This window comes from Methanosarcina soligelidi, assembly GCF_000744315.1.
GTDB classification, from domain to species: domain Archaea; phylum Halobacteriota; class Methanosarcinia; order Methanosarcinales; family Methanosarcinaceae; genus Methanosarcina; species Methanosarcina mazei.
This window is the reverse complement of the sequence record NZ_JQLR01000001.1, coordinates 1-230,686: the sequence shown is the minus strand read 5'-3', so window position 1 is coordinate 230,686 and position 230,686 is coordinate 1. Positions and strand designations below refer to the sequence as shown.

Sequence of the window (230,686 nt, the reverse complement as noted above, 5' to 3'; positions counted from 1 at the left end):
ATATGGAATGGATTCCTGTTGCAGGCGCTTTTACAGCTCCGGAATCCTTTCAAATATAGTTTATAAATAAACTGGTCTCAATAAATGTTTAAAAATATTGTTTGTTTAATCCTGCATAATTTCAGGGACTTCATAGGTAGCCAGGTAGTCCGGCCTCGAGTAGATTGACTCAGCCCAGGAAACAACTCCTTCTATCTCAGTAAACGATACAGGGCGATACTCTGTAGCCTCCATTGAGATATTTATTGTTTTCCTTTCGCGGTCCACAAAGGGGTGCTTTTGAAGATCGTGGCTGTAATTGTGTGCGTGGATTATCCAGCCGTCAAAATCTTCCGGAGCATCTGCAGGGTTATGTACAAGGCAGAAGTGCCTGCCGCCAATGTCTACATTCACATAATCCAGCAGGAATTCCATTTCGTCAGAGAAATCATAGTCTCCTTTTATAAATACAATATTTCCTGACAGACGTTTTAACCAGTAATCTATGTTTTTTGCGCTTTCTCCATAAGATATGTCGCCCAGGAAATAAACGATATCGTCAGAGCAAACGGTATCGTTCCAGTTCCTGAGCAACAATTTATTCATTTCTTCCACGTTCATAAATGGGCGATTGTTGCGCCTTATAATGTTGTTATATCCGAGGTATAGATCTGCTGCCACGTAGACTTCGGATTGACACATACAGAGATCACCAGATATATAATGATTTTTAATTATAAATAAAGATTTCATAATAAATTCCAGAATAAATATACAAACTTGAACTGTTTTGTCAAAACTGTACATAAGCCAGAATTCTGTTAGTGGATGGAATGAATGCAAATTAATCCCTATAGATCTGTAATTCCAAAACCAGGGTCGGATAAAAATCATATTTTTATTAACAGGATTTTTTTAATTCTATTGTGTTTTCAACTCTAAATATAAGTTTATTTTTTAAGTTCAGCTGGTTTTTTCAATTATTTCATTAAAAATAGACTTTAAAATGTATGAAATAAAAAAAGAAAAGAGCCTCGGGAGGGATTTGAACCTGGACCTTGTCAGTCTCAGGGACAAAGTAAATCAAAAAAATTAGAAATAAGCCTCAATTTATAATTTAAGACTCAATTTTCCTTCTTTTAACTCCAAATCTATTTTATTTTTTCCAGTTGAAATAACGGTGGGAAACTGGGAAATCGTCTCATTCTGTTTTTTCTCTTAAATTTGCCATATTTTTTGAATTTATCCAACAAATAAGGAAGAATTGTTGTGTCTATGTTAATTATCAGTCCTTATCTTCCCTGGCAACCTGATCCATGAACCCATTGTTTCGTCCCACTCGGAAGGATTGAACGTTGTGTGCCCACTGTCATGATAAAAGGTCAGTTCACCAAAATAGATTTTCTCACCGACTACATAAAGATCAACACGTACATGCGGTATTCCTGCTGAGAGATTTTTTGCAATAGTCAGCATTTCTTTCAGGACAACCGGTTTCTCAACTTTTGTCTCAGGTGATGTTGGATACAGGATCGACATTGGGACATATTCCCACGAGGGGGTGTAAATATTCCTTTGATGATTATCCGTGAACCTGTTGAAATCCACATGAATCAGTTTCGGCACACCATCGAAACAAAATATTTTGTAATCCTTCAATTCATACCCGGACTCATCGACAATGTATTTCTGGGCGATAATACGCGGTTTTACATCTTTATATGGCCATTCACGTCCCGAATAATAATAATTACGGTGAAGGGCTGCATTGAGTTTTTTAATTGCCTTATTCCGGGAAAATGTTTCTTTATCTGTACAGATCACGCAACATCCTGAGTCATGAGTGGGTTTAAGAACGAATTGATCCGTCAATTTGTCAAAATCGATGTCTTTTGTACTATCCCATACCCCCAGTAGCGGTATTAGATACTTTTCACCGATCTTTTCAGATACGTATTGATAGACAGCATATTTATCCACCATTTGCGTGTAAGCAGGGTCTCTATCATATAATTTAAGCCACTGGAGCTTTTCATTAAATGTAATCGGATTGTCCAAATCAAGTTTTTTGCCGTGGCGGGCTTTAAAATCAATTTCTAAAAGTGTTTTGTCCGGCAACCATTTTAACAATCCATAATAATTCATGGCAGAAATAATCATCAGTGGGTGTGTCATTGATTTTTTGACATATTTTATAAACTCATGTGTTTCCATATTATTCCACTCCTTAAATGGAGGGTCATTTCGGTGTCTTTAGACTTTCCAAGATACTTAATTTAGGCATTACACGTATATAGATTTCGGCCATTAAATTTCTAAAAAATCATATGTGGGGGTGAACTCATAAAATATCTTCCTGAAATTATTAACCTCCATCTTAATCGCGAACATATCCCAAATTTTAATAAGTACAAATGAACTCGGCAGCAAGAAACTCGAATTAATTCTTGATGCATAAACTATTGACGGTCCATTGAAGGGCAGTATTCGGAGCTTAAACTGCAACCTTGATTTCTGAAAAACTTCTGCTTAAAGTTTCTACAAGATATAGATGAACTCTAATTATGAAAATACTGAATTAAGTGACAACAGATTAAAATATCAATATTTTTAAATATCTGTTTTGATATAAACAATATATGGGCCTGGAAAATAGGTGATACTTAAGTGAAAAACGGGGAAACTAATACCTTTTAAGGGCTTGACAAGAGATTTTTTGAGAATCTATCTGGAATAGAGGCGACATAAGGCAGTGTGCCTAATTTTCTGTAAAATTTGCTCTATACCCCTTAGTCTTCTTTTTTGATTACTGCTCCATTACTATATACCTGTTTCCAGTAATCCAGTCTTCATTTATATCAATGAGTATTGAGACTACCAGTCTCAATACTGATTCCTGGTTAGGGAATGCTCCTACAACTTTGGTTCTTCTTTTTATCTCCTTGTTAGTTCTCTCCATCATATTTGTCGTCCTTATTTTTCTCCAATGACTCTGTGGAAACTGCATGTAATTCATTACATCATACTGAAAATTCTCAAGAGTATCAGCTGCACTTTTATATTCCATCTTATCCAGTTCCCTTATCAAATCATTGTATTTATGACGGTCTACCAATGCTTCTTTTATCTTATCTGCTACTTCTTTTTGCTTCTTTTTTTGAACCTTTTTTAGAGCTTGCCTTATCAGATGAACGTGGCACATCTGCCAGCTTGATCCGATAAAGGATTCTCTAACTGCTTTTTGTATTCCTTTATGACCATCAGAAACAATTAACTTGACACCTCTTAACCCTCTTTCTTTCAGGTCTTCGAATAGATCTTGCCAGAACAGAGAGTCTTCGCTGTCTGCCAATCTTGCTCCAAGAATCTCGCGAAAACCATCATCCCTGACTCCAGAAACTATAAAGAGAGCTTTATTTTCGTAATGAAGTCCATCTCTTACTTTGAGATAAGTAGCATCAATAAACAAATAAGGAATTTCGTGTTCTATTGGCTTTGACAAAAATTCTGAAACTTTCTCATCCAGCTCTTTTGTAATCCTGGAAACTGAAGAGGCTGAGATTCCCTCAACTCCCAAAGCAGTCATGACCTTATCCACCCTTCGGGTGGAAACGCCTTGCAGGTAAGATTCAGCTACAGCGGATAAGATGGCCTGTTCAACTCGGGAATATTTCTCAAATACCTGAGTTTCAAAGGGAAACTCACGGAATTGAGGTTTTAATAATTCAAGTTCTCCATACTTGGTAAGGAGGGTTCGGGGTTTGTAGCCATTTCTACTGGCTTTACGAGAATCAGTCCTCTCATAACGTTGTGCACCAACCTGGAGGAGGGCTTCCTCCTCCATTACGAGATTTAAAAACCACGTAATTAAATGGCGAATTCCATCTTCCTGATCGACAAGATAATCTTTTATGAGTGAGAATAAATCTACCATTGACTCCGCATCCTGTTTTTTTGTGGTGAAAGGAAAAGGATACAGAGTCAATCATAATTTACAGAACTTTCGGTACACTGCCCGACATAATGAAGGGAGGCGAAAAAATAAAAGAATTTTGTAATATTTGCGGTCGGGAACTGATGGAGGACGTGCTGGTAGTGGATACCAGCCAGGACATGAAACCAATAAAATTCCAGGACGTTCACGGGGATAAGTCCGATCTGATATGTATAGAGTGTGCAGCTGACTCGGTTGAGAATCCACCCTTCTTATGTTCGAGATGCGGTCAGCCGGTAGAATTCGGTGAGCACTTCTATATGTTAAGGATGGGAATCGTAAAGCCGGGCTGTCTCAAAGTGGACTTTAAAGAGGTATCCCCCGACGATAAGTGTATATGTCTTACGTGCTTTGAAGAGTTTATGAACCCTGAAGCTGAAGAAGAGGGAGACTGAACAGGCATCTCTAAACTTTGTTCCCTGGTTCACCCTTATTTTTAATACTCAGGCAAATCAGGGTTAAGTTCGAGATCTTCTGGGCATGAAAATGCAGAACTTAAAAATCAGTTCTGTTTATTTACTTTTTTCTTTTTTTTTATTTTTATTAATTGACTTCTTCTTTTTATTTTTATTAATTGACTTCTTCTTTTTATTTTTATTAATTGACTTCTTCTTTTTATTACAACGGGAGCGCAGAGGGTCACGAATACCCCTTCCTTTAGGTAGGGGATGAAGTGAACCCTCGCCTCTTCGTTTTTCTCTTTAAATCTCTAAATCATAGCTTCCTTGTATAATAATCGTAAATCGGACCGGAAACCGAGGCAAATTTCAATCACTTATGTTCATGAAACCTTGTTAGAGGATGCTTAATTATCTGTCCCCGAGTAACCGGGCGGGCGGCCCGAAGCATACCCCATCCTTTAGGGTGGGGTGGCCGCCCGCAGTTTGATTTTTATTAATTGACTTCTTCTTTTTATTTTTATTAATTGACTTCTTCTTCTTCTTCTTCTTTTTAGTTTTATTAAACTTTTTCTTCTTTTCAGCCCTCTTGGTTGGTTTTTCTTTCCCTACTCTTTTTTAGCTTTTTTTCTTCTTTTCTTTTTCCCAGCCCTGTTGTTTTCTCTGTCCTTTATTTTTTATATTTACAGGTTAACCTTATTCATTTCTCAATTCTACTGCACGAGTTCTGCACTGAAGGCCTGAGGAGCTTTAAATTTCAGGAAAACTCCAGAAAGTTCCGGGAACTGGCTAAAAAAAGGAAATAGAAAACGATCAGATTCAGAAACATTATAAAGAATCAGATGTTTATACCTGAATAGTTTTTGATTAATATACATGTTTCCGGTGTTCACAATATGGGTTTGGTTGACTTTTTTAAAAATAAAGTAAAACACTCTCAAAAATCCCCCAAATTGAATTATTCTACAAACGGCACTTCTATATCAATAGGTGAGTTTACAGGGGAATATCATCAGTCATCAAAAGGTAGGTTCATTTTAGCGTGGAAAAGTTCAGGTGACAACGGAAAATACATTTTGCTGGATCGCGGGAAGATAAAACTTCAGGCTAAGATGAGGCACCCTGATAATGGAATGGTTTCAAACTCGGGAGTGTTTCTCCTCAGCGACCTGACCTCCAAGGGCATGTATGGCGTATTCCATGTAATTAATTCCGACGGAGAAACTCTGATAAAACAAAGGTGCAGGGCAAATCTGGGCTCTGCCGGAATTTCAGATGACGGGCGTTTTGCTGTTTGTCAGTCTCTGGAAAGTACCAGCAAGTCGGATAGCTGCAGACTTTTTTTCTTTGATATAAAGAACAAAAAACTATTGTGGAAAAAAGTGCCTGAAACTATAGGAAGCGAGCTTAACTGGGCAAAAAGCTACCGTTTTGATACTAAAAGAAAAGTCCTGTATCTGATACACGATAAGAACAGGACTTACCGCTACACCTTTGAAGGGACTTTTCTTGATTCTAAACTATACCGGCATGACTGCATCAATTCTGGAAACGATATCGAATTTCTTGAAGCACTCAATGGGTTAAAATCAGAGCTCTCTGAAAGTACCTACCCTCAAGAGTATGTTGACCTTATAGTTCCTCTGGAAAAAGGATTGAAAAGGTTCTCTGACAGGGATACCAGGTCAAAAATCCACAGGGTTCTGGGGGAAATATCCCTTTTGCAGGGAAATAATGCAGAAGCGATAAAGCATTTTGAAACCGCATTGAAACTTAATCCCAGGGCGGGAGTGAAGAGGACACTCGAAAAATTAAAGAAAATTGGTTAATCTGACAGTGTTATATTGGAGTGTACGAACCAGAATTAAATTTCATTTTTTGAATTTATGAGATTTTTCCACGAAAAAATAGCCTCTAAGTCTGATCCTTTAATATGAAAAAGCCTCGGGCGAGATTTTCAGGTGCTTATGAAGTCACTTTTGTCTGACCGTCCCGGCCACTAGTGTCTCAACCATTTAATTATTAGTCATCATTATAAACGTTGAATCCTTTTATACCTTCATGCTACAGATTCAACTTGCAGATAATGAGGTAAATTTCCTTCAGGATTTTGTGAGAAAAGGACGTAAAAGCGCAAGAGAACTAACTCGAGCCCGTATTCTCCTTCTATCAAACCAGCAAACAGAAATCACTGAAATCGTGAAAATATTAGGTATTTCCAGGAGTACCACCTTGAATATACGGAAAAGATACCTTGATGAAGGTATCCCCAATGCTCTTTTTGACAAATCAAGATCTGGTCAACCTATAAAATACACTGAAAAACATGTTGCAGAAGTAATCGCTTTAGCCTGCAGCAGTTCCCCTGATGGAAGCAAGAGATGGTCGCTATCCCTGCTTACTGAAGAACTTAGGAAAAAAGAAGGATTTGAAACTATAGGTAAAGAGAGTGTTCGGCTTATTTTGAAAAAAGCAAAACTAAACCTTGGTTAAGAAGGATGTGGTGTATTCAGACTATCGATACTGAATATAGAGACAGGATGTATGACATTCTTAGTCTGTATGAAGAGGATTATGATCCTAAAAAACCTCTTATCTGTCTTGACGAGAAGCCTAAGCAACTGCTCAGGGATAAAAGAATGAGCATTCCTATGAAGCTTGGAAGCTCAGAAAAATATGATTATGAGTATGTCAGGAACGGAACAGCAAACATATTCATGGCGGTAGAGTTCAAAGCAGGAAAAAGGGTAACTCAGGTAACCAAAAGAAGAACAATGAAGGATTTTGCACAATTCATGAAGATTCTTGTCACAGAAAAATATTCTGAAGCAGAAGTCATCAGACTGGTTACGGATAATCTCAATATCCATAAAGAGAAGTCATTCTACGAAGCATTCTCAGAAGAGGAAGCAAAGAAGATTCTGGACAAGATAGAGTTCCATTACACGCCAAAACATGCAAGCTGGCTCAATGCTGCTGAAATCGAGATCAATGTCATGGATATCGAATGTACAGGAAGAAGGATCGGGAACATCGAGACGCTTAAAAATGAAGTGGATTCATGGACAAAGAGAAGGAATGAACACAAAAGGAAAATTGAATGGAAGTTTACAAGGAAGAATGCAGATGAGAAAATGTCAAAGTATTATGTGAAATAATTAAATGGTCATGACACTAGTCTTTACCAAGGACGCGCTATACCCCTAAGTCACCAAGGTCTGATTACGTGCGAGAAGACAGTATTTTAGTGTTCAAAGTTCCTTTTTTCATTTAGTTTTATATCTTTTTCAGCTTCTCTCGCTTATTTTTATTCGAGTGACAGTGGGCACAAATACAAATTAATTTATATATGCGATGAATAATAACTTATGAATTTTATATAAATATTATGTTTTTAATTTTTTAAGTAGGCGAGATTATGAATGTCAAAAAAATAATTCTGGTAATTGTGATTATCCTGGGACTTATGTTCGCCCTTGGGTGTAGCGATTCAGGCGATAATTCTGAGACATCAGTCGAATCTGAGAATATTCAAACAGGTGAAACGAAAGCAATACAGGAAGAAGAACCTGAGCCAGCCATTACAGAGGAAACTGAGACTGTAACGGAAACACCCGTACAAGATGATACGGAAGAATCCAGTGTAATAAGCCTTGAAGAGGCTAAAGGAGCTGAAGAAGAGACCCTTGAAGAAAATGACAAAGAACCTGAAGTAGATATGGAAACTCGTATGAAGGAAATCCGAGAAGAGGAAGCTGAAGAAGAAACTGAAAGGGAAGTAGAAGAGTCCAAATCGACTATTTCTTCAGATGATGCCATATGGATTGATGTGATGCTGGACGATTTAGCTGATGTACGGGCGGATATGGACGACGTTTCAAGAGCCGCTTCAACCAATGATATGGCGAGCCTGGCTGTATATGCCGACAATATGTATGCAAGCACTAACATTGCTATTGACCACTGCGACAGATATGATGTTTCTGCCGATCTACAACCAGTAGAAGACGAATACAGGCTTGCTATGGTTGCTTACAATTGGGCGGCTGTGTCCTGTTACGCTGGTATTGAATCATTCAATTCGGGGAACGCTGCTGAGGCTGAGGCTAATTTTAACAATGCAGGAGAATTCATCAACTCTGGAACAGACCATACTTTACAGGCAACTGAGCTTATGAACGAATACAATGAGAATCACAGACTTTAAGTCTGATAGTTTTGAGTCCCGGAAGGGACTCTATACACTGTTTTATGCATGTCTAAATATATTCCAGAACTGATTAACCGTAATACTTCCGAAGAAGAGAAACTCAATTAATAAATAAGAACTTATTCTAACCAAAGGTCCGTTAAATATGTTTATTTAATAAACGCTTCGAAACAAATGCTGTTTTATCCCGAAATTATTTCGCGCTAACTATGTTGGTTGCAATCCCTTATCTATTGTGAAACTTAACGGGAAAAAGATACGTTGGATCATTGCTCAAAAGTTGAAAGGGGAATCTACCTCGACGATAGCTCAGATCCAGGGGATCTCAGCTCGTCGAGTTCAGCAGATATATAAAGAATATGTTGATACTGATAAGCTTCCTCAAGTTGGTAATAATCTTGGAAGGCCCCGTAAACAGTTATCTTCCGACGATAAGGAGATAATTGACCAAACTTACTCAGATTATAAGTTTGGAGCCTGTTACCTTGAGATTCTCATAGAAGGCAAGTATAATCGTAAAATATCTCATAACAGAATCCATAACTATCTACTCAGTATGAACCTTGCCAAGGAAAACCGAAAAAAGAAGCAGAGAAGAAAGTGGTGTAGATACGAACGTGAACACAGCATGTCTGCTGCACACATCGATTGGCATGAAAACCCTCTTTTAGGGTTACAAGTCTGTGCCATTCTTGATGATTCATCAAGAATGGTAATTGCAGGAGGAGAGTACGCCCATTGCAACACGGAAAACACCATTAAAGTGATCGATGAACTTGTCAGAGAGTACTGGGATATATGTCCTTTAAGGGAACTCATCATGGATCATGGAAGTGAATTCGGAGCACACAGGATTAATGAGGATGGTTCATGGGATAGTGAATTTAAAGAGAGAATTAGAGAACTTGGGATTAAACCAATACTTGCAAGGGTCAGACATCCTCAGACAAACGGAAAAATAGAGAAATGGTTTGATACATATCAGAGGTTTAGAGGAGAGTTTGAATCGTTCGAGGAATTCTTACAATGGTATAACAAGAGGCCTCATGGGGCTTTGAAACTTGAACAATTAGAGTCACCACAAGATGCATTCTGGAATAGACTTCCAATTGAGGCAAAATTCAGAATAGGAACGAGATTGTTTGGGCTGTGAAAATATGGACAAAAGGAAAAAAGTTTCAAAGCGAAATTATTTCAGGATAAAACACTCGAAACAAATGCCAAAAATGTTATAAAATAATATTTATGGAATTTAACTGAAATAGAGTCAGATAATCACTTATTAACGCCCATTTTTTTTAATTTCAGTCGAATGTCCTGCTAGCTTGCTGCGGAGATGGAAAATGTCAAGCGTATAATTCTTCCGACGAATAAAATAAGTTTTGAACCTTCATATCTAAAAACAAAAAAGCAAAGATCCTTGGGCAAGATTTGAAGGCGCTCATGTCGTCGCTTTTGCCTAACGGCCTCGGCACCCCAGCCCTGATCAAGGACGCGTTGTGCCCCTAAGCCACCAAGGCACTGCTGCTCCAAGGGCATCTCCAGATCAGAGCGTAGATTCAAAGCCTAAATTCTTTATTTTTTACTGAGTTTCAGTTTATATGGCTTGCTACATATAATTTAATTCTTGATTTACTCGCAATGTCTTGGGCTATACAAATCATACGAGAAGTTACTACAACTGGTCTTTAAGCTAACATGAGCCCGTCAAGTCTTCAATGAATCCAATATCAGAACCGCTGTCAAAATAATTTACGATGTAATTTTTGGAAATCTTATTGTTGTTTCTACAGTTTCAAATACAGAAATCCGGGTCAATTAGTAACTACCAAAAAACTACTAATTATTACCAAATTGGTAGTAATTCATTAAAAACATAATATCTTCAGAAAAAACAAAAAATAAAAGAGCCTCGGGCGGGATTTGAACCCGCGACCTCGTCCTTACCAAGGACGCGCTATACCCCTAAGCCACCAAGGCACTGTTGCTGTAAGAGCATCTCCAAAATATCATACTACAGATATAAAGGTTTCGACTGAAGCGGCTTCAAACAGGAAAATATTCCTGAACTGGCTAAAAATCCGGGGATTTTGCTTGAAAAAATTGAGAAACTGGCAGGAAAAATTGCCTGTTTCTTCTACAGTTGGCTTTTGAAAGCCTGGCTTTTTAGAGTTTCCAGCGCGCATCTATAGGGAAGCGCTCGTTGATCCACATGAGGACGTGGTTATTGTGGACGATTTTGTAGGTGCGGGAAAGTATGGGGGTCCCGTCAAAGGTGGGTTCGCCCTCAAGAATCTCTAACTCTACCATGTCCCGCCTGGTTTCAAGGTTGTGGGTGCGCAGGATCCTGCCGATAGGGATGTCTGCCCGCATGAGCTGGTCACGCATTGTCTGGGGCATACGCTCCAGAGGGGCGAGGGACTTTGCGTGTACGAAAACCGTGTCTCCGGCGTAAAGCCTGACTGTTCTGTTGTTTATTTCGCTGCCTTCTTCTACTCCCAGGAGCTCAGCCAGTTCCCTGTCGGCTTTAACGATATATTGAGACTCTGTTTTTACGGTCACCGGCTTTCGGGACATAATTTCCAGAAGAAAGGTTACGGAACCGTCAGTCCCACAGCAGACCCGGAGGCAGGTGGGAATTTCAAGGCTTTTCAGTTTTTCAAGGAAATCTCCTTCCAGAACGACACCTCCAGGTAAATGCTGCAGGATATTATTTATTATGTGAAATAAGAACGAGCGGTCAGGAGGTTATGCCTCTCCGACATCCTTTTTCGCCATTTTCAGGCGCTCTTTTGCCGTGTAGCCTGTAGACTTTAAGAGAAAGTCTCTGTAAGCTTTGTTGGTCTGAAGGATCGTTTCATCGTCCTTCACAGCCGCATCGGAAACCGTTTCCACACAGAGTTTTTTGTCTTCTATCCAGACCGTTATCTTTGACAGTGCCCCGTATGAGATCTCGAATCTGTCCCCATTACGGGAAATTTCAACAGGGAAGCTTTCCTGCATTGCCTGGTATATTCTCTCAGGTTCAGGTTTAAAGCCGCGTTTCAACTTGTATTGCTGCATTGCTATCCTCTTATAAGATATTTTCATCTCAGATAAAGTTTGCCAGAGCCTTTTTATCCGGAATCTACAGGGATAATCCGGATCAGTCGGGCAGATGATCCCGGAAGAAGGGCATGTACTCTGGAGCCGGTCTTCATATTTTTATGCTCCAGGTATTCTGGCTGTTATCACTTGAATATTGCTGATTTACGGTTATTGATGTCGTTTCAGTTTGAATTAACAACCTATATTTATTTAAATACTGGTCTCAACCGTTATCAAGTTAATTGTACATATGTATTTTCCTGTTTCATAACTGTAATTTTTATTTATAACTATAATTTTTATTTCTACATCTGCTATTAACCTGTAAAGTTGCCAGACATATTTATAATCTTGAAATCAAAAATGGTCTTAAAAGCAAAGAAAATACTAAACTCAAAAATGATCTTGAAATAAAGATTATCTTGAAATAAAGATACCCGGTTCTAAATAGATTTAGTATCACATAGTCTAACCTTTTTTATATCTGTTTTCTGGATCTTTCTGGCATAACCAAATCTGCAGTTCACAAGAAGCAACCATAAATATGAGTATATTTATCATAGGTTCATGCAAAAAAGAGATATGACTGGACATCATTTTTCCAGATCATAAGGAAGATTTTAAAACTCTTCAAGCTATTCGATACGCCTGATAAGTTGCTTTAATATATGTAGACAAAAATTAATTCATTTACCTGTTAAAATCAACCTGTCACTGATAAATAACAACCAGTAATTATAATCAATAAAAATAAGAAGGTGATCCCCGGATGCACAGAACACTCAATCTTGATGATTTAATCGCCCAGAAGGCTAAAAAGGATGTTGAAAAAGACCCCGAAATGACAAATGAAAGTCTCTACGACCTGATTATTCCCCCCGGGACAGTTGTATCAATCATCTATGATATCGTGGAAGAATTTGATCTTGAACCTATAACCCGGAAGATGCCTGTTAGCATTGCAAACAGTGAAGAAAGAGAAATTCTCGTACTTCGCGGGCCTCTTGAAAAGGTTCAGGCTGCAGAAGCGTTCCTCTATGACGAAATGAAATCCTGGATTGAAAACCAGTAAACGACTCGTCAGGATAAAAATAATAAAATAAACAGGAGCAGATGCTGGATAAGTAAAATAATAACTTTTCAGCAGAACAATATTTTTGAAATAAATATTTCAAGCAGAAAGGTCCCGTTTATTCGGAACCTATGCCTGTAATACTGTCCTTTGAGAAGTCAAAAACGGTTACTCTGCCTGTTTTATCATACATGTCAAGCTTTAACCCCTCTTCAATTTTTCCTACTACTGCAGCTGTAAGCCCTGCCTTTTCAAACACAGCCACACACTCTCCGGCTTTTTCCGGGTCTGCAGTAAACACATAACCAGTTCCCGGGTGCACTTTCAGCCACTGCTCAAAATCCACGCCTTCAGGTCTCGGGACTTTTTCCAGATCGACAGAGGCTCCTACCCTGCTCGTCTCACAGAGCATCCCGAGCGTTCCTATCAGCCCGGGGTTGCTGATGTCCTTTCCGGCGCTTGCAAGCTTTTTCTGTGCTATTTCCTGGGTTACAAGGTAGCTTTCCCTGAGCACGGAAGGCTCTTTAAAAGATGTCGTGTCCCAGCTATAAGGGGAATTTGGGCCGATTTTTCCGTCCATATCATAGGCTGCAATTACAAGGTCGCCTGGTTTTGCAGTATCACTTCTGATCACACAGTCTTTTTTGACGATTCCTATTATGGCAACGGAAAGGGAATTATACTGCGTATCCGGGTGGACATGCCCTCCAACCACAGGAACCCCGAATTTTCTTACTCCTTCAGCCAGGCCTTCCATCAGTTCCCTGCATGCTTTTGGGGAATTTGCAGAGGCGATATCCACCATGGCAAGTGGTTTTCCTCCCATCGCTGCAATGTCATTTACGTTAACAACAACAGCCCCGTAACCTGCCCACCAGGGGCTCGCGTCTAGAAGCCGTCCCCATATACCATCAGCTGCAAAGAGGATAACGTCATCTCCTCCTATGTCAATTACTGCAGCATCGTCCCCGAAATCAACGATAGCGTTCCCGTATTCCGGGCGGACGGCTTCAAAGATAGAGACTATATCCTCGATCTGTTTTTTTCGGGTAACCCCTTCGAAACTCCTTATCCTTTCTGCTAGCTGTTCCAGGTTCAATCAATGGCTCCTGTTTGTTTTTTTACTTGTATTGGGCTATCTAGTAGTTAATATTAAGATCAGATTAACAGCAATTTGATCTTACTGTTATCTGATCAGATCAAATTATGGCAGGACAATAAACGTATTAATAAATGTATTGTTACAGTTCAAGAGTTAAAATAAGTTCTTAAAACCAGCTGTGAGGTTTTCATAAGTTAATTATAAACTTATTGCGGGTTGATGTTGATGGTCGGACATATAATCATGGAATTCGTTATGGGTTGACATCAGCAACTGCAATATTTGTATCTTTGATTTTCCGTTTATCTCTACCCTTGAAGTAAGGAATTATGCAGCAATACGTAATTCAGTTATCCTTTATCTCTTTTTTTCTTTGTTTCCGGGATGGAAGCGACAGCTTTTTATAAATTATTATCTCCTTGTATGTCAACCTTCTATATTTTCGACTCTATAAAAATCCCCCTTGTTTAAATAAGGAGTGAAAAACATGGTAGCAAAAATCGATGCCGATGCCTGTACAGGCTGTGGAACCTGTGTAGATGAATGCCCAGCAGCTGCAATCTCCCTCAATGACGATGACATTGCAGTTGTAGACGAAGATGAATGCCTTGACTGCGGTGCATGTGTAGATGCCTGCCCGAACGGGGCAATCACTCTCGAGTAACGTTTTTAAAAATAAGTTCTGAAAAGCGGAGTTCCCAAACTCCGCCATTCAGGCCAGGGTTTTTGAGCTTTTCTTATTTCAGGTCTTTTTCTAAACCCGGGCTGAAATTAATAAAATTATTAAGTTACTCAGGACTCTTCTTTCCCGTTCGTTTTCAGAACTTCTTTTGCTTTTTCAAAGTCTTCTTTTGTTTGGATTTTTATAAGGTTTCTGCGCTCCTCACTCATCTGTGACATGTCCTGGGCAAGGAGTCCGTAAGCATCGGATCTGCACTGTCTGCAGTGGCGCATCTGCATAACATAAGGTTCGCAGGCTTCCTGAACGGCTTTCCGCTCTTCGGCAGTTGGAGGCTCAAGATGTGCAAATGCTCCCTGGTTGATCAGAGGCATGACATTCATGATGTAGACCCCGAGCTCATTGAGCTTTCTGGCAATCTCTACCACATGCTTATCATTAATTCCCGGTATAAGCACGGTATTGACCTTGACAACGATTCCTGCATCAATAGCCGCCTTTATTCCCTCAAGCTGGTTTTTGATCTGAATCTCGGCAGCTTCGACTCCTCTGTAGACTTTTCCGTGATATACTACATGGTTCACTATTTTTGCCTGGATTTCGGGATCGATTGCGTTTACCGTAACTGTCAGAGTGGAAACCCCAACACGCAGCATGTCCGGAAGTTTTTCAGGGAGCATAAGCCCGTTTGTGCTCATGCAGAGGGTCACCTCAGGAAATTCCTTCCTTATAAGTTCAAATGTCTCAAATGTTTCATCGTTAGCCAGAGGGTCGCCAGGTCCTGCAATTGCAACAACTTTAATGAACGGATAATCTGCCAGGATCTGCCTGGTTTTTTCGAGGGCTTCCTGAGGACTAAGGACTTTACTTGTAACTCCCGGACGGCTCTCATTTACGCAGTCAAATTCCCTTACACAAAAATTACACTGGATGTTGCACTTGGGGGCTACAGCAAGGTGGACTCTCCCAAACTTATGCTGAGCATTTTTATCGTAACAGGGGTGTTCGGAGATCTTTCTGCGGATTTCCTCTCCAAGGATGGGGCCTTTATTCTCATTGTCTACAGATTGATTTTCTTCTGGCAAATCTTTCTCCTCCGTTCGAAATGTAAAATGAATGTGAGATTCTACACTAAATAAGGATTCTACTCTAGTAGGGATTCTACACTAAATAGGGATTCTACACTAAATAGGGATTCTACGTTAAATAGGGATTCTACACTAAATAGGGATTCTACACTAAATAGGGATTCTACATTAAATAGGGATTTTTGAATGTCTAAATCACCTATGATATAGCTCCCTGATATACATTGTGGAATAGTTTCAGGATTATTTCATAACTATTCTGAAGTTTTATTTCATAACTATTCCGAAGTTTTATTTCATAACTATTCTGAAGTTTTTTCGAAATTGTTCCAAAACAATTTCTTTATTATCCCTGAACCTTTTGAAATACGATTAAATCGTTACAAAATTTTTCCAAAATTCCCCTAAAATTGCTTTGATTTCCTTCTTAATGTAAAGGTGTATCTTCTTTAATGAATCTTTCAATTCTTCTTTTTTATTACTGTTTGAGCATTCCAGGATCGGGATCTGATCTATATATTTAAATATCCTGCTACTATTAAAATATCTCGATTTATATTAAAATCTCACATTTATACAGTGGTCTGTACACAGACCACTTTTGCCCCACATTTTTCAATCAGGAGAAATTATCCATTTCGCACCATTTGCCTTCCCCTTCCCATACCCTCACCAGAAGTGGAAAGCCAAATCTCTCCAGAAGGCGGGAATGAATGTGCTGGCAGAGGTGCTCGGAGCTGGGGAAGTCAAGGATATCATTTAACAGGGTATGGTCATACTCCTGAAGAGTCTCCTTTATGCCTTTTTTCAGGTCATAGAAATCTATCACCATACCGTTTTCCCTTACCTCTCCTTCCACTACCACTTCTATTTTATATGTGTGTCCATGAACTCTTCCGCACTTCCCGTGCCCTGGAAGGTAATGTGCGCTGTCAATATAATCAATAACTCCCAATCTCATATTTGCCATTTTATTCGTCCCCCTTTTCGATTACAGGCAACCCCACATTCTGTGAGTCTGCGGAATGATTCGCGTGTCGGTTAGCTTTAGCAGGTTTTTCTGCAGTTTTAGAATACCCCTTATCGATGCCTGATTGAACCGCGGAGTCCTTACCGCACTTCCCAGAGGCGTTTCGGGCTGGAGAACTATGCAGGATACATAGGATCCTATTGCTTCTGCAGCCAGAGATACCGTATCTGTGTTTGTATCCCTGCCTATTACAATTTTGCAAAAACAGTCTCTTGAATTATTTTTTCTAAGGAGCCTGAAGCACTCAATAGTGTTTTCCATATGTGCTTCCCTGGTTTCCGGGGAGATGTCTTTGAGAGCTTCCGGGAGCTTGAAATCTCCTGCCACGTACGCAACATTTTCGCGCAGTTTTCTTGCCTGCTCAGGCAGAGTCATATTGGATTCAAGGTACAGAGGCACGGAAAGGTTCAGTTTCTCTATGAAATCCGCATGCAAAAGAGGCTCTCCTCCTGTCAGGGATACAGAATGGAGATCTTTGAAAGGCTGAAGCATGGATTCCAGCTTTTCTATGTTTACGGGGTTTGAGACCTTTTCGAAAACTCCACTGCCTTCAACCCTCTCGTAATCGCAGGTTCCAGGATTTCTGAAATTAGTATCACAGTAGTTGCAGCTGAGGTTGCAGCCTGAAAACCGGACAAAAGCCTGCCTCATGCCGACATACGGGCCTTCTCCCTGCACGGAACAGAAGACTTCTCTTAAGTTAGCGGGTTCATGGTTTGAAGATGACATTTACGCCACTCCGAGAGGTCTGGACTTCCTGAGGTCCTTTTCTATATCCCCAAATTCACTTACATAAGCTTCCCCGATACCCTGCATCAGCCGTACAATATTTTCCTCGCCCTCAATTCCGGCTTCTTTCAGGTTTCCGTATACCTCATGCGAGACGTTAATGCCGAAATGGATTTTCTGGGAAATAGCCGAGGTGCTGGCAATAGATACGGTCAGCTTCTTTCCTTTAAAAAACAGGTCGTCTCCTGCTCTTGAAGTGTTGATCCCAAGCTCTTCAAGGTATTCTCTGACTATTGCAGTAAACAGGCGCTGGCGTGAATAAATCAGTTTCATGTCGGTGGAATCGAAATGTTCTATTATGAAACTCAGCATGTCTTCAGACCAGATAGACTCGTTTGCTCTCCGGTCTTCAAGGTCAATCATATGCTCGATTTTAACGTCACACGCACCTCTAAAAACAATAACTGAATCTTCCTGCACTCCAAAGCTGCTATAAGCCCACAGGGAAGAAATCTGGCTTCCGTCGTAGTCAAGTTTTTCGGGTAAAATAATACACTTCATGGAACTCTCTCTGCAATCTCTAAAATTGTTTCTTTATTTTCTCTACCGGATCTCAGCAGTGCCGTAATATCATAATTCTCAATTTGTTCATACTCCCTGTTCGGACCCGGTACTTCAGATCCCCAACCTTTCCAGAAGCGGGTCCTTTATACCAATATTTTTGAATGCCCTTGCCCTGCGCACGCAGCTTTCACACTTTCCGCAGGGGATTTCCCCTCCGTGATAGCAGCTCCAGCTGTATTCAAGCGGAGCTTCTGCTTCAAGAGCTTTTTTAACGATTTCAGTTTTTCCCATTTCTGCCAGGGGAGCAAGCACTTTCACTCCGTTCTGTGTGGAGTAAGAAAAGGCATTGTCCACCGCCTGTATGTAATCACGGGAATTATCAGGAAAGGTTCCGGCTTCTTCTCCGTTGAAGCCCACAACTATGTAATCACATCCCCTGCTTTCGGCAAAGCTCCCTGCGATGTTTAACATAACCCCGTTCCTGTTAGGGACCCAGACAGCCTTTGCAGAATACTCGGTAATCATGGAAGGGGAGTTTTCATCAATATCCTCAAAAGACAGGGAAGGGACTTCTTCATCCCTGTTTACAAGGGATGTATGTGTTATTTCTCCAAGCCAGTCCAGCTTTATTATCCTCTGCTCTATTCCGAAGTGTTCGCAGACCTTTTCGGAATATTCCATTTCCCGCTGCCCTGCTCTCTGCCCGTAGTCAAATGTAATTGCCATCTCAATTTCAAGGCTTTCGGCAGCAATCGCAAGCGCTGCTACGGAATCAAGCCCGCTGCTCAGGAGGGTTATAGCTTTCATTCCTTTCTCACTGACTCTAATTTTATGGAAAATTTTCTTTATCTGGTACTCTCTGGAGGTTCTGTAAGTATTCCTCTGAGATTATTGGAGTAATATCTATATCTCCTATTTAAAAATAGCTCTTTCCTGAGCCTCAAAGTATGTATTAAATATTCAGGGCGTCTAGTATTAAGTGAGGTGGGATTACTTGATAGGAATTATTTCGGATTCGCATGATAACCTGGCAGCTATCCGGAAAGCTGTGGAATTCTTCAACAAAAAACAGGTAAAAGCAGTGCTGCATGCAGGGGATATCATTTCCCCTTTCACGGTAAGGGAATTTAAAGAACTAAATCCAAAACTCTATTTCGTCTTTGGGAATAACGATGGGGATAGAGTAACCCTGACAAAGAAGTTTGAAGAAATAGGTGCCGTTTCCTGTGGGGATTTCGGGGATCTTACTATTGACGGGCTGCATATCGCCCTTTTACATGGGACAGACGAAACTCTTGTCAGAGCTCTTGCAAAGTCAGGAGATTTTGACGTTGTGGTCCGGGGGCATACTCACAACGCAGGGGTCAAAATGATTGACGGGACGCCTGTACTAAATCCAGGCGAGTGTTCCGGGGTTCTGTCAGGAAAAGTTACGGTTGCAACCCTTGAGATCGCAAACCTTAACGTTGAGATTACCGAACTGGAGCTTGACTGACCTTTATCTTCACTTTTATTTCAAAAATTATTTAAACAATAGCTCCTTAATGGTTTTAATAGCAATGGAAGCCAAACAGAATGAGCAAAATGAGCCCCCGGGACAGAAAGAACCATTCCTGGAAAGCCTTCCCGAAACGAATAACTCTTCCGGAAAAAGGAGAAATACCCTTATTTTTGCGTGTTCCGGTTTATCAAATACAGGGAAACTTACCATGCAGGCAGCATCGACCCTGGCTTTCAGAAGACCTGACCTTTACAGGGCTGCAGCTGCATTGAAGGGGACAGATGCGGTTGAAGACGCGTTATCCGAAGGTTTCAGAGTGCTGGTTCTCGACGGCTGTACGGACAGGTGTGCCACAAAAAAACTTGATGAGGCGGGAATACAGGCAGAAGTCTATCTTATGGTTACCGAGATTGGAATTGAAAAAACAAGACCTTTGGATGTAAAGCCGGAGTATATAGAAAAAATTATCCGGGCTGTAAAGGAAGCCTGAATCCGGTAAATTTTCGAGCTTTCTGCGGTTCTGTTTTCCTTTAAGGGTTCTGATTTCCTTTAAGGGTTCTGATTTCCTTTAATTGTACCTTTTCCTCAATATCCCCGCCTGAGGATGCCTGTCAGCTCCTCTGCGTGAGGCATTCTTTCTTCTATTTTGGCGCAGACCGCATCAATGTCATACTTCAGATGCAGGAACTCCACCTCTCCTGTTTCAGTATCTAAAACAGCACAGCTCGCCCCTGTATCTCCGTCTCTTGGCTGTCCTGCTGAACCCGGATTTATTATTGTAAGGTTTCCTATTTTTCGGTTCATGGGAATGTGAGAGTGTCCGACAACGAGAAAATCAGCCTCCACAGGCTCTGCTGCTCCTTCTATCATTCTCAAAACCTCTTCATCGGAGGTTTCGGGTTTTATGTATTCGAACATAGAGCGCGGGCTCCCGTGGGTAAAGTAAAAACTTTTTCCGCCAATTTCTTCTTTGATCAGCAGAGGAAGTTTTTGCAGGTACTTCATCCCTGCTCTGTCAAGAATTTTCCAGGTATATTCCCGGGTTGCAATTGAGAGATGTTTGTACCTGTAACCACACTGGCAGTCAACTTTAAAGGCAACCGCATTGTCGTGATTACCCCTGATGGTAGTGATATTCTTTTTTTGCAGGAGGTCTATGCACCTGTCTGGGTCAGGTCCGTAGTCCACGATATCTCCAAGGCAGACTGCCCTATCATAGGGAACGTCAAGAACTGTCTGGAGAGCTTCATAATTTCCATGGATATCAGCGATCAGTAACAGTCTCGTTTATTTACCTCCTGGTTTTTACTTCCTCTGGATTCTAATTTTTCTTTTCATTCCGAGCTTTCAGCCGTGGAGTCTGCGCATTCCAACTCCCATTACAAGCAGATTTGTTTCCATTGGCGGATGGTTCCAGCCTTCAGGTGAGATTGTCTTTTTCTCAATGGAAATTTCAACCTGGTCTCCACTAAGCCCACATTCTTTCATATAATTTTCAACGAGCTTTTTTCCAAGTTCTGTTGCAGTATTCAATGCTTCTGTGTATACATCGAACCTCTGCCTGCTGCCGGGTGCAAAAACAAGGAAATCCTTCTCAGGAGACATCAGGCTTGCAGGCCTTATAAGGATCTCCACTCTTTTGATACCTTTTCCTGCAAGAGCCCCTGCAGCATTTCCTACCTCGGCATGTTCGGGAACAATAATTTCGGCGTCTATAAATTCCTCCAGTTCTTTCCTGTGTGAGCGCACGGGTCCTCCGAGCAGGACAACAGGGACTCCAAGCTTGAACTTTGCCTGGTAATTCCCGTCCAGAATTTGCTCAACAGCCGTATGCGGGACTCCCTGCAGGATATATGAGAGGAGATGGAGCGACATATTCCTTGCAACCCTCTTTTTTACTGCAGCGCAGAACTCGTGTGGTGTCATGCGCATGAGCCTTGCAAGCCTTTCTGCGCCTATTCTGGAAGCTTCTTCGTTCCAGGCTGTATATTCCCCGAGCACATGAAGAGCATCTGTTGGTGTAAAACCTATAGCCTGGATAAGCCTCTTTTTAATGAGGGAGTCCAGGGTTTGGGGGTGGAGGTCTTTTCTGATAAGGGTTTTTATGTCATTCACGGAAACAGGCTCGTCTCCTATTACGCCGAGGACTTCAGATTCAACCTTGCTAATCTCACCTGCTGTATAGCCTGACCTGACAAAAAATTTTGTAGGCTGGATATTTTCTCCCAGGTCTTCTCTGGCAGGCATGGGCGTCCTTTTGAGCGTATTCAGAAAATCCTGATACTGAGCTGCAGCTACTGCAAGAGGCATAACTCTCCGTGGTCCAAGGTGGAGCCCCCTGTCCACTGTCCAGACATGGCTGTCTCCTCCTGTAGCTGTTGTCTCCATTCTTATAGCTCTGACTCTTGTCTTCCAGCCGCCGACAATGGCTCCGTCGTCACTCAGGTCAGGGACTCCCATATAAATTGAAGAAATATCAGTGCTCGTCCCACCTACGTCAACAACTGCGCAGGTTTGCAGCCCTGAAAGGTAAGAAGCTCCCACAAGGCTTGCTGCAGGGCCTGAAAAGATTGTTTCTATTGGTCTTTGCAGGGCGTCTTTTATACCTATAACCGAACCGTCGCATTTGAGCATAAGAAGCCTTGCATTAATCCCCCTTTCTGTCATGTCTGCAATAATGGACTTCACAAACTGCCTGGTTATGGGGATCAGCTGTGCATTGAGGAAAGCTGTTACTGACCTCTCATAGGCTCCCAGTTCCTGGGAGAGTTCGTGCCCGCAGACCGCAGGAAGTCCTGTAAGTTTCATTATGCAGTCTCTTGCTTTAAGCTCATGTTCAGGGTTGCGTGTACTGAAATAGGAAGAAATAGCAAAAGCAGATACTTTGTCCTTTACGCTCAGGGCAAATTTTTCAATGGCTTTCAGGTCAAGAGAGGATACTTCTTCTCCATTGTGGTTATGCCCCCCTCCTGCAAAAAGCACATGCTCTGTCGGGAATTCCTTTTCAAGAGGGTGGTCCCCGATAAGGATAAGAGCTACAGGAAAACCGTTCCCTTCAAGTATGGTATTGGTGGAAAGGGTGGTTGATACGGATACGAGTTTTATGTTTTTGAGATACTCCGGATTAAGCCCATCAATTACCTTTTTGATGCCGGCAAGTGGGTCGGGATAGGTGGTCAGTGCTTTATTTGAGTCTGCAATTTTCCCATCAGAATCCCTCACAAGTACTGCGTCTGTATAAGTGCCTCCGGCATCGATTCCAAGGCTATAGTGCATATTAAAAATGGCTCCTTTTTTATTGTTTTTGTTTTTGGTTGTTTTTTGTTTACTGCAATAGAGTATGGAATTGCAGTAGATTTTTACATTAAAATTAACTTGGTTTAGGTATGCCGAACATCAGATAAAAGGAATTGCTTATCACTGTTAACATCAAATCCGGAGCCAGAATTTCAATACATGGCTTATTTTTTAAGTCCCTCAAATTAAATTCTGTAACAGTTATATAGTTTCATGTGTTTTTTATAAAAAAACTAATATAAAAATACATGCTATAATCTGGTTATTCTCTGTTGCTCTGCATTTGCAGGGAAGGTGAAAAAGCTGACAGAGAAACTTCACAGGATTGGGGTGATTTTATGAAAGCCGTTGTTTATAGAGGACCGAATCAGGTTTCCGTAGAAGAAGTCGAAGATCCGAAAATAGAGCACCCTGCAGATGCCATAATCAGGCTTACTTCGAGTGGCATATGCGGAAGCGACCTTCATATGTATGAAGGAAGAACTGTTGAAAAGCCGGGAAAAGTTCTTGGGCATGAGCCTCTAGGGGTTATAGAAGAGGTGGGGGATGCCGTGACCTCTTTTAAGAAAGGGGACAGGGTTGTCGTTACTTTTAACATTGCCTGCGGGCACTGTTTGAACTGTATTCGGGGTTTTACCAGCGCCTGCCTGACTGTTAATCCTGAAAGTGCAGGAGGGGCTTTTGGATATGCCAAAATGGGCCCTTATAGAGGGGCTCAGGCTGAATTTTTAAGGGTGCCGTTTGCCGACCTGAACTGTACGAAACTTCCAGGATCTCCAGGGGATAAATGGGAAGACGATTTCATTATGCTGTCGGATGTATTTCCTACAGGTTTTTTTGCTACGCAGCTTGCAATGGTAATGCCAGGATTTCCTGTCGCGGTTTTCGGGGCAGGACCTGTAGGTTTGCTCTCAGCTTATTCCGCAATACTGCAGGGGGCAGCTCAGGTTTTTGTCGTTGATTACATTCCTGAGAGGCTGAAGCTGGCAAAGAGTATTGGTGCTATTCCTGTAGATTTTACACTTAGCGACCCCGTAGCCATGATTGAGGCATTAAGGTCTCAGCATTCGAGAGTGGATACCGTGCTTCCGGGCGAGGAAAAACTGCAGGGAATCATGTCCAGTATAGAAAACCTTGCCAAGAGTATAGGTGCTAACCTTGAACTAGCCAGGAGCGATCCCGTAACTATGATTCAGATGTTGAGGGCAGGGAACCCAGCAATTGTTCAGTCCCTGATTCCAGGTGAGGAAAAAATGAAAGGTGTGATGTCCGGTATAGACGCAGTCGGATATCAGGCAAGAGACAGGCAAGATCCCTCAAGGGAAAACCCAACGCAGGTGATAAGTGATCTGGTGAGGCTTATCAACCCGACCGGTCATCTGGGTGTTATCGGGGTCTACGTGGCAGATGACCCCGGAGCTTATAATGAACGTGCCAAGAAAGGGGAGTATATTCTGCCTTTTGGACAGCTCTGGGAAAAAGGTATAAGTGTAGGAACAGGCCAGACTCCGGTTAAGAAACTTCAACCGATGCTCAGGGATATGATAATTGCAGGCGTGGCAAAGCCAAGCTTTATAGTAAGTCATAAAATCTCCATAGAGGAAGCGCCTGATGCCTACAGGGAGTTTGCCAAACGCTCAGAAGGCTTTACAAAGGTAACAATTCAGTTTGAAAAATAAATTTTTAAATTTCTTTTTTCAAATTTACTTTTTCAAATTTATTCTTTCAAATTTATCCTTTCAAATTTACTTTTTCAAATTTATCCTTTCAAATTTACTTTTTCAAATTTATCCTTTCAAATTTACTTTTTCAAATTTATCCTTTCAAAGTTTTTTTCTGCTTCTAACAGGCTGGTTGAAACCTAAAGCAGTATGGATCTCCTTTATATTTGTCAATTATTGTTTTCTTTTTTTCGAATATAGAGTTCCCTTTTATTAGAGTGAAGTGAATTTTACTATATGCATTTTACTATATGCGTTTTTTCTGAATTTCCAGCCGGAAACCTGAATGAAATGGCGGGGTTGAAATGGTAGTAATTTTTTAAGGAAAAAATATATTACTTCAGGGTCTGAAAAGTAAAAGAAATAGCTTTTGTTCGGATCATGGGTTTAAGACAAACTTACAAGGAATTCATCGATATGACGCCTGAAATACCTCCCAAAAACTTTACTCCCCACCTTCCTGAGGATTATGATGCCAGAATCTCCAGTGTTCTTCCTTATTATTCGTCTTTTCACCAGGAGACTATCAACCTTGTCAAATCGCTGCCCTCAAGCCCGAAAATCTGGATGGATACCGGCTGTGGGACAGGTTCCCTGATAAATAAATCGATTGAGGAATTTCTCGATACAAAATTCCTTTTACTCGACCCTTCTGAAAGCATGCTCGAGCAAGCTAAGGGAAAATTATCATTCTACCCTGATGGGAAGGTGGAGTTCCTGAAGGCTTCCTCCACCCAGGAATTTTCTCGGGAACTGGAAGAAAAGCCGGACGTTATCACTGCCATACAATGCCACCATTATCTCAGTCTGGAAGACCGTTCCCGAGCCACCAGAGTGTGTTATAATCTTTTGAAAGAGGGTGGAATTTACATTACATTCGAGAACATCAGGCCCCTTACAGAAGAAGGAGTCGCCGTGGGAAAAAGGTACTGGGGCAAATTTCAATCCCTGCATGGGCGGAAAGAAAAGGAAATACAAAAACATCTTGAGCGTTTTGATACCGAATATTTCCCAATAACTGTCGAGGAACACCTGAAGCTGTTGAGAGATACAGGGTTCAGGACTGTGGAACTATTCTGGTACTCTTATATGCAGGCTGGATTTTATTGCATTAAATAACTATGAAGATTAAAACCTTGAAACTTTGAAAAAAGAAACAGGAAAACGGGATAAAAGAACGAATTGAGAAAAAGAAAAGGGAAAAAGAAACAGACTTAATAAGAGTCTTTCTTTTTCGTGCTTCTTGTACTTCTGGTACTTCTTGAGTAATTTGTGCTTTTTGTGCCGCGAGATTCGCCTCTAGAATCCCCTCTGGATTCACCGCTTCTGGAATTGCCTCTAGAAGTGCCTCGATTATCGCTTCTGGTCTCCCCTGAATCCTTTGAGCTTCTTCCCCTTGATTTCTGGGCGAGTTCCACGAAGGGTTTGCTTCCTCTCCTTTTGTTTTTGAATATTTCGATCAGGGATTCAGCCTGAGCAAATGGCAGAGTTACAAAGGAGAAATGCGGGAAAATTTCTGCATCCCTTACTTTGAGTTCGCCGTCCCCGAGTTCTTCCTGAATGAAATACGACAATTTGTCCGGAGTCATGCCGTCGGCTTTACCCATAGCTATGAAGAGCCTGGATTTGCCTTTCCTGTCGACATAGGAGCTGCCGCTAGAGATTTCAGTGTACATGCTTTCATCGAACTTGTCTTTGAAGGTGAACTTCAAAAGGGCAGCCAGAATTTTTTCTGCAGGGTATTCTTCAAGGAGCTTCTGGCTCATCTCAAGGCAGTCCCCGTATTCTTCCGTCTTTATGGTCTCTTCGAGTTCTGTTCTTACTCTAGCCCTTTTGGCTTTAATTACATCTTTTATTTCGGGAATGTGGCCTTTCTTCATTTCGGACTTTGAAGTCTTTTTAATGTAAGTAAGCCTTCTGAATTCCGTGGATGTGACAAAAGTAATGGCAGTTCCCTGCTTGCCTGCCCTTCCTGTCCTTCCTATCCTGTGCACATAGGACTCCGGGTCCTGGGGCAGGGCATAGTTGATAACGTGGGTCAGGTCCATAATGTCGATGCCTCTTGCGGCGACGTCGGTTGCTGCAAGGATGTTTATCTTCTGCTTCCTGAACTTGTTAAGGATTTTTTCCCTCTCCTGCTGGGAAAGGTCTCCGTGCAGGGCATCGGCTAAATAACCCCTGTCGCTGAGTTTCTGGGCAAGTTGGCTTGTGTCAGTCTTTGTCCGGCAGAATACGAGCCCGTAGAATTCATCTTCAATGTCGATAATCCTGCAGAGAGCTTCGAACTTGTCGCTTTCCTTGACCTCAAAATAGATCTGTTCGGTCAGGGTTTCTGTAAGTTCCTCTTTTTCGATTGTAATGTGCTCATAGTTCTGCATATGCTTCTTGACGATTCCAAGAATTGCCTTTGGCATTGTGGCTGAAAAGAAAAGCATCCTCTTATTCGGGCCGGTTGATTTTAAGATCTCTTTTATGTCGTCAATAAAGCCCATGTTCAGCATTTCATCGGCTTCGTCAAGAACGAAATATGCGATATGTTCGAGGTTGAGGCTCTTTCTTTCGAGGTGGTCGATGACCCTTCCCGGAGTTCCTACAACAATGTCCACGCCGCTCTTCAGCACGCGAAGCTGCTGGGTCATGGACTGTCCGCCATATATAGGGACAATATATAGTTTCTTGTCTCCTTTTATGGAGTTAAGTTCTTCTGAAACCTGAATTGCGAGTTCCCTTGTAGGGGTCAGGATTATTGCCTGAACGTGTCCTGATTTCTCAGGAATTTTCTCTATGATGGGGGCTCCGAAGGCTGTCGTTTTTCCTGTTCCTGTCTGGGCTTGCCCTATAATGTCTGCTTCTCCTTTCAAAAAAAGCGGAATGACTTTTTCCTGAATCGGGGTTGGTTCTTCGAAACCTTTCTTTTTGAGGGCTTTCAATGTACTGTCCGAGAGCCCAAGTGCCTTAAATTTTGCTAATTTTTCCATGTACTCACTCTAGAATTTACGATTATTTTCTACAGGCTCTGCAGATTGCAGACCTGCTGTTTACATACTATCTGCCGCAGTCCGTCAGTTTTCTTTACGGAAAGGCCCATTTATTAAAATCGGTACACGCTACCAGCTAAAGCAGGTAAACACGCCGCATAAATGGTTAATCTCCCCGGCACTGCGAAAAATTGCCTAAAACCAGGGAAATTCAGAATCAGTATAAATAAACTTACGCAGCAAAAAATGGCTTTCTTGGATAAGTTCGGGACACTTTTTGAATTCTTCCCCGTGATACAGGCAAATGAGTAACCAGACCGTTGTCTTTTACTCCAGTGAATACACACTAGACCCATTTCCTGTATATAACCTTTTGCTACCTATCAGGCAGAACTCCCTGAAAAAAGCTGTAAAACCCGGTAAAATTCGGGAGAAAACTTGAATTATAATAAATGTTAATCCAGAGCCGGATGTATATTTGCTCTGATTTATATTTCTTAAGTTTTAATTTTTTGTGCCAGGGCCTCTTCAATACCAGCCCTTTAAGTGAAGCTCGTCCGTCAGCATTTCCTTTAACAGGTTAAGCCTGTCTATGGAATTCCTTATCTGCTCGGGCTTGTCCTGAAGTTCCTCGCATCCGGTTTCTTCCTGGATGGTTGTAACCCTCAGGAGTTCGGCAAAATTTACGCATTCGTCCAGGAAGCTGTTAAACAGCCTGCGTGCCTGCACGAAATAATCAGAGGTTCTGAAATCCGGCTGAAGGGTTTTTTCATACTCTGCCCTTTGCTTCATCTCTGCAGCCAGTACACGGGCTTCAACATAGTCCCCTGTATTCAGAAAGTTTCCCAGATTCTGCAGGGTTGTCCCTATGTGCTGGATAAAATATGCAACCTCAAAAGCCCATTGTTTGTCGTAATCCGTTCCGGAGCCGGAGTTAAATGAAGATGAGTTCATCTGGAAAGGTCATCTCCTGCCATTTCCTATATTCACTTCTTCTCTGCTATTTCATACTTCTCTTTTACTTCTCTTTAACCTTTCCGGAATTAAATCAGTTATTTTTGATACTTACCTGCTGGTTTTTAAGGCATGTTTTCATATCATTAAGCAGGAGCCGGGAATATATTCAGAATTAACCGGGATATGGAGGCAGAATTATGGAAGACAAAAAGAACATCGTGCCGGAAAAGAAGAGTTCTGAAATAGATCAACTGGAAGACGAGGAAGACCTTCTGTATACGCATAAGTCCGAAGCACGGGGCAATGAAATGCGCTGGAACAGCAGCTTATGCAGAAAATCCGGGCGCTGAGCCCGATTAATTAACGCTACTCATTTTCTCTTTGAATGTAATATCCAGTTTTCACTTTAACAGAATGAATTCTTATGCGCTGTCAGTTCCTTGTTGACATACACGCCCGGAGAGCTGTTGCTTCAGGGGCTGAAAAGAAAGAATTCGCCGAAGCAATAGCAGTTGCCACATTTGTTGTGGCATCTCTATTTTATTTCCCGGAAGGTTGAGACGTTTTTAAAATACGAATCTCCTGCCGTATGTTCTATATCTTCTTCCTGTATGTTCTATATCTTCTTCCTGTATGTTCTATATCTTCTTCCTGTATCTTTTTCCTGAAATATTCATATTACCGGAGATCCCGAGTAAATTACATGATTCCGGATAACTGTCTCTAAATATGTTCTATCTAATATCTTTTATATATGCTACTCCATGTTTATTTGAACTTGCATTAAGTTTCCATGTCTGAATCGCGAACTGAAATGCATTCAGGTTTATGAAAAGAATATTCAGACTTTTTGACTTAATGCTGGGGTTTTGAATCGATTGCTTAAGAACAAGGAAACTGGCATTTGATAAATCTCTCCGGATAATATCTTCACTTCAGTCCTGATCAGCCTGATTTACATGAATCCGGATATTACTGTATTTTTGAGAAAATGGAAAAACAAAATAGCATTAGGAATTACTCTATCCGGGAAAAATATCTCCAATCCGATACATATAAATATTTAATAACATATGGGTGAAATTAAATCCCTTCTTCTCTTTAATTATAGGACCAGCTTATACATAAAATGAACCTTTCAGCGTGGCATCTTAACATGAAGCAAATTCATTAAAAACAGGAACAGGGGTATAAAATATGTCGGAATCGAGAAATGTTTGGGAAGAATTTTTTGCAAACAAGAAAAGTGGTGGGCACAGGTCATCTGCGGAAGAATTTATATCCAAAGAGGCCAGGGAAAAGCTGTACCATCTTGATGGAGGCAAAACACTTCTCGACTTTGGATGCGGCGCAGGAGAGCTTCTGGTTTATTATTCTCTCGAATATGAAGAGCTCGTAGGAGCTGATTTTTCCGCATCAATGCTTGAAGAGGCAGGCAAGAGGATAAGGGAAAGAAAAAGGGACAATATAACTCTAATTCTGGCTAACGATAAAACCGTATGGGGGAAGCTTGACACTTCCTTTGACCGAATCACCGCAGCAGGTGTTATCCAGTACCTCACAGACGAAGAAGTTGATGATTTTATTGCCAATGCTTCCAGGCATCTGAACAAAGGAGGCAAAATTGTCCTTTTTGATCTTCTGGACCCCCGACTATATCCCCTATGGAAAATAGGGCTATTTTCACGAGATTTCGGAGCAGATAAAATTCTTCGCAGAATTCTTTTTGACGCTCGTACAACTCTCCTGGCGGCTCTTAAAAATCGTCCAAAAGATATTCTCGGATACACCCATAAGCCCTACACAATAGAAAAAATCGCAAATAAACATGGTTTTAAGATGGAGTATGTCCAGTCCATGTATTACGAATATAAGTATCACGCAATAATTTCTTAAAAGAGATTCTACTGTTATCTAAAAACTTTCTTTCCGAATTTTTATCTTTTCAGATAAACCTTGACTGCCGTTTATTGGAGGAGTTAACATTTCCCCTGAAACAGTTAATCCATCAAGTCCCAAAAACATTGATCAGGGTAGTATTACCCTGTTTTCACAGGATTTTTCCAAAATTCACAGCGTCCCGGATAATGTTTTTATTGCAAAACTTTTGAAAAATAAAATACACGATCGGTTTTATTCGACAATTTACGGAGAACTACAACCGCAAATTCTTTTTAACAATGTCACAGAAGGGCTTGTGTATAAAAATATACGGTCTCCATGTTTATCTCCACGCAGTTTACTTCCGGTGACAGACACTATTTTTGATTCCGGTCCAGGCAGGCGTGCCGGAGATGCCCTGAAAATTTTTGACAGCCTTGGATTCTGTGAAGCAGCGTCTCTTCCCTCTGTTCATTATCACGGACAGCAACGGCAGGCAGGGTCACTTTACATCTGCAGGCTTATACCAATGGTTAAGTGTACTTACCAAATATCAATGGATATAAAAACGGATGATACCCGCAGTTTTATCGAACTTAACAGTCCGGGTTCAAAACTGGTAATTAAGGAAGTAAATAACAGGGTTTTATTAATCAGTTATTTCGAAAGTTCTTCGGGCGGTATCAGGTCCGAGACCATAACTCTGGGGAACTCCTCTGAGAAACTGGACTTCGAAATTGCGTTTGACGGGTGCAGCAAAACAAACACAATATCTACCAGAGATGGCAAATCCATTGTGACCCCCTTTTATAACTTCGAGAGGCAAAGGCTTCCTTATGTGGATTTCTCAAACGGGTATCTGAAATTCACATCCTTTATCACCGGAAAAGGAAGGTATATGGACATCAGCATCTACAATCTAAACCAGATAGCAGACCGAAAATTAGTAACCTCTGTCGGAGACTCCAGGCTGATTCCTTTCGGGATTGACGGTCCTCATGTAAGGAATACAACAGAGCAGGGAATACGCTATCTTAACAGCAAAAATAACAAAGGCACGATCTGGTTTGATATAGATCTCCTTGAGCAATGCAGCGAGTCAGACATTGAGTACCTGCGAAGTCTGGTTTTTGATAATTCCTGGGATACCGGGGTACATTATTCTAAAGAGTTGAACGCCTTCCCGCCTGAAGAGGCTTATAAGATTATGGACGAGGGCTATTCATATGTTTATGAGAAAATCGGGCAAAAACCTACAGGCTGGTGCTCGATGAGAAACAAGGACAATATTAAGCATGCCATTTATGCCTATGAAAACCTGGGGATGTTCTGGAGAAACGGAGACTCTGGAGTTCATGCGGAAAAAAACGTTGGAAACCTGGATGACAACACATGGGAGTGGTGGGAATCTGCTTCAAAAGCGGGTATGGCGTACCCTTCTTTTACTCATGAACTTGACCTTGATCCGGCTATAAAATATTCGATAAGCCGCTCGAAATTCCTCAACTGGGTCGATACTTACAATTCAAATGGTGCGTCAATAGTCTCTTTTTATGAGTACGGTCAGATAAGCCGTAACACCCATGAAGCCCAATTTGATATCCTCCAGCATACTGACAACTCTGTCATTTTCATCGCACACACAAACGGCTGCGACGCCCTGGCAAATGTAAATATAAAGGCTGAAAAAGGCACAAGAGTCTACGATAATACCTCAGAAAAATCCCTTGACTACAGGGTAGATCAGGACAAATCGGTTACTTTCAGGGTTGAAAACAAACATACCTACAGCGTATATCTGCATAGTGCTGAGTAAGGCGTAACCTGAATATCAACTAAACTTGGTATATGACTCTCCTTCTTTTATAAACTGAAATCGTATTATTGAGCGGAGGAATAAAATGCCATTCATGGATGAAATACTGCCTGAAACTGCTGAAGCATTCGGAAAACTGAGAAGTTCTATCTTTGAAGGTGGAGAACTTGACCGCAAAACCAAGGAACTTATAGCCGTTGCCTCCTCAGTCCTGATGCGTTGCCAGTACTGTGTTGATGTTCATTCTCAAAGAGCTGTTGCTAATGGAGCAAGCAAAAAAGAAGTTGCAGAAGCCATTGCTGTTGCCATGTTTATAGCCGGAGGCTCTCAGCTTAACTGGGCGAATAACTACGGCGAAAACGTTTATGATATCATCTTTAAGGAGAAAAAACCCCTGGAGTCCGGAAAAGAGAAATCGGATGAAGAGAAAGGCTGCTGCTGCGGTAAATAAATAACGGGCTAAGGTTTTGAGTTCGTTTTATCAATTGATTTTCAATCTGTTCTATTTTTTGCTTTTTTCCCATGTCTAATCTCGTCAGAACTTGAACTTCTCTCTGCTTCTTTCCATAATTTTCACAAGGGAAAGCATAACAGGCACTTCCACAAGCACTCCTACAACTGTCGCGAGAGCTGCCCCTGATTCCATTCCAAATAGAATTAAAGCTACTGCTACTGCCAGTTCAAAGAAATTGCTGGCACCGATAAAGGTCGAGGGTGCAGCTTCCATATAAGGGATTTTAAGGTATTTTGCTCCTGCATAACCTATCCAGAAGATCAGGTAAGTTTGCAGAACAAGGGGGATCGCAATCAGGAGGATATGCAGAGGGTAATTAATGATGTTGCTTCCCTGGAATATAAAAATCAGGACAAGAGTTATCAAAAGCCCGGCAGGAGTGATCCATTGAGTTTTTCGTATAAGTTTATTTTCAAACCAGGAAATGCCTTTTTTCTTTATCATTACCTGCCTTGTCAGCACAGCAAGACCGAGAGGAATTGCCACATAAAACAGGACCGAGACAAAGATTGTCATAAGAGGAACAGGGAAGTCAGTTGTGACTCCGAGCAGGAATTTTCCCAGCGGGGCGAAAAGGACCAGGATTATAAGGTCATTTACTGAGACCTGAATTAAAGCATAGTTAATATTTGCTCTTGCAAGGTAGGTCCAGACAAGCACCATCGCCGTACAGGGGGCAAGCCCCAGAAGAATCATGCCTGCAATGTACTGTGCCTGAAGGTCAGCAGGGATCAGGGCTTCAAAAAGGACGCTCATAAAAAACCACGCAACAAAAGCCATTGTAAAGGGCTTTATCAACCAGTTTACGACAAGGGTCAGGACGAGGGGTTTCAGGTTCGCTTCGACATTCAAAATCTCTTCAAAATTAATTTTAAGCATTATAGGATACATCATGATCAGGAGTACTACAGCTACGGGGATCGAAACTTCTGCAATTTCAATTCCACCAAGGGCGCGCGCAAATCCTGGAAAAGCATATCCCAGTGCGGTTCCGAGTATGATGCAGACCGCAACCCAGATAGATAGGTATTTACTGAAAAAGTCGAGCTCCCTTTGTTTAGCTCCCTCAGGCATACTCCTCTCCTTCGTCCCACTCTTCTCCATCGAACTCTTTGCTTGCAGGGATAATTAATACGGGTTTTGTGGTTTTTCGGAGCACGCTTTCTGCCGTGCTCCCGAGTATCAGGTCTATCAAATCCCCCTTCCCACGGGAAGTCAGCATAATCATAGTGGCCTCTTCTATGTTTGCAAATTTGACAATTTCGTCGGATGGGATGCCCTCAACAACAAGGTACTGGCTCTTTATGCCTGCAAGCTGCTCTTTTATTCTCCCTAGTTTCCCCTTTGCTTCTTCTCTCTGTTCATCCAGCAAATCCATGTCTTTTATGTTATCTATTACGTGCAGGAGCAGGACTTCTTTTACTATCCCCTCAAATTCCTGAAGCTGTTCTATCGCTTTCATTGACTCTTTCGAAAAATCAAGAGGCACAAGAACCCTTGAGAAAGTTGCCCTGCATGCATTTTTATAATATTCTTTTCCTTCTTTCAGGGCATCGTACTTCTCAACAAGCAGAATCTTCTTCGAACTGCGCGCAATGTGTTCCGTAGTCCTTCCAAGAAATCTTCCTCTTATGAATCCCTTAGCTGTGGCTCCCATTATTATGGCATCAACATTTTTCCGGTCCGCGGTTTCTGAAATTGTCCTCTTAATATCTCCTATCACTACCAGAGCTTCGGTTTCAAGCCCCAGTTCCTCTGCAAAGCCCTCGTAGTCCTCAATTATTTTCTTTGCATTTCTCTCAAACGTGGGGGTAAGCCCCTGGCTTTTATGTATGTCCACGACGTGCAGCAGAATAACTTTCTTCAGTCCCGCATTTTTAAATTCCCCTATGCAGCCAAGCAAGTCTTCCTTTTCAATGGTAAAGTCTACAGGAACAAGTACAGTTTCAATCAATCCGATTCCCCCTGTTTCAGGCTATGATAACGTTTTAATCGAGCCTTCCCGTTAAAGCCCCTTTTAATAGTATTCTTCTGTCAATATAAATAAGGTGTGCAAACTTTCGATTTTGGGGTAAAAGAAGGTAAAAACAATGCAATGATAAAATGGTTAAAGAAAACAGCTGGAATAAAGACAATAAGGATAAAAGTCCGGAATAAAAAATCCAGACTGGACGGACTCAAAAAAGTTTTTGAATAATCTTAAATAAAATGGGTAAAAAAGGTATAAAGAAAAAATGGGTAACGAAAAAAGATATAGAGAAAAAAATGGATAATGAAAAAAGATATAGAGAAAAAAATGTGTAAAGATAAAAAAGTATAACGAATGTGTGATGAGGTCACCTAAGATAAAAAGTATAACGAAAATATGGGTGTCACTCGGATTGCAGTATCTCTTTTACTTTATCCATTGCTTCCTTAACTTCTTCGTCTTTAAGATCCAGATCTTTGTTCTTTTTGATTCCTAACTCGGAGACCACAATATGCCTGTCCGGGGTAAATCCCGCAAGTTCAAGTGTCTCTTTCGTGCAATTCAGGGGGCAGCCGTCAATAGCTATAAGCCTGTCGGAACCATCGGCCGATTTCAGGAGCCCGTTGATCCTGCCACCAATCCCAACGATGCACATCATTTTCCCGACTTCCTGCTTTGTAAGTTCGACTGCAATTTTGTTCGCTATCTGGCCGACGTTGGACGCTCCGCTGCAGGCAAAGATTCCGACATTTGCCGAGCCGCATGAACATTTTGTTTCTTCTGCCATTATTTTTCTCTCCTGTTTGTTTAGTAACTCTCATTTGGTGATCCATTTCTTGATGTCTTCCACGCTTGGGACTTTTCCTGCGACTTTGACGTCTCCGTCAATAACAAGGGCAGGCGTGACCATAACTCCATATCCAAGAATTTTATCAAAATCCTCTACCTTGACAATTTCAGCATCCACGCCCAGTTCTTTGACTGCTTTTTCTGCCAGTTCCTTTGTTTTTTTGCATTTTGCACATCCAGTACCCAGTATTTCGATTTTCATGTATTTCACCTGAACATTTTATTAATTTTATTTATTCTCTATCATTTTTTTATTTGATCTCTAGCCTTCATTTCTTCTTAGGGTTATTTAGATCTTGTTTGTTTCAGTATTATTTTTTACACAATCGTAAGTCCGAATATATACCCCGAAATAGTTGCAACCACTATTACGAAGAAAATATAAGTCATTCCTTTTTTTATTCCCATTACCCGGTTGATAACAATCATACTTGGAAGGCTAAGTGCCGGACCTGCAAGAAGCATGGCAAGAGAAGGTCCTGTTCCCATTCCAAGCAGGGTAAGAGCTTTGATGATAGGGACTTCCGTAAGAGTGGAGAAGTACATAAGGGCTGCTGCAATAGATGCGACAAAGTTAGAAGCAATGGAATTCCCTCCTACCAGAGATGCTACAATCTCTTTTGGGAGCACTTCAACTATAATGCCTGCGAAAAATACACCTATAAGGAGCAGGGGTGTGATCTGTTTTATCAGGAACCAGGTCTCTCCCATCCAGCTTTCAAGCTCCTCTTTTGAGAACCACTTAATAGACAGGTATGCAGTAAGAGCTATCAGGGGTATCCAGGCAATTATTTGATTTGTGAATTTCCAGCCCCACGAGGACATGAATTCCGGTGCTACAAGAACTGCAATTAGCAAAATAAAAAGTTCAACAGTGTGTTTGTGTTCTTCTTCTCCAAAGGTTTTTATGGAACTCTTTTCCGCTTCTTTCCTTTCGTAAATCAGAGACATTGTAAGGCCTATAAACACTGACATAATTACAGCCAAAATGGCTCTTGCAGCTCCGATATCATATCCCAGGATTTTTGCGGTATAAACAACTGCAAGGATATTGATTGCCGGGGCAGAGAAAAGAAAAGTGGTTGCAGGACCTATTCCTGCTCCTCTTTTGTATATCCCCGCAAAAAGAGGAAGAGCCGTACAGCTGCAGACCGCAAGAAGACAGCCTGAAACCGCAGCTACGGTATATGAGATATATTTTGGGGTATCCGCGCCAAAGAACTTCAATACGGATTCTTTGGAAAAGAGGGAGGCTATTGCTCCAGCTAGAAGAAAGGCAGGTAGGAGGCACATCAGCACATGCAGAGCTAGATACTCCTGAAGCGACTGGAACCCGACCGATATGAGATACATAACATAATCAATGGTCACTTTTTCACCAGGTTTTTTTCAGATTTCTTGTTATTATTTCAAATATATTTGAAATAAACTATATAAAATTTCCTATTTCAAATTATTTTGAAATAAGTTTGGAGCCTGTATTTCATGTCTACTGCAGATCTCCTGAAGGGTTCGAATATGAGTTTATTTATATATTTTCTGTAGCGTTTTATAGGGATGAAAATTAAAGTCGAATCAAGCTGTATATCCAGAAAAAGGTGTTTTCTTTATACTATTCTTCTGTTCATCCTTGCAGGTGTTTTTGAAATCGGAGGAGGATATCTGGTCTGGTTGTGGTTAAGGGAAAATAAGGGAGCATTATTCGGGCTTCTGGGAGGGCTGATATTAGCTATCTATGGAGTCATCCCAACCTTTCAACCGGCAAATTTCGGAAGAGTTTATGCTGCATACGGAGGAATTTTTATTATTTCCTCTCTTATATGGGGCTTTTTTGTCGATAAAAAGAGACCTGACAGATATGAGGTTATAGGTGCATTGATAGCACTTGTGGGAGTTTTTGTAATGTTCTATACCCCTCGCTGAACCTGAGAGAAGAGAGCTGGACTGGTAAGTTTGTCTCTGAAAACCTTAAATTTCGGGACACGTAATCCAGTCCTCATTTCCCTGCTGCCTTTTGCGCCTCTTTTGCTACTTCTTTCATCATCTCTCCCACAAGGGTTGCTTTTTCGCAGTGGGAAGCTTCTTTGGGGCTGCAGTTTATGAGGATACTCATCAGTCTGTCTGCTGTCCTGTAATATTTCATATCTTCAAGCCTGGTCAGAAGTTTAGATAGACTTTCGCTGAATTCCCTGCATTTTTCGTGGTCACAGACTGCCTGCTCGTGCAGACGGTTCGCGCGTTCGAACTCCTTTATTAATTCTGGTGGGAGCTTTTCGGCCATGTACAGGACTACCTATCATATGATCATTAATTTATTGTCTGCCAGGCTTCTCTTAAAACGTATATTCACGTTTACAGTGTTCCTTTACATTCTCTATAAAAGCAGCGTAAAAGTTCTCAGGAATTATAATTCCCTCTTCTCTTTATCAAGCATACTTTCTCTAAAAAGCATGTTTTTCTGCGAACTAAAAAACAGTTAGAAATAATAAACAGTTAAGAAATAAAAAATAGTTAAGAAATATAAAACAGTTAAGAAATAAAAACATCTATTAGAGAGCCAGGGTGAAGATTCACCCGAACTCAAATGTTGTATGCTGCTTCACCATGCTGGGTTTTGTCAAGCCCTATGATTTCTTCGCTTTCACTGACTTTGAGCCCTATCGTTTTATGGAGTACAAATCCTATCAATAGGGTGCAGGCCATTGCGTATACAATTGTGATAACCACTCCCTGAAGCTGAATCATCAACTGGGCAGAGTTCCCGAGAAGGAGGCCTTCTCCGCCTACACTTGCGTATACGCCTGTTAATATCGCACCGACTATTCCGCCGACTCCGTGAACTCCAAATGCATCAAGTGAGTCGTCGTATCCTAGCCTGTTTTTAAACATCACAGCCTGGTAACATATGAAGCTTGCAATTGCACCTATGGCAATCGCGGCTACTGGAGTGACAAATCCGGCAGCAGGAGTTATCCCTACAAGCCCTGCCAGAATACCGGTTGCAAACCCTAGTGTCATGGCAACTTAATTTTGAGTCATTATTATAAACTTTGAATCCCATCTGTATCTTCATTCATGGCAAAAATAAAACTTGAAGAAGATGAGGTGCAGTACCTCATAGACTTTGTTAAAAAGGGACAGAAAAGTGCACGAGAACTAACAAGAGCACGAATCCTGTTACTTGCCAACAAGAATAAAAAGAACACCGAGATCGTAGAGATATTGAATGTTAGTAGGAATACTGTTGGGCGAATCAAGAAAAGGTACTTGGATGAAGGTCTCCAAAGCGCTCTTGAAGATAAAACAAGAACTGGCCAGCCTATAAAATACACCGAAAAGCACACGGCTGAAATCATAGCGCAAGCATGTACCAAACCTCCTGATGGAAGAAAAAAGTGGACACTTGTACTGCTTACTGAAGAACTGAAGATGAGAGAAGGGTTTGAAACAATAAACAAGGAGAGCATCCGGCTTATTCTAAAAAAAGCAAAACTAAACCTTGGTTAAGACGGATGTGGTGCATTCAAAAGATAAATGCCGAGTATAGAGAAAGAATGTACAACATTCTCAACCTCTATGAAGAAAAATATGACCCGAAAAAACCTCTCATATGCCTTGACGAGAAACCAAAACAACTTCTTGGAGATAAGAGGAAAGCTATCCCAATGAAACCTGGAAGTCCAGAAAAATATGATTACGAATATGTCAGGAATGGAACCGCAAATGTATTCGTGGCAGTAGAATTTAAAGCAGGAAAAAGGGTGACTCAAGTCACCGAAAGAAGAACTATGAAGGATTTTGCACAATTCGTGAAAATTCTCCTTACTGAAAAATATTCTGAAGCTGAAGTCATCCGACTGGTTACGGATAATCTCAATATCCATAAAGAAAAGTCATTCTACGAAACATTCAGCGAAGAGGAAGCAAAAAAGATTCTGGACAAGATAGAATTCCATTACACACCAAAACATGCAAGTTGGCTTAATGCTGCAGAAATAGAGATCAATGTAATGGATATTGAATGTACAGACAGAAGGATCGGAGATATGCAGACACTTACCCACGAAGTGGGTGCATGGACAAAGAGAAGAAATGAACATGAAAGTAAGATCAACTGGAAGTTTACGAGAAAAGTTGCTGATGAGAAAATGTCCAAGCATTATGCACCATAATTAAGTTGCTAAGACACTAGTGCTGTGGGGCGTCCAAGGTGCGCCCATTCAAGCGCCATCCAGACAAAACCTGCTGCAGCGGGAGCAACGAGCGTTGTCATGAATGCAAGGGCTGCTATTTCGTTTGCAGCAAGAGCCGAGCCTGCGTTGAACCCGAACCACCCGAACCAGAGGAGTCCGGCTCCGAGGAGGGTCAGAGTAACGTTGTGCGGCTTCAGGGAATCAACACCATATCCCCTTCTCTTGCCGAGGTATGCCAGTATTGCAAGTGAAGACATACCTGCAGTTATGTGGACAACCGTACCGCCTGCAAAGTCAAGGGCTTCTCCGGTAAGGAATCCGCCGCCCCAAACCCAGTGACATACCGGGGCATAGACAATAAGGCCCCAGAGCAGGATGAACGCGATGTAAGACTTGAACTTGACGCGCCCTACTATGGCGCCAGATATAAGTGCAGGAGTAATTATTGCGAACATTCCCTGGAACGCAACAAATGCATAGGTGGGAATCGTACCTGTTACGGAGTAAGGATCAATCCCGCTCAGAAACACATTCTCAAGGCCGCCAATAAACCAGTTGCCTTCTGAAAACGCAAGGGAGTAACCTATTATTATCCATTCAAGAGCCAGGACGCCCATTGCAACGAATGAATGCATCATGCTGCTCAGGACGTTTTTACGCTGGACAAGCCCTCCGTAGAACAGTGCCAGCGCAGGAACCATTAATAATACCAATGCCGATGAAAGCAATACCCATACAGTGTCTGCTCCGTTTATAGCCATTTTCAACCCCTCAAATTGCCTCAGGTCCGGTTTCGTTCGTGCGGATCCTTATCACGTTTTCAAGTGGCAGCACGAAGATCTTTCCGCTTCCAACGTAACCGTCACTGCCTTTTGCTCCAGTTTTTATTGCCTCAATTGTTGGCTCAAGGAATTCGTCATTTACAGCGATTTCGATCTTGATTTTTTCAAGCAGGTTTGCATCATATTCCATCGCTCTGTAGATTTCCATATATCCTTTTTGAGCGCCATAGCCGGAAACGGATGATACAGTCAACCTGCTTACTTCGATTTTCTGAAGCTCTCTTTTGACTGCATCAAGCCTTTCAGGCCTTATCATTGCAATTACGTATTTCATCGCGACCACCAGTAGGTATCCTCTATCCTACTTTATTCTATTTAATTCTATCTAAATATGTGCTAATTATTTGAACAGTATGGGGCAAAAACCTGTAAAAATATTCGTTATTGAATTCGATCAACCCGGGTTTAAAACCCAGACTTCCCCTTTTCATCTCTTCTATCAGAGAATTTTTATTCCCTGAAATCAAATTCAGAGCTATGTTTGGAGAAATCGGAATTGTAAGAAACGAGGCAGATGAAACTTCCCTGCAAATCCTCTCCCTTTTCAGGGAAAGCATAAGCGAAATTCGCCTGAATGAACCTGAATCAGTATCAGCATACTTCAGCCCCAGCTATTCGTATTATATCGTGGTGCATACTCCTCTGAATTTCAAATTCTCTGAAAAAAGAGAAGAATGGAACCTGCGGTTTTGCAGGGATGTCGGAGTCTCCATTGTGGAACTGGTTACAGCCGATGCCAGCAGTGCTTACGTGAGGGGTTTGATGGCTGTTAACGGGTCAAAAGTCTATTCTATCCTTCCTTTCATCTCAATAGATGCAGAAAAAGCAAAAAAAGCTAAATTCCCTGAAGACCGCATGTCCGGTGTAAGGGGCAAGGTGATCCCATCCGTGCTTCCGGAAACAAAAGGGGAAACTATCCTTGATATTGGCTGCGGTTTCGGGACACTCACAATGGAGCTTGCAAAAAATAACCCTGAATCGCAGGTTTACGGCATTGACCTTCATGATTCCCTCACAGGCCAGGCAGAAATGAATGCTGAAGTCCTCGGATTGCCAAATGTTGAGTTCAGGACAGGAAGCGCCTATGCCCTGCCTTTTGAAAAGAACTCGATAGATGCTGTAACCTGCTTTTTAATGCTCCATCACCTGGAAGATATTAAGTTCGCACTTTTTGAGATCAAAAGGGTGTTGAAAAAAGGCGGGTCATTAACTGCAGTTGAGCCGCTGGCACACCACCACCATCACGGACCCCAGCTTTCGGAAGCTGAATGGAAAGAGCTTTTTGAGGAAGCAGGTTTTGGTGTGAAAACCGAAAATATGGAAGGAGCAGTTGTTTTGAGAGCTGTAAAAAGAGAATAATATTGAATATTGAGAAGAGTGATTTTAAAAATGGATTGAAAGATTTTCAGAACATGATTATGAATCTTATTTTCTTTCAATCCATCTTCACAGCGATTCACCAAAATAAAAATTTACCTCAATAACAATTCCTCTGGAATCAATAACAATTCCTTTGGAATTTAGTTTTTCCTGCGCTGGAATATAAGTACTATGCCCAGTAATGCAGCCACTGGAAGTACAACAGTGGGAAACTCAGGGATCTGAGTAGAAGGCTCTGTGACCTGATCATAAACCATATTATTGAATTTTATGCTATTTACGCACGGGAAATCGCCTGATAATGATATGCTCTGGATGCCTGTTTCATTGCTTTCTATCCGCAATCTCTTTTCTGTGACCCATAAAAAGTTGCATCTGGACCTGGAAAGAATTTCCCCGTTTACAAGAAATGCGTCCATATTGCCTGCAAATGCGTCTTCGAAATCTATTGAAACCGATCTTACAACCGGTGAGAAAGTGATTTGAGTAAAATAATTATTCTGGTTCCAGAATCCCAGGTCCTGTCTCTGCCACCATTCACCTGTATCAACAATTGTCGCTCCGGACGAAAACGTGACTCCCATATCCGAATAGGCGTTTCCGATTTCATGCCCCTTAGGTACCCTGCCTTCGTCAAATGTTATTGTTACTTCTCCTGCGCTTGCCGGCATGACCATTATTGCGGCAACAACCAGCAAGAATATAAAAAATAAACTCGTTTTCATGTTTTTTCTTCCTCTTCCTTTTTTATTTATAATGTGTTATAATTTATCTAACTCGTTTATTTATCGCAGATATGACCGAAGTCGAATAATATATAATTATAGAATCTTTGTTTCTTGAAAAGTCAGGATGTTGTCTACCTTTCAATAAACAACCTTCAAAAAGTAAAAGAAGACGTTTTTTAGATGTCTATTTTAATTAGCCCTCTCGAAAACTCCGGTATTAGCTTTTTACCTTTCTAAAGGCCTTTCTTTTGCAAATTGGTGAGGTGCATTCAGTATTTACTTATATGCTGATCAGTAGACTCCTATTATGTCGCAATCGGTAAGGTACACGTGCTTTATTCTTATTGCGGTGTTTTTTGGAGCCCTGTCTCCAGCCGCCGGATCCCTTTCTGAATCTGAAGCTGCATCTACAGATATGAACGACACTATGATGTCGGCTAACCTTACATACTACACAGAACAGCTACCGCCTTATAATTACATGGATAACGGTACGCTGAAAGGCGTTTCTATCGATCTCCTTGAGGCGATCACCGAGAAAATGGGGAAGAAGGTGACCAGGGAAGAGATACATCTCGTTCCCTGGACTGAGGGGTATCAGGCTGCTCTCACCCGGAATAATACGGTTCTCTTCGTTACAGCAAGAACTCCCGAAAGAGAGCAGTCCTTCAAGTGGGTAGGGCCTATTTATTCTGATAAGTACGTTCTGTTCGCCAAGAGAGACCCTGGAGTCACAATAGACGGCCCTGAAGATCTGAAGCAATACCGGATTGGAGTTATCAGCGACGATGTAGCGGCTCAGCAGCTGCTTAATATTGGGGTAAACCAGAGCCAGATCGTGCCCAAAAGCAACGCATCCGCAAACATCGCCGCACTCGAGAATGACGAGATAGATCTCTGGGCATGTCCTGAGGAAGCAGGGAGGCACTTCACTGAACAGGTAACCGGGAACTATTATGCCTACACAGTTGTGTATCAGTTAGAAGCTCAGGATCTTTATTATGCCTTCAATAAAAATACCTCTGATTCAGTCATTAAATCCTTCCAGCAGGCACTGGATGCTCTTAAACAAGAGAAAGACTCTGCAGGCATCAGCAAATATGATCAGATCCTCGGGCAGTATATCCCATCGGTCGGCCTTGCCCGGCTCAATTACCTGAGCGAAGAGTGGGCTCCATTTAATTACCAGGAGGATGGAAATGTCACCGGCATCTCTGTCGAGGTACTCGAGTCCGTTTTCAAGAATATTGGCGTAAACCGTTCAGGGGCAGATATCCGCATTGTCCCTCTGGCAGAAGGTTTCAAGATCGCACAGAACAATTCCAGCACGGTTCTTTTCTCTATTGTCCGCACAGCGGAACGCGAGCCCCTTTACAAGTGGGCAGGACCTTTTACCAGAGCCAGCTTTGTCCTCTATGCACCGATAAGCAGTAATATTACAATATCCTCTGCAGAGGACCTCAACCAGTACAGAATCGGTGCAGTGGAGGCTTCTATCGAAAACGACCTCCTCGCCAGCCAGGGTGTGAATGAATCACAGATTGTCAATGGCGAAACACCCGAAAACCTGCTTCAAATGCTGGATGACGGCGAGATCGATCTCTGGGCAACCGGTGACCTTGCCGGGAGACACCAGATGTTAAAGACTTCAGAGGATCCCAACAACTATGAGATCGTATACACTCTCAGCGAGAACGACTTCTACTATATCTTCAGTAGAGATGTTCCGGACACACTGGTTAGTGCCTTCGAGCAGGCTATCGAGACGGCGAGAAATCAGAAGGATGAGCAGGGAGTCAGCGAGTATGAGAGGATAATTTACCGGAATCTGGGGGTTGGATGCGCTCCGCAGACATTCACCGACGACGCGGTGGTGGAGCTTGTAAATACAACTGCCGCAGCAATAGAGAATAACGTTGCAGATACTTTCCGGCGCATCAACGCAGGTGAAGCACCATCTCGAAATCAGCAAGATCCGAGCCTCTATGTCTTCGTCTATGATATGAATTTGACTATGGTTGCTCATGCAGACAATATTCAGGTTGTCGGCGAGAACTTCAGGGGCAAAACAGATGTAACTGGCAAGCCTTTCCGTGATGAAATTTTAGAAGGAGCACTGAATAACGGGACCGGCTGGGTAGATTACGTCTATATGCATCCTGTCCAGGCGAACCTGTACTATAAGACAACTTACTACAGGTTAACCCGGGGAAGCGATGGAAACTTCTACATTGTGTGCAGCGGCAATTATAAGGACTGCCATAACGAGTCCGAGGCAACACCGGCTAATAATTCCACTGCATCTCCCGAGGAACTTGTAGCATTCGTCGAGAAAGCCTTCGAATATGCACATGTGAACGGACAGGAAGCAGCTCTTCGTGAGTTCAACAACAAGACAGGTCAGTTCGTTGATGAAGAACTCTACATCTTCGCATACGATATAAACGGCACCACTCTTGCTCTTCCCTTCCAGCCCGAAATTATCGGGACGAACCGGTGGAATCTCACGGACGCGAACGGAACCCTGTTTATCCAGGATCTGATATCTACAGCAAAGTCAGGAGGGGGTTTTGTTCAATATCTCTATGCAGACCCTGCAGACAACTTCACTGTCAAACAAAAACTCAGCTATGTGATGATGGTAAACCAGAGCTGGATACTTGGGGCTGGAATTTATAATCCGCCCGAGAATTCATCGATCGTGAATTCGGGGACAGATCCCCAGGTTAGGGAGAACCTGAAATCTTTTGTAGGGGAGGCAATTGACTATGCTAATACGAGTGGAAAAGATGCAGCGATCGCGAAATTCAATGACCAGAATGGGACTTTCGTCCGCGGCAACCTCTATGTCTATGCCTTTGATTACAACGGAACTACCCTGGTACTCCCCTATCAGCCTCAGCTTATCGGGACGGACCTGTCCGGGCTCCAGGACCCCTACGGGGTGAATTATACAAAGGTTGAGGTCTTCCTCGCGCAGCAGGGAGGGGGTTTTCTCTTCTATCATTACTATAACCCGGCCCGCAATATGACCCCTGAACCAAAGATGAGCTACGTCCAGAAGGTTGACGACACCTGGTGGCTCGGGGCCGGGACCTATATCGAGGACCTGAACGAGACCACTCAACCATATTAACCGACAGAAAATTATCCCGGACAATCAAACGGTCCGGGGGATTTATTTTTTCATTTAACAATGAACTCACCACTAACTATAAATTAGTCCTCTTGAGCGAGCAAAGCGAGCGAAAAGGACCCCGTCCTCCCGAGACGGGACTCGGGCGAGACGGAACTCGGGCGAGACGGAACTCGGGCGAGACGGAACTCGGGCGAGACGGAACTCTGCTTAGAAAACAATCATATCCGAAGTCCTTAGCCTGACCGTGCATTCGTCTCCGGTCTCTATTTTTAGTGAATCAAAGACTCTGTTTGCAACCTCTACCTTCAGGACATCTTCGCTTTCCGCGAGTATGAGAGACATTATCCGGCTGGTGCCTTTGTTTACCACGCTCATTATTGTCCCGTCGAACAGGTTTTTCCGGTTTTCCTTCCGGATAGCATGGATATTCTTCCTGCACACAAGCTCAATATTCTCAGGCCTGATGCCCCAGCTAACCCTTTCTCCTGCCGTGCGTTCGATATAGGGGGCAGTTATCCCGGTTCCCAGAGACCAGAGGAAAGTACATTCGGCTCCCTGCCCGTGTCCCTCGATTACCGCATCATCAAAAAGGTTTGAGAAGCCCACAAGTTCTGCAAGATAGCGGCTTTTAGGATGGTAGAATATGTCCTCAGGAGAGCCCGTCTGCTGCACCCTGCCGCCGTCAAAGACTATCATCCTGTCAGCCATGGTAAATGCTTCTACAGGGTCGTGCGTGATGAAGATTACAGGAATTCCAAGTCCTTTCTGGATCATGCGCAACTCTTTTCTCAGTTTTACGCGGACAACGGTATCCAGGGATGAAAATGGCTCGTCCAGGAGGAGGATTTCCGGATCAGGCGCGAGAGCCCGGGCAAGAGCAACTTTCTGTTTCTGCCCGCCGGAGAGCTCATCAGGGTAGGCAAACTCAAGCTCTTCAATTCCCACAAGGACCAGCATTTCGTTTGCCCTTTTCGTTTTTTCCACGGATCTTAGACCTTTTAACCCGAACTCGATATTCTGCCGGACATTCATGTGCGGGAAGAGAGCATTTTCCTGAAACATGTAACCGATTTTCCGTTTCTGAGGGGGCAGGTTTATTTTCTTTCTGCTGTCGAAATAAATACTACCGTTTATTTTTATAGCACCTGCATCCGGGATTTCCAGCCCTGCTATACAGCGGAGAGCCGTAGTTTTTCCCGAACCCGAGCAACCAAACAGGACTGAAAAACCGGAATCGGCATCAAAGCTGCAGTTCATTGAAAAGCTCGGGTTTTCTCCTTTCTTCCCATGTTTTCTTCCGTAGAATTCCTTCTCAATGTCAACTTCAATAGTCATTCAGCCTTCACCTCTTATTTTTCAGCAAGCCTGCTGGTTGCTGCAATGGTCAGGAAGGATATGGCAACCAGAACTATCACAAGCAGGCTGGCAAGTTCATTATTTCCGGTCTGGTATGCCCCATAGATGGAAAGAGGCATTGTGCCTGTCTTTCCCGGAATATTTCCAGCAACCATCAGGGTTGCCCCAAACTCTCCGACTGCTCTTGCAAAACTCAGAATACAGCCTGCGATGACGCCTTTTTTTGCAAGAGGCAGGGTTATGAAGAGAGCAGTTTCCAGTTCGTTTCTCCCGAGGATACGGGCTGCTTCCTCAACACTCCTGTCCACAGTCCCTATGGCTGAGGCGGCAGTTTTTACCATCAGGGGCAAAGAGACTACAAAGGCTGCAATGGCTGCTGCCTGCCAGGTAAAAAGTATGCCTTTTCCCGTAATTTCGGTAAAGATATTTCCTAAAATTCCGTTTTTACCGAGGAGAATAACCAGAATATAACCGGTTACAGTTGGTGGCAGAATAAGGGGAAGGGTCACGAGCGCATCAGCCAGCCATTTTCCGCTAAACTCTTTTTTTGCCAGCACATAGGCGATCAGAATACCCAGAAATGTCACAAAGAAGGTTGAAACTGCGGCAATTTTGAGAGTAAGCAAAAGAGGGCTCATGACCACCTGAAACATTTCCATTAAATCCCTTCCAAATTTTCAGGCCCTGTTCTGGTTAAAAGCCTGAATCTTATCCTTACTTTTTCAATTTACAAAGTCCTTCAATCTGTAATTTTGATTTTCTAATTCATGGCTTCTTAAAGCCGTGTTCTGCCAGAATTTCCTGCCCTCTTTTTCCGATAACGAAATTAACGAATTTTTGTGCTTTTTCCTTGCTTGAGGATTCGTTTATTACCGCTATGGGGTAAATTATAGATTCGTTAACAGGAACTGTAAGTGCTATTTCATACAGGTCTTTCCGGCAGTTTTCTGCATCTGTAATGAACACAAAACCCGCATCAACTTCTCCGGTTTCCACATAAGTGAGCACCTGCTTCACAGTTTCTCCAGGGATAACTTTACTCTCTATCTCGTCCCAGATCCCTGCATCTTCCAGTGCATGTTTTGCGTACTTGCCTGCCGGCGTAGTTTCAGGGTTTCCTATCGCAATTTTTTCTACGCTGTGTGCAGTCAGGTCTTCTAACTTTTTCGGGCTTTCTGAGCGGTTTTTCTCAGGCACCACCATTACGACGGTGTTTGCTGCAAAATCTCTTCTTGAGCTTTCTTCGATCAGACCTTTTCCAGAGAGGAGGTCCATATCACTCTCCGAAGCCGAAGCAAACACATCAACAGGTGCTCCTGACTCAATTTGCGTTCGAAGTGTTCCCGAACCTGCAAAATTCAGTTCGACCTTTGTGTCCGGGTTCTCGGCTTCGAATTCTCTGGCAATGTCAGTGAAAGCTTCAGTAAGGCTTGCTGCAGCCGAAACGGTGATGGTGGCTGTTTCTTCTTCTGTCTCATGGGAGACTGCAATAAAGGCAAGTACGGCAAGACAGAGAATTGCTGCAAAAGCCGGAAGTATCAGTTTTTTTGCCTTTCTGTCCCTTTTTTCCCTTCTGCCGCTCACTGCAATTCCTCTGCATATTCGTTTTCTGCTCCATTACCGGCATATATTTCAGGTTCCGGCTGTACAGGCGCGGTGAAAGTATCCGTAACTTCAAGGATGATGTTTGTGATCCTGTCCAGAAGTTCCAGGGCTCCCCTGTACCCGACAGTAAGGATGCGCTGTGCGCCTACCCTGTCATGGATTGGCAGTCCAACCCTTACAAGCGGGATGTCGAGTGCTCTGGCAATATATCTCCCGTTGGAGTTTCCTATCAGGATTTCGGGACTGCATTCCTTTACTGCATCTTTAAGGCTGTCAAAGTCAATCCCGTCCAGAACTACAGGTTCCAGTTCCGGCCTGATCTCTTCAAAGATTTGTTTTATTCTCTTTTCGAAGTTCCGGCTTTTGCTTCCGGTTGTTACCAGGACGGGATTCATCCCGAGTTCCAGCATGAAGGTCGTCAGGCTAAATACAGTGTCCGGGTCCCCGTAGACCGCTGCCTTTACTCCATAGAGGTACTTATGCACATCTACCATGGCATCGAGTAGCCTTCCCCTTTCTTTCTGGTATTTCTCAGGGATAGGGCAGCCAAGGATACGGACCAGTTCCATAAAGAAAAGGTCGGTGTTTGAGAGCCCTATGGGGATGGGGACGTTGTGTCCGGGAACCCCGTGGGAAGTTTCGAGGTATTTCACAGCCAGGTTCGTGCTGACAACACCCAGGCCCAGGCTTGCCCTGCTGTCAGGCATATCGGCAATCTCCGAAAGCGGAGTGCCTCCGGGAGCGATTTTTGGAAGATGGTCCCGAAGTGGTGCATCAAAGGTATCGGAAATGTCCGGGAGAAAGATGTAGCCCCCTGCGGTCTCTGCAAGGATCTCTTTCATTTCCCTCACATCAGCCGGGGAGACGCTCTCGACAGAGATAATGTTGAGCTTGCCGTTTGAAGTTTTAATCGGATAGGGTGCTTCTTTCTTCATGCCAGGACTTTTTGCATTCCCCATGCTTTCCCTTGCCTTTTCTTTTTCCAGGATGTCCGTATACCCCATAATTTCCATGTTTTCCATGTAATCCATGATTTCGGTGTCTTCCGGGATTTTCGGTTTTTCCGGACTTTCAGGTTTTTCCGTAAATTTCCTTACAATGGCATCCAGGGATTTTATATATCCGCTGACATGGCTTTCCCCATAGCTGGGAGTGGAAACCGGAATGATTATTATATCTTTTTCAGGGTTGTCTCCGATCCCTTCTTCCTCTTTGAATTCCCTGATAATCGCAGGAACATCATCGCCGATCGTTTCTGCAAGGCAGGTGGTCGCAACACCTATCACCTTCGGTCTGTACCTGTTGATGACGTTCCTGAGTCCCTTTTTCAGGTTTTCCCTGCCCCCGTAGACAGCCCCTTTTTCGCTCAGGGAGCTTGAGGCAATATCCACAGGCTCCCTGAAATGGTGGGCAAGGTGCAGGCGCATATAGGTGCTGCATCCCTGGGAGCCGTGGTAGAGGACCATGGTGTTTTCAATTCCTTTAAAGGCAAGGGCACTTCCCATGGGCTGGCACATAACACAGGGGTTCACGGTTGCATAGTTTCTTTTAGTCATCTCATTGCCTCCTCATACCTCACTCTCAACTACAGCATCCTGTCCGGAGTGTAAAAACTCCGGTTTCGGGGCTAGACCCTTACACTTCTTTGAGTATGGTTTTTCGGAAACTTCTTCTTTGATTGTGGCTTTTTCCTGTCCCGATTCTACCATGGTTTTTTTCGGCTCCAGGGGTTCGGGGTTAAGGGTCCTCTGCCTGACAGCTTTCCAGACAGGGCTGTTAATGGAAGCATCCACTTCCTTTGCAAAGTTTACAAAGCCGTCAAAGCCTTCGAACTCCACCACCCTGTCGTGGTTGAAATCGCAGAAAGCAACGCCCAGCTTGTATGCGATAAACCTCTCTTTCACGCCTGCAACCATCAGGTCGGCTTTCTGTTTCACGAGCAGGTCTGCAAGTTCCAGGGGGTTTGCATCATCCACAATGACCGTCCCGTCCCGGACCGAATAGCTGATCTGCTCGTAGTCTTCCTTTTTCCCGGTCTGGGTCCCTATAATGACCACTTCCATGCCCAGTTCCGCAAAACCTTTGATAAGCGTGAGAGCTTTGGCAGGGCCTCCCATATAGATTGCGGCCTTTTTCCCTTTGATACTCTCTCTTACACGGGAAATTTCAGGCATGATACGGTTTGTTTCGGCTTCAAGAATCTTTTCTGCTTTCTTTTTCATTTCTTCCGAGCCGAAGTATTCCGCAGTTTTCCGAAGAGCAATGGAAATATCTTCGATTCCGAAGAAGCTTACAGTCTGATATGGAATCCCGTACTCCTGCTGCATCCATTTTGCAAGATAGGTCATTGATCCGCTGCACTGGACGAGGTTGAGGTCTGCTTCCGCTGCCCTTGAAATGGATTCGGCAGTCGAATCTCCGGTCATGGAGACTATGACTTCGATTCCCATCTTTTCAAAGAGGGGTTTTACGAGCCAGACATCCCCAGCCACGTTGAAGTCCCCGAGGATATTGATCTTCGGTTTTTTGATTTCCATCTTCTCGATTTTTGAGTGTTTAATATCCGGTTTTTTAGATTCAGACCTTATTTCGGGTTTTTTTTCTACAGTCTTCTTTTCAGGTCTTTTTATAAGCTGCTTTAAGGCATTGCATGCAGCTTTGTATCCGTCGGACTTGTTGCCTTTGAACCCTTCGGACTTTACAGGGATTACCGGGATATTGTGCTTCTTGCTTGCTGTTTTGCATACGGCTTCCATGTCATCTCCGATAATTCCCACAATGCATGTAGAATACACGAAAATGACCGGAGGGCGGTAGATGCCTGCCAGCTCATCAATTGCATTTGAGAGTTTTTTCTCTCCTCCGAAGACAACATCGATCTCTTTCATGTCCGTACTGAAACTGCTGCGGTTCGTTTCGACTCCGCTGGACTTTGCACCCCTTATGTCCCAGGTATACCCTGCACAGCCTATGGGGCCGTGGACCAGATGGACTGCATCGGTTACGGGGTTTAAGACAACCCTTGCTCCCGAATATACACATGCCCTCTGGCTAATGGCTCCTGCAAGAGAGTTATTGTCGCAGGCAAGGGGAATTTCCTGCTCCTTTTCCTGTTTTCTGGTAATATACGGTTGCCTTTCTTCGAGAGTATCCACTATCCCGGTTTTCTCACTCATCTATTTCACTCCCCTCTGCTTCTGTTTTCAGATTTTTACCTGTTTTCAGAACTGCAGCGGCAGTTTTCCACTTTTTCCAATTTTGAATTTATCAGTTTGCTGTCATCTCTGAGATTTTCAGGTCAGTACCTTTCAGATCACTACCTTTATATTCAGGCTCCTTCGTTACTGGATGGTTTCAAGTAACCAGTCCGGTGCGTCTCTGTCTTTCCTGTCAAGCAGGGTATTTCCTATGCGCTCCACCAGTCGTGCAGCTCCGGCGTACCCCATTATCGGGAAGTAGTGCAGGTTTGCCCGGTCCATTATCGGGAATCCTACCCTTACAAGGGGCACATCCTCTGCCCTTGATATGAATTTCCCGTATGTGTTGCCGATGAGGAGGTCCACGGGCTTTCGCTTGATGATCTGGTGGAGCATGAAGAGGTCCCCTCCCGAGATAATATCGGCTTCCGGGTACTCGGAACCTGTGAGTCCTTCTACTTCTTTTTCGAATTCAGAGTTCTGGGTGCCGGTAAGCACCACACCCGGTTCCATGCCCATTTCCATCACAAGGCTCGTAAGCCCTGAAATTATGTCCGGGTCCCCATAGATGGCAACCTTTTTCCCATGGTAATGAGGGTGAGCATCGGTCATCATATCTACAAGCCTGCCGCGTTCATCCTCGAGTTCCGGAGGGATCGCCACATTGGCAAGTTTTGCTGCGTTCATTACGAAGCGGTCGGTGTTCCTTATCCCTATAGGGGTAGGCCCTATTTTTGCCGGAACCTTAAACTTGCTTTCCAGGATTTTTGCTGCTGATCCTCCTGCCATCCTGCAGAGGGCTATGGTCCCTGCAGAATTTGCGGAATCCTCTATATCTCCGATCGGAGTCCCTCCTTTCGGGTACATCCCCGGCTCTCCGGTAAGGGGAGCATCAAAAACATCGGTTGTGTCCGGGAAGACGATGTTCGGAATTCCCATGATTGAGAGTATGCGCTTTATTTCCCGGATATCTCCGGGTTCCACGAAGCCGGGGATAAGGTTGAGTTTTCCGTTCGGCTTGGTTTTTCTGGCAAAGGTGGTCACAAAGGACTTTACCATATTGTCATAGCCGGTTATGTGAGTGCCCACGTAACTTGGAGTGGAAGCCGCACAGATCTTGATTGATGGGTCTATGAGTTCTTCAGCCCTTACGTCTTCAATGATAACTCCCACGTCGTCTCCTATGGTTTCTGCCACGCAGGTTGTATGGATGGCAATTACTTCAGGTCTATAGATTGCAGTCAGATTTCCAAGGGCTTCCTTGAGGTTTGCTGCGCCTCCGAAAACTGCGGTACCTTCTGAGAAACTGCTGGTAGTTGCGACAGGGTTCTCGCGGTAGTGTCTGCTCAGGCACATACGCAGGTACGAAAGGCAGCCCTGTGAACCGTGGCTGTGAGGCATGCAGTTGTGCACACCAAGAGCCGCATATACCGCACCTATTGGCTGGCAGATCTTTGCAGGATTGATGGTTACTGCTTCTCTGGTTATCTCTTCACATGGGGTATAGTCTAACATTTTTCGTCCCTCCTTATTCTTCTCCTTCTCCTTTCCAGGGCGGGCGTATGAACCTCCAGGTGGGGCTGTGCATAGCCATGTCTATGTCCCTTGCGAAATTTACAACTCCGGAAAAACCGGTATAGCGTCCGCTGTAGTCATAGGAATGGATCTGCCTTGAAGGGATCCCGTGCTTTTGAGCCCAGTACTTATCCTTGATCCCTGAGCAGAAAATGTCAGGTTTAAGGGTTTTCAGGAGGGCTTCGGTTTCGTGGTGGTTGAGGTCATCTATAACAATGGTCCCATCTTTCATTTCCGGGAAGAGCCCTTCATAGTCCATGAGACCGATTTTCTTTTTCAGCTCCTCAATCCTTTCAGGACTGACTGCCGGTTTGACATTTTCATCCTTTTCGTAGTGTATATCTTCAAGGATCGAACCAAGGGCTTTTTCCTGCATGTGGGGAATGACCTGCCTGCCCTCGTAGTCGTCCCTGTGGGCAAACTGGTAGCCTGCAACAACCACTTTCATACCGAGTTCTTCAAAGAGGTTCGTGTAGTGATGGCTTCTTGAACCTCCTGCATAGATAAAGGCGGTTTTTCCCTGGAGCTTCTTTCTGTATTTCTCTATCTCGTCTCTGTACTTTGCAGTTTCTTCGGCAATGATTTCTCCGGTTTTTCTGGTGATTTCAGGGTCGTCAAAGAACTCTGCCATTTTCTTGAGTGACTTCTCAGTAGCTTTTGTACCTATGTAATTGACCTTCAGCCAGGGAATCCCGTATTTCTCTTCCATCATGCGGTTTGTGTAGTTGATGGAGCGGTGGCAGAGCAGGATGCTTAGCTTTGCTCTATGGGCCTGTGCAAGTTTATGGAATGACCCGTCTCCGGTAAAGGTTGAGACAATTCTGTACCCTATTTTTTCAAGGATCGGCTTAATTTCCCAGAGGTCTCCTCCGATATTGTATTCTCCGAATATATTGATGTCAAACGGGGTGGGGTTTTTAATATCCTCGGTCCCGATAAGGTTCTCCATCAGGGCGTTGCTCGCAATATGATGTCCGGCTGACTGGCTGACTCCCCTATACCCTTCACATCGGGCAGGAATTACTTTTATACCGTGTTCTTTTTCAGCTTCCCTTGCAACTGCTTCGATGTCGTCTCCTATAAGCCCGACAGGACAGGTTGCGCAGATGGTAACTGCTTCGGGATTGAAGATTTTTACAACTTCGTCAATGGCTTTCTTTAGCTTTTTTTCTCCTCCAAAGACAATATCGGTCTCCTTCATGTCCGTGCATACGCAGTAATTCATGTAGTTGTCTTCGCCCTCTTCTGCCTTTGCAAAGTTTCGCCTGGTCCCCCAGGTGAAAAATGCGCAGCCTATGGGCCCGTGGACGATATGCACCATGTCTTTGATCGGCCCGAAAACCACACCTTTGGTGCCAGCAAAAGCACATCCGCGGTTTGTAAGGATTCCGGGAATTACCTTATCGTCGGCTTCAATGTGCTGTTCGGTGGAACAGTCCCTGACAACGATGTGTTTTCTCCTGTTTCTTGCAGCCTTTTCCGGGAGCGCTTTCATCATATTTTCAACAAGCTGCTGTTTGTCTCCAATATCAGAGTTAATTTCCGCTCCCATATCACACCATCTCCTTATTCACGGTTGCTTCTCCGCTTTCTCCGGTCCTTATACGGTATGCTTCGCTGATACTTGATACGAATATTTTTCCGTCTCCCGGATGTCCGGTCTGGTTTACCTCTATAATTTTCCGAACCACTTCGTTTACATTTTCATCATCCACCACAATGGTGAACATGCGTTTTGGAATGAAGTGAATACAGGTCTCTGCTTCCTTTTCAGGTTCTGGCAGAGGCGGGTTAAATTCAAAGCAGAGCCCTTTCTGTTTTCCGCGACCCATCACCCTTCTCACGGTAAAGGAGGGAAAGCCGCATTCAAGGAGCACATCCTTGGTTTTCTGGACTCTGTTCATCCTGATTATTGCCGTAATCTCTTTCACGGAATTTTCCTCCGAAAATCCGGCTCAAAGTCCGGGCTTTCCAGTCCTTATGGTGTAGGCTTCTTCAACCGGGTTTACGAATATCCTTCCGTCTCCGTACTTTCCGGTCCTGGCTGCCTCCATTATGGTCTGTACAACTCTGTCCCTGTGTTCATCTTCGACAACCATCATGAGCATGGTCTTCTGCAGTTCGTCGTAGTGCACGTCTGCAATATGGATCCCTTTCTGCTTGCCCCGCCCGAAGACTTCCATTTTTGTAAGGGAAATGCAGCCTTCTTTTTCAAGGCTCTCGACAACCTTTGACTCCATTCCCGGCCTTATGATTGCACGTATCATTTGCATCGTTCTCATCTCCTCTATCTCTCTTCAACAGTCACTCATATTTAGAGCTCAACAATTCCGAATTCCACCATCATGGCTTCTAACTCTTCCATTGGGAGCGGAGTCGGGACCACAAGCTTGGTGTTGTTCTGGACGTTATTGGCAAGGGTCAGGTATTCGTGTGCCTGATTGGATTCGGGATCAAAGTCAATTACAGTCTTTCTGTTGATCTCTGCCCTCTGGACGATGTTATCCCTGGGTACGAAGTGGATTAACTGGCTTCCAAGTTTCTTTGCGAATGCTTCAAGGAGTTCGCGTTCTCCGTCCACATTTCTGCTGTTACAGATAATGCCTCCGAGACGTGCTCCTCCTTTGGCGAATTTTGCAAGTCCTTTACAGATGTTGTTTGCTGCGTAAATGGCCATCAGCTCTCCACTGGCCACAATGTAAATTTCCTTGGCTTTTCCTTCGCGGATAGGCATGGCAAAGCCCCCGCACACGACGTCACCAAGCACGTCGTAGAATACATAGTCAAGGTCTTCAGTGTAGGCTCCCAGGTTTTCGAGCAGCCCTATGGAAGTAATAATGCCCCTGCCTGCACATCCTACACCGGGCTCGGGCCCTCCTGATTCCACACATTTAATATCCCCAAAACCAGGCTGTACAACGACGTCAAGGTTTACTCCTTCGTCTCCTTCACTTCTGAGTGTATCAAGCACGGTTTTCTGGTTCAGGCCGCCAAGCAGCATTCTGGTAGAGTCTGCTTTGGGGTCACATCCCACAAGGAGAATTTTGTTTCCCATAGTCGCAAGGGCTGCAGTAAGATTCTGCGTGGTAGTGGATTTTCCTATACCGCCCTTTCCGTAGATTGCTATTTGTCTCATGTCTTACCTTGCTCCTCGTTTTATTTCTTTACCGGAAGCCGGTAACCGTTGTACCATCTAATATTATTTAAATTTTTCTACAAAATGAAAACTTCCTTTTGTTTTAGTTTTTGTTTCCGGTTTTCAGGAAAGGTTTAATAAACAATTCTTAAGTAAATTGCAGAGGCAAAATAAACAACAGGAAGACCCTTTCATGATCCCGGAAACCTCTTATGACATCGTGGTGGTGGGCGCAGGCCCTGCAGGTTCCACTGCCGCATTATATGCTGCAAAGAAAGGAGCCTCTGTACTTCTCCTTGACAAAAAAAGGGAAATCGGAAGCCCTATCCAGTGTGCGGGTTTTCTCCCGGATGCTTCGGAGGTTAAGGCTCTTTTGCCTGAGGCTGACCTGCCAGGGGCACTGAAAAACTATCCTGATTCCTGTGTGCTGCAGCCGATTAAGACCCAGCGCATCATTCCTCCAAACTGCAGTGCAAAAGAATTTGCTGTGAAGGGGACGGTCCTTGACCGCCGCAGGTATGACCAGTTCCTCGCCGGGCAGGCAGCAGAGGCAGGTGCTGAACTTATGGTAAAAACGCGAGTTACAAAAATACAGGGCACAACTGTTGAGACTTCAGGGCTTTTCGGAAAACACACGATCAGGGCAAAAGCGATCATCGGAGCTGACGGTCCCAACTCCCTTGTCGCAAAATCCAGGGGCCTTATTATGAAACCAGAAGCAAAGGAGACCTCTGTCGGTATTGAATACCAGGTCAGGAACGTTGATATTGACCCGGATGCCCTAGAGATGTATTTCGGAAAAGATTATGTTCCCGGCGGGTATGCATGGGTTTTTCCTGAGGGAAAGGACAGGGCAAATGTAGGAATCGGAATCCGGAGTTGCATGGCTGAGAAAGGGGTTTCTGCAAAAGAGTACCTGCACCGTTTTATAAAGAAACACCCTGTGGCAGGCCCAAAGCTGAAAAACGCCGTTATAATGAATGTCATTGCAGGCATTATCCCTGTTAACGGAGCTCCTGCAAATACCGCAACAGCAGATTCCCTGGTCGTCGGGGACGCAGCCGGGCATATCATCGCAACGAACGGTGGTGGAATTCCTCCTGCCATGATAGCTGGAAAAATTGCAGGGGAAACTGCAGCCGAATTTGCAGCCGGGAAATGCGATCTTGAAGAGTATGACAGGCGATGGAGAGCTCAATTCGGGCAGGCGCTTGAAACTTCGGTACAGGCAAGGCAGATAATGGACGGCATAATGAAATCCGATGCCCTCATGAATGCGGCTTTCAGGTTTATTTCCCCGGAGCAGATGAAGGTCATGCAGTGCGGAAAACTCCCAGGACCTGTAAAGCTCGGGCTTCAAGCCCTCAGCCGCGGGAAAAAATAAATTTACAGGTTGGAAGTCGGGAAATACTCCTGTTCAATCTGTTTTCCTGACTTTTTTATTCATCACTGGTTTTATTCATTACTGGTTTTATTCATTATTAATTTTATTTTCGTTTTCTTCTTCTTTTATCGTTTCTTTCTTTTATTTTCGTTTCTTCTCCTCTTTTTGTTCCTTTCTTCTTTTTGCATATATTTTTTGTCCTGCTTTATCTGCCTTCAGCCGGACTTTCTGCCGCCTTTATTTTCCTTAATTCAGTTTCAGCATCCTCTTTATTGTACTTTGCTTCCAGATAATTTGGTCTTATCTCAAGAGCTTTGTTAAACGAGGTAATGGCTTCTTCATACCTTTTGAGAACCACAAATTCAAGCCCTCTGAGGTTCCAGGCTCCTGCAAAGTCAGGTTTTAATGCCAGTACCTTGTCAAAATACTCTATTTTTTTCTCAGGATCGGTTTCTGCTGTTGCAAGCCCGTACCATTCCTCTACGGTCTTTCCCTCTATCTTCTTTTTAAACAGTTTGTCCAGAAACGCCAATAACATCACTTCCCATTAAATATACGCCGGGTCTATAGAAATAAGTAGTGATGCCCGCTTCTCTCACTGGCCGAAAAGAAAGTTTCTACTCAGATTGCGATATGGAATAAAAAACCGGAAGACATATCGGAGAGATGAAAACAGAATTCCAGAATAAAACCCCGTAATTGACAGTGTAACATAAGTTCTGTAAAATCACAAATCTCAAGAAGTTATTGAGTAGAAAATTCCACATCAGAAGATCAATTTCCCGATAATACACAAAAACTTAACTTCAAATTTACAGCAAATTCGCGACACTGCCTCTTAATTTATATCTATAACTAACTAACTAACTATATAAAAAACAAGTAAATAAATAATCAAAAAAATAAATTAAAAAAAGAAAGTTTGCCTGCTTATATTGAAAGCAGGGCACTTTCGTTATACACGCTCTCAAAGTCTGAACTTATTACCAGTTTAGTAATGTTGTCAAGGGTAGTTACGTTGTAAGCCACTCCACGCTCGCTTGCGTTCGTCTGGTAAGCCGTGATTTTTTCGTTCACTACCGGCTCCGGATTAAGATAGATTGTGGTCTGAACGTAACTTCCGTCATCCAGTTTTTTGAGGTCTCTGTAATACTGTTCGGCAGGGGCATCTGAGGAGTTTGTCTTTTTGACCACTTCCTGGTAGATGCTTCCTTCAAGGTCTGCCTGGCTCAAAATCTGGTCATATTCTGCAGTTGATGTTTCGTTTCCTTCAATGACATTTATAACGCCAGCTACAGTATCAATAGGACCTATTATTGCCGGGCTTCCAACAACGTTCCAGATGTTGTAAGTGCCGTTTGTACGGTCGAGGATCTGATATCCTTCATACGGCATTGCCTTTGTGTCCACAGGCATGCTGATCCTTTGTTCAGGAATCTGGTGCAGCTCAAAGCCGCTCTCATTTCCGTAATTTGCACCGTATCTTTTCGTCACATCAGCACCGTAAGAGAAAGAAACATTCATAGTCTGTCTGTTTCCAAAAACGGATTCAAGTGGAGTTCCTTCGGTTTTTTGAAGGTCCACGTACACTGCATTTGTCACTCCTTCAGGAGACATTTCCAGTCCGTCAGCGATCGAACTGAAATCGTGCTGGACATGTTTGCCCGGAACCTGTGAGAAAGGAACTGTGATAAGTTCGCCACCGGTTTCCGAAGTGGGGGCTTCGTCCTCATTACTATTATTTGAAGTTCCCGAGAAAAGTATCATAAAGGCAGAAAGAAACATTGTTGCTGCCAGGAAGATAGCCAGATATTTCTGGTTTTTTGTTGCTGGATCCTTTCGTTTCATAAATGAAACCTCATAACATAAGATAAATTCTTCTGAATGTATAAAACACACATGTTATCTAAATCTATTGTATTCGCACTTATATTACTATTCTATTATAAAAATAATTTTACCCTAACTTTTGAAAAAAAGAATTCGGGATAAAAAAGTCTTTCTGAGATAATTGAGGTTTTATCTCCTTATCTCAATTCTGGAATGTTCTGCCCTTTTCAGTCAAGGGTCAGGATCTTGAGCATATTCGTACCTCCGGGTTTTCCGGAAGCAGGGCCCTGGGTAAAAATCACGAGATCTTTACTTTTCGCAAATCCCAATTCTTTTGTTCTTTCCGTTGTCTCTTTTTCCCAGCTTTCAATAGATTCGTTTACGGCAACAGGATAAACCCCGTAAGACAGGGAAAGGAACCTGCAGGTCTTAGGAACGCGGCTGAAAGCCAGAATCCAGGGGTCAGGATTAAAGCGCGAAATCCTGCGGGGAGTCGCTCCGCTCCTTGTCGGGGTAAGTACGGCTGCAACAGGCAGTTTCTGCAGGGCTTCATAAACCTGTAAGGTGATTACCTCATCCACTGACATCTCCCTGGCAGTTATGGATTTGATCATTGTGTCAAGCCCCCATTTAGTCCGGGAGCGCCAGTTTTCAGTGGTCTTTGCAATCTTTGCCATCATCTCGACAGCTTCCACGGGGTAGTTTCCGACTGCTGTTTCTTCCGAGAGCATAACAGCATCCGTGCCGTCAAGGATAGCGTTTGCAACATCCGTGGCTTCGGCACGCGTGGGTCTTATATTATCTGTCATGGAAGCCAGCATATGGGTTGCAGTAATCACAGGAATTCCAAGGAGTTTTGCCCTCTGGATAAGTTCTTTCTGGACTGAAGGGACTTCCTGGATAGGAATTTCAACTCCCAGGTCTCCCCTTGCAACCATAAGGGCATCGGTCTCGTCAAGGATTTCTCTTATATTTTCTACAGCCTGCCTGCGTTCTATTTTTGATACTATATTTACCTGCTTTCCTCTGGAAGCGGCAAAATTTCTTACTTTTCGGATATCTTCTGCATTTTCTACAAAAGAGATGCTGAAAGTGTCAATGTCCTCTTCAAGGGCAAATTCCAGGATCCTGAAATCTTTTTCAGTCACAGCGTCAAGAAAGATCTTTGCCCCTGGAAGGTTCAGCCCTTTGTGCGAATAAAGCTCTCCTCCGATAAGGACTTCACAGAGAACGTCTTTTCCTGTAACCTCCTTGCAGAGGAGCTGTATGAACCCGTCACTGAGGTAGATAAGGCTCCCAGGGGTTACGCTTTCCGGAAGCTGTTTGTAACTGACAGGGATTCTCTCTTCGTTTCCCGGAGTGTCGTCAATTGTAAGGGTTATCAGGTTCCCTTTATGGAGCATAACAGGCTCTTTTTCGAGTTTGCCTATGCGTATTTTCGGGCCAGGCAGGTCTGCAAGGATTGCAATTGTCCTGCCAAGTTCATCTGCAACCTTACGGATAATTCGGACAACCCTTGAGTGGCTCTCAAAGTCTCCGTGAGAAAAATTTATCCTTGCCACGTTCATGCCCGCAAGCATAAGCTTCCTTATCATCTCTTCAGAAGAAGAGGCAGGTCCTATTGTACAGACGATCTTTGTTTTATGATCCGGGATTTCCATGGTTACACAGCCTCAAATTTTTCTGGATTTATCCCTTTTTGAAAAATTTGGAATTTATTTCATGCGCTTTCAGAAAAATCCTGCCCAGGCCCTTCTGGTACAGTTTATTCTCCACTGTAAATCCTGAGGGCATCTTCAACGCTTGCATCTTCGACAGTTATGGCATAAACAGCATTGCACATGCGGACAGCTTCACCCAGTGGCTTCTGGTGGATATTTCTACCGGTTGCATTCCCCTGGGCTCCGGAGATGTGTATCTGGTCATGGAGTTTTTTGAGGAAAGCTTCTGCTTCATCGCTTGAGCCGCCGGCGCAAACTACTTTTGTACGCCCGGCTGCTTTGACTGCTTCCTTGAAGATCTCGGCAGACTTTTCTCCTTCCTTCTTGGGATAATTGACCTTTACAAAGTCCGACCCAAGGCAGGCTCCTACTCCAGTTGCTCCTGCAATCAGATGCGGGTCCTTTTCATCTTTTACGGCAGCTCCGCGCGGATAGATCCAGAGTACAGACAGCATCCCGTGCTGGTGGGCATCATAAACTACCTGGGCAGCCTGAACAAGCATCTCGGCTTCAAATTCGCTCCCAAGGTAGATTGTATAGCCGACACCATGGATGTTAAGCCCGCTGTTCTCTCTAAACTCGGCTACCTGGTCAATGTCATACCAGAGGTTGCTGAATGGGTCCGCCTGTGCGGTTTCAACAAGATGTGTCTTGGAGTTTACCTTTACAAGATAGGGAATATCCTTATAGTCCATGCCGTAGCGGGCAATAAGCCCGAGCTGGGTAGCGAAAACCCCTATTTTTGACTGAGCTGCAATCCTGAAAAGGTGTTCAGGGTCAGCGTCATCTTCAGGGACTTCCGGTCCAAAAAAGTCATCGTTCAGGTGTTCTACTTTCTGGTCCCCGGCAAAAAGCATCAGCCTTCCGCTCTCTTTTGTTATTTCCATGTAGTTTTTTATGTAAGTTTCGCGCATTGCTTTCGGGACATCTAAAGGTACGATTACGTCTTCTTTTTTAATTGGAGCCATGTTCATAAACCTCAGTTTTATTAAATAGCAGTCAATAGGATGTAAGTAGTAGTGTCAGAACGGTTCAGTTAGAAGGTAGGTTCAGTTAGAAGGTAGGTAGTAATATTGGAAGTAATTTATTTACTTTATTCTTCTCTACTATATTTATTAATTCTTCCAGTTCGAAATGGAACATAAATTCAGGAGTTTTCCCCTGTTCAAAACTTCCTGATATCTCCCGAACCCTTGCTGCCAGTAAAAAACTATTCGATTCTCGATTATTAAGCGTTTCGGAAATTTAAATCCTCGTTCAATTGAGAGTGTAAAATAGCTACGAAATATAAATCGAAAATAGCAAGCAGAATATAACTCAAAAATAGTAAACAGTTAATGGCTGAAGAAATGAAAATCAAAAAGTAAGCCATATTATGAATCAAAAACTGAATATCCGGCAAACGAATAATTCTTACAAAAAAGCAGTGAATTTTACGCCGCTTGCAGGGCTCGAACCTACGACATTCTGGTTAACAGCCAGACACTCTACCAACTGAGTTAAAGCGGCTTTATGATTGGAATGTTATTCCATTTTGATTTTTACCCTTAACCTTCTCATAAAAGAGATTCCTGGGATATAAATTTTATGGGTTTTATGGGCCTGACCGGATTTGAACCGGTGACCGCTCGGTTATGAGCCGAGCGCTCTAACCTGACTGAGCTACAGGCCCTCTTTGTAATATGATGTTCAATAGTTTTAAGTACGCTTTAATAATAAACTTTTTGCAAGTGTTTTATTTTCTGGAAAAAATCGCTGTAACCTGTGCAAAAGATTTACGCCGCTTGCAGGGCTCGAACCTACGACATTCTGGTTAACAGCCAGACACTCTACCAACTGAGTTAAAGCGGCTTGCAGGATAGGGTTTATCAGTTATTGCTTACCCTGTCGCGAACATTCCTAAAGCGACAATTGTATTTATATATTTCGCTTGAAACTCTTTCCACGGGCAGCTTTGTATCTTTAATACAGGGTTTTATAATATATTTCTTTATCATCCCCTCCAAAGCAACTTTTTAATTCACAATATCCTGCCCTTCCGGATCAACTTCATTAAATCTCATTAATATACAATTCTTAACCCTCAAACCATTACTTTTGTTCTGCTTTCCGGCTTCTTATCAATCCCCTGCGGCTGGTCTCCGGTTAAAAACCGATTTTACCTTATCTCCTCTAACTGATAACTGCCAGCAGATAATCACGCGGTTAGTATTTCCGGTAATGGATTTGATACCATTCAACTATCATTTTTTATTCGATTAAAATTTGGTCTGATACTTATTCAACTAACCCTGCTATTACACTGGCTCTTTTTTTCTATTTGTTTCTGCTATTTTTATAATGGGGGTTTAATTGATGGAATCCTTTTTCCTTCTAATTGCTTATAAAACTGCCTATTTTCTGGCTAAAACTTATATCCTTTCAAGAATAATATATTTGGTATTTGATGTAAAATTCGTACAGCGAGCGGACATGTCCAATTTTAAGCAATATACCTATCAGCTTAAAATGCCTTATCTGAGGCTTTGTCCGGGGGAATTCGATTCGTTTAAGCATGAAAGTCCAAAAAGGCTTTTAAATTGTTTATTAAAGGGTTTGATGCCATCGGTGTTCTCTGCACAGTCAGGTATTCTATATTAGGTCGTCAGGGCATGTTACAGGAGAATCCTGCTGTATTCGAGGACTTCTGGCTTACAGATCCACAACTCTAAAAATGAAAATTCAAGGGGGTTTATTAACGAAACATCTAAAAATATGTCCAAAATGTCATGCCAAGTTGAAAATGAGCGCTGACGGTAAGACCCAGTATTGCAGTATTTGCAAGTACTGGACAAAAATAGGTACTGCAAGGCTCGATTCAATTATGATTTACGAATGAGGAGTTCCAATGGAAATATCTGTTAATCATAAATTTTGCAGTGAATGTGAGTCCAGGCTAAAACGCCAGGTAATAGGTTCTAACGTCTTCTACTACTGCCGGAATTGTGGGCGTGTGAGTTCGGAAGCATGTTTTGGGGGAGTTAACATGCTCCAGGTCCAGAAACCACTGCCTTCCCACAGAGTATCTTCTGCAGCTAGCCTTAAACTTTCTGAAGATGCCCGGAAAGCTATAGTAGAATCCTAACCTGGAAAATAAATTAATTAGAATCCAAGAATCTGAAAAAAATTACTTTTTTTAAACTGAGCCTGAAAAGGCTCCTGATTTTCTCTTTTTTAACCCTGAATTTTTTTGTTTTTATTCTTTTATCTATGATTTCCTGTATATAAGCAAAAAAATTCAACTGGCTTCTATATAAAAAAATATAAATTTTGTAAAATTTACTTTTTAAGCAGTTTTTTCTTCAATGCCCCGCTTTGAGCAGTTTGCAGACATTTTCCACTTCTGTCCTGAACTGGTCCTGAGTAATACCGAAAAGCCCTGCAAGGTACATGGCTCCGCCTGCACCAGCACCTTCTTTTATAGTGCCGGTCTCATACCTGTGAAGCCCTTTCATGCTTGACTTGCCAAATCCGGGGTCTGCAACATAAACTACAGGCACGCCAAGATTTGTGGTCAGCTGAATGAAATTTGCGGATTTATCTTCCACAACATAGCGGGTAGTTGCAATTGCAATTTTTTCCGTATTTAAGCCCAGATGTTTGATGAGGGCGTAAACAGCTGCCATCTGAGTTCCGCCGGCAAGGACAACGCTGATATCTGTGTCCTGAAATCCCGCAACAAGCCCTGCAACCGCAGGCATCATGGGGTCTCCCATGCAGGCAATAGCTTTCATGGGGTCGTCTTTAAGGCAGCCAAATGTAAGGCCTGAAGCTTTCATCCCCTCTTCAACAACCTGTTTTTTAAGCTCAAGAGGGTTTTCATCTGCGCTGCTGCTGACATTCCCATTATATCCGAGCGCCATTAAAACTCCCATTGCCGTTGTTGTACCTCCGGGAATGCTTTCCCCGATCACCACATGGTCTGCCTGATTTTTGAGCCGCTTTGCAAGGAGCTTCGCCCTTTCGTATATGCCCTGCACATCCATTACTGCAACAGGCTCTCTTATGTCTTCTCCGGGCTTTGCTTTCAGGTCGATGCACGGGACATCCGGAGTCACTATCAAGCCCGAATTTATAAAATGGTAGGGAGCGTCCGTAAGCTTCAGCGCCGAACGGGTCATAATTGCAGGGGTAGGCGTGTCATAAGGAGGAGTCATGGGAAGCACCGGTACACTGATAATGTTTCCTGTTTCCATAAGTTCCGCATCCCCTGCAGGCGTGTAGTCTGTAAGTTCAGCTGTTTTTCCTGCTGCCGAGAGTTTTGGAATATGTGCTGTCTTTGTGCTGGAAAGTACGCACAAAAACATCGGTTTTTTGGGTTTTTCTGTTACTTCCGGTTCTATCCAGGCCATTCATATCTCCTCTATGAAATTTTGAAGATAAGTTTTTAGAAATTTTCGATACATTTTTTCCGGGATTCTATACAGCCCTCAGATTTAATACGAAACATCAAGGCAAATACGAAGCATCAAGGTAAATACGAAACATCAAGGTAAATTAGTGTATATTTTCCCGGAGTCTACTGAAGAATTCTTCTACTTAGTATTTAATATTTATCTGCGATCAATTATATTTTAATTATATTCAACTTAATTTTACTTTATTTTGCCTCATTTCCGTGCTCAGAAGATTTGCATTTGCGCAGTTTGTACTAAAGATCAATTGACTAAATGTGTAAAATGTTTCTAATGAATATATAAGACATTGAAAATAGTCATAAGAACACAAAAAATTCCTACTTTTATTCTCCAATCTGCCCCAATCCGCAGGTTCAGGTAGATCCTGACAGAATGAAAACGGAAATAAAAAAAGCAGAAAACACCCGGAAGATGTTTTCTGGATACAGATCTTAGACTTTCCAGACTTCAGATCTGGACTTTTCAGATTTTGTCCCGTGTCTTAGAAGAGCTTTTACAGGTCTTAATAAGTCCTTGCAACGTAAACGCGAGTTTCGGTTTCCTCTCCGCAGGCAGGGCATTTTTCTTTTCCTTTGCTTCTCGGGGTCAGGGGAATTCCCAGGATTCCTGCTCCTATACGGTCTTCCATTGCAAGCCCGCATTCCCTCTTGCCGCACCAGGGGATTGTTGCAACTCCTTCCTGGATCTTTTCCTTTACCTCGTCAAGATCGACACAGTCAAATATGCGGCTTTCAAGTTCAGACCCGGCTTTCTCGTAAAGGCTTTTCTGGATTGCTTCAAACTTCAGGCGAACCCCGGCTTCTATCTCGGGTAGAGTTATCTGGTCTTTTTCTCCTGTGTCTCTCCTGACTGCAACCGCAACATTATTTTGCAGGTCGCGAGGTCCAATTTCAAGCCTGAGAGGGACTCCTTTCATTTCCCATTTGTAATATTTTGCTCCCGGGCGCAGGTCACTTGCATCGATCTCTACTCTAATTCCTGCTTTCTTCAGGCGTTCCTGGACATCTTTGCAGGCTGTGAGAACCTCTTCTGCTCCTTTCTTGAAGATGATGGGGATAATGACTACCTGGACAGGTGCTATTTCCGGGGGAAGGACGAGCCCCTTGTCGTCTCCATGAATGGAGATTGTGGCTGCAATAGACCTCTCTGAAATCCCGTAACAGGTCTGGTGGGCATAGCGTTGTTCGCCGTCAGGAGCCTCGTATTTTATATCAAAGGTCTTTGCAAAGTTGTCGCCCAGGTGGTGGACAGTCCCTATCTGAAGGGTCTTCCCGTCAGGCATAACAGCATCAAGAGCATCGGTATAGTCCGCTCCGGGGAACTTGTCCCAGTCAGGTCTCCTTGAACGCAGCACAGGGACTGCCAGCCTGCGGTATATCTCAGTGTAAAGCCTGATAGCTTCCTTTACCTGAGATTCTGCATCTTCCCAGGTGGCATGTACGGTGTGGGCTTCTTTGAAGGAAGTGATCTCCCTGAGCCTGATAAGAGGCCGGGTATGCTTCGTCTCATAGCGGAAGGTGTTAACTATCTGATATAGCTTCAGCGGGAAGTCAGCGTGCGACCTGACCCATTTTTTATACATCGGATATATGGCAGTCTCACTTGTTGGGCGGAGAGCCAGTGGTATGTCAAGAGGGTCTTTTCCTCCATGTGTGACCCAGTAAACTTCGTTCTCAAAGCCTTTGATGTGCTCGGCTTCCTTCATGAACTCGTTTTCGGGAATAAGTAGAGGAAAAAGTGTTTCCTGATGTCCACTGTTGTCAAGGATTTCCCTTATGATACCGTAGGTATTCCTCCTGATGGCAAAGCCGAACGGGTACCATACGTAAAGCCCTTTTACAGGATAGCGGACGTCCATTATTTCTGCCATCCACAGGAGTTCATTGTACCAGTCGCTGAATGTCTCTTTTGGAGGAAGTGCTGCTTCTTTTTCGCTTTCTGCCATACCTTCACCATATTATTGTGATTTCAGTTAGTTCTTATGATAAATCGAATATGAAATGCTTTAACCAAATATTCTACCATGAAGTGCTTTAATCAAGTATGCTGCCGCTGTCTATTATCCTATAATGAGACGTCTTATAATGAGGCGCTGGTGAATATAATCGCATTTTATTATTTAATATATCTGGGTTGGAGACTGCAGATTTTGCAGGCGGTTGTACTATTAATTCCCCGAAATCCGGCACTTCCCTTTCAATCAGTTGCCTGAACCTGAAATCCTTTTGAAGGGTTTCAGGGTTTTACACATCTGATGTACTCGCAGCGCCCGGTTTCAACAGGAAACCTGTACAGCCCCTGGCATGCTTGCATTTATGAGGCAAAAGTAAATAACTATAATGGGGGATTTCGCCCCCTGAATCTTGGCCGGGCTGTTAAAAATTCGGAAAAAAGAATTAATCTCCTCCGAGGGGCTTGACATTGTCCGAAATATCATGCGCAAGTTCGGATTTGTCAACATCGAAAACTATCATGCCGGTATTCAGCTTCTCTGCTTCTTCTTTTGAGAGTTTGGAAGCTACAGCCTTTTTAGAAATTATTGCGCTGTTCCCGAGAGGGTCTTCAATGATGACCGTGATTGCCCTCCTGCCTTCAATCACTTCATTGAGCATGCACAGGAGTTCCTGGCTTCGGGCAAATTTCTCTTCATCTTCCCGTACCCATCTGCTTGCTGTCATAAGGACGTTCTGAACCCTCTGAAGCACACCCTCAATATTCGTTATATAAGAATCAGAAACCGTGCCTGGCTCGACAACTATTCCCATCTCAGGAATTCGGATCGTTCCTGAGGTTGAACGGATGACTCTTGCATCGAGGTCTTCAGGGCTCTCAACTGACAGCTCATAACGCATGGGCTCTTTGCTGGAGAGGATCATAGTGTCTGCAAAGCGAAAACTGCAGGGGCATTTTGCACTTACGTACATGATCTCCCCGAAATACGGAATATTATCTCTCTGCCATGTCATTATAAGCTCTTTCTGACACAGGGGGCAGGAGATCCTGGTCTCAAAGCTTTCATCCTTAAAACATTTATGACTCAATATTTTCCACCAATGATCTTTGATCTGTCGATTTTAATGCCGGTAGGAGTTACGATTACGGTGTTTCCTTTAACACCTGCGATATCTCCGTGGACATCAACAACAACGTCTTTAAGCTCCTTTAAAACCCTGTCCCTTAACAGGTCATCGCCTCTGATGTTTGAGATGTCAACCATGAGAATATTACCATTATAAATTTCCTGCTTAAGTGCAGATACCTGGTTAATGCTTGAGATTTCTGCAATTTTTACGTAAGTTTCTGCCGGTTCTTCCTCCAGAACCTCTTCATATTTGCTGAGATCGATTTCAGTATAGTCTTCGGCACTGGTCGAACTCTTTACATTGCCGCCAAGGATTTTGTCTATAAGTTTTGCCATCTATGCACGCCTTTTGTATTTTTTTAAATTTAGATAGTATCTGTCCTATATTGGGATCTATATTAATTAATTTTGCTATTATAAAGCTACACTGGTTCCCGACCTGTATTCGGAGATTCTTTCAGTTTTATGAAGAAGGATTTTTTCCAGGGGGAATGCTTTTTTCTGGCACTCTCAGAACTCAAAACTCCAGATTTTGTCACCTACATGGCTTATTGACTTTATGGCTTTCCCCGATTCTGAATCAACCATCTGCTGCCCTTCCATAAGGGCTTTTCCTATGGCAAGAGGTTTTCTATGGGTTTCTTCCACTACAATTACAAAATCCCCTTCTTTTATATCGGGATCAGCTTCCACGATCCCCGGAGCCATGATGTCTGCCCCGTTTGATACAAAGCGAATTGCTCCTTTATCCACAATAACAAGGCGTTTCTGCAGCCCCATCTCAAGAGCTCCGCGGACTGTGGGAAAAAGACGCCCCTCTATTTCAAACAGAAGAGGCCTGCCTTCAACAAGAATAAGGGAATATTCATCAAGGGTAACCTTTTCAAGTGTTTTGTTTTCCAGGTCTTCCATTTCTTTACCGAAGGCGGACTCAAGGTCTTTTAGCATCTTGTTCTTTATATTTTTCCTCAGCTGAACTCTTGACTTTATTTTCAATCAATCACCCGATTTCAAAAGGTTGAGCTTATTCATAGGATAGGGTCCTGAGCCTTTTAAAGCTTATGTGGAAACTCAGATATTATCGGACTCAGGTGCTCAATTTCCTGTACATTTTTATTAATTATTTCCGGATTTTGTTTATAAATGTTTTATTCAAATTTAACAAAAAGCATCGTGAGAAGCACCAGGCCACTTCCAAGAAACACGCTTTCATAGCCTAAGGGTCCTATAAACAAACTTCCAAATACTGGAATAAGCCCGAGACCTGCATAAATTCCTGTATTGAATAATCCCATCGCGATCCCGCTCGAGCTCACTCTGGAGACTGCAGCAACAAGCCCAAGGACTGCTGCCCCTCCTCCTGCACCAATAAGGAAGAATGCCAGTAAAGGCACTTTTAGAGAAAACAGGATCCCTGCTGCTGCAAGGACTATTCCTGCTCTTATTATACTTTTATTCTTTGCCTTTGTTCTTCCTGCAGCAAGTGAACTCAACATTGCAGCCAGATATGATGCTGAAATTGCAAATCCAAGTTCCGGTTTTGTCAGGAAGCCGGCACTATAGTCTGCATAGTTTGAATTCAGCACTCCTGTGGCTCCGTAAAGGACGACTGAAATTCCCCAGAGTTTCCAGAATCCGTTTTCAAAAAAAGTCTCCCTGGTTTTTTCCAGATACATGCCGGGTTTGAAGCCCGTCCGGCTTTCATACGGCTCTCCCGGGGTTTTAACTCTTTTTGAAGTCCCATATTCGTCCTTTTTTCTGCCGGAGTTGTCCGGGGTCTGCCCCCGGGTTTCGCGAAGGAGGAAGATGAAAGACAGGAAGGCAAGAAGGGTGAAGATGTTTATTGCAATCTTGATCTCCAGTTCTGCAAGCATCCCTGAGAAAAATACTCCTGCAGCCAGTCCTGAATTTAACAGGAAATTGAATTCTCCCAGACTCTGATGGCTGTCTTTCCAGTCTGCAATCATGGAATAAGCAGCAGGGAAAAAAGCCCCGCAGCCCAGACCCTCCACGAAGCGTGAAATGCCAAGGACCCAGAGGTTGTCGGAGATCGAAATAAAAATCCCGGAAATGAGGGTGAGTGTGATTCCCAGGCTCACCACTTTAAGGTTTCCTATTCTGTCTGCAAGTATTCCAAAAGGGAGAAGGGTGAGAAGGGCTCCTATAAAATATCCGGAATAAATTAAACTTGAAACCGCAGGGCTCGTGCTGCCTTCTCCTGCAAGTTCGGGAAGGATAGGAATTACCGCGTTAGAGAGGCCCTGGATTGCAAAGACTGAAGAGTAAAGTAAGAGTTTTTTCGAGTTCATGGTTTTTCTGTTATTCGCATTTGATCAGTAATTAATTTCTGTAATTGCCTTCAGGAAAATGATAATACCGGGGATGCCCTGGAAGCGCTCTGATGCATATAAGAATGCAGGATCTCTTTTCATTTTTTCAACAGAAGAGCCACTGTAAGAATACAGCCGTTTACCAGAAATAATTCTTTCAAACTCAGGGTCTCTGTCAGGAACCCTGCAACAATTGGAAGTAAGGAAAGCCCTGCATATATAGTTGTATTAAATAATCCCATTGCAAGCCCTCTGTCCGCATTCATTCTTGCTACAGCCAGGGCAAAACCTACCATTGCAACCCCTGACCCGCCTCCAAGGCTTGAGAATCCAAAAAATGGATATTTGATCGCAAAAAAAGCCCCAAGGGCAGAAAAAGCCAGGCCTATGCGGATTATTGTTTTTTCCTTTACTTTAAAACGTCCTGCCAGAAGGGAAGTGACCATAGCGCAGATGTAGAGGCTTGCAATTGCGCCTCCGAGCCGGGCTTTTGACAGAATTTCAAGGCTGTAGTCGGGATAGTAAGCTATGAGAACTCCAACTGCTCCGTTAAGCAGGAATGAACCCAGCCAGATCCCTGAGTTACGGCGGGAAATGAGCCCTGTAACTTTTATGAAAGAATGCTTGAAATGGGATTTTAGAGAATCCTGGCCTGCCAGTGATTTTGGGTCCGTTCCTGTTTTTTTCGGGTTAAATAGTTCATCGAGCCTGTAAAGGAGGGGAATTCCCGAAAGCAGGGCAAACAAAGTGAATATGAGGACAGCGCTTTTCAGGAAAATGTCTGCAAGCAGGCCTGAGAACAGAGCTCCCGCAGCCAGACCTGCATTGAAAAGAAAGGTGAATTCTCCCATACAGCGTCCGGGGTCTTTGCACTTTGAGAGTGAAGAAAATGCTGCAGGGAAAAAAGCTCCACAGGCAGCACCTTCAACAAACCTGAAAAAAATAAGAATCCACAGGTTTTCGGATAAAAATATAAAAACTCCTGAAACAACTGTAAGGGCGATACCAAGCCCTATGAGCATCAGGTTTCCGAACCTGTCAGAGAGGATGCCGAAAGGGAGCATTGTTGCCAGGGCTCCCAGAAAGTACCCTGAAAAAAGCAGGCTTGATGCAAACTCCCCGTACATACTGTGGTAGCGGGCTGCAAGTTCCGGAAGAATAGGGATTACGGCATTGGAAAGACCCATGATTGCAAAAACTGCAACATAAATCAATCGCCTGTCAGGGTGCATAAAACTAAAAACTCGCAATCTCGTATAAGTTTCTTATCGTAGATCTTTTTCCAGAGCCTGTTATTTCCTTTTTGAATGCCTGAGATTTTTTCTTTTAGACATATAAAAAATCTATATGTGGAATCTGAATTTGTTACTAATGTTATGGCATGATATTTCTTATAATATATTAGACTGGTACGAAATGCATAGCTATTTATATAATTAATTTGAATAGGGGTAATGTGAGTAATGTGAGCGGGAAACTTTTTTCACATACCATACCCCCCACTCCCCATATGACCCCCCACTCCCCAACCCGCTCACACTACTTCTAATTATCCTTTATTTTTTATTCACTTTTTGATGGGGCTTGTTACGGTTTTATTGCTTCAGCGGGTCTTTTTACAGAGCCAATCGATAAATCTCTTGTGTTCACCGGTCAAAAGCCTGCTTTTTTCTGTTTGATGCAAAAGGTTATAATGAAACTCCTTATCTGACAATTTCACCTCTACAAATTGCTTTTTTCCGGGGTAGTTTCTGTCTGCTATAAACTTATATAATATTTTTATCAAAATCTGTTTTATCTATTTAAAAATAATGAAATTGATCCTTTATTATCTTTTCTATTTTTATCTGATTGTCATGTTAATTCCAGGTTCTTTATTATCTCTATATATGCTATTAAATCCTTAAACTCTCTCTTTTTCTATTTTGAACATTTTTAATAAATTATTTACTAATCTCAATTCCTTTTGAAGATTTTTAATAGCTATAAAAAAAAGTGCATTATGCTGGTACAGGACTAAAAAGCCAGCTAATTTTTACAGAAATGCTAATCAAAATTTTATTATCTCCTTTTTTACTTCATAAAATTAAATGATTCTTCTGAATAGAAGGTTATGAGAATCAGGATTTGATAGAATTGGGAAGCCTCGACGTTCTTCTTATAAAAGGCCGCCGCCTATTATAAGCGGTGAGAAAAGAATTGCCACCATGTTAACAACCTTTATCAGGGAATTGAGAGCAGGTCCCGCAGTATCTTTGAAAGGGTCTCCTACGGTATCCCCAACAACTGCAGCTCTGTGCGCTTCCGAACCTTTTCCACCGTGATATCCATCTTCAATCAGTTTTTTTGCATTATCCCAGGCTCCTCCCCCGTTGTTCATCATGAGGGCAAGCATGAACCCCACTACAATCAGCCCTGTAAGAAGCCCTGCCAGTGCTTCAGGACCCAGGAAAAATCCTGTAAGTAGGGGGATGATAACAGCAAGAAAGCCCGGCATGACCATATCGTGAAGGGCTGCTTTTGTTACGATGTCAACGCAGCGCCCGTATTCCGGCTTTGCGGTACCTTCCATAATCCCGGGGATTTCCCTGAACTGCCTGCGGACTTCATTTACTACTTCAAAGGCGGCTTTTCCCACCGCACTCATCATGACAGCGCTGAATAAAAAAGGAAGTACGGCTCCGAGAAGAATGCCTGAGAGCACCACAGGGCTGTCGAGGCTGATAGACTGGCTCTCAAGGCTTACTTTGTTTCTGTAGTCCGCAAACAGGGCAAGTGCGCCCAGAGCTGTCGAGCCTATGGCGTATCCTTTGGTAATAGCTTTGGTTGTATTTCCCACGGAATCTAGCTCGTCCGTAACTTTTCTGACCTGAGTCGGAAGGTTTGCCATCTGTGCAATTCCGCCTGCATTGTCCGTAATGGGTCCGTAGGAGTCCAGAGCAACTATCATGCCTGCGGTTGAGAGCATTGCAACGGATGCAATAGCGATTCCGTAAAGCCCTGTTCCGGGGTCTGCAGATCCTCCTACTACAAAGTACGAAACCAGGATGCCTGCAGCAATCACTACAGCAGGTATCAGTGTGCTTTCAAATCCTGCTGACAGCCCTGAAATTATATTGGTTGCAGCCCCTGTTTCCGAAGAGGCTGCTATTGTCTTTACCGGTCTGCAGCTTTTAGAAGTGTAATATTCGGTTACTATTACCATGAGCACTGTAATTACAACGCCTGCGACCGTCACATAGAAAAATCTGATATCTCCCATCAGGAAACCTGTTATATAATAAAAAGCAATCAAACTGAGAACCGCAGAGCCACCAACGCCTCTGTAGAGAGCACTCATGACTTTGCCTTCTTTTTCTACCTTCACAAAAAATATGGATATAATGGATGCAAAGATTGCGGCAGACCCGAGCATCAGAGGGTAGAGTACGGCGTTTTTGTAAGTGCCAATAATAAGAGAACCGAGGAGCATGGCAGCAAGTGAAGTTACCACATATGTTTCAAAAAGGTCTGCTCCCATACCTGCACAGTCTCCTACATTGTCTCCTACGTTATCTGCAATCACGGCAGGGTTCCTGGGGTCATCTTCAGGGATCCCGGCTTCAACCTTACCTACAAGGTCAGCTCCGACATCAGCAGCTTTGGTGAATATTCCGCCGCCTGCACGGGCAAAAAGGCTTATAAGGCTGGCTCCGAAACCAAAACCGACAACCAGGTCAGCATCTCCATAGAGGATATAAAGACTGCTTGTTCCTAGAAGTGCAAGCCCTATAACTGCAAGTCCTGTTACAGCCCCTCCGCGGAATGCTATTTTCAGCGCTTTCCCGGCCCCTCCTGATGCAGCACTGGCAGTCCGGACATTTGCCCTGACTGAGATGCTCATTCCTATATATCCCGCGGCAGCAGAACTTATGGCACCTGCCAGAAAACCAGCGGCCATTTTCAACCCCTCGTCAAGCAAAAATAGGATCAATAACGAAATAATAACAGAAACCACTGCAATCGTTCTGTACTGGCGCTTCATGTAAGCTGTGGATCCTTCCTTAATTGCTTCGGCAATTTCTTTCATCCTCTTATTGCCGGCATCTTCTTTCAGGATGCTTTTTGCAAAAAAAGCGGCAAAGGTCAGACTTATTAAGCCTGCCAGAGGAGCAGTGAATATTAACCTTTCCATAAATTTCCTATCCTCTGGTATTTGTACTCCTTCAAATTCCCATGTTTTGTGGTCCTTTCCAGTACTTCTGTCCTTTAGCTGTAATTCTCCTTGGTTATCTACAGTATTGAATCCGCAATTATATTTATCTTAAATTTATAATGATTTTTACATCTCAATTTAAATTGTTCTGAAGAATTGTTTTTAAGTTACAATACTTTATTTTTAGAAAGCGTGTAAGTATGTGCTTTTATCTATAATTTTATGCTATTATGTCAAAAAATCTTTATTAACTTTTTTACACAATTAACTGCGTATTTGCTAATTTTTTTTCACTCCTTATTTGCTAATCTTTTTCGTTCCTTATTCGATAATTTTTCTCGTAACCGAAAATTTTTCCTGTTCTTTATTTTCACTCTTGGTATTTTTTCAATTCTTTTATTGGGGAGTGTTGTTCCGTAAACCGATACTTCAGAAGTCGGGGGTAAAAATAGAAATTTCTCTTTTCTCCTATTCTTCGGATATCTATTTATCCTATTAATAAGGTAATAAGTTGCCGTGTGCCTATAACTGCCTGTAGAATCATGGTTTGTTGGTCTGAAAATTGAGGGACAGGAACCTTTTAAACCATTAAGTGTTTAACCGTGGAAAACACCTGTACCGGTGAAAGTTATCTGATCAGGAAAATCAGTTTATTCACAGCAACTGTTATATAGGATTGAAATAACGTGCGTATTTACAACTAGAAATCGTGCCCGTTTAAAACCGAAAATTCTTACTAACTAGAGGCTGAAACCCTCAATTCCTCCAGATTTCAATGGAGGATCGAGTATCAATTTATATACAAAGACTCATTTATTATCGCAAAAATTACTACGGAGATTAATACTTTAAAGTGCTTTTGATGTGTTTTCTGGTAGGATGGTTTAAATATGGATATGTTAATCTACCTTACACCAATATGTGCCCTTATTGGTTTAATTTTTGCAGGTATATCCTACAAAAATGTCCGAAATGAAGGCGAGGGTAACGAACTTATTAAGAAAATTACGGCGGCAATTCATGGTGGAGCTATGGTCTACCTTAACAGGCAATACCGTGCTATCGCTGTCTTTGTCGTTTTTATTGCAATTGTACTTGCGTTAGTTCTGCCGAACGGAGTTCTTACCGCCGCATGTTTCGTGTTTGGTGCAGTGCTTTCCGCAACAGCCGGATACGCAGGGATGCTTACGGCCACTATTGCAAATGGAAGGACCACAAATGCTGCCACAAGAGGCATCGGCCCTGCTTTTAAAGTTTCATTTGCATCAGGCACCGTCATGGGAATGAGTGTCGTGGGCCTTGGTCTCCTTGGATTATCTCTTTCATTTATAATTCTTGGTAATATCTACACAGATATGGATCTGTTCACCCTCCTGAACATTATTGCGGGCTTTTCATTCGGAGCTTCGTCTATAGCTCTCTTTGCCCGTGTAGGCGGCGGAATATTCACCAAAGCTGCTGATGTCGGAGCTGACCTTGTAGGTAAGGTTGAAGCCGGGATCCCTGAAGATGACCCCAGGAACCCTGCTGTTATTGCTGACAATGTAGGAGACAATGTAGGAGACATTGCGGGAATGGGTGCTGACCTCTATGAGTCCTATGTGGGTTCAATCATTGCAACCATGCTTCTTGCAGCATCAACCGCAGCAGCAACTTTCCCCGGGATTCCTGTTATGAACGTTGTTATGGTCCCACTTGTTATCGCAGCTGTTGGTATTCTGGCATCTGTTATAGGGACTTTTTTTGTACGCACCAACAAGACAGAATCTTCAGCAATCCATATGGCATTTAATATGGGACTGATTGCCGCGATCGTTCTTACTGTCATTGCTTCATACGTCGTTACAGGCCATCTCCTTGGAGGATACGGGCTTAACGTCTTCTTCTCAACGGTTGCAGGACTGGTTGCAGGCTTCCTTATCGGACAAATCACCGAGCACTATACATCATATGACAAAAAGCCAACTCTCACTGTTGCCCATTCCTGCCAGACAGGTTCTGCTACAAATGTTATTACAGGATTTGCAAAAGGGATGGAGTCAACTCTCTGGCCCGCTGTCATCATCAGCATTGCAATTTATATCGCATTCCAGCTCGCAGGTCTTTACGGCATAGCTATTGCAGCAGTCGGAATGCTCGCAACACTCGGGATTTCCCTCTCAGTCGATGCTTACGGTCCTGTAGCTGACAATGCAGGTGGCATTGCAGAGATGTCCCACCAGAAGAAAGAGGTGCGCCAGATTACCGATACCCTTGATGCAGTAGGAAACACCACGGCAGCTATGGGTAAGGGATTTGCAATCGGTTCGGCAGCTCTTACTGCACTTTCACTCTTTGCTTCATATGCTATTGCAGTAGGCCTCACTTCTATTGACGTTATGAACCCTAACGTATTCATAGGGCTTATAATAGGCGCAATGCTTCCTTTCCTCTTTTCGTCCATGACCATTCTGGCTGTCGGAAATGCAGCAGGTGAAGTGGTGGTCGAAGTGAGGAGGCAGTTTAAAGAGATCAAAGGCCTTATGGAAGGCAAAGCTGACCCCGACTACAGTAAATGTATTACAATCTCCACGCATTCTGCTCTTAAAGAGATGATCCCGCCCGGAATTCTTGCTGTTATTGCACCTATTCTGGTAGGACTTGTACTCGGCGCAGGGGCTCTCGGTGGGCTGCTTGCAGGCTCCGTGGTTTCAGGTTTCATGCTTGCAATTACAATGTCCAATGCAGGAGGTTCCTGGGACAATGCAAAGAAATTCATTGAACTTGGAAACTTCGGCGGAAAGGGTTCTGATGCCCACAAAGCGGGTGTAACCGGCGATACGGTAGGTGACCCTTTCAAAGACACCGCAGGACCTGCAATCAACATCCTCATTAAGCTCATGAGTATTGTGGCTCTTGTGTTTGCACCGCTGTTTATTTGATTTCCTTAAATTTTTCCCTTTTTTCCCTTTTTTTCTTTTTAATTTAGTCTGGATCTTTGCCTGTTTTGTTCTGGTCTTCCTTTCCAGGTTTTATTTTGCTCAAGTCTGAGGAAAGTATGTTTTTCGTGTTTCTGATTTTTATGGTTTCATATTGCTTTTCCGGAAATCCAGAGAATATCCCCTTTCTCCAGAGTCCAGGTTTTCTGGTTTGATGGTTCGCTGGTTAATTCTCCACAGCTTAAGCTCTTTTACATGCCGGGGATGAATCTCAGAACAAAAATAGCATAGCTTCAGCTCTTCGTTCCTTCCTGTCCCATAGGCAAGCCTCTTTCCTGTTTGCACTATGATAAATTCTTCACACACGAGATTTTTCACACACAAAGGCTCTTCGTACACGATGGTTATTTATGTATCGAATTGCCAAAAAGGAATACAGTTTCCTATTTGAGGATTTAAGAATAAAAATCTTTCGGTTTTACCCAATGTCCTGAAAAAATCCAATTTTAATCAAAAATTATCTCTTAGCTGGAATCCCACTTCTGTTTTCTAGCTTGCTTCTCCAGTAAAATAAGGCATCTACTCCATCCAGGCAAAAAAGAATTTGTGCAGAGAAAAAATAATCTGAATTAGAAAAATATTCCGAGTTTAGAACAGCCCTTTTTCCGGAAAGGAGAGCTCAGTTAACTCCCCTTACCTGAAGCAGCTGGAATTCAATTTCATCAGGAATAGTGGCAAGGAATACGAAAGTATTGTACCCCAGTTTCTGGACTTCTTTAATCGCATTCGCCTGATTTTCATCCAGGTCTCTCGAGTTACTTACTATACAGAAAGATTTTCTGTTTCCGGTATTTACAAGGAAATTAAAAGCCGTCCCATAGGTATTGAGGAAGGCAACCAGATTCTTAAGCTCATCCCAGCTATTGCACATATGGAGATTCTTGGATCCCATATTCTCCACATACCAGTCCCTGCTGACATAGGAATAGGACGCGTACTGTTCGTTAAGTTCATCAAAAGCTCTGATGATTTTGTTAATGTCTTTTTTCAGGTTTACCCATTTCCAGTTCTGTGTCGTGAAATAGCGGCCTGCCACTATCTCAAAGATTGACTGTTTATCTTCATTCTCCAGTTTCATTTTCTCACATCTCCTTTTTTTGCCTGCTTTCCGGTATTCAAAATATATCGTCCTGGGCGTAACTCCGGTTGAAGCGCAGAGCAAGTTCGGCTTTTTCCAGTTCTCTTCCAAGATATGCAGCGTGATCCAGGCGCGAGACCAGTTCGAGTTCAATCAATGTATCCATAACTTCCCTGGCGCTTTCTCCTGCAATTGCTGCTTTCTCATGTTCGGCTACAATGAGTCCGCCATTTCCGTTAATTTTATCCGGCACAATCCTGACTCTTATTGGGCCTGCAGGGTCCTGACGCCAGTTTTTCGAAGCTCTGGCGGTAATCACTTTTTTGGGGAGGGGGCTGTCAGGGCGTCTTCGTTTTTCCTTTATGAAGAGGAGGTCAATGCCAAGGTCCTTGGGGGAGCTTTCCCTTATCCTGCAAAGCTGCATCATCTCAGAGGCTTTTTTCAGCTCTCCTATGGAGCCCTGGGCTTTATCGCTGTACTCGGGGGTAAAAAGGATACTTGCCCCGGTTTCGGCTCCTATTCCACAAAGTGTGGCATTTACTCCTATCGTATCCACGTCCATGAGTTCGGTTACATTGCCTGCCCCAAAGAATAATGGAATGTCAGGATATCTCCTGTGAAACTCATGGTAGCGAACAATGGATTCCGTTATATTATGGCCTACAGGGTCAAGGATAGGGTCGGCTATAATTCTTTCAATCCCGAGCCTGCGTGCGGATTCGATATTATTTACAAGGCTTTCCAGACTGTTTCCTTCATCAGGAATTATGACTGCTGCAACACCTGCTTTTGCAACCACGGAGCCTGCTGTTTCCATATTTGTGCTGTTAAGGCTCAGAACAAGGTCTGCTCCTGCTTCTATTCCTTCCTTTATCAGCTCAGGGTCAAGGGTATCTATACTTATCGGAATATCTGTGAGAGATTTTGCAAGGAATACTGTACTTCGGACCTGTCCCGGAAGGGTGTTAAGTGTAGCTCCGAGGTCGATAATATCTGCTCCACGGGCGATAAAAGCTTCGATTTTTATCTCCAGGTCAGCAGGGTTCAACTCGGCTGCTCCTACAATCTCTCCCATAACTTTCATTCGGGAGTTTCCTCCCAGTTTTACTCCTCTCAGGCTAAGTGGAGAAATGGCTTCTTCTTCGGCTTCTCTTATAAGCTCAAGAGCTTCTCCCTTTCTTACGTCTGCAAGGAGCTCACAGGCAGGGACCTTTACGGAAAACTCCACTTCTTCTGCAAAACGGAGCACAAAGCCAAGGTCATAAGCATGTTTAGGGCCCAGCCGGATTTTACAGTCAAGCTCGTCCGATACCTTTGAAAAATCACCCGGTACAAGTCCGGGAAGCAGAATGAGGTCATATTTTTTTGATAATCCGTCTTCCTCAAAGGCTCTGGTGAGTTTTTTCGGGGTGATAAAGGCAGCAATGTCGATATCTGCTACAAGGACGTCTGCTTTTTCTCCAGCCGCTTTTCTCACGGTATTTTCCGCAAGCCGCCCTGTTGCAATCAAAATTTCCATGTTTTTTAGATAGAATAGCTAATAAAAAAGAGTATCTATCTGTAGCTGCCTCAAAAAATAGCTTCCCGGTCAGGAAAACTCTAACTTTCCGCTCCGAGGAAGATTTGTTTCTCCAGGTCTCCGGTAGCTCACCCGAATATCCTGAAAAAATAACTGAGGGAGCCCGAAAACCTGCAGGTTCGGGCTTTTGCCTTAACGTAATTAATTTATGAAATCAATAATTGATTCTTCGTGCTTTTTTCTCAGAGGACCTGCAGTCCCGGCTTTCCTGGCTTCAAGTGACAGCCTTCCAAATCTTTTTTCCTGGATAGGGTCAGCTTCGGCTCTGGACTCCAGGATTCCAGCTCCTGCCTGAGGGCCCAGGATCTGGGCAGACTGGACACCGGTCATTATTGCCATTACCCGGACCTTACCTTCATAATCATCCCTTATCCTTGCGCCCCATATCACATTGGCGTTCGAGGAAAGTTCATAGGTAAGCATGGAGGCAATTTCTTCGGCTTCCTTCAGGCTGAGGTCAGGCCCGCCTGTTACATGGACAAGGCTACCGGTTGCGCCCTTATAATCAACATCAAGCAGCGGGTGGTTAAGGGCAGTCCTCACGACTTCGGTGCTCTTGTCCTGGTTCTTTGACTCTCCTACAAGCATTACGGCAACTCCGCCGCAGCTCATGATTGTCCTTATATCTGCATAGTCAAGGTTGATCAGAGAAGGCACAGTAATGGTTTCGGTTATTCCCTTTACGGTTTCTGCAATTAACTGGTCCATTACTGAGAAAGCCTGGTCAATGGGAAGGTTGGGTACATAATTGAGCAGCCTGTTGTTGTCCAGGACAATTACCGTGTCTGCTGCCCTGCGCAGGTCTTCGAGACCCTCTTCGGCTTTAAATATGCGGGCTCTTTCGACTCTGAAGGGGCTTGAAACCATGCCCACAACGATTGCTCCCTGTTCTTTTGCAACTTCGGCAACTACCGGGGCAACTCCTGTTCCAGTGCCTCCTCCGAGGCCTGCGGTAACGAAAACAAGGTCAACATCCTTCAGGACTTCTTCAAGGGTGCCTCTTGCAAGTTCTGCGGCTTTTTTCCCTGTTTCTGGATAGCCGCCTGCTCCCAGTCCTCTTGTAAGGGTTTTTCCAACAAGGATCTTCTTGTCAGCCCTTACATTGTCAAGGTGCTGCTTATCCGTATTGATGCAGACTGTTTCTGCGCCTTCAATTCCAATGTTGTAGAGACGGTTTACGGTATTATTCCCTGCGCCCCCACACCCTACAATCATAATTCTCGGCTGTCCGAATTCTTCGAATTCTTCATCGGACGTCGTTTTTCGGTATTCCTTTTCTTTTTCGCTGAACTTCATTGCTTCCTGTACTATAGATTGCAATTTATCCCCTCGGTCGGATTTCGTTTATTATATCTTCTCTATTTTTTCTTTCACTCCCCACCCTCTTTGTCGGGGGGTAAATTTTGCTGATATCAATTAAACTGGGGATAACCTGTAAAAACCTAATAAAAGATTTTCATCCGTTATCTTTAATAAGTTGTCACTCTACTAAACCTTAAACATTTCGGACATATTTAAACAGTGCTTTTAAATTGTATATGAAGTTTAAATACATCATCCATAAATTTCATATATTTTACTCATCTCTGCTTTTTAGTCCTGAAACCTCAGGGCAAAAAGCCGAAGACTTACGTAATACTTATATACAGTAGCTTAAATTTCTCTAGAAAGTCTCGTTTTTCAGGAAAGCTGTCCTGATTATATATATCAGGGCAATTTTTATTTTCTTTCTTGCCTGTTATTTTACTGCCATGCTTCCCTCAAATAATTGAATATGTAGTATCTATACTGCGTTTTCTCGAGACCTCTAAGATGGAAACCTGCAATTTAATGGAACTGTTTATATTATTACTATTTAAGTAGAGTCCTCCTCTTAAAAACTTTTTCGGTATCTTTCGAAGATTTTGAGGCTCTTGCTTATTTTTTCCAGTATTGAAGAATAGCTGCACATAAATGTTTATATAAATTTAAGCTCAATATCTCGAATTCCTGGCAATCTTTTAAATTTTATTTCCATAGTAAGCGGTTGGCCCGTTTGCCCGATAGAAGGCTCTATATAACCGTTTTCATTCTATAAGGAATGTCTCAGGACCTGCACTCTTCCAAAACGATAGTAAAAGACCTCTTAGATAGTAAAAGACCTCTTACATTGTAGCCATACATAAATCTCAGTAACCCGGGAATCCCTGGAAAGCTTTAAGAACGCAAAGTCATTTTACTTTGAGTCACCTGCTTTAATTCTTATCGGATATGAAATTCAGAATGTGTCTTTATCTATTAACTAACTCGCTGTACTTACTTCCCCGAAAACCCCATTCCTTTTGGTTCAGGAGTCAGAAACGTGTTAAAAGCATTAATTTTTGATATGGACGGAGTTCTTGTAGATTCCATGCCTTTTCATGCAGCAGCCTGGAAGAAGGCTTTTCTTGAAATGGGCATGGAAATCCAGGACGAGGATATCTATGCAATCGAAGGTTCAAATCCCAGAAATGGTCTTCCTCTGCTGATCAGAAAAGCCAGGAAGGAGCCGGAAGATTTTGACTTTGAAGCTATCACTTCAATTTACAGGCAGGAATTTAACCGGATTTTTAAGCTGAAGGCATTCGATGGAATGAAAGAGTGCCTTGAATTTCTTAAATCACGATTTCTGCTCTCAGTAGTCTCAGGTTCGGACCGTTTAATTGTTAACGGAATTGTTGACCAGCTTTTCCCGGGCATATTCGACACTGTTGTCACGGGAGACGATGTCCTGAACTCAAAGCCGGATCCTGACCCATTCCTGAAAGCGGTTGAGCTTCTTAATGTCGGAAAAGAGGAATGTGTTGTGATAGAAAACGCCGTCCTGGGCGTGGAAGCCGCAAAAAAGGCAGATATTTACTGCATAGGTGTCCCCACGTACGTAAAACCTTCCGAGCTTGACAGGGCGGACCTTGTTGTAGGAAATCATCAAAAATTGATGGAACATCTCCTCAGTCTCGAGCCTCTTTTCAGCCCTGAATTTATTCCCGGGCGCAGGCGATAAAAATTTCTGTACATCTCTTTACCTGCTTTTAATCTTTACCCGGGAATCCTTCAGTATTCTTTTTTATTCAAATTTTTCAAAAAAAGGTGTGGTTCACCAGGGATCACAGCAGTCTTACGGTTTCGAGGTTTGTGAGCGCACGTGTCTCTATCTTCAGTTTCTTGTAAACGGAACTTGCGAGGTCAACACAGGCTTTTTCATCTCCGTGCTCCGTGAATACTCTTTCCGGGCGGGGCTGCATCCTTTTAACATATTCCATAAGCTGCCTCCTGTCCGAGTGGCCTGAGAATCCGTCTACAACCTGCACCTCCATGTTCATTTTCAGCATTTCGGTGCTTCCGTTCTTCCCTGTCATCGGAATTTCTTTCCATCCCTTCTGGATCCTGCGCCCTATTGTCCCGTCAGCCTGATAGCCCACAAACACAAGGGTATTGCGCGGGTCTTCTGCAAAAGCCTTGAAATACTCCATAACAGGGCCTCCGTTCATCATGCCCGAAGTTGCCAGGATTACGCAGGGCTGAGGGTTCTGGATGATCTTCTGGCGTGCTTCATGTGAGTCCACAGGCTTGAAGCACTCTGACAGGAAGGGGTTCTGGCCTTTCTGGAAGATCAGTTTCCTCAGGTCATTATTCAGGTATTCCGGATGAGTTGCATGGATTGCAGTTGCTTCCCAGATCATTCCGTCAAGGTAGACCGGAACTTCGGGGATAAGTCCTTTCCTTATGGACTCTTCGAGCACAATCATAACTTCCTGGCTTCTGCCCACAGCAAAAGCAGGAATGACTGCAATTCCTCCGCGCTCAATGGTATTCTTTACGACCATCTGCAGGTGCTTTTCCGCATCTTTAAGTGCAGGCTGGAAAGCGTTTGCATTTCCATAAGTAGCTTCACTGATGACCGTTTCGACCCTCGGGAACTTGTTGACAGCAGGGTCAAAAAGCCTGGTTTTCTCATATTTGTAGTCTCCTGTAAAGACCACATTATGGAGGCCGTCTCCTATATGGAAATGGGAAATAGCTGAGCCCAGGATATGACCTGCATTATGGAAAGTCAGTTTTATGTCGGGGGCTATGTCTGTTACTTCCTCGTAGTCCAGAGGTATGGTGTGTTTGAGGGTTTTTGCTACCATCCCTGATTCATAGGGAATCTTCTTCCCTTCTTTAGCTGCCACATCTATGTAGTCGAGCTGGAGCAGCACCATAAGGTCTCTTGTTGGAGGGGTACAGTAGACAGGTCCTTCGTACCCGTACTTGAAAAGCAGGGGGACAAGTCCCTGGTGGTCAAGGTGAGCGTGGGTAACTATCACGGCATCTATCTGGTTTAATGGAAAAACTTCAGGAACATAAAGGTAAGGTGTCATGTTTTCGTCAGAACCCACATTGACTCCGCAGTCAATCAGGATTCTGGATTCAGGTGTAGAAAGCAAAAAGCAGCTTCTTCCTACTTCTTTACATCCCCCAAGGGCTGTAACCCTTACCCACTGGTCTTTTGAAGTACACTCCCTGTGAATTTTCCTCCCCACTGTTTTCAGGATTTCCTTCCTTTCTTTGAGGTTGTTCCGCATGAACTCCCGTATGTTTTTTACCGTACGTGACTTTATAGGAGGTGTCCTGACAACTTTTGGAATCCAGCCAATCTGCTTTGTAATCTCTCTGAGGGTTGCGCCATGTTTTCCTATTACAAGCCCGGGCTTTTCGGCTTCGATAATTACTTCTCCTGAATCGGGGTCAAAATAGTAGCTCGAGATTACGGATTCTTTTGGAACAACTTCTTCAATTATAGAAATAGAGTCCTCAGGAGTTGCGAGAACCCTGGGATCAGGCCGCATAGCAATCCGCGTCCTGAGTTCTTTTGCCAGGTTGCGGATAATATTCCCGTCATCAGCGAATTTTCTGGGCTCCTCGGTATACAGAACAAGCTGAGGGCCCTCAAATTCGACGTCGGTAATTGTAACGCCTGCGGGTAGGTTTTTCTCAATTTTGTGTTTGAGGTCTAATAGCACGTCTTCTATAGGCATTAAGAATCTTCCTTTTTATCAAAAAATCAAAAAGATCTGGATGTTGAAAAAATAATATTTGAAAAAGGTGTTAGTTTGTATGATGAAATAAAAAACCAACAATTTAATTATTTAGTTTAATAAAGCTCTTCTGGATTTTACTTCTTCAGGATCCAACCTTTTGAATGCCTCCTTTGTAATTACGACTACATCGATATTTTCTCCGGAAGCTGAGTCTCTTTTCGTTGCATTGTGAATTGCTCGAATCGCAAGATCAAGACCTTCTTTTACAGCTATATCCTCTCTGTACTGGTCTTCCAGCACTCCGTAGGCCATGGGAGAACCCGAGCCGGTTGCTGAGATTCTTGTCTCTTCAATGCTTCCTCCCATAGGGTCCAGTGAGTAGATTGCAGGCCCGTTTTTGTCAACCCCTCCGATAAGGAGCTGAACCATCATAGGATAATAGCGGTTAGCATTCAAGAAATTGGACATCAAAGTGGCAATCCCTTTGATCGTCATGGATTCGTTCCTGCGCATCTTGTAGAGCTGTGATTCCACACTTACCAATCGCACGAGCTGCTGAGCGTCCCCTACCGAACCGGCAGTGGTCATCCCTACCAGGTCATCTATCTGGTAAACTTTCTTTGCAGTTTTGCTTGCGATGAAATGCCCCATAGTGGCTCGCTGTTCACTTGCGAGCACAATTCCGTCGGTACAAACTACTCCTACGGTAGTTGTGCCCTTTAAATATTTGTCATTATCCATAAACATACCCTCATAATAAGCTGAAAATGAGAAAATGGCGCTAAAAAAAATGTTTTAGTTGAGGTGAGCATTTTTAGCTTAAATCGCAGGATTTAGCAATCCATTATCTCATTATTAATATCGCTATATATAAGTTTTCCTCCCTTTTTCTAAATGCGTTCGCATTTGGAACCGGAGGATCAATTCGATAAAATAACTCCTTCTTTTTTGTGACTGAGCGTTCATTGCAGCTGAAGAAACTCGGAATTTAGTGTGAAATTTTTTCCACTTCTTCAGCCAGCCTCTTTATTCTCTGGATTACATCTTCAGATACGTTTTTTTTACGCATGAGCTCCAATCTGTCCTGTGCCGTTATCCTCTTTGTTCCTTTTACAAGGTTGTCCGCATGCGCAACAATCTTTTCCTCAAGGCTCCTGGGAAAATAGTCATCTTCAGGAAGCCCCAATTCTTTTGCTTCTTCTTTAGAGATTCCGGCTCCGATATGCCTTTTTATTATCTCGGCAACTTCAGGTTCTATTCCCCTGCTCGTAGCCAGCCGAAACCCTTCAACAGCATGTGCAATCTCATGTGTCCTGCACCTTCCCGCATCATGCAAAAGGGCTCCCGCTTCCACAAGTTCCAGGTCCACTTCCATTCCTGCTGCTTTTGCCTTTTCTGCAATCTCAACTGCAAGCGAGGCGACCTCTTTGCAGTGTTCAATCACATTCGGGGCACAGCCTGATTCCTCAAGAAACCTGATCGCTTCGGCTCTGGTGGTCAAGATTAATCCCTTATGCGGAACTCAAAGCTTCCACGCGCTTTTTCAGAACTCCCACAAAACGGGAGTTGTCATAGTAGACCAGGTCTTCTCCGCACATTGGGCAGAGAAATTCCGTCTCCGTTGCTTCGTCAAAAAGAAGGCGAACACAACCCTGAGGACAAACGTAAAATACATGATTTTCTTCAAATTCAAGGCGGGTCTTCAGATTCCTTAGCAGTCTTTTCTTTTCCCTCATAAGCTGGTGCTCTATGTCGGAAAAGTCCAGATGCCAGAGATAAGTCAGCCATCCGCTATTTGAATCTCTTTCCCTTACAACTATTGCAAATTTATTCTCATAAAGTATAAAAAGAGTTCTTCTCACGGTATTCAGCAGAACTCCGGTCTTCGCCGCAATTTCTTCATCCGTGACATTGCCTTCGGGCATCTGTTCTATCATTTTAAGCCCGTCATCCCCTACAAGGCTCCTGAGGTATCCTCTAATTACCTTGTCATTTAAATCGACCAAAGTGTTCACCTCGCAAATCCCTTATATGAATTGAACATACCATTATTAAAGCTTACATTAAAATTTTTATTTAAAAGATTCCATGTCCGGAAAAAACTGCAATCTCAGCAGCTGAACCTCATGCTTCTCCAGCAGGACTCAGGGACTCTGTTTCTCCTGTCATTCGTTCTGCAATAAAAGTCTTTATCCTCTCTGCCCCTCCCTCGAGAGATTTGATTGCCTCTTCTCTTGTTGAGGCGAATTCAAACAGGGAGGTCAGAGGCCAATCAGGCTCGATAACAGTTTTCTGAGGCGGAATGTCCGCGCTTTTTTCCCTGAGAATGACTTCCATGAGTTTTCTGTCTATAAAAAGCTCTCGATCCGAATAAAGAACTCCTCTTGCTGCAAATAGTTTTGCTTTCGGTTTTTCAGGAAGTTCTCCCCTGAAACAACCGGCATGAGCTTCGAAAAGGTTAATTCCCATCGCTTTCTCAACCGTGTCCAGGCTTCCCTGGAACCTGGGGTTTACTTCAAGCACCACAGGCCCCTGTTCTGTGACCAGAAAATCAACTCCACATGACCCGAGGAGCCCGAGTTCAAGTATCAGTTCTTCTGCAAGTTTTTCCATATCTTCTGCGTACTCTGTCATGAAAGGGGTTATATTTCCGCAGTAGGCGAACGGCAGCCGTGAAAGCCAGGGTATGCCTGTTAATTGCTCATTCACAGCAACTGCCAGGGCTTCATCCTTTGTAGAAAGCACAGAGACGCTTGCAGGGGTTCCTTCCAGAAACTGCTGAATCACAATTTCATTTTCCGTAAGGCCCTGGTCAGGACCGGATAATTCTTCCAGTACTTCCAGCATTTCCTGTCTGTTATTTGCAACCCTGTTGAATATCCCTCCTCCTCCTGTAGCCGGTTTGAGAATAACAGGATATTCGATTGCTTCCGGCTCGTTGGAAGAATAACAGCGAGGATGTGGCATTCCCATAGCTTCAAGCCTTTTTGCAAGATGAAGCTTGTTTGAAGCTCCCTTCACTGCTTCAGGGCTGCTGGCAAGCACAGGGCAGGGAAAACGAGAAGGGTCCAGCATCTCCATTCCCGAGCCAGGCACGATGGCATCAAAGTCAAGCCCGAAACCATTCATTTTAGCTACTATCCATCCAGGGTCAAGCTGGCGGAGTTCACCTGAAGTCCTGCATTCGAGAAGAGCTGATGCATATACACATTCCTGAAGGTCAAGGTCACGGAATGCATCTATGGAGCAGACAGTATAGCCTGCCCTGCTTGCGGAGCAAACAATGTTTCGCGTGTCAAAGCCAATTGCAAGGATATTCTGCATATTTCCTCGTTAAACTTTTATTTTTCCTGCGGAATATCGGTGTGTGCCAGTGCAAAGATTCCATATTCTGTTTTCAGGACAGGAATCTCGCTTCCCGCCTCTGCGTTAAAGAACATGGGCTTTTTTATCGCGACGGTTTCATAGGTCACAGGGTCAAGGACAAGAATTGCATTTTCTTCGATTGAGACCAGAACCGTAAGTACCGCATCTCCAATGTTTGCAATCTTTTCTGCGCCCTTCAGTTCTTCAGGAGTTGATAGAAACCGGGAACCGTCTTCAAGGCTTATCCCGTTTACTTTCTTGCCTGAACTTCTGATCTGGATGATTCTTCCTCTGAACCTTATCACATCGCCTGGTCGGAACTCAGGAAGGCGCATGGCAAAAGTAATCCTGTAAAGGTTTTTTCCGTCTTTCATACCTACGAGCGTAGGAGATTCGGCAAAACTGCCCCCCAGTTCAGAGATAATCATACGGCAAACCTGCCTGCTCGCATTCATGGAACCCATGTAAAGATCGATGCCTTCTTTCTGTTCCTGGTAGTCACTTATAAATGCCAGTCGATCTCCCTTTTTTTTCATGCTTTCCATAGCTTCTCTGGCTATGGCGGAGCAGCGCCTTTTTTCCTCTTCTGTTGGAAACCTGCCTGCTGCCCTTATCTGGATAATTGCTTCAAAATAACCTCCGGATTCACGGCTGCACATGTCGCAGGCTATCCTCTGAACCCTTACTTCGGTTGCAGTCTCGGCATGGACCGGTTCTCCCTTTACAATTGCATCTACCTCGGCTCTCACCATGTATATATATGGAGTAATTTCCTTCGGCTCAAGGTAGAGTTCCACATCTCCTGCTTCATCGTGGATGAAAAGGGCGTTTTCTACGGCTTTCAGCACCACTTCCTCCAGATTGCCGATGTTTTCCCAGCGGCTCCTGTGGAAATATGCTCCGCAGCTGGAACAGATCTTTACATGAAGTACGAGAGGCAGATCAATCAGTTTGAAAGTTTCAAAGAAACAGTCCCTGCAAACGGAATCAAAAAGTTTGTCGCATTCTGTGCCACATTTCGGGCATGTAATGGAATTCATCTATAATCCTTATTCTTCAGTCTTCTTGGAGTAATAGCTTTAAAAAGTATTCAAAATATGTTTTCAGTAACATTGGGCAGTTCATTTGTTAAGCACACTTATGTTATTTAAGAATAGCTGAATCTGCAATTATGTCTTGAATCTGCAATTATATCTTAATATCTATGCTCGTTATTTTTGAGACACAATAATTGCATATCAGAAGGGAACTGCTATGTTCAATTTATAAATAAATATTGTTAAATATATAGTTTAGAAGCATATTAAATAGGCATTTTCCTTATATAAACATTTGTATAATTTTACGTCGTATCGATAATCTCTGACAACTGGTATCTTCCTCAGAGCTTTATTAAGTATCTCTAAAACAAAACACCTAAATTATAATTTTAAAGTGGCCAATTACTGCCATATTATGATCCCAAAGTTCGCCTGCAAAGTGTATATAAAAACCCTCAAGTGCGTTCTAAAAAAGAGTAAAGTATCCGTGCAGGTTAGCACGGATGCTTTCAGGTTTAAATTAGTCTTTTTCACTTTATTTTATTTCTTTGGTGGCCAGTTCTTCTCCATCCAGCCTGGTAGCCTTCCTGAGTCCATTGGACCAACCATAACTTTTACATTTAGTTTGTCCTCAATATCACCCTGTAGACGGGCGGCAAGACCCGGAATAACTACACTGTTATGGGTAACATCGCTCTTGAGGTCAAATCCTGACTTCTCAAATGCATCCTTCACCTTATCAGCTGTCAGCTGTCCACCTGCAGCCGCTGCTTCCACACCAATACCATCTGTGTTAACTGCAAGCAGCCAGCAGTCTATTCCGTTTGATGCAAGGTCGCTCTCTACTGTGTAGTAAGTAAGGGCGAAGTTTGTGGTAAAGAGTACAGGTGAATCTGCTGTTGGGTTTCCTACCTTATACATCTTTGAGTCTACGGCAACAGGAGACCTGGGGTCAGTGTATATTGTCTCTGCCAGGTGTACTTCTGGCATGGTGGCATATGGCTCCATGCTGTGGAGAAGCATAATGTCTCCGTACCTGATAGTAAAGATTGATGCAAGAACCGTTTCCCAGTATGATGCACTGACAGGGTCAGCAATTCCCGCCATCCAGGCAGTAAGCGGCATAGCCATGATCGGATATGCGATCTCGGTGTCTCCCATAATGCCTGCTCTCCTGATCTTCAGGAAGTTTGTGAAAGTATCCTTCAGACCTTTCCCGGTTGGGTAAGTTCCCGGGTCAAGCACAATGTCCTTAATTCCAGCCTCTGCAAATGTCTTTGCAAGAGTCTTCAGGCCGTCAAGGTCATTAAACGCTGAAACAACCACAGGCACGTTGTACTCGAGTGCGAGTTCTCCTACCTCTTTCCAGTTGTCCTTGTTCGCGGCATACAGCAGCGGGTTCTTACCCTTTGCTACCTCAAGTCCTGCCTTCAGGACTGCTGGGTTGAAAGAACAGAGAATCACTGGCAGTTCTGTGTTTTCTATAACTTTCTTGACAGCTGCTGCAAACTTTGCAGGATCATTGGATGCTGCTCTTATTGCCACACCATCGAGAAGCAGGTTACGTCCTACGTAGAACTTCTTGTAATCACTGATCTTCTTCACTCTTTCAACAATGGCAGCTTCGTCCATGTTGTCTGCCACATCGAAGAACATCTTTGTCTTGTTAAAGAATGTCAGTTTGTGGCGGTACAGTACATCGTCCCCACCAATATTGGCTGCTCTTTCGCCAACACCAATAGTAACCTGGCGAATTTCAGGAGCAAGAAGCCTGTCGAGTTCTGCCAGTTTCTTTGCATACTTCTTTTCTTTAATCAGGGGAGGGCAGTCTGTTGTCTTGCCGGACCTATCGATCAGCGTGGAAGCAAATGCCATACATGTAGGCTGGCCACATTCTCCACAGTTGGTCTGAGGCAGGTACTTGTACGCTTCTAATGGGCTGTTAATCTTCATTTTTCACACCTCCGCTCCGATCCAGTTTGCAATATCCACCTGCTCTGTGTCTATGGTACCGAATAGCGTCTGGGTAATCTGCTTCAGGACAGCAACCGATGTTGGGTGCATCATCATGAATAGGTCGTTTCCTGCAATTGCAAGTGACAGACCTGTGACAATTTCCCATATAGGTCCTCTGTATTCCCTTGGTCCCCAATCAGAGTCTTCTTTAAGCGGTGATCCCACCATCCATGACTCACGGGCACCCCATGCATTTGTTGTACCTGATGACATCGGGAATGTGAGTTCATCGTCACCCATAAGTGCTGCAAGTCTGATACGCTCCATGTTTGTGTAAGCGTAGTCGAGACCATATCCGAGGGCTGCAGTGGTCGGGTCCATTATGATCCTGTCTCTTGGGACATTGCACTGCTTCATGAGTTTCCTGTTAAGCTCCTTCTGGGCGTTCATGTCCAGCTGAGTCCAGGAAAGGACGTCGTGGTCATATTTGAGTGCTGCTTCTGCAATTGCTGCATAGTCCAGGTTCAGGCTTGCAGATGCAAGCAGGCATCGTTCTCCTTCTGCAACTTCTGCTGCTCTTGCGAGGACTTCGGGGTCTTTCTGCGGGTTACCTGATCCACCGATTGCTATTGGGACATCAACAGCCTGGAGAACTTCTTCTACTGTCTTTGCTGCTTCTTTTGGAGGTGTGTCCTTTACAAGCGGGTCAGTTGAAATCAGGTGAATGGTGATCATATCTGCGTTGAACTTCTCAACGTTCTTCTTTGCCCATTCTCCCGGGCTGTCCATGACCTCATCATAGTTTTCTTTGACAGCTTTTGCAAGCCCAATTCTCATATCGAACACGTCAATTGTTACCTGGTTCCTGTTGGGCATTGGCGCGTCAGGGAAGAACGGCAGGGCTTTTTCTCCACCTACCAGCACTCTCTTTCCACGGCTTCCACCGTCTGCTGATGTGTTTCCTATTGGTACTTCCTGAATCTGAGTTGCCCATTCTGCAATATTGGCAACATCAAACTTTGCAGGTATGAGATCCTTCAGTTTGGGTGCTGCCAGAGCAGGTGAAATTGCCGGAGCTGCTGGTGCACCTATGCCTACCGGGTACCCGAACATGCCTGCAATTCTTGCGAAGTGCTGGGCGAGTACTGCGCTCTCCTGCCCCAGGGCAGCGGCAAGCATGGGGTCAAAGCCGCCTCCGAGTCCACCGAGATCAATCTCAATGTCCCCTTCTATAGTAACACCTTCGAGGGCTTCTACATCCATGCCCGCGAACATGTTTGTAATATCAGATAACTTCATTTTCTTTGCCATGTAAACCTCACCGTTTCCGTAATTTATCCGTTTTTATGAGTGGCTTATAATAAAGGATATAATACAGGATGTGTTTTCAGATCTTTACCCTGATAATACAGGGTCCGGAGCAGGAATCATTCCGTTCCTTTGAATCATTCCTTTGAATCATTCCTTTGAATCATTCCTTTGAATCATTCCTTTGAATCATTCCGTTCCTTTCCTTTAATTCTGGAACAGATTCTGCCCCGTTCTTTTTATTATTTTAATTTTAATTTTGGTTTAAATCCCGTTTCAAGCTCTTAAACCGGATAAGTTCACCTGTTCTCTGTCCCGGTGATTTTCTGCATTTTTTGTGGTTTTCTGCCTGATCCACAGATTCAAAAGTAATCTGGGGTTAGAACCCCAGTTTTTTCACAATATTTTCTATTTCCACTGCAGCAACCGAATCGTCGGGTATTTCAAAGAGAGGTATACCTTTTATGTCCATTTCCTCAATTTTCGGGTCAAGAGGAATCGTACCTATCAGGTTCAGTTTCAGTTCCTCTGCCAGTTTAACGAGCTTTTCCCGGTTAGTATCTGTAACCTTGTTTGCAATAACGTGAATACTGCCTATATTTGACTCGAGTTCATCCACAAGTTCATGAATTCTTTCGGCAGTTCGGAACCCTCTTCTTGAGGCGTCAGTTACCACAATAAGATCATCAATATCCCGGATGATCTTTCGGCTGAAATGCTCAAGCCCGGCTTCTGCATCAATCACAACCAGATCATAGTTTTTAACCAGTTTGTCCATGATGCCCCTCAGGAGGTTGTTTACATAACAGTAACACCCTGATCCTTCGGGCCTTCCCATTACCAGCAGGTCGTAACCCGGCATCTCTTCAATGATCTCATATACCTTGCTCTGGAGCACGGACTCCTTATTCATATCGGGATTGTCAGGCCTTGGTTTTGTTATCTCAGCCTGTAAAAACTCCTTTGCATCCCCTATCGTTTTCACGTCCTCACAGCCAAGGGTTTCCGGCAGGTTAGTATCTGCATCTGCATCAACTGCCAGTATATACTGCCCTTTTTTAGAGAGGGAGCGGATCAGAAGAGCCGCTACCGCTGTTTTTCCAGTTCCGCCTTTTCCCGTTATTGCAATTACTTTGGTCACAGAATACCCCTTTTGATTGTTTTTCGGTTAGGCACTAGCCTTTCTTTCTCGGTTACTTCTTTTCCTTCTTCTCGCTAATGATCATCCTGTCAATGGTGATCTTTGCGTTCTTGAAGGTCAGCTTTATTCCACCGCTTGAACCGCCTGACATCATTGGCATTGCCGGCATCTGGAATCCTGCTGCTGGCATCATCATCGGAGCTGCTGCAACAGCTACTTCCTCTTCTTCTTCCTCTTCTTCTTCCTCTTCTTCAGCTGCTGCCCAGGTAGCAACTATGGGGTGGTTCTTCTCCTGGAGGAAGGCTTTCAGGGACTGGATGTCGGTTGCATCTTTCTCGGTTGCGATCTTGTCCTTAAGGTCTGCAGGGATGGTTTCATCAATCTTTTCCTTAAGCATCGAGGGGAGCCAGACAACTCTGTTCCAGCCGCCATCAGCCTGGATAAACTTCGGGGAGTAGAAATATGCAACACCGATTCCGAGGAAACCTACGATCTGCTTTCCACCACCAGTCTGACCTGCCATGGTTGAGAAACCAATGCCGTTCGGTGCCATTCCCTGGTATTCTCTGTTAACCCAGCCGATACCGTCTACTTCAGGAATATAGAACCCGACTACTTCGAAGCAGCCACAGGATGTGTGTGGTGAGTCAAAGAAGGAGTGGAGTTTTATCTTATCGAATTCGCCGGCGGAGAGTTTCTTGGCGATATCGTTGACACCAGAGTATTCACCGGTATTGGCATCGAGAAGTTCACCCTTTTCGATTGCGAACTGCGGACCTTCCGGGTCTACTTTTGCTGCTGCGCGGCCGTCGAACCAGTTGATTGCACCACAGAGGGAAACTCTGTCAGGAGATACTACACAAACGTTGGTCGGAGCAAAGGACTGGCAGAGGGTACATCCGTAGAAGACTTCCACATCTTCGTCGCGCAGGTCTTTTGTCCTTGCGTCTCTTGCCTTGAAAATTTCCTTTGCTGTTACCATCTGTTTCTCTACTTCGGCCTGGTCGGTGTAGAAGGTCACCTGCATCTTCTCAATGAAGGGAAGTTCTGTCTTGAAAAGCATCATAACAGCTTTTCCGAAGGGTTCGAAGGAGTCCATCTTTGCAGCTGTGTCCTTGGAAACTCTCATCCAGACATCGTACCTCTGGTTCAGGTGCATGATGCCCTGGCAGTAGTTGATGAAGTCGTGGACACGCCTTTCTACGACAGACTCAAGGTCAGGCTCGACAAGTTCTCCGCCTATGTTGAAGATCATTGCCCAGGGGTAGGTCTTTCCCTCTTCCATGTCCTTGAGGTCAGGACCGATGATTGTGACTTTGTCGTCTTCAATCGCATCCATGTCTGCAGCCCTGACAAGTTCGAGACCAAGTGATTTTGGACCACCGAGTTCAACGAACATTCCTTCTTTCCTTACTCTTTCTCCTTCAAACATTGGGGAAATCTCAAATGGGAATTCTGCCATTATATTTCGCCTCCTAAATCAAATTATAAAAGGTCAATTAGCTCATCCAGGGCAGCATAGTGATCTGCTTTGCTTAGATTTCCAAAGGACATCGTTGCGTTCTGGATGTAGTTTCTGTCAATTGCTATTGATTTTACATCGGAAAAGTTCTTTGTTCCTGACAGTACCTGGTTGATGTAGTATTTTATGTGTCCCAGGACAATGAGTGTGTCATAGGTCCCGTTTCCATCAAGTCCTGGCCAGTTCTTGTCTGTTACATAGAAACCGAGCTGGTGCAGGTTTATGTACTTGGCATTCACATCTTTGTCAACAAAGCCTGGCATAGAACTTCCGGTAGCTGCAATCGGAATGTTTGTCTTCTGTGCAATCTTTACCACTCTGTCCAGAAGCTCCTGGTCAAGGATCTTTGTCCCGACCACAAGAAGCGGCCTTTTTGCCTTTGAAATCAGCTTGGCTGCTATCTCAGGGGTAGTTGCTTTGGCAGTTGTCACTCCGTAGGTGGTAAAGAGTTTGGTGTTCTTGGTAGTTTCTACCATTTTCAGGCCCCCTTGCAAAGTCTCTTGAGGTTAGTGGGCTGTGCGGAGACATCGAATTTGATCTTCGGACCGGAGATAATTTTCTTCCTCTTCCAGTCAATTTCCCAGCCGTGTTCCGACTCGAGCCTCTTGAGGAGTTCTTCACGCTTGGCAAGCGGGAGGTCTGCTTCATTTCTGACGAACTTCCACCAGTCTTCAGGTTCGATACCAAGGTACTTTTTGGAAAGCTCCATCCAGTGGGTCAGCTTTATAGACCTGCCCATGTTGTTGTCGGACGGGCGGATGCATGCCTTTGCCATCATTGGAAGTGCTTCCTGCCAGGTTTCTGCTGTGGTCAGGAGGAATTCTGGTGCTGGCGGGATGTTCATCTCTGAACCGTCTCTGGCATCAAAGACTTTCCACTTTGACTCATCATAGTTCTTGGCAATCAGGGCTCTCCTGTACTTCGAGGAATGCGGGCCAAGAACTGCAGGGATACCAAATATGTTGCATCCTGTACCGATTGCAGCTGCCTTCTGTGAGTATGCTCCCCACGCAAGTCCACATGCGCCTACACGGTTGAGGGTATAGTCGGCAATTTCTGCAAGGTTTCCTGCCAAATTCCTCTGGGCAAAGATTCCAGCAACTTTCTCTGCAGCTCCGCTGATGTGGGCGTTAGATACACAGGATCCTGTGTTGAGCAGTCCGCCACCGAAGAATCCACCAGGGTACCTTTCATAAAGCGTCTTGCCTTCGTCGTCTTTGTACATGCCGATATCCATTGCAGAACATCCGCTCACTGCAACGAGATAATTCCTCTTCAGGAATTCTTCGGCAATGTTGTAGACGTCCTTAGTACCGGACGGATAGTTCGGGCATCCGATGATTGCGATGATACCTGGGGTTGTACCCATAACAAGGTTCAGGCCTTCTGCTCTGATTTCTGCATCGCTTGCCTGTCCTCTACCGGCTCTGACCCATCCTTTCTCTTCGCTGATGGCTTTCTGTGCAGCTTTCTCGAGCATATTCAGAATTGGAATCTCTTTCTTACAGACCTGTTCACAGCGGCGGCAGCCAATGCACTGGTCATGGAGAGCTTCGAGGTACTCGTAGCTTCCCTGGGCTGCATACTGCAGAGCTTCCGGGATGTCGAGCTCTTCTGGACATGCCAGCAGGCATTCTCCACACTGTGCACACTTGTCAATGTATGCTTTGAACTCTTCATCAGTTGGTATTGCTGTGATACCTTCCGCATCGCGGATTGGAGCCATTATTTCGGCAATCCTCGGGACGAGTTCTCCCAGTTTATCATAGTCGAGCATTACACAGCCTGGAATCGCACCGGATTTAAGCTCCTCTATTATTGAATCCACATCGGCGTCTGTCCTGTCTGGCAGCCCCATCATGATCTTTTCATTTGATGCGATCACGGGGATCTTGAGCTTCTGGGATTCTGAAAGGACGTCACCGCGGACGCACTGTTCGTCCACAACAATGACATCAGGCATTCCAGAGCGAATAACCTTCAGTTCCTTGGCAAGGGACCCTACGATTTTGGCGTATGGGGCTCTCCTGTCAGCTTCCTTGTACCTGGTCATGTCGAATGCGGTACAGCAAAGTCCTGCAATTTCCATCTTGTCGGTCAGGTTGTTTTCTTCCATGTAGTCCATTATGTAAGTTACACCGGCTACGTTGTGCCCGATTGCAACGATTAATGGCTTGGACTTGTCAATGGAACCCATACCGATTTCGATCAGGGGGGCTTCGGGGTCAGCTTTCGGGAAGTCATATGCTGATACCTGAGCGATATCAGATACTTCCATACCAACGTGGTCAAGACTGCCACTGAAGAGTGCTTTAGAATCATAGTCTATTTCTGCACTTTCCTGACCTGCGTGGATAGTTGCAAGGAGCTGTGTGAGCTGCTCTTCAACAAATTCCATTGGAGCTCTGCATTCTCCAAGAGTCTTTGGACTGAGTCCTGTAGCGATTGTGATGTTAGGGGTCAGGACGTTTGATTCTCCAAGGTTGAGTGGGAGATCTTCACCAAAGACTTCAATTACATGGTCAAGCAGGTGGCGGCCGTGGGCTGCGTGGCAGGCAGTACCTGTAATTACACGGAGGAAGAATTCTCTTCCGTTGTGGCCCATCATGTCAATACCACAGGCACCTCTTTTGTTTCCTGAAAGGTCACAGGGGCCATAGGTACAGTAGCAACACTGGTCACACATGGGGGTAACAACAGGTTCGTAGCGGTCAAGAAGAAGCAAGTTCCAGCTTCTGTAGGAAGCCAAGCCTGGCATAGCAGTTGGACCCATCGGGCCTAACTCTTTTGCTTTTTCTTCTGCAGCCTCCTTTGCTGCCCCTACAATGTTGTTAATAGTGATCTGAACGGATTCCAGATCGTCGATAGAAAAACTCCCGGTAGTTAGTTTGCTCATTTGAGCTTTACCTCCTAAATTTGTTTAAAGTCGACTTCGCCAAGACGATTGCAATCTTTATCTTCGGCATATTCTTCATAATTATTAATTATATATTTTGCCGTCTGCTTTAAATTTACAACCGTTTAAATGACGTTTAATGGCAAAACACTCTTAGCTCTCTATTTGAACATTGAAGGTTTTACCAGCGTTTTTTCAAATAAAAGCGTTTTTGTAGGGAATATTTTTCTTGTAAAAATCGTTTTTAGGGCATCAATGCTCTTCAAAATCCTTTTTTACGCCCTTTTTCTCAAAAAAACCGTTTTTGCCAACGATTGGGACCTTAATCTAGAGCAGAGGTCGCTACCGATGGATAATAAACACTAATTAAGTGACTAAATGTACCAAATCTATATAACATTTTCTAATTTGTAACACCTTATCCGAACAGGTAAAAATGGAATGTGGAGACCCGTTCTTCTTAAAAAAAACCTCAAAGACTTTTTGATCAAAAAAGATACTCTATGTCAAAGCATATCGTTTTTTAATGAGAGTAATATTGGATCTCAATATTTTTTTTATTTGATTTTAATATTTGTTATTATTTCTAATATTTTCTCATACTAAGTGCAAATAGCCCTAAAGATTTTTCTTACTTGAGCTGCAAATTTTGCATTAATTTAATTCAGATTTTCCTTATTAACTTTTTAATATATTATTAAATATTATTTTTTTCAAATCTATATTTCACTACCTGATAAAAATATCAAAACATATTTATATCGGTACTGTCTTTAAACGAATTCGTACAGTAAACGCTGTAAACCGTTTTCATGATTTTTCTCTGGAAATAACTAAATATTATTCCTTCTCTTTAATATTAATCGATTTAATTTTTGATCTAAATAATATTTGTTCTAATTTAATAGGCACTCTAAATCTATATGCTACTGCTGGACACCTATTACCAAAACAGAATAAATAAAATAATAATATAAATTATGACCGTAAACCCTGAGCAGGATCTTTCCGGATCTGGAGATTAAGACCAGAAATTTTGATTAACTGGAACCTGGGTCGACTTTTGCTTGCGGGTTCCAGGCCGGAATCTGGACTGGTCAGGATTTGGAGTGATCGATTCCGGGTTTGGGGTTTCTACACTTCAATATGAGTTTCTTACACTGAATTTAACTATGGGGTTGTTTACGACAGCTTTTTCAGGATACGAACCTTTTATTTATCAGCCTACTTATCAGAATTTGTTCCTCAGCCCTGTCTGGACAATATTCTTGTGTCTGGACGCCATTCTTATATTTGAATAATATTCTGATTTCTTTAAGGGCATTATAAAATCGCTTTTATTATACTGCCCCATTAATCAGTAATTTTAATCCAACAATTTTATACTGGAATTAAATAGAGAGCAATCAAACATGTTTAGCCGTGATACACCATATGAGCCCGGAGGCGGAACGAGCGACAGGATCAAAAGTTCTATTTTTGCAAGCCCGTCGATGGCGATTATTTTTCTCTGTATAGTTTCTTTCTTTCTGGAAATGGTCCCTGGCATAGGATCTCTCTATATAGACACCTTTCAGTTTAATCCCAGCTCTATTTTGACAAGGCCCTGGACTCTTGTCACGTATATTTTCCTGCACGCCGGATTGGGGCATCTTTTTTTCAATATGATTGTCCTGTATTTCTTCGGGACTGCACTCGAGCGAAAGGTGGGGAATAAGCAGCTCCTCGGAATCTTCTTTACGGCAGGAATTCTGTCCGCTATAGGGTATACTTTCTTAAGCAGGCCCATTTTCGACATCTATCCCGGTCCTATGGTAGGTGCGAGCGGAGCTATTTACGGGGTTTTTGCAGCTCTAACCGTACTTGAACCAAATCTGAGGGTGTATGTTTATTTTGTCCCCATGCGTCTGAAGCATGCCCTGTTGCTTTTTGCCGTTTTTGACTTTCTGATGGTAAATTCAACGGACATGATAGCCCACACTGCCCACTTAAGCGGGCTCTTTGTCGGGCTTTACATGGGTTACCGTATAAAGAGAATGCATGATAAATACATTAGAACGAGGTTTGCCGGCAGGTGGTGAGGCTGGATGAAGAGGCTTTTTCTCAGGACAGGTACTATCATCCCAGACCTGGTCCAGGGGAAAAAGTTCCTGTTCAGATCTTAAATTTCACCCGTGTCTTTGCAGCCTGGTCTCCAGAGCTGAAAGCCACTCTTTTTTTTGAAAAAGCTCCTGATGAATCCGAAGCATACGGGCTTAAAAGGGTGCGAGAAGCTGTCATTCTTTATGTCTATGACTGGCTTGCGGGAAGGGAAGGGATAATAGAACTTACAAATGCGGAGTTTGCACAGTTTATGGAGGTCTATGAAGCTTTTCTTCGGAAATTAGGGGAAATCCAGTACAGCAGGGAGAAAAAAGGACGAAAAACTGACAATGTCTTTGAACTTAAGGAATCTCCTTTCATTATCAGGGAAGTTAAAAAAGGTCCCTTCTCCGATAAATTATAATTCTAGAAAATATATCCTGTGTTCTATAGCCAGAAATGTTTAATCTGGAGGGGTTTACTCATCTCGCAGGACTTACCTTTTCCGGGATAGGATAAAAATTTCAGTCAAAGCTCTCAGACTGGTAATGTTAAGACCTTTTATTGCCAAAGTATGCAAATGTTTTACTACAGAAAAGCAAATATTTAGATATAACCAGATTGTTGCCCGAACTGCCGTGATAAAGGTAATCCCTGAAAAGCAGTATCTGTAGACTCATATATGGAACTGTTATTCTCTGAAGGTTAAAATAGAAAACCCATTCCTGTGAGCGTGAAATGGCTTCGGGGAACTATGCTGCCCTCACAGGTCAGTTCTCCGTTAATTGCGGAGATTAAAGAAAAAGATGCAGGTTGAGTACAACTGTAAGTATCATAGAGGACATTGATAATGAAGCCTGTAAAAAGCGGACTTGATTCCATCTCCAAATACCTCCGTACCAAGAAAGAAGTCGGCAGGAGGAAAATAGGCCTTCTGGTAGACGGACCGAACATCCTCAGAAAAGAGTTTGATGTAAATCTCGAGGAGATTAGGGACGTTCTGAAGGACTACGGGAATATCAAGATTGGACGCGTTTTCCTGAACCAGTATGCCTCGGACAAGCTTGTCGAGGCTATTGAAAACCATGGACTTGAACCCATAATCTGTTCCAGTGATGTGGATGTGCGCCTCGCAGTAGAGGGCATGGAACTGGTCTATAATCCCAATATAGACACCCTTGCAATCGTAACCCGCGATGCGGATTTCAAACCACTGCTTAACAAAGCAAACGAACACGGGAAAGAAACCATTATCTTTGGGGTTGAGCCCGGATTTTCTACGGCACTCAAGAACTCTGCGGACTACGTCATTCTCATGGGCAAAAACCACATGAGCGGTTATGATGATGAAGATGAAGAAGGGAAACCTGATGCCTCGGAGCGTGAAGAATACCACGAGGAATATCCCGAAGATGAGTATGGAGAATCTATGGAAAAGGCCTGATTAGAGGTCTGATTTTTCTCTTCAGGATACTCTCTCATTTTTTAAGGATAATCCACGTCTATTCCGAGAATATGGTTTTCTCCGGCAAAAACATCTCTTGCTATCCCGGCACAGCCAATTGCAGCATGCCATTTCCCAAGGCTGAGGCATTCCTGGCCAAGGTGCCTGCTGATTTTTTTCTGCACATATTCCACTTCTCCTACAGAGCCTGCAAGAAAGGCAGCTCCCGTAACTCCGTATTCTTTCAGGAGAAGCTGCATTGAAACTATTTCCATAGCTGCAAAAAGTGATATGGTATCCAGTGCGAGCAGTGCGGGCTCTTCTCCATTTTCGGCTGCATTGAGAAGTTCTCCCCTGTCTTTATAAGGAGTCATCTTCAGAGCTCCTGCTTCCATAAATGCCTGGTTCGCTGTCCTTAGCCCGTCATCAACATTTCTGATAGCTTCAAGGTCAAGAGGTCCGTGGTGAACTCCGGGAGCGAAAATACAGGCATCGATTGCCCCGATAACTTTTCCAGAGGCAACCGCAAGAGTTACAGTATTGGAGCTGATATCTGAAACAACAAAGTCTTTGTAGCCCATGCACCGGATATGATATGCAATCCCCAGCTTTTCCGGGCTTGTAAGGTGGGAAAACACCTTCATTCTCGGGTCTACTTTACTTCTCGTGTGCAGGCCGGGAATCGCTATTGCCGGAATGCCGGAATTCTTCACAGCATCAAAGACCCGTGTGCCTCCTCCGGTCTTTTTTCCCGCGCCTTCCGTACTCTGAAGCCCCCGCCCTTCAATCTTTTTTACGTCTTTAATCTCGGAAAAGCCGTCTCCCATCGAGTAAGTCAAAGCAATCAAATCTATATCTTTAACTTTGACTCCGAACTCTTTTTCAATAGATTCCAGAATTTCTTTTTCTGACATTGCAGCAGCTTCAGACCTTCCGAGTTCAAAGGTCAGAACCTTTTCACCTTCGATAAGTGCAAAACGCATTGCGGTTGTTCCGTGGTCAACTCCTATGAATGCCAAGTGATCTCTCCTGTAAAGCCTCAGAGGGCATTTTTTAGTATCTCATTCAGTTCATTCATTATTCTGTCCCCCTCTTCAGCGGTACCAACTGTTGTCACCAGCCTGATTTCCTGGAAACTTCTGCCTTCGGAGAGCAATAGCCTCAGGTTTCCCCTGGCGTCAGCTCGCAGGACTTTTCCTGCAAGTTTTCCCCCTGCAACACCTTTTACGGAAATTACGGATGGAATTACTTTTTTAAGCTCAGGATGCTGGCTTATAAGTTTTATCAGTTTTTTTCCAGCTCTCCCTCCAATAACCGTAGTATGGGTTCCACCAAGTTTATTCTTTGAAAGATTTTGAGCGTTTTCCTGTAAGCTGTCTTTATTCTCTATCATCTAGTCAAACCGGCTGACTTTACTTTTTTGTAAATGCAGCCCAGATCTCTTTATATGGGCCGCCTTTTCTTTATTCTCAGAAAAGTTCTTCTCTGTTTGTTCTTTTTATATTTATAATGTATATCTATTTACTCAGTGGAAAAGTGAATAAAATACCGGTAAATTTTTCAGGTTATATTTCATGATTATGAAAAAAGAGAATTCCAGATGTCCGGTACACCGATAAACTCAGGCACATCATATAATGTACCGTGTCTCTGGATTATTTTTCGGCTTTTTAATATTTCTTTTTCGTAAAACCCGGTATTCAATAAAATCAGATCTTTTCAAGTTCTTTCATGCCAATTAGCTTTATATTATTTTCTTCCAGGGTTTTTATCGCTTTCTGAGTGTCATTTACCCGGACAATAAGAAGGGCTTTCTGATCCCTGGTGACAAAAGCATAGGCATAGTCAAGGTTAATATTCGCTTCCCCGAAGACTTCCGCAATCCGGGACATACTTCCAGGGACGTCTTCCATTTCAATTCCCAGAACACTGGTTTCCGAAACTGTGAACCCTGCATCGTGAAGCACACGGTGGGCATAATCCGATTTATCCACAACCATTCGGATGATCCCGAAATCTCCTGATTCGGCAATGGTAAACGCTCTTATGTTTATGCCGGCACTTTTCAGTTTATTTGCCACGCTTGCAAGTCTTCCAGGTTTGTTTTCCGCAAAAAGGGAAATTTGTTTTATCACTTTATCTTCCATTCCAGCACCCATGTCCTTTTAATCCCTTATTCCTTTAAATTTATTCTTTTCTTCGAACGAATTAATTAAAATTTTGATTTCCTTTCTTTTCCTGCTTTTTAATTCCTTCTTTTCTCCTCTCACTCTTTTCTCAATATTTTCCTCTGAATATAATATAAGTTTCTGTCTGTATTTTAAACTTACAGGTGTATTATTTTTCTATATTGGGACTTGGTCTGAGCTTTAAAGAGTATTAAAAAAGGAACTGAAAAAGGAATACCTGTAAGGAATAATGTTTTACATTTTTCCGCAATTCCTTTTTCTCTGTGGAAAATCAAATTTCCTGGCCTTCTTATTTCCTGGCTTTTCTGATCTTCAAATGTAAAGCTTTCAGATCTTTCTCTTGTCTATAACTTTCTTTGATTTCCCTTCCGAACGTGGAAGAGAGCCGTGTTCGACAAGCTCTACTTCGACTGCAAGGTTAAGCACGCTCTTTAAAGCGCTTGCGATTTTCCCTTTAAGGGCCATCATATCCGACATTTTATCACTGAAGGCAGACTCATGCATCTCTATCTGCACCTTCATTGAGTCGAGCGGACCTATTCTGTCCACAATTATCATGAAATGGTTTCCGACTTCAGGGATATTCATCAAAACCGATTCTATCTGGCCGGGGAATACATTTATGCCGCGCACGATGATCATGTCATCCGAGCGTCCGCTGATGCGTGTAATCCTCGGGTGCGTCCTGCCGCATTTACAGGGATCAGACAGTTTTCTGGTAAGGTCTTTGATTCTGTAGCGGATAAGGGGGTTTGCTTCTTTTGCAAGGGTGGTAATTACAAGTTCCCCTGTCTCTCCATCAGGAACAGGCTCACCGGTTTCAGGGTCCAGAATCTCTACAAGGAAAAGGTCTGCCCAGATATGGATGCCGCACTGTTCGTCGCATTCGGTAAAAAGAGGGCCGCTGAGTTCCGAAGTCCCGTAAATATCATAGGCTTTAATCCCTGATTCCTCTTCTATTCTCCTCTTGAGCTCCTCGGACCAGGGTTCGGCTCCGAAGAATCCCTTCCTTAATTTTGTATCATTCCTGATGTTGATTCCTTCTTTCCTGGCGGTCTCAATCATGTACAGGAAGTAAGAGGGGGTGCAGGCTATGGATGTCGTGCCGAGGTCTTTCATGAGTTCAAGCTGCCTTTCTGTGTTTCCCGAACTTGTGGGGAGTACGGTTGCTCCCACTTTTTCACTTCCATAGTGGGCGCCGAGTCCTCCTGTAAAAAGCCCGTACCCGTAGCTTACCTGAAGGATATCTTCTTTCCCCACTCCTACGGAGGTGAGAGCACGGGCAAGGGATTCTGCCCAGTTGTCAATATCCTTATGTGTGTATCCTACAACAGTTGGTTTGCCTGTGGTACCCGAAGAAGCATGGAAGCGGGCAAGCTTTGAATTGGGAACGCAAAACATCCCTGTAGGGTAGGTATCTCTGAGATCCTGCTTATATGTAAAAGGTAATTTCCTGACATCTTCGAGAGTCTGGATGTCTTCCGGGCGAACCCCGTGTTCGTCAAACCTTTTTCTGTAAAAAGGAGAGTTCTCATACACGTAATGTACAAGTTTTTTCAATTTTTCTTCCTGCAACTTTCTCAAGTCGTCCACAGGCATTGTCTCGATTTCAGGATCCCAGTATTCTGGCATTTTTTTCACGCTCTTTATTCTTTATTCAGAGACCTTTTTGTTTCAGGCTGCGTCTCTTCCGGCCTTTTTTTATGTATATTTTTCATTTCATGCCCCTTGAGGTCATGCTTAATATGATTCTCTTTTCTTACCGGTTTTTCGTTTCGGAAAGTTGGGATTTTTCCCGGCGTATACGAACTTCCGATAGATATGGTAATGGAAGATTAAGTTTGATTCTCATATAAATAATAGTTGTTGCTATCGAATGGAAAAAAGATCTTATTCAGCTTTAATTGAGAATACAACAGAAAAGGCATGAGAAAAAATAATAATTTTTAGACAGGATAAAAAGTTGAAGTTATTTTACCATCTTTTGCTATTGCTTGTTCACTGTTATTATTTGCCAGTTATCTGCTTTATCAATTTATTCGTCCTCATTGACTTCGATTTCTTCCTCGGAAATCTCTTTTGCCGTGGTTCCGAGGCAGTTCTCAAGGATTTTCTTTGTCATCTCCCTGCATTTATGGAGTACTTCATCCATATTGGCAATTATATCTATTCCCGCAGCTCCTGAATGTCCGCCTCCGGTGCCGTTATATTCATTGCTAATATCTTCCATCAGCTGGCCGAGATTGACTCCCGCATTTACAGCGTCGCGTTTTGCCCTTGCGCTCACTCTGACACTTTCTCCTTTCGTCGTGCCCACAAAAGCCACATCAGCCCCGATGTTAATGAGCATGGAAGATGCAGAGCCTCCGAAAGAACTCACATGAGAAGAAGCTATGATCATATCTCCTACTCTGTCGAGTTCAACCCTGCTTGCAGCTTTCAGGATAGCTATGCGCATTGAGATGTCCTGGGGTGTAGCAGCCATAAGGTCAAGGACTTCTCCATACTCTACCCCACTTGCCTCAATAATTTTCGCCACAGTTTTGAAAGTATCGGCTGAAGCATGCTTAAAATGCCCTGTATCAGTTACTATTCCTGTGAGCATGCCAATTCCCATCCTGCGGTTAATCGGAGCTCCCATTGCTTTCAGGATATCGTAGACTATCTCTACAGTGGAAGTTGTATTCCTGTGCAGGAAAAATTCTGCGTTTTCTGTGAGGGCAGTAGTGGTATGATGGTCAATTACGCAATAACTGGTCAGCTCTATATCATTTAGCTGTGCTTTTGTCGAGGTATCGACCACGACAACAAAACCATAATTTGCAGGGTCTGGCTTATCCACTACCTCGATTCCGAGCCTGTCGATCAGGACAGATGCTACACGGTTACACCCATCCACCAGTCCGACTGTTCCTCCTATAGCTTCAGAAAGAGCGAAAGCACTGCTAACGGCATCCGGATCTGCATTCCTGTGACACAAATATAAAATGTTTCGATAGTCAAGGAGCCGGTTAAAAAACTCCGCTTCATCAACTCGCATTGTCCTCTCTGGCTACCGTTTTGTATGGGTTTCGAAAATCCCGGAAACGCGGGATTTCGGCACAATCTCCATTACAGATATAGTCCTTTTCCGTATTCTATATGTGTAGACGAAAATTAAAATTATTGTGCTCTGGGCCCAAGAGCCTGCTGGATCTGCTCCTGAAGCTGTTTGAAGCGGGCAGTAAGTCTTTCTTCCTGCCTGGAGATAGACTGAAGCCTGAGAGAGAGGGTTTCTTCTCTGTCTTTAAGTTTTGAAACGGACTCCTCTTTAGTTGTTTTTATAACCAGCTCTCCGACACTGCGGTAAATAACCGCATCGTCAGCCAGTCTTTCCAATTCCTCAAGAGCCATTTTTGACTCTTTTTGCATAGCTTCAATCTGAGATTTTTGCATGGACAGAGCCTGAACCTGCTGCTGTACCTGCTGAAGCTGTGCTATCTGGTTCTGGATTTGAGGAGGTAATTCTGAAGTCATGTAATTTTCACCTGAGTCCACAATAAACCTGAAGGGATTTTAATGTTTCTGTCCTGCAGCTTCCGAAAATTCCCTCCCCCACAGAATTGGATTAAAAACACCTGCCAAAAACTTAAACAACAAGTTGAACTTAAATAAAGACATTTAAACAATTTAATTAATATCAAAAAGATTTGGTGAAATAAATGTATTCAGATTATGCCCAGAGGCAGAAGAGGAACCTTTCGCATGTATCCTCTCTAATCTGTAATTCCTAATCTGTAATTCCTAATCTGTAATCTGTAATTCCTAATCTGTAATCTGTAAATCTCAACGGTCATCTGGCAAAAGATAATCATAAATGAACATTTATAATACTATAATTATACACATTTGTAACTCTGTATTATACCGATATAACGAACATTTAATTACTGCATTATACCGATATAACTGGACATTTATATTACTGCATTAATACAGATTAATTAGCAAATAAGTTGGTTAGCGAATCGTTTCAGTGCAAGTAAAGCCGATAAACTATCCACAGTACTAACCTATAATGTATTAATCTGTGTTCTTCAAATTGACATTCCAGATTTAAACAGGATTCAGGAGATTTGTTAAATGGAAAAAAATACGGAAAAAGGCGAAAAGCTTGAAGAAATAAGATCCCTTCTCGAAAAGTTCACGAATGCTCACGGAATTTCCGGCTTTGAAGGCGAAGTCCGGAAACTGCTTGAGAAAGAGCTTGAGCCCTATGTTGACAGTATGCGGGAGGACATTATGGGGAACCTCATCGCTGTTAAAGAGGGCAAAGGTCCTTCTGTAATGCTGGCTGCTCATATGGATGAAATAGGGCTGATGGTCAGATATATTGATGAGAACGGTTTCCTGCGCTTTGTCGGGATTGGGGGATGGTTTGACCAGACTCTTCTGAACCAGAGAGTTATCGTGCACGGCAAAAAGGGCTCCATTTATGGAGTCATAGGGTCCAAACCTCCTCATGTGATGAAAGATGAGGACAGAAAAAAGCCCGTGAAACTCGAGGACATGTTTATCGATATAGGGGCAAAGGACAGGGAGGACGCTGAAAATCTGGGTGTCGAGATAGGCACTTCAGTATCAATCGATCAGGAATTCACGACCCTGGCAAACGGAAAGGTTACCTCCAAGGCTTTTGATAACCGTGCAGGAGTTGTAATTCTCGTCAGAGTTATGAAAGAGCTTCATGAACGCGGGATTGAAGCAAATGTCTATGCTGTCGGCACGGTTCAGGAAGAAGTAGGGCTTAAAGGAGCAAAAACCTGTACTTTCTGCATCTGCCCGGATGTTGCCCTTGCCCTTGACACCACCATCCCCGGAGATCATCCGGGAATCAACAAAACCGATTCAGCCCTGGAACTTGGAAAAGGACCGGTGATAACTGTAGCAGACGCGTCCGGAAGAGGTCTCATAGCCCATCCGCAGATTCTCAAATGGCTCAGGGAAACCGCCGATAAAAATGAGGTCCCCTATCAGCTGGGTGTAGGTTCTGGAGGCACCACAGACGCTACATCAATCCACCTCACCAAAGAAGGTATCCCTACAGGTACGGTCAGTATAGCCACACGCTACATTCACTCTCCTGTAGAGGTTCTGGATATGGCTGATATAGACGCCTGCGTTTCTCTCATTGTGACGGCAATAGAAAATTTAAAAGCATACTTCTAAAGCTACCGATTTTCAAGCCTGGCAAGTTTCTCCGGCTTTGCTCGCTCAAAAGGGCGATCTTCAGAGCCGGGGCGTCTGCATCGGAACAGCACCAGTAGAGTTGTATCAACAGGGCTGGTGCTGTGCAATTCTCTTTTTATATTTACTGTTTAACAGGACAGGTTTGCGGGCTACAATTTTGTGCACTTTTCATATTCTTCTTTAGCTTCTTTATTTTTTGACTTTTTATCGTCAAATTGATTAAAAAAAATTGAAGGTTCTGGTTCAGATTCCGGTTACCAAATGTAATACTTAAAATTTCCGGTTTCATCTTAAACATTATATGTTTAATGATTTCCGGAGCTCAATTGATTTTTAAAGTTATTTTGCTGTTTACACAGCACCAGGTTTTGTAGCAGGATATAGTACCTGTGATAAGATTTTTGGTCAAAGTCTCTGGACCTTTCTTATTGATTTTGATTAAAGACTTGATTTCTTTTGTTAATTCAAAAACTTAATATAGATATGCAAAAATTACTATATTTTGGAGATCAGTGGGAAATACGTGACATATATAATTATATTTATATATGATAGTTAATTCATTACTAAATGAGTTAAATCTTTTCTTTTTGTCATCTTAATTGATGAAATCAAAAAAGAAAGGCTGGAATTTAAAAGCATAATTGAATATGGTATTTTAAGAGATTCCCATGTATGTGGTAAAATATTTGTAAATATGTAGGAGGTTCTTAAGATTATTTGCAGGGAGATAAAAGCTGAAGATAAAGGACAGTGGAATAACGTAGTTAAAGAAAGTTTTAATGGGACCTTTTATCATACCTGGGAATGGAAAGAGGTTATAGAAAAGGGGTTAAACTCCAAATCTTTGTCAGTGGCGGTTGAAGACGAGAAAGAAAATAAATTAATAGGGATCTTTCCATTTTTTATAAGAAATATTTTTGAAGATTACAGAATTAACAAATATTTGCCGATTATTTCTAATAACTTTCAAATAGGCTGTTCTCCTCATCATAAATTATACAGTTTTGGAGGCCCCTGTGTCCCTTCCAGTCTTACCAATTGTGAAGAGATTTACAGGTTGATGTTTGATTTCATTGATTCGTATAGTAAAAATGAAAAAAGCATTATGGATCATTTGATATATCCCTATTATAATTGCCTGGACTCGGCACTAATTCAAAACGGATATATCAAAAACGGAATTAAAAAAACTGCTATAATTAATATAGATAGGGACCTTAATGAAATATGTAAGGGGTTTAAGAGGCAATTCAGTAGAGACATAAAAAAAGCTTCAAAAAAAGAAATAATTATATACGAAAGTCAGAACTATGAGGAAGATATAGACCTTTACTATGATCAGTTCCAGAAACTATTAATTGACAGAGTTGTTGAAAGGACTGGAAATTGTTATAAGAGAGTATCATACGCCCTGGTTCCATATTCGTATTTTGAAATGCTCCGTGACGTCCTTTTTCCGAAAAAAATGGCGAGGTTATTCTTTGCAGAATATAATGGAGTAAAAGTTGGAGCATTAATAAACTTTTATTATAAAGATACTATATATCTGGGTCACACCTCGGTATTGAGAGGCGAATACAACGGTCTTAACGCTTATAAGCTCTTAATCTGGCACATCATAGTGGATGGAAAGAAAAATGGCTTCAAAAATCTTGATGTAGCGGGCCTTCACCCTGATGAAACACATGGGCAGTATCACTTTAAAATGGGATTTAACGGCCAGGTCAAAGAGATTGGAGTATACAGTAAATCGTACAGATATGACGAGATTAAACACGCAAAAGCAATTTTTAATGAATTGAGAAAGCTAAAATAATCATTTTTTCAAATATTGGTCCTGGTCTCACCAGGAAAACAGCAGGGATCTTTCACAAAGGACTACTCTGTTATCAGCTTTTCTTGAATGCCTTTGCCTGGATATCAGGAGTTTTTCCAGACATCTCAATCTTTTAGTTATTGAGGTCCTCGCTTTCGATCTTACGAATACTGCTCCTCAGCTGTCTTATTTCTGCTTCTCAGCTGTCTTATTTCTAATAGATTTCTCATCTGGACTAATTATTATTCTAATGAATCTTATAATATAGATCAGCGTCTTTTCTATATTTTTAATAATGAAATTCAAATCATATATCTGGTCTTTCCAGACCCATTTTTCGGGCGGCATGCTTTTAAAATAAATATATTGTTAACTGGAAACTAAAAATACTATGGTCTACCTATTGGAGAGAAGTCTTAGAGAAAGCGGGAGTAAGCCCGGGAATAATCCAGTGGATTCTCGCTCCTGAGATAAATATATGTAATATGTATAATAAAATGAGTTTTGCAAAATAGTATGTAATTATATAATATAGTAGTAATACTATATTTCCTGTTCTGCAGAACCAATCTATCCAAATAAAAACCAATACTGAGGGATTATATTATTTGAAAACATCCGTTTTCTGGATACTACTTTGAGAGACGGTGAACAAACACCTGGCGTAGCCCTGACGAAAGAGAAAAAGCTCTTAATTGCAAGAGCCCTTGATGAGATGAAAATCAATGTAATCGAGGCAGGCTCTGCAATTACTTCCGCAGGTGAAAGGGAATCAATCAGGGCTGTAGCGAATGCAGGGCTCAGTGCCGAAATCTGCAGCTACTGCAGGATTGTAAAAACGGACGTTGACCATGCTCTTGAGTGCGATGTTGACTCTATCCACCTTGTCGTTCCGGTTTCTGACCTGCATATCAGGACGAAAATCAAAAAAGACCGGGATACAGTAAGGCAGATTGCAGCCGATGTAACCGAGTATGCCAAAGAACACGGTCTGATTGTGGAACTTAGCGGTGAGGATTCTTCGAGGGCAGACCTTGGCTTCTTAAAAGCCGTTTACTCGGACGGAATAGACGCCGGAGCTGACAGATTATGCTTCTGCGATACGGTAGGTCTTCTGGTGCCCGAAAAAACCACTGAAATCTTCCGTGACCTGTCTTCTTCCCTGAAAGCCCCTATCAGCATTCACTGTCACAACGACTTTGGTTTAGCAACTGCAAATACGGTCGCAGCGCTCGCGGCAGGAGCAAAACAGGCTCATGTAACAATTAACGGTTTAGGTGAAAGAGCAGGAAATGCCTCTCTTGAAGAAGTCGTAATGTGCCTTGAGTGGCTGTACAAATATGACACCGGCATCAAGCACGAGCAGATATACCGGACTTCGAGGCTTGTGAGCCGCCTTACCGGAATTCCGGTTTCTCCCAATAAAGCCCTTGTGGGAGGAAATGCCTTCACCCATGAAGCAGGCATTCATGTGCACGGGCTTCTGGCTGACAAGGCAACCTATGAGCCGATGAGCCCTGAATATATTGGACGGCAGCGCCAGATCGTACTTGGAAAACATGCGGGAAGAAGCTCTATTACCCTTGCTTTAAAGGAAATGGGGCTTGAAGCTGATGATGCCCAGACTGAAGAGATTTTCAACAGGGTCAAGCAGATGGGCGACCAGGGTAAACATGTTACAGATGCTGACCTGCAGATCATCGCAGAAACCGTGCTTGATATCTACAAAGAACCTCTGGTAAAGTTAGAAGAATTCACCATAGTATCCGGAAACCGGGTGACTCCAACAGCTTCCATAAAGCTCAATGTAAAAGACAAAGAGATCGTACAGGCCGGAATCGGAAACGGACCTGTGGATGCGGTTATCAATGCTATCCGGAGAGCTGTAAGTTCCTGTGCTGAAGACGTCATCCTTGAAGAGTACCATGTAGACGCGGTTACCGGCGGAACCGATGCCCTTGTAGAGGTAAGGGTAAAGCTTTCCAAGGAAGGAAAGTCAATCACCGCAAGTGGAGCCAGGACGGACATTATCATGGCTTCTGTAGAAGCCGTAATGAACGGACTTAACCGCCTTGTCCGGGCAGAATAAGCCACAAAAAAGCATGGAACTTCAAAGGTTTCTCAGAGGACTTTTTGTCCTCTCTTTTTTTCTGTTTGAATATATTTTTGAAATCGGGGTCTCAGGTACTCTGAAAACCCGGAGAAACCCTCATCCATATATAACATGATTGATTATGATATATTTGCGAAATTCGCAATCAAAAAAGTGTGAGTGTGAAAGATAAGATAAATAATATAGTATTTCTTATTACACACCCTGACTGGAAAGGCTCACCTGTAATGTGAGCGCCCAGCCGGACAAAATCTCAAGAAATAAGTAAGGAGATAAATAATGACAACCGGGTCAACAGACAAAGTCAGCGGCGCAAAGGCTCTTATAAAGTGCCTCGAAAAAGAAGGAGTTGACACTCTCTTCGGATACCCCGGAGGGCAGATCATTCCTTTCTACAATGAACTCTATGATTCAGATCTTCGCCACATACTTGTACGCCACGAACAGGCAGCTGCTCATGCTGCGGACGGGTACGCCCGTGCTACTGGAAAAACCGGGGTCTGCGTATCCACTTCAGGTCCCGGAGCAACCAACCTGGTAACAGGCATTGCTACTGCATACATGGATTCTGTGCCGATTGTAGCATTAACCGGCCAGGTGCCGAGGTCCCTTATAGGAAACGATGCTTTCCAGGAAGCGGATATTACAGGCATTACCATGCCGATTACCAAGCACAACTATCTCGTACAGGATCCGCAAGAAATCCCGAGGATTGTAAAAGAAGCCTTCCACATAGCGTCTACCGGAAGGCCTGGCCCGGTATTAATTGATCTCCCGAAGGATGTACAGAATATAGAGATTGACTTACACTATCCTGAGAGGGTAGAGCTCAGGGGCTATAAGCCTACTTATAAAGGAAACACTCAGCAGATTAAACGAGCCGCTGAAGAGATTGCAAACTCCTGCAGGCCTATAATCTACGCAGGTGGCGGAGTGATAAGTTCCAATGCAAGTGCAGAGCTCATTGAGTTTGCCGAAACTATCAGGGCCCCCGTCACAACCACACTTATGGGTATAAGTTCTATCCCGACTGAACATCCCCTGTATGTCGGAATGCTGGGGATGCACGGGTGTAAGTACGCAAACTATGCGATTCAGGAATCCGACCTGATTATTGCTGTGGGAGCAAGATTTGACGACCGTGTTACCGGCAAACTCGAATCCTTTGCCCCCAACGCCAGGGTTATTCATATTGATGTTGACCCTGCAGAGATTTCCAAGAATGTAAAGGTACATATCCCCATTGTCGGGGATGCAAAACAGGTTCTCAAATCCCTGATCAGATATGTCCAGTGTTGCAGGTCAGCAGAATGGATTGAAAAGGTAAACCTGTGGAAGAAAGAATATCCTCTCAACTACAGGGAGTGCAGGGATACTATAATGCCCCAATTTGTTATCGAACAGATCTCCGAAGTCTGCAGGGATGCAATTATAGTTACCGAGGTCGGACAGCACCAGATGTGGGCTGCCCAGTTCTTCAAATACAGCAAACCCAGGACTTTCCTCACTTCTGGCGGACTCGGCACTATGGGATACGGGTTCCCGGCAGCCATGGGGGCCAAGGTGGGCAGGCCGGATAAAACCGTCATCAACATCGCAGGGGACGGCTCTTTCCAGATGAACTCCCAGGAGCTTGCAACTGTGGTCCAGAACGATATCCCCGTTGTTTCCGTGATCCTGAATAACGGCTATCTGGGCATGGTCAGGCAGTGGCAGGAACTCTTCTATGACAGGAGGTATTCCTACACATTCATTAAAGGCAGTGTTGACTTCGTAAAGCTTGCCGAAGCCTATGGAGCCCTTGGACTGCGTGCAGAGAGGCCGTCTGAAGTCAGGCCTGCAATCGAAGAGGCTGTTAATTCAGGAAGGCCGGCAGTTGTTGAAGTTATTGTCGAGTGCGAGGCAAATGTTTATCCAATGGTTCCGGCAGGGGCTGCAATTAATGAGATCATTGACCTGGAGGAACACAGATGAAACATACACTTGCAGTCCTTGTGGAAAATAAGTCGGGTGTGCTCTCCAGAGTTGCTTCTCTCTTTTCAAGGCGTGGATACAATATCGACAGCCTTGCAGTGGGAGTAACCGAAGACCCTGACATCTCGAGAATAACCATTGTTGTGCACGGGGATGACCATGTGCTTGAACAGGTTACAAAACAGCTTAACAAGCTCATTGATGTTATCAAAGTCTCGGATATCGGAAGCGATGATGCCGTTGAAAGGGAACTTGCCCTTATCAAGGTCTCAGCTGATGTGGACACAAGGGCAGAGATTATCCAGATTGCAAACATTTTCAGGGCCAGGATAGTTGATGTTGCGCCGAAGTCCATGACTGTTGAGGTAACAGGTGATGAAGGCAAGATCCAGGCAATCGAAAAACTACTCCGCCAGTTCGGGATCAAGGAAATGGTCAGGACAGGCAAGATTGCAATGGTGCGCGGGCCAAAGAAGGTTTAAATATTAAGGGCAGGTAAAGAGAGGTAGCTGCTCAATTATTTTTTACAGATTGGGGCAGCCGGAAGCCTTTTCAAGTTCTGAAGGTCTTCTTAAAAACGCTCCGGGTTTCCGGCCTCTCTTTCATTTTAAAAGACCGCCCGGTTCCAGAGGCAGTGATTTTTCAAAACTCAGTTTAATTTTTGGGAAATGATTGTTGTAAATTCAAAACTCTGTTAAATAATACAGAGAATCTTATTACAAAATAAGTTCTAAAATTAAACCCTAAATTTAATTCTGAAATTAAACCCTAAATTTAATTCTGAAATTAAACCCTAAATTTAATTTTAAAATTAAATTCTATAATTCAATTTTAAAATTAAGGAATTAAAGGAAAGGAATTAAAGAATAATCAGTTAAAAATCAATCAGGAGAATCGAGAATGGCAACGATAATTTATGACGACGAAACCACTTTTGATGCACTTAAGGACAGGACCATCGCAGTAATGGGTTACGGAAGCCAGGGGCACGCCCATGCCAGGAACCTCCACGAATCCGGGCTTAATGTTATTGTCGGGCTCAGGCAGGGAAGTTCAAGCTGGGCAAAAGCCGAGTCTGACGGTCTTAAAGTCATGACTGTTGACGATGCCTCCAGAGCTGCGGATGTTATCATGATCCTCCTCCCTGACGAAAAGCAGGCAGCAGTTTACTATTCTCAGATTGAGCCCAACCTGAAAGCCGGAGACGCCCTTGTTTTTGCTCACGGCTTCAACATCCACTATAACCAGATAGTGCCTCCAAAAGATGTCGACGTCTTCATGGTTGCCCCCAAAGGTCCCGGGCACATTGTCAGGAGGACCTACACTGAAGGCATCGGGGTTCCGGGCCTGATCGCAGTCTACCAGGACGCAACCGGAAAAGCCAGAGACCTTGCCCTTTCTTATGCAAAGGGAATAGGCGCCACAAGGGCGGGAGTCTATGAGACCACTTTCCGTGAAGAAACCGAAACCGATCTCTTCGGAGAACAGGTTGACCTCTGCGGAGGGCTTTCTGCACTTATCAAGACCGCTTTTGAAGTGCTTGTAGAAGCAGGGTACCAGCCGGAAATGGCTTATTTTGAGACCTGCCACGAAGTTAAACTCATTGTTGACCTTATCTACGAAGGCGGGCTTGAGAGAATGTGGCACTCAGTTTCCAATACTGCCGAATACGGTGGCATGACAGTTGGTCCCAGGGTCATCAACGAGTATTCCCGTGAAGCCATGTACGAGGCACTTGAGAGGATCCAGAACGGAGAGTTCGCAAAAGAGTTCGTACTCGAAGGCATGGTCAACCACCCTGTTCTTAAAGCCATGGAACGCCAGGAAAAGGAACACCAGCTTGAGGTTGTCGGAAAACAGATCCGTGCAAACATCCCCTGGCTCAACAAAAAGATTGATGACGACTGAACGTGAAATTGCTCTTTCTCATTTCTAGCCAGGTCAGTTATATGGCCTGGCAGGCTCATTTTTTATGAAACATTTCCTTGATGGTTCATTTTTCTCGTTGCTTTTTTCTGCCGCTTCTTTTTTGACCTGCACCCGGCAGTCCTCTGGATTCTTTTACCGGGTCTTCCCGAACCTTCCGGTAAAGTTTAATTGCCTGCTGCCAGTATTTTAACAGAAGATTCATAAATCCGGAATTGGAAATTCAATCAGGAGTGAAATCATGCCAGCATCAGGAGAAAACAAAGTCATTGACACCATACTCAACCGACGGAGTGTCCGGGAATTTAACGACAGACCAATCAGCAAGGAAGAAATCAATAAAATTCTTAATGCAGGCCGCTGGGCTCCTTCCGGGTTGAACAACCAGCCCTGGCGCTTTATCGTTATCATGGACCCTGAAACCATTCTTAAGCTTTCGGAATGCACACATTATTCCAGTATTATTGAAGGAGCTCCCCTGCTTATAGCAGCTTTTCTGGATACTGAAAATTCCTACAACAGGACAAAGGATGTCCAGGCAATAGGAGCTTCCATCCAGAACATGCTTCTTGCCTGCTGTGACCTTGGCCTTGGTGCCGTCTGGCTGGGAGAGATCCTGAAACAGAATGAAAAGGTTAACTCAATCCTGCACTGCCCTCCAGAACTTGACCTTATGGCAGTCCTTGCTATAGGGGAGCCTGCGCCCGGAAAACGTACCTCTTCCAGAAAACCCCTTTCCGAGCTTGTTTTTAATGAAAAATACGGACAGAAATGGGAAGAATAAATTCCTGAATTTTGAGCATAATCAGGGATCTGAGCCAGCCTGGGAGAAGTTTATTCTGCTCAATTTTTTTCTGGTTTCTTCGCTGGCTGATACGGATTGTGCCTGATACTGATTTTTTGGCATTTTCCTTCAGGGAGTTTATTTTCTTTCATCATGTCTTACAAATTTTCAATATAATAACATTAAATATTATGAACTTAAAGAAAAGTATTAAATATAACTTCCTCATACATACATATGTCTAGCGAACAGACGTAAAAATGGGAAACGCCTCCTAAATATATTGTACAAACTTGCAATGCTGGAATTCCCCACCTGTGGTGCAGGCAGGTGTGGAGTTTCAGGTGCAAGGGAGTCACAAAAAATCCGGCTTTTTTCCTTTATTGATTATTTTTCTAAACTTTTCTAAATTTTTTTATGGATCTCTCCTGAAAAATGCCGTTAATTCGGGATTCTTGAGTTCACCTGCCCGGGCGGGTGGTTCTCTATCTTATACTGCTGAATTTCTACGGGTATTTTTCCTAAGAACAATCGTTTGGTTTGTGAGCTAAAGAGGATGTCCCGGGGCTTCAGGGACAAACAAAAAACAGAAAAAATTGCCATATTCTCTGGAAACGGCATTTTCTCAATGCATAAAGGAATGAAAAATTGGATCCGAATTATCCGGTGAATTTCATATATTTTTCAGGTCTTTTTTAAGGCTCCCTGTGTTGATTAATACGCGTCAATTTATACACACTTATTTATATATTTTAATTTATATATGTTGATTTATATATTGATTTATATGTGTTGATTTAGATTACGATGGAAGGTTCATCCGTTTCATTTGATTCTGTGGTTATTAGCTTTGAGAGTTTCACTCCTTTGAGCGCCATTATAGCTTCAGCAAGTTCGGTAATTTCTTTACCTTCTCCTTCCAGGACCACTATCTCGAAACAGTCTTCACGATCAGGATAGATATGAATTGAAGACCTTATCAGGTGAGAATAATGGTGCTGTATATCTGTCAGGACATTTGAAAGGCCGCGCTGTGTATGGTCGTAAATAATCACAATCGTTCCTACATGATGGCCTTTAATGTTACCCATCCACTCGTTGTAGGAAATATAACTCCTGATGGAGTCCCTTATGGCTTCCGAGCGGGAAGAATAACCTCTTTTTTCGATAATCTCATCAAATTTACCAAGAAGGGTATCAGGAAGGGAAACCCCTATCCTCATAAGTTCTGTTTCCATAGTACCACCCGCCAGGCAATTTCACATTTGCTGGTATGATATTACTTTGATAATTGTAAGTATTACTATATATGTTTAATTCACTTAAAGATTAATATAAAAGAGTTCTGTTGCAGTTAATACGGAAAATCTAACTGTATCCAAATATTTGAGTCACTTTACAGTCGTGCTGGATTATGTTGGACTATAATAATATCCCATTTCCAACCTTATCCTGACCCTGCAAAATGAAAAATGCAGCCCAGCTAGATGCTTTTTGATAGTCCTAACATAAGTAAAACAGTCTTTTGTTGCAGCAAAAGGCTCTTGAAATGCTGGCATCTGGTTTGAAATTTTTCTGGAAAACCGGAGTCTTTGCGACCTGATTGAGGATTAAATTTATAAGCTATTTAGCACTATAAACAGCCAGTTAACTGATCCCGGTCTTTTGAACCAGCTAACCTGCTGAGCTTTAACAATGAAGGTCTGTGGTGTAGAGGATATCACTGGAGCCTCCGGAGCTCCGAACCTGGGTTCGATTCCCAGCAGACCTGCTTCTTAACTCCACTGCAGGCTTTTTATAAGTTCACTGTGGAGCCGTTGAAAATCGGTTTTAATTTAAGCTTTGTATCCGGTTTTTTTCAGTCCCCCCTCCTGACCGATTTTCTACTCTATTCCGGATAAATCATTTTATTTAGATCAATTCAGGTCGATCATTAAGATTACAGGAACATTCTTAAATTCAGGTCGATTATTAAGATTACAGGATCATTCTTATCTACGGGCAAAAAATATAAAAAGAGAAGTGAAGTAAACATATACAAAAGAGAATTCTGGAGGTTTACAGGATGGCACGCGGATTAAATCGTCGCTCTATACGTATGGGGGGAAGAAGAATTTCCTTAATTCAGTTAATTCTCATAGCAATAATACTTTATTTCCTGCTTCGGTTTCTTCTGCCGCTTGTATGGACTCTGTTTTTGATCATTGTTTTGATCATACTTTTGAAAATAGTGCTGGAAAATCTTTGATTCATCTATATTTTCTTATTTATTTCACTTTTCTTTTTTCGATTTTATATCTTGAATTTAAATTTGCAAATATTATTATTTTTAGTAAAGTTAATCTCTGAGGAGTCCAGATTTACTCTTATTTTTAGAAAAGTTTTCCCGATTGGAGCTTAAAGTTACTTTAATTGTTTACTTCATTGTGGAAAGCTTAGCCTTACAAGTTTGATTTCCTTTAGTCACATTGGGGGTTGAGAAATATGGGGATAAAAAAGAACATAATTATTGGCAGAACCGTTCTGGTTCTTCTGGGACTTGCATTGATTACTTTTTGCTCCGGGTGTGTGGAAAAAAATATTTTTGCTGCAAATTTAGGGAGTAAAGTTTCTGCTGCAGACGAAATCAACACTTCTGCTTCACTTATCAACAGTGCTGAGACTCGAATTATGTCTGTAAGGCAGGACGTAGAGTCTAGCACCTATTCTAATGCAAAAATTAATCTGAATGCCTCAGAGACTGATTTTGAGGAAGCTTTAAAGATTCTCAATAATGCCTCTTCGGATTATGAGGAGGAAATTCAGGACATTGAGACATATAAAACTCTAGCTGAAGGCGGCCTGGATAGGGTTCATTCTCTGGAGAGTCTGATTACAGCTATGGAACATTCAGATAAATCCATGGCATATGCATATTCAAAAGAATTCAACCTGAGCAGAAAAGAACTTAATATAGCGAATGAAGCTTTAAATGAGTCTGCTGCTTCATCAATCTCGGCAAAAGAAAAAGTCTTTACGATCGATCCTAAGTCAGTACCGATAGAGCAAAAGAGTTCTATTATTCTGTTAAGAAACGATCTGGAAGCCAGCGAAACTATGCACAGCGAATTAAGACAGATGATGAGCGGAATGTATCCATACATGGACGGGTATGTGTGTCTTTCAAATGGAATAGAATATGGTGACGCTGAGGAATGGGGTAAAGCTGCCGATGAATTTGGAAAAGCTTCTGATAAGTTTTCTGAATCTCAAAAGATTCTGGAGACACTGAAAGATTCAGAGTATTCAGAGGTTTCTGTGACAGCCATCGAAATTTGCGGAATTCTGACTCAAGCGCAAAAAGATTTGCCACATATCGAAGCTGGCTGCAGATATATGGAAAAAGGCCGTTATTATCAGGCAAATGCAGAATTCAATAATGTTTCTTATTATTATTAATCCTGCTAAAAACACAATACAAAGAAACTGAGATAAAAGAATAATAAATGAAGAAGTTTCATCTTTCTTTTATCTCACTGCTATTTCATTACTACTTTTCTTTATTTCTCTGGTTTCACTTTTCTTTCAAATATTCATCAATTGCTTTTGCAGCCTTCTTACCTGCGCCCATTGCGCTGATAACGGTTGCTGCCCCTGTAACCACGTCTCCGCCGGCAAAGACTCCACATTTGGAGGTCGCTCCGGTCTCCTCATCAGCAACTACAGTTCCTCTCTTATTCTGTTCAAGCCCTTCCGAGCCTTTAAAAATGATCGGGTTTGGAGAGGTGCCTATCGCAATAACCACAACATCTGCCGGCACAAGGAATTCCGAGCCTTCAACAGGGACAGGGCTTCTCCTGCCAGATTTATCGGGTTCGCCAAGTTCCATCCTTATGCATTCGACACCTGTGACGTTGAACTTCTCGTCACCAAGGATGCGTACGGGGTTTGTAAGGAGCCTGAAAGTAATGCCCTCTTCTTTGGCGTGCTCGATCTCCTCACGGCGGGCGGGCATCTCATCCTCTCCGCGGCGGTAGACTATGCTTACCTCGTCTGCGCCCAGGCGGAGAGCAGAGCGGGCTGCGTCCATTGCCACATTTCCGCCTCCTACAACCACAACATTCTTCCCGCGCCTGACCGTGGTATCGTATTCGGGGTCATAGGCTTTCATGAGGTTTACCCGGGTCAGGAATTCATTAGCTGAATATACGCCGTTCAGGTTTTCGCCCTCTATTCCCATGAAGCTCGGGAGCCCTGCCCCGGTTCCAAGGAAAACGGCATCGAAATCGTCACATAATTCGTCAAGGGTCTTGATCCTGCCTATGATATAGTTGGGCCTGACCTCAACACCGAGTTTTTCAATGTACTCGATTTCCTGCCGGACAATTTCTTTTGGCAGCCTGAACTCAGGGATGCCGTAACTCAGGACTCCTCCGGCTTTGTGCAGGGACTCAAAGATTGTTACTTTGTGCCCGAGTTTTGCCAGGTCTGCTGCGGCAGTAAGTCCTGCAGGACCGGAACCTATAACTGCCACCCTCTTGCCTGTGGGCGGCATGACCTGTGGAGACTTCACACCTTTTTCGCGCTCATAATCTGCACAGAAACGCTCAAGCCTTCCGATTGCAACAGGCTGGCCCTTCTTCCCCAGTACACAGTGGGCTTCGCACTGGCTTTCCTGAGGGCAGACGCGGCCGCAGATTGCAGGGAGAGCGTTTGTGGCTTTAATCCTCTCAATCGCCCCTTCAAAGTTCTCCTCACATATAAGTTGAATAAATCCCGGAATATCCACGTTCACAGGGCAGCCTTCAACACATTTCGGTTCTTTGCAGGCAAGGCACCTGGAAGCCTCTGCAAGGGCATCTTCTTTCGTGTAGCCAAGGGCAACTTCATTGAAGTTCTTCCTGCGTTCCCCTGCAGGCTGCTCTGGCATTGGGGTTCTCTCTTTCTTTGCTTTTCCTGTCCTTTCTCCGTGTAATTCTTGCATTTTTTCTTCCCCTCCAGTTCAGTGCAGTCCGCACCTGCATTTCTCTTCATACTTTTCCGTAGCTTCTGTTTCTTCGCCGCGGTACATAGCAAGCCTGTTCATGAGCTGGACGAAATCGACCTTCCTTGCATCAAATTCAGGACCGTCGACGCAGGTAAACTTTGTTTCTCCGCCAACAGTAACCCTGCAGCCTCCACACATCCCTGTTCCGTCCACCATTATGGAGTTCAGACTTACAAGGATTTCCACATCATAAGGAGAAGCAACCCCTGCTCCTACTTTCATCATAATTGGGGGTCCTATAATTACCACTCTTGCAACCTTTTCCCCGCTGTCCAGGATTCTTTTCATAATATCGGTCACAAACCCGTGGTGACCTTTTGACCCGTCATCGGTTGCTATATAAAGCTCGGAACTGGCTTTCTCCATTTCATCTTCAAGGATAAGGAGGTCTTTGTTCCTGGCTCCGATTATGGAAATTACTTTATTTCCTGCATTTACGTAAGCTTTAGCCTGCGGGTATACAGGGGCAACTCCTACTCCTCCTCCTACAAGAATTACAGTGCCAAGCTTTCTGATGTCGGCAGGAGTTCCAAGGGGTCCGACAAAATCTTCAAGGGAATCGCCTGCAGAAAGTTTTGCAAGCTGCTTTGTGGTCTTGCCCATTTCCTGAAAAATTACTGTAACCGTTCCTGTCCCTTTTTCAAAATCAGCAATTGTAAGAGGAACTCTTTCCCCCCTTTCATCAATCCTGAGGATTATAAACTGTCCGGCTTTTGCAGCCTTTGCTACATCAGGGGCATCTATTACCATTCTGTGCACCGATGGAGCGATTTCTTCCTTTTCCAGTATTCTATATACCATAAGATCACATTTTCCTGACTAAGAGCATATCTTCTGAACAAATGATAGGGTAAATTTAAATGTAACTGAGATTTATGAGGGGGTTGTCAAATGAAGTTTTGTCCCTTTGCCTTTCCTCATGGACGTTCCCCTTATACTGGTTAATGGGATATATATTCTACCAAATAATTTTAATTATTTTACCGGTTTTGCATTTTAATTATATTATAAAAACCTGTTTTTTGGCATCCTGTTGGAAATGGACAGGATCTTTTCAGATTCTTTTATCCTTTCTACAAAAATTTAATAAATCTGGGGAATGTAATTAAATTAGGGGCAAATTTCCCATTTTGTTTTATCCGGGAATAGCAGAAAGGAGGAATGAAGAAAAGAAGAGTTCAGGGTCTTAAATAGAACCATCTGGTTCAAAGGCAAATGAGGAATACTATTCAAAATATTGTCTGCTCGCCGCGACGGGATCTAATGATCGATCTTGAAGTCCCATAGATTAAGGGTTATAATATAATCCTATGAGGTCTGAAAACTCGAAGTCCTTATAGGTTAGCCGGGTCCTGGAACGTCATATTGAAATCTGAGGTATGAATTATATTTTCTAAGAATTAGCTGATAAGGGGAGTTGAAGATATGCCAGAAAATAAGAAAAAGCCTCTAATAAGTTGCGACAAATATGAAGAAGAAGAGAGAAAAGATCTTCTCAAGGAAGAAAAGAAAGACGTCGAAGAAGCTAAAGTTGAACCGATACATCCTTCTGAACAGAGGGGAGGTAAAAAGAAAGGCCTTCTTGATACTTGTAAGTAAGCAGGCTTTTTAATTTCTATTTTTTAATTTTTTAAGCTTCAAGTTTGATTTTTCCTTTATTTCATTTTTTTCATCTTTTTGTTCTCGTTTTCAAATTCTAAATATTTTTTCTTTTATCCCATCAGCTTCGGGGAAAGCTTATTTAACGCCTCCTTATATAATGCTTGATGAATTATATTTTTCAGGTATTCGTATCTGATTTGATATTTTTGTCCCATTAAATTATCTTGAAATTTTCGCTACTTCAGAACAATCTATATATTAATATAGAGTGGGGTATACTTAATTGGATAGATTTTATCAACATCTAAAGGAGATGACAGGATTAAGTCGATAATTCTTGCAGGTGGTTCAGGGACAAGGCTCTGGCCTCTCAGCCGGGAAATGTATCCCAAACAATTTTTAAAATTCGGGGAAACTTCACTTTTTCAGGAGACGGTACTGCGATGTCTTGAGGTTTCGGACATCTCTGAAATCTTTGTCGTAACCAATGAAGCCCAGAAGTTTTTCGTCATTGGGCAGATCAAAGAGGCAGGGTATTCAATTCCTCCTGAGAATATACTGATAGAGCCTGAAGGCAAGAACACGCTTCCTGCAATTTTCTTTGGGATGAAAGAAATCGAAAAAAAATTCGGGGATTCTATTGTAGGAGTATTCTCCTCAGACCATGTCCTTGACAGGACTGCAATGGCGACAATTTCTTCAGCTGAAAATCTGGCTTCGGATTATCTCGTCACTTTTGGGGTTGTTCCTACCTTCCCTCATACCGGGTATGGCTACATCAAAGCTTCAGAGGCATGCAGTCCGGGCTACAGGGTCTCAGAATTCAGGGAAAAGCCTGATTTTGAAACCGCAAAAAAATACATTGAGGAAGGGTGCCTGTGGAACAGCGGGATGTTCCTTTTTGAGACCAGGCTCTTTTTTGAAGAAGCCAGAAAACATGCTCCTTCAGTTTATGGCTGCTTTGAGAAAGAAGGAGATATTAATCAAATTTACGAATGTGTGGATAACATCTCCATCGACTACGGCATAATGGAGAAATCCGATAAGGTTGCGGTTGTAAGGCTGGATCATAAATGGAGCGACCTTGGAAATTTTGCAGCAATTTATGATGAGCTCGAAAAGGATTCTGTAGGAAATGTCATCCATGATTGTGACCCGATGCTTCTTAACTCCGACGGGAACCTGGTGTATTCGAGATGCGGCAAAATTGTTTCTTTGATTGATGTTAAGGATATGGTTGTCGTTGATACAAGTGATGCCCTGTTAATATGCCCCAAATCCAGCAGCCAGAAAGTAAAAGAAATAGTTTCCGAGCTGAAAGGCAGAAAAGACGAACGGGCGTTTATAGGACAGACAGTTTACAGGCCATGGGGGTCATATACATTGCTCGATGCCTCTCCCGGGCACAAAATTAAGAATATCACCGTGCTCTCAGACCATAAGCTGAGCCTTCAATTACATTACCACAGGAGCGAACACTGGGTGGTCGTAAAAGGTATGGCATGCGTGGAAGTTGATGGAAAGCAGTTTTTCCTGGGACCTGGAGAAAGCACATTTATCCGTGCCGGACAAAAACACAGGCTGTCGAATCCCGGAAAGCTCCCTCTTGAAATTATCGAGGTGCAGCTGGGAGAGCTTGTGGATGAAGAGGATATTGTCAGGTTTGATGATGTGTATGGGAGAAGATGAGCCTATTAGACTCATGCTAAGATTAATTAAACAGTTGATTGTTCTTAAGTAAACATTAAATATTTTAATACATAGTTATCAGGGTATAAAATGACTAAAACAGCCTTAATTACCGGAATAACGGGCCAGGATGGGGCTTACTTAGCGGAATTTCTCCTTAACAAAGGATATGTTGTACACGGGATCAAACGTAGATCCTCTTCATTCAATACCGCAAGAGTTGACCATCTTTATAAAGACCCCCATGAGCGAAATGTAAATTTTTTTATGCATTACGGCGATCTTACGGATTCTACTAACCTTATCAGGATAATTCAGGAAGTTCAGCCTGATGAAATTTACAACCTTGCCGCTCAAAGCCATGTGCAGGTGTCTTTTGAGACCCCTGAATACACAGCAAATTCCGATGGACTTGGCACATTACGTCTTCTGGAGGCTATTCGAATCCTTGGCATGGAGAAAAAAACGAAATTATACCAGGCTTCAACCAGTGAACTTTACGGAAAAGTCCAGGATATCCCTCAGAAAGAAACTACTCCCTTCTATCCAAGAAGCCCTTATGCAGCGGCTAAACTATACGCTTACTGGATTACGGTTAACTATCGGGAAGCCTACGGCATTTTTGCATGTAATGGAATTTTGTTCAATCACGAATCTCCTATTCGGGGAGAAACATTCGTTACCAGAAAGATCACTATGGCAGCCACAAAAATAAAGCATGGACTTCAGGAGAAGCTTTACCTTGGAAATCTTGATGCCAAAAGGGATTGGGGATTTGCAAAGGATTATGTGGAAGCAATGTGGCTGATCCTCCAGCAGGAAAATCCAGACGACTTTGTTATTGCTACAGGAGAGACTCACTCGGTAAGGGAATTTACGGAATTAGCTTTTAAGGAAGTAGGGATCGAGATTTTGTGGAAAGGCAAAGGTAGCGATGAAGTCGGAATTGATTCCAGTACAGGTAAAGTTCTGGTAGAAATAGATCCCAGATATTATAGACCTACGGAAGTAGATTTACTAATTGGAGACCCCTCAAAAGCAAAGGAAAAACTTGGCTGGAAACCAAAAGTAAAACTGGAAGAGCTGGTAAAAATCATGATAACGGCCGACGAGAAAGCTGTACAGGAAAATCACACTTTTGAGTAAAGTTCAATGGTGATCACATGGATAAAAGGTCAAAAATTTATGTGGCTGGCCACCGAGGTCTTGTAGGTTCAGCTCTGAAAAGAAAACTTGAGTCAAAAGATTACTCAAATCTTACTTTGCGAACTCATCGAGAGCTTGATCTCACTAATCAGCAGGCTGTTAATGAGTTTTTTGAACGAGAAAAGCCGGAGTATGTTTTTTTAGCCGCTGCAAAAGTTGGTGGAATTCTTGCCAATAATACTTATCCTGCTGAATTCATTTATCAAAACCTCATGATTGAAGCAAATGTTATTCATGCTTCCTACAAATACGGCGTAAGAAAACTGCTTTTCCTGGGCTCTTCCTGTATTTATCCTAAACTCGCTCCCCAACCTCTCAAAGAAGAATATCTATTGACCGGCCCTCTTGAAGAAACAAATGAAGCCTATGCAATTGCAAAAATTGCAGGTATCAGGCTATGCAAACATTACAATCAGCAATATAGAACTAATTTCATTTCGGTAATGCCAACTAATCTTTATGGGCCTAACGACAATTTTGACCTTGAGACTTCACACGTAATGCCTGCGCTAATTAGGAAATTTCATGATGCTAAGGTGAATAATGAGCCTGAAGTTATAATATGGGGTACAGGAAAACCATATAGGGAATTTCTTCATGTAGATGATATGGCTGATGCCTGTGTTTATTTAATGGAAAATTTTAATACAGATAATATCGGAGAATTTGTCAATATTGGGGTAGGGAAAGATATTACAATAGGTGAATTAGCCGAATTGATTAAAGAGATTGTAGGGTTTAAAGGTTCAATTAAAAAGGATCTTTCAAAGCCTGACGGTACTCCACAGAAGCTGCTTGATATTACAAAATTGAGCTCACTTGGATGGAGCGCTAAAATCTTATTGAGAACCGGGATTGAACAAACTTATGAATGGTATCAAAATCATATAAGTGAATAACTAAGTGCCTATCCGAAAAGTCCCGTTGCTCTGAATGTTATGCATGCACATGCTAAATGTAGCTTAGCCATGTATTTTTCAATTTTCTTTTCCCATCTAATAAGCAGCCTTCTCAATCTATTTAGCCATGAATGTGTTCTTTCCACTACCCATCTTCTTGCTCTGTAACGTGGTATCTCTTTTTTTCTTATGTTTTCTTCTCCCCGGCTCCGAATATGGGCAGTATAACCATAATCTTTAACCAATTCTCTGATATCAGGATAATCATATCCCTTATCCATACAGATATTTTGAATTCCGTCGTCTAGAGAAGGTCTTTCAAAAATTATAGCATCCAATGTCTTTTTTACAAGCATTTTATCGTGACGATTAGCTCCATCCACGATAACAGAAAGTGGTATGCCTTTTGCGTCAGTTAATATACTTCTTTTTGTGCCTTTTTTGCCACGATCAGTAGGATTAGCCCCAGTTCCAGCTCCACCTAATGGTGCTTTTGTCATAGCTCCATCAATTGCTTGCCACTCCCACTCTAAACCTTTTTCATTATCATAATCCAGCAGACCAGCTTGCCACATTCTTTTAAATAATCCATCTTTCTGCCACTCTTGGAATCGATCATGGACGGTACTTGGCGCTCCATAACATCTTGGTAATGCTTTCCATTGGCAGCCTGTACGAAGGACATAAAAAATACCGCTCAAGATTTTCCAATCATCTTCTCGAGGTCTTCCAAGCTTCTTTTTCGGTTTGGGCAGTGGTAGTAATGGTTTTATTTTATTCCAGAATTCAATAGAGATCTTGTAGTCGGGTACCGTTTTTCGTTTTGTCACTACCACAAATTACCATTTATCGTAATCCAAATACTTTTCGGATAGGCTCTAAGTCTACATAGGCATTCGCTTAACTTTCTTATCTGAAAAATATTAATTTTAATTGTTTTATTACTAAGGGAGTGCACAGGGTCACGAATACTCCATCCTTTACAGGCTGTCCGACAATTACCAGTAATATTAGAGTTTCTGTTTTGAATATATTGATTATTATATTATTTGGTCGTGTCCCCAAGTTATTGAACAGACACTCAAAACGTCAGTAATTCCTTTAAATTCCATATGTGATCAGTTATCCCTTCTTCCATTGCTGGAGTTCTTTGGAACCCTTTTCTATTTCCAGAGTTTATTTCTAATCTTAGGGACTTATGAGGTTTTATAAGGTTATACCATGCCTGGAATAAATCAAAAGCTTTCTGATGCATCTTCATTGTTTTACTGAAATTCATCCCCTTTCTTATAAATCTTGCAAGAGATGTCCTGATCGTAAAATTTATCCTTTCTGCATATGAAGTGCCAATGTAGTTGTCTGACTTGGCTCCAAGCATTTCGAATATTTCCTTAAGATCTCCAAAAATGATACGTTGAATTGTTTCAACTACGTAGTTCTTTACCTTTTTCTTTAATTTCGAATATTTCCTTAAGATCTCCAAAAATGATACGTCGAATTGTTTCAACTACGTAGTTCTTTACCTTTTTCTTTAGTGTCTTGACATATTTTAAGTCGTCAAGCGGAACCAGTCTCGGTAGTGGTCTTCTCCCAATACCTTTGTAATGTGGTAACTCGATTTTACCATAAACATTTATAAGCCCTTCTTCAAAGGCATCCCAATCATCCGCGGTAAATACAGGAATAGGAGAAGATGCAGAACGTATCTTCTAAACTCCGTTAAATAACTCTATAGCATCCTCTGTACTACGTTTTCCTTCATGATGGAAAAGGACCAATCTCGAGTCACTTTTGATTGCTGTAAGTGAGTATACATCACCATACTCTTCAGAATCCTCTTCAGTCACATTTTTTTGCTTTTTATATATGACCAGATCTCATCAACCTCTACTCTCTTAAGATTAAGGTTTATGAGGAAATAATCTGTAACTTCTTTTGGATGAGTTCCTGCAATTTCGAGCCATCTACAAATTGTGTCTTTATCATGCCCAGTAGCTCTTGCAACTCCACGAATACTTTCTTTTTCAGGAAGCATAGCTAGGGCTCTTTGAACTTCTTCCTCGGAAGTATTAAGTCCAAAAAATACCGTACCTTTTGTTTCACTAAAGCAACGATTACAGGTTTTACATTTAAGAAGAACATGATTATTTTTACCATATCTCTCTTTAAAGGTTATATTCCCCTGATTTTTAATTCCATATAGGACTTACGCACTTGCGGTAAAAACCAAATTCAAATGGCTTTATGGTTAAATTTATGTTTTATACAGTTGAGGGTTTATTGCTATTGATTTCTCAGTTCAACTGAGTAAGTCCTATCCATAATCAGGACAATCTTTGTTCCAGCAAAAAAATTGTGAAAAATCGATTTCAGAAGTGATTTCACTACCCCCAAATAATAATAGATTCAAAATTATATAAAATTAAGTCAATGATTTGGAGACACGACCAAATTTCGAAAAAACAAGATTTCAAAGACTTTCTTAATGAAAGGATTTATACAATTGAATTTATTAGTTTAACATATTTCAGGTAATGTATTTATGAAGTAAAAATCTTCCACAATATTTCTAACCATAAAAGTGAAATTAAGTTACTCCTCATACTGAATAGCTAAAAGATCAGGTTTATTGGTCTCGATTATGGAATAAGAAGTTGATATTTTATCTAAAACATATTCTAAAAGCATCTAAAATCAAAGTTTCATTTGGATTTACCACATTTATTGTGGTATCGGTGAGATAAACTCCGATAAAAGCCAAAAAGTAGTAAAGCCTTAGTTTGAATATAGTATAAATACTATCTATTAGATATAGAATGAGAAATCCTTAAGGATTTCAATAAGGAATTTGTTTTCTTCCTACTTGATTATTTTAGGATGATCCACGTAAGGGAGTTAAAACAGTCTAAACCATGGAAGAATTGTATCTGAAGGAGAATGGCGTGGCAAATGATTACTAAGGTAAAAAAAATAATTAATTATATAATTGATTATAAAAATTTTTGGGCATTATCTAAATACAGTACCCGTTTCTCTATCAATTGGAGAGACCGATATCCCTGCCTTTATGACAACAGTGACACTACACCATTTGATTCGCATTATATTTATCATCCGGCATGGGCGGCGAGGGCTATTATAAAAATAAAGCCAGCAGTTCATGTTGATATCTCTTCAACACTTCATTTCTGCTCCATTCTCTCAGCATTTGTTCCCGTAAAGTTTTATGATTATAGACCAGCAGATCTGAAACTTTCTAATCTTTCCTCCGGATCTGCTAATATTTTATCTCTCCCATTTGCCTCAAATAGTGTTGAATCTTTGTCCTGTATGCATACTGCAGAACATATTGGACTTGGTAGATATGGTGACTCATTAGATCCAGATGGGGATCTCAAAGCGATTGCTGAACTTAAACGAGTACTTGCATTTGAAGGAAATTTATTATTTGTTGTCCCAATAGGGAATAAACCAAAGATAATGTTCAATGCTCATAGAATATATACCTATAAACAGATAATTGAACATTTTAACGACTTAGAGCTTATTGAGTTTGCACTGATACCTGATTATCCATCATCAGATGGGATTATACTTGACGCAACTGAAGAAATGGCAAATAAATGTACATATGGGTGTGGGTGTTTCTGGTTTTTGAAAAAAATATCCGAATGTAAGTAATATTCTTTTTAGTAATTATATTATTGAGCTATTCCCAATATTAATCTGATTCTCAATAGGCAGGAGCTTCACAATTATTTACCAGCAGCAGAAACTCTATCTGTTATCAGGAATTTGAAATTCAGAAACTTATATTGAGTTTTGGGATCAGCTCATTTACAGTTTATTTTTAGTTAGAAGAGAATTATAGAGAAATAATGATTTTTTAGAAGACAAGCATTAAAAGTGGGTTCGAATTATGCTTTATAGCTTTGAATAGCTACATTTACAAATTTTGCTTTTCATGAATTGTTGTTAATATATATGGACGAACCTTAAACCAGCATAAGAGTTTTTATCTTCTTTTGGAAGTTATGGGTTAATGTTTTAAAATATTTTACTTTGTGGACTATAAATCTATCCGTAAAATTGATAGAAAATATGTACCTCCTGCAAAATGCTTTTACATGTTTACACAATAACTATTAAATGATCTAAATTGAAAATTAGCTTACCCCTTAAAAGTCACTTCTTTGGATTATTTAGGTCAGCATGTTAAAGCCTTTCAGTCAGATTGATCATTTCCTTTAAGATATCACCACAACATAAGGGCTTTGCCTTTTACTCCAGTTAAGGCTCCGATACTAAATCACTTTTTAATGTCATTAATGTCTGAGTTTTAGAAGAACCACTAGAATGCGCGTATTGGGCATATAAATGATTGTATATAATAAGCTTGTTTTGATATCATAAGATAAAAGTTTTGGAGAAAAAAATGATAATTGTTAGACTAATTGGCGGTCTTGGCAATCAAATGTTTCAATATGCCTTAGGTCGACAGCTTGCAGTTAAGAACAACAGCACATTAAAGCTTGATATACAAGGGTTTAATGATTATAAACTTCGAAATTATGACCTAAGTTGTTTTAATATACTGGAAAATATTGCCACATCAAATGATCTCTCGGGAGTTGTCCTTCCATCAGACAGGTTAATTAGTAAAGTTGGAAAACATATAGGTGTAAAACTCAAAGGAATTCAACAAATACAATATATAAAAGAAAAGACATTCAATTTCCAGCAAGAGATTCTAAATATGGGGGATAATATATATCTTGATGGCTATTGGCAGAGTGAAAAATATTTTTCTGATATAAAAAAAATAATCAAAAAGGATTTCACTGTTAAAAACCGCCCAGATCCAATAAATGAATCTATTATGAAAGAAATCACAGAATGTGAGTCAGTGAGTATACATATCAGAAGAGGAGATTACGTTTCCAACCCTACAACCAGTCAGTATCATGGCTTCCTTGGCCTTGAATATTATCAAAGGGCAATGAGACTAATGCTTGAAAAAATAGACAATCCTTACTTCTTTGTTTTTTCCGATGATCCAGACTGGGCAAGCGAAAATATCAAAACGGATTCGCCGGTAACCTACATCAAACATAACGGTGATAAAAATTATGAAGATATGAGGCTGATAAGCACATGTAAACATCACATTATCGCAAACAGTTCATTTAGCTGGTGGGGAGCGTGGTTATCAAAAAGTGAAGAAAAGGTAGTAATTGCTCCAAGGAAATGGTTCAATGTTAATACATTAGATACAAAAGATCTATATCTAGATTATTGGAATAAAATGTAACATGCTGGGGTCCTGAGATAGTAATAGGCAGCATAGTCTCCTTCTTATAGCAAATCTATTGATAGAAGTAAGTATATTTGCCACTGAGAACTCGCTGAATCCGGATTCTTATTTTCGGATTCTTATTTTAAACTGTTGAAGTCCTAGTATCGAATATAATTGGTTGTATAATTCTTAGTTTAAAATATATTCAAATACTTACCAAATCTCTTTAAATTTATGTCATTATAAGTGGCAGTAAATGTAACTAATTGATTTGTGAAAATCACGGTTCTGCAGACTCCTCTTAGCTACATTTTCATCCAAAGAATTTTGAACATGCTCCTTATTTTTTGTCCCCACAAAAAACGAGGAACAATCACTCTTGTTATTAAATAAGTATATTAAATTTATTGATCTAAGTCTTAAGACGGTTCAGTCTTCCAGACTGAACCTTTACTCCTATAAATATTCTAAACGTGTTTATACTCAGCATCAGCTACTTGTTCTTGTTTTACTGAATGAGTATATATAAGCACAAACTATCGTGATCTTGTAGAACTTGTTAACATTATGAGCACTAAAAAGGAAAAACTTGACCTTAATAACATTCCTCATTATACTACTCTTCAAAAGTTTGTGCCCAGAATCCCCTCTTCATTTTTTTACCTAATTCTATCAAAAACTCTAAACTATTTTATTCATATGGAGAAAATGCTTTTATTACAGTAATTGATGTAACTAGATTTACGAGTTCACATGCAAGTCATTATTATTCTAGAAGAACAGGGAAGCTCCTCCAGAGCTTCCTTAAAACTTCAACATCAGTAGACACTGATAAAAAAGTAATATTAGGATGGAAAATCAGGCAAAAAGATGATCATGATGTCAAGCATGCAAAAACTCTGATAAGACAATCAAAAAAGTTAAGAAAATCGGAATTTTATGTAATGGATAAGGATATGGTCCTGAAAAAATTCATGCTCTTATCATAAAAGAAATAAAAGCAGATTCAATTATACCTTTAAGAATAAGAAAAAGGAATAAAATAAAGGGGAAATATAGAAAACAGCTATATTTAACCTTTGATAAAATAAAATACAACAAAAGAAATATAGCAGAAACAACGTTCTCTGTTGTCAAAAGGAAGTTTGGAGAATTACTAAGGGCAAGAAAGTTCTATAGTCAAGTCAAAGAAATAAAAATTAAACTGTTAGTGTATCATATAGATAAAAAGGCAGTGTCGCAAATTTGCTGTAAATTTGAAGTCAAGTTTTTGTGTATTATGGGAAAGTTGATCTTCTGATGTGGAATTTTCTACTCAATAACTTCTTGAGATTTGTGAGTTTACAGAACTTATGTTACACTGTCGATAAAAATGTTGTGGGAATAATTTACATATAATTAAGGATTTCTACAGAGCAAAAATCACATTAATTTAAGTATATTTTTAATACAGGATAGAGGAAAATAAATGAAAATTTACAATATGTTAATTAATTTTTTTCTGGAAAGAGGTTAGTTGTAAAAGCCTATAAATCTTATTTAAAAGAATGGTTTTAATAAACCATGTTAGTTTTTGATAGCTGAAGAAGATGCCATTTATTTCAAAATTAAGATGCAGGATTAATTAGTTTAAGGGGTGGGACTAATTTTTTATCGATAATAAATAAATCAAAAATGTACTGAACTGCCATCAATGAAATTCTATGAATAATACTGCGAATATAATGGATTTTTCGGACTATGCTTAATATAACCACTATTTTCTCAAATATTTTGAAAATAGATCCTATCCAGCGCCAGAGCATAATTTCATTATTCTGGCAGATCGCATTTACAGCTATAGGCTTCCTTAGTACTATGTACTTTGCACGCACAGTAGGTGCTGCAGTTCTGGGCTCTTATTTCCTCTTTTTTGCATATTTCACTCTTATTAATATGGTTACTGATGGAGGATTTGGGGGAGCTGCAATTAAGCGCATTAGTGAAGGAGAAAATTCTGATGCGTATTTTAGTGCGTACTTTGTCTTGAGATTAACGTTTACAATAGCTGGAATACTGGCTTTACTTGTTTTTATGGACTATTTTTCAGAACTTAATGAATCAGGAACGTTTCTCTGGCTACTTGTGGCATTATTAGTCTCAATGGTCTCAGGCCCTATTTCTAGTGGAGTTGCTGGCAAGGGGAGAATGGGGATACGCAATACTTGTGAAGGCATAAGCAATATTTTACGTATTTTATTTCAGATCCCAGCAGTATATCTTGGATATGAAACCGCAGGGCTTGCTGGCGGAATGATAGCTGGAATGATAGGGGCAGCGATAGTCGAATATCGCTTTTTTGATTTACACTTCGCACATTTCAAATGGGAGCATATAAAAAGCTTATTTGCATTCTCGTTCTGGTTATTTTTAACGTCTGGGGGAGCGCTTGTATTTTCACAGGCAGATACTGTGCTTATTGGGTATTTCATGAATACTGAAGATGTAGGAATCTATAGGATAGTCCTCCAATTCACAGCAATTGCTACATTCAGTTCATATGCATTAAGAAGCACACTCTGGCCAAGAGTCAGCCAGTGGGGTAAAATCAATGAAATTTCCCTTATAGAAAAGTCTTTAGGTCGAGCAATAAGCTATTCATTACTGCTCGCACTTCCAGTACTAGTTGGTGGGATATTGCTTGGAGATCATCTATTGGGCTTCTTCTATGGTGCAGATTTTGCTAGTGGCTATCAAGCCCTTGTAGTATTGCTTATTGTACAGGTAATTAATATATTTCAGTACTTTTTCACAATGTACTTAGATGCCCTTGATCGTCCGCAAGAATCCTTTAAAGCTACGGCAGTGGGGGTTGGAGCAAATATTCTTCTCAATATAATACTTATTCAGCTCATGGGTATAAATGGTGCAGCCATTGCGACTCTAGTATCGTTAGCATTAAATGCCCTACTTGCGTGGAGAGCCTTATCAAAATATATAACAATCCGTCTGGAGGTAGGTTCTCTCTCGAATATCCTGGTTTCTTCGGTTATAATGGGAGCAGTTGTTGGTTTTTACCGTTTGATTTTGCCACCCTCTAACATATGGCTTACATTGCTTGCAGTTGCTTTAGGGGGGACTGTGTATGGTTTTTTGATATTGAAACTGGATAGAAATGTCTGTGATGAAATGAGAAATATTGTAGAGAAAGTGGGTATAGGATATATTTGGCCGAAATGGCTATGAATCGATATCTGTATACAGTCGCTGTATTATTTCTTTAAGAATTTATTATTTGAATAAGAAAGGTGGAAAAAATGATTAAAATCAGTGTTATTATTCCAACTTGGAATAGGGCAGAAACACTTGGTAAAGCTATTTCAAGCGCCTTAAACCAAACTTTTCCTCCTCTCGAAATTTTGGTGTGTGGAGTTGACGGTTCTCCGGATCAAAAAATTGTTAATTCAATTCATGACTCCCGTGTGGTATGGATAGAAGGAGGACGTGATGGGCTTGCATCGATTCCCAGAAATAGAGGAATTAAAGCAAGTAAGGGAGATTGGTTAGCTTTTTTGGATAGCGATGATGAATGGTTGCCGGATAAACTTGAAAAACAACTGGAACATGTTAATAAAATGGGATGCAGTGCTGTATGCTCTGATGCAATAAGATACATACCTTCTCAAGGATATCAAGGGACGATACTTAATGGGAACATCTCTGGAGATTTGATATCTTTTCCCTTAATTACTAGTGATAATTATGTAATCTGTAGTTCGGTTTTGATTAAGAAAGACATTTTAGTAAAATGTGGAGGATTTCCTGAAGATAGATCATTGAAAATAGGGGAAGACTATGCATTGTGGCTACGTGTCACTACATTGACTAATTTTGCTTTCTTAAATGAACCTTTATTAATATATAGGGATGAGCCTCAAACCAGTATAAGGGCTTTTTGTCCTCCCTATTGGGAGATAAGAGTTAACGTTTTGAAAGATTTCGTTTTATGGGCTGAAGATAAAAATTTCAATAAAACTAATAAAAAATATATTGGTCTTGCAAAAAAGTTACTTTTCTACGCCTATATTCAAAAGTTGTTGAATAAATTTGTTGGAAATTTACGGTCACTAGTAAAAAATAAATTTTTAAAATAAATTATACAAGCAGATCATAAAATGATTGGTTAGTAATCCTTATGCTTTCAACTTTTAAATATAATTATCTAGAAAAGACCTCGAATATTTGCTTAGTCTACGTCTAATCCAAGTTAGTAATCCGTTAAGCTCTTAAAAGTATAGCTCATATATCAAAAAGTTATGTTATATAACATTAACTTCTTTTATCTGTTGATAAATATAGTGCAATAAAGAAATGTATTAATACGTAAAATTTACCCAAATCTATAATATGAATAGGTAATAAGAAGTATCCAAATTTAAAAAATAAGGGATTAGACTTAAATATCTTAGAATAGGGTAAAATTAAAAGCTATATTGATCTGAGGGTCTATTTTTTGGCAGAAGATATTCTATATAAGTGCACGAGATATTTTCTACATAAACTCCTCCCATATATAGAGAAACCTCTTATACTAGCTGGTAAATTCGTAGGCTCATTTTTTATTCCATTTTTTAAGTCACAGCTTTTTCTCCTTTTTCCGTTTTACCATATAGGAGGAGCCGAGAAAGTTCATCTAAAAATTACTGGCTGCCTTAAAGAATATGATCCGATAGTGTTTTTTGCGGATAAATCAACAAATTCAGCATTAAAAAAGCAATTTATGCAAAACGCTAAAATATTTAATCTTGGTTATTTAAATAACCCACTCTTGATTTACTTTTGGGTCGGTGTATTGTTCACAATTTTCAATAGTAAGAAAAATTGCATAGTATTTGGATGCAATAATCTACTTTTTTACAGGCTACTTCCATATTTAGATCCTCAGATCCGCTGTATGGATCTCATACACGCTTTTGGTGGTGGAATTGAAAACTTCAGCCTTCCGTATGTTAACAGATTAGAAAAAAGAGTTGTTATTAATACACGGACATTGAGTGACCTGAAGAACCAATATCATTCAAATGGGATTAATGAAAAAATGAGTGAAAGGATTTTTTTAATCGAAAACTGTGTACATGTTCCAGAAAAAATTAGCAAGAAAATTAATGGATCTACTTTAAGAATCCTGTACGTAGGTCGTGGTTCGGAAGAAAAACGAGTACATCTTATAGGAAAAATTTCCCTCATCTGTCATCAAAAAGAAATGCCAGTTGAATTTACTTTAGTTGGAGATATTATAAATTCAATTCCCCATGAGTATAGGAAATATTGTAATTTTTTAGGAGAGATTGTAGACGAAAAAAGGATCTCGGAAATATACAATAATTCTGATATATTGCTACTCGTATCGAAGTATGAAGGTTTTCCTTTAGTTATAATGGAAGCAATGGCCCATGGCGTTGTAACTATAAGCACTGATGTAGGGGGTATTTCAGAACATATTCATGATGGGTACAACGGTTTTCTTATAAAAAACGAAAGCGAAGATCAAGTTGTAAATGAAATGTGTGACGTTATAAGTGAACTTGTCTCAAATAAACTTTTGGTGGATAGGATTTCTGCTAAAGCTTATGAATATGCAAAAATAAACTTTAATTGTGAAAAATTCTGTTCAAAATATAAAAAGCTAGTCTGGGGAAGATAACTGCTTCAATTTTTGAAAATATAACAAAAAATATCCAATATAGGACTTACGCACTTGAGGTTCAAAATCAAGAACAATAGACATTGTTGTTGAAGCTATTGTTTAGACGGTTGAAGGTTTAACGCCGTTGGTTTTTCGGTTCAACCGCGTAAGTCCTACAATAGAAAAAAGTACTATGAAGAAAAACCTTATAACATCAATTGATCATTGTAAAAAAATTGTTTTCAGTCTGAAGATTAGTTTAGGTAGTCTTCAAAAGAAATTATTAATGAGTATTCTGCGGCTTAATACTATCAGGAAACATGGTGTCATATACGTTGACCTAATCCCGAAGTTCCTTAGTAAGAAGACTATATGGTTTCTGGCATAGTAGTAAGTCTGTCTCAAGCGTCCGGATAGCCTGCAACCACCTGTGCTGACTCTGTTATGATCTGCTACTGCAGCCGGTTGGAAGTAAAACTTAAATCCCTTGTTAATGAGCCGCATGTTCAGGTCACTTTCCTCACGGCAGTATGTGCCCTTATAGGCTTTTTCTTCATACCCACCTATACCCTGTAACTGATCCCTCGGGTATAAACAACAAGCGTGTCCCATATTTACTTCTAAAACACTTCCAGAGTCCATCCCGTAATTGTTGAAGATCTCACCAGTGAATCTGTTTACATAAAATGGTATATTATGCCTGACAGCTTCTTCATCTGGATCTGTATTTTCTATCAATCTCGGAACGATAACAATATCATGTATTTCAAGTGAACTGTAAGTGCTGACAAGTCTCTCTAAACAGTCTTGATGTAAAACCAGATCATCTTCAATGAAAAACACTAATTGCCCTGCAGCTGCTGATAGGGCTTTATTTCTGTTACGTGGAAGTCCTAAGTTGTGTTCATTAATTATACCTTTTATTCTGGAATCACGGGTCATATAATGTTTTATGACATCCTCTGTATTGTCAGTTGAACAATCATCCGAAATCAAAAGTTCCCAGCTGGTGTATAACTGGTTTAAGACCGATTCGACACAGACTCCAAGAATGGATGCCCTATTGTATGTCGGTAAAATTATTGATACTAGTGGTCTTTTGCTCATAAATTATTCACCAATTTTTCGGACTAAAATAATTATAACAATAATGTCAAAACCCCATCTTTCGCCGGAATAAGTTCTCTTTCTATATGCATTATTTCATCGTTGTTTCAGTGTGTTATGGCTAACTACCTCAAAGACTAAAACCAAGTTTTTCCTTAAAAATTATTTTATAAAACTGTGTCATAATTCTTTGTATACTTTTAACGTTTTTTTTGCCGAATCTTTCCAGCTAAATATTTTTGATCTTTCAAGTCCTTTTCTGGTCATTTCTTCTCGGAGTCCCTCATTCGTTAATAGCTCATACATTTTTTCAGCAAATTTATTTGCGTCGTATGGGTCTATAATTATAGCAGCATCTCCCACAACTTCAGGCAGTGAAGAGCTGTTTGATGTTATTACCGGGGTCCCGCAAGCCATAGCTTCGAGAGGGGGTATTCCAAAACCCTCATACAAAGATGGAAATACAAATAAGTCAACAGCATTGTATATTTTTGCTAATTCACTCTCTGGCACATACCCTGCAAAGATAACATCCTTCTGTAAATTCAGGGACTCTATTTGCTTCAGGAGTTTTTCTCTTACTCCCAGGTAATTTGGCGTTCCTACTTTCAACAATTTTATCTGTGGGATTTTACTTTTTAATTTATTGAATGAACTTATTAAAACTTGAATATTTTTTCTTGGTTCCTCCGCTCCGACATACAGGATTACCTTTTCATCTTCTTTTATCCCATACTTTTTCAAAATTGACTTATTTCGATTTTGATAGTATAAATTGTGGTCTACAGCAGGAGGTATAATCTCTATCTTATCTTCTGGATATCTTATATGTTTAATAATATCGTTTTTAGAAAATTCGGATACGGTAATTATTTTTTCTGCTTTTCTCAATCCTTTTGCGTTAAGTTTCCATATGGGGTTTTGGGTATGATAGTATGCAACAGGTATAATATCATGGCAGGTAACAATTGTTTTTTTTAAATCTATTAGCTCGAGAAGAAATGCAAGATCTTGGCGGGTCACATGCTTAACGTTATTCTTAATTACTTCTTTCTTTACAATGAATGGATATGCAAAGTATTCAACAATTTTATTAACCCCAGGTGTCTTTGATATGTCCGGATATTCAATCCTATTTAATTTGATGTTCCCTAGCCTGCTATTGATTTCACTTTGATATTTTGACATCCCGAATATTTCGTCTGTTTTCAGGCCGTTTATATAATCAATTTCCATATCTAAATTCCCCAAAAATTCAGGAATAATTCTGCAAATGTTTCTTTTAACGAAAAAATTAATGATTTGTCTTTAATGATTTGTCTTATTACTTTGCTTTATGTACTCTTTTTCTATTCTAGCTGATACTTCATTCCAGTCCATTATTCCCTTTAATCTCCCAGAAACCGGTTCTCTTTTAAATATCTCAATTTTTTGAAGCGAATCAATCACTTTTTCTACTGTTACAGGATTCTCAATCCCCGCGCAATTTTCCCCATCAACAAATTCCTCAAGTGCACTCCCTTTCGCAACCACACAGGAAGTCCCTGCAGCCAGTGCCTCAGCAACCGTTATTCCATATGCTTCATGGGAGGAGAGCATTAAAAAAATATCAGCTGATGCATAACATTCGAGAAGCTCTTCTCTTGAGAGATTTTTCAACCACTCGACCCTTTCAGCCACCCCCAGTTTTTTTGCCATATTTCGGAGCTCTTCTTCATAGGGTCCCTTTCCAACAACCCTTAACCTGAAATCTTTCAGTTCAGGCAGGCTTTGAATTATATACTGCACTCCTTTATACTCTTCCAGGCGGCCCACATACAGGAGAATTTTTTCTTTTCCAACCTTGTCTTTTCCTATCTGCTTTTCACCAGTTGCTTCTTCACCAGCTTTCCTTTCAACACTCTCGCCCTTCTGCCGGGTTCGCAGGTGTTCAAACTCTTCAAAGCTTATCCCATTTGGAATTTTTACAGTTTTTCCTTCAACTCTAAAATCAGCCTCAACTAGCCTTTTTTCGTACTCTGATACGCATATTACGGAATCTGCCCTTGAAAATATAACTTTTCCAAAGAGCCTGTACGGCTTATGAAGAAGGTTTCTAAACGCAGTATGCCCGCTCCTGTGGTAATGAGGTGTAAATACAAACCTTCTTCCACGTTTTCCAAGAGCTGCAAATAAAGCAGGAAGAGCGTGATAGCTGTGTGCATGAATCACATCAAAATTGTGCTTTTTAAGATAAAAATAGATCTGAGGGGCAAAGTAGTATGCATTTCCGGGGGCAAAAGACCTGAACCTGATGACCTTTACCCCATTTATTATTTCTCTTCTGTTTAGTTTTCCGGTTGGGTCTGTTGTTATAATCTCAACATCATGCCCTGCCCTGACCAGCCTCTCGTTAATCTCCTTGACATGTGTTTCCACTCCTCCGATATCAGGAGAATAACGAGGACAGATCTGGGCTATTTTCAAGAATAAACCTCTTTGAATAGTGTTTATAGGTAGTAATTATAAGGAGTAATGCATTAGCTTAATATAAAGATAATGTGATAGTTAAGATAGATGGCATCCAGCAGAAGCATTTGCATAGTCGGACCTTCCAAGCGTTTTTTAAGTGGAATCAGTTATTATACTATTCGTCTGGCAAATGCAATGCATTCGGAAAAAAATGTTTCTGTTATCTGCTTCAGGCAATTGTTGCCAACCTTTCTTTTTCCCGGAAAGTCTCACGTCGGAAAAGATATTTCTAACCTGAACTTTTCATCCGGAATTCCTGTTTTTGATGGAATGGACTATAATAACCCCCTGACGTGGCTCAGGGCATATAATTTCATTAAAGAACAGAAACCTGATGTCATAATTTTGCAGTGGTGGACCTCCTCAGTTGCCCATATGCAGCTCCTGTTAAAGATATTTGCAGGCATGTCAAATAAACCAAAAATTATAATCGAATTTCATGAAGTCGTGGATCCCTTTGAAGAGTCCATACTTCCTATCCGTTTATATTCGAAAATAACGGGAAAACTCCTTCGCAAAAACCTTGATGCATATATTACCCATTCGGAATCCGATAAACAGCTTGTTGCAGAAAGATATACAATTGCCCCTGAAAAAATCCATGTAATCCCACACGGGCTTTATGACCAGTATGGAGAATTGCTCGACACAAAGGAAGCAAAAAAGAATCTCTTGATAAATGAAGAGTTTGTGATTCTATCATTTGGTTTGATCCGAAAGTACAAAGGGACTCCCTACCTTATAAGAGCCTTTGAGCAGCTTCCTCCCGAAATCCTTGAAAAAAGCAGGCTATTGATCGTCGGAGAAATCTGGGAAGACCGAAAAGAACTGTTTGACCAGATTAATGCGTCTCCAGCACACGATAAAATTACGCTTATAGATGAGTACGTTCCTGATGATAGGGTAAATATTTATTTCAGCGCTGCAGATGTGGTGGTTCTGCCCTACCTGAGGGCTTCCCAGAGTGGGATTGCCCATATTGCTATGTCTTTTGGAAAACCGGTGGTAGTCTCTGAAGTTGGCGGCCTGAAAGAATCAATGGCAGGGTATGAAGGTACTTTTTTTGTCCCTCCCGGAGATGTCGAATCCATCAGGAGAGCTGTCCTGAGCCTTCTAGGGACAGGGGAGTATTATGAAGCTCCGGACCAAAAATGGGATAAAATTATAAACTGTTACATTGAATTAACACAATCCATTTAATTTTTTCTTCTGTTGGTGCATCTCTGAAGCCATTTTAATCAGTTTTACGGTGAGAAAATTGAAATTATTATAAGTAATACAGGAAAAGTAAAACCGAATAAATACAACTGAATAAATACAACTGGATAAATACAACTGAATAAATAAAACCGAATAAATACAACTGAATAAATAAAACCGAATAAATAAAACCGAGTAAGTAGAACCGAAATATACATAACCTTTGAATCTCTCTGATTCTCTTCTAATACAAATTATATATTTGTCGCGAAATGAACCTCTTGAAGGGGATTATTATGGTTTCTCAGGATCGTCCTGCAACAACGTTCAAGTCTAGAATAAAGTCCAGCTTGCCTTATACCCTGGTAGTTGCGATAATTGGCTTTGTTTCCCTGTGGATTAGAACACGTCCGTCTGAGTATGTTTTTCTATCCAATGGGTTTGTAAGGTTTGGGGGCAATGATCCCTGGTACCATATGCGTACCCTGAATGTTCTTCTCGAAAATTATCCTCAAAGGATGTTTTTCAACCCTATGACCAATTATCCCAATGGCAGTTACATCCATTTCGGTCCTCTTTTTGACCAGATGATGGCCATAATATCCTTAATTTTAGGACTGGGAAGTCCGAGTCAGGATCTTATCAATACTGTAGGAGCTTATTTCCCTGCAGTTCTGGGTGCTCTTACTGTTATTCCTGTTTACTATATCGGAAAATACCTCGGAGGTCGTAAAACCGGCATCCTCGCTGCAGTCCTTATTGCTTTTGCTCCGGGACAGTTTTTGTCACGTTCGATAATTGGTTTCACGGACCATCACGTGGCTGAGTCTCTATTTAGCACATTCTTCATGATGTTTTTCATGCTGGCAATAATCACTGCAAAGAAAAAGAATTTGCGTTTTGAAGATTTATTCAATAAAAACTTCAATGTGGTTAAGGAACCGCTTATTTATTCTATAATTGCTGGTGTCATGTATTCCGCTTACCAGCTTTCCTGGCCAGGAGCTTCTCTTTTCTTGTTTATTGCCCTGGTTTATGCTGTTGTCCAGTATATCCTTGATAACTTTAATGGCGAATCGAGTGATTATCTCGGGTTCACAGGTATTATCACATTTCTGGTAAGTGCAATACTTATACTTCCATTTGTCCACCCTGATATGGGATTCTCTCTATATTATTACTCCTGGTTCCACGTTGCAACAGCCACCGGAATAGTAGTTTGTTTTGGAATTTTGAGCTTTATTGAAAGAGAATTCAAAAACCGGAATCTAAAAGCTTACTACTATCCTCTGGCAATATTCGGACTTGGCATTTTCGGACTCCTTGCAATAAGAATCGCGTCCCCACCCATTTATTCACTTATTATAAACGCTCCACATACCGTATTTGGAGTCCAGACAGGCGGTCCTTCCACGATTGCCGAAGTATCCTCAATATTTTACGACGGTGGGGTTTTTACCCTCTCAAGAGTCTTTGGAAACTTTACTGCCTCGGGTTTCTTTGCTTCTTTGCTTGGAATGCTCGTCCTGATTGCAAATGCTGTCCGGAAACCGAAACCTGAAAAGGTACTGGTTCTTGTCTGGAGTGTTTTAATTCTCTTCACAATTTACGGCCAGAACCGCTTCGCGTACTATTACTCAATAAATGTTTCAATTCTCAGTGCCTACATAGGAGGTTTACTTCTTGAAAAGGTAAAGTGGAATGAACTTGATGAAAAATTCAAGTCCACTGTTAAATCTCCTGCAGATATTCCGGGCTTTTTGAAGTTCCTAAGGGTAGAGCAGGTTCTTACGGTCCTGGCTATAGTGGTTGTACTTATTTATCCTGTGTACGGGTCTGCAATGGAACTTACAAAAGGCACAGGTGGTCCTGATGGACCCTGGATAGAAACGTGTCTCTGGCTCAAATCCTATACTCCTGACCCGGGAATGGATTATAACGGAATTTACGAAGCTCCTGAAGACGGGAAGCTTTTCGATTATCCTGATTCTGCATACGGAATTATGTCCTGGTGGGATTATGGTCACTGGATTGAAACTATCGGGCAAAGGATGCCCAATTCAAATCCTTTCCAGGCAGGAATCGGAGGACGCAGGGGAAGCATGGAGGAAGAAAATCAGCCTGGCTCTTCTACTTTCTTTACAGCTCAGTCTGAAGAAGAAGCAACTGAAGTGCTGGAGGCTATCCATCCCGACCCTGAAAAAGAAGGCGCTCGCTATATCATCTCGGATATTGAAATGGCCACTGGCAAGTTTTACGCAATGACTGCCTGGACCCTTGATACCGAAGGCTACTACCAGCCTTACTGGACTGGCAGTGACTACCAGTATCTTCCCTCCACACGTTATTTCGATTCAATGGTGTCAAGGCTTCACCTTCTGGACGGAAATGGGCTTAAACATTACCGCCTTGTCCATGAGACCTGGGCTTATCAAACCCAGGAAGCAGGATACAAGCAGGTCTATAATTTACTTTATGGAAGCAGCGTCCCTGAAGTTGATTCCGGCTATGTCAAGATTTTCGAGTATGTAATGGGTGCTAAAATCACAGGAACAGCTTCCCCCAATGAGACCGTTAATATAAACACAACAATTTTGACAGGTCAGGGAAGAACGTTTGAGTATTTCCAGTCAACAAGTTCTGACTCTGAAGGAAGGTATGAATTTACTGTTCCTTACTCGACAGAAGGTCCCCTCCCCGGGGAAACACAGTTCGATACTGCACCTGCGGGCGCTTATGTCGTAAGCTATGGGGATATAACAAAAGAAGTAAGGGTGAATGAGGAAGCAGTGCTGAATGGACAGGAAGTAAAAATCTAATGGCAACATAAAGCCGGAAGCGGGATCTAAAGCTAATATGTGCCGGGATATGCAGATCCTGAGATGTGCAGAAAAAATTAAACTGCACCTGAAAATCTAAACTGCGTTTCTTTCTGCATATCTCTCTTCATATCTTTCTTTAGTCTTTCCGCCTTTTGTGATTTATCTGCCGTAAATTCTCTGTCAGAATTCTTTTTTGTGGAGATGGCTGGCGAGATCGAAACCGGGATAAAATTATAAACCTTCAGATTTAATTAATAAAATCTGTTCTACTTTCTTCTCACATAAATTATATATTTGATTGTAAAAATCTAGTCCTAAAAGGAATTACTATGAATTCTGAGAATCATCCTGCAACAACGTTCAAGTCTAGAATAAAGTCCAGCTTGCCTTATACCCTGGCAGTTGCGATAATTGGCTTTGTTTCCCTGTGGGTCAGAATGCGCCCTTACGATCATGTGTTTTTGTCCAACGGATTTGTAAAGTTCACGAGTAACGATCCCTGGTACCATATGCGCACCCTGAATGTTCTTCTCGAAAATTATCCTCAAAGGATGTTTTTCAACCCTATGACCAATTATCCCAATGGCAGTTACATCCATTTCGGTCCTCTTTACGACCAGATGATGGCGATAACATCCTTAATTTTAGGACTGGGAAGCCCGAGTCAGGATCTTATCAATACTGTAGGAGCTTATTTCCCTGCAGTTCTGGGTGCTCTTACTGTTATTCCTGTTTACTATATCGGAAAATACCTCGGAGGCCGTAAAACCGGCATCCTCGCTGCAGTCCTTATTGCTTTTGCTCCGGGACAGTTTTTGTCACGCTCACTTATTGGTTTCACGGACCATCACGTGGCCGAGTCTCTATTTAGCACATTCTTCATGATGTTTTTCATGCTGGCAATAATCACTGCAAAGAAAAAGAATTTGCGTTTTGAAGATTTATTCAATAAAAACTTCAATGTGGTTAAGGAACCGCTTATTTATTCTATAATTGCTGGTGTCATGTATTCCGCTTACCAGCTTTCCTGGCCAGGAGCTTCTCTTTTCTTGTTTATTGCCCTGGTTTATGCTGTTGTCCAGTATATCCTTGATAACTTTAATGGTGAATCGAGTGATTATCTCGGGTTCACAGGTATTATCACATTTCTGGTAAGTGCGATTCTTATTCTTCCTTTTATTCATCCTGAACTGGGCTTTTCAATGTACTATTACACCTGGTTCCATGTGGCGACAGCCATTGGCACTATGGCAGGCTTTGCAGCTCTGAGTCTTATCCAGAGGGAATTTAAAAACAGGAATCTAAAAGCTTACTACTATCCTCTGGCAATATTCTTACTTGGCTTCCTGGGACTCCTTGCAATAAGATTTGCATCTCCGTCCGTTTATTCTCTTATTATAAGCGCTCCGAATACCGTATTTGGGGTCCTGACAGGAGGAGCGGCTACAATTGGTGAAGTTTCCTCTATGTTTTATTATGGAGGCACTTTCACTTTATCGAGAGCCTTTGGAAACTTCACAGTCTCCGGATTTTTTGCCTCAATAATTGGATTAATTATCCTTCTTGTGAGCGTAATCCGGAAAGCAAAACCTGAAGAAGTGCTGGTTCTGGTCTGGAGTATTTTGATGCTTTTTGCAATTTATGGCCAGAACCGCTTCGCATACTATTACTCAATAAATGTTTCAATTCTCAGTGCCTACATAGGAGGTTTACTCCTTGAAAAGGTAAAGTGGAATGAACTTGATGAAAAATTCAAGTCCAGTGTAAAATCTCCTGCAGATATTCCGGGTTTCCTGAAGTCCGTCAGGGCAAAGCAGGTTCTTGCGGTCCTGGCTATAGCAGTTTTTCTTATCTACCCTGTATATGGGGCTGCAATGGTACAATCAACAGGTTCAAATGACCCGGATTGGGCATGGATAGAAGCCTGTTTGTGGCTCAAATCCAGCACTCCTGACCCAGGAATGGACTACAACGCTATTTATGAAGCCCCTGAAGCCGGGAAGCTTTTCGATTACCCTGAATCTGCATATGGGGTCATGTCCTGGTGGGACTATGGTCATTACATAGAAACCCTGGGCCACAGGATGCCCAACGCGAACCCTTTCCAGGCAGGGATAGGTGGGCGCAGAGGAAGCATTAATGAAACAAATATGCCAGGTGCAGCTCCCTTTTTAACTGCCCAATCCGAAGAAGAAGCAACTGAAGTGCTTGAAGCCATCCACCCCGACCCTGAAAAATCCGGGGCGCGTTACATTATGTCCGATGAGAGGATGGCTGTAGACATATTTATGGCAATGCCTGAATGGACTCTTGATACCGAAGGGTATATGGAACCTTACTGGACAGGTAACGGTTACCAGTACCTCCCTTCCAAACGTTATTTTGATTCGATGGAATCCAGACTCCATTTTCTGGACGGAAACGGGCTTAAACAGTACCGTCTTGTTTATGAAACGTGGGCTTATCAAACCCAGGAAGCAGGATACAAGCAGGTCTATAATTTCCTTTATGGCAGCAGCATCCCTGAAGTTGACTCCGGCTATGTCAAGATTTTCGAGTACGTAAAGGGTGCAAAGATTACAGGAACAGTTTCCCCCAATGAAACTGTCAATATAAACACAACAATTTTGACAGGCCAGGGAAGAACGTTTGAGTATTCCCAGTCCACAACTTCTGACTCTGAAGGAAGGTATGAGTTTATTGTTCCTTACTCAACCGAAGGCCCCATCCCCGGAGAAACACAGTTCGACACTGCACCGACAGGCGCTTATGTTGTAAGCTATGGGGATACCAGAGAAGTAAGGGTAAGTGAAGAAGCAGTATTAAATGGAGAAGAAATAAAGGTTTGAAGGAGTATTTCGTCTGGAAGTAAAAATTCAAGCAGCAAGATGTGAAGCTCAGTTCTCCGCACATCTGCTTTCTTCCAGCCTTTAATTTCCTTTATTATTTTTTCCTCTCATGCCCGCTACTTAAATATACTATTAATAAACCTATTTCAAAGGTGACGTGTGATGGAAAACCCTATTAAAGGCCGGGTCTGGAAATTCGGAAACGATATAGATACTGATGTAATCATTCCGGGAAAATACCTGAGGACAAAGGATATGCAGGTCTTTGCGGCTCACGCAATGGAAGGTATTGACCCCGGGTTCTCAAAGAAAGCAAAGCCCGGAGATATTATTGTTGCAGGGGACAATTTCGGGTGCGGGTCTTCAAGAGAACAGGCGCCTCTGGCTTTGAAGCACGCCGGGATAGCCTGTATAGTCGCAAAATCTTTTGCAAGGATCTTTTTCAGGAATGCAATTAATGTTGGGCTTCCTCTAATGGAAGCAGGCATTGAATGTGAGGAAGGGGACGAAATTGAAGTTGACCTGCTTAAAGGTGAAGTTAAAGTTTCCGGAAAAGGTGTTTTCAGGGGGAACAAACTTCCTGACTTCCTTCTCGATATGCTCACTGACGGCGGGCTTGTTGCCCATAGAAAAAAAGTCCGGGACCATGAGAAAGAAGAATCAGCTTAACGGACAATTAAATAAATCAGTTTAACGGAGAATTATAGTAAAATTGATGAAATACTGCTTTGTTGCCTGATCTATAGATTGATCAGATTAGCAGGGTAACGGTATAAAAAGCGATATTTATGATTTTTCCAGACGAGTACAAATATGTGGGAGTGACTAAAGCGCTCCCCGAAGGCACTGAGGAGCCGGTTTATTTCCTTACGGAGTATCTTATTGAAGAAAGGGAAAAACCCGAAAAAGGCAGTTCTGAGAAAGGCAGTTCTGAGTATACAGTTTACCGCGTTAAAAAAAGCGGAGACGGGTTTCTAAGGAAAGTGGAAGCCCTTGAGACGATAGCCTCAGGAGAAGAGGTTGTCAAATATGATAAGGAACTGAACATCAAAGACCGTGCCCTCCTGATCGAGACGTCGTTAAAACTCTGTACCGGCAGGGTAAACACTGTCATTTTTACGGGTATGGACAGGCATGTTACCATAGTCCACGAGCCGGACCCTTCCGCTATTCTCGAAATAGAAATTCTTGATGTCGCTCCGCCTGAGCCTGCATGGCTTTCCCAGGTAGTGAGGAGACTTGAAGCAAGCGGGATTTTCGGAGATCTGCAGGTAAGGTTTACTGAGAATATTGTTGACCTCAGGCGTTTTGAAGGGGAAAAAACCGTCTTCCCATGCAGTTCATCAGGACTTGAAGGGAAATGCCTGGACTCGGATACTCTTACCGAAGACGGGCACCTGCTTGTAGGATGTGAAATCTCAAAGACTCTTTTTGAGATGCGATTTCCTGAACTTGAATATTCTTTCATAAACATCTGCCCTTTTAAATCCGAAATAGTTGTGCCTTCAAAACCCTTTATTACACGCTGCTGCAGGTCGGAAAAGTCAGGGCTTGTGAATATTTCAGGTTTTGAAGGGGCTGTTGTCCACTGGGGAGCATCGGAATACCAGGTTGCCGAAGCGGTCCGAAATCTCGTAACCAGGATCAGGAGTAAAAACAGTTCCGCCCAGGACCGGTAAATGCGGCCGGAAAACCTTTAAGTGCCGGATAACCTATTATCCCGGACCTCATGTACAAAACGAAGGCGGAGTAACTTTTTCATGTCTTTTCTTACAAATTTCCTTTTAGGGTTGGGGCTTGCAATGGATGCTTTTGCAGTTTCCATGTCAAGCGGCACCACGGTCCGACCGTTTAAGATAAGTGATGCCCTCAAGCTGGCTGTTTTTTTCGGGGGCTTTCAGACCATGATGCCGGTACTGGGCTGGGTTGGGGGAAGTGCGGTAAGCGGCTTTGTTTCGGATTATGCCCCCTGGATTGCATTCGGGCTCCTGGCTTTCATCGGGGGCAAAATGATCTCTGAAGCTCTCTATGGAGATCCGGACGGAAAGGTAAATTCCCTTAATTACTCCATGCTTTTTCTTTTAGCAGTCGCAACAAGTATAGATGCCCTTGCAGTGGGGATCAGCTTTGCTTTTTTGGGGACGCCCATTCTTGAGCCCGTAATTATTATAGGTTGTGTAACATTTGTCATGTCTTTTTGCGGGGCAGTTCTTGGGTACAGGATCGGCCACTTTTTCGAGAATGAGGTTGAAATCCTGGGCGGGCTGATCCTTATAGGGCTTGGAGTAAAAATCCTTGCCGAACATATGGCCTGGATCTAAAAATTACCTTAGAATCTTATAAAGTTACGCCAGATTCATATACCTCAAGCCATAGATGCAGTACCATGAGACTCGCAGTAATCGAAGGTGACGGTATCGGCAGGGAAGTGATTCCCGCAGCTGTTGAGGTCCTGGACGCCTTCGGGCTTGAATTCGAAAAAGTGCCTCTGGAAATCGGCTATGCAAGGTGGGAAAGAACAGGCACTGCAATGTCAGAAGAAGATGTGGATACTATAAAGAGCTGCGATGCTGTGCTTTTTGGAGCAGTCACCACGGTACCTGACCCAGGTTATAAAAGTGTTCTCCTGACTATCAGGAAAGAGCTTGACCTTTACGCCAATGTCAGGCCTGTAAAACCCCTTCCTGGCGTTGTGGGAGTTTCCGGAAGAAGCGATTTTGATTTCATTATCGTAAGGGAAAATACTGAAGGGCTTTATTCCGGGATCGAGGAGATAGGACATGATCTTTCCTGGACAAAAAGGGTGATAACCCGAAAGGGTTCTGAGAGGATTGCGGAATACGCCTGCGAGCTTGCAAAAAAAAGGTCCGGCAAATTAACCATTGTCCACAAGTCCAATGTCCTGAAGTCAGACAAACTTTTCCTTGATGTCTGCAGGGACATTGCCAGCTCTTATGGAGTTGAGTATGGAGACATGCTGGTTGACTCCATGGCTTACAGCCTTATGATGCACCCTGAAAAGTATGATGTTGTGGTAACGACAAACCTTTTCGGAGATATCCTGAGTGATATGTGTGCAGCCCTTGTGGGAAGCCTTGGGCTTGTCCCTAGCGCCAATATAGGGAAAAAGTACGCCTTCTTTGAACCCGTGCACGGGAGTGCCCCTGATATTGCGGGAAAGGGAATTTCAAACCCTCTTGCAGCAATTCTCTGCGTAAAAATGCTGCTCGAATGGATGGGCAAACCCGAAGCCCGACTAATTGATGCTGCAATAGCTGACCTCCTTCAGAAAAAAATAATTACTCCTGACCTGGGAGGCAGGGCGAGCACTGCAGAAGTGGGAAATGCGGTTGCAAAGTATATAATGCAGAACCTTTAACTCTGAATAATGCAGAAACTTAATTCAGAATAATGCAGAAACTTAATTCAGGATAATGCAGAGCCTTAATTCAGGATAATGCAGAGCCTTAATTCAGGATAATGCAGAGCCTTAATTCAGGATAATGCAGAACTTTAACTCAGAATCTGAAACCTCGAAAATTTACAGGAATCCTGTTGACGCCGGCGTCAAAAGCCCGGAGTTTTATCATCTGAGAGTAAACAGGCATGAAGAAGATGAAGAAGTTCGTGAGCCGCTCATTAATAACATGGTCCTTTTATCTGGCTTAACCTCGGGGTCTCTATATAGGGAGTCTCTATATAGGGATATACATCCCCTGGCCTGCCCCTTCTTAAGGGCGCGGTCGGACTCCGGCAAGAATAATGCTGGTTAAAGAGTAGCCTGTTCGGAAAAAACAGGAAATTCCTTTAAAAATTATTTGTATGATATCTGCAGTTTATTCTTAACTTTTTTCCTGATCCTTAACTGTTATTTTCCGAATCCTGCTTGAAAAAGAGTTCAATAACAGATATCTCTTTCTTGATATGTTCACTCCTGTTTAAACCGATCTGGACCTTCGGGCCTTCTTCTCTAAAAATTTCAAACCTTTCATAATACCGTGCCCTCTCAACAAGATATTCAAAATATTCTTCCATATTGTTCCCTTTCCCATAGAGTACTTCAGCTTCATTTCTTATAAATATTGTGAGTATTTTCAAAAACATACTAAAATTATTTGTAATTTCAGAAACAATAATTTTTTAAAAGAATTCTGTGAGGAACACGGATGAACATAAAATATTTTCTAATCGTTTTAATCCTTTTAGCAGTTACTTCATTTACTTTATTTTCAGGCTGCACAGGTTTTGCTGGCAACACCCCTGAGACCTCTGGCAAAAATTGCAACGCCGAAAGTATTGAGAACTCAGTTCCGGCTATCAGCAATAATGCCTCTGATGTGCTCTATCAGGTATCAACAATTGATGCCCTGCTTCTGGGAGTCTATGATGGGGTTCTGCCTGTTTCTGATCTTAAAACTCATGGGGACTTTGGTATAGGGACTTTTGATGGGCTCGAAGGGGAAATGCTCGCTCTTGATGGCAATTACTATCAAATAAAAACAGATGGTGTCGCTTATCCTGTTTCCGGGAAAATAACAACTCCTTTTGCCACTGTCACCTATTTTGAAGCCGATGAAACTTTTCGGCTTGAGGAACCCGTAAGCCTTTCCGAGCTCGAAGATTTTCTTGACCTTAATCTGCCTTCGGAAAATCTTTTTTATGCGGTAAAGGTTGACGGAAATTTCTCTTACGTAAAAGCACGGAGTGTACCCCGGCAGGAGAAGCCTTATCCCCAACTGGCAGATGCAGTATCTTCCCAGTCCGTCTTTGAATTTGAAAATGTAAGCGGTACACTGGTAGGATTCCGAACTCCCGAATACGTAAAGGGAGTAAATGTGCCGGGATATCACCTTCACTTTATCACAGAGAACAGAAGCGCAGGCGGGCACGTTCTTGACCTTGAAATGGAAAAAGGAGATGCTTCACTTGATATCACCAGTATATTCTTTATGGAGCTTCCTGCCAGCGAAGACTTCTATAATGCGGAACTTGGCCAGAACCTTCAGGAAGATCTGGAAAAAGTTGAAAAGTAATCTCCAGACTTTAAAGTTTTGCGTTATTTCCAGTCGCATTTTGAAAAAAATTTTCTTCTCTTATTTTTTTATTTTCTGACCCCTCAAAAATTTCATTAATCATTAAAAAATTACTCGTTAAAAATTATGTTTTTTTCCCCTCCACTCCCTTCGAATTTTTCATTTAATCCTTCACTTCTTCTTAATTAAATTTCTGTTTTTCTAATATCGATCTTGTTAATTTTTTAGGTCTGTCTGTCCGGTTGTCTGTTAGTTTCGTTTCTTTTTCTTTTTCATCCTCTTCATTTGATTTTTTTAATTTTTGTTGTGTTGAGAGGTTAAATCTCAACATTCCGCCTTTTTAGAGATTTGCAGCTTTCATTATCCGGATTTACCGTTTCCAGCATATTCCGGATACAATTGTTAATTCCTTTCCGGTCTCACATATTCGGTACTGAAACTTTTATCCTCAGGTTCATTTCTGTTATATCCCCGAACTGTCCAGAAATATCCCGGTTTCTGAAGCTCTCAAACTGTTCATAGTACTGAGCTCGTTCTACCAATCCTTTGAATATCTCTTCCATTGTATTCACCTCTACTCCTGAAAACGACTTCTGTACTTATTAACTTCCGCCAAGCAGGGTGAAAGTATTTTTCTAATAAATCTCAGGACTGAATATTTCTAACCTCTACGGCTATCGAATCTGAAAATGCCCAAAAAGTAAATCTTAAATAACCTCTAAATGTTTTCAAAAAAAGCAATGCCTGATCTGTGAGTCCTCATGGACGAAGCTCACTTTTCTAATTCATAAATTAGTCTCCTGAGCGAAACGGAGCAAGCGAAAAAAAGCTTTATGCCGCTAATTAACTAAAAATCAGCCCTTCTAACAGGTGGAACAAGTAAAAAGGTCATCTTGATGCTTGAGATCCTGTTTCCATATAATTTAATGGGAAAGGGCTATCTGCAGGGGCTCGACTCCAGGTTTTTCCAGAACTCCCTGAAAGCGGAGAAGTGGAGTGTGGAAAGGCATTAAAGTGTTAGGATATGTGGAAAGGCATTAAAGTGTTTGCATAATACTCTACAGCGTCAGGAAGGGCGTCTCCTACTTCAAAATCATACCTCTTTGAGGCTAAATGCTGCCCGAAACAATCGTTTGAGAAGAGAATCCTGTCCTCTTTCTGAAAAATTTTCATACTGTCAGGCCAGTGAAGCATGGCAGCTTCAAGGAAAATGAGGGTCCTGCCTCCAAGGTCAAGCTCATCGCCAGTTTTCACTATCTCAAGATTCCAGTCCTTACTGCCGGAATCTTTGAAGTAGCCGTTAGAATATCGACTCCTTTTCCTGTGATGAGGATTTTTGCGTCGCCTGCTTTTTTAGCTCCAGCAGGGAACTTTATGGTCAGGCTCCATATGGTTTACTACTATATAATCGAGCTTCGAGAAGTCAATAAACTGGCGTATGCATCTCAGCATTTCTTCTGCAAAAGGAGCCTTCACAGTATCAATAAGGTAATTTTTCTCCGACAATAAGGCAGGAGTTACAGGTCGTCCCACCTGAGGTGGTAAACCCGTGAAAGTCCCTGATGTTTCCCTGCCGTTCCAGTCAATTTATCCTGCCCGGTAGACTCCTCTGGCAAGTTGGGCTGTCCCGCCTGTTACCCCAGTTTCCATACGCTGATAGCCTTTTATACTTTTCAGGTCTGCATGCGGAAACTGGTAACATTTTCCAGGTAACTGTCAATAATCTCATAATGTTCTCTTTCATACCCTGACAGCATCTGGAAGAAATTTCTCTGATTTTCGTCTTCTGTTTTTTTTGCAAGCTCGGAATAAAAGTCTTCACTCTTTCTCTCATGCCTCATGGCTGCCAGCAGTATGCCTGCATCTCCGAGGGTAATCTCTCCCACTTTTGTCCGTGCCGGATCGAACTCAGGGCTGAAAGACTGCCCGCTGGGAACTTCCGTACTGATCACAGGCAGTTCCTTTTTATCGCGGTATTCTTCGAGATAACCCAGATGCTTTACTTCCTCGCCTGCAAGGTGCTCGTAAAGCTCCTTAAATTTCGGGTTTTCCATCATGGCAGCCTGCTGCATGTAGAAGTCTTTTGCTTCTTTTTCTCTCTCAATTGCAAGAGCCAGAGCTTCTTCAATTCCTTTAAGACTCCTTACTTCATCTACAGTGTTCTGGTATGCGCTTTCCATATTTTTCCCCCATTTTATTTTTCAGGTTTCCCTTTATTTTAAGAGTTTTTAACTCTCGGCTACTTTCTTTGCTTTCTTTCTCTTCTGTTCCCTAACTTTTACAGTTATATCTTCAGTAGGCCTCTCAATCCCGAATATGTCATATATTTCATAGGGGCTGGCAAGTATGTTTATGTTTTCCATCTGCGCAAGCTTTTCCGAGTTTGTAACATCTACTTCACGCATTGTAAGCTCAAACGCCCTGCCACTGGGTGCGGCAGTTTTTACAGTTCCCCTTTTCTGGTCCACAGGAAGGATGAATATGGGCGTCTTTCCTTTTGCTGTCTGAGACACCGCGTTCGTAACAAGGGTATCTGCAATTCCGTACACTATTTTTGCCACTGTATTGGCGGTTGCCGGGGCTATCAGCAGGAAATCATAATATCCCATCTGCAGCGGACCTGCAATGAATGGAGAGTTAGGGCCTGCATCCACTTTAAAATTAGGGAAATCATTTTGAATTTTATCCCATAGATGATACCACTTCATTACGGTTTCCCCTTCTTTGGACAGGAAAACCATTGTCTCAACGCCTGTTCTGTTCTTTATGTCTACCAGAATGCTGTAAGTTTCAATCATCTGGTCTCCGGAACCTGTAATTCCCCATGCTATGCGTTTAACCTGTTTGTCTAACGATTCTACCAAGATAACACCTTCCTGGGCTTCAATCCAATCTCTGATGACTTATTACCATGATCATGTGATTATTCCCGGACTTCCGAATCTTTAACCCTTTACCCCGCCTGGAGTTACTGCTTATGTGCTTCTCCGGATATTTCAGGCGCAGGAGTTTGAGGCTCTTCCGAGGCATCAGCCCTCTTTACGAGCTGGGCTGTCTGGATAAGCTTCTTAAGGGTTCTTCTAAGGCTCCGCATGCCTTCCGAATCCTCAGAAACCCCTTCTGCCCCTTTGTCCTTTGACCAGAAGGTGCCTCCCAGGTTTGCCCCGAAAGAGCCTCCTCCAACAGGAATCATTTCATTAATTATGTAAAAAGTATGAATTGTCTGAATAGCAGGTTCCTGTCCGCCTATGCGGTCTCCTCCGTCCGCAATCCCCATCCCTACTTTATTTAAAAATACTTTAGGGTCCCTTGCGACCACAGCCCTGCAGCGGTCCATTATCGTTTTAGTCTGGGCACTTATTGTTCCCTGATAAACAGGAGTTCCTATTATCCAGGCATCTGCCCAGATCATTTTATCGTAAAGTTCAGCCGCTATGTCGTCCTTATGGATGCAGCCTTCTTTCTTTCTAATACAGAAATCACAGTGGATACAGAAATTCAGTTTTTTTCCTTTTGCGGAGAAATATTCCGTCTCTGCACCATACTTCTCCTTTGCGATTTTCAGGGCTTCCTGAACCAGATAATCAGTTGCCATATTTCTGGGGCTTCCCGATATTCCCAGGATCCTTATAGGTTTGGCTTCGGTTTCCTGCATGTCCCTTCTCCTGTATCTCTAAATTAAGGGTCTTTTGAATCAGATTCAGGGTTTATCGAAGTCGGCAACTTCCGGATTCATCCATATGATGTTGTGGCTTCAGGGCAATAATCTTATGCCCTTACGATTTTAACCCTGATTTTTAGTTTTTCCTTCCGTTTTACTTCTTAATCCTTCTGAATAATCCTTCTGAAGACGCTGCCCAGAGAGAGGGCGACGACTGCTCCAAGCATTCCGAATCCAGGAGTTGATGATTTTTCTTCTTCTTCAGGGTATGTTGCCATATCAATTACAGGCACATCATAGGCTCCTTCTCCGAAAAGCTCGTCAATATGCACCTGAGAAGCCGACCTGTAGTGAAGAATTGCTTTTGTACTGATAGGGTTTGAAGCATTTTCAGGCATTATGAAAGAATGCTTTTCAATTACGGATTCTTTCGGACCTATCCTGTTATCTGAAAGGATGCTTGCTGCCTCCCACACCTTGACTGTTGGCTTTCCATCGGCATCAGCAAAGACTGTGTGGTAGACAGTTGCTTCGGGGTCAATTCCACCGTTGCTGTCAAGAGCTCCGGAATGATAAAGTGCCTTCCCTTCTGAATCACTTACCGTAAGCTCAAGCCACATTTCTCTTTCTTCGGTGACTCCGGTTGGAATTTTATGCCCTGCTCCTACATTCGTAATTTTGACTTCAACTTCCACATTCTCATCAGGTTCAGCCGAATCAGAAGCATTTACTTCAAGTTTTGCGGCGTTCTGGAGATACTCAATAGCTCTCTTTTCATGCCTGCCTTCACCCATTTCACCGGTTACGAAAGCGTTTGCACCCACAAAGTGATGAGTATAAACATGTTCCCTCTTAGGGCCTGATGAGGCAGCTTTTCCCGGATTTTTTTCGAATTTAACAATTCCGGGGGTCATGTGGCATGCCTGGCAGTTTACCCCATTTTCAGCGTAAGGGCTTTCTTCCCATTCCGTATATGTGGCTGCAAGAGTCAAATTATTTACCGGATGGTAGATGTTATGGCACATGCCGCAGTATGCTGAATCGTCATAAAACTCATGTCCTTCTGTTTCGTGGGATGGAGACTCTGCATCCTCCCTGTTTCCCCATTTTACACTTCCCGGTTCAAGGATATAGGGGGCGTTTCCGATCCCTTCGCTTTCGGCAACTACATGGCAGAAGTCACACTGTACCCCTTCCTTTGAAACTTCGCTCAGGTGAGACCCATCAAGGGGAGGTATTTCGGAAGAAACCACTCCTATAGGGGTATGGCAACGGGAACAAAACTCCGGGGAAAGCCCCTGGGCTTCTGCAGCTACACCATATTCCTGAAGCATTGCATTGTAAAAAAAGTCGCTGTCTGCAAGCGAATGCATGGAGCCGGCCCATTCTCCGAAACTGCTCCCATGGCAGTTCGAACAGATTCCTGATTTCGAAAACTGATTGGATGTGAAATCTCCGGGTCCACTCGGCTCTGCGGCTCCGGCAAATATGATCAATCCTGCAAAAAGAATAGTAATGATTAGACTTAGAAGTCCCGGGCTTTTCACTGCCTCTCCCCCAGTTATTTTGTTCAAATTTTCAGGCTTTCCAGACGCATTTTTTGCCTTCTTCTTTTTCTTCCCCTGACATTATCTCTATTTTTTTGTATTCTTCCCATATGCCGTGGACATTGCATTTTTCCACTGCACGAAGGTTTGCTATTACTGATTTCTCTCCGCAGCTGCCGCAGATATTAACTCCACGGACCCTGCATGTTTCTATTTCTTTGATAGCAATCAGGGCCTCATCGGCTTCCACTTTGAAGATCACTTTTGCAACTTTTTCTCCGGAAGGATCCAGCTCTTTTCTCCCCACAAGTTTGTTGTGCAGGTAAAGTTCAACCCATTCTATGAAATGTTTTTCTTCCATTACATGGGGAATACTGCCAACCGTGACGGCAACTTCAAAAGGCTCTCCTGTAATTACCATTTCAGAAGCTTCAATAACCGGTACGTGTTTTTTCTCTCCTTCTGTAAGGTTTGCCGGATCTGCTGGCTTATTTATTTTTTCTTCATTTCCTATCATGGTAATAACCTACCTTTTTTTACAATCTTGCTTCTTCAGTATGTTTTTACTTCGAGCTTTTACCCTTCCTGAATTTAGAATGTATGTATCCGGGAGTTTTCCACAGGGATTTCTGGATACATACTATTCATTTCTGCATCTAATCTATAATCAAGTACTCAGCCAGGTTAACAGGCCTGTATTCCATGCAACTTCCGAATGATTTATTTCAGAAGCTTCAGGGCTTCCCTGCATGCAGCTACAGCCGGAGCTCCTGAGGTGATAAAGATAACTTCCATGGTCTCCATGATTTCTTCTTTGGTTACTCCATGGTTCAGGGCGCTTTTCATCTGAGCTACGGTACAGGATTCGCACTGTTTGGATGCCACAACTGCAAGAGCCATGAGGATCTTTGTTTTTGCGGGCAGGGCTCCATCCGATAGGAGTTTTCCGTCGCAGCGTCTGTATTTTCCGAGAAATTCAGGATCGAGTTCCCCTAGCGTTTCAAGGATATTGGGCTTGAATCCCATTTTTTTTCCGATACTTTCCACTACTTCTTTATGCTCTGTCAATTGATAGCCTCCTTTTTTAAATGATTTTTATTTTTTAGTTGTTATATTTCTTGAGATATTTCTAATTGCTCTGATAAATGCCGTCTGCGTACGGGTCATCATTCTACAGTTATTTTGACTTTTATCTTTCCGCAATCTTTCTACTGTTCTACCCCGGATAAAGAAAAAATCCAGTTCTACGCATATTCAATCATAGAATTATACGCAGAAATCTTCTCCAACAGTAGCGTCGATGCACTCACGGCACATCATTCTGGGAAGATCTTTCTTGAGTTTTAGCTCAGGTAGAGGGTATCCCCCTTTCATTGGAAATTCTACCTGTTTGATATGTTCCATGCAAAGGCCTTTTCCGCAGACGATGCATACTCCTACTGCTTCACTATCTTTATTATTTTCAAGGCAATCGTAACATTTCAGCATATTTGACCACCTCAACACACTTCGTTAAACAGACAGTTCTCTTTCAAAGCTATGTGGCAGGGTACACAGACAATTCTTTTTATACGTTCCTGGTCGGGCTTGAGTTGAATTGGATAGTTGCCTTCCCATACAGGGGTTTCCTCATGGATAAGGTGCTCTTTGCAAACCCCTCTCCCACATACGATACAAATTCCCACAGCATCCGTATCTTTGCCCTCAAGGGCACACTCGTAGCATTTCATTGCTCTTCGACCTCCAGATCAGAAAACATTATTCCAGTACCAGTTATTTCAGGTCTGATTTAATTTTTATATGAGAAAGTCTCTGGCTCTTTCATTATTCCTCTATCAGGGTCATTTCTTCCCCACAGCAAACAAGCGTTCCGCCTCCGACTTTTGTTACGGTGACCTCATTACCGCAGATCTCGCAGAGGTATTTTTCTCCTTTCTTGGATACGCCCACAGCTACTTCACCTCCTTCTGGTTCCAATTTTTTAAAATTCTTACACGGGCTTTCCCCTTGCCCTGTAATCTTCGGAGAAGGCTCCGAATTTCACAACATCCATACTCATTAACCATTCTTTGTATATAATTCTAAGGATTTTTAAAAAAGTAACATAGGTCTCCCCATTCCCTTCCAATATTTCTTATTTTTTTCATATGTTTATATCAGGGCTTTCAGGGTTTTCTTTTTCTATTTCCACCGTCCGTATCCCTGATTTTTCTTAATTAACGGCTGCGAAATTTTCTGTCTATTTCGACGCGCCACATCTTTACAATATAAATCTTTTCCTTTTTCTGGCGGAAAACTTACTTTAAAATATCCTAATTATCTTTTTTTATGTCTCTTTTTTTCCCCATTTAAAACACGGCATGAAAAATATCCGCTTCTCGATAAGGTTTATATGGTTTGGTTATTTCTTTTGAATGAGCCCTGCGTTGTGCAGGTTTTCAGTGTAATGACTGTATGAGGATTTGTTTTATCAGTCCTTTTATATACATTTCCTTTAATACAGTTAATTATATATAGATTCTTAAATACTGTTATGTGAATTCTAGTTAGAGGTTGCAATTAACATCTATTGTAATAGATGTTAATTATAATTTGATCTCTATATTCATCATGGGATAAAAATCCCCCATCTAGTTATTAAATAGTAGATTAAGGAGTAATCAAAGATGAAGTTCGGAATTGAATTTGTACCAGCCGATCCTGCCTTAAAGATCGCATATTACGCAAAGCTCTCAGAACAGCAGGGATTCGATTATGTCTGGATCACTGACCACTACAACAACCGTGACGTATATTCCACTCTTACTGTTCTCGCTCTGAACACCAACAGCATCAAGATCGGCTCCGGTGTTACAAACTCCTACACCAGAAACCCTGCAATTACAGCATCAAGCATTGCTTCCATTGCTGAGATTTCAGGCGGCAGGGCAGTTCTTGGTCTCGGCCCCGGAGACAAAGCAACCTTCGATGCCATGGGCATTGCATGGGAAAAACCTCTTGCAACCACAAAAGAGGCAATCCAGGCCATCAGAGACTTCATAGACGGCAAAAAAGTCTCCATGGACGGCGAAATGGTCAAGTTCGCAGGTGCAAAGCTCGCCTTCAAGGCTGGAAAAATACCAATCTACATGGGTGCCCAGGGTCCCAAGATGCTCGAACTTGCCGGTGAAGTTGCAGATGGTGTCCTTATCAATGCTTCTCACCCCAAGGACTTTGAAGTCGCTGTAGAACAGATCCGCAAGGGTGCCGAAAAAGTAGGCCGCGACCCGAGTGAAGTCGATGTAACTGCATATGCCTGTTTCTCCATTGACAAAGACCCTGTAAAAGCAGTCAATGCTGCAAAAGTAGTGGTCGCTTTCATTGTCGCAGGATCCCCAGACCTTGTCCTCGAACGCCACGGCATTTCTGTCGAAGCAAAGAAGCAGATCGGAGAGGCTATTGCCAAAGGAGACTTCGGATCTCTCATGGGCGGGCTTGTTACCCCACAGATGATCGAGGCTTTCTCAATTTGCGGAACTCCAGAAGACTGCATGAAGAGGATTAAAGACCTCGAAGCAATCGGAGTAACCCAGATTGTTGCCGGATCCCCTATCGGTCCTGACAAAGAAAAGGCAATAAAGCTTATAGGCAAAGAGATCATTGCAAAGATGTAATTTTATTACATCCTGCAATAATTTTTTTTAATTTATCCCTTTATACTTTTAAAAACGTCTTGCCAGTAAGGCAAGCTTATCAAGGCAGTGGAGGTAACTGATTGCCACCAAAGATTGCAGAAGTCATTCAATATGACGTATGCGCAGCCTGTGGGGCATGCGAGGCTGTATGTCCCATTGGAGCTGTTACCGTAAAGAAGGCGGCAGAAATTCGAGATCCGAACGATCTGAGCCTGTATGAAAAAGGGGCTGCGTTCCAGGTTTGCGAAGGCTGCCTGACCTGCAGCAGGATCTGTCCCGTAGTGGACGGTTTCATTGAAAACGAGCTTTTAAATGTCCGCAAATTCTTTGGCGCAAAGTCTAAAGATAATGCCGGCAGCCAGGACGGAGGCGTAACGAGCGGAATTCTCAAAGCCCTCTTCAATAAAGGTGAAATTGACTGTGCTGTGGGAATCACCCGGAACGAAAACTGGGAACCTGAAGTTGTTCTGCTCACAAGTGCGGAAGACGTTGAGAGGACAAGAGGAACAAAATATACTTCTGATCCCGTAGTAGCAGCTCTCAGGGAAGCTTTTGAGAAGTACGACAGGATTGCAGTTGTAGGGGTGCCCTGCCAGGCTCATGCTGCACGTTTGATCCGGGAAAACGTAAACGAGAAGATTGTGCTCATTATTGGCCTGCTCTGCATGGAAAGTTTCCATCATGATGTCATGCTCGACAAAATTATCCCTGAGATCATGAAAGTAAACGTCAGGGATATCGTAAAGATGGAATTCACAAAAGGCAAGTTCTGGGTCTACACAAAGGATGGGGAAGTCCATTCCGTGCCTATCAAGGATATTGCAAAGTATGCAAGGAATCCCTGCCATCACTGCTGCGACTATACCTCTGTCTTTGCCGATATCTCTGTGGGTTCTGTTGGAGCACCTGACGGGTGGAACTCTGTTTTCATAAGGACTGAAATCGGGGAAAAATACTTCGATATGGTTCGGGATGAGATGGAGATAATGGAAGACCCCAAGCCAGGCCTCGAACTTGTTGGAAAGCTTATCGAAATGAAGCGCAAGGGTAATGCGGAACATTTCCAGGAAGTCTGCAAGGAATTCAGCTTTGAGACCGGAATCCGCAGTGAAACAGTCTGAAGTCCGAAACTTAATTTAAATTCAAAACTTAATTTAAATCCGAAACTTAATTCAAAAAAGAAATATGGTACATTCGAGGTTGGATACGATGACGCGAGCTTTTTACATAGGACGTTTTCAGCCGTATCACTTCGGACACCATGCCGTAATCGCGCGGATTGCAGAAGAGGTGGACGAACTGGTCATAGGCATAGGGAGTGCCCAGAAAAGCCATGAAGCCATTGATCCTTTCACTGCAGGGGAAAGGGTTCTTATGGTTTATAATGCACTTGAGCACCTTTCTATCCGTCATTACGTCGTCCCCATCGAAGATGTCAGATATAACTCTATCTGGGTTCACCACGTCGTATCCAGAACTCCCCGTTTTGACGTGGTGTACTCGAACAACCCTCTTGTCATCCAGCTTTTCAGGGAAGCCGGGTTCTGTGTTAAGGAATCTCCCCTTTACGTTAGAGAACGATACTCCGGCACTGAGATCAGAAGGCGGATGATAGAAGGAGAAAAGTGGGAGCACCTTGTCCCGAAACCGGTCGCAGAGGTAATCAAAAGCTTCGACGGAGTTTCCCGCCTGAAGAATGTTTCTACCAGTGACAGCAATTTTTCTTTATGACCACTTTTATGCAATAATCTTCTTTTAAGCTTATTAAGGTTTTTAGAGCATCTTTAAGCTTCTTATGGTTTTTAGAGTATCTTTCAGGGCACAGAGTCAATCCAGTCAAGTGAGCCCGGAATGTATTCCTGCAGTTCTTCTTCTTTGCCAGCAAGAATATAATCTATAATCTTTTCCACATCTTCCGAAGTCTCTTCTACAGTCCTGCCGGTCGTATTTACTTCAAAGACTTTTTTGCACCATTCAAAAGCTTCTGCCAGGATCAAATCAATTGACTCGGCTTCTGCGTTTTCGTTAATCTTTTCTTCAGAATATCCGCGTTTTTCAAGCCTTTTTTTGAGTTCGGGAGGGTAAGCCCTGAGCACTATCACAATATCTGTTATGTAATGAGCTAGGTGGCTTTCGATGATAGTGATATTTTCCTTTTCCTCCCCATTTACTTTTGCCTTTTCGGCATGCTGTCCTTTTTCTCCTCCAAGAATTCCGGCAAGGCGCTCCCTGATGAGTTCCATGTCAGCAATTACGGAGTCCCTTTCTTCATCGACTTCTGAGTACAGGTGTTCTTCCTTTATGAGATCATTAAGGTAGACCACTTTCCATCCCCTGCATTTTTCGAGAAGTTTGCTTACTGAGGTTTTTCCTGTTCCCGGCGTACCTGTGAGTCCTATGAGCATGGAGGGGGAGATAGGGTTTATCGCAGTTATACTTAATGCCGCCCTGAAGAATCTGAGTGCTGGGGTTTCCCTGCTAGCGCCTGTACCTATCGACTATTCTGGTCCCCATGCTCTCCCCTGTCGTGAGAGCACGACCGGCCTTTCTCGAAAAAATGGAAATTAACAATGAAATTAAAAAATAAGTTACAAATATGTTTCAATAGTGGCATTCTTTTTTAATTCGCCGGATTCGGCAACAACCACATCCAGTTTATTCTTATAAGTGCCTTTATCTCCATCGTGTTCAGTAACATCTGGATAGACTTCAAGGCTAATATCAAATTTTATGGCTTTACTGTTGATATTATCACTCATTTCAATATAAGTTTCATATGTGATTACTCGGGACATTAATCGAAAGTATTGATAATCTTCTCCTACTAATGATACTTCACCTGCAATCGGATATAATATAGGACTGCTTTCATTAATAGGGTCTTCGTGGTTCATCTGTTCCAATACTACAATCTTTGAAAAGGAAATATCTGTAAGAACAGATTCGTTTGTCCTGAATTCTAGCATTGGACCATGTTTGGTATTTACAATAGAAGTCGTCCAGTTTCCATTGAGTGATTTATTGTCGAGTGACTCAGTAGTATTTTCAAAATATATTCCTCTTATGTACTTCTCTGGCGTGTGGAAAACATTCTCTTGCAGAAAACTTTTGAAAAAAGACGGTTCTTCCTGAGAAGACGTGATTGCAAAAACTCCTTCTTTTGTTGCAGGAATTGGGACTAAAATTTTAGTTGTTCCCAATACTTCAGTTCCTGAAAGACCACTTATTTTAACCGTATATTCGTAATGTGGTCTTAATTCGTCAGCTCTCCAGTCTCTTAGATTCGTCTCAATAATGAATAGTCCGGTTAATACTGTCAATAAGAGTATTAATAACAAATAAGTGGTTATTTTTTTCATTGTTTCATCATCCTTTAAGGAAAAATGAGAAAATGAGAAAATGAGAAGATTCAACAAAAGTTCTGATTAAAACTAAAATGTCTGACTTTTAAGATATCAACCAGAGTAAATCTCTCAGGCCGAATAAGCGTATTAAACCGAAATTTCCACAACCCGCTGGAAATGGGTCACAACAATGTATTTCTCCATCCGGATTTTCAGAAAAGCAGTTTTAGGGGAATTAAGAAAGTCCGCAAGGTGCGGGTGCTTCATTAAATAGATTTTTTCCATTATGCTGCGTTCGAAATCTTCTATCTGTTCAACCCTCCCCAGGGCTGTTACTGTCGTTGCTTCCTGAATATCTTCTTTTGTGTTCTTCCGGTTATCTATTAAAAGTGCCACTGAAGGGTTTTCCAGAATGTTTGAGTACTTCCTGGTGGCCGTCGCAGTCGCAAAAAGCAGATATGTAAGCTTCTCGTTTGAAGCAAAGGAAACAAGGCTTGCATAAGGTGTTTTTCCGTTTTGAGTGGCCAGAACGGCATGGGGCTGGGATTCAAAGAAAGTTTTCAACTGTCTTATGCATTCTTCTTTCTCCAGCCCTGTTTTTTCTCTGGAACTTTCCTTTATTCTCTCTTCTGGCCCATGCAGGATAACTCCATGCGGGATAACTGATTCATTTTTATCTTTCACAGTCACAACTCTTCAGTTTTTCTTTTTCTTTTTAAATAAAATAACCTGTTAGATAACAGGTCACTTCTTCAAAGTCCCGACAACAGGATAGTCCTTAAAGACCTCTGGTCCGTGAGGCGCTTCATCCATATCCTCCGTCAGGTCCTTTCCTGATTCATGCAGCCCCTGGTGAGTTCCGTCTTCCCACAGATAGCTGTTTGATACATCGTACACCTGGCCGTCATATACAACATAGGTCTTACCGTTCTTGCCGTTAAACTCTGAAAGTTCTTCAAGCGTATATTCTTTCATTTTCATATCCTCCAGTTCTTTCACGTTAAAGTCATAATCTGGTTTTATAAATTTGAATCTGCCATCCTGGAATCCGCAACCAGCCTGAGACCGGGCTCAAACATTCAGCATCCTTAGCATCTCTCTGATCTCTGTGGTGGGAAGCTGGCATTCGTAGTTCTGGCAGACGTATGCAGTTGCCTTTCCTTCAATTGGGACCTGTTCTTCTGTATACTTTGCCAGCTCAGTAATTTCAGATTTTTCTCTTTCAGGTCTGAAAATAAGCACCTTGTTGGGCACAAAATAACTCCAGAGCTCTTTCAGCATCTGTTCCGTATCCGGAGCTTCGGCTTTTCCCGAAATTATCACTTCGTATGACGGCCCAAGCCTGAAATCAAAGGCTGACAGGAACTGAGTATATCCAGAAGGCGCTTTCATAATCTGTTTTGAAAACGCGCGTTCGAGTTTGTCAGCCGTCTCCTCAAGTCCGGGGTCTGCAATTATTCTGGAGAGGCGCAGAAGGTTCAGCATTTCGAATGAGTTACCGGTAGGTATTGCCGAATCCATAAACTCCTTTTTTCTGAATATAAGAGCCTCGCTGTCATTTGCTGTAAAGTAGAGTCCGCCATTAACAGGGTCCCAGAAGCATTCGAGAAGCTCGCTGTTAAGAGAAACTGCAGCTTTAAGGTAGCGCATTTTGAATCCCGCCTCGTATAGTTCCAGGAGCCCATGAATCAAAAATGCATAGTCATCGGAAGTTCCTGAGATCCCTGCAACCCCGTCCCTGTAGCGGTGAAGCAGCCTGTCCCCTGGACTGTAAAGAGCCATAAGAATAAAATCCGCAGCTTTCTCTGCAGCTTTCAGATACCTCTGCTCTCCAAAAACCTGATAACCTTTTGCAAAGGCAGCAATCATAAGCCCGTTCCAGTCGGTAAGGATTTTATCGTCCAGCGAAGGCCTTTTGCGCTCATATCTGGCTTTAAGGAGTTTCTCCCTGGCAGCTTTTACCTTCTTTTCGACTTCTTCTACAGGAATCTTCATCTTAGCTGCAAGTGACCCTGGAGAGCGAGCCATATAGAAAAGGTTTGTTCCGGTCTCTCTGCCTCTTATTTCCTCTTCAAAGTTTCCTTCCTCTCTCAAATTGAACATTTTTATTATCAATTCGGAATCCTCAGGGCCAAGGATGCTCCTGATCTCTTCCAGAGTCCATAAGTAGTATTTTCCTTCCTCCCCCTCTACATCCGCATCCTCACCGCAGTAAAAACCTCCTTCCGGGGATGTAAGGTCTCTCAGGACGTAATCGAGGATTCCTTCTGCTGTTTCTTTATACAGGTCTTTTCCGGTAACCTGATAGGCTTCAGTGTACGCAATTGCAGTAAGAGCCTGGTCGTATAACATTTTTTCAAAGTGAGGCAGAAGCCACATGCTGTCCGTAGAATATCTGTGGAAACCTGATCCCAGGTGGTCATAGATCCCTCCCCTGAGCATTTTGTCCAGTGTGTATTCGGCCATATGAAGGGCTTCAGGGTTTCTGCTGCGCCTCCAGTAACGGAGCAAAAAGGAAATCTTGTGAGGAGTGGGGAACTTCGGAGCTCCTGAAAAACCTCCGTATTCCGTATCAAACGAGCTGAGAAGTTCTTCATAAACCTCTTCTATTACCTCTTCCCCGAGCCCTTCTCCTGAGGACTCCTTAATCATTTCCTGGATGGTGGATGTAATTTTTTCAGCTGAATCAAGCACTTCTTCATGCTGCTGTTTCCAGATTTCTTTTATCCTGGGGACCAGTTCCAGCATTCCTATCTGGTTAAAGCGTGTGTTTTTCGGGATATATGTGCCAGCAAAAAAAGGCTTCTTGCCCGGAGTCATGATGATATTGAGAGGCCATCCTCCTCTGCCAAGGATAATCTGGCAGACAGTCATGTAAATGTTGTCGATATCTGGCCGTTCTTCCCTGTCCACTTTTATGGAGACAAAAGCTTCATTCATAAGCCCTGCAACTTCTTCGTCCTCAAAAGACTCATGTGCCATCACATGGCACCAGTGGCAGGTCGAATATCCGATTGAGAGAAAAACAGGCTTGTTTTCTTTTCTGGCTTTTTCGAAAGCCTCTTCTCCCCATGGGTACCAGTCTACAGGATTATAGGCATGCTGTAGAAGATAAGGACTTTTTTCTTTAATCAGGTGGTTAGGTTCTTTCGGTTCTTTTTCCAGTATAATCACTCCTGCTCTTCATCAAGATCCAGATCCTGCCTTTCAAGCCCTGAAGTGTACTCCTCGCAGGCATAAGGACTGAACTCTTCATAAATATTCATAAAAGGATTGAACTCTTCATAAATATTCATAATAACTCCCCTCATCCGAATAAGTAAGTATTTGATCACCTGCCGGACAATTTTGCCGGCTTGCCTTATTTGATCCTGTTTTTACTTTCTGGTTTGTACCAGGTTTTCAGAGATGATGATAACTACGGGAATTGAAAAATTAGATATAGCCAGACTTTCCCCAGTTAAGATAGTCCCCCCGGAATATCAATATAACGGTGTTTTCGGGGCTATTTTTCCCGGAAGAGAGCCGGCAGGAAAGTAAGTTTTGAAAAAAAGGTATGGGACCTGCAATTTGCGAAAAAAGAGTTTTTATAATGAGTGTAAAGATCCAGGTTAAGAATGGGATTAATTGCTGTTCTTAATTCAGTCCCAGTCTTTCCCCAAAGCTTTAAGTAGCTCAGGAGACTCCCTGCTTTTTTAAAGGAAGGAGCTGTCCCAGGTCTTCACTTTTATCCTCATATTTCCCTACCCTGAGAAAGTTCTTAACTTTTGAGATGCGATACGAATGCTCACGTTTCTTTTCTTCTTTTCTGGCCTGATAAACTCTGACAGAACGAAGGAGGTCGATTTTTCGGAACTCGGGCCAGAAAGGAGCGCAGAAATAAGTTGCACATTCACTGCCGTTAGCCTGCCAGGGAAGGAAGTTTGATATTCTCTCATCCCCTCCGGTGCGGATGATCAGGTCCACATTGGGGACAGGGACTCCGGGGGCAGGATAGAGGTGTTTTGAGATCAGGCTTTCGTTAACATCTTCCAGAGAAAGTTTCCCGCTGGATACACAGGTTGCGATATCCCTTACAGCCTGCATTATATCCTGCCTTCCACCATAAGCAATAGCCACATTCAGGCTGAATTTCCTGTGATGCTCCGTGGCTTTCTCAATTCTGTCAATGGATTCGTTCAGGTATGCAGGCAGTTTTGTTCTGTCCCCTATAACTCTGACCTGCATCTCTTTTTCATAAGTTCTCTTATCAGTATGAAGCTTCAAAAATTTCTCATTGATAAGGTTAAAGAGCCCACCGACCTCTTCTTCCGAACGCTGGAAATTTTCCGTGGAAAAGGCATAGAGAGTAAGCTGTTTTACTCCTATCTCATAGCACCATTCAATAACCTGCTCAGTAACTTCTGCTCCCATAGCGTGTCCGAAAATTCGGGCTTTTCCCAGCTGTCCGGCGTATCTGCGGTTTCCGTCCATAATTACAGCTATGTGCTCGGGAATTTCAGAACTCAGAATCTCCTTTTCCAGGATCTGCTCGTATTTCCGGTAGAACACACTGAAAGTCCGATTTTTCATGAAGCGAAGCCCTGCCTGAAAGGCTCCTTTATTCAATGATCCCATTTTAAGGCTAATTATTTCTTTTCCCCCTGGCAATATGATAGATAACAGGAATATTATAGGTAACAGGAATATTCATATACATTTTTTGCGGTGTGGTATTAAATTTTTCACATATTTGGAAAGCTAAATTTTATTTTTTTCTGGAGGTCTTATGGCCTATTCTGATGCATGAAGCTTAAGCTTTATTTCCGCCCTTTAATAGTGCAATACATTGAAATAGTAAAGTCCTGTTAATCCTTATGGTATCTACTGGAAATGCTTATGATATTCTCTGTTAATGCTATATGACCTGTTGATAGGAATTGCAGTTATGTATGTAAAACTATTTTAATATTTTTAAACACTTTTGGGCTGGCATTCTGATACAACAGGACTTTTTCGGGATATCAACTCCAGGGGAAAGTAAAATTAATTATACCGATTTTTATGGAATGCTAATTCTCTATATTTCTGTTTTTTATAACAAGACACTAATTTTTAATAGATGTTCAAATTTACAATTTATTGTTTCGATATCAACAGAATAGAACAGGAGATCTGGAAAGTTCTTCTCACATAAAAACAGGAGTTACAGCAATAAGGCGGCTCAGTAGTTCTCTAGAACAGAGCCGACAATGTTTTTGTAAGTCTCTTTCAGGGAATACACATTATGATCCCCTGTAACGTTTATGCTCAGTATTCCGAGTCTCGTATTCATAAGCCCGACCATGGCTGACACTCCCCGGTAGCTTACCTCGAAATTTCCTTTATCAAGGTAGTCATAAACTTCACCGGTGGTGAACTTGTCTCCGGTCAGGAAGAGATTGAGCACAACCTTGCGTATCCCGTTTTCGTCCCTGCCGAGATACTTTATCAATCTCGCTCTTACCCTTTCTTCCGCAGTCTGCAGTTTCGGACACCTCAGTTTTAATGATAATTTTGAATTATATTCTTTTCTTAATTATATTCTTTTATACCGTATTCATCCTGTTCCGGCTATATTTCCAGAGGGATGCGACCCCGTTAAGGGGGAGCTAAGAATCGAATACCCTATATCCTTATCGTTTATATATTTTAGGATTACTTTTTTTTAAATATTTATATTGAAGCATACCCCGGATCTTCGGGCGCCTTTCAGACCCGCTTCCTATACAAAAAAGAGCTGAGCTTCACGTTTTTCATGAGAACAAACTGAGAATAAAACATTCTTTTATCTCAAATATATTACTTTATATTTTTTGTTTAAGGATGCTTTAAAGAAAGAAAAATATCTCGAAAAAATAAAAATCCTGGATTACTTTATTTAATTTTCTTATTTTTACTGGTAAAAGTTTTCTTACCTCTCAGGGATAAGGAAATTTAAGACAGAAGGAGATTTAAGACCGGTGCAGAGAAAAGGTCTGTTTAAAAGACAGGTTAACATTTACTAATTGTTTTATATCTACTGATCGCAATATGTATATGATGGAGCTGTATGCACACCAGGAATTTAATACTCCCTTCGGTTACTCTGGAAAACATTCCTTTCTTATGGGCAAAAAGTGATATCCTGATATTTTTTATTGATATGAATTCTTACGATTCACCGGGTACGGAATTCCTGGATAATAACGAAAAAGAAAACCTGGAAAAACTCCAAACACTATATTTTAAAAAAAGATTTATTGTCTCCAGGACAGTTTTGAAACATATCCTGTGCTGTCTTCTTAATAAGGAGTCTTCCCTGAATATCTCTACTTATAAAGACAGGCATGGAGAAGTCCGTGTATTCAAGCACGATGATCTGCACATCTGCATTTCCTACTCTGAAAACATTGCAGCTATTGCAATATCAAGAGTTAAGGTTGGAATTGACATTGAAATTAAAAGGCCGTTTGAACTGAAAAAAACTTTAAAATACCTCCACAATACCCCTTTTTATTCCGGCAAGCCTGTAGATGATATGGGTATTCTAAATGCATGGACTTTGAAAGAGGCGTATTGTAAATATTCTAATACAGGTATGCTCTCCTCTCTAAATAAGGAGTCTGACCTCGATAATGTTTCTCATTTTAACTTTTTACTGGACGGTAAATATATCTTGTCTATTGTTACTGAAATAGGCCAGCACATTTTTGATATTAACTATCTTGATATAAGCTGTCTTGAGAAAATAAATTCTTATCAAGGCGAAGCTGTCTGGAAAACCACTGAAAATCTATCAAAACAGGAATAAGTATTTGAGGAATCATCGCAGGAAATTCGTTTTTAAATAAGAAAAATATTCTCAACCTGGAACAATTCAACTCAGAAACAATTTTGGTTCTGAAATAATTCTACTCTAAAATAATTCTACTCTAAAATAATTCTACTCTAAAATAATTCTACTCTAAAATAATTCTACTCTAAAATAATTCTACTCTAAAATAATTCTACTCTAAAATAATTCTACTCTAGAACAATTTCACTCTAAATTCTATTCCAGAACATTCTATTCCGGAACAACTCTATTTCAAAACAATTAAATTTATTAAATATTGTTGGCAATAGTTCTTTTTATCAATTCCATATATATAATTGCCGGACTAATATACATCCGATATCGTTATCAGGCTCACACAAGCTCTTTTTCTATTCTTCATCACACAATATTTGTCTATTAAATACTCTCAAATTATTTATATAGTTGTATTACATAATTACCTGTGGGGCTTTCAACTAATATGGATAAGTGTGTGTTACTTTATGAATAAGTGTGTGTTACTTATACTGAAAATTTCAATTAATTAAAGGGGTAAGATTATATGGAACAGATAAAGAACGATATACTCGATTACTTGAAGAACAATTCTTTCATGGAGCGGGAAACGACTATCAGTGATAGTGATTCTCTCACCCAGAGCGGGATCATGGACTCTATCGGTTTACTTGAATTGATAGATTATATCTGTGAAACATATTCTATCGAAATTCCTGAAGATATGTTGACTCCGGAGAATTTCGATTCTTTACAGGGGATTACCAACCTGATAACCAGACTGGCGAAGTGAGGGGCATGAGAATTGATGCTTATATCGCTGAGCACGCCAGAAAAAATCCTGATCAGCTAGCTCTTGAAGACGGTAAAAAGTCCATTTCTTACAGTTGCCTTGATGAGGACATAAATAAGGTTGCCTCATCTCTGGATGGCTTTGAGCACTGCAAATTTGCAATACTGGCAGAGTCTGGAATACAGTATGTCAAAATACTTATGGCAGTATACAGGTCAGGCAATATTGCAATACCTCAGCCAATCGAAATGCAGGGGCGAAGCCTTGAAAGAATTCTTGATACTGCATGCATTAACAACATAATTGCAACGAAAAAACAGTATTCAAGGTTTGGAGATGGATTTTTTGAGCGTTTTGGAACCGTTATTGTCGTTTCGGATGATACTTCAGTAGAGACGCTCAGCAGAAGAATGATCCTCGAAAGAAATGATCCCAGGCTTCGGCTGGTGCTTTACACCTCGGGAACAACAGGGACTCCCAAGGGAGTTATGCTGAGCGATAAAAACCTGGTCTCAAATGCCAGGTCAATAACCGGGATTCTCAGCATAGGCTCAAAAGATAAAGCAGCACTGGTAATCTCTCCCCATCACGCCTTCGGGAATTCGATAATTAACTCCCATCTGATGGCTGGAAGCTCAATTCAAATCGGGACAATGAATTTCATAGACCCCGTTTTCAGTCTCATCGAATCCGGAGTATCCATATTCTATGGAGTGCCCAGCACCTATCGCATCCTTCTCAAATATCCGGAGAGGTTCCGAAAAGCCTTTCAAAATGTCAGGACTGCCGCCTCCGCTGGCGGAGCCATGGACAGGACCATTGTAAGGAGTATCAGGGAATTAAGTCCGGATACGCAGATCCTGCCAATGTACGGCCAGACCGAAGCTACGGCAAGGCTTTCCTACCTGCCTGCAGAAGACGTGGACGAGTTTATCGACACGATAGGAAAAGCGATTCCCGGTGTCACACTGGAAGTCTTTGATTCTGAAAATAAGCCGGTAGAGCCCGGCGTCACAGGTGAGCTTGTTGCCAGAGGGGATAATATTCTGCTTGGCTATCTGAATGACGAGGCTGCAACGGAAAAAAAGATCATTGACGAGTGGCTGCATACAGGGGATCTGGCACAGAAACTTCGCTGCGGGTATATAAAACTGCTTGGACGCAAGGACGATCTCATCAAAATAGGGGATCACCGGGTTAACCCGAGAGAGATTGAAAAAGAAATCGAGATGAATAATGAGGTTTCCAGTGTTTTTGTTGTGCCCGTATCCCATGAGCTAATGGGAAATGCAATCAGCCTCATGGTCATACCAAATGAGAGAACCGAGATAGATACAATTTTTTCTTTTTGCAGGAAGAACCTGCCGGGTTATCTCTATCCGAGGGAGATCCTCTTCATTGACCATCTCCCACTGAGCGAGAACGGGAAAATATCCAACAGGTCTATTATAGAGGAGTACCAGCATGTCAAAGCTAGTATGTAAGCGGTGTGTTCTGGATTCTGATATTCCAGGCATAGAAATCAATAAAGAAAGCGGTCTCTGCCATTTTTGCGAGACATATGTCCCTCTTTCTTTACAGGAAAAGGAAGAATATCTTAAAAGGATTGAAGGGCTTTTTAAAAAATACAGTGGTACGGGCAACTATGATGTGATATTTGCACTTTCGGGGGGAAAAGACTCTTCATACACGCTTTACAAGCTCAAAAAAGATTATCCCTTCCTGAAAATACTTGCCGTCCAGTTTGATAACGGGTTCACTTCGGATTATGCCGTAATAAACGCAAAAAAAATGTGCGAGATTACCGGATGCGACTATTTTAAGCTTTCAATGGAAAAAGAGGTGCTTTATGACCTCTTCCGGAAAGCAGCCGAATCTTATGATGCATTCCCGAAGTTTGCTAAATACAGGGCAAGCGACATCTGCAATATCTGTATCAGTGTAATTAAGCAGAAGCTTATAGAACAGGCAATAATCCAGAAAGCGCCTTTTATTGTATTTGCTTTTACAGCAGGGCAGTCTCCCAATCCCATAATCAATCTGTCAGCTAATTTCATACAGTGGTCAAGGAACCTCTTTGAAAAGCAGCTTCAAAAAATAGGTGTTGAGGACAGGGACGAGCAGTTCATTATTAAAAATGAGGTCATTAAAAATATAGGTGAGCCTGCTCCATCCATTCTGCACCCGCTTTGCCTGTGGGAGTACAGTGAGGATAAAGTGCTTGAGACAGTAATCGGGCTCGGGTGGAAGCCTCCGGAACTTAATGACAGCAATTCTACAAATTGCACGCTGAATTCTTTTGCATGTTATAACCATCTGGAAAAGTATGGTTTCCATCCATATGCTTTTGACATAGCTGGGCTTGTCAGAAGCGGGGAGATGCCAAGGGGAGAAGGGCTGGAAAAGCTCCACCAGGAACTTTCAGAGCCACTGATAGAGGAAGCCGCAGAAAAGCTGGAGGTTAAGGTAAATAATCCGAAAAAAATCCTGCTTAAAATTTAAGCTGTTTCTCTGAGCAAAGGACAGTTTAAATAAAGGGATCCGAAGGCTCAATTGCAGGTTCAATAATCATTTACCTGCAGTTAATCAGAATTTGCCTACAGTAATAAGCATTTGCCTGTAGCTTAAATTTATTCAGTGATTTGAAATTATTATCCAGAATTATAACCAGTTCACATAACAAATTTCTGAATTCATAACCAGTTCACATAACAAATTTCTGAATTCATAACCAGTTCACATAACAAATTTCTGAATTCATAATCAGTTTACATAACAAATATTCTGTTAGGGGAGTAGTTTTATGCAGATTGTTGGAAGTAGCGTAGAGAAAACTACGGAGAGTCATGTAAGGGCATTATCAAAGAAAGGTGCCGGAAAGCAAATAGATTATAGTGATGTTCTGATTCTGAACGAACTGAACAGGGATATCGGTGAGCTTGCCGAAAATATAAGGGGTTTTATAAGAGACCAGGTCACCGGCTTTAAGAAAAAAGGAGTGGTTCTGGGGGTATCGGGAGGTATAGATTCAGCTGTAGCCCTGACGCTATGTGTTCAGGAGTTCGGCAAAGAAAATGTATATGGTCTCCTCCTTCCTGAAAAAGAATCGGCTCCTTCAAGCAAGACCCTGGGAGCAGAAATCTGTGAAAGCATGGGTGTCCAGTATGAGGAGGTCCCTATTTCCCCAATCATTGAGGCTCTGGGAATTTATGACAAAAAAGAACAGATAATTAAAAAAACCTGTCCTGAATACGACCCCAAAATACACAAAACATCTCTTGTGCTGCCTGATTTCCTTAACCAGGGGCTGTTGAATGTCCCGTACATCAGGCTGATTAAGGACGGGGAAACTATCTCCAGATACAGGTTAAAAGCAAATGACTACCTGGAGTTGATTGGCCTTCAGAATGTCAAGCAGAGGTCAAGAATGATAGTCCAGTACATGTATGCCGAAAAGCTAAATTATGTTGTTTGCGGCACAACCAATAAAACCGAACTTGTCCTGGGCCAGTTTGTAAAATACGGGGACGGCGGTGTGGACCTCGAACCTCTGGCAGACTGCTATAAGACCCAGATCTATGCTCTGGCAAAGCATCTGGGGGTAAATGAGGAAATTATAAAGCGCCCTCCAAGTGCTGATACATGGAGCCATTACACAAGCGACGAGGAATTCTACTGGCGTATGCCCATACATATCATGGATCAGCTCCTCTATGCCCAGGAACATAAACTGCCTTTAGAGGTTGCTGAAAGGAATACTGGCCTTCCCGGAGATACCATAGAAAAAGCCTGGAGGCATATTGACAGGATAAGAGATACTACAGAATATGTGCGTTCGGCTCCTCCTGTTTATTATCTGGACAGATAAGCCGCAAAAGCAGGTTCTACATCAAAATTTCATATGGATCTGATCCGCAATTCAGATGGATAAGCATGAACACAACAGTCTCAATTGTACGCTGTTCCGACTATTCAAAAGTGAAAAGTGCAATCAAAGAGGCACTTTCCCTGATAGGAGGGCTTGAGAGTATTATTGCTCCTGGCAATCGGGTGCTGCTTAAGCCCAATGTCCTCGCTATCCGGCCTCCGGAGGATGCTGTTACCACTCACCCTGCAGTAGTATCTGCAATGTGTGAGCTGGTCAGGGAAGTGGGCGGCATCCCGATAATAGGAGACGGGTCAGGGGTTGTAAGACCCGATGTCAGTACTGCGGAGGCTTTTCGTGCATCCGGAATTGAGGCTGCTGCGTCCTCCTGCGGGGCAGAGCTCATTAATTTCGAGACTTCGGGTTATACTGAGGTCTCTGTCCCCGCAGCCAGGCAGTTTCCACGCCTTTATATCGCAAAAGCAGTCCTTGAAGCTGATGTTGTTATTTCGCTTCCTAAGCTTAAAACACATGAACTGACCCTTTATACCGGGGCTCTCAAAAATTTTTTCGGGGCTGTGCCGCATAAGATCCGAAAGCAGGCACATGCTCTGGAAGACCGTGACCGTTTTGGAGAGGCGATAGTTGACATATATTCAATCGTCAAGCCCCACCTTGCAGTCATGGACGGGGTGGTCGGGATGGAAGGAAACGGCCCTGCCAACGGGACACCCATAAATTCTGGATTGATTCTTGCAAGTTATGACTGCGTAGCCCTTGATATGGTTGCTTCCGAACTCATAGGGATCGACCCGTTAAAAGTGCCCACAAATAAAGCTGCGCTTTCGAGAGGGTTCGGGAACGGACAGCCAGAGCTTGCAGGAGTGCCTCTGCAAGAAGCAGGTCTCAAATTTAAGATGGCAGAAGGCGGAGTAACTGCTATGGTGCCTCCTTTTCTTATGAGGACTCTTAGAAAATATTTGACTGTAAAGCCTTTCATAAATACATCAAAATGTGCACTTTGCAAAGCCTGCGTTTTGAATTGTTCGGCACATGCAATTGAGGAAATGAACAAAACACTCAAAATTAACCCTGAAAAATGCATCCAGTGTTATTGCTGCCGCGAACTCTGCCCTAATGATGCGGTAGAAATCAGGAAGTCCTTCCTGATGAAGGTGGTGACCAGAAGCAGAACATAAAGAAAAGCTGAGCCTGAGTAAAAGCAGGATATGAGGAAATAATCCAATAATGGGAATGCAGAAAATAAGATTCTCTTTAATTTATTGTTATTTATTTCAATCTCTTTATTCAGGATGCTAGTCCGAAGCAAATTTTTCCGGTCAGAATCCGGTAGGAAATGTTCCGGTCCAGGGCTGACAATGGGAAATATATTTATCAGTAGAAAAGTAATGAATATAAGTACCAGGCGTTTTTGACCGCAAAATGGGGGGCATTACCATAACTGCCGTAATATCAAACAGAGATAAAGTAACTTTTGGTGAAGTGGCTGATCATTACCACAGCAATAAACTCATTTTTGGGCTGAAGTACTTTAAGAACTGGGTTCTGGAACGCGTTGCTGCGTGGTTCCCGATTCCTTCATGGAGAGCTAAATTTCATAAAATGAGAGGCGTGAATCTCGGAAAAAACGTGTATGTAGGCTACGATGTGGTTTTTGACAGGCTTCACCCTGAAATGATCACAGTGGGAGATTATTCTGAAATAGGAGACCGCTGCATTCTCTCTGCCCATTCCAGAGGCAGTCTGACCACAAGGCAGGCATATCCGAGGACCATAGAGCCCATAAAAATAGGGTGTGGAGTTTCTGTAAATCCGGGCTGCATAATTACTCAGGGGGTCGAGATCGGGGATAACTCAATAATCGGTATAGGTTCCGTGGTTACTCGTGACATTTCTCCAAACAGCCTTGCCCTTGGTTATCCGGCTCGAGTTATCAAAAAACTCGACGGTGTGGGTGAGCTCCAGACCAGTTTTGATGATTCTTAATTTATTCTTAATTTTTTGCTTTTTCTTTCTTTTTTATCTGTTTTTATTTTTTATTTGCTTTAGTTTATATTTGCTTTAGTTTATATTTATTTTAGTTTTATATTTATTTTAGTTTTATATTTATTTTAGTTTTTTATCCGTTTTAGTTTTTTATTTTTATCTTATACCCATTATTTCAAATCTTTCCAGGGTTCATAACTATTTTTCTTTCCTGTAACCGAACTCAAACCCGAATTTGTCCAGAGCAAACAGTGCCATTAATATTACAACAAATACGCAAAAAACGGATACAATAGATACCATCAGATAGTGAAACAGGCTTCCTGCTGCTGCAAATTCCGTGTCCATCATTGAGAATACACTGATGGGACTGCTGTACAGCGGATAAAGGTACTCACAGCCGCCTTCTGCGATATCGTCCAGGAGCAGGTGTGTAAGAAAAGCAGACTCTGCAAAGATTGCCATATAGACTGCTTTGCTGAACTCCCTGAATGCAGCGTATCCGACAAGCCCTCCGAAAAGGATTGCTGTGAAACTGAACAGGAGTGAGTGTGTCGGGATAGAGCCGATAGAACAGTGCTCCATGGTGTTGTTTATAATTATGTTATATACAACCATTATATCAGGGAAGAGAGTGCATGCACCGCCCACAAACGCCAGTAAGAGCAGTTTTCTGGCGTCACTGAAAGATAGCTCTCTCCGGTAAAGAGGCCCGGTTATGGCATATACGGCTACTATGCCCACACAAAAAAGGAAGAACAAAACATGTACAACTGGATATGGCATCAGAAACCCTTTTTCAAATGTATCTATTATTTTTTCCATACGTGTGGTGTCTGGAGTATTCAGAGTCTTTCATATATGGCCCCCCGGAAGATTAATAATTCTTTAAACTTTATTGGTCAATCTTCTATAAAATTTTGACCCTTTCTGAGCTTGCTGGACAGATTTTGAATTGGTTTTGTTAAAAGAATAAGGGTATAAGTTCGGATATTCATGCTCATAAAGGAATGAGCTCTACAAGCATCCCGTCTTCAAATGGATGCCTCTCAATAATGAATATCTTTGTTCCGGAGGGTTCCAGCTCTTCTTTAAGCCCATCCTTAAGGTCTTCAAGAACCCACCATGCCAGCTCTATTTTCCCTTCCTTTAATTCAAAAAGTTCTTCAGGAACATCTGCTTCCGTCAGGATTTCTTCTGCAAGTGCCTGGTCTCCCCCATCGATAACCCCGTAAATAAGAGTTCCCTCTTCTGTAATCTCGTCAAATTCCCTTGCTGTGTTTTTTGCAATTCTCTGAAACCTTTTGCGCAGCTGGACTGCGTCCTTATAGGTAGAAGAGCAGAAATGTACCCTTTCGCAGGCGAGGAAAGCCTTTTCAGCATGCAAGGAGGAGCCTTCTGCAGCGCACGAAATATCTGACTCAAGGGAAAACCCTTTTTCCAGAAGCGCTTCGGAGTTATTGTCGGAAAATTCCAGTTCGTTGAGGTTGAGGAAAATCCCCATTTTCTCTGCAAAAGCTGCGACCTTTTCAGCGCCTTCGAGAGAAGGTATTTCAATCCCTGCTTCAATTCCCAGATCCTTCGCATTTTTCAGGGCGGCTGCGTAAGGGCTTTTTCCCAGTTCTCCCCAGACTGACTGAGGCGGATGGAAGCGTATCTCGTCCAGGCCTGCTTCTGCCATCTTTTCAAGGGTTTCCCTATCCGGAGCAAGAGAAGTATAAAGGTGAATATGGTGGTTTTTCCCGAAATAAGCTTTAAGCAGGTGGATATAGTACAGGACTCTCTCTACCTTAAGTAAGGGTTCTCCCCCTGTGATCCCTGTCCCCAGAGCGTCCATAAGCTCAGCTTCTTTGATCAGGTCCTCGTCGTTTTTTACATGCCTTTCGTTTGCAAAAACAAGGTCCTTACCGCGCCTTTCGTCGGAAAGAGGACAGTAAAAACAGCTTTTAGGGCAGAGCCCGGTTACGAAGAGTACCATCTTGGCGCCCTGCTGGCAGAGTTTACAGCCTTCTGAAAGGTAACTGCAAAAAGAGCCTGTTTCATCCTCTGTGAACTTTTCCATTCTGAGACTGCATATCCTTTTGTCCTATATAAGGATTGTTTCCTGACCTCTTTTTCGGGTGCTGGTGGTGCGATGATTTTTTATGAAATATAATTTCTCTATGCCTGTTCAGAAACTAATATATTCTTCAGCTTCCAAAGGTTCACTAATGTCAGAGATGAATGGGTATGTTGTGGTTTTCGGCTGCAAAAGGTGCGGCAAGTGCAGGGATGTATGTCCTGTGGGTGCTATTTACGAAGAAAACGAGCTTGCTAAAATCGATACTGAAAAATGTAACCTCTGCATGAAATGCATAGACGAATGTACCAACAGATCCATTATTTATATGGAATGATACGGGTACAGAATTAAATGGGAACCTTCAAAATCAGGCTGGTTTTGAATAAAACTGAAATGAAGCTGAAAAAGTTGGAGTAATTCAGGATAAGGTGGGATAAGATGTTTAACCCAAAAAAAATTCCATTCAGGGGAGAAATTATAGATATTACAGTCCCGATTTCCTCTTCCACTCCTATCTTTCCCGGAGACCCGGAACCTTCAATCGAAAGTGCCTGTACTATAGAAAAAGACGGGTGTGCAGTATCCAGGCTGATTTTAGGAAGCCATACGGGCACACATGTTGATGCACCCTCTCATATCCTGAAAAACGGGCTCCCTGTAGACAATTTAAATCTCGAAAACTTTATGGGCCAGGCAATAGTTCTGGACTTCTCCCTAATAAAAGGGGCATTGCCAGATTCTATTCTTGACAAAGCTTACAATCACCTGAAGAACACTGACCATGTCTCAATTCTACTTCTAAAGACAAAACCTTCTTTCCATTATGAAAATAACTCAAGGGTTTCAGGTCTTCAGGCGGGCGAAAGCAATAAAGGAATAGAATTTGAGGAGCCGCCTGAAAATTCTGTTTATCTTGATTCCGGCGCTGCGGAATGGATTGTCCGGAAAGGGTTCAAAACAGTCGGGATTGACAGCTTTTCAGTTGACAGTCTCTCTTCGGAAAATCTGTCTGCCCATCATATATTGCTTTCAAACAACGTGAATATTGTGGAATGCCTTGACCTGAGTTCGGTGGAAGCAGGAATTTATTTTTTCCTGTGCTTGCCCCTGAAAATTGAAGGTTGTGACGGTGCTCCGGCAAGAGCATTATTGATTTCGAACTCATGATTTTTCCTAGTGTTTTCTGATTTTTGTATATGTTAAAAAAATTACTAGAAAATATTTTTATTAAATTTTAACAAAATATCTGTTTTTAAGATAAAATACTCCAAATTAATTGATTGGGGATTTTCATCCAAAGTACAATGAGAATAATTTGTGATGTAGTGAAGTCCGGGACGTTTTGGATGAAACCTACAATTGTGTAAACTGAAGTACTATTATAGTCTATCTGGAGGCAGCAGGGATAAAACCATACCAATTTTAGCGAAATCTCGCAAATAATGGCTTACATATACCTAGAAAAGTCATTTAGGAGAAATATTTACTCTAACATTCGTAATTACAGCCCTTGCAATCGAATTAACTTACTTCTCATTATTATATTTCATCTGTTACATAAAAAACTCCCGAATATGAGTTGAGGCGATATTCTCATATATATAAATTCTCTCCAGACCATCAAACAATCAAAGTTCAGGGAATAATTTCAGATTCAAAACGAGTATGAAAACAAGATAGTTTGATGGAATGGACAGAAAACTTATAAGGAGTTAGGTAAGAGGAATTTATGGAGTTCAAAAGTAGTTTCCCAATGTCACCCGAACTCCATAAACTATGCCCTAAGAGGCAGTGATTATGTTAGCTGTGCGTCTATTTAAGCTTGCCTGATTCTGCCTCCTTGGGTTAAAGGAGGATATAATAATGAAATATGGCAAAAGAATGTTGATAGGAACGCTATTATTAACTATTTTTTTGGTAAGTATAGCACCTCAGGCATCAGCCTATTCAGCCGGAAATAAATGGCAATCTGGAAGTGTTTCCTACAAAATAGATTCTACAATTCCGATAGGTTGGTCACTTCCAATATATTACGCTAAGGCTGCATGGAACAACGCCGGTTCAAGCTTCAGATTTTCTAATGATCAATCGTCTAGCAAAAAACTGTACTATGGATACCTTGATAGTCGATATTTAGCGATGACGTATATAGGTTCAACCAATGGGTACCTAACATCTATGGAAACACTTTATAGCGATTCTAAATCTTGGTCACCTAATGGAGCTTCTGGATATCAGGATGTACAAAGCTGCATTACTCATGAATTTGGACACTGGTTAAATTTACATGATTTGGTTGATGATAGCGATGCTGATAAAACGATGTATAAGTGGCAGGCAGCGAGTGAAACAAAGAGGAGATCTCTTGATTCAGATGATATTGCAGGCATCAGATATCTTTATCCTTAAAAGGTGATGACAATGAATAAGAATGCAAAATATGGAATCTTACTGGTTGGAGTAGTTTCGTTAATAATGTTCAGTGCCTTAACATTATCAAATTTACAAGACAATACTAAACTTGCGAATATCCTCCCACAAGACAATACCAAGCTTGTAAATAATGAAAAAAATACTACCTCTGTGGGAGTGGGCAGCGGATCAAGCGAAAAACTCAATGATAAGGAGTTAGTTAACGGCTCAGATATTATTTTAATAGGTACAGTTAAGGAAATACTTTCAAGTAAATATGGAAATAGATTTAGTAAAGATATTGACTTTGGCCCAGATCATGTTATCTATACTGATATTGTCATAAGTGTAGATGAATACCTCAAAAATCCATCATCGTCAAAAGAAGTTATAGTGAGAGTGGCAGGCGGAACGATTGGAAACGATACCTTCATAATGGAAGATGAACCGAGCTTCAAAACGGAAGAAAAAGTTTTACTTTATCTTACCAAAGATACTAGTGATGCTACTCGGGACATTGGCCCTGATCACCTCGTGGTTACAGGACTTTCGCAGGGTAAGTTCACTCTAACTGATGATGGGAAAGCTGTAAGACCTGGTAAAACTGTTAGCAAGGACGAGTTATTAAGCACAATTAAAGAATGAATATAATTGACATAGCTGCTTTTTCATAAAACAAATAGCATGAGAGAGTAATTCTGTAACTCACGGCATTACCCTCCGGCAATTTATTTGTTATCTGATATTACTTTTATACACACGCGCATACAATACGCGCCTGCACTATATTGGTTTTGGAAAACAATATAAGTTGACTTGCCATTTAAACCCATAAAAACAGATTGGCTTGTATATTTTCGGCATAGGCTAATTTTTGGACTTTTTTAGATGCTCATAGTTGAGCTTGTAGGTGGGTTGACAGATAGGTACTGGATTGAGGTGATAGTTTAGCCTTGGAAGTCTGACTAAGTCTAGCGGAAATTTTTGGGGGGGGTTGTATATAGCATCCAGATATTGTATATTGATCTTCAAACTTTACAACTAGTAGACAAGTATATGTTGTTAGTTGGAAATTCGGGGGATTTATGCCTGGAATTTATCATATTCAAATGCAGCAAAATTTCGAATCGAGGAAGCTTTTATGCAGAGCGGATCTGGAATATTGACATGTCCTGAGATTGCATCGATTACCGGGATGCCAGTAACAAATGTATCCCGGTTTATGACCCATTATCATGAGAGAGGATATGGATACTTCATACTGAGATAAGTGTTTTGTTTTCTAAGGTTCACTCTGAGTCAGTCAGATTGCCGTTATATTCCTCACCCACATCTATCCCGATTACTTCAGAATCGAGACATTGTATACCTTGTACCGTTGTGGGTAACCATCTCAAAAAGGAATTCACCTGAAACAGGGTATTCTATTATCACTGATGTGTTTTGGAGATCTAAAGTTTCATTACCTTCCTGGCTGCCGGCCGGGATCCATATGCCTTCTGAGTTTTCTATGCCTTTTATAAAATGGATCGGCGCCCCTTCAAGAAACACTCTCTTTTTAACTCCGTTTTTATACTGGTAAATAACGGCATTATTTTCCGGAACCCATTCCGAGTCGGTCAGGTTGCTGTTGCATTCCTGGTCCGGGTCCACTCCAAAACTGATGTACCTGACAGACGGCGGAAGAGAAAATTTGAGGGTACACATGCTGCCTTCAGGGCTGTATCTGTCTTCCGAATTACGGGCGTATCCTCCCTGAATTGAGAGAAGGGAAAGGGAAGCGGTTTCTGCCTGGGCTTTTATTTCCGCGTCCTGAAGGGCAGGTGAGGCTATACTCCATGCCTGAGCCAGTAGGACCACCACCGCAGCCAGAAGCGCGAGATACACCACAAGTTTAAGGGGAATCGTATCTGCGGCTTCAGTGTCGGAAATAATATTTTTCATATGATTGTAAATGATCTCTACATAATAAAAAATTTTACCTCGTGAAAGGAGAGAACTCTGAAGACTAAAAACTAAAAGGAAAACTTGAAGATGAAGGACAGGTTAATGGATAAAAGGAGAGGACTGCCAGAAGAAAGCTTGAATCAATAATTTTTTAAAATAAAATGAAAATGACGTTTATCTGAAAGTACAGGAGGGTTTGGAATAAGCGAAGAATGTGATGAAAATCTATTATGCATATCTTTTTCTGAGGAGCAGCTCGAGGAGATCAAAAAATATGCAGCTCTTAACGGTATGGAAGTTGAGGAATTTATACAGAGCGTTTGCCTGACTCACTGTCTCCAGCAGATGGAATACTTCTACGGGCGGAGACCCGAAGAATCCAAAGCTGAGAACGGGTCTGGAAAACCTAAAGACGAATGCAAAATCGATCTGAAGGAAGTAGAAGCTAAAAATAAAAAACCGGTCTCGAAAGAACTGCTTGATGGCCCTCTGGTGCTTGACCCTCAGTGTATAATGGATCTCTTCGCCATTAAAAGAGAACTTGGGATTACTTCAAATAACCAGGTAATTACAACTGCTCTGAAACTGGGCTTAAACCAGCTCAATGTCGCTCTTGACCTTGTAAGGCACAAACCAGTAGAGAAAAAGTGAAAAAGTAAGTTTGAGGGACGTGAAAAGGTCATTCCTGAAATTTCAAATTTTTTAAGTGCAGGGGTTTTACGCCCCGCCTGTGAACCACTCCAGGAAATTATCAATAGCCCTGCGCCTGTGGGAAACCTTGTTTTTCTCTTCATCCCCGAGTTCCCCGAAGGTCATGCCGTTATACTCGAAAATAGGGTCATAACCGAAACCGCCTGTTCCACGCTCTTCGTATGCGATATTCCCTTCCACGACCCCGGGGAAGACCAGAGGCTCCTGTCCCGGTTCACAATATCCGATCACTGTTTTGAAATACGCTGACCTGTCTTTCTCTCCTTCCATGAGCTTCAGCACTTTCAGGTTCCCCAGTTTGTCTTCCACAAAGCGGGAGTAGGGTCCCGGAAAGCCGTTCAGGGCATTTATGAATATTCCTGAGTCGTCTACCATTACAGGCATGTTCAGTTTGTTTGCAACATACTGTGCCCCGTTAGCCGCGATAGGTTCAAGTTCATCTTCCTGGAGTTCGGGATAACCGTCTTTATTCTGGATGGCTTCGATTCCGAAATTCTTGAGGATATCCCTCACCTCGGCAAATTTGCCTTTATTTCCCGTAACAAAAACGATCTTATGCATAGCGAGCCCTCTTTTTTATCTCTTCAACTCGCCTGAGTACATCCTCTGAATCTATAAAAGTACTTGCATACCCTTTCTCGAAAGCTTTGACAAGGGCTTCATAGTTGCGGTGAGTGCTCTCAAAAGTCTGGAAAAGCACATGGACGTCCACACCTCTGGCTTCAAGGCTTTTGTCAAAATACGCAAGCCCGAAGTCGATAAGATAAAGCCTCTCACCTGCAAGCAGGAGGTTTGAGGTTGTAAGGTCTCCATGTACGATGCCTGAACTGTGCAGTTTGCCCACGAGCTCTCCAACCTTTTCCGAAAGTGGGGGGGTTATAAGGTACTTTATGGGGACCCCTTCGATGAACTGCATTTTAAGCTTGAATTCCTCAACGTCATAGATGATTGGAGTGGGCACGCCTGCGCGCCTGGCTTCAGACATAAGGCGGGCTTCTGTCCTGTTCCTCTCTCTTCTTATCCTCTCGTCTATCTCTTTATGCCTGTAAGCCTTTGGGACCCTTTCCTTGACCAGCGCCCTCTTACCTTCAGGTCCCTCTTGAAGGTAGACAACAGCTTCAGCCCCGTTGTCGAGAATTTCCCCGGGAGGCATCCTGAAGAAAGTTTCAGGGGAGATTTCAGGGACCTTTTTCATCTCTTCTTCCTTTATCCATGTCACTTTGACATCATCTGTCCTGAAACTGGGGTTTACGCGCGAATCTTCAAGGGAAATGGTATTTCCGGACTTATACATCAGGAGCCCTGTGTATGCGATCATTGTCCCGTTGTCGCCCATAAAGCGTTTTTCGGGAACATAGAACTTTGCACCTCTGGCTTCACACATTTCATTTAACATCTCACGAAGCCTGGTGTTTGCTCCCACCCCGCCTGCAAGCAGCACTTCTTTTTTTCCTGTATGGGCAAGGGCGCGTTCTGCGACCTCCACAACCATTGCAAAGGCAGTCTCCTGATAAGAATAACAGACATCTTCAAGGGAGGCTTTTCTCAGGGCTTCACTTGCAGCTGTTGAAAGCCCGGAAAATGAGAGGTCCATTCCTTTAATCACGTACGGGAGAGGGATATATCTCTTTGCTTCTTTTGCATATGCCTCGATTTTGGGCCCACCCGGGTGAGGCAAGCCTGCTCCGCGAGCGAATTTATCAAGGGCATTTCCAAGTCCTATATCAAGGGTCTCTCCAAAAACCCTGTACCTCCCTTCCATGTAAGAGATTACCTGGGAATTTGCCCCGCTCACATAGAGCACAACAGGGTCTTTTGCAGGGGTCTTCCAGATCCCTATCTCAATATGGGCAATGCAGTGGTTGACTCCTATAAGCGGGATGCCAAGGGAAAGGCCGAGCATCCTGGCTGCCGTTGCAACGGTCCTTAAGCACGGCCCAAGCCCAGGCCCCTGTGAAAAAGCTATGCCGTCGAGGTCTGACGGCTCTATCCCGTTTTGCTTTGCTTCTGCAAGGAGTTTTTTGATAACGCCTGCCGCATATTTTGCATGGTGCTGGGCGGCTTCCCTGGGGTGGATTCCGCCTTTTTCAGGTTTATATGTCTCTGTAACCTCGGCAATGATCTCGGTCTCGGTCACGATTGCGGCACTCAGGTTCCAGGCAGTGCCTTCGATTCCAAGGATGAATGTTTTTTTCAAGGCTTCAGGTCTCCTTTCCGGTCCTTTTCCTCTGCTTACTGTCACTGCCTTCGATAATACAGGAGAGGATTATATACATTTGCTTTTTTGATACCTGCGGAATATTTTTGAGCATTTTTTACTGCTTTAAAATTTTCCAAGTTTTTCTATGCTTTCCCTCATGGGCTCCGTAGAGAAGAGGCTTTTTTCAAGCCTTTCCGTAAACTCTTCCAGAACGGACACAGGGATGTAGAAGTCAGGAAACGGAGGTGTGAGTGTTTCAGGTTCGATTTCTCCATTTTCCACGCTTCCTGAACTGAGCCCTGGAAGGACAAGAAGGAAAGACAGGATAAGGACTGAAATTACATACTCTCTCCCATAAAGTGCCCACGAAGTTATATTTTCCCCAGCCGGGTAGAAAATCTGGCTTATATAAGCCGCAGGCCAGGATATAAAAGGCAGGGTCGAAGCTGCGGGGTGAGACAGCAGTATGCTGAATATAAGGGCTACAATTATTCCGAATCCGGTTTTTTTAATAAACGAACGCGCTCCCGGAGCAAACCACCATTCCCACCAGGCGTGTTTTGGCTTCTTTGCGCGAATACTTTTAAGAAGAAGGGCCGCGGGCTGTTTTATCTTTTTTGAGTTTTCAAGCTTCAGGCATTCTTCGAGCCTTTCCGAGGCTTTTCGGAAATAATGGACTTTGCAGTAGCAAAGCCCTAGGAAATACAGGGCATAAGCCCTAAGTTCACTGTCTTCGGCTTCCCTGCAAACGGCTGCCTTTTCAAGTTTTCCGGCAGCTGTAAGAAGGGCGTACCTGAAACGTGCGCTGTCTTCATCAAAAAAAGATTCTGCATATATATACCTGGCATATGCATCCCAGAGCATAAGCCTCTGGTTCTCAGTATCAAGAGTAAGAGCCCGCCTGAAGGAATCAAGGGCGTTTTCACATTCCTGTTCTTCAAGTTCTACTCTGCCTTTCAGGCTTCTTGAATATGCATTATCAGGGGCTTCCGCAATAGAAGCTTCAAGCTCCTTTAATGCACCTGTGCTGTTCCCAATAATGAAGCAAATCTCTGCAAGCCCGTTTCTGGCATGAATGTTTTTCGGGTTTGCTTCAATTGCTTTCCTGTAAGCTCGAAGGGCTTTCTCGAGGTCTCCCTGCTTTGAAAAGGCAAAACCCAGCAGGCATAAGGAAAGGTCGGAATCACAGTCTTTTAATGTCAATTTCTCCAGGAATTCGGCAGCTTTCCCAAATTCCTCAAGCCTTATGAGTGCAAAGGCTTTCATAACAGAAGCCGGAACATTTTCAGGATCTAAAATAAGGACACTATCGAATTCTTCAATTGCTTTTTTCCATTTTCCGCAGTGCGCAAAAACAATTCCTTTTCCTGAGAACGAAATTTTTCCGTTTCCCGAAACCTTTCGGGCATCCTCAAAGGCTTCAAGGGCATCTTTGTACCTGCCAAGAGCATCAAGGGCAAAACCTTTTGCATTCCTGAGAATTTCCAGTATGGGCTTTTTGCCGGCAAAATTCATGGCAAAATTCATCATCCAGGATTCTTCTGCCTTTTTTTCTTCATCCGGATCTCCTTTTCCTTCCGCACCCATGTTTGTGTAAAAAATCTCTTCTGCCTGCTCAAAGAGCACCAGAGCTTCTTCATATCTCTTAAGGCATATTAAGGAAATTCCTTTGTAAACAGCTGGAGTTATATATTCCGGGCTGTACTCTGCTGCCCTGTCAAAAGCTTTAATAGCTTCTTCGTATTCCCCAAGTTCGGCAAAAGCAAGCCCTCTGCATTTCCATCCCTCAGAGCCTATCTTATTCTCAGATAGCTTTCCTGACAATTCAAGGTATTTTTTAAAAGCGGTCTGGAACTGGTTTTCAAGTGATTCTCCAGAATTCTTTAGTCTGGCTTTAAGTCTGGAAAGGACAATTCCTTTATTGTATCTGGCAGGCAGGCTTTCATAGTCAAGAGTAAGGAGGTTTTCATAAGCTTCCAGGGCTTCCCTGTATTTACCGAGTTTGCAGAGAGCATTTCCCTTCCCATTCCAGGCAAAAGCATTTTCAATATCGAGGCTCAGAGCCTGTTCAAAAAACTCCAGGGCTCTGGTCAAATCCCCGAGCTCGTAATAGATTTCCCCGATTCCGCTCAGGGTACAGCTATTTTCAGTTCCTAACGCGAGGGCTCTTTCATAAGCCTTCATAGCTTCGTAATATTTCCCGAGGGCAAGGAGGCAGCTTCCCATTCCTCCCCAGCTCTCTGAATTTTCCGTGCCTTCTTTGAGCGTTTTACTGAACGAATCGAGAGCTTTCTGGTAGTTCCCAACAGCCAGAAGAGCTTTTCCCTTATTGATTTTTGCCTCAGTAAGGGAACTGTCTATCTGAAGAACACTTTCAAACTCCAGAAGCGCTTCTCCGCATCTTCCCAGACTCCCCAGCAGCCTGCCTTTTTCCAGCCTGTTTTCTGCGTTCATGGGCTCAAGTATAAGGCTCTTCTCAAAAGCTCCAAGAGCTTCTTCTCTCCTTCCTATGCCTTTCAGAATTTTACCCTGGGTCTCCCATGCTCCTGCGGAAGAGGGTTCAAGTTCAATAGCTTTCTCACACGCTCTCAGAGCTTCTCTTCTCCTGCCCAGGGATAGATACGCTTTTGCCTTTCCCTCCCATGCTCCTGCATGTGAAGGCTCAAGTGCCAGTGTTTTTTCAAACGCTTCCAGAGCCTCCATACATTTTCTCAGAATGTAGAGAGATACCCCCCTGTAGTACCAGGCTCCGGGGTTATCAGGGTTTATTTTAAGAGCTTCTGAAAGAGCTGAGACTGCCTCAGTATGCCTCCAGAGCTGGTTTAAAGCAAGCCCGCTGTAATAGAGTGCTCCTGCGTTTTCAGGATCTCTTTCGATTACTCCTCTGAATGCTTCCAGAGCTTTTTCCGGGAGGTTCAAATACCCCAGAGTAAGCCCCTTAAAGTAGCGGGCCGGGATGTTTTCCGGGTCAAAAGCAAGAGCCTTTTCAAAAGCTTCCAGGGCTTCGTCAGGACGGTCAAGGTATCTGAGTATATTTCCCCTGTACTGCCAGGCAACCGTGTCCTTAGGGGTTATCTCAAGCAGGGCATCAAAAGCCTCGAGAGCTTTTTCAAAATTTTTCTCTGACCCTATAGGATTTTTGAGATTCAAAAGAGCAAGAGCTTTGCTGTACCAGGCTCTGGCGTAAAGAGACTGCATATTCCCCCGGGAGTTCTCTTCTAAAAATATTTGTGTGAAATTATATACGCTCCCGGCTATAAATATGATTGCAGAAAAGAGTTACTGATCTATAATTTGGATTTTTCTGATAAAATGAAATAATAATCAGTATAAAAATTAAAATTCAGCAAAAAAAAGCAAAGACCAGTAATGGATTTAACAATCCTTAAAAATAATAAAAAATAAGTGTTGAAATTAAAAATCAATAGAATAAATTAAAAGTCAGTAGAATAAATAAAAGTCAGTAGAATAAATAAAAGTCAGTAGAATAAATAAAAGTCAGTAGAGTAAATAAAAGTCAGTAGAATAAATAAAAGTCGGTAAAATAAATAAAAACAGACATCTTGAAGTTAAATTCCATTATTTCTTCTTTTCTGGCGGGAGTTTGAATATCAGCCTTACGTTTCTTAAGGTCAGGTTCCTGATGATGAGAGGTTCAGGTCTCAAGCCCTTTATTTTCAGATTTTTTATGTTCGCTTCCTTTATTGTGATGATTTTTGTTTCTGTGTTTTTCTCTGACATGTTACCTCTTTGCTTTCCTGACGTCTCTTAATGTCAGGTTCCTTATAATAAGAGGTTTCGGTCTCAGGCCTTTTACTTTAAGGCTTTTTATGCGAATATTCTTTACTCTGACTATTTTTGTTTTATCTTCCCCAGGCATATTTTATCCCTATCCTTTCCGAAAGCGTCTTTGTTTCCTTAATGTATTTTTTAAGTATAATATTCTGATATATTCCGAAGCAGTTTTCTGCCTCTCTTTTTAAGTCCGGTTTTTTCACAGGTTTTTTCGAGACGGTAAAAATCAGAAATATTACTTCTAATAGAAATTAGCATACAAAATAGATAAAATCTTGCATAAAAGTAGTCCTTAAATCTGATTTATTTATTTTCAATAATGTAATTTTTGGGATTTGAAATTATATAATATTGAAGCAAACTCTGGCTACTTAAGGAAAAACAGAGCCCTGTAATGTCGGAAAAAATCTGAAAGAAATCTGAAAGAAAAAACTGAAAGGTTTCAAAGAGATCCTCAAAAAATTCAAAAAAAGACCGAAAACTTTAAAAAGTCCTGAAATATTTAAAAAATCCTGACCTATTTAAAAATCTTGAAATATTTAAAAAAGACTGAAAAATTCAAAGAAATGATCTGAATAATTTAAAAAATCCTGGAATATTCAAAGAAAGGATCTGAATAATTTAAAACATCCCTGAATAATTCAAAAACCTCATAAACTTCCAAAGAAAAGATATGCGGTATTTTCTTCTGTAAAAAGACCTGAGTAAAAGGAGCTGCAGGAAAATTCCTGCGCTCCGGGTTGAAAAATGAGTTATGATTTCCCTTGCGGGTTATTTCTTGAATTCGGTGTAGCCGCACTTCCCGCAGGCGAGGCGGTTTTTGTGGTCGGCAAGGAATACACCGGGTCCGCATCTGGGACAGAACTGTTTGAGTCTGGTTACGGAGTCGCCCTGGACTTTGTAATAATCTTTTACTGCCATGTTTATACACCTCGGTAAGGCTTAAGCCTCTTCTCCCTCAGTTTCCGAACCAGGGACAGCGTTCCTTTTAAGGACATATTCCTGTTCTACCTGTTTCATGCGGTCTGCGTCTTCGTAGAGCTTTGCATAGCCCTTGCTTTCCTGCATACCGTATTCGGTCTTGATCCTCTGGATAACCAGCAGTTCAAGGGGAGCATTTAACATTGCAGCAAGCTTGTTCCTTACATCATTTCTGGAAGGAGTCGAACCTTCATATTTCACAATGAAATCCAGTTCCCTTCTGTTTAAAAGTGGATTCTTTTTGTCTTTAATTATCTTTATGTCCATCTAGGATTCTCCGTATTTTATCCAATTCATTATTCTGATTTTTACTGATAAGCTTTTCAAAAAGAGCTCTTATTTCCTCTTTCTTTTTCTCGGTGACCTCTACAAAGACCACGCCCTCATCGGGCTGTCCGTAAAGGACAACAGACCCCGGTGGAGCCAGAAGGATTACCGGAAGGGTTGCCAGATCTTCTTCTCCCCTTACAAAAATGCGGAGAAGCTTTTCCGAAGCAAACGCTTCGCAGAGAGTTCTTATAAGCTCATCGGTGATTATTCCTGCAGGATTGTCAACCGAAACTTCTTCATATACTTTGTCCCTGTTCCGGACCGAAACATCGCTGGATACCGGTTTCCTTTTGGTTCGGTCATCCACAATACAGATGTCCGGAATAATTCCGGCTTCGAGCAGGTGGAAGGTAGTAACATCCCCTACGGATATAAGTTTTGTGGGGCTTGAAAGTTCCCCTGCAAACTTCTCTATCGTATCCCTGCCCTTTCCTCTGTATAAAATACCGAGGGGTTTTTTCATAAGTGGGCGAAGTTCTCTCGGAAGTTCGATATGAACACTCAACTCAGCGCACCTTCAAAGCAAATCTATCCGGGATGTCAACCCCGAGTCTTTTTGCGATTTCCGAGCGTTCGGTATCAAGAATAATAACAAGTCCATTCCATTCTTCTGCAAGGTCTGAAGTTCCGCAAACAGGACATGTTTGCCCTTCGAGAACCCTCAGGCAGTGTCGACAGACTTTTTCTGGCATTGCAATCCTCTCTTTTGCCTTTTTTTACTCAGGCAGCCTCTTCACCTGGGGTTTCTTGAGGCTGTTTCTTTCTGCGGGCTTCTTCGAGCCACTGAAGTTTTCCAAGGGCTGTCTGGCGCATGGTAAGTCCTATCTTGCTTTCTTTCGGCTCCCTCTCATTAATGCTGACCGCGACAATTCTGGCCCTTACATGGTCGCCTTCGGCAATTGACTTGCCTCCGCTTTTAGTAACAAGCCTTGCATTTTTCGCATCATAGGAAATAAAATCATCAGTGATCTGGCTGACGTGTAGCAGCCCGTCCATTGGTCCCATCCCTATGAAAACTCCGAAGCCTACAGCCTCAACGACTTCGCCTTCTATGATTTCCTGGAGATCAGGGTAGAACATTATCGCTTCAAATGTCACATCGTAGTACACAGCCCCGTCTCCGACAAGGATATGTCCTTCTCCGACCTCGTCAATATTGTAAACAGCAACGAGAGAGCCAAGTTTCTTGTCTACCTGCCCCTCAAGTTTCTCCCTTAATGCATTTTTAATAGTGGGCATTATTTCTTCCCCGAGAAGGGTAGGAGGGATACGAACCGTATCAACGAGTTTCATTAATTTATACATCTGCTAATCACCCGTAAACTTAATCAATCGAACTGCTGCCCCGGAATCTCCGGTGGGTTTTTCAAACAAAATCCAGTTTGTTTTTCTGGCGCAGGGATATGGTCTGGATCCCGCTTTCAGCAAGCCTGCGCTTCAACCCTATATCGTTTGTCAGAACAGCCGCTCCCATCTCTTTTGCGAGCCTGAGGATCACATCATCAGCAGGTCCCTTGCCTGCGATCCGCATGCACCTTTCCATCATGGACCTGGCAACCTTTGCGGCTGTCCTGTTTGAACCTTTCTCCCGCTTTATGAGTTTTTCTATTTCAAATACAACAGCTTCAGGCACATAGAACTCATTAAAACCCAGCCTTTTCAGCTCTTCAAAGATATCCACTCCGAACTGGACAGGGATCATGAATCCGTTGGTGTCAATTATAATTTTCAACTCTTTATTACCCCTACTCCAATGAGCCGCCAGCGGGAATCGACTCTCCTGCTGATCGCAACCATAGCTCCTATGGCTGCACTTATCGGACGCTTGAGTGCCACCTGAGCTTCATTCTTCCGGGCACTTGTGACCACACCTACAGTTGTAGCGGTTCCTATGTTGAGCATAAGGGGTTCACTGGTCTTGATTTCATTAATTTTCTCTTCCCTGGTAACTCCCACAACCCTGTCCAGAAGATGAAGCTCCATAACAAACTGGTGCCTTGTTTCAGGAAGGGTACCCGGAACACCTGCCATCTGCCCCGTAAGGGAGTCTCCCTTTGTCAGGGTAGGGTCAAGATAAGTTCCTACGGCAAGAAGCCCTCCGGGGGTTGCTTCATCTACCTTTGTTGCTCCTGCATAAATTGATGAAACCGTGGTCAAAATAGGGATCCATCTGGTGCTGCCTTCTGTTGTGACCTTTATTCCAGGCCTGATTTCAAGCTCGTCTCCGGGATGAAGCACGCCCTCGGTAAGGGTTCCTCCTATAACTCCTCCGCGGATTTCCTCAATTGAAGCACCTGGTTTATTAATGTCAAAAGACCGGGCAATCAGCATGCTGGCTGGCTTATCTACTTTATGGGAAGGAGTCGGGATCTGGGTTTCCAGGGCGTCGATGAGAATATCAATATTAATATTCTGCTGGGCAGAAATAGGGATTACAGGTGCATTTTCGGCAACAGTGCCCTTGACAAACTCTTTTATCTGGTGGTAGTTCTCGATAATTTTTTCCCTTGACACAAGGTCGATTTTATTCTGGACTATAACAATGTTTTTAATCCCGATGATGTCCAGGGCCATGAGGTGTTCCTTTGTCTGGGGCTGCGGGCAGTCTTCGTTTGCGGCAATTACAAGCACTGCCCCGTCCATAATTGCAGCACCGGAAAGCATGGTTGCCATCAGGGTTTCGTGCCCGGGAGCGTCTACAAAGGAAACTGTCCTGTGCTCTTCCGTTTTTTCTCCGCAGTTAGGGCAGGTTTTTTCGACAGTATAACACTGAGGTTCAGGACATTTCGGGCATTTCATGAATGAGGAATCTGCATACCCCAATCTTATCGAAATTCCTCTTTTTACTTCTTCACTATGCGTATCCGTCCACACGCCGGATAAAGCTCTAACAAGTGTGGTTTTTCCATGGTCGACATGACCTACCATGCCGATATTAACACAGGGCTGACTCAAGTTGTAGTTTCCTCCAGTAGAGTGAAAATAATCTGATATAAGGCAAGTATTTTTTCCGAAACCTGTGCCTTCAGGACTTTTTTCTTCCCTGGGGCTTTCAGATTTCAATTCCAAACCTGGTCTGATTCTTAATTTTATTATGTGATCCTTGGTTTATTGTAATTGTAACTTAAAGAGAGATCTCATTACGGTTTGAATCCCGCAGATTCAGGAGATCTTTTTAAAGTTTACGGTTTCTGCACAATTTATATCTACTAATGCCGGAAAGCCTTAATAAATTTATGTGACGATCATATCAAGCTTCTCGAGCTCCAGAGCGCGTCTTATCTCAAAGGCAAGCCTTCTGCCCGTACTCATCGGTTTTCTCCAGAGTGAATTGCCATAGGAATGACCCACTGACATATGCACATTTGTCCCGCCGCCTACTCTCGGGGCCACATCATAAATATAGAAATTAAGGTCCTTGTCCACACAGGTCTGGAGGCAGAACGGTCCTATAATTCCAGGAGCATAGTGCTCCTGAGTGGCTTTTACGTATTTTTCTCCCATCTCGAAGACTTTGTCAAGAAGAGATTCACGAAGTGTCGCAGAGTTATGTCCGCAGACCGTATATTCAGGAGTGAGCTGGTGAGGTGCAAGAGCCATCTGCTGCGGGGCAGGAAGCCTTACATGCCCGTCAAGGCTGGTCTCAAAGCGCCAGTCAACGCCAAGTAACTCCAGCTTGCTCATTTTCGGCTCGATAGGAGAGTAGAACATGTCAAGATTGAACACTGGTCCTATAATATAACGCTCTATCCTGGCATTTTCAAGGGCGTCGCGCGTAATTACTCCCTGCTTTATAAGAGCTTCGGATTTCTCCTGGTATTCCTTATAGCTTGAAGCCGTAAAAAAGCCTCTCTCGAGTTTCTTTACTGCGTGTGGAAGTTTTACCATTACGAGTTCGTTGATGTCCTCTGGAGATTCTATTTTCTCAGGGAAAGGAAGCCCTGCTTTTTCGAGGATCCAGTAGTAGCTCTGCTGTTCGCTGCGTTCCTCACTTCTCAAAAGGTTCCTGCTTCCTACCATGGGGACCCTGAAATTATCTTCAATCTCATCTATGCTGCAGTAGGAAGTAAAAGAACGGTTAGGGATAAAGAGCACTTTTTCGTCAACCAGTTTCTGCTGGTTCTGGGGCAGAAGGATTTCATTATACTTCTTATATACAACTGTTTCATCGACAATCCCTCTTTTTATTCTTCCGTAATGGTCTCTCTGAGCCCTGAAGTATTCAGTGTAAGTCTTCTCCCTTCCTGCCTGGCAGACTGCAAGGGTCCTGAAGTCTTCTTCAACTGCTCCGTCGCAGATGTCGAGCCCTGAGTGTGAGGCAATTGCCCCTATTTTTATCTTATCAGCGTGCGCGTAATAGCCTTCAACAATTTCCTTTATTTCTTTCCTGTCAATCATATGTGATATCTCTCAGCTTTTTCGAGGTAGTGATACTTCCGTGAGATGGTGATCAGGCACTGGCCTGTGTGATTTTTGATCTGTATTGAAGCAGTATTTCCTGAAATGCAGGTCCCTGTGCTAGCCTGCCGTATTTTGTTAAACAAAAGTTCTGATCGGATTTTTCCCCATTAACGGCTTTACCTATTAAAACCCTTTCTAATAGAAGTAATCATTTATAAATATAGGGTAAGCTGAGGGGGCATATAATAAAGGTATGGTGAAGGGCTGGTTTGCCCTCTCACGGCAGCTCTGTTTGTCTGATTTTTAGAGGAAATTCAGGATCAAAGGTGTAATAAAGGTCTCAACTATAGCTGCCAGAAAGAGAAGTGGCAAAATCCAGCGAAAATAAAATTGTAGTCCTTCCTTAAATTCTTTTTTTATTTCAGTAGGCCTGCCTATAAGGGCGGCAAAAACCTGGTGCCCCAGTCTGAGCCCTATTCCGGCTGACAGAAAAACCATAGGCAGCTCCACGATTCCGTGAGGAAGGAGAGCAAGGACTATAAAAAGGAGACCTCTTTCCTGGGCTACTATATGCGAGATAACTCCCACAATATACCCGTTGAAAGCGATGAACAGTACAGGAAGGACGCCAAGGGCAAGCCCCAGCACAAGAAAAAGCAGGCTTACAAAGGCATTGTTCAGAAATATCCCGAACATAATGACTATCGGGGGCATTGCAAGAAGGGGTGCAAAACGGGCACTGAACCCTTCCATGAGTTGGTCCGCCATCTCCGGAAAATTTGCCGATGAATGATAACCTGCAAGCAAAGCCCCGAAGAACACAAAGGTAATAAAAAGGACATAAGGCTGGATGAAGCGCAGGTAGCCCGTAAATTCTGATATCTTTGAGGCGCCTCTCTCTTCAGGCAGGGATTTTATTTCCCTGCTGCCAGCCAGATAGGCATTCTCTTGCGGAGGGTACGCTTTTTCTTCCTTCCCCCCGTCAGGAGTTTCTGCTATTATTTCTCCGTTTTTTTCCCGTGAATATTCTTCTTCTCTTTCCATGTTTATCCCCAATAAAACCTGACACATTGAACCCCGGTATCAGCGAGGCACCTGTTTCCTGACTTTTCAGATGCCAAGCATCATCCGGATTGTATTCCGGGTTGCCGGAGAAAGCCCGAGGATCAGGATGACCATTTTAATCAGCATTTTCAGGTTGGTTGACTCATCATCTTTCTCGAACTGGGTATCAAGTGCGTAAAGAACCCCTACGAAGATAATTATCTTCAATGGATACATAACCAGTGCAGTATCCGTAAGTTTAATAAGATATGAGGGGAGCACGTGTTTTTCGAAATACCCGAGTTTATCTATCCCTATATATGTCGAAGAAGCATCCAGCATATGGGCAAGAAGGATGGAAAGGTTCAGGGGATCAGTGAAAATCGCGGATTTTAAGTGTCGGGCAACCAGATAAAAGACAAATGTTAGCCCTGTACCTGCCCCAAGCACAAAAACCGGAACGTAAGGGACTACAATGTCCTCAAAATACAGCAGGGCTCCGAGGTTCAATAAAAACCATGCCAGCCCGAAGCCTGCAAAGGCAGGATGATAATCCTTTACAAGCCCCGCCTTCTGCAGCCTTATTGAGAGCCACAGGCAGATCACTGTTATTCCGAAGACCAGGAAATAAATGTTCGGAGTTATAAGCAAATAGCTGAAAGGGGGGTGAAAGATGTTAGCAGGCGAGTCTTCGAGCACACGCAGGGAGGAGCCCGCAAGCACGAATGGCAGGAGCGAGAGAATGAACTTTGGGGTTATCTTCACTTCCATCTTTTCAAGAAGCCTGAAAACCCCGAAAATACAGATACCCAGTACCACTGCCCAGGTAAATGTGTTTACAATGTTATACCCCTCATCGCCCTTTATGGGGTCAAGATAATAGGTATTGATAAATTGTGAAATTTTTTCCATTAAAAAACTCATCTTATCACTCATTTAAAATGGCAATGACCTGATACAATTAATACTCACAGTATAGGTGAATAAATACTCACAGTATATAGCTGAATAAATACTCACAATATAGCTGAATAAATACTCACAGTATATAGCTGAATATGTTTACTGCATTATAATCTGGAATAAATTTATCTTTTAATTCCGGGTATGGTGGCTCAACCGTGAACCGTGTTCGGTTTAATTACAGATATCTCTTTGCTTTCTCCAGGCTCAACTTTGATAAAAAGCAAACATATTGTGAGAGTCTTATATTATATGTGTATTATATAACTATCTTTTTATAATTCACCTTTGCAGTTACATCTGCGGTAAGTGTTAATAAACATGTCAAATAAGTGCTAATAGACATCTGAAGTAAGTGTTTTAAGTAAGTGTTTATAGACATGTCAATAGAGAGAATTGGTTTAAGTAAATTACCCTGAATAAACGCCTGTGTTCTGGAAAAATATCTGCATTTAGCCTGAAACAGGCTTTGAAATTTGACATTTCCGGAAGAAGAACCAATGACTGAGAAACCAAATAGGCTGAAACACCAAATAGGCTGAAACACCAAATAGGCTGAAACACCAAATAGGCTGAAACACCAAACGGACTGAAACACCAAACGGACTGAAAACCAGAAAAAGAATTCAGGTTTTAATTACCCGAGTCATTCCTTTATTTCTTTTGAGATTAAGTTAAAGAATTAAGTTTCCCTATTAAACTATGTATACTATCTTTCGTAAGTTACCTATGTATTCTGCAAGCATTATTATCCGCAGCTTCAGTTTATAGATATTTGCTGGCAGATATCTGCTGGTGTTAAATACTTTATAAATATAGATATTTGACATAACAGTGCATTTATTATTCCCGGCAAGCGGGTTACTCACTGACTGGATGGTTTAAGCCGGGTTTATATACTCAATCAATTAACTCTAATTAACTCTATTATAAATTATCATTATCACGATCAAAAATTCATGCGGGTATGAAATTGACCATTAATAAAAACAGCGCAAAATGGATGCAGCTTCCAAGAGACGTGCTTGTCGGGCACGGCGTCCTTGAAGAAGTGGGAGATGTCTGCAGGGATCTGAAACTCAAAGGAAATGCGCTGATAGTCACCGGAAGCACTACTCAGGATGTTGCAGGCAAAAGAGTCAGCAGACTTCTGGAGGACGCAGGGAACAGTACGGAAACGGTCCTTACGTGCAGGGCAACCATGGAAGAAGTTGATAAATTAATGGAAAAAGCCCTGAATACGGAAGCGACCTTTTTGCTCGGGGTGGGAAGCGGCAGGTCTATCGATCTTGCAAAACTCGCTTCCACCAGGCTTGAAATTCCCTTTATCAGCGTGCCCACGGCAGCCTCTCATGACGGCATCGCATCTTCTCGCGCCTCGGTAATAGACAACGGAAAAAATGCTTCCATACAGGCTCAGGCACCTCTTGCTGTGATTGCGGATACTGAAATTATTTCGGCCGCTCCGTACCGGTTCCTTGCAGCGGGCTGTGGAGACATCATTTCCAATTATACCGCAGTCCTGGACTGGGAGCTTGCAAGCCGTCTCCGAAACGAGTATTTCGGGGAATACGCTGCTGCCCTCTCCAGAATGGCAGCAAGGGTGGTAATAGAAAACGCCGATTCAATAAAGCCAGACCATGAGACTTCAGCCAGGCTTGTGGTAAAAGCTCTGGTCTCAAACGGGGTCGCAATGAGTATTGCAGGCTCTTCAAGGCCGGCTTCGGGATCGGAACATATGTTCAGCCATGCCCTTGACAGGATTGCCCCAAAGGCTGCGCTTCATGGAGAGCAGTGCGGGGTTGGTACAATTATGATGATGTACCTGCACGGAGGAAACTGGCAGGAGATCAGGGATGCTCTGAAAAAAATCGGGGCTCCCACGAATGCTGAAGAGCTCGGCATAGAGGATAAATATATAATTGAAGCGCTCCTGCAGGCGCACAGCATCCGCCCGGACAGATACACCATTCTCGGAAATGGTCTGACGCTCTCGGCAGCTGAGAAAGTTGCAAGAATCACAAAGGTCATAAATTGAAAAGTTGTTTTATTCAGGCTGAAATAGAAAATTATCAATTCTCCAAAACATCACGAAGCAATATGCTATAAATAAGCAGAATCTTTTAACGCAGGATTCGATTTAATCATGATCAATTGTTCATTCAAATTCAAATGATTTATCTGGTTGATGAATTCGGCTTATTCGGGATAATCCAACTCTAAAGCCTTATTTCATGCCAGGATTCAGTACCGGACTCAAAATTTTTGGGATAACTCAGGTATATCCTGAAAACTCAGAAAAGGCCCGAAAAAAATTTAAATGGAAGAACTATTATGACAGAAAGCGATACCAAAATAACACTCATCGGATCACGGCTGGCAAGGGAAGGTCTGGAATTCATATTCAAAGGTGAAATGCCTGAATGTAAGAAATGCCGTTTGAAGAACACCTGCCTTAACCTTGAACCCGGGCGCAGGTATAAAGTTGTTAGAATTAAAAGCCAGGATATACACGAATGTTTCCTGCACGACAGCGGGGTTCTTGCGGTGGATGTCAGCAGGGCTCCCATCACAACAAGTGTGGAGTCCAGAAAAGCAGTTCAAGGGGCAAAAATTATGTATGAGCCCGCCAAATGTGGCAAGAGAGAGTGTGCTGAGTATGAGACATGCCACCCTGAAGGGCTTATAAAAGGGGACAAATGCAAAATTGTAGAGGTCCTCGAGAGCCTTGATTCAAAATGCGAAGCCGGCATTTCCTTGAAAAAGGTAAAGCTTGCGTGGTGAACATAAACAAACACCTTTTAGTAATAGTAAGACTGATTAATAATAAAAAAGGTTTATAAGCGGTGTTAAAAGTGCCTGAACATGAAATGAACCAGGTCCTCCCCTATGAATTTTATACCCAAAAGCGCTGGGAAAACTGGCTCGGACGGGCAAAGGAAAGCGGTTTTCAGATCAAAGAGTCCGAAGAAGAAGCCGGCAAGGAAAGTGCTGTATTCGTTAATATGGTAGATGATGTAATTCTTGCCTGCCTGAAAGTAACCGCACGCTTTGAAAAGGAGATGCTCTCCAAAGAAATGGCTTTACAGATTCTTGAGGAGATGAGGGATATCGTTCTTGCCGAGGTCGAACCTATTTCCGAGGATATTGACCTTATGATTGATTCTGTACAGACCTCTTTAATGGGCGCACTTGTGGCCTTTGAATGCTATGTCATGGGCGACTACGAGGAAGGAGCAGATATCAATGAGCTTATAAAAGCAGCAATCGATGCCGAAGCCTCGGATAACCTTGAACTCGCTCTTGATTACACTGCACAGTGCGGTGCAATAGTGCTCAAAGGGCAGACCCTGCCGGAAGAATTAATGGCTGATCTTCCATACGGAATTGTTGCAGAATGGCTTGACGGGATTGATTCTATCTCAGCAGCAATGGTAGGAAGCGACAGTTATAAAGAATTCGATGAAGATGACGAGGACGATGCAATATAACGTCTTTATTTACACCACATCTTCCTCTTACACTTTTCTTCAAACATTTTAAATCTTTTTTTCAGTGACCTGAATTATTAAATATTCCAGATTTAAAATGCTCAGGGTTTTCAGTATTTAATTTTTCCAAAAATTTAAATTTTTTATAATTCTTTAAATACTCATTTTTTCCATAACTTTTTCATATACTTCAATGGTCTTTCTGGCTATTGTCTCCCAATTGTATCTCTTTTTCAGGAGGTCGTAACCTTTTTCTCCCATCCTGTTGCGGCCGAGCCCTTCAAGTACGTAGTTGAGGCCCCAGGCAATGGAAGATGGCTCTTTATGAGCAATGATTCCTGTCCTGAAGTTTTCGACAAGGGCGACTGCATCGCTCGCAACGACCGGTTTTTGTGCGTCCCATGCTTCAAGCACAACTATTCCGAAGGGTTCATTCCGGCTCGGGACACATACAAGATCGCAGGCATTGTACCAGTCTATAAGGGTATTGTCAGGTGCGTAGCCGAGGAAATTGCAGGAATTCCCAATCCCAAGCTTTTGAGCCTGGTATTCGCAATGGGTCCGCATCTCTCCTTCTCCTATGAGAACAAACTGGGCATCGCGCTTCCTCAGGACTTTTGCTGCGGCTTCAACAAGCAGGTCAGGCCCTTTCTGATAGGACATCCTCCCGGTGAAAAGCACCACAGGAAGACAGGGGTGTATACCATAGTTTCTTTTTATTTTTCCAGGGTCAACCTGTCTTTTTATTTTTCCCACATTTATTCCGTTAGGGATTTCCCACATCTTGTAATCGGGAATTTTGTATATGTGCTGGACTTCCTCTCTCAAAACTCTGGAAGTCGTAATTACATCGGAAGCTTCATAGCCTCCAAGCCATTCCCTGTGTGAGATCTCTTTTGCTTCCCACCAGTCTCCGTGGCGGTTTCCGTTGCGCCCCCATTCCGTGCTGTGGAAGGTCAGGACAAATGGCAGCCCGAACTGGGCTTTAATTCTGCAGAGAACATTTACAGGATGCCAGTCGTGCCCGTGGAGGACATCAAACTCTCCTGCCTTTTCCCGGACATCCAGGAAACGGCAGTACATGCCGTCACACATCCTGTTCATCTGTTCCACTATTCCTCCAGTCCGGTCGCATGCGATCCTGTGATAGTGGACTCCGTTAATTATATCATCATTATTTTCTTGACCTCGGGTAAATAGGTGAACCTCATGCCCCTCAGCTACAAGGGCCTCGGAGAGTTCGGACACGTGAGGGGCGATCCCTCCAACACGTATTGAATGCAAACTTTCCCAACTAAACATTCCTATTCGAATTTTTTTCATAAACTCACTTGTTCCTTTTTGTCTAAGTGAAGGATACCACGGTTTTTCAAAAGTTACAGGCTTCCCCCAGCCCGTCCTGTTCAAACCTTCCAGTTTACCGGAACAGACTTATTTTCCGGATTGGTAAACTCAGGTTGTGCCTTTTCCTACTTAATTTTTCCGTGCGCATTCCCCTCTTAAAAAATCCTTCTCGCACTCTATTTGTAACAGGATTTTTGTCCAAAAGATTTTGTCCAACCAATTTTATCTAAATAATTTTATCTAAATATAACTACCTGTTACAGGGCAATTTTTCCTGTTAAAGATGTAATCTCTATATTTCCCTAACTTTATTCCTTATTTATTATACATAAACATATCTCTGGTTTTTTCTACATGTTTAGGGTTTGAGCCTTTCACCCCGTTTTTATATATTCTGAACTTATTTTCAGATGGCTCATTCATTTCCTTTAAGGTATGAAGCTGCCTTTTCGGGAGAAACGGTATTAATGTAAATCCCTGTGTTAAGTTCAAATCCCGCAGCTGTGGAAAGCCTGGGAAGCAGCCTGAGGTTCAGATGATACTCCGGAGTTTCAAAAAGCTGATAGAACATATAATTATAGGACAGGTTTCCAAGTACTTTTGAATATCTTCCGAGCACATCCCTTAATATCTCTCCAAGGGCAAAAAGGAGCCCCGAATCGAGCCCTCCAAGAAAGTTTATGTGTTTTTTCGGAAGAATCCATACCTCAAAAGGCACGGTTGAGTAATAAGGGGCAAAAGCTATAAAACCGCTGTTTTCGAAGATAAAGCGCGGGGAAACTCTTTCTTTTTCAAGGAGAGTGCAGTAAGGGCAGTTTTTCAAACCTCTTATGGATGCCAGCTCCTTTTCAACAAGCTGAGGGCAAACCGGCAGGGCTATTAACTGGCTGTGAGGATGGTCCTGGGAAGCGCCTGCCTCTTTTCCGGAGTTTTTGAAAAGGGATACGTAAGAGATTTTCTCATGAGCCGCGTAGTGGCATACCCTGTCCCTGTAGACATTCATCAGACCTGAGATTTCGGCATCCGAAAAGTCCTCAAGTCTTTTCCCGTGCACAGGAGACTCAACTATCACTTCATGGAAGCCGAATCCCGGAATAACTTCAGGGTCTTTTTCACGGGACTCCGGCAGGGTTGAAAAAGGAGAAAGTGCAGGGTAAAGGTTTGGAAAACAGCGGAAATCCCAGCCGGATATTCTTTTTTCCCCTGTATCGGCAAAGATTTCCCCATTCTTATATACAGCAGTTGCAGGAGGTGTTTTTTCTTCATTTCCCTCGCAGAATACACAGTTTCCAGAACCGTTTTTTCCGGAACCCCCGGATGCCACTGCAAAGTCTGAAGGCCTTTTTGCCCTCTCTTTGGCAATTATGCAGTATTCGCAGAGGAAATAATGCTTTCTTATTTCTGACATCCTGAGACCTCAATATATGTATCTCAATTTTTCCTTCCGGCTTGCCTTTTTCAATCTGTTTCTTTTAACCTTCTTCTTTCAGCCAGCTTTTCAATAAATTTTTTCAACCTTTTCTTTCAGCCAGTTTTTTCCGCCTGTCCCTGTTTACTTTTTGCTTTTTGCGGGGTTTTCATTTTCCCGCATACAGAAGTGTGCTCCGCTGATCAATTCATAATATTGCTCAGCTGGCTTTCTCCAATCCATGTCCTTTGCAAGGAGAAAAGCTTCCCTGCAGAGCAGTTTGTATTTTACTCTATCGTCTACGAAGTTTCTGGTAAAGTAACTGATTGCCAGGGCATATTCAAGGACTGTTTCGTAATAGGAGAGGTCTATGTTGTCCACCACTATCACTCCACCCAGGCCCTCTATCAGGGACTCGATGGTTTTTATGGCATCGCTGAAGCCGCAGACCCGGCTTACCACACTTGGTGTCCCTTCTCTTCCTGCTTCAAGCCCTGTGAGCAGGAAAGGGTCATAGCGAGAGGGGAAGACCCCGGCACAGCAGCCTGCCATAAAGTCCCTTACTCCCATACCCAGCCCTCCGTCTGTTTCTGAGATTATCTGGGGGTAGAGGACAGCAGCAACTGAATGCTTCCCTCTTACAAGTTTTGGGAAATCCAGCCCTCTTTCTTCTATCATCTGCTGAAGCCTGAGTTCGTTTCCCACAAGCACATCTTTTGGCAGGTGCACAGGAAATCCTTCGGGAAGGTCAGCCTTCGGGCCTTCTGCTGTTACAAGGAAGCAGATGACCTTTATTTTCTCTTCCATATGCCCTTCCAGAATGCTGTTCCTTATTATGTGTTCAAGAGCCACAAGGGAGTCCAGAAGGTCAGGGTATCCTTTATTTTCAACCTCTATTCGGGAGATTGTGAAAATAGGGATGATCTTTTCGGGCTCGATTTTTTCCCCTCCGTAATACCTGTACAGGTTTTCGGAGAGGAAATTTCTGATCCCTGAGAGGCATAGTTCTTTTCTGTTCCAGTCTATTTTTTCGGACTCAATGGTTATCCCGTTTCTGATGACAATCCCGTTTATCCCGTAAAAAAGCCTGGCTTCCTGGCGGGTAGACTCCCCTACTGCAGTAACGGTGTCCGCATACAGGGCAAGGGCTTCTAGTGAGGCAAGGTTTTCAGGCACACCAGGAGGCCATGTACTGTCATTGTTTCTCCTTTTTTGAATGGAGCTGTATCCTGCAGCCCTGCCCGGAAGGGTTGCATGCAGAGTCGCAACGGTATTTATCGGGATCCCCAGTTTTTTAAGTCTTGCAGGCGCATAAAATGTCCCGAACTCGTGGCAGTGAAGGGAAATCCCGGGACAGGGAATAAGGTCCTTGCCAGCACCTTCTTCTGCCCAGGTGTCTGCAGTTCTTGGAGCCGAACCGATAAGAAGCCGGATAAGCTCTGAAATTGAGTGTGAAAGGGAAAGGTAATGGGTATATTCCGCACCGTTTGGAAGGCTTTCATATTTGAGGGAATCAAGCCCCAGAAGCTCATAGGCTTCGGCTTTGATGCGGCTTTCGAGAGTCATCTCTTTTCCCATATATGATGAGCGAATTTTCCCATAATCCGAGGTCTGGAACTGCAGGTAGCCTATCCTGGTCTCTCCTGCCATTTCCTCTCCTGTGAAGACCTTAATGCCTTCGCTTTCAAGGGTTTTCAGGCATTTTTCCAGCTCCCCGTCCGAACTCAGAGGGGCAAGCCCTTCCATATCAGTAATTCTATTCAGGCCACGGTTCCAGTCTGCGCCCCTGTGCCCGAAATAAGGGCCTGCGACAAGGATTTCCGTATTTTCTTTTGCTTTTATTTTTCCGGAATCAAAAAGTGATGCCAGAGTATGCGCTTCTTCGTCAATGACGTTCCAGATCCCGCCCATTTTGTTTGATGCAGGCCCTGCCTCTTCTCCTGCAATAATTATGAAATGGTTTCCCAATTCCTGAATTCCCCCTCAGGCTTTTTACTGTTAAATTCTGTGTTAATTTTTAGTTTGCTGTTAATATTTATTATCTCTATAAATTGATAAAGGAAACTGATGAAGACGGGAAGTTCAGGAAATAAGCAGGAAGGAGAATAAACAGGGAGAGGGAATGGGCGGGAAGGGGAATAAGCAGGAGGGGGAATAAGCAGGAGGGGGAATAAGCAGGAGGGGGAATAAGCAGGAGGGGAATAAGCAGGAGGGGGAATAAGCAGGAGGGGGAATAAGCAGGAGGGGGAATAAGCAGGAAGGGTATAAGCAGGAAGGGTATAAGCAGGAAGGGTATAAGCAGGAAGGGTATAAGCAGGAAGGGTATAAGCAGGAAGGGTATAAGCAGGAAGGGTATAAGCAGGAAGGGTATAAGCAGGAAGGGTATAAGCAGGAAGGGTATAAGCAGGAAGGGTATAAGCAGGAAGGGTATAAGCAGGAAGGGTATAAGCAGGAAGGGTATAAGCAGGAAGGGTATAAGCAGGAAGGGTATAAGCAGGAAGGGTATAAGCAGGAAGGGTATAAGCAGGAAGGGTATAAGCAGGAAGGGTATAAGCAGGAAGGGTATAAGCAGGAAGGGTATAAGCAGGAAGGGTATAAGCAGGAAGGGTATAAGCAGGAAGGGTATAAGCAGGAAGGGTATAAGCAGGAAGGGTATAAGCAGGAAGGGTATAAGCAGGAAGGAGGAAATAAACAGGATAAGGGCCGGGAAACTTAAGCCCGGCTAAGGCGGGAAAATAGAGCCGGGAAAAAGCTTTTCGGATAAGAGGCTTCAGGCCTGCGAGCGAGGGCAGGCTTCGAATACCGAGGCTTTTGTTTTTGCGTAACAGTTTTCTATCAGGTGTAAAGTCCCTTCAAGTTCCGTAACTTCAAACTCAAAGAGTGTTGAGAATTCTTTTACGCAGGCATCAAAATCTTTTTCATAAGCCAGTCCCGTGTCCAGTCTTGCAACTCTTTTGTAGCCTGCATAATCAAAGACGAACTTTGACATGGATATATCATCAGGGTTCTGGCTCAGACCTGAGGTTCTTATCATTTCCCTCCAGTTTACAGCCCACATGGGTGTCAGGAAAAAGGTTCCTACTCCTCTGCAGCTTTTCAGGACTTCAAGGTATTGTTTCCTCCCACCCAGAACGGCTCCTATGCAGTCGTCAACGATTTCTCCGTTTTCTTCTTTCAGTATGCAGACCTGGCAGCCAAGGTCTTTGAAATCCTCTTCTATTTTCCCGAGCACGTTTCCGCAGAGCCCGTAAAATAGCAGAATCCCGTCCGAACAGGAAGACATAAGCTCGACTTTTGAGTAAACGGTCTTTTTAAGGTTTTCAGGGATTGCGTGGAGGGCAAGCTCAAGCATATAAACTATCAGGGTCAGGCCTTTTCCTGCCTCTGAAGACTTTTCGGGGATTTTCTCGGGGGAAAGAGCAGTATATGCAAGTCCTGCTTCAGCCATCTTTTTCATTATGCCCACGCAGTCTTCATTTTCAACTACAAGCACTTCTTCAATCTCGGGATCGTTTTCCAGAAGGTGCATTATCTCGTCTTCGAACATCCTGCACCCTAAAATGGTTATTACCGGCATGTAAGCTCCTCTGGCACGTGCAACTTACTATTTCTTTTTTAAAAACTGATAGGGAGGTCCCTGAAACAATTCATGCAACCAGCATGTGTCCGGAATAATATTTTCCTATTTTTAATAGATATCTCTCTATGAGAAATATATTGCACTGCTTATATATCTGAGCGTTAAAAAAATATACTGATTAATCCTCAGGTATATTTCAATAACCCGGTATAATGCTTTCAGGACAATTTCTAATTTCAAAGCTGGCCTGAAACATTCTCAAGTTTTAAGCGGCCTGAGCAGCATATTCTGCATCATTTTGTATGATTTTTGTGCAATTTCAGTGCTGCCTTCAAGTTCTATAATCTCAAAACCGAAGTTAAGAGCAAATTCCTCTATCTTTTTTTCAAAATCAGGTTCGTAGGAGAGCCCTGTATTGACTCGTGCTACTTTTCGATACCCGAGTTCTCTCAGGTTTTCCGGGGTGAACTCAAAGCCCCCTATCATTCCTTCAAATGTCCCGAAAGCGCTTTTCCAGTTTACTGCCCACATCGGAGTTAAAAAAAAGGTATCACTATAGCTTTTAAGAATTTCCCGATAGCGGGAATTGCCTCCAAGGGCTGCTGCAATACAGTCGTCAAGAGGCCGGGCTGTTCCTCCTGTGCTTCTGTCCTGAAGAAGCTGTAGAGAGCACCCTGTATATGCAAAATCTTTCCGCATCTTTGAAAAAGCATGCCCGCAGAGCCCGTAAAAAAGGAGAATTCCGTCTGTAAAACCGGACATAAGGCTCAGGTTTGTATATGTTTTGTTTTTGAGCCTGGAAGGGTCTGAATGAAGTCCTATCTCCTGAAGCTGGACGATGACACTGAACCCGTCACTTTTCTTGAGGCAGGCTTTTATTTCATGGACAGGCAGTGCCAGAGGTCTAAGACCCTGATTTTTAAGTTTATCCTGGAGGCCTATATTTTCTTTGTTTTTTACGAGGTAAACCCTTTCCACTTCAGGGTCACCTGAAAGTACGTGGACAATTTCGTCCTCGAATACCCTGCAGCCGATTATGCCCATTACAGTCATAATACAGGCTCAACCAGGGACTATTAATAAATATCCTTATCGGGAGAGCTAATAACTCTTAGCTGAAAACAAGGTTTTTTAATTTCCTGTTCCTTTTAGCTCCATGCCTGATAGTAGCCATCTTTTTCCAGGACTTTTACCTGAAGAGAAAAAAGCTCGGAGAGGTTTGCGTCTGTAAGGACTTTTTCCTTATTTCCGTCCCTGAAGACTTTCCCTTCTTTTATAAGGACCACCCGGCTTATTTCCGGGATAACGTCCTGAAGGTTGTGAGTGACAAGGATTACATTTTTCCCCGAGCCGGCTATTTTCCGGACACTTTCACGGAAACTGTGCATGGCTTTTAAGTCAAGGCTGTTTGCAGGCTCGTCAAGGATGAGGGCCTGTGGGTCGTGCACAAGGGCCCTACCTATAAGCACTCTTCTTGCTTCTCCTGTTGAAAGTTCGTGCATAAATCTGTCTGAGAGGTGAGAAATCTCAAGGAATTCAAGGATTTCTTCTGCTCTGGCTTCCATTTCAGGGGTAACTTTGTGGTTGTAGTATATTCCTATGCTGCTGAAAAACCCGGAAAGTATCACATCAAAGACCGTGATCTCGCGGCAGCATGTCTGCTGGAGTTCCCCGGAAACAATCCCGAGAAGTTTTCTGAGGTCAAAAACGTGCCATGTTTCTTTTCCCATGATTTTCAGCACAAGCCCTTCTGCTCCTGCCAGAGGGTGGTATTCTTTTGTCAGGGTTTTTATCAGGGAAGACTTTCCCGAACCGTTGGGCCCTATGATTGCCACGTGTTCTCCTTTCTCTATTGAAAGAGATACGGAGTCGAGGATCTTTTTCCCGCTCCTGACAACCGTAACATTTTTCATTTCCAGCAGGGCAGGAGAATTTTCCGTTCCTGCATTTTTCAGTTTTTCAGTCATTGGTACCATCTTTTGAGTTTGGAATCCTAATTTTAGCAGCATTTAACTTAGGCCAGCAATCCGGCTGTTATTTCCGCGGAACTCTTATTAATTTCCCATTCATTATCTTATTAATTTCTCATTCATTGGTTTCCGACTCATATGTTTTTAACTCATATATCCGGCTTATATTTTTTCGGTTCATTAGTTTCCAGCTCATATGTTTTCGGTTTATATATTTCCGGTTAACATCAGTGATGTCTCTGGATTTTTCGGGATTATTAAATCTTTTGCCGGAGAGTTCCTTTTGGTTTAAGCTCCCCTTTTTAATCTTTTCTATCTCTCAGATAGTCCTTTTATCTTACATAAAATCCTGAATAGAAAAAAGCTTTAAAGTCTTTATTTGGTGACGAAACTATATATTTTAGCCAGCTTAGTTTGTGTATTGGATATGCTGTCTAAATTTTAACGGTAAACGAGATTGAAAGCCATTAATTATCTCTTTTTTATAATATTTCTCAAAAATATCCGTCAAATTAATATTTTACTGTTTTATTGCTAATTTAAGTTTATTTATGTCTTTATTTCGTATTTGGCAGCTTATAAACACTTTAAATATTATTAATCCTCTTTACTCTTTCTTTACTAAAATTTCTAAGTCTCTATCTTAGTTTCTTATGTTTATATAACCCTAAAAAATAGAGTCGCATCTACTGAAAAACAGAAGGGTATTTTAGGGAGGACTTTTGTTGGAAGTTAGTTACACTAGGAATTCATTCTGGACGTATCTGTACGATATTCGTTTTATCATCCTTTTTTATGTGATAGGGGACTGGGCGTCTACCTTTTACGCACTGCCATTCGGTACGGAATATAACCCTGTTCCTGCAATGATTCTGGAAAATTACGGAATTTACCATCTACTGCTCATAAAATTCGCATTCATTCTTCTGCTCTTTTACGTAGCTCCAATAATTAAGGCATCAAAAGGGCGGTGGGAGCTTACAAAACGAATAATAGAATCCGTAGGCATTCTTGTCACTATAAATAACCTCATGGTGGTCTGGTACGGAAGCAGTCTTATAGAGTCTCTCGGGCTGATCTGACCCTTTCACCAATGGCAACAGTTCCTTCTAGCAGCTCTTCCAACAGCTCCTCTAATAGTTGTCTCCCAGTCCCTTGAAAAGTCCCTTTAAAATCCCTTCAAAAATCCCTTTAATTCTCTCTTACAGCCCTTTAAAAGTCCCTTTAAAATCCCTTTAAAGCTCTCTTACAGCCCTTTAAATTCTCTCTTACAGTCCTTAAAAATTCCTCCAATAGCTCCTCTTTTACCACTCTAATATCTTTTTCTGCGGCAGACCTCTCTACTCTGTTATTTGCCTGGTTTTTGCATACACAAAGCAGTCATAATACTCCTGCCCTATCCTGTGGATCTTTTTTGCTATGCCTTCTTTTTCGTATCCGCATTTCACTGCAATCTTCTCGCTTGCAGTGTTCCTTACATCCATCAGGATAGTTATTCTCTGCAGTTTCAGTTCGTCAAAACCGATTTTCTCAAGCTGTCTTACAGCTTCGGTTGCAATGCCCATACCCTGGTAAGCCTTATCCACAAAATAGCCGATTTCCCCTGTCCACGGCCTGTGCTGGTCAATCCTGATCCCGCAGCCTCCCACAAGTTTTTCTTCCAAAAGGATTGAATAGTTATGCTCAAAATTAGTTTTCCGTTTCGCTTCGTTAAGCTTCAGGAACCTTTTTTCGTCCTCAAGGGTTTTTATGGGGACTTCTATAAACTGGTAGTCCAGATGAGTGAATATTTCAAAAAAGCGTTCTGCGTCAAAAATCTCCTGAGGGCGAATTTTTACTTGAAGCATGATGGAAAATTGAGCTTCCTTCCTGAATAAAGCTTTTGACACCTTTCCAATTTTTTAGCCGGGGCTCTGTTAAACCCCTGGGAGCCCTGTTAAACCCCTGGGGGACTCTGTTAAACTTCTGGAGGCCCGGTTAAACTCCTGCCTCGTTATTTTACCTTTTTACTGCTTCCATCCGGACCAGCTAACGTGCCGAAAAATAAGATATAAGTAACACCTTTGATTAAATATAGAACTGTGCAAGCCGATATAACATCCAGGATTAGAAAGGACCTCAGCGAAAACGCTGATGAGAAAACCAAAAATAGCTCTTCCCGTTTTTTTAAAGAGGAAGTAAAGTGTCTTGGAGTAAAGACTTCTATTGTCGGAAAAATAGCAAAAGACTATTTTAAGGAGATGCAGAAGTCAGGCAAGGCGGATAAAAAGAACGTGTTCTCCCTTGCTGAAGAGTTCCTGAAATCAGACTACTGCGAGGAAGCCTATATTGCCTTCGACTGGGCATACCAGGTAAGAGAGCAGTACACAGAAGACGACTTCCCTGTTTTTGAGCACTGGATAGAAAATTACGTTAACAACTGGGCAAAATGCGATACCCTCTGCAACCACGCGGTTGGCTCTTTTATAGAAGAATTCCCTGAATTTGTTGATAACCTCAAGACATGGGCGAAGTCTGACAACCGCTGGTTCAGGCGGGCAGCAGCCGTAACCCTTGTCCTGCCTGCAAGAAAAGGCCTTTTTCTTCCCGAAGTCTTTGCGATCGCAAACATACTCCTGACAGATAAAGACGACCTGGTCAGGAAAGGCTACGGCTGGATGCTGAAAGAAGCCAGCAAGCCCCACCAGCAGGAAGTCTTCGAATACGTCATGAGAAACAAAAAAGAAATGCCCAGGACCTCCCTGAGGTACGCTATCGAAAAATTCCCTCCTGACCTCCGGGCTGAAGCTATGAAAAAATGAAAAAAAAATAAAAAAGGAAACAATAAAATCTTAACAACCCTGTGAAGGGAGATATTGCAGCGTTTTAAAGAAAGGGTTAAATGGTTGAATTTTTGATGGCTGAAAACTGAACTTAGGGTATTTTAGCTTACGGCAGGTATAGTTTACAGCAGGTCACTGTTTTAAAGGAAGTTAAGGGAGCAGGAGTTTTTCCGATGCAGTATCCCCATAGAGCATCTTGAGCCCCTTTCTCCCCCGTGTTCCCTAGTTTTTATTCCCATATATTTTTGCCAGCAGTCTTGTCTGCGGGCGGATCCAACTGTGAAAGCTTTGTCTGTCTGCCAATTAAATGAATGTCTTCACAAGTATTTTTTTCTTTTTACCCAGACATGATAAATATTTATCACTGTCTAATTTTTAGTAAGAACATTGAGCCTTTATTTGAATTTTCTTTGCCTTCTCCGATGGCGAGGTATGGATGAGATTATCTGTTTCAAAGTATTGAGTAAAATGTGAAAATTTAGTAAGTTTGAAGGGAGGAGTAGGAAGGAAGGTAAAAGAAGGAAGGTAAAAGAAGGAAGGTAAAAGAAGGAAGGTAAGAAAGAAGGAAGGTAAGAAAGAAGGTAAAGGCGATAGCTCTGTCTTAAGCTCCTCAAGCTTTTCGGTTAATTTCTCTACTCTTCAGGCAGTTAAATGGAAGCAATTCTTCCTGCATCAGTTATTATGTATCCGCTGTCCCCGTCTGCGATATATCCCATCGATTTGAGTTCCCTGAGATGGTTGTAAGTCATCCCTTTAGAAATCCCGGCGGTCGCTGCAATTTTGGTGACAGATGAGTTCCCTTTCTGGATCTCTTCGAGTATCAGTTTCTTGGTTTCCGATAGGTTGAAGCTCAGGACCGGAAAATCAATCATCATGCTGTCTTCTTCGGTGACGTAAACAACTCTCTGAACCATATCATTTCTTGCATATGCCCCGAAAAGCGCCCCAAAAGCCTGCGGCTTTCTGCCTCCAGATACATTTACAATGACCTGGTTGCCTCTATCGTGTTCCTTTTCAATCAGTTCAGCAACGTCTTTTGCTACGCGGACTGTGTCATAAAGGGCAGTGTATTTCTTCTCAACTTCAAGCGCGTTTTTGAACGTTTTTTCGATTATATCTTCAGATTGCACTTTCTTATCATTTGCCCCTTCTTCGGAGAGTAGTATAATTTTTGAAGGAGAGAGGCGCGTTACGCAGATAATAACAGGCTCAAGAGAATAGATTGTAGAGATAAGTGTAAGCTTTGACATTAGAGGATTAGTATTGTTTAATTTAGTTATATGTTTTACTACGTTATATATCGTTAATAGATCTAATAGGTCAACTTTATACTTAATAATTAGGTAAGTATATATTACATGTATACAATAACATAATGATACCTCAAAAAATGCAATTAATTAATAAAGCAGGTGGATTTGAGAACGTTAATTCAATTTATAATATACTTTCTATATATGAGGTAATGATTTTTCTTCAATGAATATGGTGTAGACTCATGAATGAAAATTTATACCTAATACATTATAAGCCACTAAACTTAAATAATAATTTTAAAATTTATTCTGGCTCAGTGAGGCAATACTTTGTAGACACATATCAACATCCATTATTTCACAATCATTATCCCAACGGGAAATCAATTTACAGAAGTAAAGGAGCTGCTTTTCAATTTAAGGTAATAAATAATGAGGTTTTTATTTTAGCTTTGGATGAGGGTGCTGATTTTGCTCAGTCTTTTCAGTGGCCTCATACAATCGATATGCCATTAGGTAAGAACCAATTTGTGGTAAAACTTGAACTGTTTTCAAAAACAAAAAAACAGTCGAGTTTTCAAAAATCGGAATCAAAATATTATAGGAACGTATCTCCTTATATTGCACTCAATCAAAAAAATCAAAAGGAGTATTTGTCCTTTTCCGATATAGAAAAAAGAGCAGCTATTGAAAAAGGACTTATAAATCATATACTTACCGCTGCAAAGTGGTGTGGAGTAACTGTCTCACATAAATTAGAAATAAATCTTATTCTGATGCGGGAAGGGATTCCAATCAAAATAAAAGATGATCTCAGTTTTGTTCCTTTTGATGTAATGTTTGAATGCAATACTGAAATCCCTGATTATATCGGAATTGGAAAGTTTGTGTCTAGAGGTTATGGAACAGTGATCCAATATGGATGATATGGAGTTAGTATTTGAAAGAACCTGCAACTATTGGATTGACGTGGGAATTGTCGGTTTTTATGATTCTTTAAATAAGCCTGTTTCGCTTCCCGATTCAACTGGTGGTTGGTCACAAACTATAAAAAAATATTCTGGAATAGAGGCAACTCTTTACCCAGATAAACTTGTAATTAAAGGAAGTGAAAAGCAGATCGATCTGGCTCTTTCACATGCCCTCGAAAAAGTAAGAACTACACTTTACGATGTATCGTCTGAAGATCAAATAGCAAACCCAGTAGAAGATGGAAGAGTCAAAAAACAGAGCACGCTTGCTGGTGAAGTAGTTGCATCTGGAAAAGGAAAACAGGCCTCCGGCAATACATATTTTAGGGAGGAAATTAATGAAGAAATAGGTAAAAAGAATATTTTTTTACCTCTCAAACCAAAAAAAATACCTACTTCAAACTGTATCTTTTGTGGTCAGTTGATTGACACAGGACTTTTCTTGGGTAAAAATGCCAATGATGTATTTATAGGGGATACCTCAAAGTCTTCTCCTTTTGTAGAAGGAGAAAGTTCTAATAAATGTTTTCATTCATCACATAAAGTTTCAGAAAAATGTTGGAAATGTGGATATGTTACATTTTTCGCTCCATTATTATTGTTTTATAAAAGTAATGTTAGTGGGGGCAAAGGGGATACCTATTATGCATTACCTTATATCCCAGGAAATCTTCAAGCAACGTATAAACTATACCGTAATCTCTCTGGTAAAAGAGGTTTAGCGCGTGTTTTAGGAACAGATCATAAGAATATGAATTACGAAAGCTTTTTCCCTTCTGTTCCTAAGGGAATCTCGTCTTTTTCTTTATCTTTTTACTTTGATCTTTACGAAAAACTGTTGCCAAAAAATGTAGGCGGGCTTTTTCAGTCGTCTAAAAATATTGGTTTAATAGATGATTATGGTACTGTGTTCCAAACAGCACTATTTTTAAAGAGGGACTCTGGAAAAAAAAGTTTCATTATAAGCGAGACAACGATCGATAAATCTGCTTATTTTATAAAATTGTTTGCACATATTAAAAAAGAGTTTGAGTTAACAAAAGGTGGAGACTTATTAAGTGGAGTGCGTTCATTTATTGGGAAGGCAGACTCAAAATCAAACTATCTTCAAAAAACTTCAGTTTTAAAGGCTTCCCATGCAATTACGGAAGGGAAACACGTTCACAGGTTTTTACTACCACTTCTCTCTTCAAATTTGAAAACAGGTAATGCAGATTCTTACAGTGCTTTTCAGATTTTAATGTTGTTCCAGAAATATGATCAGTGGTTATTTCTAAAGGAGAACGTAACTATGGCAAATATAGTTGAACAAGCAAAGAATTCAGGCTGGTTTTTGAGTCAAGATTTTTGGGCGAAAAAAGAATGGGATGATGATGAAAAAGAAAATCTTCTCAAAAGATATTACTATCGCATAGAAAGGTCTCCATCTCCGGTTGGTTTTCTAGAGCAGGTGAGACACGCTTACAAAAAAGTATCTAAAGAGATTCCTAAGGAAATGATCTTTCATAAAGAAGATGGTACCGAAGATATCAAAGTTTTTGAAGTTTACAGAGTTTACTTCCTTGCAGGCATGTTAAATGGCTTGATTAGTGGTACAAAAAGGGATGCAATAAATCAAGCAGGTGAAAGTGACGGGGAGGTTGTAACCAATGGCAACTGATGAAATGAATAATGATGAAACGAGAATCTCAAAGGGGTTAGCAATAACCTATCTTGTACACCTAAGCATAGCTTCACCTAGTGGAGGCAGAAGTGAAATTGAGAACCTGAATGTTATAAAAAAAATAAGAGAAGGATATCTTGATTATCCTTATGCTTCTGCTCAAGCTATGAAAAGATCCTTAAAAGATACTCTAAAGGGTTTAGGACATACTGTTTCTCCAATAATAGATTCCGCACCTGCAAGAACTGTAGGAGATCCTGTGAAATATATCGACGATGACTTGTTTGGATATATGAATGCTGGCAGTAAGAAAACAGGAAATACTGATATAGATAAGCTAAATGGAATTCGCAAATCTGTAGTTTCAATGACGCCTTTGTTATCCTTGAGTGAATTTGAGGATAATATTGATTTTGGTTCTAATATGGTAGGATTGAGAGCGGGAGGTAATCCAATGCCTTATGAGACCGAAGTTCACAGAGGATGGTATAGAATTAGTCTCTATGTTGAACTTGACCGGATCGGTAAAGGAGACGGATTCCTTAAGGATAAAATAAAAGTTGCAGAAATTAAAAACATTAAAGATTTACCCGAAGTAAATGAAAAGTATGATTTTGTTGAAATAAATGGAAAAGGTGAAAAATGTAACTTGTGGAAATACGAATACAATGAGTTAAATAATGAGGAAAAATATAATAGAGCCAAAGCTCTCGTTGATGCTATTCGTTTTCTTGCTCCTTCTGGACGTAATAGTAACTGGCTCATTGATCTCACCCCAAAACTTATGGTTGCTGCTTACGTTAAAGGTGCAAAAACTCCCTTTTTAGAATCTAATCTTTTAGATGAGTCACAAAGTGATAGAAATCAAATCAATGTTGAAGCAATTGAAAGTGTAAAAGAAACTTTTTCTGATGGTATCCAAAATCTAGTTGTAGGGTATAGAAAAGACTTGATAGAAGAACCTATAGAAAAATATGATGATATAAATATTTTGTCCATGAAAGAAGCATTTGATACTATTGATGGTTGGCTCAAGTTGCATTTTGGGACAGATCAGGAGCAAAATCCTAGCAATAAAAATGAAAATATGGATCCTGTTAAGGAGTAAATATGTATTTATTGCATATAGAATTGAGCGGGTTAACGGCTAGTTTTCGAGTGCCTCATATGTATAAATACCATCGCTCACTTCCTCTTCCTTCATATACTACAATAGTTGGTATATTTGGAGCTGCGATCGGAAAGGATATGCAAACCTCTCAGGAATTATTTAAGCATTTTAACTTAAAAGTAGGTGTAGCGGGAGCCAGCAAAAGTCGGTACAATGACACCTGGCGAGTGTTAACAACTAAAAATTCTGAAAGAGATGTGGTAGAAAGGGAGATTCTCTTTAAGCCTAGATACCACATCATTTTTTACGGCGAGGAAAAAATCATTCGGTTCTGTGAAAAATATTTTAAAACCCCTGTTTATCCAATCTCTCTCGGCAGACCTGAGGATCTAGCCAATGTAGTTGTCCATGATGCTATTGAACAGGAACCCGAAGAATTGAAGGTTTTGTGTAACACTGTAATTTCTGGAACGCCTACAATATATGTTGAAGATACCTTATTTGATGTCGAAGACCCAACGGATCTAGGGCCTTGTACTTTGCTTTATCGATTACCTGTGAATTTCAAATTCAAAGACGGATTTTCTTATGAACGAAAAGCAGACAATTATAGAGATTTTACTTTTATAGGAAATCGTGAAGTAAAAATAAAAAATTATGTCCAGGGTTTTCAAGTAGCCATTGAAAATGAAAGTAACGATAAAATTAGTTTTTTCAGTAGTGGATCTTTAAATATTCCCTTATTGGAGATTTGAGCATGGTTTATTTTGGAAAGCCGAACCAATGTTACACATGTCACGTTGAAGCTGTATACAAATCCTGGAAGAAATCATATGATAAAAGGAAGGAAGTTATCGAGTTACTGTGTGAAAGATATGGGTATTCTCCTGAAAGATTCAAAATCGCTTCTCTATTAACAGTAGCCTTCCATGATGCTGGAAAAACCTCATTGACTTTCCAGAAAACAATGGCTGAATTAAATTATAAAAAAAATAATTTTAATGTCTTTTGTGATACGTGCAATAATGAAATAAGTTTACCAAACTCCGACTATCAAGCTGAACCATATCGGCATGAAATTATAAGCTCCATAGCTACATCTTATTTTTCCTCTCTTTTTGACGAGTCAGTTGGGAAATTGGGAACCGAAAACAATTTTTCATATGAATTTTTTGCCGTAGTTGGACACCATAAACCGGTAAATCCCGATGTCTTTAGGAGAGAATTTGATAGATTATACGATGATCCAAATGAGATGAAAAGAGTCGGTTATGGAATTAACGAATGGAATTATGTTATGGAAGTGGCCAAATCCATATTTGAAAAAGAAGGCATTGAGTTACCTGAAGTGGAGTGGCAAGATATATTCAAAAATGGAATGAGCATAATAGGAAACGTAAAAGATAGGATCGATACTTTGCCACTTGTAGTTCAGGATATATTATCCGAAGAAGGAGATACATCAATTATTGGGCAAATTAGAGAAACATTCTCTTTATTAAAAAGCTTGTTAGTCGCCTCTGATTGGGAAGGTTCATACTGGATAACTTCTCCTGAAAATGAAATTCATAATACTATTAACTTGTCAACAGATGATTTTTGGGAGAGAGTTAAAACTGAAGTTAAAAAGCAGCCAGATGTGATATTCAAAGTAAAAGACTTCCAGAGAGAATTAGCTGATATCTCAGGTCACGGAATAGCAATTGCTCCGACTGGTTCCGGAAAAACAGAGGGAGCAATTGCTTGGGCTTTAAAAAATAAGAGTTTAAATGGGAAAATTTTGTACGTACTTCCAAATCAGGTTTTGACTAATAGTATATATGAAAGAATGGTCAAATATTTTGGAGAAGAAAATGTTGGCTTGCTTCACAGTAGCGCATTCTTGTACCAAATACTAAACCGAACCGATAATTACGAATCTGAACAATTTGATAAAAATGAATTAACCCCTACAGATAAGGAAAAATATTCTCATCTTCTTAACCGCATGATGTTTAGACCTATTATGGTCACAACAGTAGACCAATTACTTGCGTTGGCATTTAATGGAAATAAGCGATGGTCTGTGTTGATGGGAGAAATTTTTGGTGGGGCAATAATCTTTGATGAAGTTCATGCCTACGATGGACACATGCTAGCACTTTTGGAAAGAATTACTCGAGAACTTCGGTACTACTCAAAAATGCTTTTTATGAGTGCTACTATGCCTGAAAATTTGATCTATTTTATTTCAAAGCTTCTTGGTACAGAAAAAAATATACGGGTACAAGATACAACTCTTTTAGATGAATCAAGAAATATTTTCCATGTGAACACTATTTCAAAACTGCTGCCCGAAAATGAAAAACAAACGGAATTATTAATGAAAAATATTGAAAATTTTGTTGAAAATAATAAGAGAGTTTTAATTGTATGTAATACGGTAAAAACAGCTCAACAGATTTATGAAATGCTAAAAACAAAGGACTACTTTGAAAATAAAAACATAATGTGCTTCCATTCTCGTTTTATCTCCCACGATAGAAGAGAAAAAGAAAAGAAACTGGAAAAAGATAAGTCCAAAGACAAAAAAGAGCAGTCTTGGCCACATATACTTGTTGCAACTCAGGTTGTTGAATGTGGTGTGGATTTAGATTATGATGTTCTCCTTACAGATGGTGCTCCTTTAGAGGCTATAATACAAAGAGCTGGAAGAGTTAATCGTGAAAGAAGTAAAGAAAAAGGAGAAATTTACGTGTTTCAGCAAGATGAAGCCTCTGAGAACTTTTATCCTCCTGAGATTACAAAAAAAGCACTCAATATTTTGCAAGATCAAGTATCTTTAAATCCAGCGCTCACTGAAAAAGATCTAAATCACATGATTGAAAACATATATAAAGGAAGAAAATTTGACGATGATCTAAGATATCTAAACACGAGGCAGGTTCTAGAAGAAGTTATGTATGACATAGGAGCAATCCAAGATCTGCCTGAAACGGACCTTCATACGCGTTTTGTAACGTATAAAACTGTCGAAGTTGTTCCTGAAGACTGTTGGACTAAAATAAATAACAAAAACCAATTTGTGATAATGGAACATCTTTTGAAGATGCCTTTATGGGCGTATCTACATGCAAAAAGTGATAAGAGCAATGATAAATGGAAGGTAATGAAAATGAATTATAACTCTGAAATAGGAGGAACATTTGAAGAAAACATCAAAAATAAATTAGGAAAAGGATATGATACACTCTTCTGTTAATTTATTTAGACATTTGACTCAATATACTTTCCATAATTTTTGAAAAATCCAGATCTCGCGGTTTTGGAACGGTGAAAAGATGCAGCTTGTAATCAACACACGAGGCTCATTTTTGAAGAAGCAGAACAACTGTTTCCTTGTTAAAAATGATGACAAAGTTTTCGAGGTTTCTGAAAAGAAAGTTGATAGTATTTTGATTACTACTTCTGCAACTATTACCACCGATGCGATCAAATTTGCTGTGGAAAGTAATATTGATATTATTTTTCTGGACAATTTCGGGAACCCTTACGGCAGGGTATGGCACTCGAAATTGGGGAGCACAACATACATCAGAAGAAGGCAGCTTGAAATTTCGGACAAGCCTGAAGGATTTCGGCTGGCAAAAAGCTGGGTTGAGCAGAAGATTGAAAACCAGGTACAATTTCTGAAAGACCTTAAAAAGAACAGACCTGATCAGAAGGATGAATTTGATGACTATATCTCTGGAATTGAAGGTTTGAAATCCCAGCTTGAAGAACTTGAAGGAACTCTTGATGAGTTGCGTGGAAAAATAATGGGAATAGAAGGTATGGTTTCAAGGACTTATTTTGAGGCTTTGAGCTCTCTTATGCCTGATAAATGGAAATTTAATGGAAGAAGTAGAAATCCTGCTCAAGATGAATTTAATTGTCTTTTGAATTATGGATATGGAGTTTTGTATTCCAAAGTAGAAAAGGCCTGCATTATAGCTGGACTTGATCCTTATGTAGGTTTCAATCATACCGATGACTATAATAAAAAATCTCTTGTTTTCGACCTTATTGAGATGTATCGCATTTATATTGACAGGACAGTTTTCCATCTTTTTTCAAAAAAACAGGTTTCAGAGAGTTTCTTTGATAAGATCCCCAATGGAATGACTCTCAATAAAGAAGGAAAAGCTTTCCTTATCCAGGCTATCAATGAAACTTTTGATAAGGATCTAACTTACCGTGGCAGAAACATAAAAATTGGAAATACAATCCAATTTGACTGCCATAGAATTGCGAACAGCCTGATAGGGAAATAAAATTGTATGAGCTGATGAGTTGGTAAATTAATTTTGGTTTAATGCAAGAAATAGGGATGTTGGGATGCTTGTCTGGGTAATATACGATATTACAGAAAATAGAATCCGTCAAAAAGTCAGCGACTGTTGTAAGAGTTATGGGCTTTACAGGGTTCAGAAAAGCGTTTTTCTGGGCGACCTTAATACAAACGATAGAGACTCTCTGGCTCTAGAATGTGAAGAACTGATTGATATAGATAAAGATTCTGTGTACATCTTCCCGATGGATGAACAATCTTTCAAAAAAGTTCATCTTATCGGTCAGGCTTTTGATAAGGAACTTGTCAGTGACGAAGTGTTAACGAAATTCTTTTGAGATTTTTTTGAGGAATCATGGCAAACTTTGAGGTCATTGAAAGAGAAGAAGGAGTTGAATCAGACTCTGAAGTCAGCAGTGAAATGAATTATGAAATCGGTACTGATACAGATACTGAAACAATAATCACAATTTCAGATGTGCTTGAATATTTGTTTTGTTCTCGCTTCATTTATTATATGTACTGTCTTGATATCCCACAGCATCAGGAGAAACGCTTTAAGGTTCTAAAGGGGCGTGAAGTCCATGAAACAAGAAAACTTACCAATAGAGATTACGTCAGGAAGAAACTGAATTGTATTAGAAAAGAAAGCGAAATATTCATTGCCTCTAAAAAATACCATATAAAAGGGATTGTGGACGAGGTTCTATTTCTGGAAGACGGAACCGCTGCCCCTCTTGAATATAAATTTGCCGAATACAAAGATAAGCTTTTTAAGACTTACAAGTTTCAAATGGTTTTGCAAGCACTTTTAATTAGAGAAAATTACAATATTGAAGTAAACCGTGCATATATTTGTTATACTCGAAGCAATAGTCTAGTCAAAGAGATTGAGATCAGCCTTTCTGATTTCAAAAAAGCAGAGAAAATAATCGAGGAAATTCTCGATATCGTTCAAAAAGGCTTATATCCCAAGACAGCCAGATCTTCTAGAAAATGCGTAGATTGCTGTTACCGGAATATCTGCGTATGAGAAGTTTTTCTTGTATTTATAAAGGGTTTGATAATTTTCCAGTAAGAATTTTAACCCCAAAAAAGGGCTCATTTCAGGTCTTTTCTGGCCAAATAACGGAAATTTTTGCCCTATTCGCGAGCAAGATCCACTAAAACAAGGATTGAAACATCCCAAAGCCCGGAAAAAGCTTATCTGGGCTTCAATTCGCGAGCAAGATCCACTAAAACAAGGATTGAAACATCGCCTGGCTGACGAGGTATATTCCTCGGAACTCAACGGATTCGCGAGCAAGATCCACTAAAACAAGGATTGAAACATCATTATCAAATCCAATTGCATTTCTGTTTAACAATATTCGCGAGCAAGATCCACTAAAACAAGGATTGAAACAATATGAACATGCTGGAAGTCACAATCTTTCAGAATTCGCGAGCAAGATCCACTAAAACAAGGATTGAAACCTGTAATGAACGGAGAGCAAATAATACACACAAAATTCGCGAGCAAGATCCACTAAAACAAGGATTGAAACCTCTTTAGTTAGCATGGTTAAGCCTCTTCTGTGTCATTCGCGAGCAAGATCCACTAAAACAAGGATTGAAACCTCCGTCTACCCTGGCAACTAGAGAGTGCCTAAATATTCGCGAGCAAGATCCACTAAAACAAGGATTGAAACAGTAGTTCATAGTTTACGTTGTCTTCAGTCATTTTTATTCGCGAGCAAGATCCACTAAAACAAGGATTGAAACAGTTAAGCCATGTTCTAAAGACTATATGCACAGAATTCGCGAGCAAGATCCACTAAAACAAGGATTGAAACAGAAGCTCTTAGAAGATCCCCGAGAAGATCCCCGATTCGCGAGCAAGATCCACTAAAACAAGGATTGAAACTGTCATGGCACTCTGTGATGTAGATTACGTTAGAGATTCGCGAGCAAGATCCACTAAAACAAGGATTGAAACTGAATAGCGACTATAGGAATTAATTTCATTAGTGATTCGCGAGCAAGATCCACTAAAACAAGGATTGAAACCCTATCTGTAAATTTTATCACTCCTGCAGGTGATGTCATTCGCGAGCAAGATCCACTAAAACAAGGATTGAAACAAAAATACACAGCTGGATACATGGAGCACGTTAAAATTCGCGAGCAAGATCCACTAAAACAAGGATTGAAACAAAAAAAGTCAAGTAGATATAAAAGGGAAAATCAAAAATTCGCGAGCAAGATCCACTAAAACAAGGATTGAAACAGGAATAACAATGTTTAACCTCAAAGACTTTAAGATTCGCGAGCAAGATCCACTAAAACAAGGATTGAAACTTTCAAGAGGCGGCGGAATGAGAATTTAATCATATTCGCGAGCAAGATCCACTAAAACAAGGATTGAAACTTTCAAAATCGGCAGTAATCTCGAAGGAATCAGCATTCGCGAGCAAGATCCACTAAAACAAGGATTGAAACAAAATGGATCTGGAATACTTACTATTTCACTCCTGACGATTCGCGAGCAAGATCCACTAAAACAAGGATTGAAACCAATGTCGTCGTCAAAAATCCGGTTCTCATTTTCTATTCGCGAGCAAGATCCACTAAAACAAGGATTGAAACAAAAGAAGTTAATTATTTTACGTAGCATGTTTTCGCTCCTTTATTCGCGAGCAAGATCCACTAAAACAAGGATTGAAACAAAATGATGGAGCTATAGATTCATCTGAAAAAAATACATTCGCGAGCAAGATCCACTAAAACAAGGATTGAAACTTCATGAGTGCCAGGTAATTTCCACTTCTCAAGATCATTCGCGAGCAAGATCCACTAAAACAAGGATTGAAACAAAATTGTTATGTTTATCAGATTTCAGATATCTGGATTCGCGAGCAAGATCCACTAAAACAAGGATTGAAACCTCTATGAATACCCAGCTTCCAAGAGGTCTGTAAGGATTCGCGAGCAAGATCCACTAAAACAAGGATTGAAACAAGTCTATTATGGGGAGGGCTCCATCTGATGCCTGGATTCGCGAGCAAGATCCACTAAAACAAGGATTGAAACCTGCGGGGCTCTTGTATCCAGCTCATGCAAAGCATTCGCGAGCAAGATCCACTAAAACAAGGATTGAAACATAAGTACTTGTGTAGGAAGTTTAGAAGTGGAAAGATTCGCGAGCAAGATCCACTAAAACAAGGATTGAAACTAAATAATATCATGCTTGAGGAAGGTCATAGTGATTGATTCGCGAGCAAGATCCACTAAAACAAGGATTGAAACATTCTGTATCCTAGATACCATGTCAGTAACCCATATTCGCGAGCAAGATCCACTAAAACAAGGATTGAAACATAGATTTAATGGATCTAATAATAGTACAGTATTCGAATTCGCGAGCAAGATCCACTAAAACAAGGATTGAAACAAAAATCCATTAAATCTGTTATTTCCATCATACCAACATTCGCGAGCAAGATCCACTAAAACAAGGATTGAAACATACTCAGGAATGCCGCTAATCATCAGCATTTCAAATTCGCGAGCAAGATCCACTAAAACAAGGATTGAAACCTGCAGGACTTCTTTATCCGGCTCATGCAAAACTTATTCGCGAGCAAGATCCACTAAAACAAGGATTGAAACCAAATACTGTAGAGAGTAATAATCCAACCGTACTCAATTCGCGAGCAAGATCCACTAAAACAAGGATTGAAACCTGGAGGGGAATTGAAAATATCTATGGGAACTGTATTCGCGAGCAAGATCCACTAAAACAAGGATTGAAACATAAATTGGATACTGGCAGTTAAGGGAGTTTATCGAATTCGCGAGCAAGATCCACTAAAACAAGGATTGAAACAAAACCCGCCTTGAAGGTCCAGATCAGGTAAATCTTTATTCGCGAGCAAGATCCACTAAAACAAGGATTGAAACTGGCAGTCCTTGTATTCATTGCAGGCGGCTTATCCGATTCGCGAGCAAGATCCACTAAAACAAGGATTGAAACTTTTCATAGGATTGAATATTTTCGGGTTCATTATAGTTATTCGCGAGCAAGATCCACTAAAACAAGGATTGAAACTGAGAGTTTCGATTGTGATAAACTCAGGGTTCCCATTCGCGAGCAAGATCCACTAAAACAAGGATTGAAACTTCAGAAACGCATAGCCTTAAAATAAATATGAGAAAATTCGCGAGCAAGATCCACTAAAACAAGGATTGAAACCTGCATATGCTGTGCAGCACGA

Annotated in this window: 209 protein-coding genes, 5 tRNA genes, 3 pseudogenes and 1 CRISPR repeat array; of the genes and pseudogenes, 85 read left to right on the top strand and 132 right to left on the bottom strand. The window is 42.0% G+C overall.

Features of this window, described 5'->3' with window-relative positions; genetic code table 11:
• Positions 1-105: 105 nt before the first annotated feature.
• The 3 genes from M886_RS01045 to M886_RS01035 form a co-directional block, all read right to left on the bottom strand.
• Positions 106-681, bottom strand: a complete 576-nt coding sequence (locus M886_RS01045; RefSeq protein WP_048036297.1) for a phosphohydrolase — start codon at positions 679-681, stop codon at positions 106-108.
• A gap of 576 nt (positions 682-1,257) precedes the next feature.
• On the bottom strand, positions 1,258-2,193 hold the full coding sequence (locus tag M886_RS01040) for an ATP-grasp fold amidoligase family protein (RefSeq protein ID WP_084685027.1): 936 nt from the start codon (positions 2,191-2,193) through the stop codon (positions 1,258-1,260).
• A 592-nt stretch (positions 2,194-2,785) separates the two neighbouring features.
• Positions 2,786-3,964 (bottom strand): IS256-like element ISMma16 family transposase, encoded by a 1,179-nt coding sequence (locus tag M886_RS01035; RefSeq protein ID WP_011034314.1) that lies wholly within the window; start codon positions 3,962-3,964, stop codon positions 2,786-2,788.
• A 92-nt stretch (positions 3,965-4,056) separates the two neighbouring features.
• Between M886_RS01035 and M886_RS01030 the strand changes: the two genes are divergently transcribed.
• The gene (locus M886_RS01030) at positions 4,057-4,368 is read left to right on the top strand and encodes a hypothetical protein (RefSeq protein WP_235203841.1); all 312 of its coding nucleotides are present in this window, start codon (positions 4,057-4,059) and stop codon (positions 4,366-4,368) included.
• Positions 4,369-4,475: 107 nt separating this feature from the next.
• Here M886_RS01030 and M886_RS18520 read toward each other — a convergent pair whose 3' ends face one another.
• Entirely contained in the window at positions 4,476-4,616 is a 141-nt protein-coding gene (locus M886_RS18520; RefSeq protein ID WP_155395738.1) for a hypothetical protein, read from the bottom strand.
• Positions 4,617-5,267: 651 nt separating this feature from the next.
• Here M886_RS18520 and M886_RS01025 point away from each other — a divergent pair.
• The 4 genes and pseudogenes from M886_RS01025 (at position 5,268) to M886_RS01005 (ending at position 9,734) form a co-directional block, all read left to right on the top strand.
• Positions 5,268-6,200: a tetratricopeptide repeat protein gene (locus M886_RS01025; protein ID WP_015411337.1), complete on the top strand. Its 933-nt coding sequence runs from the start codon at positions 5,268-5,270 to the stop codon at positions 6,198-6,200.
• A 232-nt stretch (positions 6,201-6,432) separates the two neighbouring features.
• Positions 6,433-7,529 (top strand): annotated as a pseudogene (locus M886_RS17595) (IS630 family transposase).
• A 260-nt stretch (positions 7,530-7,789) separates the two neighbouring features.
• Positions 7,790-8,578: a hypothetical protein gene (locus M886_RS01010; RefSeq protein WP_048038003.1), complete on the top strand. Its 789-nt coding sequence runs from the start codon at positions 7,790-7,792 to the stop codon at positions 8,576-8,578.
• Between the two features lie 238 nt (positions 8,579-8,816).
• On the top strand, positions 8,817-9,734 hold the full coding sequence (locus tag M886_RS01005) for an IS481 family transposase (protein ID WP_080934208.1): 918 nt from the start codon (positions 8,817-8,819) through the stop codon (positions 9,732-9,734).
• A gap of 755 nt (positions 9,735-10,489) precedes the next feature.
• Here the strand turns inward: M886_RS01005 and M886_RS00995 are convergent.
• The 3 genes from M886_RS00995 to M886_RS00985 all read right to left on the bottom strand — a co-directional run bounded on the left by M886_RS00995 (position 10,490) and on the right by M886_RS00985 (position 11,644).
• Positions 10,490-10,561, bottom strand: a tRNA-Thr gene (locus M886_RS00995).
• Positions 10,562-10,747: 186 nt separating this feature from the next.
• Positions 10,748-11,221 (bottom strand): chorismate--pyruvate lyase family protein, encoded by a 474-nt coding sequence (locus M886_RS00990; RefSeq protein ID WP_316242979.1) that lies wholly within the window; start codon positions 11,219-11,221, stop codon positions 10,748-10,750.
• A 108-nt stretch (positions 11,222-11,329) separates the two neighbouring features.
• A complete protein-coding gene (locus M886_RS00985; protein WP_015411335.1) occupies positions 11,330-11,644 on the bottom strand; it encodes a DUF5611 family protein in 315 nt (104 codons plus the stop codon).
• Positions 11,645-12,437: 793 nt separating this feature from the next.
• Between M886_RS00985 and M886_RS00980 the strand changes: the two genes are divergently transcribed.
• Positions 12,438-12,740 (top strand): hypothetical protein, encoded by a 303-nt coding sequence (locus M886_RS00980; RefSeq protein WP_015411334.1) that lies wholly within the window; start codon positions 12,438-12,440, stop codon positions 12,738-12,740.
• A 118-nt stretch (positions 12,741-12,858) separates the two neighbouring features.
• Here M886_RS00980 and M886_RS00975 read toward each other — a convergent pair whose 3' ends face one another.
• Positions 12,859-13,839, bottom strand: coding sequence for a methanogenesis marker 2 protein (locus tag M886_RS00975; RefSeq protein WP_048050494.1), 981 nt, complete (start codon positions 13,837-13,839; stop codon positions 12,859-12,861).
• A gap of 490 nt (positions 13,840-14,329) precedes the next feature.
• Between M886_RS00975 and M886_RS00970 the strand changes: the two genes are divergently transcribed.
• On the top strand, positions 14,330-14,506 hold the full coding sequence (locus M886_RS00970; protein ID WP_011032711.1) for a 4Fe-4S binding protein: 177 nt from the start codon (positions 14,330-14,332) through the stop codon (positions 14,504-14,506).
• 128 nt (positions 14,507-14,634) lie between these two features.
• Here M886_RS00970 and nifB read toward each other — a convergent pair whose 3' ends face one another.
• From nifB to queC, 5 genes are all read right to left on the bottom strand, one after another.
• Positions 14,635-15,606 (bottom strand): nitrogenase cofactor biosynthesis protein NifB, encoded by a 972-nt coding sequence (gene nifB / locus M886_RS00965; RefSeq protein ID WP_048050493.1) that lies wholly within the window; start codon positions 15,604-15,606, stop codon positions 14,635-14,637.
• A 622-nt stretch (positions 15,607-16,228) separates the two neighbouring features.
• On the bottom strand, positions 16,229-16,579 hold the full coding sequence (gene queD, locus M886_RS00960; RefSeq protein WP_011032707.1) for a 6-carboxytetrahydropterin synthase QueD: 351 nt from the start codon (positions 16,577-16,579) through the stop codon (positions 16,229-16,231).
• A gap of 21 nt (positions 16,580-16,600) precedes the next feature.
• The gene (locus M886_RS00955; RefSeq protein ID WP_048036303.1) at positions 16,601-17,368 is read right to left on the bottom strand and encodes a 7-carboxy-7-deazaguanine synthase QueE; all 768 of its coding nucleotides are present in this window, start codon (positions 17,366-17,368) and stop codon (positions 16,601-16,603) included.
• Complete coding sequence (locus M886_RS00950) at positions 17,369-17,929, bottom strand: DUF366 family protein (RefSeq protein ID WP_011032705.1); 561 nt, start codon at positions 17,927-17,929, stop codon at positions 17,369-17,371.
• Between the two features lie 114 nt (positions 17,930-18,043).
• Positions 18,044-18,739, bottom strand: a complete 696-nt coding sequence (queC, locus tag M886_RS00945; RefSeq protein WP_011032704.1) for a 7-cyano-7-deazaguanine synthase QueC — start codon at positions 18,737-18,739, stop codon at positions 18,044-18,046.
• 187 nt (positions 18,740-18,926) lie between these two features.
• On the opposite strand from queC, the gene M886_RS00940 reads away from it, so the two are divergent.
• The gene (locus tag M886_RS00940) at positions 18,927-19,427 is read left to right on the top strand and encodes a metallophosphoesterase (protein ID WP_015411328.1); all 501 of its coding nucleotides are present in this window, start codon (positions 18,927-18,929) and stop codon (positions 19,425-19,427) included.
• Between the two features lie 49 nt (positions 19,428-19,476).
• Entirely contained in the window at positions 19,477-19,923 is a 447-nt protein-coding gene (locus tag M886_RS00935; RefSeq protein WP_230626468.1) for a putative zinc-binding protein, read from the top strand.
• A gap of 95 nt (positions 19,924-20,018) precedes the next feature.
• Here M886_RS00935 and M886_RS00930 read toward each other — a convergent pair whose 3' ends face one another.
• Positions 20,019-20,714, bottom strand: a complete 696-nt coding sequence (locus M886_RS00930; RefSeq protein WP_048036304.1) for a metallophosphoesterase family protein — start codon at positions 20,712-20,714, stop codon at positions 20,019-20,021.
• A 66-nt stretch (positions 20,715-20,780) separates the two neighbouring features.
• A complete protein-coding gene (locus tag M886_RS00925; RefSeq protein ID WP_048050492.1) occupies positions 20,781-22,709 on the bottom strand; it encodes a hydantoinase/oxoprolinase family protein in 1,929 nt (642 codons plus the stop codon).
• Positions 22,710-23,068: 359 nt separating this feature from the next.
• Between M886_RS00925 and M886_RS00920 the strand changes: the two genes are divergently transcribed.
• Together M886_RS00920 and M886_RS00915 are read left to right on the top strand one after the other, a co-directional pair.
• The gene (locus M886_RS00920; RefSeq protein ID WP_011032700.1) at positions 23,069-24,409 is read left to right on the top strand and encodes a glutathione-independent formaldehyde dehydrogenase; all 1,341 of its coding nucleotides are present in this window, start codon (positions 23,069-23,071) and stop codon (positions 24,407-24,409) included.
• A gap of 423 nt (positions 24,410-24,832) precedes the next feature.
• Entirely contained in the window at positions 24,833-25,570 is a 738-nt protein-coding gene (locus M886_RS00915; RefSeq protein WP_235203840.1) for a class I SAM-dependent methyltransferase, read from the top strand.
• Positions 25,571-25,665: 95 nt separating this feature from the next.
• Here M886_RS00915 and M886_RS00910 read toward each other — a convergent pair whose 3' ends face one another.
• The gene (locus tag M886_RS00910; protein ID WP_048038253.1) at positions 25,666-27,429 is read right to left on the bottom strand and encodes a DEAD/DEAH box helicase; all 1,764 of its coding nucleotides are present in this window, start codon (positions 27,427-27,429) and stop codon (positions 25,666-25,668) included.
• Positions 27,430-27,957: 528 nt separating this feature from the next.
• Positions 27,958-28,383 (bottom strand): hypothetical protein, encoded by a 426-nt coding sequence (locus M886_RS00905; RefSeq protein WP_011032697.1) that lies wholly within the window; start codon positions 28,381-28,383, stop codon positions 27,958-27,960.
• 200 nt (positions 28,384-28,583) lie between these two features.
• On the opposite strand from M886_RS00905, the gene M886_RS18515 reads away from it, so the two are divergent.
• The 5 genes from M886_RS18515 (at position 28,584) to M886_RS00890 (ending at position 32,534) form a co-directional block, all read left to right on the top strand.
• Positions 28,584-28,736 (top strand): hypothetical protein, encoded by a 153-nt coding sequence (locus M886_RS18515; RefSeq protein ID WP_160173149.1) that lies wholly within the window; start codon positions 28,584-28,586, stop codon positions 28,734-28,736.
• 74 nt (positions 28,737-28,810) lie between these two features.
• Entirely contained in the window at positions 28,811-28,945 is a 135-nt protein-coding gene (locus M886_RS18155) for a carboxymuconolactone decarboxylase family protein (RefSeq protein WP_152557979.1), read from the top strand.
• Positions 28,946-29,583: 638 nt separating this feature from the next.
• Positions 29,584-30,282 carry a class I SAM-dependent methyltransferase gene (locus M886_RS00900; protein ID WP_048037625.1) on the top strand — a complete coding sequence of 233 codons (699 nt, stop codon included), beginning with the start codon at positions 29,584-29,586 and terminating at the stop codon, positions 30,280-30,282.
• A 352-nt stretch (positions 30,283-30,634) separates the two neighbouring features.
• Entirely contained in the window at positions 30,635-32,083 is a 1,449-nt protein-coding gene (locus tag M886_RS00895) for a hypothetical protein (protein WP_048050490.1), read from the top strand.
• An 85-nt stretch (positions 32,084-32,168) separates the two neighbouring features.
• On the top strand, positions 32,169-32,534 hold the full coding sequence (locus M886_RS00890) for a carboxymuconolactone decarboxylase family protein (RefSeq protein ID WP_011032694.1): 366 nt from the start codon (positions 32,169-32,171) through the stop codon (positions 32,532-32,534).
• 84 nt (positions 32,535-32,618) lie between these two features.
• On the opposite strand, the gene arsB is transcribed toward M886_RS00890, so the two are convergent.
• From arsB to M886_RS00865, 5 genes are all read right to left on the bottom strand, one after another.
• Positions 32,619-33,671, bottom strand: a complete 1,053-nt coding sequence (gene arsB / locus M886_RS00885) for an ACR3 family arsenite efflux transporter (RefSeq protein WP_235203839.1) — start codon at positions 33,669-33,671, stop codon at positions 32,619-32,621.
• Positions 33,664-34,551 (bottom strand): universal stress protein, encoded by an 888-nt coding sequence (locus M886_RS00880; protein WP_048050488.1) that lies wholly within the window; start codon positions 34,549-34,551, stop codon positions 33,664-33,666. The genes arsB and M886_RS00880 overlap by 8 nt, the downstream gene beginning before the upstream one ends.
• 418 nt (positions 34,552-34,969) lie before the next feature.
• Positions 34,970-35,353 (bottom strand): putative zinc-binding protein, encoded by a 384-nt coding sequence (locus tag M886_RS00875; protein ID WP_048050487.1) that lies wholly within the window; start codon positions 35,351-35,353, stop codon positions 34,970-34,972.
• 30 nt (positions 35,354-35,383) lie between these two features.
• Entirely contained in the window at positions 35,384-35,617 is a 234-nt protein-coding gene (locus tag M886_RS00870) for a thioredoxin family protein (protein WP_015411315.1), read from the bottom strand.
• A 116-nt stretch (positions 35,618-35,733) separates the two neighbouring features.
• On the bottom strand, positions 35,734-36,768 hold the full coding sequence (locus M886_RS00865; protein WP_011032687.1) for a permease: 1,035 nt from the start codon (positions 36,766-36,768) through the stop codon (positions 35,734-35,736).
• Positions 36,769-36,972: 204 nt separating this feature from the next.
• On the opposite strand from M886_RS00865, the gene M886_RS00860 reads away from it, so the two are divergent.
• Positions 36,973-37,338, top strand: a complete 366-nt coding sequence (locus M886_RS00860) for a YnfA family protein (protein ID WP_048037618.1) — start codon at positions 36,973-36,975, stop codon at positions 37,336-37,338.
• Positions 37,339-37,411: 73 nt separating this feature from the next.
• Here the strand turns inward: M886_RS00860 and M886_RS00855 are convergent, their stop codons facing one another.
• Entirely contained in the window at positions 37,412-37,696 is a 285-nt protein-coding gene (locus tag M886_RS00855) for a hypothetical protein (protein WP_048037617.1), read from the bottom strand.
• Positions 37,697-37,995: 299 nt separating this feature from the next.
• Positions 37,996-38,433 carry a hypothetical protein gene (locus M886_RS00850; RefSeq protein ID WP_235203838.1) on the bottom strand — a complete coding sequence of 146 codons (438 nt, stop codon included), beginning with the start codon at positions 38,431-38,433 and terminating at the stop codon, positions 37,996-37,998.
• A gap of 57 nt (positions 38,434-38,490) precedes the next feature.
• On the opposite strand from M886_RS00850, the pseudogene M886_RS17590 reads away from it, so the two are divergent.
• Positions 38,491-39,587 (top strand): annotated as a pseudogene (locus tag M886_RS17590) (IS630-like element ISMma8 family transposase).
• A gap of 8 nt (positions 39,588-39,595) precedes the next feature.
• Here the strand turns inward: M886_RS17590 and M886_RS00835 are convergent.
• Together M886_RS00835 and M886_RS00830 are read right to left on the bottom strand one after the other, a co-directional pair.
• On the bottom strand, positions 39,596-40,369 hold the full coding sequence (locus tag M886_RS00835) for an ammonium transporter (RefSeq protein ID WP_235203837.1): 774 nt from the start codon (positions 40,367-40,369) through the stop codon (positions 39,596-39,598).
• Positions 40,370-40,379: 10 nt separating this feature from the next.
• Positions 40,380-40,724 carry a P-II family nitrogen regulator gene (locus tag M886_RS00830; protein WP_015411312.1) on the bottom strand — a complete coding sequence of 115 codons (345 nt, stop codon included), beginning with the start codon at positions 40,722-40,724 and terminating at the stop codon, positions 40,380-40,382.
• Positions 40,725-40,927: 203 nt separating this feature from the next.
• Here M886_RS00830 and M886_RS00825 point away from each other — a divergent pair, with 203 nt between their 5' ends.
• Positions 40,928-41,809, top strand: a complete 882-nt coding sequence (locus M886_RS00825; protein ID WP_048051605.1) for a class I SAM-dependent methyltransferase — start codon at positions 40,928-40,930, stop codon at positions 41,807-41,809.
• A gap of 161 nt (positions 41,810-41,970) precedes the next feature.
• Here M886_RS00825 and M886_RS00820 read toward each other — a convergent pair whose 3' ends face one another.
• The gene (locus M886_RS00820; RefSeq protein WP_048050486.1) at positions 41,971-42,555 is read right to left on the bottom strand and encodes a PEF-CTERM sorting domain-containing protein; all 585 of its coding nucleotides are present in this window, start codon (positions 42,553-42,555) and stop codon (positions 41,971-41,973) included.
• A gap of 310 nt (positions 42,556-42,865) precedes the next feature.
• Here M886_RS00820 and M886_RS00815 point away from each other — a divergent pair, with 310 nt between their 5' ends.
• Positions 42,866-45,694: a cache domain-containing protein gene (locus tag M886_RS00815; RefSeq protein WP_048050485.1), complete on the top strand. Its 2,829-nt coding sequence runs from the start codon at positions 42,866-42,868 to the stop codon at positions 45,692-45,694.
• 210 nt (positions 45,695-45,904) lie between these two features.
• Here the strand turns inward: M886_RS00815 and M886_RS00810 are convergent, their stop codons facing one another.
• The 10 genes from M886_RS00810 to nifH form a co-directional block, all read right to left on the bottom strand.
• Positions 45,905-47,032 (bottom strand): ABC transporter ATP-binding protein, encoded by a 1,128-nt coding sequence (locus M886_RS00810; protein ID WP_048039720.1) that lies wholly within the window; start codon positions 47,030-47,032, stop codon positions 45,905-45,907.
• A 14-nt stretch (positions 47,033-47,046) separates the two neighbouring features.
• Entirely contained in the window at positions 47,047-47,712 is a 666-nt protein-coding gene (gene modB, locus M886_RS00805; RefSeq protein ID WP_011032678.1) for a molybdate ABC transporter permease subunit, read from the bottom strand.
• Positions 47,713-47,818: 106 nt separating this feature from the next.
• Entirely contained in the window at positions 47,819-48,637 is an 819-nt protein-coding gene (gene modA, locus M886_RS00800; protein ID WP_048050484.1) for a molybdate ABC transporter substrate-binding protein, read from the bottom strand.
• Positions 48,634-50,214, bottom strand: coding sequence for a nitrogenase component 1 (locus M886_RS00795; protein ID WP_048050483.1), 1,581 nt, complete (start codon positions 50,212-50,214; stop codon positions 48,634-48,636). The genes modA and M886_RS00795 overlap by 4 nt, the downstream gene beginning before the upstream one ends.
• 12 nt (positions 50,215-50,226) lie before the next feature.
• Positions 50,227-51,834: a nitrogenase iron-molybdenum cofactor biosynthesis protein NifE gene (nifE, locus tag M886_RS00790; protein WP_048050482.1), complete on the bottom strand. Its 1,608-nt coding sequence runs from the start codon at positions 51,832-51,834 to the stop codon at positions 50,227-50,229.
• Positions 51,835-51,999: 165 nt separating this feature from the next.
• Complete coding sequence (gene nifK / locus M886_RS00785; RefSeq protein ID WP_048050481.1) at positions 52,000-53,370, bottom strand: nitrogenase molybdenum-iron protein subunit beta; 1,371 nt, start codon at positions 53,368-53,370, stop codon at positions 52,000-52,002.
• A 13-nt stretch (positions 53,371-53,383) separates the two neighbouring features.
• A complete protein-coding gene (gene nifD / locus M886_RS00780; protein WP_048050480.1) occupies positions 53,384-54,982 on the bottom strand; it encodes a nitrogenase molybdenum-iron protein alpha chain in 1,599 nt (532 codons plus the stop codon).
• A gap of 1 nt (position 54,983) precedes the next feature.
• Entirely contained in the window at positions 54,984-55,361 is a 378-nt protein-coding gene (locus M886_RS00775; RefSeq protein ID WP_015411305.1) for a P-II family nitrogen regulator, read from the bottom strand.
• Between the two features lie 24 nt (positions 55,362-55,385).
• Positions 55,386-55,703 carry a P-II family nitrogen regulator gene (locus M886_RS00770; RefSeq protein WP_048050479.1) on the bottom strand — a complete coding sequence of 106 codons (318 nt, stop codon included), beginning with the start codon at positions 55,701-55,703 and terminating at the stop codon, positions 55,386-55,388.
• Positions 55,704-55,744: 41 nt separating this feature from the next.
• Complete coding sequence (gene nifH, locus M886_RS00765) at positions 55,745-56,566, bottom strand: nitrogenase iron protein (protein WP_048050478.1); 822 nt, start codon at positions 56,564-56,566, stop codon at positions 55,745-55,747.
• A gap of 193 nt (positions 56,567-56,759) precedes the next feature.
• Here nifH and M886_RS00760 point away from each other — a divergent pair, with 193 nt between their 5' ends.
• The gene (locus M886_RS00760; RefSeq protein WP_048050477.1) at positions 56,760-57,950 is read left to right on the top strand and encodes a geranylgeranyl reductase family protein; all 1,191 of its coding nucleotides are present in this window, start codon (positions 56,760-56,762) and stop codon (positions 57,948-57,950) included.
• A 205-nt stretch (positions 57,951-58,155) separates the two neighbouring features.
• Here M886_RS00760 and M886_RS00755 read toward each other — a convergent pair whose 3' ends face one another.
• The 7 genes from M886_RS00755 to M886_RS00725 all read right to left on the bottom strand — a co-directional run bounded on the left by M886_RS00755 (position 58,156) and on the right by M886_RS00725 (position 63,352).
• Positions 58,156-58,488, bottom strand: coding sequence for a tetratricopeptide repeat protein (locus M886_RS00755; RefSeq protein ID WP_155395174.1), 333 nt, complete (start codon positions 58,486-58,488; stop codon positions 58,156-58,158).
• Between the two features lie 392 nt (positions 58,489-58,880).
• Positions 58,881-59,798 carry a hypothetical protein gene (locus M886_RS00750; protein ID WP_048037034.1) on the bottom strand — a complete coding sequence of 306 codons (918 nt, stop codon included), beginning with the start codon at positions 59,796-59,798 and terminating at the stop codon, positions 58,881-58,883.
• A gap of 209 nt (positions 59,799-60,007) precedes the next feature.
• Positions 60,008-61,441 (bottom strand): pyruvate kinase, encoded by a 1,434-nt coding sequence (gene pyk, locus M886_RS00745; protein ID WP_048037026.1) that lies wholly within the window; start codon positions 61,439-61,441, stop codon positions 60,008-60,010.
• 104 nt (positions 61,442-61,545) lie between these two features.
• On the bottom strand, positions 61,546-62,469 hold the full coding sequence (locus M886_RS00740; protein WP_084685024.1) for an aldolase: 924 nt from the start codon (positions 62,467-62,469) through the stop codon (positions 61,546-61,548).
• A 468-nt stretch (positions 62,470-62,937) separates the two neighbouring features.
• Positions 62,938-63,010: transfer RNA gene (locus M886_RS00735), tRNA-Asn, on the bottom strand.
• A gap of 88 nt (positions 63,011-63,098) precedes the next feature.
• Positions 63,099-63,173 (bottom strand) — tRNA-Ile (locus tag M886_RS00730).
• A 106-nt stretch (positions 63,174-63,279) separates the two neighbouring features.
• Positions 63,280-63,352: transfer RNA gene (locus M886_RS00725), tRNA-Asn, on the bottom strand.
• A gap of 1,036 nt (positions 63,353-64,388) precedes the next feature.
• On the opposite strand from M886_RS00725, the gene M886_RS00715 reads away from it, so the two are divergent.
• Positions 64,389-64,625: a hypothetical protein gene (locus M886_RS00715; protein WP_048039732.1), complete on the top strand. Its 237-nt coding sequence runs from the start codon at positions 64,389-64,391 to the stop codon at positions 64,623-64,625.
• A 217-nt stretch (positions 64,626-64,842) separates the two neighbouring features.
• Here M886_RS00715 and cobT read toward each other — a convergent pair whose 3' ends face one another.
• The 8 genes from cobT to M886_RS00670 form a co-directional block, all read right to left on the bottom strand.
• Positions 64,843-65,892, bottom strand: coding sequence for a nicotinate mononucleotide-dependent phosphoribosyltransferase CobT (gene cobT, locus M886_RS00710; protein WP_048037601.1), 1,050 nt, complete (start codon positions 65,890-65,892; stop codon positions 64,843-64,845).
• Between the two features lie 568 nt (positions 65,893-66,460).
• Positions 66,461-67,903 carry a proline--tRNA ligase gene (gene proS, locus M886_RS00705; protein WP_048039737.1) on the bottom strand — a complete coding sequence of 481 codons (1,443 nt, stop codon included), beginning with the start codon at positions 67,901-67,903 and terminating at the stop codon, positions 66,461-66,463.
• A 451-nt stretch (positions 67,904-68,354) separates the two neighbouring features.
• On the bottom strand, positions 68,355-68,999 hold the full coding sequence (locus tag M886_RS00700) for a ZPR1 zinc finger domain-containing protein (RefSeq protein WP_011032657.1): 645 nt from the start codon (positions 68,997-68,999) through the stop codon (positions 68,355-68,357).
• A complete protein-coding gene (locus M886_RS00695; RefSeq protein WP_048039740.1) occupies positions 68,996-69,376 on the bottom strand; it encodes a cell division protein SepF in 381 nt (126 codons plus the stop codon). The genes M886_RS00700 and M886_RS00695 overlap by 4 nt, the downstream gene beginning before the upstream one ends.
• A gap of 174 nt (positions 69,377-69,550) precedes the next feature.
• On the bottom strand, positions 69,551-70,036 hold the full coding sequence (locus tag M886_RS00690; RefSeq protein ID WP_048039742.1) for an RNA-binding protein: 486 nt from the start codon (positions 70,034-70,036) through the stop codon (positions 69,551-69,553).
• Between the two features lie 152 nt (positions 70,037-70,188).
• The gene (locus M886_RS00685; RefSeq protein WP_048039744.1) at positions 70,189-71,349 is read right to left on the bottom strand and encodes an MFS transporter; all 1,161 of its coding nucleotides are present in this window, start codon (positions 71,347-71,349) and stop codon (positions 70,189-70,191) included.
• Positions 71,350-71,468: 119 nt separating this feature from the next.
• Positions 71,469-72,602, bottom strand: a complete 1,134-nt coding sequence (locus M886_RS00680) for an MFS transporter (protein ID WP_048050475.1) — start codon at positions 72,600-72,602, stop codon at positions 71,469-71,471.
• A gap of 926 nt (positions 72,603-73,528) precedes the next feature.
• The gene (locus M886_RS00670) at positions 73,529-75,544 is read right to left on the bottom strand and encodes a sodium-translocating pyrophosphatase (protein WP_048050473.1); all 2,016 of its coding nucleotides are present in this window, start codon (positions 75,542-75,544) and stop codon (positions 73,529-73,531) included.
• A gap of 911 nt (positions 75,545-76,455) precedes the next feature.
• Between M886_RS00670 and M886_RS00665 the strand changes: the two genes are divergently transcribed.
• On the top strand, positions 76,456-78,486 hold the full coding sequence (locus M886_RS00665) for a sodium-translocating pyrophosphatase (protein ID WP_048046321.1): 2,031 nt from the start codon (positions 76,456-76,458) through the stop codon (positions 78,484-78,486).
• A gap of 138 nt (positions 78,487-78,624) precedes the next feature.
• Here M886_RS00665 and M886_RS00660 read toward each other — a convergent pair whose 3' ends face one another.
• The 4 genes from M886_RS00660 to ftsZ form a co-directional block, all read right to left on the bottom strand.
• Positions 78,625-78,861, bottom strand: coding sequence for a hypothetical protein (locus tag M886_RS00660; protein WP_048050472.1), 237 nt, complete (start codon positions 78,859-78,861; stop codon positions 78,625-78,627).
• A gap of 301 nt (positions 78,862-79,162) precedes the next feature.
• Entirely contained in the window at positions 79,163-79,621 is a 459-nt protein-coding gene (locus M886_RS00655; protein WP_011032650.1) for a hypothetical protein, read from the bottom strand.
• Positions 79,622-79,658: 37 nt separating this feature from the next.
• Positions 79,659-81,140, bottom strand: a complete 1,482-nt coding sequence (locus M886_RS00650; RefSeq protein WP_048050471.1) for a dihydropteroate synthase-like protein — start codon at positions 81,138-81,140, stop codon at positions 79,659-79,661.
• 201 nt (positions 81,141-81,341) lie between these two features.
• Positions 81,342-82,520 carry a cell division protein FtsZ gene (gene ftsZ / locus M886_RS00645; RefSeq protein WP_011032648.1) on the bottom strand — a complete coding sequence of 393 codons (1,179 nt, stop codon included), beginning with the start codon at positions 82,518-82,520 and terminating at the stop codon, positions 81,342-81,344.
• A 1,021-nt stretch (positions 82,521-83,541) separates the two neighbouring features.
• Between ftsZ and M886_RS00640 the strand changes: the two genes are divergently transcribed.
• Positions 83,542-84,222 carry an HAD family hydrolase gene (locus tag M886_RS00640; protein WP_011032647.1) on the top strand — a complete coding sequence of 227 codons (681 nt, stop codon included), beginning with the start codon at positions 83,542-83,544 and terminating at the stop codon, positions 84,220-84,222.
• A 103-nt stretch (positions 84,223-84,325) separates the two neighbouring features.
• On the opposite strand, the gene M886_RS00635 is transcribed toward M886_RS00640, so the two are convergent.
• The 12 genes from M886_RS00635 to cdhA form a co-directional block, all read right to left on the bottom strand.
• On the bottom strand, positions 84,326-86,239 hold the full coding sequence (locus tag M886_RS00635; RefSeq protein WP_011032646.1) for a beta-CASP ribonuclease aCPSF1: 1,914 nt from the start codon (positions 86,237-86,239) through the stop codon (positions 84,326-84,328).
• Between the two features lie 111 nt (positions 86,240-86,350).
• Positions 86,351-86,983: an archaeal proteasome endopeptidase complex subunit beta gene (gene psmB / locus M886_RS00630; protein WP_011032645.1), complete on the bottom strand. Its 633-nt coding sequence runs from the start codon at positions 86,981-86,983 to the stop codon at positions 86,351-86,353.
• Positions 86,984-87,230: 247 nt separating this feature from the next.
• Complete coding sequence (locus M886_RS00625) at positions 87,231-87,743, bottom strand: TIGR00295 family protein (protein ID WP_048050470.1); 513 nt, start codon at positions 87,741-87,743, stop codon at positions 87,231-87,233.
• 10 nt (positions 87,744-87,753) lie between these two features.
• The gene (locus tag M886_RS00620; RefSeq protein ID WP_011032643.1) at positions 87,754-88,248 is read right to left on the bottom strand and encodes a transcription factor; all 495 of its coding nucleotides are present in this window, start codon (positions 88,246-88,248) and stop codon (positions 87,754-87,756) included.
• A 118-nt stretch (positions 88,249-88,366) separates the two neighbouring features.
• Entirely contained in the window at positions 88,367-89,566 is a 1,200-nt protein-coding gene (locus M886_RS00615) for an ATP-grasp domain-containing protein (protein ID WP_048042864.1), read from the bottom strand.
• A 17-nt stretch (positions 89,567-89,583) separates the two neighbouring features.
• Positions 89,584-90,648 carry a 60S ribosomal export protein NMD3 gene (locus M886_RS00610; protein WP_048037979.1) on the bottom strand — a complete coding sequence of 355 codons (1,065 nt, stop codon included), beginning with the start codon at positions 90,646-90,648 and terminating at the stop codon, positions 89,584-89,586.
• A gap of 540 nt (positions 90,649-91,188) precedes the next feature.
• A complete protein-coding gene (acsC, locus tag M886_RS00605) occupies positions 91,189-92,601 on the bottom strand; it encodes an acetyl-CoA decarbonylase/synthase complex subunit gamma (RefSeq protein ID WP_015412303.1) in 1,413 nt (470 codons plus the stop codon).
• A 3-nt stretch (positions 92,602-92,604) separates the two neighbouring features.
• Entirely contained in the window at positions 92,605-93,915 is a 1,311-nt protein-coding gene (cdhD, locus tag M886_RS00600; protein ID WP_011032639.1) for a CO dehydrogenase/acetyl-CoA synthase subunit delta, read from the bottom strand.
• Between the two features lie 376 nt (positions 93,916-94,291).
• Positions 94,292-95,053 (bottom strand): ATP-binding protein, encoded by a 762-nt coding sequence (locus tag M886_RS00595; protein WP_048037214.1) that lies wholly within the window; start codon positions 95,051-95,053, stop codon positions 94,292-94,294.
• A gap of 52 nt (positions 95,054-95,105) precedes the next feature.
• Positions 95,106-96,515, bottom strand: a complete 1,410-nt coding sequence (cdhC, locus tag M886_RS00590; protein ID WP_048037213.1) for a CO dehydrogenase/CO-methylating acetyl-CoA synthase complex subunit beta — start codon at positions 96,513-96,515, stop codon at positions 95,106-95,108.
• A gap of 23 nt (positions 96,516-96,538) precedes the next feature.
• Positions 96,539-97,051, bottom strand: a complete 513-nt coding sequence (cdhB, locus tag M886_RS00585; RefSeq protein ID WP_048038599.1) for a CO dehydrogenase/acetyl-CoA synthase complex subunit epsilon — start codon at positions 97,049-97,051, stop codon at positions 96,539-96,541.
• A gap of 2 nt (positions 97,052-97,053) precedes the next feature.
• The gene (gene cdhA, locus M886_RS00580) at positions 97,054-99,471 is read right to left on the bottom strand and encodes a CO dehydrogenase/acetyl-CoA synthase complex subunit alpha (protein ID WP_048038597.1); all 2,418 of its coding nucleotides are present in this window, start codon (positions 99,469-99,471) and stop codon (positions 97,054-97,056) included.
• A gap of 1,412 nt (positions 99,472-100,883) precedes the next feature.
• Between cdhA and M886_RS00570 the strand changes: the two genes are divergently transcribed.
• From M886_RS00570 to M886_RS00560, 3 genes are all read left to right on the top strand, one after another.
• Positions 100,884-101,552: a rhomboid family intramembrane serine protease gene (locus M886_RS00570; RefSeq protein ID WP_048050469.1), complete on the top strand. Its 669-nt coding sequence runs from the start codon at positions 100,884-100,886 to the stop codon at positions 101,550-101,552.
• Positions 101,546-101,977, top strand: a complete 432-nt coding sequence (locus M886_RS00565) for a hypothetical protein (RefSeq protein WP_048038593.1) — start codon at positions 101,546-101,548, stop codon at positions 101,975-101,977. Before M886_RS00570 ends, M886_RS00565 begins: the two co-directional genes overlap by 7 nt.
• Positions 101,978-102,403: 426 nt before the next feature.
• On the top strand, positions 102,404-102,997 hold the full coding sequence (locus M886_RS00560; protein WP_048050468.1) for a TIGR00288 family NYN domain-containing protein: 594 nt from the start codon (positions 102,404-102,406) through the stop codon (positions 102,995-102,997).
• Positions 102,998-103,038: 41 nt separating this feature from the next.
• Here the strand turns inward: M886_RS00560 and M886_RS00555 are convergent, their stop codons facing one another.
• The 6 genes from M886_RS00555 to M886_RS00530 all read right to left on the bottom strand — a co-directional run bounded on the left by M886_RS00555 (position 103,039) and on the right by M886_RS00530 (position 108,702).
• Positions 103,039-104,016 (bottom strand): methanogenesis marker 12 protein, encoded by a 978-nt coding sequence (locus tag M886_RS00555; RefSeq protein WP_015411271.1) that lies wholly within the window; start codon positions 104,014-104,016, stop codon positions 103,039-103,041.
• 20 nt (positions 104,017-104,036) lie between these two features.
• Positions 104,037-104,390 (bottom strand): DUF2103 domain-containing protein, encoded by a 354-nt coding sequence (locus tag M886_RS00550; protein ID WP_011032629.1) that lies wholly within the window; start codon positions 104,388-104,390, stop codon positions 104,037-104,039.
• Positions 104,391-104,706: 316 nt separating this feature from the next.
• Entirely contained in the window at positions 104,707-105,144 is a 438-nt protein-coding gene (locus M886_RS00545) for an ACT domain-containing protein (protein ID WP_048038603.1), read from the bottom strand.
• Between the two features lie 369 nt (positions 105,145-105,513).
• A complete protein-coding gene (locus M886_RS00540) occupies positions 105,514-106,818 on the bottom strand; it encodes a phenylacetate--CoA ligase family protein (protein WP_048051604.1) in 1,305 nt (434 codons plus the stop codon).
• A gap of 403 nt (positions 106,819-107,221) precedes the next feature.
• Positions 107,222-108,226: a DHH family phosphoesterase gene (locus M886_RS00535; protein WP_011032626.1), complete on the bottom strand. Its 1,005-nt coding sequence runs from the start codon at positions 108,224-108,226 to the stop codon at positions 107,222-107,224.
• Between the two features lie 122 nt (positions 108,227-108,348).
• Complete coding sequence (locus M886_RS00530) at positions 108,349-108,702, bottom strand: prefoldin subunit beta (protein WP_011032625.1); 354 nt, start codon at positions 108,700-108,702, stop codon at positions 108,349-108,351.
• A gap of 606 nt (positions 108,703-109,308) precedes the next feature.
• On the opposite strand from M886_RS00530, the gene M886_RS00525 reads away from it, so the two are divergent.
• From M886_RS00525 to M886_RS00495, 7 genes are all read left to right on the top strand, one after another.
• Positions 109,309-110,394, top strand: a complete 1,086-nt coding sequence (locus M886_RS00525; protein WP_048040448.1) for a M42 family metallopeptidase — start codon at positions 109,309-109,311, stop codon at positions 110,392-110,394.
• 874 nt (positions 110,395-111,268) lie between these two features.
• Positions 111,269-112,234 carry a lipid II:glycine glycyltransferase FemX gene (locus M886_RS00520; protein WP_048050467.1) on the top strand — a complete coding sequence of 322 codons (966 nt, stop codon included), beginning with the start codon at positions 111,269-111,271 and terminating at the stop codon, positions 112,232-112,234.
• Between the two features lie 598 nt (positions 112,235-112,832).
• Positions 112,833-114,323, top strand: coding sequence for a (R)-citramalate synthase (locus M886_RS00515; RefSeq protein ID WP_175413378.1), 1,491 nt, complete (start codon positions 112,833-112,835; stop codon positions 114,321-114,323).
• Between the two features lie 303 nt (positions 114,324-114,626).
• The gene (locus M886_RS00510; RefSeq protein ID WP_048050466.1) at positions 114,627-116,321 is read left to right on the top strand and encodes an acetolactate synthase large subunit; all 1,695 of its coding nucleotides are present in this window, start codon (positions 114,627-114,629) and stop codon (positions 116,319-116,321) included.
• Positions 116,318-116,803 carry an acetolactate synthase small subunit gene (gene ilvN / locus M886_RS00505; RefSeq protein ID WP_011032620.1) on the top strand — a complete coding sequence of 162 codons (486 nt, stop codon included), beginning with the start codon at positions 116,318-116,320 and terminating at the stop codon, positions 116,801-116,803. Before M886_RS00510 ends, ilvN begins: the two co-directional genes overlap by 4 nt.
• 418 nt (positions 116,804-117,221) lie before the next feature.
• A complete protein-coding gene (gene ilvC, locus M886_RS00500) occupies positions 117,222-118,229 on the top strand; it encodes a ketol-acid reductoisomerase (RefSeq protein ID WP_011032619.1) in 1,008 nt (335 codons plus the stop codon).
• Between the two features lie 259 nt (positions 118,230-118,488).
• Positions 118,489-119,031: a nitroreductase family protein gene (locus M886_RS00495; protein ID WP_048050465.1), complete on the top strand. Its 543-nt coding sequence runs from the start codon at positions 118,489-118,491 to the stop codon at positions 119,029-119,031.
• 797 nt (positions 119,032-119,828) lie between these two features.
• Here M886_RS00495 and nikR read toward each other — a convergent pair.
• The gene (gene nikR, locus M886_RS00490) at positions 119,829-120,269 is read right to left on the bottom strand and encodes a nickel-responsive transcriptional regulator NikR (protein ID WP_011032617.1); all 441 of its coding nucleotides are present in this window, start codon (positions 120,267-120,269) and stop codon (positions 119,829-119,831) included.
• A gap of 461 nt (positions 120,270-120,730) precedes the next feature.
• On the opposite strand from nikR, the gene M886_RS00485 reads away from it, so the two are divergent.
• Both M886_RS00485 and M886_RS00480 read left to right on the top strand, forming a co-directional pair.
• Positions 120,731-120,802: transfer RNA gene (locus M886_RS00485), tRNA-Arg, on the top strand.
• 713 nt (positions 120,803-121,515) lie between these two features.
• Positions 121,516-122,469 (top strand): hypothetical protein, encoded by a 954-nt coding sequence (locus tag M886_RS00480; protein ID WP_080503021.1) that lies wholly within the window; start codon positions 121,516-121,518, stop codon positions 122,467-122,469.
• Between the two features lie 115 nt (positions 122,470-122,584).
• Here M886_RS00480 and gltA read toward each other — a convergent pair whose 3' ends face one another.
• Entirely contained in the window at positions 122,585-123,994 is a 1,410-nt protein-coding gene (gltA, locus tag M886_RS00475; RefSeq protein WP_048050464.1) for an NADPH-dependent glutamate synthase, read from the bottom strand.
• Between the two features lie 18 nt (positions 123,995-124,012).
• Complete coding sequence (locus M886_RS00470; protein ID WP_011032614.1) at positions 124,013-124,858, bottom strand: sulfide/dihydroorotate dehydrogenase-like FAD/NAD-binding protein; 846 nt, start codon at positions 124,856-124,858, stop codon at positions 124,013-124,015.
• A gap of 624 nt (positions 124,859-125,482) precedes the next feature.
• Here M886_RS00470 and M886_RS18510 point away from each other — a divergent pair.
• The 4 genes from M886_RS18510 (at position 125,483) to fcl (ending at position 129,453) form a co-directional block, all read left to right on the top strand.
• Positions 125,483-125,656, top strand: coding sequence for a hypothetical protein (locus M886_RS18510; RefSeq protein WP_160173148.1), 174 nt, complete (start codon positions 125,483-125,485; stop codon positions 125,654-125,656).
• A 324-nt stretch (positions 125,657-125,980) separates the two neighbouring features.
• Positions 125,981-127,348 (top strand): mannose-1-phosphate guanylyltransferase/mannose-6-phosphate isomerase, encoded by a 1,368-nt coding sequence (locus tag M886_RS00465; RefSeq protein ID WP_048050463.1) that lies wholly within the window; start codon positions 125,981-125,983, stop codon positions 127,346-127,348.
• Between the two features lie 90 nt (positions 127,349-127,438).
• Positions 127,439-128,494 carry a GDP-mannose 4,6-dehydratase gene (gene gmd / locus M886_RS00460; protein WP_048050462.1) on the top strand — a complete coding sequence of 352 codons (1,056 nt, stop codon included), beginning with the start codon at positions 127,439-127,441 and terminating at the stop codon, positions 128,492-128,494.
• 17 nt (positions 128,495-128,511) lie between these two features.
• Entirely contained in the window at positions 128,512-129,453 is a 942-nt protein-coding gene (gene fcl, locus M886_RS00455; RefSeq protein ID WP_048050461.1) for a GDP-L-fucose synthase, read from the top strand.
• A gap of 8 nt (positions 129,454-129,461) precedes the next feature.
• Here the strand turns inward: fcl and M886_RS00450 are convergent, their stop codons facing one another.
• The 3 genes from M886_RS00450 to M886_RS00440 all read right to left on the bottom strand — a co-directional run bounded on the left by M886_RS00450 (position 129,462) and on the right by M886_RS00440 (position 131,488).
• Positions 129,462-130,283 (bottom strand): IS5 family transposase, encoded by an 822-nt coding sequence (locus M886_RS00450; protein WP_048051603.1) that lies wholly within the window; start codon positions 130,281-130,283, stop codon positions 129,462-129,464.
• Positions 130,284-130,534: 251 nt separating this feature from the next.
• Positions 130,535-130,960, bottom strand: coding sequence for a hypothetical protein (locus M886_RS00445; protein ID WP_152557977.1), 426 nt, complete (start codon positions 130,958-130,960; stop codon positions 130,535-130,537).
• A 336-nt stretch (positions 130,961-131,296) separates the two neighbouring features.
• The gene (locus M886_RS00440; RefSeq protein ID WP_048050460.1) at positions 131,297-131,488 is read right to left on the bottom strand and encodes a hypothetical protein; all 192 of its coding nucleotides are present in this window, start codon (positions 131,486-131,488) and stop codon (positions 131,297-131,299) included.
• Positions 131,489-132,402: 914 nt separating this feature from the next.
• Between M886_RS00440 and M886_RS00435 the strand changes: the two genes are divergently transcribed.
• The 6 genes and pseudogenes from M886_RS00435 (at position 132,403) to M886_RS00415 (ending at position 140,432) form a co-directional block, all read left to right on the top strand.
• Positions 132,403-133,134 (top strand): DUF268 domain-containing protein, encoded by a 732-nt coding sequence (locus M886_RS00435; RefSeq protein ID WP_200880710.1) that lies wholly within the window; start codon positions 132,403-132,405, stop codon positions 133,132-133,134.
• Between the two features lie 754 nt (positions 133,135-133,888).
• The gene (locus tag M886_RS00430; protein WP_048050458.1) at positions 133,889-134,764 is read left to right on the top strand and encodes an alpha-1,2-fucosyltransferase; all 876 of its coding nucleotides are present in this window, start codon (positions 133,889-133,891) and stop codon (positions 134,762-134,764) included.
• A 364-nt stretch (positions 134,765-135,128) separates the two neighbouring features.
• A pseudogene (locus M886_RS17585) lies at positions 135,129-136,049 on the top strand (IS5 family transposase).
• 473 nt (positions 136,050-136,522) lie between these two features.
• The gene (locus tag M886_RS00425; protein WP_235203835.1) at positions 136,523-137,974 is read left to right on the top strand and encodes a flippase; all 1,452 of its coding nucleotides are present in this window, start codon (positions 136,523-136,525) and stop codon (positions 137,972-137,974) included.
• A 71-nt stretch (positions 137,975-138,045) separates the two neighbouring features.
• Positions 138,046-138,882, top strand: a complete 837-nt coding sequence (locus M886_RS00420; protein ID WP_053228859.1) for a glycosyltransferase family 2 protein — start codon at positions 138,046-138,048, stop codon at positions 138,880-138,882.
• Positions 138,883-139,241: 359 nt separating this feature from the next.
• On the top strand, positions 139,242-140,432 hold the full coding sequence (locus M886_RS00415; RefSeq protein ID WP_048050456.1) for a glycosyltransferase family 4 protein: 1,191 nt from the start codon (positions 139,242-139,244) through the stop codon (positions 140,430-140,432).
• Between the two features lie 252 nt (positions 140,433-140,684).
• Here M886_RS00415 and M886_RS17430 read toward each other — a convergent pair whose 3' ends face one another.
• The 3 genes from M886_RS17430 to M886_RS00400 all read right to left on the bottom strand — a co-directional run bounded on the left by M886_RS17430 (position 140,685) and on the right by M886_RS00400 (position 143,987).
• Positions 140,685-141,521, bottom strand: a complete 837-nt coding sequence (locus M886_RS17430; protein ID WP_084685023.1) for a glycosyltransferase family 2 protein — start codon at positions 141,519-141,521, stop codon at positions 140,685-140,687.
• 180 nt (positions 141,522-141,701) lie between these two features.
• Positions 141,702-142,757, bottom strand: a complete 1,056-nt coding sequence (locus tag M886_RS00405; protein WP_048050455.1) for a glycosyltransferase family 4 protein — start codon at positions 142,755-142,757, stop codon at positions 141,702-141,704.
• Between the two features lie 72 nt (positions 142,758-142,829).
• A complete protein-coding gene (locus M886_RS00400) occupies positions 142,830-143,987 on the bottom strand; it encodes a glycosyltransferase family 4 protein (RefSeq protein WP_048050454.1) in 1,158 nt (385 codons plus the stop codon).
• A gap of 90 nt (positions 143,988-144,077) precedes the next feature.
• Between M886_RS00400 and M886_RS00395 the strand changes: the two genes are divergently transcribed.
• The 7 genes from M886_RS00395 to M886_RS00365 all read left to right on the top strand — a co-directional run bounded on the left by M886_RS00395 (position 144,078) and on the right by M886_RS00365 (position 154,282).
• The gene (locus M886_RS00395) at positions 144,078-145,232 is read left to right on the top strand and encodes a glycosyltransferase family 4 protein (RefSeq protein ID WP_048050453.1); all 1,155 of its coding nucleotides are present in this window, start codon (positions 144,078-144,080) and stop codon (positions 145,230-145,232) included.
• Between the two features lie 296 nt (positions 145,233-145,528).
• Positions 145,529-148,051 carry an oligosaccharyl transferase, archaeosortase A system-associated gene (locus tag M886_RS00390; RefSeq protein ID WP_048050452.1) on the top strand — a complete coding sequence of 841 codons (2,523 nt, stop codon included), beginning with the start codon at positions 145,529-145,531 and terminating at the stop codon, positions 148,049-148,051.
• Between the two features lie 332 nt (positions 148,052-148,383).
• Complete coding sequence (locus M886_RS00385) at positions 148,384-150,903, top strand: oligosaccharyl transferase, archaeosortase A system-associated (RefSeq protein WP_048050451.1); 2,520 nt, start codon at positions 148,384-148,386, stop codon at positions 150,901-150,903.
• 162 nt (positions 150,904-151,065) lie between these two features.
• The gene (gene hacB / locus M886_RS00380; protein ID WP_048050450.1) at positions 151,066-151,572 is read left to right on the top strand and encodes a homoaconitase small subunit; all 507 of its coding nucleotides are present in this window, start codon (positions 151,066-151,068) and stop codon (positions 151,570-151,572) included.
• Between the two features lie 119 nt (positions 151,573-151,691).
• Positions 151,692-152,582, top strand: a complete 891-nt coding sequence (locus M886_RS00375; RefSeq protein WP_048050449.1) for a DUF7714 family protein — start codon at positions 151,692-151,694, stop codon at positions 152,580-152,582.
• 81 nt (positions 152,583-152,663) lie between these two features.
• A complete protein-coding gene (locus tag M886_RS00370; RefSeq protein ID WP_048038653.1) occupies positions 152,664-153,224 on the top strand; it encodes a manganese efflux pump MntP in 561 nt (186 codons plus the stop codon).
• Between the two features lie 65 nt (positions 153,225-153,289).
• Entirely contained in the window at positions 153,290-154,282 is a 993-nt protein-coding gene (locus M886_RS00365) for an isocitrate/isopropylmalate dehydrogenase family protein (protein ID WP_048050448.1), read from the top strand.
• A gap of 482 nt (positions 154,283-154,764) precedes the next feature.
• On the opposite strand, the gene M886_RS00355 is transcribed toward M886_RS00365, so the two are convergent.
• Entirely contained in the window at positions 154,765-155,007 is a 243-nt protein-coding gene (locus tag M886_RS00355) for a hypothetical protein (protein WP_048050447.1), read from the bottom strand.
• A gap of 62 nt (positions 155,008-155,069) precedes the next feature.
• On the opposite strand from M886_RS00355, the gene budA reads away from it, so the two are divergent.
• On the top strand, positions 155,070-155,936 hold the full coding sequence (gene budA, locus M886_RS00350) for an acetolactate decarboxylase (RefSeq protein WP_048050446.1): 867 nt from the start codon (positions 155,070-155,072) through the stop codon (positions 155,934-155,936).
• A gap of 181 nt (positions 155,937-156,117) precedes the next feature.
• On the opposite strand, the gene M886_RS18505 is transcribed toward budA, so the two are convergent.
• The 14 genes from M886_RS18505 to M886_RS18495 form a co-directional block, all read right to left on the bottom strand.
• A complete protein-coding gene (locus tag M886_RS18505) occupies positions 156,118-156,264 on the bottom strand; it encodes a hypothetical protein (RefSeq protein ID WP_160173147.1) in 147 nt (48 codons plus the stop codon).
• A gap of 91 nt (positions 156,265-156,355) precedes the next feature.
• Positions 156,356-156,499 carry a hypothetical protein gene (locus M886_RS18500; RefSeq protein ID WP_015411241.1) on the bottom strand — a complete coding sequence of 48 codons (144 nt, stop codon included), beginning with the start codon at positions 156,497-156,499 and terminating at the stop codon, positions 156,356-156,358.
• A 454-nt stretch (positions 156,500-156,953) separates the two neighbouring features.
• Complete coding sequence (locus tag M886_RS17425; RefSeq protein WP_053228857.1) at positions 156,954-157,190, bottom strand: FprA family A-type flavoprotein; 237 nt, start codon at positions 157,188-157,190, stop codon at positions 156,954-156,956.
• A 99-nt stretch (positions 157,191-157,289) separates the two neighbouring features.
• On the bottom strand, positions 157,290-157,469 hold the full coding sequence (locus M886_RS19015; RefSeq protein WP_235203834.1) for a hypothetical protein: 180 nt from the start codon (positions 157,467-157,469) through the stop codon (positions 157,290-157,292).
• A gap of 140 nt (positions 157,470-157,609) precedes the next feature.
• Positions 157,610-158,116 carry a ferritin family protein gene (locus tag M886_RS00340; RefSeq protein ID WP_048050445.1) on the bottom strand — a complete coding sequence of 169 codons (507 nt, stop codon included), beginning with the start codon at positions 158,114-158,116 and terminating at the stop codon, positions 157,610-157,612.
• A gap of 48 nt (positions 158,117-158,164) precedes the next feature.
• Entirely contained in the window at positions 158,165-158,800 is a 636-nt protein-coding gene (gene afpA / locus M886_RS00335; protein ID WP_048050444.1) for an archaeoflavoprotein AfpA, read from the bottom strand.
• 104 nt (positions 158,801-158,904) lie between these two features.
• Positions 158,905-159,591 carry a flavodoxin family protein gene (locus M886_RS00330; protein ID WP_011032585.1) on the bottom strand — a complete coding sequence of 229 codons (687 nt, stop codon included), beginning with the start codon at positions 159,589-159,591 and terminating at the stop codon, positions 158,905-158,907.
• Positions 159,592-159,758: 167 nt separating this feature from the next.
• Positions 159,759-161,171 (bottom strand): cytochrome c family protein, encoded by a 1,413-nt coding sequence (locus tag M886_RS00325; RefSeq protein ID WP_235203833.1) that lies wholly within the window; start codon positions 161,169-161,171, stop codon positions 159,759-159,761.
• A 4-nt stretch (positions 161,172-161,175) separates the two neighbouring features.
• The gene (locus M886_RS00320) at positions 161,176-161,661 is read right to left on the bottom strand and encodes a desulfoferrodoxin family protein (protein WP_048050443.1); all 486 of its coding nucleotides are present in this window, start codon (positions 161,659-161,661) and stop codon (positions 161,176-161,178) included.
• A gap of 203 nt (positions 161,662-161,864) precedes the next feature.
• Entirely contained in the window at positions 161,865-162,212 is a 348-nt protein-coding gene (locus M886_RS00315; protein ID WP_015411236.1) for a carboxymuconolactone decarboxylase family protein, read from the bottom strand.
• Positions 162,213-162,410: 198 nt separating this feature from the next.
• Positions 162,411-162,632: a DUF2180 family protein gene (locus tag M886_RS00310; RefSeq protein ID WP_015411235.1), complete on the bottom strand. Its 222-nt coding sequence runs from the start codon at positions 162,630-162,632 to the stop codon at positions 162,411-162,413.
• An 11-nt stretch (positions 162,633-162,643) separates the two neighbouring features.
• Entirely contained in the window at positions 162,644-162,874 is a 231-nt protein-coding gene (locus M886_RS00305; protein ID WP_015411234.1) for a DUF2180 family protein, read from the bottom strand.
• A gap of 94 nt (positions 162,875-162,968) precedes the next feature.
• Positions 162,969-163,121, bottom strand: a complete 153-nt coding sequence (locus M886_RS00300) for a desulfoferrodoxin FeS4 iron-binding domain-containing protein (RefSeq protein WP_226987683.1) — start codon at positions 163,119-163,121, stop codon at positions 162,969-162,971.
• A 13-nt stretch (positions 163,122-163,134) separates the two neighbouring features.
• Positions 163,135-163,272, bottom strand: a complete 138-nt coding sequence (locus M886_RS18495) for a hypothetical protein (RefSeq protein ID WP_155395186.1) — start codon at positions 163,270-163,272, stop codon at positions 163,135-163,137.
• 538 nt (positions 163,273-163,810) lie between these two features.
• Between M886_RS18495 and mer the strand changes: the two genes are divergently transcribed.
• The 3 genes from mer (at position 163,811) to M886_RS00285 (ending at position 166,549) form a co-directional block, all read left to right on the top strand.
• Positions 163,811-164,797 (top strand): 5,10-methylenetetrahydromethanopterin reductase, encoded by a 987-nt coding sequence (gene mer, locus M886_RS00295; RefSeq protein WP_048040242.1) that lies wholly within the window; start codon positions 163,811-163,813, stop codon positions 164,795-164,797.
• 101 nt (positions 164,798-164,898) lie between these two features.
• Entirely contained in the window at positions 164,899-165,939 is a 1,041-nt protein-coding gene (gene fpoF / locus M886_RS00290; RefSeq protein WP_048040244.1) for a F420H2 dehydrogenase subunit FpoF, read from the top strand.
• An 88-nt stretch (positions 165,940-166,027) separates the two neighbouring features.
• Positions 166,028-166,549 carry a nicotinamide-nucleotide adenylyltransferase gene (locus M886_RS00285; RefSeq protein ID WP_015411232.1) on the top strand — a complete coding sequence of 174 codons (522 nt, stop codon included), beginning with the start codon at positions 166,028-166,030 and terminating at the stop codon, positions 166,547-166,549.
• 83 nt (positions 166,550-166,632) lie between these two features.
• Here the strand turns inward: M886_RS00285 and M886_RS00280 are convergent, their stop codons facing one another.
• On the bottom strand, positions 166,633-167,223 hold the full coding sequence (locus M886_RS00280) for an adenylate kinase family protein (protein ID WP_048037263.1): 591 nt from the start codon (positions 167,221-167,223) through the stop codon (positions 166,633-166,635).
• On the opposite strand from M886_RS00280, the gene M886_RS18490 reads away from it, so the two are divergent.
• Entirely contained in the window at positions 167,216-167,386 is a 171-nt protein-coding gene (locus M886_RS18490) for a hypothetical protein (RefSeq protein ID WP_155397856.1), read from the top strand. The two genes, M886_RS00280 and M886_RS18490, sit on opposite strands and share 8 nt — an antisense overlap.
• A gap of 20 nt (positions 167,387-167,406) precedes the next feature.
• On the opposite strand, the gene M886_RS00275 is transcribed toward M886_RS18490, so the two are convergent.
• From M886_RS00275 to M886_RS19285, 5 genes are all read right to left on the bottom strand, one after another.
• Positions 167,407-168,177, bottom strand: a complete 771-nt coding sequence (locus M886_RS00275) for a hypothetical protein (protein WP_048050442.1) — start codon at positions 168,175-168,177, stop codon at positions 167,407-167,409.
• 132 nt (positions 168,178-168,309) lie between these two features.
• The gene (locus tag M886_RS00270; protein ID WP_053228856.1) at positions 168,310-168,846 is read right to left on the bottom strand and encodes a pyridoxamine 5'-phosphate oxidase family protein; all 537 of its coding nucleotides are present in this window, start codon (positions 168,844-168,846) and stop codon (positions 168,310-168,312) included.
• 60 nt (positions 168,847-168,906) lie between these two features.
• Positions 168,907-169,137: a cytochrome b5 domain-containing protein gene (locus M886_RS00265; RefSeq protein WP_015411227.1), complete on the bottom strand. Its 231-nt coding sequence runs from the start codon at positions 169,135-169,137 to the stop codon at positions 168,907-168,909.
• Positions 169,138-169,233: 96 nt separating this feature from the next.
• Positions 169,234-171,336 carry a thioredoxin domain-containing protein gene (locus M886_RS00260; protein ID WP_048050441.1) on the bottom strand — a complete coding sequence of 701 codons (2,103 nt, stop codon included), beginning with the start codon at positions 171,334-171,336 and terminating at the stop codon, positions 169,234-169,236.
• On the bottom strand, positions 171,333-171,458 hold the full coding sequence (locus tag M886_RS19285) for a hypothetical protein (protein ID WP_268745847.1): 126 nt from the start codon (positions 171,456-171,458) through the stop codon (positions 171,333-171,335). The genes M886_RS00260 and M886_RS19285 overlap by 4 nt, the downstream gene beginning before the upstream one ends.
• A 112-nt stretch (positions 171,459-171,570) precedes the next feature.
• On the opposite strand from M886_RS19285, the gene M886_RS19280 reads away from it, so the two are divergent.
• Positions 171,571-171,702, top strand: coding sequence for a hypothetical protein (locus M886_RS19280; RefSeq protein WP_268745846.1), 132 nt, complete (start codon positions 171,571-171,573; stop codon positions 171,700-171,702).
• Positions 171,703-171,837: 135 nt separating this feature from the next.
• On the opposite strand, the gene uppS is transcribed toward M886_RS19280, so the two are convergent.
• Positions 171,838-172,734, bottom strand: coding sequence for a polyprenyl diphosphate synthase (gene uppS, locus M886_RS00255; protein ID WP_200880709.1), 897 nt, complete (start codon positions 172,732-172,734; stop codon positions 171,838-171,840).
• Between the two features lie 631 nt (positions 172,735-173,365).
• The gene (locus M886_RS00250) at positions 173,366-173,635 is read right to left on the bottom strand and encodes a DUF2551 domain-containing protein (RefSeq protein ID WP_011032568.1); all 270 of its coding nucleotides are present in this window, start codon (positions 173,633-173,635) and stop codon (positions 173,366-173,368) included.
• 597 nt (positions 173,636-174,232) lie between these two features.
• Between M886_RS00250 and M886_RS00245 the strand changes: the two genes are divergently transcribed.
• The 7 genes from M886_RS00245 (at position 174,233) to M886_RS00215 (ending at position 181,659) form a co-directional block, all read left to right on the top strand.
• The gene (locus M886_RS00245) at positions 174,233-174,973 is read left to right on the top strand and encodes a 4'-phosphopantetheinyl transferase family protein (RefSeq protein ID WP_048050439.1); all 741 of its coding nucleotides are present in this window, start codon (positions 174,233-174,235) and stop codon (positions 174,971-174,973) included.
• 568 nt (positions 174,974-175,541) lie between these two features.
• Positions 175,542-175,787: an acyl carrier protein gene (locus tag M886_RS00240; RefSeq protein ID WP_011032566.1), complete on the top strand. Its 246-nt coding sequence runs from the start codon at positions 175,542-175,544 to the stop codon at positions 175,785-175,787.
• A 5-nt stretch (positions 175,788-175,792) separates the two neighbouring features.
• On the top strand, positions 175,793-177,271 hold the full coding sequence (locus M886_RS00235; RefSeq protein WP_048051597.1) for a class I adenylate-forming enzyme family protein: 1,479 nt from the start codon (positions 175,793-175,795) through the stop codon (positions 177,269-177,271).
• A complete protein-coding gene (locus M886_RS00230; protein WP_048039842.1) occupies positions 177,252-178,289 on the top strand; it encodes a hypothetical protein in 1,038 nt (345 codons plus the stop codon). Before M886_RS00235 ends, M886_RS00230 begins: the two co-directional genes overlap by 20 nt.
• 301 nt (positions 178,290-178,590) lie before the next feature.
• Positions 178,591-179,655 (top strand): NAD(+) synthase, encoded by a 1,065-nt coding sequence (gene nadE / locus M886_RS00225; protein WP_048050438.1) that lies wholly within the window; start codon positions 178,591-178,593, stop codon positions 179,653-179,655.
• Between the two features lie 65 nt (positions 179,656-179,720).
• Positions 179,721-180,851 carry a DUF362 domain-containing protein gene (locus tag M886_RS00220; protein ID WP_048050437.1) on the top strand — a complete coding sequence of 377 codons (1,131 nt, stop codon included), beginning with the start codon at positions 179,721-179,723 and terminating at the stop codon, positions 180,849-180,851.
• Between the two features lie 244 nt (positions 180,852-181,095).
• Entirely contained in the window at positions 181,096-181,659 is a 564-nt protein-coding gene (locus M886_RS00215; RefSeq protein ID WP_048039835.1) for an acyltransferase, read from the top strand.
• Positions 181,660-181,857: 198 nt separating this feature from the next.
• Here M886_RS00215 and M886_RS00210 read toward each other — a convergent pair whose 3' ends face one another.
• Entirely contained in the window at positions 181,858-182,484 is a 627-nt protein-coding gene (locus M886_RS00210) for a metal-dependent hydrolase (protein WP_235203832.1), read from the bottom strand.
• A gap of 175 nt (positions 182,485-182,659) precedes the next feature.
• Entirely contained in the window at positions 182,660-183,721 is a 1,062-nt protein-coding gene (locus tag M886_RS00205) for a radical SAM protein (protein ID WP_048050436.1), read from the bottom strand.
• Positions 183,722-183,869: 148 nt separating this feature from the next.
• Between M886_RS00205 and M886_RS00200 the strand changes: the two genes are divergently transcribed.
• From M886_RS00200 to M886_RS00185, 4 genes are all read left to right on the top strand, one after another.
• Complete coding sequence (locus tag M886_RS00200) at positions 183,870-184,055, top strand: DUF362 domain-containing protein (protein WP_048037890.1); 186 nt, start codon at positions 183,870-183,872, stop codon at positions 184,053-184,055.
• Positions 184,056-184,159: 104 nt separating this feature from the next.
• A complete protein-coding gene (locus M886_RS00195; protein WP_048050435.1) occupies positions 184,160-184,888 on the top strand; it encodes a cyclase family protein in 729 nt (242 codons plus the stop codon).
• Between the two features lie 696 nt (positions 184,889-185,584).
• Positions 185,585-186,130, top strand: coding sequence for a matrixin family metalloprotease (locus M886_RS00190; protein WP_048050434.1), 546 nt, complete (start codon positions 185,585-185,587; stop codon positions 186,128-186,130).
• Between the two features lie 12 nt (positions 186,131-186,142).
• Positions 186,143-186,778 (top strand): hypothetical protein, encoded by a 636-nt coding sequence (locus tag M886_RS00185; RefSeq protein WP_235203831.1) that lies wholly within the window; start codon positions 186,143-186,145, stop codon positions 186,776-186,778.
• 702 nt (positions 186,779-187,480) lie between these two features.
• Here M886_RS00185 and M886_RS00180 read toward each other — a convergent pair.
• Complete coding sequence (locus M886_RS00180) at positions 187,481-188,077, bottom strand: hypothetical protein (protein ID WP_048050432.1); 597 nt, start codon at positions 188,075-188,077, stop codon at positions 187,481-187,483.
• Positions 188,078-188,371: 294 nt separating this feature from the next.
• On the opposite strand from M886_RS00180, the gene M886_RS00175 reads away from it, so the two are divergent.
• Positions 188,372-188,731 carry a hypothetical protein gene (locus M886_RS00175; RefSeq protein ID WP_011032555.1) on the top strand — a complete coding sequence of 120 codons (360 nt, stop codon included), beginning with the start codon at positions 188,372-188,374 and terminating at the stop codon, positions 188,729-188,731.
• A gap of 66 nt (positions 188,732-188,797) precedes the next feature.
• On the opposite strand, the gene M886_RS00170 is transcribed toward M886_RS00175, so the two are convergent.
• The 15 genes from M886_RS00170 to M886_RS00110 form a co-directional block, all read right to left on the bottom strand.
• Complete coding sequence (locus M886_RS00170; protein ID WP_048046322.1) at positions 188,798-189,352, bottom strand: XTP/dITP diphosphatase; 555 nt, start codon at positions 189,350-189,352, stop codon at positions 188,798-188,800.
• Positions 189,345-191,033 carry a bifunctional N(6)-L-threonylcarbamoyladenine synthase/serine/threonine protein kinase gene (locus tag M886_RS00165; RefSeq protein ID WP_048039371.1) on the bottom strand — a complete coding sequence of 563 codons (1,689 nt, stop codon included), beginning with the start codon at positions 191,031-191,033 and terminating at the stop codon, positions 189,345-189,347. Before M886_RS00165 ends, M886_RS00170 begins: the two co-directional genes overlap by 8 nt.
• An 81-nt stretch (positions 191,034-191,114) precedes the next feature.
• Positions 191,115-194,189: a tetratricopeptide repeat protein gene (locus tag M886_RS00160; protein WP_048038323.1), complete on the bottom strand. Its 3,075-nt coding sequence runs from the start codon at positions 194,187-194,189 to the stop codon at positions 191,115-191,117.
• Positions 194,190-194,570: 381 nt separating this feature from the next.
• The gene (locus M886_RS18485; RefSeq protein ID WP_155395183.1) at positions 194,571-194,732 is read right to left on the bottom strand and encodes a hypothetical protein; all 162 of its coding nucleotides are present in this window, start codon (positions 194,730-194,732) and stop codon (positions 194,571-194,573) included.
• A gap of 1 nt (position 194,733) precedes the next feature.
• The gene (locus M886_RS18480) at positions 194,734-194,871 is read right to left on the bottom strand and encodes a hypothetical protein (protein ID WP_155395182.1); all 138 of its coding nucleotides are present in this window, start codon (positions 194,869-194,871) and stop codon (positions 194,734-194,736) included.
• A 686-nt stretch (positions 194,872-195,557) separates the two neighbouring features.
• Positions 195,558-195,707 (bottom strand): 30S ribosomal protein S27ae, encoded by a 150-nt coding sequence (locus tag M886_RS00155; RefSeq protein WP_011032551.1) that lies wholly within the window; start codon positions 195,705-195,707, stop codon positions 195,558-195,560.
• A gap of 21 nt (positions 195,708-195,728) precedes the next feature.
• Complete coding sequence (locus tag M886_RS00150) at positions 195,729-196,034, bottom strand: 30S ribosomal protein S24e (RefSeq protein WP_011032550.1); 306 nt, start codon at positions 196,032-196,034, stop codon at positions 195,729-195,731.
• Complete coding sequence (locus M886_RS00145; RefSeq protein ID WP_011032549.1) at positions 196,015-196,602, bottom strand: GTP-dependent dephospho-CoA kinase family protein; 588 nt, start codon at positions 196,600-196,602, stop codon at positions 196,015-196,017. Before M886_RS00145 ends, M886_RS00150 begins: the two co-directional genes overlap by 20 nt.
• Before the next feature lies 1 nt (position 196,603).
• Entirely contained in the window at positions 196,604-196,789 is a 186-nt protein-coding gene (gene spt4 / locus M886_RS00140) for a transcription elongation factor subunit Spt4 (protein ID WP_011032548.1), read from the bottom strand.
• A gap of 28 nt (positions 196,790-196,817) precedes the next feature.
• On the bottom strand, positions 196,818-197,402 hold the full coding sequence (locus M886_RS00135; RefSeq protein WP_011032547.1) for a DNA-directed RNA polymerase: 585 nt from the start codon (positions 197,400-197,402) through the stop codon (positions 196,818-196,820).
• Between the two features lie 61 nt (positions 197,403-197,463).
• Positions 197,464-197,829 (bottom strand): PIN domain-containing protein, encoded by a 366-nt coding sequence (locus tag M886_RS00130; protein ID WP_011032546.1) that lies wholly within the window; start codon positions 197,827-197,829, stop codon positions 197,464-197,466.
• Positions 197,826-199,052 (bottom strand): translation initiation factor IF-2 subunit gamma, encoded by a 1,227-nt coding sequence (gene eif2g / locus M886_RS00125; protein WP_048051595.1) that lies wholly within the window; start codon positions 199,050-199,052, stop codon positions 197,826-197,828. Before eif2g ends, M886_RS00130 begins: the two co-directional genes overlap by 4 nt.
• A gap of 279 nt (positions 199,053-199,331) precedes the next feature.
• On the bottom strand, positions 199,332-200,495 hold the full coding sequence (locus M886_RS00120) for a formate--phosphoribosylaminoimidazolecarboxamide ligase family protein (RefSeq protein ID WP_015411206.1): 1,164 nt from the start codon (positions 200,493-200,495) through the stop codon (positions 199,332-199,334).
• Between the two features lie 306 nt (positions 200,496-200,801).
• Complete coding sequence (locus M886_RS00115; RefSeq protein WP_048050431.1) at positions 200,802-201,542, bottom strand: stage II sporulation protein M; 741 nt, start codon at positions 201,540-201,542, stop codon at positions 200,802-200,804.
• Positions 201,543-201,608: 66 nt separating this feature from the next.
• Positions 201,609-202,466, bottom strand: a complete 858-nt coding sequence (locus M886_RS00110) for a DUF63 family protein (protein ID WP_011032542.1) — start codon at positions 202,464-202,466, stop codon at positions 201,609-201,611.
• Between the two features lie 1,006 nt (positions 202,467-203,472).
• Here M886_RS00110 and M886_RS00105 point away from each other — a divergent pair.
• From M886_RS00105 to M886_RS00095, 3 genes are all read left to right on the top strand, one after another.
• Entirely contained in the window at positions 203,473-204,543 is a 1,071-nt protein-coding gene (locus M886_RS00105; RefSeq protein WP_011032541.1) for an NAD(P)-dependent glycerol-1-phosphate dehydrogenase, read from the top strand.
• A gap of 296 nt (positions 204,544-204,839) precedes the next feature.
• Positions 204,840-205,289, top strand: coding sequence for a UPF0179 family protein (locus M886_RS00100; RefSeq protein WP_048037915.1), 450 nt, complete (start codon positions 204,840-204,842; stop codon positions 205,287-205,289).
• 71 nt (positions 205,290-205,360) lie between these two features.
• The gene (locus tag M886_RS00095; protein WP_048037916.1) at positions 205,361-205,996 is read left to right on the top strand and encodes a DUF2150 family protein; all 636 of its coding nucleotides are present in this window, start codon (positions 205,361-205,363) and stop codon (positions 205,994-205,996) included.
• Positions 205,997-206,149: 153 nt separating this feature from the next.
• Here the strand turns inward: M886_RS00095 and M886_RS00090 are convergent, their stop codons facing one another.
• The 3 genes from M886_RS00090 to M886_RS00080 all read right to left on the bottom strand — a co-directional run bounded on the left by M886_RS00090 (position 206,150) and on the right by M886_RS00080 (position 210,716).
• Positions 206,150-207,319 carry a glycosyltransferase family 4 protein gene (locus tag M886_RS00090; protein WP_048037966.1) on the bottom strand — a complete coding sequence of 390 codons (1,170 nt, stop codon included), beginning with the start codon at positions 207,317-207,319 and terminating at the stop codon, positions 206,150-206,152.
• Between the two features lie 436 nt (positions 207,320-207,755).
• Entirely contained in the window at positions 207,756-208,748 is a 993-nt protein-coding gene (locus M886_RS00085; protein ID WP_048038140.1) for a galactose-1-phosphate uridylyltransferase, read from the bottom strand.
• A 144-nt stretch (positions 208,749-208,892) separates the two neighbouring features.
• Positions 208,893-210,716, bottom strand: coding sequence for a glycosyltransferase family 4 protein (locus tag M886_RS00080; protein WP_080925741.1), 1,824 nt, complete (start codon positions 210,714-210,716; stop codon positions 208,893-208,895).
• A gap of 281 nt (positions 210,717-210,997) precedes the next feature.
• Here M886_RS00080 and M886_RS19485 point away from each other — a divergent pair, with 281 nt between their 5' ends.
• Positions 210,998-211,474, top strand: coding sequence for a histone H1-like repetitive region-containing protein (locus M886_RS19485; protein WP_084685117.1), 477 nt, complete (start codon positions 210,998-211,000; stop codon positions 211,472-211,474).
• A gap of 44 nt (positions 211,475-211,518) precedes the next feature.
• Here M886_RS19485 and M886_RS00075 read toward each other — a convergent pair whose 3' ends face one another.
• The 3 genes from M886_RS00075 to M886_RS00065 all read right to left on the bottom strand — a co-directional run bounded on the left by M886_RS00075 (position 211,519) and on the right by M886_RS00065 (position 214,295).
• Positions 211,519-212,325 (bottom strand): DUF1638 domain-containing protein, encoded by an 807-nt coding sequence (locus tag M886_RS00075; protein WP_048044931.1) that lies wholly within the window; start codon positions 212,323-212,325, stop codon positions 211,519-211,521.
• A 261-nt stretch (positions 212,326-212,586) separates the two neighbouring features.
• Positions 212,587-213,381: a DUF1638 domain-containing protein gene (locus M886_RS00070; protein WP_015411196.1), complete on the bottom strand. Its 795-nt coding sequence runs from the start codon at positions 213,379-213,381 to the stop codon at positions 212,587-212,589.
• A 95-nt stretch (positions 213,382-213,476) separates the two neighbouring features.
• Positions 213,477-214,295, bottom strand: coding sequence for an ABC transporter ATP-binding protein (locus M886_RS00065; RefSeq protein WP_015411195.1), 819 nt, complete (start codon positions 214,293-214,295; stop codon positions 213,477-213,479).
• Between the two features lie 728 nt (positions 214,296-215,023).
• On the opposite strand from M886_RS00065, the gene M886_RS00060 reads away from it, so the two are divergent.
• A complete protein-coding gene (locus M886_RS00060; RefSeq protein WP_011032519.1) occupies positions 215,024-215,380 on the top strand; it encodes a hypothetical protein in 357 nt (118 codons plus the stop codon).
• Positions 215,381-215,638: 258 nt separating this feature from the next.
• Here M886_RS00060 and M886_RS00055 read toward each other — a convergent pair whose 3' ends face one another.
• Complete coding sequence (locus tag M886_RS00055; RefSeq protein ID WP_011032518.1) at positions 215,639-216,145, bottom strand: GNAT family N-acetyltransferase; 507 nt, start codon at positions 216,143-216,145, stop codon at positions 215,639-215,641.
• A 234-nt stretch (positions 216,146-216,379) separates the two neighbouring features.
• Here M886_RS00055 and M886_RS00050 point away from each other — a divergent pair, with 234 nt between their 5' ends.
• Positions 216,380-217,099, top strand: a complete 720-nt coding sequence (locus tag M886_RS00050; protein WP_048050430.1) for a DNA alkylation repair protein — start codon at positions 216,380-216,382, stop codon at positions 217,097-217,099.
• 668 nt (positions 217,100-217,767) lie between these two features.
• Here M886_RS00050 and csa3 read toward each other — a convergent pair.
• On the bottom strand, positions 217,768-218,370 hold the full coding sequence (csa3, locus tag M886_RS00045; protein WP_011032516.1) for a CRISPR-associated CARF protein Csa3: 603 nt from the start codon (positions 218,368-218,370) through the stop codon (positions 217,768-217,770).
• 248 nt (positions 218,371-218,618) lie between these two features.
• Between csa3 and M886_RS00040 the strand changes: the two genes are divergently transcribed.
• The 8 genes from M886_RS00040 (at position 218,619) to cas4 (ending at position 227,463) form a co-directional block, all read left to right on the top strand.
• Complete coding sequence (locus M886_RS00040; protein ID WP_048047739.1) at positions 218,619-219,302, top strand: CRISPR-associated endonuclease Cas6; 684 nt, start codon at positions 218,619-218,621, stop codon at positions 219,300-219,302.
• The gene (locus M886_RS00035; RefSeq protein ID WP_048047738.1) at positions 219,295-221,007 is read left to right on the top strand and encodes a hypothetical protein; all 1,713 of its coding nucleotides are present in this window, start codon (positions 219,295-219,297) and stop codon (positions 221,005-221,007) included. Before M886_RS00040 ends, M886_RS00035 begins: the two co-directional genes overlap by 8 nt.
• Positions 220,997-222,118: a type I-B CRISPR-associated protein Cas7/Cst2/DevR gene (gene cas7i / locus M886_RS00030; RefSeq protein ID WP_048047737.1), complete on the top strand. Its 1,122-nt coding sequence runs from the start codon at positions 220,997-220,999 to the stop codon at positions 222,116-222,118. Before M886_RS00035 ends, cas7i begins: the two co-directional genes overlap by 11 nt.
• An 11-nt stretch (positions 222,119-222,129) precedes the next feature.
• A complete protein-coding gene (cas5, locus tag M886_RS00025) occupies positions 222,130-222,876 on the top strand; it encodes a CRISPR-associated protein Cas5 (protein WP_196296845.1) in 747 nt (248 codons plus the stop codon).
• A 2-nt stretch (positions 222,877-222,878) separates the two neighbouring features.
• Positions 222,879-225,362, top strand: coding sequence for a CRISPR-associated helicase Cas3' (gene cas3, locus M886_RS00020; RefSeq protein WP_048047735.1), 2,484 nt, complete (start codon positions 222,879-222,881; stop codon positions 225,360-225,362).
• Between the two features lie 79 nt (positions 225,363-225,441).
• Positions 225,442-226,413 carry a CRISPR-associated endonuclease Cas1 gene (gene cas1, locus M886_RS00015; RefSeq protein WP_048047734.1) on the top strand — a complete coding sequence of 324 codons (972 nt, stop codon included), beginning with the start codon at positions 225,442-225,444 and terminating at the stop codon, positions 226,411-226,413.
• A 64-nt stretch (positions 226,414-226,477) separates the two neighbouring features.
• On the top strand, positions 226,478-226,768 hold the full coding sequence (gene cas2, locus M886_RS00010; RefSeq protein ID WP_048047733.1) for a CRISPR-associated endonuclease Cas2: 291 nt from the start codon (positions 226,478-226,480) through the stop codon (positions 226,766-226,768).
• Positions 226,769-226,785: 17 nt separating this feature from the next.
• Positions 226,786-227,463 carry a CRISPR-associated protein Cas4 gene (gene cas4 / locus M886_RS00005; protein WP_080925742.1) on the top strand — a complete coding sequence of 226 codons (678 nt, stop codon included), beginning with the start codon at positions 226,786-226,788 and terminating at the stop codon, positions 227,461-227,463.
• A gap of 112 nt (positions 227,464-227,575) precedes the next feature.
• Positions 227,576-230,664: a CRISPR direct-repeat array (repeat unit 37 nt; unit sequence ATTCGCGAGCAAGATCCACTAAAACAAGGATTGAAAC).
• Positions 230,665-230,686: the final 22 nt, after the last annotated feature.

Coding starts and splice junctions, on each gene's coding strand:
- M886_RS00510 (WP_048050466.1), top strand. CDS start 114,627: ATGACAACCGGGTCAACAGACAAAGTCAGCGGCGCAAAGGCTCTTATA.
- M886_RS18155 (WP_152557979.1), top strand. CDS start 28,811: ATGCGCTGTCAGTTCCTTGTTGACATACACGCCCGGAGAGCTGTTGCT.
- M886_RS00135 (WP_011032547.1), bottom strand. CDS start 197,402: ATGTATAAATTAATGAAACTCGTTGATACGGTTCGTATCCCTCCTACC.
- M886_RS00550 (WP_011032629.1), bottom strand. CDS start 104,390: ATGATAGAGAATAAAGACAGCTTACAGGAAAACGCTCAAAATCTTTCA.
- M886_RS00610 (WP_048037979.1), bottom strand. CDS start 90,648: ATGAATTCCATTACATGCCCGAAATGTGGCACAGAATGCGACAAACTT.
- M886_RS00680 (WP_048050475.1), bottom strand. CDS start 72,602: ATGCACCCTGACAGGCGATTGATTTATGTTGCAGTTTTTGCAATCATG.
- M886_RS00795 (WP_048050483.1), bottom strand. CDS start 50,214: ATGACTAAAAGAAACTATGCAACCGTGAACCCCTGTGTTATGTGCCAG.
- M886_RS00545 (WP_048038603.1), bottom strand. CDS start 105,144: ATGGAAGATAAAGTGATAAAACAAATTTCCCTTTTTGCGGAAAACAAA.
- M886_RS01010 (WP_048038003.1), top strand. CDS start 7,790: ATGAATGTCAAAAAAATAATTCTGGTAATTGTGATTATCCTGGGACTT.
- M886_RS00205 (WP_048050436.1), bottom strand. CDS start 183,721: ATGGAAAAGTTCACAGAGGATGAAACAGGCTCTTTTTGCAGTTACCTT.
- ilvC (WP_011032619.1), top strand. CDS start 117,222: ATGGCAACGATAATTTATGACGACGAAACCACTTTTGATGCACTTAAG.
- M886_RS00980 (WP_015411334.1), top strand. CDS start 12,438: ATGCACAGAACACTCAATCTTGATGATTTAATCGCCCAGAAGGCTAAA.
- M886_RS01030 (WP_235203841.1), top strand. CDS start 4,057: ATGGAGGACGTGCTGGTAGTGGATACCAGCCAGGACATGAAACCAATA.
- M886_RS00750 (WP_048037034.1), bottom strand. CDS start 59,798: ATGAAACGAAAGGATCCAGCAACAAAAAACCAGAAATATCTGGCTATC.
- M886_RS18500 (WP_015411241.1), bottom strand. CDS start 156,499: ATGGAAGAGATATTCAAAGGATTGGTAGAACGAGCTCAGTACTATGAA.
- M886_RS00320 (WP_048050443.1), bottom strand. CDS start 161,661: ATGATAGGAAATGAAGAAAAAATAAATAAGCCAGCAGATCCGGCAAAC.
- M886_RS00560 (WP_048050468.1), top strand. CDS start 102,404: ATGAAGCCTGTAAAAAGCGGACTTGATTCCATCTCCAAATACCTCCGT.
- nifK (WP_048050481.1), bottom strand. CDS start 53,370: ATGTTAGACTATACCCCATGTGAAGAGATAACCAGAGAAGCAGTAACC.
- cas2 (WP_048047733.1), top strand. CDS start 226,478: ATGCTTGTCTGGGTAATATACGATATTACAGAAAATAGAATCCGTCAA.
- M886_RS00970 (WP_011032711.1), top strand. CDS start 14,330: ATGGTAGCAAAAATCGATGCCGATGCCTGTACAGGCTGTGGAACCTGT.
- M886_RS00855 (WP_048037617.1), bottom strand. CDS start 37,696: ATGGCCGAAAAGCTCCCACCAGAATTAATAAAGGAGTTCGAACGCGCG.
- M886_RS00820 (WP_048050486.1), bottom strand. CDS start 42,555: ATGAAAACGAGTTTATTTTTTATATTCTTGCTGGTTGTTGCCGCAATA.
- M886_RS00230 (WP_048039842.1), top strand. CDS start 177,252: ATGTCAAAGCTAGTATGTAAGCGGTGTGTTCTGGATTCTGATATTCCA.
- M886_RS00835 (WP_235203837.1), bottom strand. CDS start 40,369: ATGGCTATAAACGGAGCAGACACTGTATGGGTATTGCTTTCATCGGCA.
- M886_RS00365 (WP_048050448.1), top strand. CDS start 153,290: ATGAGACTCGCAGTAATCGAAGGTGACGGTATCGGCAGGGAAGTGATT.
- M886_RS00235 (WP_048051597.1), top strand. CDS start 175,793: ATGAGAATTGATGCTTATATCGCTGAGCACGCCAGAAAAAATCCTGAT.
- M886_RS00755 (WP_155395174.1), bottom strand. CDS start 58,488: ATGTTATTGGCGTTTCTGGACAAACTGTTTAAAAAGAAGATAGAGGGA.
- cas1 (WP_048047734.1), top strand. CDS start 225,442: ATGCAGCTTGTAATCAACACACGAGGCTCATTTTTGAAGAAGCAGAAC.
- M886_RS00090 (WP_048037966.1), bottom strand. CDS start 207,319: ATGAAAAAAATTCGAATAGGAATGTTTAGTTGGGAAAGTTTGCATTCA.
- M886_RS00815 (WP_048050485.1), top strand. CDS start 42,866: ATGTCGCAATCGGTAAGGTACACGTGCTTTATTCTTATTGCGGTGTTT.
- nikR (WP_011032617.1), bottom strand. CDS start 120,269: ATGGAAACAGAACTTATGAGGATAGGGGTTTCCCTTCCTGATACCCTT.
- M886_RS00985 (WP_015411335.1), bottom strand. CDS start 11,644: ATGCAGCAATACAAGTTGAAACGCGGCTTTAAACCTGAACCTGAGAGA.
- gltA (WP_048050464.1), bottom strand. CDS start 123,994: ATGCAAGAATTACACGGAGAAAGGACAGGAAAAGCAAAGAAAGAGAGA.
- M886_RS00420 (WP_053228859.1), top strand. CDS start 138,046: ATGATTAAAATCAGTGTTATTATTCCAACTTGGAATAGGGCAGAAACA.
- M886_RS00390 (WP_048050452.1), top strand. CDS start 145,529: ATGGTTTCTCAGGATCGTCCTGCAACAACGTTCAAGTCTAGAATAAAG.
- M886_RS00070 (WP_015411196.1), bottom strand. CDS start 213,381: ATGACTGTAATGGGCATAATCGGCTGCAGGGTATTCGAGGACGAAATT.
- M886_RS00615 (WP_048042864.1), bottom strand. CDS start 89,566: ATGCAGAATATCCTTGCAATTGGCTTTGACACGCGAAACATTGTTTGC.
- M886_RS00105 (WP_011032541.1), top strand. CDS start 203,473: ATGAAATTGACCATTAATAAAAACAGCGCAAAATGGATGCAGCTTCCA.
- M886_RS00055 (WP_011032518.1), bottom strand. CDS start 216,145: ATGCTTCAAGTAAAAATTCGCCCTCAGGAGATTTTTGACGCAGAACGC.
- M886_RS00665 (WP_048046321.1), top strand. CDS start 76,456: ATGGATATGTTAATCTACCTTACACCAATATGTGCCCTTATTGGTTTA.
- M886_RS00405 (WP_048050455.1), bottom strand. CDS start 142,757: ATGGAAATTGATTATATAAACGGCCTGAAAACAGACGAAATATTCGGG.
- M886_RS00865 (WP_011032687.1), bottom strand. CDS start 36,768: ATGTATCTCATATCGGTCGGGTTCCAGTCGCTTCAGGAGTATCTAGCT.
- fcl (WP_048050461.1), top strand. CDS start 128,512: ATGGATAAAAGGTCAAAAATTTATGTGGCTGGCCACCGAGGTCTTGTA.
- M886_RS00860 (WP_048037618.1), top strand. CDS start 36,973: ATGAAAATTAAAGTCGAATCAAGCTGTATATCCAGAAAAAGGTGTTTT.
- M886_RS18485 (WP_155395183.1), bottom strand. CDS start 194,732: ATGTCAGAGAAAAACACAGAAACAAAAATCATCACAATAAAGGAAGCG.
- M886_RS00825 (WP_048051605.1), top strand. CDS start 40,928: ATGTTTGGAGAAATCGGAATTGTAAGAAACGAGGCAGATGAAACTTCC.
- M886_RS00870 (WP_015411315.1), bottom strand. CDS start 35,617: ATGAAAATCGAAATACTGGGTACTGGATGTGCAAAATGCAAAAAAACA.
- M886_RS00110 (WP_011032542.1), bottom strand. CDS start 202,466: ATGAGTTTTTTAATGGAAAAAATTTCACAATTTATCAATACCTATTAT.
- M886_RS00385 (WP_048050451.1), top strand. CDS start 148,384: ATGAATTCTGAGAATCATCCTGCAACAACGTTCAAGTCTAGAATAAAG.
- M886_RS00810 (WP_048039720.1), bottom strand. CDS start 47,032: ATGACTATTGAAGTTGACATTGAGAAGGAATTCTACGGAAGAAAACAT.
- cdhA (WP_048038597.1), bottom strand. CDS start 99,471: ATGAGCAAACTAACTACCGGGAGTTTTTCTATCGACGATCTGGAATCC.
- spt4 (WP_011032548.1), bottom strand. CDS start 196,789: ATGCCAGAAAAAGTCTGTCGACACTGCCTGAGGGTTCTCGAAGGGCAA.
- cobT (WP_048037601.1), bottom strand. CDS start 65,892: ATGGCCTGGATAGAACCGGAAGTAACAGAAAAACCCAAAAAACCGATG.
- cdhC (WP_048037213.1), bottom strand. CDS start 96,515: ATGGCAGAATTCCCATTTGAGATTTCCCCAATGTTTGAAGGAGAAAGA.
- M886_RS00470 (WP_011032614.1), bottom strand. CDS start 124,858: ATGGTATATAGAATACTGGAAAAGGAAGAAATCGCTCCATCGGTGCAC.
- M886_RS01025 (WP_015411337.1), top strand. CDS start 5,268: ATGGGTTTGGTTGACTTTTTTAAAAATAAAGTAAAACACTCTCAAAAA.
- acsC (WP_015412303.1), bottom strand. CDS start 92,601: ATGAAGATTAACAGCCCATTAGAAGCGTACAAGTACCTGCCTCAGACC.
- M886_RS00395 (WP_048050453.1), top strand. CDS start 144,078: ATGGCATCCAGCAGAAGCATTTGCATAGTCGGACCTTCCAAGCGTTTT.
- arsB (WP_235203839.1), bottom strand. CDS start 33,671: ATGCCTGAGGGAGCTAAACAAAGGGAGCTCGACTTTTTCAGTAAATAC.
- M886_RS00435 (WP_200880710.1), top strand. CDS start 132,403: ATGATTACTAAGGTAAAAAAAATAATTAATTATATAATTGATTATAAA.
- M886_RS00770 (WP_048050479.1), bottom strand. CDS start 55,703: ATGCAAATGATACGTGCAATCATAAGGCCGGGAATGGAGTCAAAGGTT.
- M886_RS01045 (WP_048036297.1), bottom strand. CDS start 681: ATGTGTCAATCCGAAGTCTACGTGGCAGCAGATCTATACCTCGGATAT.
- M886_RS00220 (WP_048050437.1), top strand. CDS start 179,721: ATGAACACAACAGTCTCAATTGTACGCTGTTCCGACTATTCAAAAGTG.
- M886_RS00340 (WP_048050445.1), bottom strand. CDS start 158,116: ATGGAAAGCGCATACCAGAACACTGTAGATGAAGTAAGGAGTCTTAAA.
- cas4 (WP_080925742.1), top strand. CDS start 226,786: ATGGCAAACTTTGAGGTCATTGAAAGAGAAGAAGGAGTTGAATCAGAC.
- M886_RS18490 (WP_155397856.1), top strand. CDS start 167,216: ATGAGCATGGAGGGGGAGATAGGGTTTATCGCAGTTATACTTAATGCC.
- M886_RS00440 (WP_048050460.1), bottom strand. CDS start 131,488: ATGCTTCCTGAAAAAGAAAGTATTCGTGGAGTTGCAAGAGCTACTGGG.
- psmB (WP_011032645.1), bottom strand. CDS start 86,983: ATGGATAATGACAAATATTTAAAGGGCACAACTACCGTAGGAGTAGTT.
- pyk (WP_048037026.1), bottom strand. CDS start 61,441: ATGGAAATCCCGGATCATAAAACAAAGATCGTCTGTACAATAGGACCT.
- uppS (WP_200880709.1), bottom strand. CDS start 172,734: ATGAAAAATCGGACTTTCAGTGTGTTCTACCGGAAATACGAGCAGATC.
- M886_RS00925 (WP_048050492.1), bottom strand. CDS start 22,709: ATGCACTATAGCCTTGGAATCGATGCCGGAGGCACTTATACAGACGCA.
- M886_RS00215 (WP_048039835.1), top strand. CDS start 181,096: ATGGGGGGCATTACCATAACTGCCGTAATATCAAACAGAGATAAAGTA.
- M886_RS00115 (WP_048050431.1), bottom strand. CDS start 201,542: ATGGAAAGAGAAGAAGAATATTCACGGGAAAAAAACGGAGAAATAATA.
- M886_RS00430 (WP_048050458.1), top strand. CDS start 133,889: ATGATAATTGTTAGACTAATTGGCGGTCTTGGCAATCAAATGTTTCAA.
- M886_RS00195 (WP_048050435.1), top strand. CDS start 184,160: ATGTTTAACCCAAAAAAAATTCCATTCAGGGGAGAAATTATAGATATT.
- M886_RS00495 (WP_048050465.1), top strand. CDS start 118,489: ATGCCAGCATCAGGAGAAAACAAAGTCATTGACACCATACTCAACCGA.
- M886_RS00245 (WP_048050439.1), top strand. CDS start 174,233: ATGCACACCAGGAATTTAATACTCCCTTCGGTTACTCTGGAAAACATT.
- M886_RS00905 (WP_011032697.1), bottom strand. CDS start 28,383: ATGAACTCATCTTCATTTAACTCCGGCTCCGGAACGGATTACGACAAA.
- M886_RS00200 (WP_048037890.1), top strand. CDS start 183,870: ATGTCAGAGATGAATGGGTATGTTGTGGTTTTCGGCTGCAAAAGGTGC.
- M886_RS00075 (WP_048044931.1), bottom strand. CDS start 212,325: ATGCCGGTAATAACCATTTTAGGGTGCAGGATGTTCGAAGACGAGATA.
- proS (WP_048039737.1), bottom strand. CDS start 67,903: ATGGCAGAAAGCGAAAAAGAAGCAGCACTTCCTCCAAAAGAGACATTC.
- M886_RS00305 (WP_015411234.1), bottom strand. CDS start 162,874: ATGAAATGCTACGAGTGTGCCCTTGAGGGCAAAGATACGGATGCTGTG.
- budA (WP_048050446.1), top strand. CDS start 155,070: ATGAACATAAAATATTTTCTAATCGTTTTAATCCTTTTAGCAGTTACT.
- nifD (WP_048050480.1), bottom strand. CDS start 54,982: ATGGGAGCGGAAATTAACTCTGATATTGGAGACAAACAGCAGCTTGTT.
- cdhB (WP_048038599.1), bottom strand. CDS start 97,051: ATGGTAGAAACTACCAAGAACACCAAACTCTTTACCACCTACGGAGTG.
- queC (WP_011032704.1), bottom strand. CDS start 18,739: ATGAAAGCTATAACCCTCCTGAGCAGCGGGCTTGATTCCGTAGCAGCG.
- M886_RS19285 (WP_268745847.1), bottom strand. CDS start 171,458: ATGAATATTTATGAAGAGTTCAATCCTTTTATGAATATTTATGAAGAG.
- M886_RS00170 (WP_048046322.1), bottom strand. CDS start 189,352: ATGCATAAGATCGTTTTTGTTACGGGAAATAAAGGCAAATTTGCCGAG.
- M886_RS00175 (WP_011032555.1), top strand. CDS start 188,372: ATGGAAGTTGAGGAATTTATACAGAGCGTTTGCCTGACTCACTGTCTC.
- M886_RS00535 (WP_011032626.1), bottom strand. CDS start 108,226: ATGCGAGTTGATGAAGCGGAGTTTTTTAACCGGCTCCTTGACTATCGA.
- gmd (WP_048050462.1), top strand. CDS start 127,439: ATGACTAAAACAGCCTTAATTACCGGAATAACGGGCCAGGATGGGGCT.
- M886_RS18510 (WP_160173148.1), top strand. CDS start 125,483: ATGCCAGAAAATAAGAAAAAGCCTCTAATAAGTTGCGACAAATATGAA.
- hacB (WP_048050450.1), top strand. CDS start 151,066: ATGGAAAACCCTATTAAAGGCCGGGTCTGGAAATTCGGAAACGATATA.
- cas3 (WP_048047735.1), top strand. CDS start 222,879: ATGGTTTATTTTGGAAAGCCGAACCAATGTTACACATGTCACGTTGAA.
- M886_RS00715 (WP_048039732.1), top strand. CDS start 64,389: ATGGAAATATCTGTTAATCATAAATTTTGCAGTGAATGTGAGTCCAGG.
- M886_RS00065 (WP_015411195.1), bottom strand. CDS start 214,295: ATGACTGAAAAACTGAAAAATGCAGGAACGGAAAATTCTCCTGCCCTG.
- M886_RS00265 (WP_015411227.1), bottom strand. CDS start 169,137: ATGAAAGAATATACGCTTGAAGAACTTTCAGAGTTTAACGGCAAGAAC.
- M886_RS00900 (WP_048037625.1), top strand. CDS start 29,584: ATGTCGGAATCGAGAAATGTTTGGGAAGAATTTTTTGCAAACAAGAAA.
- M886_RS00920 (WP_011032700.1), top strand. CDS start 23,069: ATGAAAGCCGTTGTTTATAGAGGACCGAATCAGGTTTCCGTAGAAGAA.
- modB (WP_011032678.1), bottom strand. CDS start 47,712: ATGGAAATGTTTCAGGTGGTCATGAGCCCTCTTTTGCTTACTCTCAAA.
- M886_RS00635 (WP_011032646.1), bottom strand. CDS start 86,239: ATGCCTATAGAAGACGTGCTATTAGACCTCAAACACAAAATTGAGAAA.
- M886_RS00850 (WP_235203838.1), bottom strand. CDS start 38,433: ATGACACTAGGGTTTGCAACCGGTATTCTGGCAGGGCTTGTAGGGATA.
- M886_RS00155 (WP_011032551.1), bottom strand. CDS start 195,707: ATGGCAGTAAAAGATTATTACAAAGTCCAGGGCGACTCCGTAACCAGA.
- M886_RS00890 (WP_011032694.1), top strand. CDS start 32,169: ATGCCATTCATGGATGAAATACTGCCTGAAACTGCTGAAGCATTCGGA.
- M886_RS00935 (WP_230626468.1), top strand. CDS start 19,477: ATGGTTTTAATAGCAATGGAAGCCAAACAGAATGAGCAAAATGAGCCC.
- queD (WP_011032707.1), bottom strand. CDS start 16,579: ATGGCAAATATGAGATTGGGAGTTATTGATTATATTGACAGCGCACAT.
- nadE (WP_048050438.1), top strand. CDS start 178,591: ATGCAGATTGTTGGAAGTAGCGTAGAGAAAACTACGGAGAGTCATGTA.
- M886_RS00355 (WP_048050447.1), bottom strand. CDS start 155,007: ATGTTTTTGAAAATACTCACAATATTTATAAGAAATGAAGCTGAAGTA.
- M886_RS00180 (WP_048050432.1), bottom strand. CDS start 188,077: ATGAAAAATATTATTTCCGACACTGAAGCCGCAGATACGATTCCCCTT.
- M886_RS00280 (WP_048037263.1), bottom strand. CDS start 167,223: ATGCTCATAGGACTCACAGGTACGCCGGGAACAGGAAAAACCTCAGTA.
- M886_RS19280 (WP_268745846.1), top strand. CDS start 171,571: ATGATGATAACTACGGGAATTGAAAAATTAGATATAGCCAGACTTTCC.
- csa3 (WP_011032516.1), bottom strand. CDS start 218,370: ATGTCAAAGCTTACACTTATCTCTACAATCTATTCTCTTGAGCCTGTT.
- M886_RS00120 (WP_015411206.1), bottom strand. CDS start 200,495: ATGATTGACAGGAAAGAAATAAAGGAAATTGTTGAAGGCTATTACGCG.
- M886_RS00655 (WP_011032650.1), bottom strand. CDS start 79,621: ATGAAACTGGAGAATGAAGATAAACAGTCAATCTTTGAGATAGTGGCA.
- M886_RS00670 (WP_048050473.1), bottom strand. CDS start 75,544: ATGGAAAGGTTAATATTCACTGCTCCTCTGGCAGGCTTAATAAGTCTG.
- M886_RS00190 (WP_048050434.1), top strand. CDS start 185,585: ATGAAATATGGCAAAAGAATGTTGATAGGAACGCTATTATTAACTATT.
- ilvN (WP_011032620.1), top strand. CDS start 116,318: ATGAAACATACACTTGCAGTCCTTGTGGAAAATAAGTCGGGTGTGCTC.
- M886_RS00310 (WP_015411235.1), bottom strand. CDS start 162,632: ATGCTGAAATGTTACGATTGCCTTGAAAATAATAAAGATAGTGAAGCA.
- M886_RS00185 (WP_235203831.1), top strand. CDS start 186,143: ATGAATAAGAATGCAAAATATGGAATCTTACTGGTTGGAGTAGTTTCG.
- M886_RS00085 (WP_048038140.1), bottom strand. CDS start 208,748: ATGTCAGAAATAAGAAAGCATTATTTCCTCTGCGAATACTGCATAATT.
- M886_RS00875 (WP_048050487.1), bottom strand. CDS start 35,353: ATGGCAGAAGAAACAAAATGTTCATGCGGCTCGGCAAATGTCGGAATC.
- M886_RS00240 (WP_011032566.1), top strand. CDS start 175,542: ATGGAACAGATAAAGAACGATATACTCGATTACTTGAAGAACAATTCT.
- cdhD (WP_011032639.1), bottom strand. CDS start 93,915: ATGGCAAAGAAAATGAAGTTATCTGATATTACAAACATGTTCGCGGGC.
- M886_RS00150 (WP_011032550.1), bottom strand. CDS start 196,034: ATGGACATAAAGATAATTAAAGACAAAAAGAATCCACTTTTAAACAGA.
- M886_RS00530 (WP_011032625.1), bottom strand. CDS start 108,702: ATGACTTCAGAATTACCTCCTCAAATCCAGAACCAGATAGCACAGCTT.
- M886_RS00955 (WP_048036303.1), bottom strand. CDS start 17,368: ATGTCATCTTCAAACCATGAACCCGCTAACTTAAGAGAAGTCTTCTGT.
- mer (WP_048040242.1), top strand. CDS start 163,811: ATGAAGTTCGGAATTGAATTTGTACCAGCCGATCCTGCCTTAAAGATC.
- M886_RS00040 (WP_048047739.1), top strand. CDS start 218,619: ATGAATGAAAATTTATACCTAATACATTATAAGCCACTAAACTTAAAT.
- M886_RS00695 (WP_048039740.1), bottom strand. CDS start 69,376: ATGGCAAAACTTATAGACAAAATCCTTGGCGGCAATGTAAAGAGTTCG.
- M886_RS00570 (WP_048050469.1), top strand. CDS start 100,884: ATGTTTAGCCGTGATACACCATATGAGCCCGGAGGCGGAACGAGCGAC.
- M886_RS00760 (WP_048050477.1), top strand. CDS start 56,760: ATGATCCCGGAAACCTCTTATGACATCGTGGTGGTGGGCGCAGGCCCT.
- M886_RS00285 (WP_015411232.1), top strand. CDS start 166,028: ATGACGCGAGCTTTTTACATAGGACGTTTTCAGCCGTATCACTTCGGA.
- M886_RS00950 (WP_011032705.1), bottom strand. CDS start 17,929: ATGAAGTGTATTATTTTACCCGAAAAACTTGACTACGACGGAAGCCAG.
- cas7i (WP_048047737.1), top strand. CDS start 220,997: ATGGCAACTGATGAAATGAATAATGATGAAACGAGAATCTCAAAGGGG.
- M886_RS00370 (WP_048038653.1), top strand. CDS start 152,664: ATGTCTTTTCTTACAAATTTCCTTTTAGGGTTGGGGCTTGCAATGGAT.
- M886_RS00100 (WP_048037915.1), top strand. CDS start 204,840: ATGACAGAAAGCGATACCAAAATAACACTCATCGGATCACGGCTGGCA.
- M886_RS18480 (WP_155395182.1), bottom strand. CDS start 194,871: ATGCCTGGGGAAGATAAAACAAAAATAGTCAGAGTAAAGAATATTCGC.
- M886_RS00375 (WP_048050449.1), top strand. CDS start 151,692: ATGATTTTTCCAGACGAGTACAAATATGTGGGAGTGACTAAAGCGCTC.
- M886_RS00685 (WP_048039744.1), bottom strand. CDS start 71,349: ATGAACTCGAAAAAACTCTTACTTTACTCTTCAGTCTTTGCAATCCAG.
- M886_RS01040 (WP_084685027.1), bottom strand. CDS start 2,193: ATGGAAACACATGAGTTTATAAAATATGTCAAAAAATCAATGACACAC.
- M886_RS00275 (WP_048050442.1), bottom strand. CDS start 168,177: ATGAAAAAAATAACCACTTATTTGTTATTAATACTCTTATTGACAGTA.
- nifH (WP_048050478.1), bottom strand. CDS start 56,566: ATGAGACAAATAGCAATCTACGGAAAGGGCGGTATAGGAAAATCCACT.
- M886_RS00915 (WP_235203840.1), top strand. CDS start 24,833: ATGGGTTTAAGACAAACTTACAAGGAATTCATCGATATGACGCCTGAA.
- M886_RS00910 (WP_048038253.1), bottom strand. CDS start 27,429: ATGGAAAAATTAGCAAAATTTAAGGCACTTGGGCTCTCGGACAGTACA.
- M886_RS17430 (WP_084685023.1), bottom strand. CDS start 141,521: ATGAGCAAAAGACCACTAGTATCAATAATTTTACCGACATACAATAGG.
- M886_RS00210 (WP_235203832.1), bottom strand. CDS start 182,484: ATGGAAAAAATAATAGATACATTTGAAAAAGGGTTTCTGATGCCATAT.
- M886_RS00740 (WP_084685024.1), bottom strand. CDS start 62,469: ATGGCTCCAATTAAAAAAGAAGACGTAATCGTACCTTTAGATGTCCCG.
- M886_RS00160 (WP_048038323.1), bottom strand. CDS start 194,189: ATGCAGTCTCTTTACGCCAGAGCCTGGTACAGCAAAGCTCTTGCTCTT.
- M886_RS00830 (WP_015411312.1), bottom strand. CDS start 40,724: ATGAAATACGTAATTGCAATGATAAGGCCTGAAAGGCTTGATGCAGTC.
- nifE (WP_048050482.1), bottom strand. CDS start 51,834: ATGAGTGAGAAAACCGGGATAGTGGATACTCTCGAAGAAAGGCAACCG.
- M886_RS00540 (WP_048051604.1), bottom strand. CDS start 106,818: ATGCCAGAATACTGGGATCCTGAAATCGAGACAATGCCTGTGGACGAC.
- M886_RS00650 (WP_048050471.1), bottom strand. CDS start 81,140: ATGGAAATTTTGATTGCAACAGGGCGGCTTGCGGAAAATACCGTGAGA.
- M886_RS00480 (WP_080503021.1), top strand. CDS start 121,516: ATGGGGATAAAAAAGAACATAATTATTGGCAGAACCGTTCTGGTTCTT.
- M886_RS00330 (WP_011032585.1), bottom strand. CDS start 159,591: ATGCAGGAAACCGAAGCCAAACCTATAAGGATCCTGGGAATATCGGGA.
- M886_RS00035 (WP_048047738.1), top strand. CDS start 219,295: ATGGATGATATGGAGTTAGTATTTGAAAGAACCTGCAACTATTGGATT.
- M886_RS00525 (WP_048040448.1), top strand. CDS start 109,309: ATGGAAAAAAATACGGAAAAAGGCGAAAAGCTTGAAGAAATAAGATCC.
- M886_RS18515 (WP_160173149.1), top strand. CDS start 28,584: ATGGAAGACAAAAAGAACATCGTGCCGGAAAAGAAGAGTTCTGAAATA.